The sequence below is a fragment of the Clostridium sp. genome (genome assembly GCF_050717635.1).
Taxonomy (GTDB): domain Bacteria; phylum Bacillota; class Clostridia; order Clostridiales; family Clostridiaceae; genus Clostridium_AD.
Window position 1 is genome coordinate 57,672 of the sequence record NZ_JBOITO010000036.1, and the last position, 230,686, is coordinate 288,357.

The window sequence follows — 230,686 nt, forward strand, 5'->3', positions numbered from 1 at the left end:
TAACAAGTTCTTCCTGCACAAATTTAGATAATTTTGCTCCTTTAGAACTTACAGGATGAGAAAATGTCTCCACTCCATTAGCGCCTTTATCTACAGCAGAATTGCAATGGATAGCTATGAAAGTATCACATTTGTTGTTATTTGCTATTGTTGCTCTCTGTGCTAAAGTTAGATATTTATCTGTAGTTCTAGTATATATTACCTTTTGTCCATGCTCAACTAAAATCACACCTACAATTTTAGCAATAGCTAGAACAATATCAGCTTCACGAGAACGCTTACCCACTGCTCCTGGATCACTACCACCATGTCCAGGGTCCAAGCAGTGTGTATATATTTTACTTACCATTAATATTTCACTCCTTATATAAAAATTTTTGGTTTTAAATTTATACTAAATTTATTTTCTCATTTCTATTATTCACATAATTTTTAATCTAAATTTCAATAAATAACTAACATATATTATTTATTCAATATAATATATGTTGTACTAAAAAGAAACGTTATCGTTTATAATAATTTGCACTTGACTTACTATACGAAATATGGACAGTTAATAAATTAAAAAATTTATTAACTGTCCATATTCAACTTGCCACTTGTGACACGTATGTCACCATCCTTTAATTATTATAGTAAAGGCTTTCTGTTGCGTATTCTGCATCAGAAGTTATATCTATACCAAGTTTTCTAAAAGTTTGCTCATCAGCTGTACTTATAATTGTAGTTGAATGAGCTTGACATCCATTTAGCATTGTAAGTTTATCCATAGCTACCTGAGCTGTAGGATTTGTAACTGCACATATACTAAGTGCAATCAACACGTTTTCACAGTCTAAAGCTGGTTTTTTACTAGCTAAAATTTTCGACTTTAAGTTTATAATAGGTTCTAGTATAACTGGAGATATAAGATGAATATCATCAGCTATATTAGCAAAATATTTAACAGCATTCAAAATTATAGCGGCTGTTGCATCCATTATATCTGAACTTTTACTAGTTAATATTGTACCATCCACAAGCTCTAGTGCAAGAGCTGGACAAGCTTCACCTTTAATGGAACATTGCTTTAAATTGGCCGAACGTTCTCTTGCAGGAATAACAACTTTTCTATCTTCTTGCTTTAGGTTAAGCTCTTCCATAAGTAGCTTTACTCTTTCAAAAGTTTCTTTATTTATGTACCCTTTTTTATATTCACAACCTGTTTTAAAATACCTTCTTATTACCTCTTGTCTAGATGCTTCTTTGATAACCTCATCATCTATGATTCCAAAGCCTACTCTATTAACTCCCATATCCGTTGGGGATTTATAAATAGCTTCTTCTCCAGTTATCCTTTCTATAATTCGTCTAAGTACAGGAAATGATTCAATATCACGATTATAGTTTACAGATATCTTATTATAAGCATCAAAGTGGAAAGAATCCAACATATTTACATCATTGAGATCTGCCGTTGCAGCTTCATAGGCAATATTTAGTGGATGTTTTAGTGGAATATTCCATACTGGGAATGTTTCAAATTTCGAATAACCTGCCGCGCGACCTTGCTTATGTTCATGATAAAGTTGACTAAGGCAAGTACCTAACTTCCCACTTCCTGGTCCTGGTGCTGTTACAACAACAATAGATTTTGTGGTTTCAATAAACGGATTTTTACCATATCCCTCATCGCTTACAATTGTATCAACATCTGATGGATATCCCGTAGTTGCTCTGTGTTTATATACTTTAATGCCCCTGCGTTCAAGCTTATTAATAAAAATTGTAGTTGCTGGTTGGCCTTCATATCTTGTGATTACAACACTATTTACATCTAGATCATAAGCACGCAAATCATCAATCAACCTCAAAACATCCACATCATAAGTGATACCAAAGTCTCCTCTTATTTTGTTTCTTTCAATATCTCCGGCAAATACACAAATAATAACCTCAACTTTTTCTTTTAATTTATGTAATAACTTAATTTTGGCATTTTCATCAAAGCCTGGTAAAACTCTTTTTGCATGAAGATCGTTAAAAAGTTTACCACCAAATTCTAAGTATAGCTTATCATAATCATTAACTCTTTCTAAAATAAATTTTGATTGTTCTTCTAGATATTTCTTCTGATCAAACCCTATTTTCATTTTTACTCCTCACTTACAACATTATTTTTTAAATATATCATAACCAATATATTGCATATGTACTATAAATAATTTGCTTTTACAACTTTATATTATCACACATATTCACTATAAAGTAAACCTAATGTTATGGCAATTGATACAAAAATAATTGAGGTCAATACTGATATAATTCTAAATAATAAACTTATGTTGCTTTATAATAAGTAAAGAAAAAACCTATAAATATTATTTTATAGGTTCTTTCTTTTATTAATAAATTCATTCTTAGATATTATAATTAAATCTCCCATAAGTGTCCCAAAGAAAGCAATAAACGTATATATAAAACACCGAATTAGGGAAATATTGTCATATTATCAATTAAAAACACATTTTTAGTTTTTTCTTTGTTTCTTCCCTCAACCTAATGGTTTTTTCTAGTTTTTCCCCTGCTCTTTGTACTTGCTGCACTAAATACGCTGTGTTGCCGTTTTTTCTTCTGCTGCCCACTATTCCAAGTACATTCATTATATTGCCTCCATAATATATTTTTAAAACAAAATATTATAATATCTATCTATATTTGTCTCTAACATTTGCACACTAATAAATCTGGCCTCACGAATAATCTCTTTGCCTTCAATATATAAAAGAATTCCCGGTAGTGTAAATATCGAATATTGCCCTGCCGCCTCAGTAAACTTATCAACTGCAATTTTACGTATCTCAATTTTAGGAAATTTAATTAGCATTTCCTCAATTTTAGGCAACAACCCAACACAAACGTTACAGCCTTTAGAAGTAAAATAAAGCATTGCTATAGTATTTTCCTTTATAAAATCATCCATTTCCTCCAAAGCATTTAACTCTATCATTTTTAACCCCCTTTGGTGCCACCCACGTGGCAAGTGGCATGTTTAAAAATTATTATACACTATATCTTCTCTTAATTCCATCTCAATACCCTTTTGAATTTGCTTTAAAATTTTGTTTAAATATTGACAAATCTAGTATTATTAAATCAGGATATAAATCATTTAAAATCAAATAATAATTATAAGAATAAACTACAAGGAGATGTTGTAAGATGGAAAATATACCTTATGACGGTTTTATGCAAAAAGAATTATTAGTTAAAGATCAACTAATTAATGCTTCTAATAATGATGAAACTACAACTCATTGCAGCCATTCTTGTCCTAAGTGCGGCGTAGGTCAATGTGAACTAACAGAAGGACATCCTGGTGTTCATAAGTGCACTGAAGGACATACCTGGTAACAAAAAATTGAGATGCCACGTGGCAAGTGGCACCTCACCCAAAATTAAAGGAATTACTCGTTAAGATACAAGATAATAATCCATTACTGAGATTTCTTCAAATCCACATGATTCATAAAGTTCAATTGCGATTTTATTTTCTGTGCCAACTTCAAGAAAGATATTTTTTATGTTTTTTTCCTTTAATATACTGAGCGCAGAACATAAAATTTCTCGTCCATAACCCCTACCTCTAAATTTTGGAAGTACTCCAACTCCATAAATAAATCCCTCACCTTTGGTTATGCAAATGTGAATTTTACCTATAATTTCGCCCTTTACTTCCGCCATATAACTGTTAAAATTATCATCTATTTCTATTGATGGGTTTTCCTTATCCTCTTTAATATCGGCTTCTTGTTCTGCTTCGCCAAAATAAATAGAACTTTGCCTATTAATTTCATCCGCATCTACATTAGTTGCCAGTCTAAGTTTAGTAGCGAAGTCATCCGTTACTTCCAAAGTTTTTTTATTTAAACACATTTTGTACTCTGAAAAGCCATATTCCGCCCTAATGTCATCAATAAAAGCTAACCCTGAAATAGACGTGTGGTCACATAGTATTAACACCTCTGAAGGCTCTATGTTTTTCCACTCTTCTTTAGCAAGCAAATATAATTTTTTAAAAATTCCTTTTCTTCGGAATTTAGGATGCACCATTCCACTTATCTCTACTGATGTTCCATGAAAATTACATAACCCTAAATAACCTACTAATATTTCATTTTCATAGTAGAGGAACTCTTTCATGATTTTATCTTTTATAGAATCTTTCAAATGACGCATTTTATAATCAAGTTCTAATTTCAAATTATATTTTTGCTCATCATAGCAGATAGTTTCTAGATTTTTAATATTTTCACAATCTCCTTCAGTTAGCTCTAACTTCATAGAAATTGTATGCTTATAATTATCCATCTTTCCCCTCCTAGTTTAATCAAACTCTTTTGTTAATCCTATCCCTATGTATAATTTTCCATAAATGTTTAAGTGTATGAACTATCTCATAGAGAAAACCCGTTTTGCAAAAGAAAATTTCATCTTCTTTTGTTTTTGCCTTCTGTCTCATAGGGTATTCACTTAGGTTTCCGGAATAATAAATAAATCTTTTCATAGTATCACAAATACCTGTTGGAGTTATTGCATAAGGTTCAATCTGTGTGAGATTTATCCCTCCATGTCTTAAGGCTTCCATAACAAATTCGGTGCATATATATGTCTTATACATAGCATGCTTTTTATTGGAAATAAGTCCAATGGCTTGAAGAATATTGTAGTAGTAAACCTCATCATCATTATATGTATCATATATAAATTTACTTATGTTTTCGTATTGCAATGTTGTTACAGGTATACGATATATATTAATAGGCACATCATCCTTAAGACCTATAGTAAGGGTAAATACACTTTCTCTAATTATACCTCCCACAAGGGGGTTGCTAACTGACAGTCTACTAAAGGAATACATTTGGCTTAAATTTTCATTTAAACTTATTGATGCATGGTTATATTTCCCTTTTATAACCTTTCTAATCATTTTCCCCACATAACTTGGTGTCCTTGAAATAACAACATAAACATACTTTTCCATTTTTTTCTCCTTGCTGTCACCTAAATATAATTCAAGCGAAATTTATTTTTAAGTCTTATTTTTTGAAAGAAAAAATATAAGTAACTATATTATAACATTTACCTTGTTTTTATATCATACTATCTGTTTTTATTTTGAACGTGCATTGCCCTAGCTAACTATTCTAATATAAATAAAGGAATTAATGACAAAACACAGAATATAACCTTATATGTTCAATTCTAAAAAATGGAGGGTTACTATGATAAATGTAAGAAATGTAACAAAGAGATATGATAAAACTACTGCTGTAAACGATATTAGCTTCTATGTTAATGATGGTGAAATTGCCGTGCTACTGGGACCTAATGGTGCTGGTAAAACCACTTCAATAAAATGCATAGCAGGACTTTTAAAATACGAAGGTGAAATTGACATTTGTGGGTATATTAATAAAAGTTTAGATGCAAAAAAACTTTTTGGTTTTGTACCTGAAACACCAGCAATGTACGATATGCTTACAGTCTACGAACATCTTGAGTTTATAGCTGGAGCGTATAAGATAAAGGATTATAAAGAGAAGGCTGAAGCTCTACTTGAAAGATTTGAATTATCTGATAAAAGGGATAAGTTAGGTAAAGAACTTTCAAAGGGAATGCAGCAGAAGGTAAGTATATGTTGTGCACTTTTAATTAATCCTAAAGTAATACTTTTTGATGAACCCATGGTAGGACTTGACCCAAAAGCAATAAAAGAACTAAGTAATGTATTTTTAGAATTAAAGGAGACAGGGTGCTCAGTGGTTATAAGTACTCATATTATTAATAGCGTGGAGGGTCTATGGGATAGAGCACTTATAATGCAAGAAGGATCTATCATAATGTCAAGGACAAAACAAGAGCTGCTCGCTACCAATGAATCTCTAGAGGAAATTTTCTTCCATGTTACGGAGGGAATAAAATGAAGCCACTTTTTTATATATTTAGAAAAACACTAAAAAATCATATTTTGCAGCTTAAGAAGAAACCCGGCATATTAATACTCTATTTACTTATATCGGTATTTTTTATTTTTATAATAGTTGCATCATTTATTATGCCTGTACGCAGTTCTGTAAATGGAAATGTTGATACATATGGAGCCATCGCAACTGCAGCAATTCTGATGGTTGTATGGTATGGAGTTAAAAATGGAATTGATAACGGGAGTAGCTTTTTTAGGCTGTCAGATGTAAATTTAGTTTTCACAGCACCCCTATCACCAAAACGGGTCTTGATTTATGGATTTATTAAGCAACTCTATACTTCATTATTCCTTGTTATGTTCTTATTATTCCAGATCCCAAATGCAAAGAATTTTTTTCCTATAACTGGGCCTGGTATTAGTATAATTCTTTTAGTTTCATTTTTCCTTGTTTTTACTATGTCAATATTAGGTTTGTTAACTTATTCCATAACATCTAAATCAAATAAAACAAGAAATATGGCTAAAAAAATATTAAATATAGTAACTGCTATTTTTGGTATTGCTTTTTTATCTAAGATATACATATACAAAGATTTTTCAAAGGCAGCTGTTAGTTTTTTAAATAATAGTTTCTTTATATATATTCCGTTTATAGGTTGGTTAAAGTCTATTTTAATGGCGGCAGTTAATGGTATAACTTATTCATTTTTCATCCATATGCTGCTTTGCATAATCTTTATTATTTCTATGATTTATGCATTATACAAACTAAACACAGATTATTATGAAGATGTTCTTGCCGCAACGGACAAGAAAGAAGAAATGTATGCAATGAAAAAATCCGGAAAAGGTAATATAAATTACGGGAGAAAAAAATTCAGAAAAATCAAATCTGGGAACATGGGTAATGGTTCTAGTGCGATTTTTTACAGACACCTTCTTGAATACAAAAAGTCTGGAATTCCTTTTATAGATAAAATGACTTTAATAATGGTAGGTGTGGGACTCGGTTCACGTTACATTGTTCCAGGCGGAAGTATAAACACAGTTTTATATTTTTCAATATATATGTTATTTTTCTTTACCTTACAAGGGAAATGGGCTCAGGAACTTTCAAAGCAGTTTATATTTTTAATTCCCTATTCCTCTTTGTCCAAATTATTTTATTCCACATTAGCAGATTTAATTAAATATACCATTGATGGCCTTGTTCTATTCGTTGTATCTGGAATTGTATTTAAAAGTAGTCCACTAATCTCAATATTATGTGGTATTACCTATGCTTCCTTTGGTGCAATATATACTTATGGAGATGTGCTTTCAAGAAGATTTTTAGGATCCGTACATTCAAAAACTCTTGGAATGTTTATAAAAATGGGAATAACATTATTAGTAATATTACCAGGAATTATTATTCATGTAGCTTTGTTAATCCATTCTGGTGATAATTCTTCTGCACAGTATGTATCCTATATAGTATTAATTTGTTATAATATTATAGCATCATTTTTAATAATGCTCCTAAGCAAGGGTGTGTTTGACAAATTAGAGATGGATTAAATTGGATGCCACTTGCCACGTGGGTGGCACCAAAGGGGTTTTTTAAAATGAGAAAAGAATATATAAGTTACCTGAACGATTTACCTATAAGTGTATCCTTAGAGAGTATAAATGACTATCCCATACATTGGCACAATTCTTTGGAAATAATTTTTGTGCTAAAGGGTTCTATTAATGTACTTATAGAATCAGGGAACTATGAATCTCATGAAAATGAAATTGAGATTATAAATCCAGATGAAGCCCATAAAATCTATTCAAAGGAAGAAAATAAAGTTTTAATTTTTCACATAGATCCTACATTCTTTGAAAAATATTATAATGATATAGAAAATATTTATTTTTATACAAACTCTGGCGAAGAGGGCTCACAACAAGAAGAAAAATATGATATTCTGAGAAAATACTTGTCTGTTTTAGCCTGTGAGGTAATACAAAAAAGTGAAAACTTTGATGACCAGATAGAGTCTATTTTAATAAAGTTACTATTTCATTTAATAAACAATTTTCATTATCTCACTTATGATGAGAAAGGACTAAAGGTGAATGGATTACAATTTGAAAGGTATCAAAGAATTAGCAGGTACATCTATAACAATTACATGAACAAAATTAGTTTGCAGGATATAGCTAAGGAGGAATATTTAAGTTCTTATTATTTATCTCACCAAATAAAAGATATGTCTGGAACAAATTTTAGTGAATTATTAAACAAAGTAAGGGTAGACGAGTCTATTAAATTACTATTAGATACAGATAAAACCATAACAGATATTTCAGAGGATGTTGGTTTTTCTCATTCTAGATATTATAATAAGAGTTTTAAAGAATACTGTAAGTGCACACCACTCCAATACAGAAAAAAATATCATATTTCAGAGAATAAATTTAATAGTTTTAAAAATTTTCAAACATATGATTTGACTGAATCGCTACAATACTTATCTTATTATTTAGAGGACTATGATAGGTTCAACTATACTAATAAAATTATAAAGCTTCAGACAGATTTTTTATTAGAAGGCAACCCCTTAGAACATATATGGAAAGAAAAAATAAATTTAGGCGATGCAAAAGAACTTATTAAAGCAAGGGAACAGGAATATTTAAGATCTATTCAAGATACTATAGGCTTTAAAAATGGTATAGTTCAAAACTTATTTGGGAAAGAAATGAAAATATATTTCAATGATAATGTAAGCTTTTTAAATTGGGATGAGGTTGACAAGCTATTAGAATTTTTAATGGATATATCCCTTGAACCATTAATTATTTTAAACCAGACTTTTGATGATAAGAACTCTTTCATAAAACTTTTAGAAAGCTTTATACTATATTTTGCTGACATATATGGAATTGAGGTAGTTAAGGATTGGAAATTCCAAGCCTCAAAGGATTTATCTTTCGAGTATATAGACATTACACGGGAAATCTTCAAGAAATATGAATTGAATAATTTAATAGAAGACCCTTTTAATGTTAATAAGGATATAAATGCTATTTATGATTCCTCTTATATGCTTCCATATATTATTCATAATTTTATTAACAGTAATGATAAGCTACTGGCTGTAAAGGCTTTTGATACAGTAGAAGAAAATTCAATTTTAAACAACGAATTATTTTTCGGTTCACCTGGACTTCTTACCTTAAATGGTATAAAGAAATCTTCCTATTATGCTTATTATTTATTATCAAAGCTAGGAAATGAGATTATAGACAAGGGTGATGGATACATTATCACAAGACGAGATGAGGATATACAGGTCCTACTTTATAGTTATAGTAGTGAGATTAATAACCTAATTAATCTAGAGGATTTATCTAAAGGTAAAGGCAGTAAAAATATTACTGAGATAAAAATATCCTTAACCCTTAAAAATTTAATTCACGACTATAAGGTTATTAAATATGAAGTTTCTGAGAAAATCGGATCAGCTTACGATATATGGCTGTGTATGGGTAAGCCTAAAAGACTTAGTTTTGACGAATGGAAAATTTTAAATAAAATTTCCTCTCCTAATATTTCCTTATCTTATGCTAAAAAAACTGCAGTGTATAATGACATATTAAAAATTGAAGGCTATGGTTCTACTTTGATAGTTCTTCAAAAAGTACAAAAACACCTATTTTAAGGTGTTTTTTTGTTATTAGAACAAATTTCAAACACACTGATTAGCAATTTTGTGCTTCTTATCTAGCAACTATGTGAATGTTAATCTACTGTGAATAGCTTACAATAATACTGTAGTAATAATAATTTCTTAAGGAGAAGTGGATTTCATGACAATGAGTAGCATGGCAGAAAGCAATAAAATGTTTGGGGAAGAAAAAATTGGGAAACTACTATTAAAATTTTCCGTACCCGCAATAATTTCATTAATGGTAGCCGAAATGTACAACACAGTTGATACTGTATTTGTGGGGCAAGCAATAGGAGCTAATGCTATTGGTGCTTTAACCATAGTCTTTCCAATACAAAGATTATTTCTAGCCATATCTATGCTTATAGCTATCGGAGCTTCTACCGCAGTTGCAAGAAGTTGTGGTAAAGAAGATTATGAGAATTTAAAAATTATAATACCTAATGCTATAGTTCTAATGCTTATAATAATATCTGTATTTTCTATTGGTATTTTTGTTTTTAAAGATTCAATTATATATAGTTTGGGTGCAACGAAAAATATATTTCCTCTTGCAAAAGAATATATGGGTATCATACTAATAGGTGTAATGTTTCAATCCTTTTCAGTAATTGCGTCTTATATTATGACGGCTTTTGGAAATACTAAAATAGTTTTATTAAGTACTTCTATTGGAGCAATTTGTAATGTAATTATAGATTATTATCTAATAAATATACTCTCTTATGGTATGAGCGGAGCTGCTATATCAACAGTACTTTCTCAAATAATAGCTTTTACTTATGTTTTATATGAATTTATGAAATTAGTGAAAGGCTTGAAACTTCCACTTAAACTAACTCTTAATAAATCAGTATCAATTGGAATAATATTTGTTGGGTTTTCAACCTTTATCATAGAGATATCAGACGCAGTGGTAGCTGTTATATTAAACAATCTACTAGCCTCCTATGGAGGGGATTTAGCCATTATAACTTTTGGACTAATTACAAGAGTTTCAATGTTTTTATTTATGACAGTACTTGGTATAAGTGCAGCTATGCAACCTATAGCTGCCTATAATTTTGGTGCTGGAAATTTCAAGAGGTTAAAAGAAGTTGTTAAAATGTCAATAATTTCAGTATCTATAAGTTCTACTTTATTATGGGCAATATTTATGATTTTTTCAAAACAACTTATAAGCTTATTTATAAATGATGTTGTTATTATTGAGGAGGCATCAAAGGCTTTTAGAATAGTTATAGCTGTGTTCCCTTGCCTAGGAATATACTATTTAGCAATATACTATTGCCAAGCTATAAATAGAGTTAAAACTTCCTTCAAACTATCTATTTACAGACAGATAATTATATTTATCCCACTAGCATATGTACTTATGGGTGGTTTAGATATGGGAGTACTTGGCGCATGGCTTGCTTATCCAATATCTGATATAATATCCTTCGTTACAGCTGCTGTATTTATTAAATATACTTATACTTCATTAGAAATACTCGAGAGACACCAAATTGTAAAATATAGAACCCATAACTCTAGACTTGCTCATAACAGTATTTAGACTTTACTTATTTCACCCTCTTTTATAATTTTAATGTCTCCATAAAAATGCAATTTATTATTCATTGCAATTATTCCATCACCATCATTGCATGTATAAATTGTATTTCCTGTAGTTTTAGAATATTCCTTTAGCTCTTCTAAATAGTGACTGTCAATATTCCAATGTGGCATAAAATCAAAATCAACTAGATCTAAAGATGATAAATCTGATAACCCAACGATATCCTCATCACCAAACTTAGCAGTTGATATATCTTTTGACATCATAATTGCACCTGCACTTAGCCCTATAATGTGACCTCCATTTGAAGCATACCTTCTAAGTCTAGTTATGAAATATCTTTTCTTTAGATTGTTCAAAAAATAATAAGTATTACCACCTGATAAATATATTATTTCCGCTTTAAATATCTGCTCTATTTTATCTATATTACAAAAATCATCTATATCAAAGTATTCAAATTGGAAATTTCCATATTCACTTAGCTTATCTTCTGCTCTTTTAAAATATTTTAGTCCAACATCAGTCATTGAAGGTATATAACTGACGGTATACTTTTTATCTAAAAATATTTCTCTGATTTTTATTTTTAAATTAACATTGTCTTTTTCAGTAAAATCACTGAGCAGAATTAATGCTCCCATATAATTATCATCTCACTTTCATATTACTCTATAGGTTTCCCTGTATCATACTTATTAAAGTAATAATAACATTCTTTATTATATTCTATAAGACTAATTTGTTTACCGTTATAAATAATTATTGTCCACTTTCAATTTATATGTTGTACCCTTTAATTAAATTACAAAAAAACTCCACGAAATCACTTTAGAAGTGACTCCGTAGAGGTATCTACGTGTAGGAAAATCCCCTATACCGCTAACAATTTATTAGGTACACTCACCGTATATGTTATATATTATATTATATTCAATATATTGTCAAGTTTCACTTGTTCGGCAAATTTTTTATCTCTTGCATTACTAATTATTATTATCAGTTACCAGTCGATTTAAATCATTACCTAATGATTCCATTTCCTCTACAGATATAACTATACTTTCCATATTCGAATTTTGGTATTCCATAGATGCTGTTATCTCTTCTGCTACAACGGAAACAAAAAAGAACCTAAAATTAAATTTTAAGCTCTTTTATAATAATTATGCAATTAATTCAAATTTACCTGAAACTGTTTCGTTAACTACGTAGTAGCATTTATTCTCTTCAATCTTCACATATATCTCCATTGATTTTATATCCTTTTGAAGATTTCCACTTTCCCTCCATATTTCTTTAACCTTTTGCTCTAACTCTCCAAGTATAATTTCTTTTCCAGAAAATTGTATAATTCTTTTAGCTTTCATAATAATAATTTCCCCCTAAGTTTATTTTTTTATAAAATATAATATTATTCCTTATTAATACATTTGTGTGCTATTATAACATATAATTCGATTTTTGACCATACCCATAATATTTTCACTTAATTTAAGGTTAGATAAATCTAAATACCATGTTCAACTTGCCACTTGCCACGTGGGTGGCACCTACAGATATTTTCTAGTCTCTTCTTCAGTTTTAGTATATGCTGTACTCATTTTATATTCAAACTTATCCTCAGACCTGCAAAAATCTGGGACCCCTAATGTTTTTATAATTCCATGTACAACTTCAGGCGACACATAAGAAAATGTCATATTTAATACTTCTTCGTCTATTCCATTAAAATTTTCAAATTCTTTTCGTAAATCTTCAATAGTTTTTTTTGATTTAAGTAGCCGTTTTGCTCTTCTTTTAATTTTTTCGCCTTCGCCACAACTTCTTAGGATTCTTAGGGTTTTCAGAAATTCAATCTTGTCCATTCCCCTCAGCTTTAATATCACAAAGGGGTCTCTATCAAATTCAAGTCCAAGCATATAATGAACTGCTGCTATATGCTTACATGGATTTGCTGTATCCTTACATGAACACTGAGTTATTAAATGTATTTGCTTTTTAGGAAAAAGAGAAACTCCAGCTTCCTTAAAAGCTTCTTCTATATTTTCAGGCATTTCTCCATTTAAAATCATAGCACAAAATATAGCCTTTTGTGCCATGACTTTCATGATTTTTTCCCACTGCTCTTTTGTAAAAATATCAATCTCCATATTAACCTCATAGGGGTCCACGCTATTACCTTGAACTTCGGCATGGATTTCTCCCTTTGATACTTCTATACTCAGTACATTGCCTGCTCTTGCATATTCTCGTCCTCTGTCAATTCTAGAGCTTATGGTAAAGCTTGAAATTGCACTATTCCATTTTTTAGACCACCAATTACTACCAAATTCATTTCTTATTCTTACAGCCACAGTATACCTCCTTCCTAAAAAAATTACGCATAATCACTCAACTACATTTTCTTTTTCTAATTTAAATAATTCTCTAATCTCCGTGTTACTCATTTCGGATATCCAGTTTTCATTTGTGGAAACTATACTCTCTGCAAGTGCCTGTTTCCGTTCTAGCATCTCATCTATTTTTTCCTCTAGAGTCCCCATACATATAAATTTATGCACATGAACATTCTTAACTTGACCTATTCTAAAGGCTCTATCTGTTGCTTGATTTTCTACAGCGGGATTCCACCATCTATCATAATGAAACACATGATTTGCTTTTGTAAGGTTTAATCCAAGCCCTCCAGCCTTAAGTGATAATATAAAGACCATAGGCTCGTCACCTTCGTCTTGAAAAATACTAATCAACTCTTCTCTTTTCTTTCTACTTGTTCCTCCATGTAAAAATAGTGTTTTTACACCTAATTTTTTCTCTATCTCTTTCGTAAGTATGTGTCCCATTTCTGCAAACTGAGTAAACACTAATGACTTATCCCCTTCTGACACAACAACTTCTAACATCTCTAAAAGGCTGTCAAGTTTTCCAGAGCGACCTTCAATTTCACTGTCATCTTTCAAAAACTGTGCAGGATGGTTACAAATTTGCTTGAACTTGGTTAAGGAAGAAATTATAAGTCCTCTACGCTGAATACCTTCTGAATTATCGATTTTATTCAGACAATCCTTCACTACTGCTCCATATAAAGTAGCTTGTTCCTTTGTTAGTGGAGTATATTCTTTCGTCTCTATCTTTTCTGGTAAATCTTTTATAATATTTGTATCAGTTTTAAGTCTTCTTAATAAAAATGGTGTAATTATTTTCTTTAGTTTAACACTCTTTTTAGAATCGCCATCTCTCTCTATAGGCACTGCAAATTCACTTCTAAATGTTGACCAATTATATAGATATCCACAATTTAAAAAGTCCATAATGGACCACAAATCTGATAGTCTATTTTCAACTGGAGTTCCTGTAAGTGCAATCTTATATTCAGCTTTTAATGTTTTTATACATCTAGTTTGTTTAGATGAACTATTTTTAATATTCTGAGCTTCATCTAATATAATTCCCGCCCACTTTTCTTTTTGAAATAACTCCTTATCTCTTACTATTAGAGCATATGTTGTAATGATAACTTCATTTTTGCCAACTTCCTTGCTAAACGTTTCGTAAGTCCACCTATTATTTCCGTGGTGAATTGATGATTTAAGACCTGGTGCAAACTTTTCAATTTCTTTTTCCCAATTTCCCACAACTGAAGTTGGACATATTATAAGTGTAGGTTTGTCTGTTAACCCCTTTTCCCTCTCATAGAGCAAAAGACATATGCTTTGAACAGTTTTTCCAAGTCCCATATCATCAGCAAGTAAGGCTCCTATACCATAACTTCTGAGAAATGTTAACCAATAATAGCCTCTTTTTTGATATTCGCGAAGAACGCCTCTAAATCCTATTGGAATATCCACTTGTTCTAAATTATCCAAATTAAATAATTTTTGAAAAAAGTTTTCTACAGCTTCTTGATTATCTATTTTTTCAACACTAACCCCTGGAATTATTTCTTCATCACTTAAGTTAATTCTTAATAATTCTGAAACAGGTATCTTCCCACTGTATCCTTTGTTTATTTTCATCTTGGCCAATTTTTTAATTTGATGTATATCAACTTCTACCCACTGACCTCTAAATTGGATGAATGGCACCTTTAGATTTGAAATATTTTCAAATTCACTCTCACTTATCTCATTTCCATCTAATGCCAGTTTCCAATCATATTCAAGAATAGTGTCCATATTAAATGTACTTTTTGCTGCTATATTATTATTTGTGTTTACATTTTTTTCTTTAAGTCTAACAGAAATCTTTGAAGGTTTTTTCCACCAAGCTGGTGCTATAATTCCAAAACCTTTTTCCTTTAAAAAATAAGCAGATTCCCTTAAAAATGAATAAGCTTCATCCATAGATAATTTACATTCTACCGGTGCTATGTCATAAAGACTCCTTTGTATAGGGATAAATACTTTTGACGCAACAGCTAAATCCTCTAGAAGTCTTTCTTGAGGATTATTAAATTTCTTATTTAAATAAGTGATAGTATCCACAGATTCTTCAAAAATCATTTTTGCTGGAAGCATAAGGCTTAGATCATCCTTTGCTTGAAGTAAATATTCAATTGTCCAAATCTCTCCTCTTGTAGGAGGCACTACCTTAAAACAAGTACGAAATTTGAAATTAGTATTTTTTATTTTTATAGGTTCTATCCACTTCTTATACTGGTTTAGCATTTTAATCTGTTCACTTTTATCCACAGGTATCTCAGGTGATTCTGAGAAAAGAGAATAAATCCAAGTGCTACCTAAGTTACTAACACCATGCACTAAATGTTCACTATCATTATTTATTTCACTAGAACTCCCTCTCACCATACTATCAATTATAGAATCCATAAAATTACTTACCAGTTTAGTACTATTTGTGTATATAAATTTATCATTTTCTAAGGGAAAATACGCCTTACACTCTGTAGGCATATTACTACATAAAACCTTCTTTTTAGAGATATATTCAGGATCGCTTGTATGCCATCTCCACTGAGAATCCACTTTTTTATGTGCTCTATCAATTGTAAGTGAAGGCAAATATTTATGCTTTATAATTAGTTCTGCTGTAAACTTTGCCACTGTAACCCAAAACACTAATTCACGAGACAACTCTACTCCCTCTATACATTTTCTATCTATATTTAAAAGAATATGGAATGCATCTAAATTATTAAACGTAATGCCTCTAATTTCTCTCTTATAAAGCTGCTTTTCTATTGAATCATATTTATGTTTCCCAAATTTCATTTCTGGAACAGAACTATTTATTTTGCTACGAAGTTCTAAAATCGAAACCATGTCTTCATAAAATGGAAGTGCATTTTTAGGTTTTCTACCTCTTCTTGTACACTTAGTCTCTCCATATAGTCCCCATAATATAAATGTGTGCTTACCTTCTATAGTTTTTATCCATCCGCCATTTATTATCAATTTTTCTTCACCCTCTATTAATGCTAGTAACGTTTTAATACATATTATATAGTTTACCATATTTAGCAGAAATATTTCGCTTTATATTCACATTTAAAAGTAAAGTTATTATAATTATATCCGAAATATAATATATATATAATTTTTTTATATCCATTCGAAAGCGAGGGAAAAATATGAATAATAATATACTATTAGAATCTGGAACCGGTGAAGTTGAAATACTTGAGTTTATAATAAACCAAAAACATTATGCAATTAATATTATTAAAGTTAAAGAGGTAATAAATACAACTAATCTTACGAAACTCCCTGATTCGCACCCTGCTATAGCAGGGCTTACACTATGTAGAGATAAAATAATAACTTTAGTAGACTTAAAATACATTTTAGAAAAACAACATAAAGTTGAAATCGAATCAACAATTATTCTTTGTGAATTCAATAAAATTCAAGTAGCCTTTAGTATTGATAGTATTGTAGGCGTAAAGCGTATTAAATGGGATAAAATAACTAAGCCTGACGACATTTCTATAAATTCACTAGTTATTGGTAATATTGTTATAAATGATAAAATAATATTACTTCTAGACTTTGAAAAAATAGTTACTGATATCAGCCCTTCTACAGGGATTACCGAGGATAAAATTAATGATATAGCCTACAAAGATAGATCAAATATTAAACTTGTTTTAGCTGATGATTCTCCATTAATTAGAAGATTATTAAAGGACACTCTTACAAAAGCAGGATTTAATAACCTAAAGATATTTGATGATGGAAAGCAAGTTTTAGAATATTTACTTGGACTGGTCCAAGAGAAAAACAGTAGCTTTATAGATGATGTTAATGTACTTATAACAGACATTGAAATGCCTCAAATGGATGGCCATACACTAACAAGGAAAATTAAAGAACATAGCATTCTTAAAAAATTGCCTGTCATACTATTCTCCTCATTAATCACAGCTGATTTAAGGCATAAGGGAGAGTCTGTAGGTGCCAATGCACAACTGAGCAAACCTGAAATAGGAGAACTTGTAACCTGCATCGATGAATTCACTGATATTTCTCATAAGTAAAAAGCTTATAAAAGCTGTGAAAATAAATTCACAGCTTTTATAAGTTATAAATTTTATTACTCAAATGTTCCCAGTACCAAAATCTTATTTTCATGAATCATTATTCTACCCTTTGCTATTACAGTATTAATGTTAAAATCATTCTCATTAACCAGAACAATATCTGCATCAAAGCCAACCTTTAACTTTCCTTTTGTTTTTAGTTTTAAGCGTTCTGCTGGATTTGATGTTATTACAGTAATTGCATTCTCTATGCTAATATTTTCATTAATTATAGCATCGCTTACCTCTTTATATAAGGATTCACATTTTCCAACTTTAAGACCTATATAATTTCCATTTTCATCGAAGTCTGGTAGACTTCCCTGTCCATCAGAAGTAAAGGTTATGTTCTTAATATCCACGCCATTATCTAGCATGATTTTTAACCCCGTGCTACATTTAGTTTCTCCTTCTTCAAGGAATTTTTCTGTAGTGCTTGTAGTGAAATCTACATACCCACCTTTTTTTGCATATTCTAAGCCCTTCTGAAATAGTGATGGATTTCTATTCATATGTGTTGGAATAATCTGAGTCAGTGGTATGTCAGTTTCTTTAGCTAACCTATCCATATAATCAAGTTCACTTTTCCCGTCACCCATATGAACATTCACTATCCCTGCTTTTCCAGATAAAATTCCACCTATTCTGGCATCTGATACTAATTGTACAAACTGTTCAAAGGTTGGATGACTAGAACGATGGTCTGAAAGAGCTACTTCTCCAACCCCAATAATTTTATCAATCAAAATTATATCTTCTTGAACATTTTCCATTATTGTCTTAACTGGTATCCTATAAGAACCAGTATATATGAAAGTTGATATTCCTTCCTCTTCAAGCGCTCTTGCCTTTGCAAGTAAAGATCTCATGTTTCTTGAAATTCCATCAGTGCCTAAACATCCCACAACAGTAGTTACGCCTGCAGTTGTTAAGTCCGATAATTTAATTTCTGGAGTTCTTGTTTTGAATCCGCCCTCTCCTCCTCCACCTAAAATATGAACATGCGAATCAATAAAACCTGGGAACACTAATTTTCCAGAGGCTTCTATTACTTTGACGCAAAGCCCACAACTATCTACGTTAATACTATCCTCTATAAGCTCTATTTTATCACCACATATTAAAATATCTTTGTTTCCTATATACTGTGGTGCATATACTTTTCCTCCTTTAATCAAAGTTACCATACTAATTCCCCTTTCATATATGATTATAATAAGTAAAAGGGGGTAATTTACTCCCCTCTTACTTATTATGATTTATTCTTGTAACTTTTACTTAAATCCTATTGCTACCGCTACAAACATTACAATTGATGATAGTATAAATAAGATTCCTTGGAATTTAATTTGGAATTTAGCCCATTTACTCCACTCTAATCTTGCAACACCTAGCACTGCCATGAGGCACCCTGAAGTCGGAACGATTAAATTTGTAAATCCATCACCTAATTGGAAAGCAAGTACTGCAACTTGTTTACTTACACCTACAATATCTGCAAGTGGTGCCATAAGAGGCATAGTTATAGCTGCCTGACCTGACCCTGAAACTACAAAGAAGTTAAATACTGATTGGAATATATACATAAACCAAGCATTAAATCCTGATGATAGACCACCAAGTGTAGAACCCATACCATTAAGAATAGTATTTAGAACAGAGTTATTTACAGGAGATGCATCACCAAGTACTAATATAATACCCTGCGCCATACCTACTACAAGAGCTGCTCCAACTAAATCTTTTGCACCTTCTTTGAAGGAAATTGAAATATCATTTACGCTCATATTGTTAAGCTTAAATATTACAGCAATAATACCTGAAACAAGTCCCATTGTAAAGAATATTGTTGCAATCTCTGGAATGTAGAAACCATATTTACCAACGCCATATACAACCCATATAATCCCCAGTAATATGGTAAGAAGAACTAATTTATGCCCAAATGTAAATTTAACATCCTCAAGATCTTTCCCTTTAAAATCATCTCTATAAAAAGCATCTGACTCGTAAGCTACTGATGACGTTGGATTTTTTCTAATTTTCTTAGCATAAAACCAGGTATATACTATACCTAATGCAGTGAAAAATAGCCATAAGATAAATCTAAATCCTGCGCCAGACAGCACTGGTATACCTGCTATCCCTTGGGCAATAGCCACACTAAATGGATTCATCCAAGACGTTGCAAAACCTATTTGCGTAGCAACGTAAGTAATCATTATACCAACTATTGCATCATACCCCATTGCTATTACAAGCGGCACAATAATCATAGCAAAGGGAATCGCTTCTTCACCCATACCAAATACAGCACCACCTGCTGAAAAGAACGCGAAAATTACTGGTATAAGTATAACTTCTTTACCTTTAGTTTTTCTTATCATAGAAAGAATACCGGCCTCTACAGCACCAGTTTTGAGTATAATTCCAAATGCACCACCAACAACTAAAATAAATGCTATAACGCCAACTGCGCTTCCCCACTTATCGCCTTTTACAATACCTTCAAATAAGTAGTTTAGAAAACCTACATCTCCGCCACTTGCAAATAAGCTAATCCCTTTTCTTTCTCCCTCTGAAACAAATTTACCATATTCCTGAACTACTTTAAATGATAATTTGTCTCCATTTTTTATTTCTACGGCCTTAGCCTTACTCTTACTTATTTCTCCCAGTGGCTCTTCTTTGCCTTCTTCAAGTAATAATGCATCTTCTTCACCTGAGGCATCAATAACATAATTTTTGCTATCAACCGTAAAAGAAACACTCTCTCCATCTGCAACTTCTGCAATCATCTTGTCACTTACATCATAAGCTTTATAATTAACCTCAAACCTACCTAAAGGTAAGATATAAGTTAATAACGCCGCCAGTAAAACAACAAAAAATATAATCACATAGGTATCTGGCATTTTAAAAGACCATTTTTTCTTTTTATTTTGTTCCATTTCAAATCCCCCTTTTATTTTATATATCTTATATTATAGCAATTTTTATGCCAATCCTTATTTCTACAAAATTCAATCAATTACACATTAATAGTTAATTATAATCTAAGTTCTATGGATTATAAGACTTAGATGGTCACCATTAAACACCCACATAGGGTTAATGGTGACCACTTGTAAACTTAGTTTTACTATTTCAATATTAAATCCGATTTAATTTTTCTAATACCATTTTTTCACCTAACTCAGTTAGATAAGTACCTCTTTTGCCTTTTCCTTTTATAATTAAATCCTTTCTTTCTAATCTCTCTAATCGAGTTCTTACCATTGATTCACTCATATTGAAATTACTTTCTTTACTATCTTTTGAAATCATCTTTCTTCCCACAGTTATGTTTTTATTACTCAGTTTATATATATGCATTAGTATATACTCAAGCTCTAAATCTAAATAACCAACATTTACAGGAGACTCATTTAAATTATCATTTTTAGTATCATAATTTTGAAAAAAATTCATATCTGGTAATTCGTTTATGGTTATAATATTACTATTTCTAATTGCAAGCATATAGTTTATGGTATTTCTAAGTTCTCTGACATTTCCATACCAGTTATACTCCTTTAATATTTTAATTACATTACTATCAATTCCAATGTTTTCTGTGCTTTCCATATTTATAAAACACTTTATAAGTGGCTCTATATCTTCTTTTCTATCACGAAGAGGCGGAATTTTTAAGTATCCTACTTTTAATCTGTAGTATAAATCCTTTCTAAACTTCCCCTCTTCCATCATCTTAAATAAATTTTTATTAGTAGCTGCTATAACATCTGCATCTACTGGAATTATGCTGTTACCACCTATCCTCATAACTTCTTTTTCCTGGAGTACCCTAAGTAATCTAGCTTGAACTTTTAATGAAATATCACCTATTTCATCCAAAAAAATAGTTCCACCACTGGCTTGTTCGAAAAGACCAGGTTTGCCACCTTTTCTTGCTCCTGTAAATGCTCCATCTTCATATCCAAATAATTCACTTTCAATAAGCTCCTCAGGAAGTGAGCTAAAGTTTACAGCCAGGAAGGATTCCGTGCTTCTCCTAGAACTTTTGTGGAGCGCACTAGCAAAAAGCTCTTTACCTGTACCGTTTTCCCCTTCAATTAATACCGTTAAATCGGTTTTAGCTAGTTTTCTACCAATATCTTTTGTCTTTTGCATCTTTGGGTTATTTGTTATAATATCATCGAAGGAGTACTTGGCAACAAATCCCTTTATTATAAGATTCTTTTCTTTTCTATGATTTATTGTATCCTGGTATCTTTTAAATACTGCTACAGTATAGTCATTATCATCAATTTTAAATTTATTAATTGATAAATCTGTGCCCTCTAGATTAATTTTCTTTTCATCGAGTTCTCTATTATCCATAAGATATTCTAAAAGATTTTTATTGAATATCACATTTTTAAGTCTTTTGCCTATCAATTTGTTGCTATTTATTTTCAAACTACTTTTTAATTCTTCGTTCAATACATTTATTATTCCATTATTATCATATACAATAAGCCCTTGCTGAAGCCCATCAATAACCTTATTAAGGTGTGAATTCATTTTAATTATTAAGTTATTGTACTTGCCCAATTTTTTAGCTATATTAATTATTTTAAAAAGATAATTTTGAGAAAATACACAAGACTTTTCTTCCAATAAATTTAGTTTAACCAAAATTTTTATTATTGTAGTAGAATCCATTATCCTTGGTCCTATGTTATAAATTTTTTCTATAAAAGATGGCACTTTATCTTTTTCGCCAGGAGTTATAGCAATTTTTACTCCCTTATCAACTGATGATATCCCTGGATAATATGGTATACATTTAATGTGATCAATACCTAATTCTTTGAATATTTCTATGGTTTCATAAGTAGTTTCTTTTGCATCATTTACAAATAATACTTCAGTCTCTTCCGGTATTAAAAATATATCATCAATATTATCATAGCTTATAGTTCTCTTTGCAATGATGATATCACAACTAGTATTTAACAAATTCTTTTCAATTAACTCCTGCCTTACAAGTTCTCCTGAAAGGATTACTAAATCATCCTGGATTATGTGATGAATTTCATCCTCATCTATGGCATAGCTACTTATAGATTGAATTCCTATGTATTCTTCAAGCTGTGCAAGCAGTGCTACTTTTGTATTTTCAGAACCAGCTACTAAACTTATACCCTTAATCATATTTACCCTCCAATATGCAAGACCTTTTATAAAATTATACCATAACAACAAAAAAAACTGTCAATATATACATATATATATTGACAGTTTAAGTATTACTACTAATTTTTCACTCTTTTCTTTTTAATAAGTATATACCCACCAATGGAAAATATCAATGTGCCAATACTCATAATCGCAAACATATCCAGCACACTTCCTGTTTTAGGTAGTGGTGTCACTGAATTTTCAGTTTTTTGCATTGTCTCTACCTTGGGCTCTGAAATCACTTTATTGTCATCGCTAGAACTTTTTACATATACTATTTCCGAATTTATTGGGTTAATATCCATATAAATATTAAGGGCAGAATAATCATCTATATTTCCGTCTGAATATTGCCAATAACCTTTAGTATCCAAAGTCTTTCTAAAAACTATCTCAAACCCTCTTCCACTTTCATCAAAACTATAACTTTTTGTACTATTTGCTGTATTATCCACTAAATCATAGGTGATAAAGTTTTTTATAGGTGAATGTGATGTAAACACACCAGAATTTACTGGCACATCATAATCTCCATACTCATAATCATTTGTTAAATCTTTGTTATCATTAATAGTAAACTCCTTTGTGGATAGATTAAAACTATCACCCTTTACTATATAACTTATAACAACATCTTTAAAGGTACTCCTTTTAGCTGAAGCATCTTTTAAACTTTTAGACAAATCTACTACTGTAATTCCACCTTTACCAATAACTTCTAAACTCTTTGATTTATTATGAAATACTAAGGCAGTGTTCTCATCTATACCAAAGGCCATATTATATTTATCTTCTTTTTCAAAGGCGGCCTTTACGAGCCTTCCAAGCCTTGCTTTTTTATCAAAATGCTGATCAATCATTCCAAACTTAAAGAATCCTAGTCCCTTGTCAATATATAATGGTCCATACTCTTGTTGATCTGAATCCGAATAGGTATCAGTAAAGCCATCATTTAATGCTCCTAAACTATCTCCCCCCCCTATCATCATATCACTCATAATAGCTGCCCCTGCACTTGTTCCTCCAAGCACTGCGCCATTTTTATATATGTCCCACATTGCATCTAGTGCTTTTGAATTGCTTCCATCTGCATTTAATAAAACTTTTGTTATTCTTGTTTGATCTCCTCCAACAAACCATATTCCAGTATACCCCTTAATTTCATCCACTATTTCAGTTTTATTTGCATTTTCAATCCACTTCGACTCATCTGCAGGTGTATTTTTATCATTTTTAATTGCTAGTGGAATTATTTCAACATTTTCTGCCTTTACTCCGTATTTTACTAAATCCTCTTTAAAAGCCTTAGAACTTTTAAGATTACCGCTAGCAGCAGGAATAATTCCTATTCTAGCATTTTCTTTTCCTCCAGATAACTCTATAAATTTATTATAAACATCCGCATTACTACTACCGAGTGCTCCTCCAATAGCCATAATACTCCCTTTAATATCCATAGAATCTGTAGCAGGTAATATAGTCTTAGCTTGCCACTTCTCAGTAGTTGCTTTATCAGCCTTTATATTAACAACTACAGGTACAATATCCATAGATACATTAAGTGCAGAGTACTGATCAATATTTCCATCTACATAATTCCAATATCCCATGGTGTTTTTGTTTTTTGTGAAAGTTATCTCGTAGCCATCACCTTTTTCATCAAAGCTGTAACTCTTCACAGAGGATGTACCAGCATTATCAACTAAATTATACCCCAGAAGATTTTTAATCTGAGCATAGGAAGTTAAAACACCTGTATTTATAGGAGCTTTGAAATTGTAATATTCATAACCATTTGTAGCATCTTTTTTTTCATCAGGTAATATTTCTTTTGTTAGAAGATTAAGCTTGTCCCCTGGAGTTATATAATTTATAGATACATTCTTTATAGATGGTTTTCCATTAACCTTGTCCATAGTCATTTTTGAATAATCAAGTACAGTTAATCCACTTTTACCAACCACTTCTAATGTCTTAGTAGAATTATTCACTATCATGGCAGTGTTCTCATCTACTCCATAAGCAAAACTATTTTTATCACCCTTTGTATAAGCAGAACTTATTAATCTACCTATTCTTGCTCGCATATCAAAATGCTGGTCAACTATTCCATATCTAAAAAATCCAAGACCTTCTGTTAAATATACTCCATCATCATCATTTCCAGTATCTTCATCTATAATGCCCTTATTAAGCGCACTTAAACTATTTCCACCTACAATCATAGTACTACTCATTATAGCTGCACCAGCACTTGTTCCTCCAATAACTGCTCCCTTTTTATATATTTCCCATATGGAGTCTAGTACCTTTGTATTACTGCCATCCTTATTTTTTAAGGTACTCATTATCCTAGTCTGATCTCCACCCACAAACCATATTCCACTCAAGCCTTTTACCTTTGCAGCTAGGTCCTCGTTATTCCCATTTATATCCCATTTTGTTTCATCAACATCTTTTGTAGTTTTGTCATCTTTTACTGCAATAGGTATTATTTCGATATTTTCAGCTTTTACTCCATAACTAATCAGTTCATTTTTGAACTGATTACTATAAAATACAGGCTTTGAGCTCGCTGCACCAATTATGCCTATTTTAGCGTTTTCAGCTCCACCTGCTAAATCTATAAACTTATTATAAATCTGACTATTGCTGCTACCTAAACCTCCACCCACAATAACCAGGCTTCCTTTTATGTCCTCCGTGCTTGTATTAGTGTTAGCTAACGCCACGGAAAAAGTTGAAAACATTAACATAAATGATAAGATAAATGATATACATTTCTTTTCCATTAAGACTCCCCCTTTTATAATAATCATACTAACTACCAATATGTAGCAATTGTTGTGCCAGATTGATTATACTACATTAAGCCATGCCTTAGGCAATTGGCTATTATTTATTGGTCAAATGGTGACCAATTAGCACCAAAATCATTAATGTTTTATAGGGAATCATACTTTTGTGTTGAATTTTCTTTAAAGATTTGTGTAAACTTATTAAGTATAATATAATACATACGTAAAGCTTATTCTAAAAAATCTATTTAATAAGCTTAATATTTATAATGGGTTACAGGAGGTTTTTACATGAATATTGACGAAGTGATAATTAAGATTAACAATATAGGTGAAGATATAAAAGATAAAATTGCTCCTTTTCAAGTATTAAAAAAATTCAAAAGCGGAAGATCTGAAGCTGGAGTATATATGGTGGAATACGGTTCCAAAAATAAGGTAGGTATTTTAAAGATAACTAAGAAAAATGAGACGGAACTATTTCAAAAGGCCTACGGGCTTGCCTCAGAGAACAATATGCAAAAATATATTGCCAAACTCATAACTAGTTATAAAATTACGGATAAAAGTAGTGCTTCATTATATGTTAACTTATATGATTTAGCAGGTGATGATATACACAATAGTGAGACGTTTTTGGACAAGGTTCTAAATGAAGATGAACTTAAGGATACCACAATTTCAGCAATAACTAAGTTTTTATTCACTTGGAACAAAGAGCACGTTAAAAAATTCATGTCTCCAATGGATATTGTTAAAAATGAACTTTCATATAGATATATGGACGATAAATACATACAAGCCTTTGAATCAATAGGTGTAGATAAAAATATCAAATGGATATCACTAGATGGAACTGACATATTACTACCTAATCCATATTATTATTTTAATAATAATAATGTTTGGAATGGTCTAAATGTAACTTGTCTTACTTCATATGCCCATGGAGATTTTCAAGGCGATAATATTATAATAACTGAAAATAAGCCTGTTATAATTGACTTTTGCGACTTTCTAGAAGATTGTAATGTTTTTCACGATTTAAGATATCTTGAATCAATTACACTAGGCGATTGCTTAGAAATTAACAAACAATCAGAGAGAGAATTATGGAGTAAGGTATGTGAGGGATTAAGTTATGGAATAACAGAAGTAGACCTTCCTCAAGGAAAAGGAATGACCCTTTTAAGGCAGCTTATAAGTAAACTTCGGGAGAATGTGAAGCTAATTGTTAATGATAGCCGTAACAGCCTATACAACCCTTCATTTCATCTATCAGGCGCAGCTTGTGGATTAATTAATATGAGAAAATATACAAACACAAATAAAAAAAAGGCCGCATTTATATATGCAGCCGCAAACCTAAAAATGTTTCTAAAGGATGAAGCAGTTGATATGTTTAATCCAAAATTAGATTCATGTATTGTCTTTAATTGGATATCTGAAAAAGTTGAAAATGAGTCTGTTATTTTAGAGCCAATTACTTAACATAAACCATGGAATTTAAAACTCAGCGGGAACAGTGTTCCCGCTTTTAATTTTCCTCATATGAAACTGGAACACTATTTATTCCAAGTTCTTGTGCTGCTGCGTACTGATCATGTCCCGACACTATTATGTAGCTTTCTTTTTTAACAATAATAGGTTTATTAAACTTCTTATTATTTTTCATATAATTTAATGCTTTATTCTTCGAACGTTTTATGGACATATCTTCATTTTGGTTTACTAGCTTTGATATATCCACTATTTCATCAGTTCCAATTGGCATTTCATAATTTAAATCTATTTGTCCATTCTCATCTTTTAACAATTGAAATGCTTTAATTGAAGTTGCTTCTACTGAGATAAATGGTGTACCTTTACTATTTACACATGCTTTAAGTTCACCTTTAATTACAAAGTAATTCACATTAGTCATGCCTTCTACTGCATCTTTCCAATAATCCTTCTTTGCAATTACTCTATAAATCGATTCCTGTTTATCATAATTTGGTATTTTAAACAGTAAATTCACATCTCCATTAACTAGCTTAGTTGTTTTTACAGGTAACCCTTTTATTATAATCTCACTCTTATTCATAATTAAATTCCCCTTTTAATTTTTATTTTTTAACTTATTAATAAAAAATAAAACACCTAGAAAGTGCGTATTACTTTCTAAGTGTTTTTACTAAATTGTAATTTAGTCTTATATTAAATTTAATGTGTCTAGATTTATTTATACCTATGTTAGAAGTTTTCATGTAATTTACAAATTCAGAAATTTTGTCATTATAAACTAACATGTGCTTCACCTCATTCATAAATTTAAAAGTATTCTATATAAATCTTATATGTTCATACTTTTAAATACATTATAACAGTTTACGCATGAAGTTGCAATACATCAAGCCCTATTACAACTTTCCCTTATTATAAATTCAAACGGAATTGTAACTTTTTTAGCAATTTCTCTATTCTCCACTATTCTTTCTAAAAGTAAATTCACAGCTGTAACTCCCATGAAAACAGTGTGTACCTTCACTGTTGTTAATGGTGGAACTAGATATTTAGATGTAGCTATATCATTAAAACCCACAATGCTTATGTCTTTTGGCACACTTAAATTTGCTTCCCGAATTGCTCTTATAGCCCCAATTGCCATTGTATCGCTGGCAATAAATAATGCTGTTGGAATTTCTTCATTTTGTAATATTCTTTTCATAAGTTTATATCCATCGGAAACGGTGAATTTACCAGTTCTAACATAGTTAGGATTATAAACTAACTTTTCTCTCATAAAATTATAGAAGGTTTTCTCCCGTTCATCCATAATTAAATCATTATTTTTTCCTGTGTACTCTCTTCCACCTATATATCCAATTTCTTTGTGACCTAAATCTAAAAGATATTTTAGCACCTCTATAACAGCCTCTTTAAAATCTACAATAACTGAATCAAATTTTTTATCGTTAGGGGAAGAATCTACGAAAACTATATGAGGTGAATATACTGAAAAATCTTCAATTTCATCAACACTAAACTTCCCAACTGCTATGATTCCCTCTAACTTCTCTAATTCATAATTTCCATATTTACCATCTTGTTTAAATATATTTATTATATCAATATTTTTGTTCGAACAATTTTTCTCAATACCTATTCGTATTGATAGGTAATATGGATCTCCTATTTCATCTTTTTCAGAATACCAATGAATAATTCCTATTTTTATACGTTTATCAATATTTCTGCTAATATTTCTCTCTCTAACAGTTTTGTATTCTAACTCTTCTGCTATTTCCAGTATTTTTTTTCTTGTATCATCAGTTACAGATAAGGTCGCATCATAATTTAGAACACGGGACACTGTAGCAAGTGAAACTCCTGCTTTTAATGCAATATCTTTTATGGTAGCCATTAATTTCTTCCTTCCACTTTGTGAATTTACATCAAGTTTTTAATAATTTTACACTCATATGGGCTTAAGATTATACCCCTAAATTTTTTAATTTCCTCTGTATGATTTGTTATGATTAAATACGAGACTTCATTTAAGTAACGACTATAAACTTCAAGTCCATCTTCACTCTCAATATGATGAATACTTTTATCTATAACAATTTCTTTTGCTATGTCTTTTAAAATTTCATTATTCACTCCAGAACCTACATAATAAACTTTGCCTTTTTTATAACTATTAAGGGTTATGCAAGCGTAGTTATTATAGAATTTATCATTATAATTATAAAGTGAAATTGCTGATGTTGGGGTGATTAAATCACGCCATACTTCACATTGTCCTATTTTACCTTTATACTTGCCCAAACCTATAATTTCTACTCCTTGACCATTTTGCAATGACTCAATTTCAGTTATTTCTATACCACAAATTTCTTTTATATTACAAGGGATAGTCTTTTTAAAATTGATGTTATTATTTTTATCCTTAATTCCTGCTCTGAAAGAAAATATCACAGTACCGCCCTCACTAGCAAATTTCTCTAATTTGCTTGCAAGCTCTACATCAATTATCTGTAATGTTGGAATTATAAGTACTTTATATTCATCAAAACTTCTACTAGTAGGAATAACGTCAATATTAGTATTTATATTATAGAATGGAGTATATAACCTCATTAGCTCTTTAGTAAAGTCAAACTCTACACTTTGAGGTTGATGTCTAAAGGACCATATATTATCATAATCATATAACACTGCTATTTCAGATTTTATTTCAGACTTTAATAGCTCTTCATAAGGCATAATTTCATCAATTGTTGACTTAACTTCATCATATTTTCTACCGTATCTATTATCATGATCTACAATACCGTAACAAAACTGCTCTGCACCCCTTGTCATACCTCTCCATCTAAAATAAAGCATATTAGTACACCCATGAGCAAAAGCTTGATAAGACCACATTTTAGCTTGATTTGGTCTAGGTAGATACCCAATAACAGTATGTCCTTGAGCTCCCATTAGTTCTTCAACTATCCAATAATTCTTATTTAATAAACCTCTATTGAAATCATGCGTCATAGCAAGTTCGGCTCTTGGAATTGGCTCTTTGAGACCTCCCCATACTGGATAATTATCATAGGATACAAAATCCATATCCCGAACATTCTGCGCGTGATCAAACCATTTACTAAAAAATCCACCTGATACATTTGTAGTTACCTCTTGATGTTCACCCTTTAAACTTTTTACAAGTGCAGTTTGTTCACTTGCAAAACTATTTAGTGAATATGACCTAAATCTAGACCAATCAAGTAGTAAAGATGGATTATGTGTTGTTATAGTTTTAAGTGGTGCAGGAATTTCGTCAAAGTCATTATAAGTTTGACCCCAGAAAATTGTACCATAAGTTTCATTTAAATTAGAAATATATTTATACTTTTCTTTAAGAAATTCTTTAAATTTTCTCTGACAGTGCTCACAATAGCACATGTCACTTCCTTCATGGCCAAGTTCATTGTCTATTTGCCACGCAATTATTGACTCTTCATCCTTGTAATGTTCAATTAGTTTTGAAACCATTTTTTCACTATATTCTCTATAAATATCTAAATTAAAGCAGTATTGCCTTCTTCCACCAAAGGCTCGAACTTGCAAATTTTCATCCACTGATAAAATACTCGGATATTTTTTACAGAGCCATGCCGGAAATGTAGCTGAAGGCGTCCCAAACATTACTTTAATGTTTGCTTTCTTTAATTTTTCAATAACCATATCAAAAAATGTAAAATCAAACTTCCCTTCTTCACTCTCCATTAAGTGCCAAGCAAATTCGCCAATTCTCACAATATTAGCGCCCATTTCACTTATTCCTTTAATATCCTCATCTATCATGTCTGTATCCCAGTGTTCTGGGTAATAATCCACTCCTAAATACATAGAAACACCTACCTATTAAATATTCTAAAATTTATATTGTCTCAATAAAACTTATAAATGCCTTTTTCCCACTTTCATCTCTTTTGAAAACTCCAGCATGTTCGAGTACTACTGCAAATTTAAGTCCCACTTCTGTTTTTAAGATATTCATCACATTATTTTCTGTAATATCATCATACTTGTTTAATATCTCTAAATACCAACTCAAATGTTTTGTTAATTCCACTTCCTTATTCAGTTCATGAACCTTTTCTCTATTAACTAAATAATAAGCTAACTTTTCCAGCTCGATTTTAAGTCTTGGCGGCAACACTGCAAGCCCCATAACTTCTATAAGCCCTATATTTTCTTTCTTAATATGATGAAGTTCACTATGAGGATGAAATATCCCATCTGGATACTTCTCACTTGTTCTATTATTTCGTAAAACTAAATCTATCTCAAAATGCCCATCTCTTTTCCTTGCTATTGGAGTTATAGTATTATGAGGTACATCATCTGTATAAGCTATAATGTCTACTGCCTCATCAGTGTATTTTTTCCATTTATTTAAAATTACATCGGAAAGGTCTGATAATCTAGCGCTATTATCTCCTCTTAATCTTATAACGGACATAGGCCATTTTACAATTCCCACATCTTCATTTTCATATCCATAAATTTGAAAAGTCTTTTCAAAAGGAGCCTTTGCCATAGCAAATTCATAATTTCCACCTTGAAAATGTTCATGAGATAATATAGAACCCCCAACTATTGGTAGATCTGCATTTGAACCAATAAAATAGTGAGGAAATTTATCCACAAATTCCAAAACTCTGTCAAAGGTTTCTTTTGATATTTTCATAGGCACATGCTCGCCTTTAAAAATTATACTATGTTCATTATAATAAACATACGGTGAATATTGAAGGAACCACGCTTCACCCCTTAAACTAAGTGGTATTATTCTATGGCTTTGCCTTGCAGGATAATTAACTCTTCCATAATATCCTTCATTTTCTTTGCATAATAAACATTTAGGATAAGAACTAGCTACTATATTTTTAGCTGCCGCAATAGCCTTTGGATCCTTTTCAGGTTTTGATAAATTTATAGTTATGTCTATATCACCATACTGAGTTTCTGCTTTCCAAACTTGATTTTTAGAAACTCTATCCATCCTGATATAATTTGAACTTTTACTAAGCTCATAATAGTACTCTGTTGCCTTTTGTGGATTTTCTGCGTATAGCTCTTCAAATTTGTTTATAATATCTGATGGCCTAGGCATAATACAATTCATAATTTCTGTATCTAGTAAATCACGATAAACCGATGAATTATTTTCTAATACGCCTTTTTTAAATGCCCAATTAAGAATATTATCTAATATGCTACTAGGTGAATCTAAGTTTTCTTCTTCTATAATAGACTGAGTGTAGTCATCTAATTTTAAGACTCTTAATATTAAATTTCTAGAATAAGTAGTATCATAGTCTTCAATCATTTCTTTTTTAACTCCATATTGAATAAGTCTGTCTATTTCATGGTAAATATTAATATTCATATTATCGCCTCTTAGCTTTCAAATTCATTTACATTATTTTGTATGTTCACTGCAAATGTAGTTACGTCATTAATATTAACATACTTAGATATCCGTCTCAATTATTTGTTACTATTTTGCAGAGCCTACCATTCCTTCAACAAAGTGTTTTTGCATTGTCATAAATAATAGAACCATTGGAAGTGTAGCAATTACAATGGCTAACATAAGAATGCCATAATCAACAAAATATGCTGAGGATAATGAAGATATAACTAAAGTCATAGTCTTCTGTTTATCAGTTTGCAAAACAATTAATGGCCACAAGAAGTTGTTCCATTGTAATGTAAATGCAAAAATAGAAGCAGATGCAAAGGTCGATTTCATAGAAGGCACAACAACTCTTAAGAAAATTGATATTTCTCCAGCCCCATCAATTCTAGCTGCTTCAATAATTTCATTGGGGAAAAATTTAAAACTTTGTCTAAAATAAAATATTAAAAACACTTGGCCCACATAAGGCAAAATAATAGCCCAATGGTTATTTACCAAATTAAAAGATACAACCATTTTAAATAATGGAATCATTAGTGCTCCAAAAGGAATCATCATTGAAAATATGAATATAGCATACACTTTTTCCTTCCCTTTAGACTTGAATTTCTCAAAACCATAGGCTGCAATTGAACATACCGATAAGGCTAAAACAGTATATATGATTGTTACCTTAACTGTATTCATAAATGGTACTCCTATATCAGTAATTTTAATTAACCTATTGTAATTATTAAAAAGTTCAGACCCAAAAGTCATTTTCCCCTTTGTTATATCTACTGTTTTATTTGTAGCAGAAACCATCATCCAATAAAATGGGAATAGAGAGAAGAATGCTGCTATTGAAAGAAATCCGTATTTAGGTAATCCTTTTAACCCTTTTTTGAATTTATTTATCATGCGTCATCACCTGCCAATTTAATTTGGATTAAAGCTAGTATTGCTACTATGAAAACAACAACATAAGATAGAGTTGCCGCATAACCAAAATTTGGAGCATATACAAATGATTGATTATAAATATATTGAGTAATACTAAGTGTTGCATTCCCTGGTCCACCAGCAGTTAAATTCATAGGTTCATCAAATATTTGAAGTGTACCTATTGTGGACATAATAGTTGTAAATAAAATAATGGGTTTTAACTGAGGTATTGTAATATAAAAAAACTTTTCAAGTCCATTTGCACCATCAATTTCAGCTGCCTCATAAGTTTCAGATGGCACATTTTGAAGCGCAGCCAAATAGAAAATCATATTATAACCCGTCCAACGCCATAGTAGTGCTAGGATAATAACTATTTTTGCAAGGGTTGGATCACTTAACCACTGTATTGGAACATTAATTATTTTAAGTGATGTAAGCGCGTAATTGATGATACCATTAGGTGCAAATAGCATTTTAAATAATACAGAATATGCAACCAAAGAGGTAACACAAGGTAAAAAAATTGCAGTTCTAAAAAAGGTTTTAAACCTTAGTTTTTTAGAATTAAGTAAGGTTGCTAAAAACATAGCTAAGGTAAGCATAATAGGAACTTGTACAATTAAATAAATAAAAGTATTCCCCAGTGCCTTTCTAAATAGCACATCCTTAAACATTCTTTTATAATTATCCAGTCCAGCAAATTTTTGAACTAACCCTTTAACCGACTGAAAGGAAAGAAAAAAAGAGTTGAGAACAGGGTACAAAATAAAAATCAAAAATATAACTACAGCTACTGAAATAAATAACCAGCCAATTGCGCTCATTTTACGTTGGGCTTTACTTAAGGATTTTTTATTTTTCATGGATTAACCTCCTACTTTACAATAAAGGAATGGTATTAATACCATTCCTTTATTGTGGTTGTAAATATTATTATTATTATTGAATTTGGCTCTTAAGTTGATCTTCAGCTGTTTTAAGCCCCTGTTCAACTGTAATTTTCCCATCAAGAATATCTTTCATTTGAGCCATAATAGCTTGATCTCCTTCTACTGAATAGGAGCCATATGAAACACCAGGAATTTTTTTCATCCAACCTGAGAAATCTTCAAATATTTTTTGTCCACCAAAGAATGGATCCTCTGCTGAGTAAGCAGCCCCAGTTTGTGAAGGTATATATGTTCCTACTGCGCCTTTATCTACAAGGATTTTCTGATAGAAGTCATTATTTCCACCATACACTGTCTTTAAGAAATCAATAGCAACATCTTTATTTTTGGAATCATTTAAAACATACCAACTTGAACCACCAAGATTTGTTGCATTTACTGAATTAGATGTTGAAAGTCTTGGAAATGCTGCCACTCCCCACTTGCCAGATTGATCTGTTGCTGCTTTAATTGAACCAATGATCCAAACACCAGTATTAACTGTTGCTACGTCACCTTTATTCATTGAAGCAACCCAATCTCCCCAACCAACTGTATTTTTTACTATACCTGATTCTTGTATTTCCTTATATTTAGTTACAGCCTCTACAAGTGCCTTATTATTAGCTATTGTCACATTGCCATCTATATCAAAATACCATTGTCCACAAGATTGAATCATTTCTCTTAATATTGCTGCGTCATTATATACATCCATACTTATCATAGCTTTTCCAGTTTTTGATTTAACATCTTGTCCAATTTTAATAAATTGATCCCAAGTAATATCTTTCATATCTTCTGGTTTATATCCAGCTTCTGCAAGTATATCTGTTCTAAAGAACATTCCTGATACACCTGAATCAAATGGAACAGCGTAAATTTTATCTTCAACTGTGACAGCATCAACTTTATATTGTGCAAAATCACTATGAGGAATTTTTCCCGTTAAATCTGCAAATTTTCCTGGATAAGAAGTTAAATACTTCTGTGCATTATAATCCTCAACCAAAGTTATATCTGGTAGCGTATCTGCACCAGCTACAAGGCCTGTCTGCAATTTTGTTTCTACATCTAATTTGGCATAGTCTACAACCTTAATAGTAACATCCTTATGGTCTGCAGAATACACTTTTGCTGCTTCCTCCATTATAGGAATATTAAAATTCTTGTCCCAAGCCCAAACAGTAATTACTTTTGGAGAAGTGTCATCTTTAGTTGTTTCTTTTTTTTCTGAATTAGCCGCGTTCCCACATCCTGAAAGCACCATTGATGTTACTAAAATTAATGATAAGATCTTCTTTTTCATAAAAGCCCTCCTAAAGTTATTTATTTAATCGTTTTCATAATTTTATTTTAATCCATTTTTAGTAAAGAGTCAACATATTTTTATTTTTTTTTAGTAAAAGTTTACTTAATGAAATTTTACTTCATCACATTTTTAAAATTGTATTTTTCGACATAATATGATATAATGTCAACTATACTTATTTTGCAATACACAAGGAGGATTTTTTTGGAAATTATTATAAACACTATAAGTAACCTTATTTGGAGTAAAGCACTAATTTATTTATGTTTAGGTACAGGTATTTATTTTTCTGTTAGAACTCGATTACTTCAGGTAAGACATATTAAACATATGGTACGTTACCTCTTTGTAGGTGGAGACTCTAAACGAGGAGTATCTTCATTTCAAGCTTTTGCAATGTCTGTGGCAGGCAGGGTCGGTACTGGTAATATAGCCGGTGTTGCAACTGCAATTGCTATGGGTGGACCTGGTGCAATATTTTGGATGTGGGCTATAGCCTTTCTGGGTGCAGGATCATCATTTATAGAATGTACTCTTGGACAAGTTTATAAAGAAGAAGTTGACGGCGAATATCGCGGTGGACCCGCTTATTACATTGAAAAAGCTATGGGCAAGAAATGGTATGCAATTATATTTGCAAGCGTAACTGTAATTGGTATGGGAATTTTCGCACCTGGCGTTCAATCAAATAGTATTGCAGCTGCAATGAAGAATGCATTTCACATTACTCCAGCTATAACAGGTAGCGTAGTGGTGGTTATACTGGCTTTAATTATATTCGGCGGTACTAAACGACTTGGAAAAGTTGCTGAAATTGTAGTCCCTTTTATGGCAATACTATATATTATAGCTTCTTTAATAGTGCTTGCATTAAATATAACTGAGATTCCTAAAATGTTTAGTTTAATAATTAAAAGTGCCTTTGGTCTTCAGCCAGCCTTTGCAGGTATCGTTGGGGTTTCTATTCAATGGGGTGTTAAGAGAGGGATTTATACTAATGAAGCTGGACAAGGAACAGGTCCACAAGCATCTGCTGCTGCTGAAGTAACCCACCCTGCTGTCCAGGGCTTAGTACAAGCATTTGCAGTTTACGTAGATACGCTATTTGTATGTTCTGCAACTGCATTTATGATTTTAGCAACAGGCAAATTCAATGTTGTGAACCCAGTAGGTGGTTTTATAGTAGAAAATATACCTAAAGTTAAGATTGGGCCTGTTTATACTCAATTAGCAATGGGAACTGTATTCGGAAAATTAGGTGCACCTTTCATTTCAATTGCATTATTTTTCTTTGCAGTAACTACGTTAATGGCCTATTACTATATATCAGAAACAAACCTTACTTATTTGTTTAAAGATAGTAAATATAACAAGTTCATGATTAACGTACTTAGAGTTGCTATTCTTATATCAACTTTTTATGGTTCAATAAAAACTGCTAAAACAGCTTGGGCACTTGGTGACATTGCTGTGGGAACCATGGCATGGTTAAACGTTATTGCTATATTAATATTAGGTAATATTGGTATTAAGGTTTTGAAAGACTATGAAAGTCAAATTAAAATGGGAAGAGATGTTGACACATTTACATTTGATCCTCTTAAATTAGGAATTAAGAATGCAGATACGTGGTATAAAATTAGAGAAAGAAGAAGGAAGAAAGCAAGGAACAAAATTTATAGAATGTAAAATACTTTTAGGAGGTAATGCTTGCATATGGAATATTTTATAGATAAATATATGAAAAAACATAAGTTCATTCTGACTATAGATTGTGAAGGTTATAATTTTGATAAAAACTTAAAAAACAATGTATTAAACTTAGAAAAACTATTAAAACTAAATTCAGATAATAATATATTTACCCTTTTATTTATAACCCCTTACTTTGCAGAAATGATGAGAAGCCTCAATCTAATAGAGAAAATAAAGAATAATTATAAAGTTATATTTGGTCTTCATATTCATCCGAATAATTTGCCAGAACATATAGAAAAGCACTGTCCATTTATAAAAAGTGATGAGGATTTAATATCCACCTATTCTTATGATGAGCAAAAGCTTATAATAAAGCATTGTTACGATTATATTTCAAACTTAGGAATTGAGCCTATTTCAGCCTTTCGTGGAGGATATTTTTCAATAGATGATAATACCGAAAAGATTTTATCCGAGATAACCCCCATAACATATGAGTCTCACAATATTTACAGACCTGAGTATAAGGTAACAAAAAATATATTAACCCCACTACGAGTTTACGCACAAAATGAAAATGAAGAACTAAGACTAGAGTACTTTAATATCGAGAAACTTTCAGAAATGTTAAAGAGTGGAATTTCAGAAAATAAAAAACTATTTGGAATAACTCATAGTTACTTATTAGATCCAAATGATTTCCATTATAAGAGAGACAACATACAACTAAATATTCATGAAAGAATGGAGATTTTAATAGATATTATTAACAAAAACTAATAAGTTTTTCTATTCTAAAAGGGCTGTATCAAAATGATTTACTAATCATTTTGATACAGCCCTTAAAAACATAATATTTTTTTAAACTAAATTACTTCAATAAATAAACTCTTGCTTCATAGGGTCTAAGATTAATTTTATCTATTGACTCAGATTCTACTATATAATTTGAAATTAAAAGTTCCTTATGGTCATATTTTATGTTAATTGGAAGAGAAAATCCAGCCGTATTCTCATGAAAATTACATATTACTAAAAGAATCTCATCCGCTAACTTTCTTATATATGCGTAAATATCCTTGTTATCCTTTAATATTAAGGCATATTCTCCATGTACTATTATTTCATTATTTTTTCTTAACGCAATTAGTTTTTTGTAGTAATTCAAAATAGAATTTTCATCTTGTAATTGAACCATCACATTTATATGTTCATAATTTGGATTTACCTTTATCCAAGGTGTACCCTCAGTAAACCCTGCATTTTTTTTATCATTCCATTGGAAAGGGGTTCTTGCGTTATCTCTTCCTCTTTTATAAATACAATCCATAACTTCGTCATGAGCTTTTTTACCACTTTCAGTAAGTTCTTTATAAGCATTTAAAGATTCAATGTCTTTATAGTCATTAATACTATCAAATTTAACATTAGTCATACCTATTTCTTCCCCTTGGTAAACATAAGGGGTTCCTTTCAACATATGAAGATAAGTTGCTAACATTTTTGCAGATTGAGTTCTATATTCAGTATCATTTCCAAAACGTGAAACCATTCTAGGTTGGTCATGATTATTTAAATATAGACTATTCCACCCTTTACCTTCAAGTTCAACTTGCCATTTGGACATGATTTTCTTAAATTCACTAAGGTCAAAAGTTGTAGTTCCCCACTTTCCGTCTGGTCCATCTCCTATATCCATATGTTCAAATTGAAACACCATATTCAATTCATTTCTCTCTGTTCCTACATACTCAATAGCCTCTGCAGGAGTTACCCCTGGTGTCTCTCCAACTGTAATGGTGTCATACTTACTCAATACTTCTCTATTCATTTCCTTTAAATAATCATGAACCGCTGGATGGTTTTTTGTGAATTCACTTGGATCGGCAAGCACATTACTTCCGATTGCGATAGCATCAGGATAATTTTGATCCTTTCCAATCATATTGATGACATCCATACGAAAACCATCAATACCTTTATCTAACCACCATTCCATCATCCCAAAGATTTCACTTCTTAGAGTTTCATTTTCCCAGTTTAAATCCGGTTGTTTTTTTGAAAAAGAGTGCATGTAATACATTTGTGTTTGCTTATCAAATTCCCAGGCAGAACCACCAAAACATCCACCCCAATTGTTTGGAGGCAAACCATCTTTTCCATCTTTCCAAATATAATAATCTCTATATTTATTTCTTTTACATTTTCTGCTTTCTATAAACCACTTATGTTCATCGGAACTGTGATTAACAACAAGATCCATCATTATCTTGATTTTTCTATTATGCGATTCTTGCAGCAATATATCAAAATCCTCCATAGTTCCAAATTCTTTCATTATGCCCTTATAATTGCTTATATCGTAGCCATTATCATCGTTTGGAGACTCAAAAACAGGTGATAGCCATATTACATCAATTCCAAGCTCCACAAGATAATCAAGTTTCTGAATTATTCCTCTTATGTCTCCGATGCCGTCTCCGTCACTATCTTTAAAGCTCCTTGGATAAATCTGATAAACTACACTTTCTTTCCACCAATTTTTATTCATGAAATCTCCTTCTTCCTATTGTTTTATTGCTCCGCTTGTAACTCCACTTATGATGAATTTTTGAGCAAATATATACACTATTACTATTGGTGCTAATGCTAACAAATATGATGCAAAAGCTAAATTATAGTTTGTACTAAATTGTCCTTGAAATACATATTGTACTAGAGGTAAAGTTGCCTGCTCAGGCTTACTTAATATAATAAGTGGAAGTAAGAAGTCATTCCAACATGCTAAAAATTGTAATATTCCTACAGTCGCGTTTATTGGTTTTAATAGTGGAAATATTATACGGAAAAATATTTGCCAAGTGGAAGCCCCATCTAATGTAGCCGCTTCTTCAAGTGATTTAGGAAGTGTTTTTAAATATCCTACATATAAGAAAATATTAAAGGGCAGTCCATACACAATATATAATATTATAATTCCTGGTACATTATCTAGACCAAATGAACTGACTTGTTTTACCAGCGGTAACATTATAATTTGAAAAGGTACAAACATAGCGCTTAAAAAATAGTAGTAAATCGCGTTAAAAAACTTAACTTCTCTATTTCTAGCTATTGCATAAGCAACCATTGAATTTGAGATTATAATAAATGACACAGAAATTAAGGTTATTACTGCGCTGTTCCTAAATGCATAAAAGAAATTTGTTATTTTAATTGCTTCTGTAAAGTTTTCAAAATGAAGAGTTGTAGGGAATGAAAGCACAGATTTAATCATGTCCTCAGGAGACTTTAATGCAGTGCTTATTAAAATATATAATGGAAACAATATAAATAATCCTGCTAGTATCATCATTATTATAGTCAGAACTAAGCTAAACTTTTTTTTCTTCATTACAATTCAACCTCCCTTTTGGTAAGTACTTTCATTTGAAAAAGTGAGATCGTTACAATTACAATAAAGTAAATTACAGCATTTGCAGATTGATATGAAAAATTACTTCCGGAGAACCCGAAATGGAAAATTACATAAGCAATTGATTGTGTAGCATTACCAGGTCCTCCCCCAGTCAATGCCACTATTTGATCAAATACCATTAAAGAATTTTTCAAACTCAGCACCATATTAATTGTAAAAAAAGGAGCTATCAAAGGAAAGGTTATTTTCATAAATGTTTGCCATTTATTGGCACCATCAATATTGCTTGCTTCGTAAATGTCTTGGTCTATAGTTTGAAGTCCTGATATATATATTATTGTACTAAAGGCAATAGCCTGCCACGATGCCACAAACACTATGCCCATCCAAGCAAGCTTAGGGTTTCCCAATATATTCGAACTTAATATGTCAATATTAAGAAAAGCTCCAAATTGTGGTAATAAATGAGCAAATACGTAATTAAATATGTATCCCACTATTAAAACTCCTAATATATTTGGCAAAAAGAATATTGCTCTTAGAGCATTTTTAAACTTAATAGCTGAATTTAGACCAATGGCTATAGCTAAGCTTACAATGTTAATAATTATCGTACAAATTATTGCAAATTTAAAGGTAAAACCATATGAATTTCTAATAGTGTCATCCTTAAATACATTTATAAAGTTTTGAAAACCTATGAAATTCCAATCACTATACCCGTTCCAATCAGTAAAGCTATAAAAGATACCTTTTATAAATGGTAGTGTGTGAAAAGTAAAAAATAAAATAACTGCTGGAATTGTCATCATATAAAATACCATACGTTTGTTTTTTTTCAAATTATTCACGCTCCTTATAACTTTGATAATTATGTATAGAGAAATAAGTTTGACTTATTTCTCTATACATAACTACATTTATTTTTTATTGTTCTTATCATATTCTGTATCAAGTTGTTTTAGGAACGCTACTTTATCTTTATTTGTAAGGAAGCCCTGTAGAATTGATGCTGCATCTAAACCAGTTGGATAATAATGGTCAGGGAAACTTCCAATTTCACCATCTTCAAAGCTCTTTGATAAATCTGTAACACTTTCATCCTTTTGAACTACATCCTTAACAGCTGAAAATGCAAATTGATCCGTTATATATTTTTGTGCATTTTCCTTTTGCAACATAAACTCAATGAACTTTTTAGCTTCTACAGGATGTTTAGAACTTTTTGTTATCGCTAATAATACATCTACACCTGAAGTAATCTTATTCTTTGAGACGTCATTTGTTGATGGAAATGGGAACATCCCAAGTTTCATATTTGGGTTTGCTTTTTTTATATCTGCAATAGCCCAATTGCCTTGAAGATACATTGCTGATTTACCTTGAGCAAAAGCTAAATTACCATCGCTGTATCCCATTCCATATATGTCCTTTTGACCATACTTAATAATTTCAAGCATTTTATCTGCTACTTCTGAATGAGTATCTACAAAAGTAGTTTTGTCTGCTTTTCTATCATTACGGAAGGTATCAGGTATTATGTTTCCAGCTAGCGGGTTCCAGAAACACATTGCGGTCCATGCATCTTTAAGTGTGAGATACATTGGAATTTCCCCACTATTTTTTATTTTTTCAGAAAGCGAAATAAATTCATCCCAAGTTTTTGGGATTTCAAGTCCTAGTTCTGTAAATTTTTCTTTGTTATACAAAATACCACTGGCATTTGTTGCGTAAGGTACTCCATATGATTTTTCATCTCCATTTGTTAAAAGGTCTTTCATTTGATCCACATAAGCCATCTGTATGTTATCCATAAAACTTTCTGAGCTAAGATCTAATAAAATCCCATTAGTTGCAAGTTCACCATATAAATTGTCTCCACCCATACTTAACACATCAGGCATATCATTTTTAGTAAGTCTTGTTTTTAAAACTGTTGCTGAATCTGGTGGAACGTTAAGAACGATCTTAATGTTAGGATTTTTAGTTTGGAAGTCAACAACCATCTTTTCATATATTGCCTTATTTTCTGCTTTACTGGAAAATACCTCAATTTCTACTTTACCATCATCACTAGGTTTATTAGAACATCCTGCTAATAAAGAAGACCCTAGTGCTACAGTAAGCACCATCGATAATATAGCTTTAGATTTTTTGTTCATTTTTATACCCCCTATAATTTTGTTTTTTAATACATGTCTATAAATTAATTATACCATTTATCATAATTTTAGTTAATCGATTACGTAAATAATATAAAAAACATCAAAGTTTTTTAACCGTTTTTCTTTCAATTATTTCAAAAGGCATTATTATGCTCTCACTTTGTTTGCCAGTAGCAATAGTTTTAATTAACATTTCAACTGACTTTTGACCCATGTCATAGGCTGGTTGCGCTATTGTTGTTAAAGGTGGATACGACATTTCTGCTACTTTCGTGTTGTCATAACCTATTATAGATAAATCCTTTGGAATTTCTATACCTTTTTTGTGAGCTATGGACATTGCACCAACTGCAATATCATCACAAGAAGCAAAAATTGCAGTGAATTCACTTTTTTCACTTAGAAGATCTTCCATGGCCTTTTTACCTTCTTCAAAACTGAAACCATTATGTTTTATAAGACTTTCATTAATGGGAATGCTATGTTCCTTTAATGCTTGAATATATCCTTCAAAACGAGGTATCCCTGCAACTGGGTCCTCTTTCTCTCCGCCAAGCATGGCTATTTTAGTATGTCCATATTCTATCAAATAACTAGTAGCCGCATAGGAGGCCTTAAAATCATCCACCTTAATATATGGAATAGGAAACCTCGGTGATAGAGTCGATAGAAGGATGCAAGGTATTTTAGTGTCCACAATATCCTTATCGTACATATCTTTAGGCGATAAACTGCAAACAATAATGCCATCTACCTGCCTTTCAGATAACACATTCAAATAATGAGGAGTCAAAATTGATTTACGACCAGTATTACAAATAAAAACGCTGTAATTATGTTTATGTGCCATATCCTCAATACCACTTAAAATTTCCACGTAAAATGTAGTTTCAACTTTAGGTATTAATACCCCTATAGTGTGGGTAGTTCTAGTCCTCAAAGTCCTGGCAATAGCATTTCGCTTATAACCCATTTCTTCTACAACCTTAGTGACATTTAGTCTTGTTTCCTCAGAATACCCGCCTAAATCATTAAGGATTCTAGAAACAGTAGCTACAGAAACTTTTGCCTGTTCTGCAACGTTTTTAATTGTTGGTTTATTAATTATTTTGTTCATAACTTCTAGCACCCTTTCAGTAAACGATTAACCTAGTTACAATTTACCATATAAAAGTATTTTTGTCTATATATTTTGTGATTAAATTTAATTATTTAATACATAAATAAATTTCAAAACTAATATATTAGTATTAAATTGCAAATGTTATGGAGGCGTTAGTTTGAAAAAAATTTTCATAAAAGAACTTTCAATGGTAATTATAATAATTACAATAAGCATAATAGGAATATTAAAGTTAAATGATACTATTGATTATCAAATAAGATTAACTAATATAAAAAAATTCATAGTAACGCGGGATTACGATGAGGCAGAAAAACGTATTAGAGCTGGTGATTTAAAATTCAAAGATATCAGTATTCTACAAGAAAAGATAAAGGCGGGAAAAGAAGCGCAAAATATGAAGTGAAGGATATTTTCCTAAAAGTTCACAGTAAACTTAGCATAGGTAACATCACTAAGTTTACTGTGATTGTTTAATTTACATTAATCGCATGTTCACCATCTGAATGTGCTGTGAATTTGGATATAACAACCATCATCACAAGTGTTAATGGGAATGCTATATATATTGGCGGCATACCATATGGAGAACCTAATACTGCCCATACCACAGAGCCTATTCCTCCCACCAAAAGACTCCAAAATGCCGCTTCTGAAGTTGAGCCCTTCCAAAACAGTCCAAGCATTGCAGGCCAGAAAATTGCTGCATTAAACTGGTATGCGTACATCATTAGCTTTAATATTTGAGGGATATATAATGCAATTGATAATGATAATATTCCAATAATAATTATAGTAACTTTCCCTGTTTTTATAATTTGCTTATCCGTTATATCTGGCTTTATGTAACCTTTAACAATATCATTACAAAAAACTGTTGTTGCACACATTAGTCCGCTGTCAGCTGTTGACATTATTGCAGCTGTTAAAGCTGATACAATTATGCCGGTAACTCCTGCAGGCAATGCTTTAACAATGAACGTTGTAAATACGAGCTCACTTTCTAATCCAGGATATAGCACCGCTGCTGTCATGCCCAAAAGACATATAAAAAACCCAAATAATGGCCATATTAGAAGGCCTGAAAATGCATATGCTTTACGGACAGTTTTTAAATCTTTGGCTGCAAATATCCTCTGCCATGTGATCATAGAAATTAGGTAAGACGGTACCATAGCAATAAACCACTTGATAACTGTTGCAGTAGGTACACCCCCTACACTAAAGAAACTACGCGGCAAGTTCTGATATAGTGATGAAAACCCACCAACCTTTATAATACCTAAGGGTACTCCAATTATAAATATTCCAAAAACAATTACAGCTACCTGTATAACATCAGTATCTATAACTGAATTAAGCCCCCCCAAAGCTGTATATGCAATAACAACTGACCCCGAAATCCATGCCGCTGTAGTAAGTTCCATGCCGGTAACCGCACTAATTATTGCTGCTCCTCCAACTATTTGTGTTCCCACAAAAGTTACATTTGCAAATATAACCATTATCGAACCTAAAAGGCTTGCTCTCTTATCATACCTGTATCCTAAAAAATGTGCAGAAGAAACAAACTTCATCTTATCCGCAAGAGGTTTAAGCTTTTTAGATAAAACGAATGCTACGATCCATGCTCCTAGTAGTGAGCTAAATACTAACCAACTTGCCCCAAAACCCACACTATAAGCCATCCCCACTGTAGCAATTACATAACCTGCACCTATATCTGTTGACGTAACCGTTCCAAATAATCTAATAAAACCTACATTTCTTCCAGCTACTAAGAATTCTTCTGAGGTCTTCGTCTTATTGGAATAATATACTCCTACTCCCAACATGGCCATAAAATAAAAAATCATTATCATGGTATCAAAAATCATCCACGAGCTATGCATATGCTACCTCCTTTGTATAATAATAAGATTGTAATTTAAATAGAGTTATGCATTTATTATGAATGAATAATCATAATATGTCAATCAAACTATTTTATGGCATTTAGGAGTCGTATTGGAGCTAATCATGGTTTTTTATGCTTCATATTATCAAAAAGTAAAAAAGTAGTATATCTTATTTTCAACTACTTGTTAATTTTTTTAATAATAGTTAAATCCTCTTGAATTTCAAACAATGTAAACATACCAAATTCAAAATTAAATGCCCAATAATCAGATACCTTCATATTAAGCAGTACTATTGATATTATTCTTAAAGTTCCTTGATGACAAACTAGTAAAATTGTTTTATCTTTATATTTTTCAAGTATGTCGCATAGACACTTCTTAACTCTTTTATATAATCCACTAAAACTCTCTCCTTCAGGTATACAGAAGTTCTCCCAGTCTTGAACCCAGCAGTTCCAATCTTCATTATATTTCTCTTCAATATCCTTATAATAAAGTTCTTCCCATTTACCAAAATTAAGTTCCTTAAGATCCTCGTATTTTATAATGCATTCACGTTTTAAATCACCTATTATCTCTGCTGAGTTTAATGCTCTTTCAAGTGAACTTGAAATCACCACATCAAAATTAACATTACATAGTTTATCCCTAAGTTCTTCACATTGTTTTACTCCATTTTGCGTTAGTGGCACATCCGTCCACCCATAATATACTTTATCTTTATTTGATTTGGTTTCTCCATGCCTTGCCATATAAAAGTTGATCATAACAATAAAAACCTTTGAATAATAATAAAGACCACCAGTATAAATATTTCACTTATTTCGTTTGCAGCTCCAAGTATGTCACCTGATATAATACCTAATCTTTTTAATATGTAATTTCTAAAAATAATCATTAGTAAAACATTTAGTCCAATAATTATAAGTGCCATATGACCTAAAATTAAAAAAGATGGTATTACACAAATGAGTAATGTAATCAATATATTTTTTATTGATACTTTACCAACAAAAAGACTTCCAAGCCCACTTTCTCTTTTAGGAGATATATAGGCTAGTACTGCCACCATGGTTTTTGAAATAATTGTTGTTATTAATATTACTTTTACAATATTTTTGTCGAGAACACTGCTAAGTAGTGTAATTCTAAGGATTAAGTCAAACAATATAGCAACAGCACCATTTGTGCCAAGGCGGCTATCCTTCATAATCTCAAGCATTCTTTCTTTTTTTCTAGCAGAATAAATTCCATCACAGGTATCAGCAAGTCCATCTACATGAAGCGCCCCAGTGATAAGCACATTTGCTAAAACAACCATAACTACAGGAAATAAACCAGTAGTTATCTTCGAAAATAACAAATATGTTAATACGTTAACTATAGCAATAACTAAACCAACAATAGGAAAATATACTATCCCCTTTGCAAAATCATCATCTTTTATATCTATCTCCATATTAATTGGTATTCTTGTAAAAAACTGAATCATTAGTATAAATTTCTTCATATCTACCTCACTTAATTTTTATAGGAATACCACATACCGTTAAATAAACCTCATCAGTTCTTAAAGCAATATATTGGTTTATACGTCCTGCAATATCCTTATATATTCTAGATAACTTATTATCAGGAATAATGCCAGATCCCACCTCATTTGTTACAAGTATAACTGTTTGTGTATTTATATCCGCTGTGTCTATAAACTCTTTTATCTCGTTTAAAATACTTTTCTCCATAGCATTAATTTCTTCTGAAGTAAGCTCTTCAACATTTTCACCTATTAAGTCAAATATAAGATTAGCTATCATCACTGTAATGCAATCTAATAAAATGCATTTAAACGAAATCTCTTCCCTAGAGTAGACTTGTTTTAGATTTCTATAGTCTTCATAGGTTTCCCAGCTTTTAGGCCTACTTTCCCTATGTTTTCTAACTCTATCTTTCATTTCATCATCAAAGGGAACGCACGTAGCAATATAAAGTACTTCATCCTCAAATGATTTTGCTAAATTTTCAGCATAGGTGCTTTTTCCACTTCTAGATCCACCTGTAACTAATATTAATTTACCCATATTTATAGCCTCCTATCTTATATCTACAAGATAATCATCTTGCAGCGCAGCCTCTTCAAACGTAGCCATTTGTGGAAGAATCTTTGTTGCAGCCTCAATTATATTAAAAGCAAGTGGACATCCTGTTCCCTCACCACCGGGCTTACACCAGAATCTAATATACCATTATCTGCGCTCATTATTATAATACACTTTTTACTTATGACGCTTCTTTCATTTCCTGAAATACCAGCTATTTGTATAGCTATAGATTCTAATTTACCAAGGCTTCCGATTGGTTTTATAAGTTTATCCAATCCTTCTGAAGTTTTAGCCATTATAGCCTTATCTAATCCTTTTATACCCTGCTTAACTTTATTGTACATTTCATAACCTCACCTTTTTATAATATTTTCTATACACTTAAGCGATTCTAGTAACTTCACATTCAATTCTCTATTTTTTATTGCAAATCTTATATAGCTATTATCTAAGCCTTTAAAATTTGATGCTCTTCTAATAACAATCCCCTGCTCCATACACTTTCTATATAGCAAGTCTTCATTAGTATTCACTAATCTGCATAGCACATAATTACATTCTGTTGGATAAATTCTTTCAATGAAACTTATGCTTTCAAGTTCTCTTGGCAGAAATTTTTTCTCCTCCTGTATCCATTTTTTAGATTTTTCTATATATTCCTTGTCCTCTAATACATATTCGCAAGCAATCTCAGCAAAACAATTTATATTCCAAGGATTTTGCTTGTCTTTTATTTTTCTAAGTAGATCTAAATTTTTACTGATTCCATATCCAAATCTTATTCCAGGCATGCCAAAGAATTTTGTTAAAGCTCTAATGATGAATATGCAATTAAAATCTTTGACCTCTTTTATAAAGCTTAAATTCATACTGCTTGTAAATTCAATAAAAGCCTCATCTATAATTACAATCTTATTACTTTCTTCGCAATATTTTAAAATACTATTAAACCACACTTTATCAATAATATTTCCACTGGGGTTATTGGGGTTTCCTATTATTAAGCCATCAACTTTATCAATTTTTGAATATATATCCGCGTAATCAAAACTCATATCTTCCTTTAAATAAGAATATTCTAGGTCGCATCCCCATTTTCTTGCACTCGTTTCGTAACCTCCAAAGGATGGTACTATAATTAATAACTTCTTTAAGGTGCTAATAGCTAAATCAATAATTTCTGAAGCACCATTCCCAAGTACAAAATTATCAGCTTTAATAAACTCTTTTTCATCTACATAATTACCTAGATTTTTTATTAGTTCTCTGTACTTTATGTCTGGATATCTTGTAACAGAGTTTAAAGCCTCTCCATAGTTATTTATAAATGATTTTGGTACTCCCAGTGGGTTTATATTCGAACTAAAATCTATCAGATTTTTCCCCTTAAATAGGCCTTCAGAGTATATATCTCCACCATGAGTTGGTATAAAACTCTTTTCCTTCATCATTCTTACCCCCTAAGTCACATTTGAAATTATAAAATATATTAAAAGGCAAATTATTTCAGCTAAATACATCAACTTAATTGTATATTTTATATGTTCAATACTAAGTTTTTTTATAGAATCTCCCATTGTAGGCTTTATTACACTCTCTCCAAAATAAGTATTAGTTCCTCCTAGTTGAATTCCAAGGGTTGCCGCAACCGCTGCCTCAGGATAACCACAATTGGGGCTCTTATGATTTTTTCTATCTCTCATCATTATTCTAAAGCTTTGAAAAATATTTCCCTTTACTATAGGTGCTGCTATGCAGATAAGAATACCTGTGATTCTTGCAGGAATATAGTTAAATACATCATCAGTTTTAGCAGGGAAAAATCCTATATATTTATATTTTTTATTCATATAGCCAAGCATAGAATCCATTGTGTTAACTCCTTTATAAAGCATTGCTAGTGGCGCACCGCCAATCATTGCAAATAAAAGAGGAGCAATAACACCATCTGAAGTGTTTTCAGCTATAGTTTCCACATCTGCCCTTATTATTTTTTTTTCGGTTAAACCTTTGGTATCCCTCCCTACTATATAAGAAAGCTTTAGCCTTGCATCCTGTATATTTCCAGCTTTTAATGCCTCATATATTTTCATACCCTCTTTATGTAGGCATCTAGCAGCTAAGGTTGTCCAAATTATAAGTATATTTAATATCTTATGAACCCAAAATAACTCTCTTGTTATATATAATATAAAATATGGAATTAAAAAACTCATGCCCATAACTACAACTACAATTAACCCGCCTGAAAGTTTAAGCATTTTTTCAGATTTGAAGTATTTTCTAAAAGTATTTTCAAGAAACGCTATAAGTTTACCAATATATATAATTGGATGTGGAAACCAATATGGGTCTCCAATTAGAAAATCAAGTAACACCGCCACACCTATATCTATCATAGATTAATAATCTCATATATTTTTTTCATATCTATACTATTACGTACAATGTCAGCTAATTTGTCAATTTCTATTTCTCTAAGATTTTCATAAGTTTTAGCTTGTTTTACTATTAAACCTTTTTCAACCCTCAGCTTATTTAGTATGTTCTGCCTAAAAGGAATACCATCAAATATCCCATGTATATAAGTTCCCATAATATTGCCCTCTTTGTTTATAGCTCCATCTTGATAATTAACCTCTTTTTCATTTTCAGAAACTATGGTAAATAGTGATTCCAATGTTTTACCGTAGGTAGAAACTCCCATATGTATTTCATATCCATATACACTCTCGTTATTAAATATAGCCTGAACTCTAGTGGCTATCTTTTCCTGTACAAATACCGTATCTATATCTAATAGTTTCATTCCTTCTATATTTTTTAAACCTGTCTCCACTTCATCAGGGTCTGAAATAACATTCCCAAGCATCTGATATCCACCGCAAATACCTAGTACGGTGCCACTTTTTCCAAAGCACCTTATATCTTCTTCTAGTCCGCTTTCCCTTAAAACAAGTAAATCTTCGATTGTATTTTTAGTTCCAGGAATTATGAGTAAATCAGGATGCCCAAACTCCTTCCTACTAGTTATAAACCTAACTGAGACATCTTCTTCAATTTTAAGAGCATCAAAATCTGTAAAGTTTGATATATGAGGTAGTTTTATAATTGCAATATCAATTTCCTTTGTAGCTTCTTTATTAAACTCAACCGCTCCATCCTCATCCTCAAGTTGAAGCTCAAAGTTTGGAACCACCCCAAGACAAGGTATACTTATTATATCTTCAATCATCTTAAGTCCAGGCTTTAATATTTCTAAGTCTCCCCTAAATTTATTAATAATTGTCCCCTTAACCCTTTCTCTTTCTTTGGGATCTAGCAAAAGCATAGTTCCTGCTAAGGCTGCAAAAACTCCACCTTTATCAATATCACCCACTAAAACTACAGGAGCGTCTACAAGTTCTGCCAGACCCATGTTAACAATATCTCTATCCCTTAAATTTATTTCTGCTGGGCTACCTGCTCCCTCAATAACAATAATTTCAAATTTCTTTTCAATTTCTTCAAAATCCACTTTTAACATTTCACTAAATTCTAGCTTCATATTATGGTACTCCAAAGCTGAAGAATTACAAAACACCTTTCCCTTTACAATAACTTGACATTTTTTATCAGTGGTTGGCTTTAATAGTATCGGATTCATATAAACCTCTGGTTGTAGTCCAGCTGCATACGCCTGAAGCACTTGAGCTCTTCCCATTTCCTTACCGTCTAATGTTATGTAAGAATTCAGCGACATATTTTGAGATTTATAAGGACATACTGTGAATCCATCTTGTTTAAATATTCTACATAATGCAGTAACTATTATGCTCTTCCCAACGGAAGATGCAGTTCCTTGAACCATTATTTTAGCCATTTAAAATCCTCCTCGATTTATAGAAAAAAGAGTAAATAAAAAAAACACACCTAAAAGGTGTGGAATTATACAATTAACTTTTTCACATATTGAATGACCCAATGTCATTGTTAAATTGTGTATTTTCATCCTCCCTCCGAAGATTAAAACTTTACACGTTAGGCAGGTTTACTGACTTTAGTATCATCTTACTCTCCAACCTTCTCAGTTTCCCAATGGTTTTTGGATTTCATCCTCTATTACAGTAGCGGTGGGCTGTAGTGGTTTTTAACCACTTTCCCTTTTAACCCCATTTACAGGGCACCTAAAGCTAATATTCAATTTATTAATTCAACAAATTATAACATCAAAAAAGTATTAAAGCAATAGACACCAAATTTCAATTCCATCATATTATATTCTAAAGACAAGCCTACAATACAATTTGGAGGTGAATTTAATGTTTACACCTTTTATAATAAATTTAAGAGAAGGTATAGAAATTTTCTTGGTTATAATTCCTTTAATTGTTTATTTCAACAAAAACAAATTATACGGAATGAGTAAGAGTGCCTTGCTAGGTGGGACACTGGGAACCATTATTGCAGCTATACTTGGCATAATAATATTTTCACAAGTTGCACTATTAAACGGTCCTACAGGCGAATTATTTGATGGAATGCTCGGTGTAGTATTAGCTGCATTAATATTATATAGTTTAGTTATTTTAAGGAAAAATAAATCTTTTAACACTACCCCAAATCAACAATTTATTTCATTAAGTCAAAAGGGAGTCTTTATTCTTTCAGCTATAACATTTTTTAGAGAATTGTTAGAGGTAACATTATTTATTTTAACTAGCTCTTCAACTGGCTCTGTTTTATTATTGATAATTTCATCATTACTCGGCTTACTGTGTGCAGCTCTGATTGTTTATGTGGTATGTAGCAGAATTGCTAATATTAATATAGGAATAGTATATTACATTCTAAACCTATTCTTAATTGGACTCGGTGCATACTACTTTGGCGATGGCTTAGAAGTACTATTTGGTAATTATGTTCCTGATATTTTTAAAATGGGTATATTATTATACGCATTTCCTAGTTACTATATAATGATCAAGAAAGAATTGAAAATATATATAAATTCTAATAAAATAAAATAAATGATTATTTTAAAAAATGATGTTAATATTAAAATTTTTTTAAGAGAAGCTCAGAATCTGGGCTTCTCTTAATTAATTGTTTTTATTATTGTAGTTTTCTACGACTTTTATAAATCAGAATCTTTAATAACCGATTTTAATATATTAGAGGACTTTATTAACTTGGAATTTTCCTCATCACTTAGATTAACTTGCAATATTTTTTTTGCTCCTTCCCTACCTAAAATCGTTGGCACTCCCATATAAACATCTTCAATCCCATATTCACCTTTTAATAAAGTGGATATTGTAAGAATAGAGTTCTCATTTCTGAGTATTGCTTCAACTATCCTTTTTATGGCTAGTGCAACAGCATAATAGGTTGAACCCTTCTTTTGAATAACATTATATGCTGCTTCTTTTACCTCATTATATATACCAAACTTAAATTTTCCATCACATTTCTTACAAGCAATATTACAGTACTCATCTACTTTCATACCTGCAATACTTGTTAAACTCCAAGTAGCAATTTCTGAATCTCCATGTTCTCCCATTATATAAGTGTGTATATTCCTAGCATCCACCTCAAAGTGCTTACTAAGCATATATTTAAATCTAGAAGTATCCAAAACTGTACCAGATCCAATTACTCTATTGCTTGGAAATCCTGAAAGCTTATAAGTAATATAAGTTAATATATCCACAGGATTTGAAACTACTAATAAAATAGAATCAGGACTATATTTTACAATTTCAGGTACTATGGACTCATATATTTTTAAATTTTTAGAAATACAATCAAGCCTTGTATCCCCTGGTTTTGGACCAATTCCTGCTGTAATAATTACTATATCTGACTCTTTTGTATCAGAATATTCTCCAGAAGTTATATCTATAGGCTTTACAAATGGAGCACCATGGGATAAATCCATTGCCTCCCCTTCAGCTTTTTCTTTGTTTATATCTACAATTACGATTTCAGATGCAAGTCCACTAGTCATTAGTGCAAAAGCTGTAGTTGAGCCTACAAAGCCCGCTCCAATTATGGATATTTTATTTCCTTTAGTGTTCATAAAAAGACTTCCCTTCGTTTTAATATTATAACAATATTATATACTAAACGATAATCATTATCAAGTCGTCGTTTTATATTGTTTATTTGATTTTCAAATTTTCCTTACTTTATAAAATACACCATTAGATCTTCATCAAAATAAGTTTGTCCAATTTTCAACGCATTCTTTTCCAGTCCACATATTTGAAATCCAATTGAGGCGTACAATCCCTTTGCCTTCTGGTTGCTACTAACAACACCTAAACTAATTTGTTCTAACCCCTGTATAGACTTAGCTTTACTTATAAGTTCCACAAGTAGTAATCTACCAATGCCTGTTTGACGCAGTTGAGATACTACATACATACCCCATAAACTAGCTTTATGTTTCATTTTTGATCTTCTTTCTCTTCTAAGTCCTATCATCCCAACCAAATCATTATTTTCATCAAATGCCCCTAATATAAAATTGTCCTCTAAAGGTCCTATAAACTCAGTATTAAACTTTAGGATCAAGTTATTAATTGGAATGTTCAATTCTTCCTCATATGATGCACCAAATGCTTCTGGATTTTCCCTTAATCCTTTTAATCTTAAATCCCAAAATTGGGTTGCGTTAACCTTCGTAAGTACTTTTATCAACATATTTTATCTCCTTTATATGTACAGCGTTATCCCATAGGCCTTCTAATTTACTATTATTAATATTATACCAATACCTGTTAATAAATCATATAAGATTTCACTTTTTTCTTTCATAACAAAGGTATTTATGATATCTTATAGAAGTATATAATACAAAGGGAGATGTAAAAGTGGCAAGTGAAATTGGAATATGTATAATAATATTTTTGTGTAAAATCATAGAAGTGTCCTTTGCAACTGTTAGAATGGTACTTATAACAAAAGGTGAAAAAGTAAAAGGAGCCTTTGTAGCTTTCTTTGAAATAACAATATGGCTTCTAGTTTCTGCAAAAGTTCTAACTGGATTATCTGATTATCCAATAAGAGGTGTTATGTATGTACTCGGATTTGTAGTTGGAAATTATTTGGGTAGTTTAATCGAAGAAAAAATAGCCCTAGGAATTGTCACAGCTACTATAATTACAAACACAGCAAATAAGGATCTTATTGTAGCCAAATTAAAAGAGCTCGATATAGGATTTACTGTAATGCAAGCTCAAGGTCAAAAAGATGAGAATAAATTTATAGTTGCATATATGGCAAGAAAGAGAAAGAAAGTCCTTTTAAAAAAATTGAAAGAATTAGATATAAAATTCTTTATATCTATTAATGAATCAAGAGATGTTCATGGTGGATACGGACTTACTCGAAAGATAAAATAAAAGACCTATAATAGGTCTTTTATTTTTCTAATTTTTTATTAATTTTTAGCAGTTTTACTAAATTCCCTATAATTAGATGATTTTTCACCATCTAGCTTATCAAGTTTCCAATTGTATCCGTTATTGTCATCGTAAGCAAGAAAATATAACGCTACAAAAGCAATTGTTTTATCCTTTGAACCGTCTTTATAAATAATACTCCCATAAACATATTTTATGTTCTCAAGGCCTTTTTGAGACAACATTTCACCAGCTTTAAAGGTCTTAGCTTCTTCAGCTGTTATTTTATGATTTTTAGAAAATGGCCAAAATCCATTACTACCTTGAATTTCAGCATCGGTAATAGTTGATATTATTAATTCCTTAGGTACCTTACTTATTGTCCCACTATCCACTGTAGTTTTTGCCCCTTTTAATAATGTTATTTCGCTAAAGGATATAGGTAGTGTATACCCCGTTTCTAATACCATATTTATTTGTCCTGACACGTTTTCTCTCTTAGCAGTTACATATAATACTCCATTTTGCATATCTAATCTTTTGCCTGCTATACTAATACTCTTTGTGAAACTATCATTAACAGGAAAGCCTTTGCCTTCAAAGAAATTCGGATAGGTCACGGTTTCTTCCATTTGCTTACTTTTTATAGTTTTAATAATCTTTTCATCAGATAAATCTTTTGATAGTACCACTTCAAAGTCTTCAGCACTATTTTGCTCAATGGTTTTAATTTTCCAGACTTCATCTTCAAAAATAAGTTTACACTTAATTTTTCCTTTAGCTGCCAAAATACCACTGTCTATAGATGTATCTACTATAATCTCTTCTTTACCATTTCCAAAATCCGCAGTTCTTAAGGCTATTCCAAGAGTTTTAACCTCTTGCTCCCCTAATATTTTTTTGGTACCTGCAATAGGAATACTTAATTTTTTAAGTCCAGAAATGAACATCTTTTCATCCATTCCCACTACCGGTTTAAGTGATGTAACTCGCTCAAGTACAATTTTATCACTAACTTCCCAATAATTTTGACCTTCGTATGTATATGCTAGTGCTAACAATATCTTTGATTCAATAACACCATTGTTAAGTGTTAGCGCTACTTTTATATCTTCTTTAACCTTATCTTCATTTCTACTCTCTATTGTAAAACTTTTCATATAATCTTCACTTATTTTTATGGTTGTCCCCTTTGGAAGCGTTATTACTTTTCCTATCATATCTTCCTTTATTCTTGCTTCATCTACCGGTTTTACTATAAAAACATTGTATACAAGTAAGCCTATTCCTATAACCGCCAGCAGTGCTATTATTGGAATAATTACTTTCATTTCCACAAATGTTTTTTTAAAAGTGGCGAAAAACTTATCTCTTTTATCTTTTTTTATATCCTCGTCTGTTATTGCAGGCATATCTAAAGTATCCTGATGCATTGTTTCAGCTGCAACTATACTCTCAGCCTCTCCACTTTTAACTTCATTAGGAATTTGTTCAGTCTCCAAATCTGCCTTCTCTTCTATTTTCACTCCACAATACTGGCAAAAATTTAACCCACTAATTTTCGTAAATTCGTTTTTACAATTGTTGCAAATCATCTATTCCCTCCAAACATTTAACTTAAATAAAATGTTGTATCTAGTGTATTATATCTTGTTTTCAAATTATATTCAAACATAATACATTATACGAAAAAAGGAGTTAAATTAGAAATTGTTTGCTAATAAATTTAAGTGCAATTTTTTTATAAAATATGTATCCTAACCAAGCACCAAAAGTATTTTAAATTATATCATCAGTATCAAATGATCTACCGCCATTCCCTATATAGTAAGATAAAAGTTGAAGGATTTCTATGCTTAAAGAAAAAATTTAGAATGAAAAAACATTAAATACAATCTCCCTTTTAACTAAAAACTGACCTTTCCTTCGATTCTTGTAAATTGAAACTACTCTAACCAGTATCCATATAGGTAGAATAATTATAGATAAAAATTTAATTTCTAACAAAATACCCAATTAAAATCCCCCTTTAATATCTACTTTTTTAACTTCCACCAAATACATTCATCATCTTCTTTATAGCGTACCATTCCAAGCTTCTGTAGTAATTTATGTGAAGGTATATTGTTTTTTAATGTGTCTGCAATTACACATTTAACTTTAGAGTTTAAGAACATCCATTGTATAATTGAGTTTAACGCCTCGAGCATATATCCTTTACGTCTATAATCACTCTGCATGGCATAACCAACTACAACCTCCCCATCTTCATTAGGGTATCCCTTTACCATTATAGCTCCAATACTTCGATTTTCCCCATTCAAAATTATGATCCAAGTTGTATACCACATGAAATTAAGAGGATTATTTTGTACATCCTTTAATCTTATTTTATATACATTTTCTTCTTTAATACCGATGTTTTTATTAGTAATAGCTAAACCTAAATTTCTCTCCATTTTATTATAATTGTTTATGCATAGTTCAAGATTGTATTTATCTAAGGGTAAGACACTTAGCCTCTCTGTATTTAGCTTTACATATTCCCCCTTTAATATTGAATAATATTTACAATCTACTAGTGAACCAGTATTCATCCTATGTATCTTTCTTAAAGTACCTTCATATTTTAAACCACACTTTTCCATAACTCTTCCAGAGGCTAAATTATCTACATTATGACGTCCGGTTATGCGTTCAAACCCTACTTCTTTAAAAGCAAAATTAATAACCGCAGAAAAAGCTTCAGTTGTTATCCCTTTGTTCCAAAAGGCCTTACTTGTGCAATAGCCAATCTCACAGTTTTCAATATTATTGTCTATATTAAAAATTACAATAGACCCAACTACACTTCCATTTTCTTTTATCTCTATTGCCCAATTGTAATTTTCTCGGTTACTATATTCATCAATCCACATTTTAAGTGTTTTTTTACTTACTTCAATGTCACTGTGGGTTTGCCAAGAGACATATCTTGTAACCTCATCATCAGATGCCCAATTATTAAACATATCTGCCGCATCTTTCTCTTTAAATTGTCTCAATATAAGCCTTTGAGTTTCTATTGTTTTTGTTCCAGTATGTTTTAGCATGAAAAATCCCTCCTAGTTTTCTATACGATCATAGTGGACTCCACCTTTTGAAGTTATTAGACCAGAGAATTATTATGACGCATTTTAGGAATGTTGTGCAAGAAACTTACTGTAGATTATGCTTGTACTGTACGTGACCATGACCTTGCCTGTTGCAGAAGTTTAGCATAAAGAGATTAATTCAGTTAAGCCATAGCCACTCACCACAACTAAATCGTCTCATCCAACTTCTGAATCTTTGAGTTGGAAATTAAATATACATTGCCTAAAATGTCGATTTTATCTCCCTTTACACGTACAGCGCAGTCTTTGTTCGACGCATAAACATTCATTTCTTCTAATAAGGGAAATAGTTCGCCTTGAATCTGCGCAATGTTATTTTCAAGATCAAAATGAGACAGGACAGAAAAATCATCAAGGCCGATACCATCGTAAATAGAGCTTATTTCACCTTTATAGCCAGTATATTTCGAGTATAACCATTTAGCCGACATGTTTATCGCACCAGCGCTTGTTCCCATCACAACGGCTCTGCTTTTTTTAATCAAATCCGACAATTTATATTCAATTAAAAGACCGTTCTGTTCAACGACATTTCCACCCAACAAGAAAATGACCGAAGCATTTTGAATTAATTTTTGGGCCTCTTCCTTCTGTACGCCATAATCAATTAAATGATATTCATTAAACATAATGTTGGCCTGGTCAAGCCACGAGCGTTCAGTAGAACTAACTTCCTCATCTTCATGAAGAAATGGATTCGCGCTAATCATAACAAGCGATTTTCTATCAGTTATATCCTCATGCAACAACCTGACCAACTTCTCAAGAAAAACATCGTTAAACCAACCTAAATAATAGTGAGTTTTCATAAGCACCTCCGTAGTAAAGTTTATATAATATAAATAATCTGTAGTTCACTTACTCTACAAAGTTGTATATATCGTATTTGTTAGATATATACAACCTGTAAGAAAAAGTTATCATCATTAGTTGGTGAATGTTTTCGGAAAAATTCCATCCATTATAATCTACCAATTTAATAATATATTACCATAAAACACCACTAAAATAAAGATTAGGATAAAACTCCACAAACAATAAATGTAAATAAAGACATTTTAATTTGACATAGAATTTAGGTATTTCAAATATAATATATAAGAGGTGGGGGCTATTATGTTAAAAAAGTATCTTAAGCGTGTTTTACTTTTAGTGGGTGTACTAGTATTATTTTTGGTTCTGTATGTATTATTTATGATAATAACAGATTATAAGCCAAAGGAGATAACTCCTATAGCTATTGAAAATAATAAACAAGATAAAATCAATGTAAACCAAACACTTTCTCTATTAACTTACAATATTGGCTATGCCGGAATGGATGAAGGCCGAGATTTCTTTATGGATGGTGGAACTCAATCCCGATCAGAAAGCAAAGAAAAAACTTTAGAGAATTTAAAAGGCATGAATGAATTTATAAAAGATAGTAAAGCTTCCTTTATTTTTCTTCAGGAGGTAGATATTAATGCTACAAGAAGTTATCATATTAATGAATATGACTTTTTAAAAAGTAATTTATCCAACTATAACTCAAGTTTAGCTATTAACTATAAGTCACCTTGGGTGCCAATACCTATATTAAAACCACATGGGAAGGTTGAAGCAGGGCTAGTGACTTTTTCTAGTTATAAAATAGAAACTTCAAATAGATACGTACTTCCGGGCGTAGAAAATTGGTTTAAGCAGTTAGGAGACCTAGATAGGTGTTTCATGGAGTCAAGAATTTCTGTAGATGACGGGAAGGATTTAATATTAGTTAATTTACATCCTTCAGCTTATGACAAAGGTGGACTTGTAAGAAAGCAGCAACTTGGATACTTGAAAAATTATATTTCAGCTGAATACCATAAAGGAAATTACTTAATAGTAGGGGGCGACTGGAATCATCTTATTCCAGGTACAGATCCAAGTTTGTTTAAAACTACAGAGACTTGGCCGGAATGGCTTCAAAAGATACCAGAAGATTTTACACCAGAGGGTTTTAAGTGGATAGCAGACAAAACAATACCAACTACAAGAACGGATGCAACTAGTTATGTAAAAGATGAAAATTTTTCTGCAGTAATTGATGGTTTTTTAGTTTCACCAAATATTGAAATAGAAAATGTTAAAGGCTATGCACTAGAATTTAAATATACGGACCATAACCCAGTAAAAATAGAGTTTAAACTTAAATAATAAAGCCTTATCTTGGTGATATATCTCACACAAGATAAGGTTTTTCACTCAAACAATAGCTTCCATTTTATAAACCTAATTCTTCAGAAATCTTATTTGATCTTTCACAAAATTCTTTTACTTTTGGAATGTCTTTTTCCATTACACCATCATTGTATTTATGGCTTGTCTTAGTTAAAGAATCTACACCATAAGGTTTTACCTGTTTGATACATTCTTCTACATTGTCCGGTCCTAAACCTCCCGCAATAATAACTGGTATATTTACAGATCTTACAATCTCTGCATCAATGTCCCAATCGTGTGTCATGCCGCTTGCCCCGATACCTGTATCTGCTGCTAGTCCTGAATCTGTTAAGATATAATCACAGAATTTCGAATATTCTTTTGCACGTTCTATAGCGCAAGGTCCGTCCACAAGAACCGCTTGCATAAGTTCAACACCTGGGCATTCTTTATGTAACCTTTTGGCGAATGCTGCATCAGCTGTAAATTCCATACCCGCAATATGCAGAATATCCGGCTTTACTCTGTTTGCAATGAAAATCATTTCATCTGGGTCTGTATTTAGCATAATAGCTACACATTTTACACCACGTTTTTTTGCTTCATCGAAGATACGATCAACAACATCAAACGGAACACGATGAGCTGGTACCCCTCCGCTCTGCATAGGTACCAGGCCAATATGGTCTGCACCAGCATTCATAGTTGCAACACTTTCATTGTAGTTTACTAAAGAATATATTTGATTTTTCATATTTTTACACCTCTTCAGAAAATTTTTCTGCTCTTTCTAATATATTTTTAATACTTAAATTTGGAGATACCGACTGGGTAGCTTCTACAGTTAAACTTGCTGCTGCCTGGGTCAATAGCCCTACTCTTTTTAATGACATTGTATTATCGTACTTAAAACGTGCCCAAGTTATGGTCGCCATATTACAATCACCAGCTCCATTTACACTCACTACATGTGAATTCAAAATTGGAATACAATACACTTCTCCTTCTCTTGAACACAAGATTCCCTTTGCCCCTAAAGATATAAATACATTCTTTACTCCCTTTTGATGTAAAACTCCGGCTGCTTCTTTAGCGGTTTCAGTATCAACAATTTTAACTCCTGATAAAATACTTGCTTCTAATTCATTAGGTTTAAAAGTATCAATCTTATCTAAAATATTTTCAAATCTATTAACTTTAGCAATAGAAACTGGATCTGCGAAAATTGGCACAGTACAATGCTTCGCAAGCCACTCGATAGATTCTTTTGGAATATTTCCATCAAGCACACAAATGGATGCTCCGTTAATGAAGTTTATACGTCTCTCCAAGAATTCCGGAGTAATATTTTCAGTAATTTTCATATCATTAACCGCTGTGACCATATCTCCTTTCTCATCTGTGACATATAAATAAGTCGAGCTTTTGGTATTAAAAATACATTCAGCATAATCCAAGTGAATGTCATACTTTTTACACTCCTCAGATAAAAACTTTCCAAAATAATCATCCCCATAGACTGTTACCAAATATGTAGGAACATCTAATTTTGCTAAGTTATGAGCAATATTCTGTCCTACTCCACCTACTGTCATCTGAATGTTTCCGATATTCGAATCTTTTTCCCTATATATATCTCTAGACAAGCCTGCTATATCTAAATTCAGCCCCCCTATAACTACTACATATTTTCCTATTACCATCTCTATACCTCCAGACCTTTATGAATAAACTATAACATAATTTCTTTTACTCTTTTTATCTTATCTTAACTATTTCACCTGGTAAATTCTCAAGCAACAAAGTAATAATTCTATCATAGTCCTCTATTTTATAATAATGAATATCTTCGTATGAAGCGCGCTCAATAAATGATACCTTTACATCATTTTTCAGAGATACTTGTACATTTTTCAAGTTGTTCCACTTTCCAGAACCAAAGTAGCGTATAGTGTTAAAACCTTTACGTGTGATTCCTTTTTTAGCCCATGTCAAAATTAAAGAGACCACTCCTAAAATTCCTAGTATGATATGAACCCATGTTTTAGCATATAAATAAGTAATTTCCAGTATCACCATAATACTAATTACTAGAAATATAATGTCCATTGTTTGTTTCCTTGCTGGAATGATTAAATCTCTTATGTCTTTTATACAATCTACAATAATTATAATAAAAAATAAAAATATTAATCCACCATAAACCATATTTATCCCCTTCTTAAGTAATATTATAACATAAACACATTAAATAAAATAAAAAAATAGAGGTAATTTAACCTCTATTTCCACTGATCTAATATAAGTTTTTTATTCTATTGAGGAAATGCTCATAGTTGCTCTATGGCACTTCAATAACTCACCACTATTCACATCAACAAAGTAAGCATATTCAACGAATGGCTGCCCATCACCGTCCATCGTATATACATGATAATCTTTACCTTCAATATTTCTTTCTGAGTCATAAGTAATTTTAACCTTAGATGTTACGATGTCTAAGCCCTCTTCTTTGGATATCTTATAGTTAGATGTCTCCATAAAAATTCCTCCCTTTTGCGCTTCCATACTAATTATACCATATTTATTAAATTTAAACAAATTATAACTCTTTCCAAATATCATATTTCATGCTTAAAAAAGTGTATGAAAAAACACACATTTCTACCGATTTAATACCAGTAAAACGTGTGTCAATTTTTATAAGAGTTTCTTATTTATATTTTTCAATATATTCTAAAAGCGCCATGCTAACCAAATCTATACTTTTATACTCTTTATATTGCTCTGCAAAATCTTTAAACTGCGTTAAAACATCTGAATACAGTCTAATAGTAGTCGTCGTCTTAAATTCTCCGTTAATAATATCTTCATTAATTTTTAATTCCTCTGTTTGAGGTATATCAATTATAATTTTACAATCTGTTATTTGCTTCTCTGTTTCTATTTCTCTTTCAATTTTATCCGCTACTTTTTTCTGTTCCACTACAAAATCATAAGCTGAATCGATAGCTTCCTCTATGCTATCGGAATTAAAGCTAATGCAAGGTATTTCGTCATCTAAAGTCAAACAAAATCTAGAACTTGATTGGATTTTCACCTTATATCCTGCATCTATAAGTTTTTCTAATTTATTCATCCTTCACACCCCTTTTTTAAAATATTTTCAAACTTCTTTTGGTGTTATATTCTTCAGTTTTTACCCTAATATTTATAAGCTTATTATGCCACATTATATATATATTATGTTTTATAATCATAATCTTCTTATATATAAACCCATAATCAGGATTTTCTTACTTCCTGCATTGCTTCTATTGTATACTTTAAATAGTAGTATTAAAACTTTCCTAATAAGACTAATACAACTAAAATAACCCCTATAAATCTACCGACATATTTAGCAGCTTCACTCGGTTCTGTACCCTCTTTAATCATCCATCCTCTCCCAAACATAAAAGTTTGTTTTGGAAATATAATCATTAAAATACCTAAAATTAATATAATAATATTCATATTATTCCCCCTCTTACTTAAATTCTTTTAGCTTTGCCATGTATATATCTTTATATTTATCAAATAAAAACACCTTTCCATTTGTCAAAATAAAGTACACTTCACATTTACAAATTTCATTCATATAATAGAACTATTTTATTTTCATGACCTTATCATTAATTTCTTTGTCTGTTAATTTATAATCCTTTGGAGTTAACCACAGTTCATACACATGCTTATCTATTTCATACATGAATATTACTTTTTCAGCAGAGATATTTTTTTCTTTTAGAACTTTCATTACTGCTTTTGTATTGAATATAAGAATCCAAAATATTTTTTATTTTGAAGTCTTTTGAAATCGGGAAATAGATTTCGTCATTTAAGCAAGTCACATTTGCATAATAGTTACCATAAATAATATCAATTTTTGTAGCACCTACTTTAAATGACAGTTCTGGATATTTTGTATCCAGATATTTTGTAAACTCACTTCTTATACTCAAGAGAAAAATAAATGCGATTACTATAACCACGAGGATTATTCCCCCGACATTTATCAATGTAACTCTATTTTTATCCATAAAGCACCCCCAAAATCTCACACCCACATTTAAGTGAATGCTATCCTTATATATTAAATATTACCATACAACAAAAAATAACTCCATGTAGTTTTAGTCGTTATGCTATATATGTATTCCGATTTAAACAAAAAACAAAAAAAGACTGGCTAAATTACACCAGTCAATTATTATATTCATGTTTATATATTTAAATTAAAGGGGGACTCTAATTTAAAAAATCATTTAATAGCTATTTGCTATATATTTATACTAACAATTCTTTATGTCATCATGATGTCGAAAACAAAAATAAATTGTAAATTTAAATTAAAATCTCCTTCTTCCATATTAACTTATCTTAATTTTGCTAAGCATCTCAATACTGTGATTAATTAATTCAACTAATTCAATTTTTCCTTAATCTCTTCAAATCTATTTACTATATTTCCATAAACTTCTTTTTCCTCTAAAAACATATTTAATGGTCTAACCCATATTCCTTTTTCGCCATAAAGGGCCTGGTAAACCACCATATCTTCAAGAGTTTCTGAGTGTTTTGCTACATAAAGTACCAAATACTCATTCCCTTTAAAGTGTCTATATTTTTTCCCTGTTTTTATTTCTCTATGATTCATTTATCATGTACCCCCTAAACTTTATTATGCTATTTATTCTGAAACAAAATAAGCAAACGGTAAAAGATTTACTCCTGTGTAAATCTTTCCATTTTTACACCTAACTGCTACAGCAACTGTATGATTATATTTTATACTATCATAGTTCTTTTTTATGGTTTCAGAAGCTTTTTCAATCAACTCTAAGTCTTTTTCTATTAAATCTTCCACTTAATTTCCCCTCCTATAAATTCAATCACAGTGATAGTCCTTTATACAACGCTTTTCTTAATATCTTTCAGGTTGTGAGTACAGTGCTATGAGATTAACTCAAAATGGATGTTTTATATAAAATGTTGCTTCACCTAATTACCAATAATAGTTATTTTCTTATTTGTAGCGTCAAGCTCAATCTCACATCCTATTGGTAAAGTCATCATTGGATGCGTATGACAGCAATCAAAATCTGCAATGAATGGCAATATCTTATCTCCCAATACTTCTAATAGTATTTCATATGGTTTTCTGCCAGTCTTCATGTCATCAAATAATTCATGTTTCCCGAGTATAATTCCAGAAATTCTATCAAATACACCATTTACTTTTAGAAATGAAAAACTTCTTTCAATCGTTGCAGAATCTTTTAAAGAATCTTCTATAAAAAGTATATCTCCATTCTTTATTTCAGGCATGTATTTACTACCCCATATACCCTGCATTGTATTCAAATTCCCACCTATTACTCGGCCTCTGACATTGCCCCCGTAGACTGTAATCCATTGATTTTTTCTTTTTTCTTTGCTCCTATCTTGTGTTTCAAAGTTAATGTGTTCATCTGTCCAGTATTCAGGAGTTTCAAAGACATAAGGAATTTTCATCTTATCCATAGTGATTTCTTTGAAATACTTATAAGTAGAATCAACAAATGGTGGTAATTCTCCAAATGAAGCCACCAATGCAGGTCCATAGTATGTAGTTAATCCTGTTTGTGCATATATTGCAAGTAAAATTGCTGTAACATCTGAATATCCTATTATTATCTTTGGGTTTCTTTTAAATTCATTATAATCTATATAAGAAAGAATTGAATTTGAGTTCATTCCCCCTATTGTAGCCATAATACATTTTACTTCTGGGTTTCTAATTAAATTATTTAATTCCTCTGCCCTTTGCATAATACTTCCAGACCTGTAGAAGTCATATTTTCCAGTTAGGCTTCCCTCTATCAGTTTAAAACCCTTTCTCTGTAAATATTTCTTGGCTCTTTCGAACCTAATCGGGCATGAATATGTTATAGGCGATGATGGTGAAAAAATACCAATGGAATCACCCGATTTTATTTTTGTTATGTTATTCATTTTGTCCCCCCATTTCAATTATTGAATTACTGAATTAATAAGTTCCCAGTAAATCAAATCGTGGTCCCTACTAATTTCCCTCATACCAACCTTTTCCAATGTTCGTGCAGATGGTTTATTGCTAATCAAACAATCTGCACGTATATATTTAACACTATCTTGAAAACTTAGCCAATTCATAATAGCTTTTAATGCCTCAAAAGCAAGACCATTTCCTCTTTCCCGCTCTACTAACCCAAATCCAACTTCACCTTTTACATTAGGTTTTCCATGAAACCCTATATCACCAACTACTTGCATATTGTCTTTTTTTACAATCATCCAAAATTCAAATCCACTTGGTTTCTTATCCTTTTCTAATGACTCATTTATAATAGGCAAAATATCCAAAGTGTCTTTTGTAGGCCAATTTTTATCTGTTTTTATTCCGAGTTTCTCAATTTCTTCACTGCTTCCCTCTAATAGAGATTTAGTTATTTCAAGTGTTACAGCTCAATGCTGCCATCGAACCAGTTATAATTTCAGGTTCACTTATATGCTTCCAATCTTTATCCTCATAATCGCTATTTATTGTTCCATCCCTATCTATAAATGCAACCTTCTTCTTATCCCTCCTTAAAAACATTCAAGCATTGTAGATTGTGTCTAAACCCTATTAATTTTTTACTTGCATATTCTAAAGTAAAAGTCATTTTATTCCTTCATCAAGTGGTGGACATTCTTCTCTTAAAATAGAAAAAAATTGTACATCGTGATATTTTCCTCGAGCAAACATTGCTTTTCGCATTGTACCTTCATACACATAGCCACATTTTTCTGCAATTATTCTACTTGGTACATTCCCACTAAAAAGACGAATTCCCAATCTGTTTATTGGTTTTAATTCAAAAATATATGCAGAAAATAATCTCAAAGCTTCTGTTGCATACCCTTTACCTCTATTCTTTTGTTTATGTATTTGACATCCAATCTCATAACCTTCGAACCCTTTTACACCCTTAAAAAACACTATATGTCCTAATATGTCATTTGCATTATCTGTAATTAACATTTTCCCATAATCTTCTTGCCAAAATCCATTATCATTATAATACTTTTTATATACAATTTCTGCACTTAATTCTATACCCAGATATTCTCCTCTCTCTGTTAAATTATTCGCCAATATATTTATTTCAGCAATATCCTCTTGTTTTACTAATCTTAAATTAATTTTTTTACCTTGAATCATAGCTGTTCATCCCCTTTTCAATGAAGTATATTATAGATAAAAATGAATAAGTATTACTTAAACCTAATTACGCATCAATTTCTATGACGCTTAAAATATAATTGTTTATAAATCGTATATATAATTAATTCACTACTTTAGGAAAAAACGTAAACTCACAATTGATCATAGAACAAATTTATGGATATATTATATTTCTTAATCATTTATTCGTTTAATGTATTTTCTCCTGTTTCGTGAAATAACTCCAATTATTAATGGTAGTAGCATTATTCCAAAAGTACTAATAACGGTGAGCCAACCATTTATGAATAGCAATACAGTACCTAATACTATGTAATAAATTCCAATTCCATAAAATATCATTCTGGAGTACTTAATATAATTTATTTCATCAATTACTTTATATTTTTTTATTTTAGGCATTATAATTTTTAGAGATAAATGTTTACCAACCAATATAGAGATGATGCCTAACAAAATGAATCCAATCTTCGCTAAATAATATACCAATTCCTCCATAAACTATCCTCCTCAAATTTAGTGCGTCATATAATGCAATGATTCATCAATCATAGCATTGTGATAGCGAACAATATGTTAAACATGCAAGCAAACTTATTTAAAGTAATATTTGAGGATTACAATAACAAATAAAACTTCCTATCAATAATGACAATCCTAAAAGTCTAATAATTAAGATTGTTTTCTTAATCCCTAATTTAATAAATGTTTCAGAAGTCGCAAACGGCAACACAATAATAGTTCCACTTAATATCATAATTCCTATACATGCTATTGATATACCTAACTGTAAGTTTGTAATAGTAATTATTGAGCCAACTAACGCAACTATTACATTTATGGCTATTAATGTAGTAAATAAGACCTTGTGCTTTTTAAAGGAGCTCTGAAATTTGTTAAAGTAATTTTCGCATTTATCATCACAATAAGTTTTATCATTAATTATTAGTTTATTACAATAAGCACATTTTTTGTTACCCACTTTCTTACTCCTTTCCATTAGATTTCCACAAAATTATTTTTCACCTTTACTTCATCTAAAAATACAAATACCCACTAACTAAGGAATTAACTTAATAGGTCTTTTATGAAAATTGTCAAATAACTGTGAAAACATATAATGCATAATTGGCAGATTATATCTTTGTTATATCAACAAAATATTTTCCATTTCCAGTATCAACGATTTTACCCTTACTCACAAGTCGTGAAAAAATAAATCTTTGATTAACTCAAATGCTTGAAGGTTTCACAGCATGATTTTCGTCAACTGCTCCTGCCTTCAAAAATCTTTTTATAATGATAATCTTTCTAATAATTGGCATTGGTATTAGTATCATAATAAATTCCTGCCTGATAATACAAATAATGGTTACTACGCCCTATTAGAATGTTACGAACCAAACGTAATTGTCAATTAAGCTAATTTTTATCCTTTTTTTCTGCTTTCTTTTTAGATGCTTCTGCAATTACTATATTTGAGCAAAAAATAACAATCATACAACAAAAATTAACGATGGTTGAACTATTCATGCCATGAAATAAAATATTAATAACGGAAATCAGCATAGCAATTACTGATACAATTATTCCAAACTTAGAAACTTTAGAATAATTCTTCATATTGTAACCCCCATTTTTTATTAATTTTAAATCTATTAGTAATATTGATACTAAGCTTTATTTTACAATTGCTCATTAATCGTAGTTTTGCGATAGTTGAACAATATACGAATATTGTATAGTAATTTTATAATTAAAATATTAATAAATTTTCTTTTGCTAACAATATTATAGTTCTTGTAATATTACTTTTAATTTTTCTTTTACAACATCTAAACTCTTTTTATTATCAATACTTTTGCAAGTCCATCCAAATTCATCATCTGTATACCTTGGAAATATATGCATATGATAATGACCAAAATCAGTAAATAGCCCTCCATTTTGCATAATTGTATATCCACCAGGATTAAATGCTTTTTTTATAACCTTAGTAAGTTTTATAGATAATTTGGTAATTCTTAATAAAGTTTCATCATCTAAATCATCAATATCATGATAATGTTCTTTAGGCACTATCAATACATGTCCTTCGTTTATAGGGTCTATATCTAAAAAACAACACACAAGTTCATCTTCATAAATAATATTTGAAGGTTCTTCTTTGTTTACTATTTTACAAAACACGCAACCTTTATGTTTCATCATCATCATTCCCCCCAGTATGGTTAATTTATTTCTATTTTATTTATTTTTGGTATAACTAAAAATTAGTCTGTTCTAATGATAAACGCATATTCACATTCATTTTCTCCCCAAGTAGCAATCATTCTAAAACCTCTAATGTCAGTTTTACCTTCTACATAATATGAACTTAAACCAGATGCCAGGTGTTTCTTTATTTCAAAAGAACATTTACCATCTTTTAGTTCAACTGGAATGTTAATTATTAATTTATCGGAGTATATCTGGTTTCCGTTTTCATCAATTAAAATATCCTTTATAGTAAATTTGCTTGGAGGATTGTTCATGAAACTAATTGTAGCAGTGTTGCCAATTTCAATATATGGAATCTCACTTTTCGAACCTTTCTTTAAAATTGTTTGAAATGTATCTTCCCTATCATACATAGCACCTTTCCATTTATTTTTTGCAACAATATAGTCTAATTGCTTTTCTCCAACAGTTATTGTTAATTTTGAAGGTTCTTGTGTAGGTTTAGTGGTAGCACACCCAATCATCAAAATGCTCATTAATAATACTAATGTAATAGCAACTATTAATTTTTTCATATTAATCAGCCCCTCTTATTTTTATCGTAAAGGAAAGTGGTTACTTTGAGATAAAAGAACATTAAAAATTAATAAGAAATTTATGCCTCGCCATAGTATTTTGCAAAATAGAAAATTCCTTTTTTTCTAACTATATAACTTTGTTGAGATGTCCCTGTTGCTTCACTATATGGAGGTATAACTAATTCATAACAACGAGCATTTTCAGTTTTAAGTAAATTACTATCTATCCTATTATGTAATTCATCATCATTTATTGGTGTTATAAACGCTATAATAGGATGGCCACTAATTTAAGTTTTTTAATTTTTTTTAATTCTTTGATCATGTCTGTTTTTACCAAATTTATTCCCCCTAAATGTTCATGTACTAATATTTATAATTTATTATCAGTTCCCATTTCTTGTATCAGCTTTTGAACATATTTATTCAATCCTTTTGGTAAGTACATTGGAGTTCCTATTTTTTCTTTTATTTTTTCTAAATTACCATAATCTTTATCTTTATACATACCAATAATAGCCCAATCGTTATTAAAATCAATCCATAGTTCACATGAGCCATCTAACTGTTCTTCTTTAGGAACTTCTGTCCAATTATAATTTTTACACATGTCCCTAATTTTCTTCATCACATTCTCATCTGTAATATCAATTTCTGCTCCATCATTCGTGGAGATAGTGATTTTATCTGAATTCATTTCAAACATTCCAGTTCCTAATCCCCCTTTTACACCACAACCGCTAACCATAACTGCCAATAATACTGTAATCAGAATTAGTTTATATTGTCTTTTTATCTTTCACACCTCCTAAAAATGGTATAATAAGTATATCTCTTCGCCTTAGATTACGATTCTTCACCTATAGCAGAAATACGATTGATTCACTATTTACGAATATTATGACTGCTTTATTTTTACAAATTAATATTTTCTATTATTTCATCATAAATTTCTTGCAGTCTAATATCTTCAAATTCTGTTGTATCTACATCTATATTTATACAATTATCTATTTTTAATTTAAAGTTCTTATTTGTAACTCTTTTCTTAAATTCATCAAGTCCACCTATCTGAATAATATGCCCTGGATGTCTTTTCCCTGAATTATCACGTTCAATATATCTTTTATATAATATTTCTTCTGGTGCATGACAATATAATTGTAATATTTTATAGTTATATTTCATTTTTAAGTCAGAGAAAACTTTTGTTGCAAATTTATCTTCAAAATTACCTTCAACAATGAAATCCTTGCCAGTTTGACATAACTTTTCAACAAATAGATATGAAAGTTTAAAACTTGTTATTCCTAATTGCACTCCCCATTCTTCATCTTTAGTATCTAAACAATCAAAAAGTAATTCTTTAATTTCATCTTTATTTATTAAAGGTAGGTTAAATTTATTTGCTAATTTCTTACTTAATATTGTTTTGCCTGTAGCAGATGTACCTGTAACTATTATAATTAATCTTTCCCCCACTGAAATCGCCCCCACTATTATATTCAAGGTTAGCTATAAATACGTCAGAGATTAGACTTCTTCACCTATCGCACAAGTACGATTGATGAACTATTTGCGAATATTGTGTATCGCTAAGATTATCTTGAATTCTTATTAATATATATGTTGAGTGCTTGAATCCCCTTGAATGATACACTAATAACTGCAATATAAGTCATCATTCTAAGTATAGACTCAATAATAGAAATGAAGCCGATAGCCCCAAATAAACCGTTTGGATTACTCATTGGATTATTCTCCTCCTTTAAATATTAATTTGTATTTTCTAAACTGAACTTACTTCTTCATGAGAAATTCTTCTTTATAATTCATGTTATTATATAGATTTCTTAATTCCTCGATAACTTTTGTGTCTGTGTATTTATATGCAAATTTAGTTGTTTCATTGTCTTTATAATTGAATACATAAATTTGTTTTTCTGATACATCTATTTGATATATATAATTCTTTGCCATTTCAGTATTATCAATTAAGGATATTGTAAAGTCGGATTCTTTTTCCTTTTGATTGCTTTCTATACAACTTATCGTTTTTAGGTACTTAGCTATGTTTTGTATATCTCGTGAGTCAGTAACCATTTTACTCCTGCCCAACTCTTTTTCGCTACTCGTAATTGTTAGGTTTGAGAATTCGATTCTTTTAGTTAAATCTATTGGAATATCTTTAAATGGCTTTATTGTTTGCGTACTATCTGGTTTAGCACATCCAGTATATAACAATATTATGCAGGAAATAATAACAATAAAAATACACCTTTTTTTCAAAATATCCTCCCCCTTTTATCTGATAAGTATCATCCACTTACGATATATGAAGAATTTAACAACAATCTGAAGCAACCTAATTTTAAACTTCATATATGCTTATTTTGTTAAGTTTCTTACATTTTCTAAATCTTCCGTATAAAGTTCAATATACCCACACTTTGGGCAAACAGAAGCCTTCGCTTTTATCCTCTTCATCAGCCCCTTTGGGAATCTGTTTGCGAGTTGCAATTCACTTCCCATACTACTCAACATATTAAGCCCTTCAACCATTTCACAGTTGCATCTCAAACATTTTCTCATAATTATTCCCCCTAATTAATGAATAACCGTTAGTTCGTCTTTAAACTAGTATAAAATATGGATTGTAGCAGGTTGCATCTTACAAATGGCATTCTTGTGCTTCCTGACCTATAGTATAATTTTTTTCATTTTATGCTTATAAAGTTCTACTGTTTCATGATAATCCATAATAATTCCTTCTTCTCTGACAAAATTTCCATAGCCTCTCGGCTCTCCTTTTAATCGTGGTAAAAGTTGAAAATGTAAGTGATTCCTTTTACCGTCACATATTGTACACATATACACTTTTTCTGCACTGATAATTTCTTTATGAAGTTTAATTATTGCATCTGCTATTTTTTCATTCTCGGACATTGTTTTAACATACAAGTTAACTCCTCCTTTCATAATATAAAATTATACTACCTCTCATTATTCTACTATTCTTCATCTATATCAGAAGTACACTCGATGCACTATTTACAAAAAAAACGAATTAATAAATTAACTGTACATTGGTTTTTATAAAATAAATAAAAGCCACTCCTAAATCATACTTTAGTACAACATTAATTTACTTATTACTTAAATCTACTTCAACCTCAATAATAGAATCTTCATTTTCATCAATAATTTCTACAGAAATTTTATCTACAATTGTGGTAAATTCTTCTTTAATAAGTTCAGTATCCTTAAATGCTATATTTAAATCTTCTTTTGAAGTAAAACTACCTATTGTCATATGAGGCATAAATGTTTTATCGCTTAACCAATCAGGTTTATAGTTTTGTAAGATTCCTTTATATAATTTTCTACTCAGTTCCTTTATTTGTTCATTACCTTGCTTTATGTCTAAAAATAGATACATACCTAAAGGGTTATCAATTTTTACTATTTCCTGTAAAGTCAATCTAAACTGTCTTGTTCCATCAAGTGCTTTCTTCAAATGTTCCTTAATTTCAATTGATGTAAGACTACTGTCAAAAGTAAACACTAAAGTAATGTGTGGTCTAACGTGATTTGCAATTGGGTCATATTTCTCTCTTATTTCATTTATAATATTAACATTTCCAAACTGTGGAAATATCATTATGGTTCTTTTCTTGATATTATAATTCATCTTAATCCCCCTCAGTTTATAGTTATATTACTTCTCAATATTTAACGATTGTTCACCTATTACATAAGTACGATTAATGCACTATTTATGATGATTTTGAATCAAATCATGATCATAATTCAATCCAATACCGCTGTGTTAATACTCCATTATCTGAAACTTGATTTTCCAATATTCCAATACAAGATTTAATAGTCTTTTCCGACGCAATATTATCAGCATCACATGTAAGTAAAACTTTTTTCATACCTAATTTTCTACATTCCTCCAATGCAATTTTCAGCATTTCTTTAGCATAACCCTTTTTACGTTCAATTTTTCTTACACTATATCCAATATGTCCCCCATAATTATATAAATAATCATTTAATGTATGCCTTATATTTATCATACCAATTAATTTATTATCTTCCTCCCTAATTGCTAAGAATACACTTGCAGTTACTTCAGTATGTTTGGTACTCTCTTGTTCATTGTCCGATACAAATTTCATCCATTCTTCATAAATATCATATTTATCCAAATATGATGTACCCGCCAAATTATCACCATTTACCATAAAATCGTTTTTGTATTCTAAAACCTGGTGTTTATATTCAATAGATGGTCTTAATAATCTCATAACATTCCTCCCTTATTGCTTATAATGTGAAATAACTCAACCTTAAATTGGAATTTTACTCTTCACATATAAATTATTTATTAAATGATCCAATTTCAATTAAATTACCTTCTGGGTCTGCTATATAGCAAGTACGTTGTCCCCAAGGTTCGGTTGTTGGCTCTAAAACAGATACTGCTCCTTTAGAAATAACTTCTTTGAATTTCAAGTCAACTGCCTTATAGTTTTCAACGCTTAATGCGATTTCATAATGTCCGTTTATTGTATCTGCATATCCAAATGATCTATTTGTCATCTTTTCAAAATCAGTCCTCCTATACAGCAAAAACAAAGTCCCATCCTTTTCTAAATATACATTTGATGTGTTTTCATCTTCTTTTATTCCAAATTCTAATACATCCCTATAAAATCGAACCATAGTTGCCATATCTTTTACGAAAATTCCAAAGCCATCTAACTTCATACAATATCATTCTCCTTTTAAAATTATTATTTGTCGGTAAACATACATAAATAATCGTTAGCAAAGTAGTTTACACTATTCTTCATCAATCATAGTTTTACAATAACGTAACAATATAAGAAGCTTACGTCATAACTAAAAATGCTCTTATTTACTATTTGATAGGTGAGGTTAGTTCAATATGATTTCCTTCACTATCAGCAAATTCTAATACCCATTTATTTTTTATATTTGTTAGTGGAAATACAATAGGGCAATTTAACAATAATAACCTTTCTTGAACCAATTTAATATTATCTACTTCAAAACTTGGCAAACAGTTATCTCCATAAATGTGCATTTCATTTACTTTTTCATTAGCAAAAAGTCCAAATCGGAAACCTTTAATGTCAAACACGCTATATACATCATCATGTTCTGTAACTGTCTTATTTAATAAACTTTCATAAAATTTAATTGCACGTTCCATATCTCTAACACATATGTATAATGAACTTATTCTAAACTCCATATTTATCCTCCATTATTTAACTAATATAATATTTTCCTCTTCAATTCATAAGAATATTGTGTATTAGATATACTAATAGTTACGCTAAACTTCTGTATCTTCTGTAATAGAAATAGCTATCACTTTCCATGTTGGGTTGTTTGTGTTTAATTGGTATTCGTTTTTCAAATAATTCAAAACCGCATTTCTCTGCAAGGTGACAAGAAGGAATGTTTGCACAATCAATCGTCAATATAAGATACTTTATATCTGATACATCGAAACACCAACCCACTAAAGCATTTACAGCTTCTTTTGCGTACCCATTTCTCTGATATTTTTCCGACATAAAATAGGCTATTTCAACTTCATTTACTGTATCTTCAAGACCCATACCTACCATCCCAATAATTTCATCTGTATCAGGTAATGCAATTGCATATCTTTTATTCTCATAAACATCTGTTGAATCTTTTTGAGTTTGGTGCCAATCAATATACCCCCAAAAGGCTTTTGGTGAATCATTGTTTTCTGCCCAATCAGGCATAAATCGAAAAATGTTTTCCTCTCTAATAATCTGATAAAGGCTTTCTGCGTCTTTTCGCTCAAAATCTCTAATTGTTATATGGTTTGTTTCTATTCGCATATTGCTCTTCTCCCCCATCGTATATAAATAATGTTTGCTTTATAATAATTTAACAGTTGTCTTATATCGTAGGTATTCGGTTGATGAACACTTTAAGAATGTTATAAATTATCAAGGTTTTTAATCCTTTGTTTTACGTATTTCTTTAATGTTGCAACGTGCATAGGATAAAAAGATTTTTCATTGCTTTCCAATAAATCTTGCAACTCTTTTATTGACATCCATCTAATATTTTTTGTTTCATTTGTCTTTTTTAATAATTCTCCTTTGGCCTTACAGATAAATGTTTGTACCATTACGGGGTATGTCCCTTGAATATTCTGACTACATGAAAATGGTGTATAACTTATAACTTTATAATCATTTTCTTGAAAAATTATTGTTTGGTTTTCACCTTCGATGTATGTAACTTCCAATCCTGTTTCTTCCCTAATTTCTCTTCTCAAACAATCAAAAACATTTTCAAACTCTCTTATCTTACCTGTAGGGATTTCAATCAATCCTGCCTCTGTTTTAGCATCATCCTTATACCTATCTTGAACTAATATATAGCCTATTTTATCTATGTTTTTCTCGATTATTCCACCTACGCCAGGTATAGAAAATAGTTCCATAATTCCACACTTCCTCTCTCCTCTAATGTTTAGTAATAAAATTCAATCATCTCTATTAAAAAATTATGAACTCATTACGCTAAATCTAATGTTCCAAACAGATTCCAAATTCAAGTTTAAGTTTTTCGTACCTATTTTTTTCATGTGCCATGATTTCAAACATAGGATTATACAGGCAGTGCTGAAATACATCTGCATCTATTAAAACTTCATTAAAATCAGAATGTACGACTTCTTTTTCACTGTGGGTATAAATAGCATCGCTAATCATTTTAGTCTCATAATCATTTGTTATACGCAATGATTTCAATATTTCTCTTGCCAAGATAGCACCTTCATGTGCATGGTCTTTTGTGTCCATTTTAGCATATGAATATATGTCATGAAGCATACCTGCCATTGTTGCAAGTTCAGCGTTTTCACCACGCTTTAGTGCAATTAATGCACAAGATTGAGCAACACCATATAAATGTGAATAAGCACATCTTCTCGCTTCAACATCTGTCATATTCAAAAGTATTTCATCAATATATTTTCTTAAAATTTCAATTCTGTTCATAAACGTTTCACCCCATCAATTATAATTAATATTTACTTTGGAAGATTATCTCATAGTAATTTTTCATATAGTCTAAACCAGTCCAACCCGTAGTTTCCGAGTCCCAAGTCAACTGTATCAACATATCTAAACCCACATTTTTCATACAACCTAATGGCAGGTATATTACCTTCGTAAACATCTAACCTAATTGATTTAGCTTGTGACTTTATACTGTGTTCAATAGAAAAATCCATTAATGCTTTGCCTACACCACATTTCAAAAATTTTGGATGAACTACAAATGTATATACAACAAAAGTATCTGAATAGTCAGACTCAAATCCCCATTTAGCTTTATAATACGCAGGTTCTGGTTCATGGCTTAAAATAACAGAACCAACGATTTTTCTATTATGTTTTGCTACATAGAGATTACCATGTTTAACTCCATCAATTGCATTTTGCCGAACAGGATATATACTCTTTTTCCATCCAGGGTAGTTTATTTCTTTTTCCAAATGGTCATTTAAATCGTTATAAAGCTGTTCTAATTCATCAATATCATTTGCTTCTCCTAATTCAAAGATTATACTCATATGTGTATCCCTCCAATTATAATATCCCCATTTTTTTATACACATTTTATCATTCCATTTAAATATTTACGATTGTGACACAATATTATTACGACTGCAAAATAACATGTGAGTAAATTATACTTATTAACTTTATTGTTTCTTCTTATTTTTGTCTGCTATAGCATCCATTGATGCTCCAATGGCAACACCTAAAGCAATACCAATAGATATATTATCCATTGATGCACCAATAGCAACACCTACAGCAATACCAATAGCGAGGTAAGTCCCCTTTGCAGATAGCTTGTTTTTAGCTACTTTTTTATTTTCATCACTGCCGTCTCTATCGTTATTCTTTTCTAAATCAGTCATAGTGAAGCCCTCCTAATATTTCTCATAATCTAACTATTGTTCAAGTATCCTATATTTAAGATTAATAAAGCACTTATGAAGGATGTGAACTAATATTATGTTTTATTTGTTCTTTTTATATTGTTCGACTCTCCTTTATTTTATCTTTTCATTTAATCATTAAATGACTGTGCTTCATATCTACACTTCTATGGCTAATACGATTATACTTTAAATCAGAACCATTACAGAATATTATACCAATTTAATATTATATTACCATAACATTGCACTAAAATAAAGATAGATCATTCCTAAGCTCTACTATTTAATCTCCCTATTCTACTACAAACAAAAACGCCACAAACTTTATCTTGTGACGTTTCATATAAATCAGTGTGATTTACTCTAACTAATATTATATTTGATTTACTGGTTAATCTTTTGAGCAACAATAACAAATCTATGCTGTTTACTTTCAACAAACCCTTGTTGATCAACTATTGATTGCAATTGACATAATTGATTAAAACAATTATCAACAGTGAAGCTTGGAAATTCCCATTCAATAATCTTTGCATAATAAACCAAAGCCCCTACATCAAAAAAATATTGTTTAGGAAAACATTCATCCGACTCTAAAATACTCATACTTTTATTTTGAATTAAAATTAGATTATTTTTTAATGTATGCTCATTATAAGTAATTTCTTTTAAATCACCTGTTAAAAGGCTTCGTAATTCCTTGTTGTTTAATCCGCCAACTTGCTGTGTAATAAACAACCCCTTCGGCTTTAACAATCGGTATACTTCGTTGATGTCAAAAGACGCTTGTCTATTTATTATGATGTCAAACATATTGTCTTCAAATGGCATGTAATTATCATTGAAAACCTGTCTAACATCGACTCCAAGTGGCATTAGTGTGCTTTTGCACAGTTCAAAGTTAGGAGGATATGCCTCTGTCGCAAACGTATTATTATAAGGGTGCTTTATAGTCAACAGATGTTCACCACCCCCAGTTCCCATATCCAATAAAATTGAATTGGTATTTAAATATTGTTGAACTATCTTGTCATAATTCCAAGGCAATGATTCTTCTGATTTTCTATCACTGATATATGAAAAATCCCACCCTTGAAACGTCTTTTTTTCTTCCGACAACCAGTATTCTTTTAACTTTATATATTCCATACCATAAACTCCTTTTCATAATTGATTTTGATGAAAAGCAGTGCAGTTAACTGATACCAAATTTAGTTATCTCGGCACAATCTGCTATCAGATTATATTATCTGCACCGAGTAATTAATTCGCTTTATTCTTTTCATAAGGTCACCTCCTTACATAAATTGTATTAAATAATATTACAATAAAGTACCGTATATGACTATAACCATTGATACCATCTTCAATAGTGTTGCAACGTAAAAACTAACATTTTATATAAAATCTTTCTTTACCTAATTACCAATAATGGTTACCTTCTTATTTGTAGCGTCAAGTTCAATCTGACATCCAATAGGTAGAGTCATCATTGGATGTGTATGACAGCAATCAAAATCTGCAATGAATGGTAACTTTTTATCTCCCATTACTTCTAATAATATTTCATATGGTTTTCTGCCCGTCTTCATGTCATCAAATAATTCATGCTTTCCAAGTATAATCCCAGAAATTCTATCAAATACGCCGTTTACTTTTAGAAATGAAAAACTTCTTTCGATCGTTGCAGAATCTTTTAAAGAATCTTCTATAAAAAGTATATCTCCATCGTTTATTTCAGGCATGTATTTACTACCCCATATACCCTGCATTGTATTCAGATTTCCACCTATTACTCTGCCTCTAACGTTTCCCCCGTAGACTGTAATCCATTGATTTCTTCTTCTTTCTTTGCTCCTATCTTGTGTTTCAAAGTTAAGGTGTTCATCTGTCCAGTATTCAGGAGTTTCAAAGACATAAGTAGTTTTCATTTTATCCATAGTGATTTCTTTAAAATATTTATAAGTAGAATCAACATATGGTGGTAGTTCTCCAAATGAAGCCACTAATGCAGGTCCATAGTATGTAGTTAATCCTGTTTGTGCATATATGGCAAGTAGAATTGCTGTAACATCTGAATATCCTATTATTATTTTAGGGTGTCTTTTAAATTCATCATAATCTATATAAGGAAGAATTGAATTTGAGTTCATGCCCCCTATTGTAGCCATAATACATTTTACTTCTGGGTTTCTAATTAAATTATTTAATTCCTCTGCTCTTTGCATAATACTTCCAGACCTGTAGAAGTCATATTTTCCAGTTAGGCTTCCCTCTATTATTTTAAAGCCCTTACTCTGTAAATATTTCTTAGCTTTATCAAACCTATTTGGGCATGAATATGTTATAGGCGATGATGGTGAAAAAATACCAATGGAATCACCCGATTTTAATTTTGTTATATTATTCATTTTGTCCCCCCATTTAAATTATTGAATTATTGAATTAATAAGTTCCCAGTAAATCAAATCGTGGTCCCGACTAATTTCTCTCATACCAACTTTTTCTAATGTTCGTGCAGAAGATTTATTGCTAATCAAACAATCTGCACGTATATATTTAACACTATGTTGAAAACTTAACCAATTCACAATAGCTTTTAATGCCTCAAAGGCAAATCCCTTTCCCCTTTCCCGTTCTACTAACCCAAAGCCAACTTCAACTTCGCCTTCTGCATTAGGTTTTCCATGAAACCCTATATCACCAACTACTCGCATATTGTCTTTTTTTACAATCATCCAAAATTCAAATCCACTTGGTTTCTTATCCTTTTCTAATGAGTCATTTATAATAGGCAAAATATCCAAAGTGTCTTTTGTAGGCCAGTTTTTATCTGTTTTTATTCCGAGCTTCTCAATTTCTTTACTGCTTCCCTCTAATAGAGATTGAGTTATTTCAAGTATTACAGGTACTATTAATAATCTTTCTGTATGTATGTTTTTTAAATTCATTTTATTTTCCACCTTTCAACACTTACTTGGAAATGCGTATTATTTACTTATAATTTCAACCGTATTTTCTCTTCCAATTATGATTGTGTTAGCAATATTAAGAAATAACCCTGTATCAACGACCCCAGGAATTAACTTTATCATTTTTTCTAATGCATATGGATTTTCTATCTTTTGAATGAATAAGTCAATTATATAATGCTGTCCATCAGTAATATAATAATCATCGTTATATCTTCTAATAACTGGGTTTAACTTTAGTTCTTTTAACCTATTCAAAATTTGATGATATGCAAATGGCACAACCTCAATAGGGAGAGGAAACTTTCCAAGCGATTGCACCATTTTATTTTCACTAACCACCCATATCACTTTTCTTGATGAAGTAGCAACTAATTTTTCATATAATAATGCCCCTCCACCTCCTTTTATTCCATTGAGTAAAATATCAACTTCATCTGCACCGTCTATTGTCAAATCAATATAATCTACCTTATCAAAAGGAATTACAGTTATTCCTAATTGTTGAGCAAGTTGAGTAGTTGAACTTGAAGTAGAAACTGCTTTAATATTTAATCCCTCTTTTACTTTTTCAGATAATTTTACAATTGTATGATAAACCGTTGAACCAGTTCCAAGACCAATAATCATACCATCTTTAATAAACTCAACTGCTTTTTCCCCTGCCCTTTTTTTACAATCCATTTTCATTCCACCCTTTTATAAAATTCATTTTCAATTTTAAAGGAAGTTTGCTATTGCAACCTCCAATATGTAAAATAGACTACTTTAATAATTTCTTTTGGTTAATGGTTAATGCTCATTCTCTTACTGTTGTAGCGTTATCTATGAATACTATAAATTATGCTTATTTTACTCTTTGAGCAATTGGATGGTTTTCTTTAAACTGAACCAAATCCCATAAGTTTCCGTATAAATCTTTGAATACTGCAACTGTACCATATGATTGTTCTTTAGGTTCTCTAACAAATTCTATACCTTCTGAAATCATTTCGTTATAGTCTCTCCAAAAATCATCTGTTCCAAGAAATAGGAAAATTCGTCCTCCTGCCTGATTTCCGATAAACGATAATTGTTCAGGTTTGGAAGCTCTTGCAAGTAATATTGTAGTTCCTGACGAACTTGGTGGAGACACTACCGCCCAACGTTTATCTTGTTCTGGTGGGTAACTAAGGAATTAACTTAGTAGGTCTTTTATAAAAACTATGTAGTTACTATAAATAACATCGGTTGTGACACTTGATAAGAATATTGTAAATTAAATCATTTTTTCAGTGTGTAAGTTAATAGCGGAATTTTACGTCCTCTTTTGACAAGTGATTCAATTTCACCAACCTGTATGGCCCCCATTTTCGTATAAAATTCTTTTGCTTGTGGGCTTGTTACAATCGAAAATTCTTTGATATTATTTTTTTTACAGTTTTCAACCATATGTTTCCATAATAATCTCCCATATCCTTTATTTATATATTGAGGGTCAATATATAAATATTCTAACGAAGGTTCATTATTTTCAATTATAAAACCATAAAATCCGACTATATTTCCATCCTTTTCTATAACAAAAGTTAAATTATTACTTATGAATTTTTCAGTTACTCTATAAAAGGATTTAAATTTTTCTATGTGCTCAGAATCATAATTCCAATATGATTCTGATTCTATAGCAATTTTTGTTAGAATCTCACATTCATCTACTTCAGCACTCCGTATGTTCAATCTTGTCTTCACCCCCGCTATAAATTTTCTGTAATACCATTAATTCAAATTGTGACAAAGTTTAAGAAAAGTACGTATTAAATCTAAATTATGATTATGGGTGCTTTATTTCAGATCTTAAACTGTATGGCTACTTCCTATACTGATTTGAAACTATAATTATTTATTCGCCTTCATAATAATCTACATTAGTATTCTTTTTATAAAATGTACTTGATTTACCATTTACAATTATACCGACTTTATCTGAGTTAGGATAACACACTATATCAGGAGAATTAACTGTATCATAGCCTACGTAGGTAAGCATTTCATTCTGTGACAAATTGATGATTCTATGTGCTCCTTTTTCTGATGGAGGGCAAACAATAATATCGCCTGCTGAAATTATTGTTTCACCGTTAGGTGTTTCTAAAATGCCCTTACCACTAATAATATAAAAAACTTCTTCACTTTTAAGATGGTAGTGGTACGGATAATTAGCTTTCTTTGGTGGAATTTCATATATAGCAACATAGCACTGATTTTCTTTACTTCTCTCTGTTACTTCATACTTTTTATATTCGTAAGGATCATGTTCACATTTATGTCTTGGTGTAATTAAATTTTTATTAGTTGTTTGAATTTCACGGCTATCCATTAAATAATCTCCCTTCAATATCTGTGTATAGTGTAGTATAAGAACCTTCACATTTAGGCCTAATAATGTATACTAAATACTCGCTATCATGTTTTGAATATTCTTACTTTTCAACTGGCAATTCCTTGATATAAAAAATATATAAATCTAATTATATATTTTTTATATAGCGATACTCATTTAATTCTTTTCCAATATTCAACTTCTTTACTGTTCCATCATGCTGAAATCCTATCTGTTCATAGAACCTTCGAGCATTCACATTTTCTTCAAGTACCCAAAGAGAAATTTTGTTAAATCCTCTATTTTTCAATTCTTTTATTCCCCATTTTATTAATTCAGTACCTATTCCTTGATTCCAGTAATTCGGTAATAAGTATATTCCCCATATCTCACCCCAATGGCCATCTAATTCTACATCTCTACATTTTCCTAAAGTCATAAATCCAACAGGCTTGTCTCCCTTAAATATCACCACATTTTCTTCTGATTTATTAAGTAATGCTTTTTTAAAATATTCCCCCCTTTTTTCAGCACTCATATTATCAAGTATTAAATCTGGAATAATTGATTTGTATGCAGTCTTCCATGATTGAGAGTGAATATATCCTAATATTTTAGAGTCATTAATATCTGCATAACGAATATAGCTATCCATATTATTCCCCTTCGCTCCACTTTCAGCACATCAGTTTCAGTTTTCAACTTCTATAAATCTTCAATAAAATCTTTTATGGCTGACTTAAATTGCTCATTATTCTCTAAATATAACATGTGTTTGCCTTGCATAATTCTAATATTTTTATTAGGAAATTTAAAGTTTTTATAATGATTGGGACCAACAGCATAATCTTCATTTCCAGTTATAACAAGTACAGGAACAATTATTTCTTTTGTAAGATCAAAATAATTTGTGAAATAATCTTGGTTGCTAAAAGCCTGATTTGCCATAGTTGCATTAAAGTTTTCTATTTGGTTACTAACATCATTTACTCTTAAAAAGTTATTATAATCTCTATACTGGAGTTTATAAAATATATCTTTTTCAATAAGTATATTAACAATATATTTCCATTTTTCTATAGTAGAATTATATGTATCTAATTGTACATTTTCTTCACCTAACAGTTTAGACCCGTAGTATATTTGACTTTCAAGTGAGTACTCAAAATTAAGAGTAGAATTTAACAGAATAATTTTATCAACAAACTTCGAATATTTATAAACGTAATTTACAGCTATAATCCCTCCAAATGAATGTGCCATTACTATCCACTTTGCTATTCCTAATTTTTTTCTTATTTCTTCAATATCATCTATTATTCTATCTATAGAATAATCACCATCAATAGTCCCTCCTGACCTGGCACTTCCCCTTTGATTAAAATATATTATATTCATAAAGCTTTCTAATGAATTACCGCCTAATACTTCAAAGTCAAGACTACCTTCTCCTGGCCCACCATGAATGAATATACAAGGTATACCCTCTCCAGACTGTTTTACATATAGATTAACTTTATCACTCATTTCTAAATACATTTAATTGTCCCACCGTTGTTCAATTTCTATATATATAGTTAGGTCATAATAAATTATCACTGTGCCTTAATATAATAATATGTTAGAATTCATACCTACTCAAATTATTTATATTCCATCTTACCATTCTTTCCTTAAATACATCATGCATAATACTGATACTCTCATCATTGAACTCTAACCATTGGTATTTATCATGTTCATCAGATAGTATTACATCACCATCTTTTATTGTGCATAAATATATAACACCCGTTATTTGGTATTCCTTAGAAACAAAATTCCAAGTATCTAAAAGTTTATATGAATTTATAACTAAATTAATTTCTTCCTTTACTTCTCTAAATAGCGTCTCTTCTGCTGTTTCTCCAAACTCCATCCTTCCACCAGGCAATTCCCATAAGTAACCTGTTTCTTCCGTCTTATGTAATGCTAAATATTTATTATTATTTATAATAAGTGCCTTTGTTGCAAAGTAAATTTTCTTGTTCTCCATACAATAAATCCCCCTAAGACCTTCAAATAACTATATAATCCACAAGAATTAATATCTCCATTAATGAGAACATAATAATTGGCATTATCTGTTTCATATCCAAATATGGTCATCTCCTTGTTGCAGAATATTTTACTGTTTAGCTTTGAATTTTCCTCTTACAATAAATATAAGTAACAAAAACTCCTCTATCATCTTGATTTTCAATGTATTTAATTAACTCAAATGAATTATTTATATTTTCAAAATCAGTTGCTTGAATTAAGTCCTTTTTTTTAATTTTAGAGTCAACATTATGCTTGTCCCCAAACCCACAGATAAATAAAATACCATCATCTGTTATATGGTTTTCTATATCTGCAAATTGTTCCTTATTTAATCTATAATGATTAATTAAAATATTATCAAATATGCCTATATCCTTTAATGAATTTGCAATACTTAAATCAATTTGTTCTGTATTTACTAAATAATTATCTCGTTTTGTAAACATTTTTAAACGTTCAAGTGCCTTACTACTGAAATCAACTCCTGTTACTTTAAAACCCTTATCACTTAAAAACAGTGTATTCCTTCCATCCCCACATGCAATATCAAGAACGGAACCCATTTTAAAGTATCCTATATTTTCAACCACTGACTTTTCAGGACTTAATGGCTTATCATCTCTATTAGCAAATTTATCATCCCAGTATTGTTTATTTCCCATATACTCCATTTTATAACCTCCCAGTGCTGTATTTCCAACACTATAGTAATATACCCATATCTAATACAGATACTTTCATTTCCAACAATGCTTTATAAAATGGATTTGATTTTTAAATTTTAATTCGTTTTAAAGATAACCAACCCCTATGTTCATTATTTTTCGTTATCAATGTTTTCAATATATAAACTTATTTCACCACAATCTGGGCATATCGCAACTATCGGTTTTTCACTAAAACTTTTTTAGTTATGACGCATGATATGAATGTTTCGACTTAACTAAAAATAAAAGATTATACTTATTTGTTGTTTTTAAAGTCTATTTTCTTATAATGCTCTAACTCTTCATTCGGATAAGCTCCTGTCCAATGGTATGGCTGTAATTCATTAAGAGTTACAAATTTAAGAACGTTGTCTTTATTTGTTACGCCAACTTTTACATCCTTTCCCCAATAGCGTAATCTCTCTTGACATACACCACAAGGTGAAAGCACCTTAAATGGAGAGACTTCATCGTCCCTTGTAATGCATAGGCAATGTGTTACGTTTGCTTGATATTTCTGTGCTTCGCACATTGCCCCTGTTTCTATACATACTGACACACTGGTATTAGCAGTTTCTAACGCCACACTTATTAAATACTTATCATCTTCAGTATGAATTACTGCCACACCACCCCATCTTATTGGAAAACGATGCTCAATAAATTCAACAGCTTTTCTGTACATGTTTTGTTCTATATCCATAATTTCAACCCCTTATTATATAAATAATGCATCGAGATAAACTACTATTGTCCTCAATCGTAGTTTAATGATTGAGGAAATATTTATGAAAATTACGAAGCAATTACTATTTTAATTTACACTCATATACACACTTTTGTTTTACACCCTTTAGATACATTTCATTATGTGGTGGCAACTCTACTATTTCTTTAAGTTTAAGTCCCGCCTTCTCGCAAGTTTTTCGAGATGGAAAGTTATCTGGATTGCAAGTTATTATTAAACTATCCATTCCATGAACAATTGCTACCTGTTTAATGATTTTACAAGCCTTTGAAGCATAATTGTTGCCTCTATAAGATTCTTTAATCTCATAACCAATATGGCCACCATAATATATATTCTGATTATAGCCGACACGAATATCAATAACACCTATACTATCATTAAAATTGTGTAAATAAATCCTATATTTATATGCAGGTACATAGCCTTTTTCATCATTAGAAGGTGTCTTTTCTTCTATCTTTAAATCAATTTCACCATCTGTTAAAAAATCAAAATCAAAATCCTTGAACTCGAACATTCTATCCCCTCTCCATTTCCATATAAAATATAGCTTTGGCACAAAACATTTATTTACTATAATCTACATTCGTGTGAATGCCATTTAGAAATTCTTTGTTAATCAATTTTAGTACAATCTTCTTATAAAACATGTATCCTATCCAAGCACCAAAAGTATTTAATATTATGTCATCAATATCGAATGACCTGCCTATATTTCCTACATAGTAAGATAAAAGTTGATTAATCTCTATTCCTAAAGAAAATAAAAATGAATATAAAAGTGTCTTTCTAACATTGTAAAACTTCCTCCATAATATTGGTAGTAGTAAGCCAAATGGAAATAATAGTAACGTATTACCCAAAATATTCTTAATCCAAAATCTAATCATAAAATTATGCATTTGTGAATCTTGTGGAATATTAATAACACTATCTATTGTGTTAAAAACTGGTACAAAGTTTACTGAAACCATCCCCTTACTTCCATCCCAGTTTATCATTAGTGGGAATAAAGTTATTCCTATAAAACTGAGAATATAGACAAGAAAAAGATTTAACACAATTTCTCTTTTAATTGAAAACTGAACTTTACTGCGATTTTTGAGAATTGAAACTACTCTAACCAGTATCCACATAGGTAGAATAATTATGAACAAAAATTCAATTTCTAACCTAATACCCATTAAAAATCACCCTTTCACTGCTTTTTGACCACTCAAATAAAATAATTAATGTTATTGTAATATACTTATGATCTTATCTAACTGTTATTTTAAATTTTATTTTCATCATTAAACTCTTACATATTAATTAATTGTTCAATTATTTCAGGTTAATTAAAAATACTGGATACCATTTTAGATATCTCCACAACCATCTATAACTAAATCTACTTGTTCATATGGGTTATGCTCCTTCATATATCTATCTTCTTGAACCATCCAGTTTTTCTCCCACATGTCTCTTGATGTTTCTCCATCTCGTTCAATTCCACGGGCAAGACGGATTCCCCTCGAACAATCAACAAAAACTTTATAATCATACAAATTAACCAATTCTTTTCTTATAGAATAAACTCCCTCAACAACTACTATTCCGCCAATACATACTACGTTCCAGTCACCTAACATATCTGAAGCCCAGTCATATATTTGATATTTAGAATTCACATTATTAGCCAATGGATCTAATACTTGTTCTTTAAATCTCCGCCAATCAACATCAGCTCCAATCGGTTTTTCTATAGCAGTCCCCTTAATTCTTTTAGCTGATGATATATAAAAATCATCCATATGTATAATAGTTATATCTGAACTCAATTCTGCTAATTGTTTTGTAAATGTACTTTTGCCTGAACCACCACAGCCATCTACTCCAACCAAAAGAGTTGACTGCTTTCTTGGCAGGTTATCCAATGTCATTAATAGCTGTTCAAATGATTTAAATTCTCCCCGTATACTTTTAAATATCATATTTTATCAATCCTTTTATTATCATAGATTTTTAGATCTTTTTTAAGATTATTCAGAACTTATAATTAGTAATCATACTCATACTTGCCAACACCGATCTTTTGAGTTAATACTTCGTTTTCTCTGGCTTTCCTTATCTCAATAAGATTTAGAACATTATATCCTCTTTTAGATAAGAACGGTATTATTTTATCATTATTAGGATGTACATAATTAAACACTGTACTTCCGCCCAATCTTTGTGCAATATCCTCTGCCTTTTCATATAATTTTGAGCCTATTCCATTTCTTCTTGTATTATGAGAAACAAATAAAGATTCAGCCCAAACCGTTTCACTTTCAACTCGGCATACTAAATATCCTAATAGCTCTTTGTTACTATCCTCAGCCACAAATACAGGATACTTTCCTTCCATATACTCTCTAAATTCTTCTTTTCCTTGCTCTATATTAGGAATAGATCTAACTGTTTTAAGCCGTCTCAAATCTACTCTGAACTGTGCTATTAATACTGATATTTTTTCTTCGTCATTTGATTTTGCTAACCGTATAATCATAGTTTCTTCCCCCTTAGTAATTCGTTTTATTTGAATTTATTTGAATACAATACAATTAAGGTTAACCAATTTGTTTGGTCATCTGTTCGATTTCAAATTATATTTTCCTTACTTTAAAGATAAATGATAGTGGACGCATTTTTGCCTTTTTTTTGACCTGTTGTCAATATTACAATAAAAACTGAAAGAAGTTTCCCATAACGTAAATTTATGAATTAGATAAAGCAAATCCTCCAATAATCATAGTAGTTACTTTATTTTTTGTATTTATTAAACTTAAAGCCAAAGTAAACCCAATTGCTAAAATTAATGTAGTGGTAGGTCCCATATCCCAAGGATTCTGATAATCCTCTAATCCTCTTCTAAAATCTATATCTTTAGGATACTTATATACTTGTCCAACTTTATTAAATCCTGTACTGACATGAGCACCAACAGTATAAGAACTTATTCCATGTGCAATTTCATGTAAGAATGTAGATACTATAAAACAGCAAACTAATATTACAAACCATTTTATCAAAGCTTTTTTCATTGTGAATCCCTCCGTTTTCATAATAAAAAACACTATTTCACATCATCGTCATATTTTATTATTGTGCCAACACTATATTCCTAATTGATTATGCATCTTTCTATACTTGAAAAACTTTCTTAAAATTCTTCTGTTCTTTATTCCCAATATAGCCACACTTTATATAAAATGCGTGAGCTCCAACTCTTGTTGCTCCTGACACCAATCGGATGCCATAAGCACCTGTGTCCTGTGCCCATTCTTCAATTTTACATAAAAGCATTTTTCCAATACCATTTTTTTTAAAATCAGATAAAACAGCAATACCCATAATGTTTTTCATAGGTGGTGCATATAGCAAATCATGATTATTTGCGTGAATATATCCAACTACTTTATCAGCAACTATTGCTACGTATATTTTATGATTACTATCATTTATTAATTGTTCTAATTTCTTTTTTGTACCTTCAGCGGGATACTCATAACCCATTTCATTTTTATTCAGTAAAACAATTCCTATATAGTCCTGTATTGTGCATTCTCTAATAATAATTTTCACATTAAAACCCCCAAGGAATTATAAATATATTCCATATTATAATTACAACCTACCATAAGAATCAACACACAGTTCATTATAAGATTCTATTTCATCTTAATTTAAGTGTTTTCTTATGTAGAAATGGTTGGATTTGTGGATAGGTTAGCTTTTCTGGTAATTCATCAAATAATTTAACCTCGCCTATTTCTAAATTTGGTAATTCACCTATTTCATTTATCTCACTAAAGAACAATCTTCCGAATAGTTTGCCATTAGAATCATTCATTGAATAATCGCAAACTGGTTTTATGATAAATTTCTTTGCACCAGTCTCTTCAAACAATTCCCGCTTAGCAGTATGATCAATACTTTCACCCATTTCCCTATGCCCACCTGGAATTTCCCAAGTATCTTTCTTCTTATGTCTAACATAAACCCATTTTCCTTTATATATTGTTGATATTACTGCAAACTTTAGATTTTCTTCATCAACCTCTCCTAAATCACAAAATTCTATTTCCATAGATTTCACACCCCATTTTCTATTTATTTCTGTTTCAATATGCCCTATTTTACTGATGCGTGCTATATGAAAATAAATCCTCCAGTATAAGTATATTTAGTACCTTTTTATCACGATGTAATATTTTACACATACAGCATTTTTTTACATGGCAGACATCATATCTTCAGCCACTTTAAATGCCATACGACTACCTTCATCACGATTACATAAAACGGTACATACAATTTTACTGTTCGGGTAATAGGCACTTCTGAATGATACTCCAGGATCTCCACCCATGATGTGAATTTTCATAACACTATCATTCAATGTGTCTAACCATACGCCATACCCATATGAAACACAATTTTCTCCAGTATTTACTTGCGGGCTAAGCATGGCTTGTACACTTTGAACTGAAAGAAGTTTCCCATTTAACAAAGAATTCCAGAATAAATACATATCACTTGCAGTAGTATAGGCCCCTCCATCTCCACCACCAATTATAGGCACAGAATAAATATTGGTTTTCAAACCACCTTTTCCATTGTCTGTGTAACCAATTGCAGTATCCCCTGGAAACTTATATTAGATTCTCCCATAACTTCTTGTACAATGGTTTCTCCATTAATGGAGAGTAATATGACCCCAGAAAAATTGGGGTTCTTATTTAATATTTGTGATTTTATAACATGAGCATCCACTATTTTTTTCACTGCCTTTCTAAACAATATTCTTGATATCTAATTGTTGTTTATATAACGTATATTGATGGTTGATGAATCATTTAAGAAGAAAGCTAATTAATACAACTACACAGTCGGTCTTATTTTTTATAATATAACTTCCATTGGTGTATATAAAATTCCATGATAATTTTTTTGCCTATCCAAATCTTTAAATCCTATCTCATGATAAAAATGTACAGCATAAGGAGAAGCGTTTAATTTTATTTTTTCAACTTGCTTTTCCTTCAACTCTGAAATTATTTGATTAAACAGCATTGTTGCAATACCATTTCTATGATATTCCTTATCTACAAAAACACATGATACATGATTATTTTCACTTATAGATAAAACTCCAACAAGTTTTTCTTTTGAATATGCTCCGTACATAATCTGCTTACCATTTTTAAAGCAGTTTTTAAAATCTTCAGATTCAATAAAATTAACTCTAAAAGTATCTACTGCTTCTTTGCTATAATCTGGTGCAACAAATTCTAAAAATGTATTCCAAATTAGTGAAAATGCTTTATCTAATCCTTCATAATCTACTTTTCTAATTAAATATTCCACTGCTTACTACCTCCAAGGCTTTAATAAATAATCTTTACTTCGATATTATCAACTATTTTTAATTAATTGCATAATTGTGATTGATAAAGGATTTAAGAAAGTTACGAATATATGTATACTACTAATATTAATTCATTATTGAATTGTATAGTAAAGGTATAATAATCAATGTTAATGGTATGATAAACACCACAAGTTCACCAATGCCACCAATAAATTTCAATATTTCTGTCATCTAAATTCGCCCTTATTTAATTAGACTTTGTACGCATTTTTTAACAATTATTAATCTATCGTAGTTTTAAGATTGCTGGACAATATATGAAGAATTCGAATTATCAAGAAGAAATCTAAATTGAGTTTTTACTTCTTCGCATCCTTTTTTTTATCTTCTTTTACAAGTAAATAAAATATAGTGATTGCAAGTAAAGCTACTATTCCAACTATTATATTTTCAAAAGTCTTACTAAGTGCACTCGCAAATGGTGTTTTAAAGTAAACAGCTATACATCCAATAATTGTCGCTAACAGAAATGACATTTTTTTAGATTTAATATATCCAATAAAGAAAAAAACAACCATTATTAAAGAAAAAATACTACTTATAATATTTGCCAAATTTACACCCCCTAATTACTTCGCAATTTTTTACTATTCTTCATCAATCATATAATTGTAATTTATGAAGAATTATAGAAAGTTCTGAAGTAACTGAAAATACTATAACCTTACTTTTAACCCTTTAATTTTTATGATTTTATTGATCTCTTCTTCATCTTTAGTTTCAATGTAACTTTCATATTCATGTGAAGTGTTAACTAACCAAGGCTTATGGTTTTTTATAAAAGATAAGTCCTCTGGTAAGTTTGGTTGAACCCAATCATGTAGTGAATTAGATACTTGCTTTAATATTTTTTTAGCATGATTGTCAGTATTGTAATAATATACCAACACGGGTTGCTCACCACCATATATTGTACCTGGCCATTCAAATTGTTCTTTTACTTCTTTTAGAGATGGTTTTAATTTTTCTAAAACATAATTAACATTAGTATTTATATCCATATCACTTCTTACCACTAATACAAATTCATTACAAACTTCAAAAGCTAAATCTATTAAATCTCTATAAATCTTCTCTCTTGGATTAGTTTCTATAAACATAAATTCCCCTCCTTACATTATAAGAATATTGTTAAGTATTATTTCCATACTACTTTAAATTCTTCACAAACAATTATCATATTTTCATCAAAGGCGAGGTCATATACTTTAAGTTCCTTTGTAAAAAAATCTTTATGTACCTTTTTCCAATATGCTATGGAAAAATCTCCTTCACCCTCCTTTAAAGCATGTTTTTCTGACACTTCCAGAAATGAGCAAGTATAAACTTTGGTCGTTTCAGTTATACAGACAGCATTATTATCAGAGTCTAAAATAATATTCAAACCGCCTATTGGTGGTAACTGACTTTTTTCAAGTTCATATAATTTATATGCAGACGCAGTTGCTGTCTTGATACCATTCACCACAAGTTTAGCAAGTTCATTTACTATTGAAGTATCTCCACCAAAACACCAAGAATCATAAGTCTTATTTTTAACGTGGTTGTTTTGTGTATATAAATTCCACATATCTTTTTCCGTCATTTGTTTTTAACCTCCCATTATATAAATAACCATTACGTCGGCATATTCTACCACTGTAGATTAATATAAGAATATGTTAAAAGTCACGCCTACTGAAGTCCTTTTAAATCCCATCCTATCATTCTTTCCTTAAATGCTCATTAGCAATGTTAATGGAATAGTAACTATTCTTTATAAGTAATTAGTTAGTTTGAAACAATTTCCTTTATACCCTCATCAGTATATTACGAGAAAAATCTATGAGGGGTATATCATATTAGCCAATTGTGTACCCCATAAATAAAGCATCATAGAATTTACCGTTAATCTGTAAATTTCTACTTATTATTCCTTCTTGTGTAAATCCTAATTTTTTATATACATGAATTGCTGAAAAATTATCATCCCTAACTATCAAGTTTATTTTCCTTATCAGCCCCGACTGTTTACTCCATTCAATTAAATATTTTATTAATTCTGTTCCAATCCCATTTCCCCAATATTCTTTCAAAATACTAACACCAAATTCTCCAGTGTGTGATATTCTTGGTCTTTTACCTCCTGAAAAAGATAAATTCCCAACTATTTTGCAGTCAATTTCAGCAACTACACATATAGCGTTATTTTGCTTTGATATATCATCAAGATATTTTTCTTCCTGCTCAATACTCATTACAAATTCTTCTTGACCAAATGTTAAAAAATCTGATTCACTACTAATTGTTTTAACATACTCTAAAATTATATTTGCATCAGAAGCCCTTGCTTCTCTAATTACAACTGAAATTCCATTTTTCAGTATCAATTTATTCATATAATACCCCCCTTAAACATTTTACAAATTAAGTCTTTTATTTAACTGTTTAAAATAATCCCATAGCTTATCACCTTTTAAATTAAATTGTTTATCACCCGCCATAACTGTTTCAAACCCTTAACCCACTTTGTTATTTATCGTTCTACCGTTAATTTATTAGAATTTATAGATTGATTATAATTCTTCTAATATCACTTTTAATTTTTCTTTTACAAAATCCAAATTATTTTTATTATCAAATTCTTTGCAAGTCCATCCAAATTCATCATCTATATACCTTGGAAATACATGCATATGATAATGGCCAAAATCAGTGAATATACCTCCATTTTGCATAATTGTATATCCATCGGGATTAAATGCTTTTTTTATAACCTTGGTAAGCTTTATAGATAATTTTGTAATTCTTAGTAAAGTTTCATCATCTAAATCATCAATATCATGATAATGTTCTTTAGGTACTATCAATATATGACCTTCATTGCACTTCTCCAAGCCTAACTTTAACATCAAAGTTCCATATCCCTTTTTTCTTTCAGTTGGTCTGATAGACTAACCTATATGTCCTCCCCTTTTAAATAGGAATTCATCTAATTTATGCCTTATAGTAATCCTTCTAATTGCTCCATTATGTATAAAGCTAATTCTCTATTTGACATATTAACCCCTTTCAAATTTTGATTTATGGTGTTGTTATAAATAATCCCTATGTAACGCAACTTTTCAATGATCTAATCTATGTTGATAATTTCCGTAGAATATACTTAATAAAATCTTTTACTATATTATCATTAATTTGGTTTAAAACTTTGTTTTTAAGGAGAAACAAGAAGATTATTAACCCAATAAAATGTTAGTTTAGATTACACCCAAATACTTTGTAGTATTCTACCAATGTAATATAACATAATGATAAATTCAAAGTTATACCTACTGAAGTCCTTTAAAATTCAATCCTATCGTTCTTTCAATAAATACAGTATGCATGAATATATAACCTTTTTTAAATTTTAATAAATTCAAATTCTCCACCGTTTGTTTTTTGCATGTATTTCTCTATATATTGAAAACCTAACTTCTCATTTACTTTTATTGCTCGTTTATTAAATGAAGCAACCGCTAACATAATACAGTTCTGGTTATAATTAAACTTTCCCACTCCAAAGTTAATACCTGAAATCACAAATTCAGCTCCAATTCTTCTTCCTGTTAACGCAGGTTTGAGCCCCAAACCTATATTCATAATTCCACATTCAAAGAATAATGAATAAAAACCAACTATTCTCATTAAGAAACTCCATTAAATCATTCTCATCAGCCGTCATGTCATAAAACGAATAAATCCTATTATACTTCCAATCATATGCAATCTCATTTGCATATTCTTTATTCATAGGTACAAATTTGTAATTCACAGTTCACACCGCCTACTTATAAAATTAAGTTATATTATTATTTAAACTTTATCTTCAAAATTTATGAATTATATACAGCAACTACATATCACTTTTATTATTTATTTTCAACTTATATCTCGCATAAAATGGGGTTATACACATCATAAGAATAATCCAGATTAGATAGACTGCTATGCCTGATATTATGGCTTCAAAAGGGTTCGATAAATTGAATTTCAATAATCTGAGTATAAATAAACTGTTGAAAATTAATGGTGGTAATGCTATAGAAAGTGCAATAATTAGTCTTGTTATAGGAGCAACCTGATGCTCAGTATTACAGCTATCGCATACAATAGAGCCATAACTCCTAATCCATATTGATTTTATAATTTCTTTCCAAGTAAATTGATTGGAACATTTCTCACATTTTTTCATATTATTTTCTCCCCCTTATTACACAACATTCTACTGTTGTGACGCATGAAAAGAACATTACAAGGTATTTTTACATATTTTCTTTAGTATAGTTCTCATACCATTCCCTACCAGTATCCCAATTTTTAGAAGCAGGATTTTCTTGTATTGTTTGATCAAAGGTTTTGTGCGGTGGAACTTTCTGTGCTGTATTGCTACATCCAATAAAACTAAATGCAAATAAAACAGCAAAACACATAACCATAATGTTCATTAATCTTTTTTTCATAAATCCCCCACTACCTCCACTTTCAGCACATCATTTTCAGTTATAACAAGTCTGCAGTTTCTCCAAACTCCATCCTCCCTCCAGGCAATTCCCATAAGTCAAATCAAAACAAACAATATCACTATTTTATAAAATATCCGCATGTATTATTCTACAAATATGTCTCCATCTCATTATACAGTATATGTTTTTTATTACAAATTCTTTGTCTAATTACATATAAATTCATTTCCACCTTACAAAAAGGCACACATATTTACCAGTTTACTACCAATAATATATATTCCAATATTAATACCAATACTAACAATGTTTAAAGATTTCCTTTATGTCCATACCGTGAGCCTCTCATGACAGAGGTCACGAGCTTCTAAGATTACTCTTAAAACTTCCCACATCCTCGTCCTCTTCAAATAGAAAATAAATTAATTCTTTAGTATAGTATTAACTTTTTTGTCATGATATAATATTTCTTAAGATATTATATCTATGTCTGTAAATAAAATGTATTGGGGGAGAAATTTGATGAAGTGGTTCAAAAATCTAAAGATATCACAAAAACTTATATCCAGTTTTATTATAATGGCAATACTTATTGGTATAGTGGGATTCATTGGTATATTAAATATGAGGAAAATCAATTCAAACACTACATCCATGTACCAAAATGATTTGAAGGGTGTAAGAGATATCAATATGATTAAATCAGGTCTTATGCAAATAAACGGAGATATATTGAAGATTTTAGATCCCCAAAATAATTACAAACTAAAAAGTGCGAAAGAGAGTATAAATCAATCAATAAATCAAAACGAAAAATTAATTACTGAGTATAAAACTAGAATTCCAAACACTGATGATAGACCAGAATTTGCCCAATTTGAAAAATTTCTTGGCGAATATAGAACTGCTCTTGAACAACTTATGAGTCTTCTTGACAATCGAGATTATGCAGGATCAGAAGCGATTTTCTCAGGTGTCAATAAAATTACTGATGAAATGTTTACCAACCTTGATAAAGAAATAGCGCTAAATTCAAAACTGGCTAATGATAATTATATAAATAGTAATTCAATATTTAAGGCTTCCTCAATTACTGTCATTTTTATAATTATTTTAGGAATAATTATTGCAATTTTCCTAGGACTTATGATATCTAACATGATTTCTAGTCAATTAAAGAAAATTTTAGTTTTTTCAGAAGCAATGGGGGCTGGTGATTTAACCCAAACAATTGATATTGATACCAAGGACGAAATCGGTAGCGTTGTTAAAGCATTAAATAAATCTATTAAAAATATTAAGAACCTTATATCTAATATAGATGGTACTTCTGAAAATATAAGTGCATCAAGTGAAGAACTCTCCGCTACTATGGAAGAAATCTCCTCTATGATGGAAAATATAAATCAATCTACCAAGGGAATATCTCAAGGTTCAGAAGAACTAAGTGCAACTACTGAGGAGGTCAGTTCAACGCTTGAAGAAATAAATTCAACTACAGATAAACTGTCTATTAAAGCAATTGCTAATAATGTATCTACACAAGAGATTAAGAAACGTGCTATTGAAATTAAAGATAAAGGTGTAAAATCAATTGAAATTTCAAGAAACATTTATACTGAAAAAAATAGCAATATTGTAAAAGCAATCGAAGAAGGAAAAGTAGTTGAACAAGTTAAAGTTATGACGGAATCAATTTCAAACATTGCCTCTCAAACTAATCTATTGGCATTAAATGCAGCGATAGAGGCTGCAAGAGCAGGCGAACACGGCAGAGGTTTTGCCGTAGTTGCAGATGAAGTAAGAAAACTTGCTGAAGAATCTGCTTTAACTGTATCTAATATTCAAAATGTTATAACTCAAGTAGAACATGCTTTTAATAATCTATCACAAAATGCACAGGATATCTTAATCTTTATGGAACAAAATGTGGGACCAGACTATGAGTTATTGGTGGAAACTGCAATACAATACGAAAAAGATGCTCAATTTATGAGTAATATGTCTGAAGAAATAGCCTCTTCTACCAAATCCATTTCGGAGTCAATTGGCCAAGTTACAACTGCGATCCATAACGTATCTACAATTTCCGAAGAATCAGCATCTAGTACAGAGGAAATACAGAGCAGTATTGATGAAACCACTTTAGCAGCAGAAGAAGTATCAAAATCTGCTCAAAGCCAATCAGAACTTGCCGAACAGTTAACAATTATGGTACAGAAGTTTAAAGTCTAAATATTATAGTAAGGAATGTGTTGCAAAATAGAAACACTAGAAGTAAAATAAAGATTTTCATTTTTAAGTTCTTTTTAATAAATATCATTCTTTTCCTATTTGAAAATCAATAAAAAACCGTAAGCTACTACTTCATCTGAAGCATTTAGCCTACGGTTCTATTTTTTTACTAATTATAATATATGTGTATTAGGAAACCAGCCACATATAAGTTTATAAATCATTGAAGTAAAGCTTATTTATTCATAGCCTCTTGAACCGCAACTGCAACTGCAACTGTAGCTCCAACCATAGGATTGTTACCCATTCCGATAAGTCCCATCATTTCTACGTGAGCTGGAACTGATGAAGAACCTGCGAATTGTGCATCTGAATGCATTCTTCCCATTGTATCAGTCATACCGTATGAAGCAGGACCTGCTCCCATATTGTCTGGGTGAAGAGTTCTTCCAGTACCACCACCTGATGCTACTGAGAAGTATTTCTTACCTTGCTCAATACATTCTTTTTTATATGTTCCTGCAACTGGGTGTTGGAATCTTGTTGGGTTAGTTGAGTTTCCAGTTATAGAAACATCTACGCCCTCTGAATGCATTATAGCTACGCCTTCTCTAACGTCGTCACAACCATAACATCTAACTTTTCCTCTATCTCCCTTTGAATAAACAGTTTCGTTAACTATTGAAACCTCACCAGTATAATAATCAAACTTAGTTTGTACATATGTAAAACCGTTGATTCTTGAAATTATCATAGCTGCATCTTTTCCAAGACCATTAAGAATAACTCTTAAAGGCTCTTTTCTAACTCTGTTAGCAGATTTTGCAAGACCAATTGCGCCTTCAGCAGCTGCAAAAGATTCGTGTCCAGCTAAGAAAGCAAAACAAGCTGTTTCTTCTTTTAAAAGCATAGAAGCAAGATTTCCGTGACCAATACCTACTTTTCTATCGTCAGCAACGGAACCTGGAATACAAAATGATTGTAAGCCTTCTCCTATAGCAACAGCAGCATCATCGGCCTTTGTGCAACCTTTTTTAATAGCTATTGCAGCACCTACAACATAAGCCCATGAAGCGTTTTCAAAACAAATTGGTTGGATTTCTTTTGCAATTGTATAAGGATCTATACCCTTTTCATCACAGACAGCTTTTGCTTCCTCTAATGTGTTCATTCCATATTGCTTAAGTACGGGTATGATCTGATTAATTCTTCTATCATAACTTTCAAATAATGCCATTTAAATTCACCCTCCTTTTCTTATTCTTTTCTTGGATCTATAACTAATACGGCTTCTGTAAATCTACCATAAGTACCAGTAGCTTTTTTCATAGCATCATTAGCATCCATTCCTGTTTTAACCATGTCCATCATTTTTCCAAAGTTTATAAATTCATAACCAATTACTTGGCTATCTGCGTCTAATGCTATTCTTGATATGTAACCTTCAGCCATTTGTAAATATCTTACGCCTTTAGCTAGTGTTCCGTACATAGTTCCAACTTGACTTGTTAATCCTTTTCCTAAGTCCTCAAGACCTGCTCCTATAGGTAGTCCACCTTCTGAGAATGCAGTCTGAGTTCTTCCGTATACTATTTGAAGGAATAATTCTCTCATTGCTGTATTTATAGCATCACAAACTAGGTCTGTGTTTAAAGCCTCAAGTATAGTCTTTCCAGGTAAAATTTCAGATGCCATAGCAGCTGAATGAGTCATACCTGAGCATCCTATAACTTCAACTAATGCTTCTTGTATAATTCCTTCCTTAACATTTAATGTAAGTTTACATGCGCCTTGTTGTGGAGCACACCAACCTATACCATGAGTTAAGCCTGAGATATCTTTTATTTCTTTTGATTGTACCCATTTTCCTTCTTCTGGAATTGGTGCAGAACCATGATTAGGACCCTTAGCTACACATATCATGCTTTCAACTTCATGTGAATAAATCATTTTATAATCTCCTCCCTACGTGAAAAAATATTGTTTCTAAAAAATCAATCATCTATATTTTAACAAACTTATCCACTTCAAACAATAGATTTCATAAAAAAATAGCAGCAAAAACTATTTTAGTTTTTGCTGCTAAGTACTGTAAACATTACCACTAGCTATATTACTACTATTATATTTGATTTGCTTTAATACTTACCTGCGTAGATATATTATAATTAAATACATGTTCTATTCTAGGTAATGATATTCCAAGAGTTTCCCTAAGAACATCTTCTACTGTTTCTACTGTTTTAATAGTAAGCTTACTTAAAACTTCTTCCGGAACTTCCTTTAAATCAACTAAATTATCTTGTGGAATTAATATTTTTGTTATCCCAGCTCTTTGAGCTCCTATTAGTTTTTCTTTAAGTCCACCTATTGGAAGTACTGCTCCTCTTAATGTTATTTCTCCTGTCATCGCAAGCTTTGGATCCACCTTTATGCCTGTAACAAGTGATGCAAGTGCTGTGAATAGTGTAATCCCAGCTGAGGGACCATCTTTAGGAGTAGACCCTGACGGAACATGAATATGAAGATCTCTTTCCTTAAAGTTTATAGCGCTTAGCGGTAACCTTGACTTAAGAAGACTTAGTGAAATTTTTGCTGATTCTTTCATAACATCTCCTAGTTGTCCAGTTAGCGTTATTTGTCCACTTCCCGCCATATCAGTAGCTTCAATAAAAAGTATTTCTCCACCAACCGTGGTGAAGGCTAGTCCTGTAACAACCCCTGGTGGGTTATCATTTTGAGCTTTATCATGACTGGAAACTTTTCTTCCAAGTAGCTCACTTAGCTGATCTACGTTAACTTTAAATGGTAATTCTGCCTTCTTAGCTACAATTTTTTCCGAAGTAATTCTTGCAATGGTAGCCAGTTGCTTTTTAAGTCCTCTGACCCCAGCCTCTAGTGTATATTCGCTTATTATCTTTTCTAGTGCCTCGTCCTCAATAACCAATTGATCCGTAGTAATTCCATGCTCTTCAAGAACCTCTGGTATTAAGTGGTTTTTACCAATATGAAATTTCTCACTCATAGTATAACTAGACAATGTAATTATTTCCATTCTATCAAGTAGAGGTGTAGGGATACCTTCTAGCGAGTTAGCTGTTGCTACAAAGAAAACCTGGGACAAATCATAAGGCAAGTCCAAATAATGGTCTGTAAAACTATTATTTTGCTCTGGATCTAATACCTCAAGGAGTGCACTAGATGGATCTCCATTATTGCCTTTCATTATCTTGTCTACTTCATCTAAAACCATAACCGGATTTATTTCTCCTGCCTTTTTAATACTTTGAATAATTCTTCCTGGCATTGCACCTATATAAGTTCTTCTATGTCCTCTGATTTCAGCTTCGTCACGTATTCCTCCTAAACTAAGCCTTATATATTTCTTATGAAGGGCCTCTGCAATACTTTTGCCAAGGCTAGTCTTACCCGTACCAGGAGGACCTACTAGTAGTAAGATAGACCCTTTATTATCCTTTTTAAGTTGCATAACTGCCAAATGTTGTATTATTCTATCCTTGACTTTATCAAGTCCATAATGCTGTTTATCAAGGATTTGTCTTGCTTCTTTTAAGTCAATAACTTCATGTCCGGCCTTCTTCCAAGGAAGTTTTATGAGTAAATCTAAATAGTTACGTATAATATTATATTCAGCACTGTTTGGGCTTTGACTTTCTAGCTTTTCTAGTTCATCTAGGGCAGCATCTTTTACATCTAATGGCATTTCAGCTTGTTCGATTTTACTGAAATAATCTTTATCTTTTTTAGATCCTTCTCTTTTCCCTTCATTTAATTCAGTTTGAATAGCTTTTAATTGCTCTCTAAGCACTTGTTCTCTATAGCTTTTATTAGCTTTTTCAGTAAACTTTTCTGCCATTTCAAGTTGTAATTTCAGAGATTCCTTTTGCTTTAGAATGTAATCCACAAACTTAAGACTTCTCTCTTTTAACGATTGAATTTGAATCAGATTATATTTTTCTTCGTTTGATAGTGGCATAAATTGAGTAAGATGAGCCATGAGTTTATTTAAATCCGTTTGCTCTTCTACTATCTTCATAAACTGTTCTGAGCCCTTAAAATTTTCACTAACCTCACCAGTAACTTTTTTCACATACTCTAGTACTTCTTCTTGCCCTTCTTCTGTAATATCAATAACATCCTGTGCAATCTGAAATTCTACATTGATTAAATCATTAGAAATATTGAGTGATTTAATTTCTACCCTATCCAGTACTTCAATTTTTATTTGATATCCATTTTCAGTTTTTTCAACTTCATTTACATGAAATGAAACTCCAACGCTATGAAAATCTTCTTGCTTTAAACTACTTTGATTAAAATTTTGCTTTAGTGATAAAGCAATGCTAAATTGATCGTCCATAGCTAAATTTTTAAGTGTTTCTTCACTAACATTGTTTAATTTTAAAGTATAAGTCATTCCTGGCAATAGAACTATATTTGAAACAGGAATTACCATTCCCTCTTTATTCTTTTTATCTAAATTCATATTAATCACCCTTTCCTTAAATGATATTTACAAGTGTTAATTATAGTAGCAATGCCTCTTGAATAATTGTAATCATTTCTGAAAGCATCTTATCCTGTTCGGTTTCTAAATTATATTTCTTAATTGCAATTGATTTTATAGGATAAAAAAGTATAGCTACTAAATTAGGGTTTTGAAAATCTTTAATAATTCTTTTCTCTTTCATTTCCTCGAACAAATCATTTAAATTATTTATACCTTTCATATCTGAACATTGACTAGCTAATGCTGGACAACTTGAAAATTGATCTACAAAATGAAAAATCTCACCGTGTTCTTGGATGTAAGTATAATACCCTCTAGCAAGTATTTCAATGAGTTCACGCCCTTTAATATCCACATAAATCTTACTGAGTAGATAATCAAAAATCTCTTCAGAATATTCAATATATATATCCCGTAGCATAATCTCTTTATTCTCATAATAAATATAAAGAGTGGCTGGAGATACCCCTGCCTCTTTAGCAATTTTCGAAATAGAAGTACCATGAAAGCCTTGTTCAAGTATTAACTTAACAACTGCTTCTTTTATACTTTTTTCTTTCCCATCATCTTTTCTTCTCATCTTAACACCTCTATTATTATCTATAATAAACGACCATTCATTTATTGTCAAGTAGATATTTTATTATTTAATAACATTTTAAATATTCCATTGCTAACTTACAACTTGTATTGTATAATAAGTTGTTACTTGTCGTAGCCTTAGTACTAATCTATGCTACACTTCAACATAATACTAGCTAAGCATAACTACTTTCAGAGTTTTAACTCTTTCAACAAAATTCTTTTTTATTACACCTAATTGCCAAATATAGGTCAACTTCCACCTACCCTAAAGGGATATTGGTTTTGCGCCTAATTTTATAAGTATAACAAAATAAAAAGCACAATGACGTTATCAATTGATAGACGTTATCTGTGCTACAAAAAAATAAGGGGGATGAGATTATTGAAAACTATAGGTTTTCCAAGAATGCACAAAGAAACAAATGAAAAAAGAGACTTTTTACCATCTTTTTTTGGTATGCTAAGAAAAGAGAATGCACAAATATTTCTTGAAGAGGAATACGGCTCCGCTTTGGGTTATTCAAAACAAGATTATTTAAAAGAAAATGGCACAATAGAATTTGTATCTAACAGAGAATGCTATGAAAAAGACATAGTTGCAGTTTTAAGGTCACCAGAGTACGAAGAAATTGAGTACATGAAAGATGGTAGCACACTACTAAGTATGCTTCATTATCAAACTCGAGCTACAAGAGTAGAACAACTTAAAACGAAAGGCATATTTGCTGTTTCTCTAGATTCTATTAGAAACGACTTTCTTGAAAGAATCGTTGTTAATTATGGAGCAACTTCAGGAAATGGGATTAATGCAGCCTTTACTGAGCTAGTAAAGAAATATGAAAATATGTCTATTATTGATGTAAAGCCTATAATTGTAAGCATAATGGGAATGGGACGAGTTGGCTTAACGGCAGCGAAACTAGCTGGAAAATATGCAAGTAATAAGGTAAATGAAGATATACTGTCAGAGAAAAGCAATGGCGTTCTTGTTAATATGCTTTCTAGAAACATAACTAACAATAAAAAACTTATGATGAATATTTTAAAAGACACAGATATTTTAGTAGATGCAACTACTAGAGACGATGCAACAGAATATATTATAAGCAATGAGTTAGTAGGCTACTTAAAACCTCATTCTATTATTTTAGATTTAACCGCAGACCCATATTTAACAGATATTAATTCTGTTCAAATTAAGGCAATTGAAGGGATACCAAATGGTACACTAGATAGAATTGTAATGCACCCAAACGACTCTGAATATAGCAATATTCCTAAGTCCTGTAAATCAATTAACCAAAGAACGGTAGTAAGCTGTAATGCATGGCCGGGAGTAAACCCAAATTCTTGCATGGACTTATATGGTAAACAACTTATATATATTATGCAAAATCTTATAGGATATGACCCTCACGATTTCAATTTATATAGTAATGATTATTTTAATAGAGCTATTTACAAAGCAACTATTGAATATTTTGAAGAAACTGCAATTAACTACGAAGATGACATAGTAATGTAATATTTTTATTGTAATAATGAAAACAGTAGAAAACAAGAGTATCTTGTTTTCTACTGTTTTTGTTTATAGGGAAGGGTTAAGCCTCTCCTAGATATTTTTTTATTATTTTATCTATTGTACCATCTTCTTTAAGCTGCTTATAACCATCTTCAAACTGCTTAATGTTAACACTTAAATTATTGACTTTACTAAACCCTAACCTTGTATCAGAATCTTTTTCTTCAAAGCTTGTTTCTTGCTCCATTAATAGATTGCCTAGCTTATTTGTTTTACTATAGTATTTACCTGAAAAATCATTTATTAAAATAGTGTCTACCTGTCCCTTAATCAATTTATCAAACATAGTATCTTCATTGGCATTCTCTATTTTATTAATTTTCTTATCATTACTAAATTTATTACTATAATTATAATCCTTTATGACACCAATTTTATACTTATATAAATCGTTAAAATTGTTAATTTTAACATTACTATCTTTTCTAGTTAGAAAAACATATTTACTTGTATCGCGATAAGCTTCAGTAAAATCTAGGAAGTTTTCTCTTTTGCTATTATAGGATATCGTAGGAAGTATATCAGATAGACCCTCCTCTACCATTTTAAGAGAGGTATTCCATGTTGTTATTTTAAATTCCACATCTATATTGTTCCTTTTATAAATTTCTTTTATTATCTCAATATCTACACCACTTAATGATTTATCTTTTTCATTATATATAATAAACGGTGGATATGGTGAAGTGGCTACCACTAGCTTATCACATGACTTTTGAGTTGTATTTCTAGCTAACTGTAAATAAATATCTTCTAATTGACCTACTGCGGTACTAAGTCTTAAAATAGATTTCTCTTCATCGTCTATTGACAATGCAACCTCTTCTGACAGCTTAGCAGACTCATCAATATTATTTGTTATATTCCCTACCGAATTCTTAGCTTCCTCAAATTGGATTTCAATGGCCTTTGCGCTTTCTGCAATTTTAATTGTTCCTTCAAGTGTTTCATAAGTGATTTTTTCTATATCATTTAATCCTATTATTGATCCATTTAATTTTTCAGCTTGTTTTTCAATATTGTCTACTGCTTTATTTACTATACTTTTAGTAGTAGCTACAATATTCTGCATTTCTTCTACCGACTTAATTATTTGGGAGGTGAAACTTTGTGTTTGTTCAGAAAGCTTTCTTATTTCTGACGCTACAACAGAGAATCCTTTTCCAGCCTCGCCTGCTCTTGCAGCTTCTATTGAGGCATTTAGTGCAAGCAGGTTAGTTTGCTTTGTTATGTTATTTATTAGTGATATACTTTGTTGAACATTACTTGACTGTTTCTCTAAGTTATCTGAATATGTTTTTACCTCATGTAAAGAATCTTCTAGTATATTAAATCCTTCTATTGCATTTAGTATTTCGCTCTTTTTTTCCTTTATTATTTCATAAGTCATAGATGTTTTTTGGTTCATAACTTTGGAGCTTATAGCATTCTCCTTTACATTTCCATTTAAATTATCTAAAAATGAATTTAGCTTTATTATGTTATCTAATTGACTATTATTATTATTTTTAAGATACTCACTTTTGTCATTTATTGCCTTAATTGAAGTTGAAATATATTCTACTAAAAATGAGAATTCGCTTAAAAGCACACAGAATTTATCTGAAATAGGTCTTATATTATTAATATTCACAGTACTATCTTCTTTATCTAAACTTTTAACATCCTCTGTACTTCTGCTTAAAAATTTACTTATTTTCATATTCTCCCCCTAAATAATTGTTTTCTTGAATAATTCGACAATTGTAGGAATTTTCCTTCTTTAATATAGTTATTTCAAAAATAAACAGTATAATTTGTTTAAAAATAAGAGTACCAAATTGGGCGCTCTTATTTTTGTGATTTTCCTATAACGGTAGATATAATTGAAATTAAATTAATTTATATATGCAATATTTTAATTTTTGTTCTTATATTTTTTAAATATTCTTTAATAATTCAAGAGATATTTTGCATTATTAATCATGTTAAAAATCTCCCTACATATACTTAATTATAATAAATATAATGCTATCACAGGAGGTATTAAATGGACTTTAAAAAAATAATACAGAATGATAGAGAAGTTAAGATCAAAAGCAAGTTCGAAGGAACTTTTTTAGAGTATTTAGATAAAATTAAAGCAAATCCTGACAAAGCTAAACTTTCACATAAGAGGATGTATGACACCATTATAAAAGATGGCTTTGAAATTTTAAAGCCTGAAGAAAACCCAAGGATAAGAAAGATATACGGCAATGATCTTATAAAAAGATATAATTTTTTCAAAGAAGACTTTTTTGGAATTGATAAAGTACTTATGAAAATAGTTAGTTATTTTTATTCTGCATCCATGAAGGGTGAAGAATCTAGACAGGTTTTATATTTGGCTGGCCCTGTAGGTGCTGGAAAGTCATCATTAGTGGAAGCTCTTAAAAAAGCTTTTGAAAATACAGAACCTGTATATGTTTTAAAAGGATGTCCTATGAATGAAGAACCTCTACATTTAATACCAAAACATCTTAGACGCGACTTTGAAAAAATGCTTGGCGTTGAAATTGAAGGCGATCTTTGCCCAGCCTGCAAATATAGGCTCTTAAACGAGTATGATGGTAAATTTGAAGATTTTCCTGTTACAACAACTTCATTTTCAATAAGGTCAAGAAAAGGTATAGGTGTTGTTCCACCAGTAGACCCGAATAATCAAGATACTTCAATTTTAACAGGTTCTGTAGATATATCAAAAATGGATATGTATTCAGAAGATGATCCAAGAGTTTTCTCTCTTAATGGAGCCTTCAATGTTGGAAATCGTGGGCTAGTAGAATTTATAGAAGTATTCAAAAATGATGTTGAATATCTTCACACTATAATAACTGCAACTCAAGAAAAATCAATACCTTCACCAGGGAAGGGTTCTATGATTTACTTTGATGGTATAATTATTGCCCATTCTAATGAAGCCGAATGGAATAGGTTTAAATCAGATCATACTAATGAAGCTATTTTAGATAGAATCGTAAAGGTTGAGGTTCCTTATTGCCTTGAATTAAATGAAGAAATTAAAATTTATGAAAAGATACTTAAAAAGAGTAATTTTAATCCTCATATAGCACCACACACCATTGAAACAGCTGCAACGTTTGCACTACTCTCAAGACTTAAACCATCTAATAAAGTAGATTCTATAACTAAATTAAAGATTTATAATGGTGAGGAAATAGTAGAAAAAGGAACTACTAAAAAAGTTGATATTAGTGAAATAAGAGAAGAAGCAGGTATCGATGAGGGCATGCAAGGAATTTCAACTAGATTTATCGTAAAAGCCATTGATAATGCTATATCAAATTCAGAATTTGATTGTATAAATCCACTTAGTATTATGGAAAGTATAATTAAATCAGTTAGGGAAATGGATGTTGCTGAAGATGAAAAGAAGAAGTATATGGGCTTTGTCCAAGATACTATTAGAAAAGAATATAATAAGGTCTTAGAAAAGGAAGTAACCAAGGCTTTTATACACAGCTATAAAGAACAAGCTGAAAGTTTGTTTAATAATTATATTGATAATGCAGAAGCCTTTGTAAATAAGGCAAAATTAAAGGATAGTGCCACCGGTGAAGAGTTACAAGCTGATGAACATTTTATGCGCTCTATAGAAGAACAGATTGGAGTAGGTGAAAGTTCTGCAAAAGGGTTTAGGAGTGATGTAACTTCCTATATGTTCTATGTAGTTAGAAATGGCGGCAAAATTAAATATGAATCTTATGAACCACTAAAAGAAGCTATTGAAAAGAAACTAACTAGCTCAGTAAAAGAGCTTTCAAGAATTGTGACTAGGTCTAGAGTACGCGATAAAGATCAAGATGAAAAATATAATGTTATGGTGGAACAAATGAAAGAAAATGGCTATTGTGATCATTGCTGTGATGTAATATTAAAATATGCAGCTAATAATTTATGGAAGGACTAATCCTATGGGGGTATTTAGAGATAATAATTCAACTCCCATAGACCATGATAGGGCTGTAGAGGATAGAAGACGTCACCGCCAGCTTGTTGAAAAATCCATTAAAGAAAACTTAGGAGATATATTGTCTGAAGAAAGCATTATAGGGCAAAGTAAGGATAAAAAAATAAAAATACCTATAAGAGGTCTTAAGGAATATGAATTTATTTTTGGTAAAAACAAGGGTGGAGTTGGTAGTGGAGATGGCAATGAAAAACGAGGTCAAGTTATAGGAAAAGAAAAAGCACAAGGCTCCGGAAAAGGTTCAGGTGGAGCCGGTGACGATGAAGGGGAAGATATTTACGAAACCGAGATAACATTAGAAGACGCTCTAAATTATCTATTAGAAGATTTAGAGCTCCCTGAAATGGACAAAAAAAAATTTTCTGAAATATTAACAGAAAATAGTACTAAAAGATCAGGATATCAAAAACATGGAATTAATCCACGCCTTGCTAAAAAAAGAACAGTAACTGAAAAAATTAAAAGACAACAAGGAAAACGTAAAGCCTTAAAAGAAATATCAAAAGATGATGAAATGGAAAGATTACCTTTCAAAAATGAAGATTTAAGATATCATAGAGTAAAACAAGTTTTAAAGAGAGAAGCAAATGCAGTAATTATATGTGTAATGGATGTATCTGGATCAATGGATAACACAAAAAAATACTTGGCACGCTCCTTCTTCTTTGTTCTGTCTCAATTTATTAAATCTAAATACTCAAATGTGGAAGTTAGTTTTGTTGCCCATACAACTGTTGCTAAGGAAGTAAACGAAGTTGATTTTTTCCACAAAGTAGAATCAGGCGGCACCTATATTTCTAGTGGACTCAATAAAGCTTTAGAAATAATTGATAAAAGATATAATCCTGAATATTGGAATGTGTATGTTTTTTACGTAAGTGATGGAGATAATTGGCAGGAAGATAATCAAAAAGCTATAGATGCTGCAAAAAATATTTGCGAAGTAAGCAATCTATTTGGGTATGCTGAGCTTATGCGTAGTTACTATTCTTCTTCAATGAAAGAAATTTTTAAAAAAGGTGTAACTAATAAAAACTTTCTTTCGGTGGATATAAAAGAAAAACTTGACCTATGGAAAGGACTTAAATACATGCTAAAAAAGGATGGAGAGAGGTGACACTATTTTGGAGTATACCTTAAAGGGCTTAGAAAATTGGAATGAAAAAATCGAAAATTTAGCAATAAAAGTAGGACTTGATTTCTATCCTCAAGAATATGAAATAATAGGATATAAAGATATGCTAGGCTACGAATCCTATATCGGCATGCCTTCAAGATATCCACACTGGAGCTTTGGAAAGTCCTATGAAAAAAACAGTACCGTATATAAATATAATTTAACTGGACTGCCTTATGAAATGGTTATAAATTCAGATCCTTGTATTGCATATTTAATGAAGGAAAATACCCTTTTACTTCAGATACTTACAATGGCTCATGTTTATGGCCATAATGATTTTTTCAAGAATAATAGACTTTTTAAAGATGGGACTAGAGCAGCATCTACTGTGGAAATGTTTAAATTTCATGCAGATATGGTAAGGAGTTATATAAATGATCCAAGTATAGGTTATGAGAAGGTAGAAAGAATATTAGATGCAGCTCATGCCATAAAATTTCAGACCTCTAGGGTTATTGGAGAAAAAAGAATACATGGAGAAATCTTAAAACAGCGACTTTTAGATGATTATAAAGATAAAAATGAAGTTCATAGTAATTTAGAAACATATGTTAAATTACAATTTCCTAATTTAAATAAAATCCCTATAGAACCAGAGGATGATATTTTATATTTTATAATAAAATATGGAGAGCTGGAGGAATGGGAAAAAAGTTTATTAGAATTTGTAAGACAAGAAACATCTTACTTTATACCTCAAATTGAGACAAAAATAATGAATGAGGGCTGGGCTAGCTATTGGCATTATAATATATTAAAAAAATTGAATTTACCTGATTCACTCCATTTAGAATTCATCAAGCGCCATAATGATGTTATAGCTCCAGGTTTTGGATCCATAAATCCATATTTTGTAGGTTTCAAAATTTTTGAAGATATTGTAAAACGATATGGACCAGATAAGATATTTGAAGTTAGATCCCTTGAACGAGATGAATCCTTTTTAAGGAAATATCTAACAGAAGAACTATGCGCAGACCTTAATTTATTTGAGTATGCTGCTAAGGATGGAAATTATGTAATTAAAGAAGTAGCTGATGATAATGGGTTTAAGAGTATTAGAAATTCCTTATGTAATTCTTGCGGCGTAGGGAGTATACCCCTTATTAGAGTAATAGAAATGTCCAAAAATGACAAAACTTTAATTCTAGAACATGTTTTTGATGGAAGAGAGTTAAATTCTGTTTATGCACAAGGGACACTAAAGTATATATATGAGTTATGGGGCCATACGGTTAGTTTAAAAACAACACAACTTGGAAAAGAAATTAAACTTATATGTGATAATAAGGATATAACTGTAAAATAATAACATCACAACATCAAAGCCGTACTGTAAAAGGTACGGTTTTTTTTACTGTTATATTTAAAAAATCATTGCTATAATAAGATATTATAAGGAGTTGGTATTATTGGATAACAAAAAAATATACATATTAATGGTTTTATCTGCTTTGTTTTGGGGAGGAGCATTTATTGCTGGAAAACTTTCCGTACCTTTTATTCCAGTCTATACTTTAACTTTTCTAAGATTTTTTGTTGCAACTTTTATTCTTTTTTTTGTTGTAAAGTATAAGGACAAAAGCAACTATAAATTAACTAAAAAGGATGTTCCTATATTTTTGTTTACTGGTATAATTGGAATGTTTGGCTATCATGTTTTCTTTTTTAGTGCATTAAAATACACCACTGCAATAAATTCATCTCTAATAGCAGCCACTAATCCTATAATAACAACAATTTTATGTATTATATTTTTAAAAGATAAAATAACCTTTAAAAGAGCTATTGGAATATTTTTATCTTTTTCAGGCGTATTTCTAACTATAACAAATGCAAATTTGTCTATAATGCGTAATCTTTCATTAAACAAAGGTGATTTATTAATGCTTGTAGCTGTTAGTTTATGGGCTGCATATTCAGTTTTCAGTAAAATTGTTATACATAAATTTTCACCACTTATTCTAACCTTTTACAGTTTCCTATTTTGCACTATATTTTTAATTCCTTTTGTTATATATGACAGGCCTTGGATGTTTATAATGTCAGTTCCCTACTACTCATTTGTGGCAGTATTATATATGAGTATATTTGCATCTATTATAGGATATTTGGTTCAACAAATGTCCATAAAACAAATAGGTCCAAGTAAAACTTCAAATTTTATTAATTTAGTACCTATTTTTTCTATCATACTTTCAGTAGCTATATTGAAGGAGAATATGTCCATTGTAAAGTTTTTTACTGGTATTTTGATTGTCACAGGGGTTTATATATGCCAAAAAAGCTAAAAAACAAACCCTATAGGTTTGATCCTATAGGGTTAATAATAATCTTTTCATTATCTTCTGAATCCTCTGTCGTTCTGTTGTTTTCTTGCTCTTCTGCAATCAACACATCTTTGAGGCTCATTGTCGAATCCTTTTTCTTTGTAGAATTCTTGTTCGCCTTCAGTGAATACGAAGTCTTTACCGCAATCTTTACATACTAAAGTTTTATCTGCCATGTTAAACATTCCTCCTTTTTCTAAATATTAAGATCTAGAACCAATTAACAATTATATTCAAAAAGAGGATATGTTGTTATCTAGTTTAATCTCAGCACTAACTGTCATTTAACAATTAATATACATTTATTTTAGCATGTCTATAATTGAAATGCAATATATTTTCTCTTGTTTTATTAACAATAATTCTCAATACTTCGCTATTAAATTATGCTAAGTATACTTACTTATTTTATTTTTGTAAGCTGATTCCTATCTTCCATTTGAGGTGGTTCTTCCATCCACCCATGTTTAATCATCATTTTTCCACCCTTTTTCGAAAAAGAAAATGTGTTTTTTACAATTATTGCTAGTTTAACATGTAAATCACCTCTCATACTAAATGATGTACCTAAAGCATTGAAACCTAAAGCTGAGCTGGATATTAAACTAATTATAAACATCATAAGTTTATCTGAAAAGGGTGGTTTAATTGTATCTGTAGCTTTGCCTGCCCATGTACTTGGAGGTTGAATATCACTTTGTAATAATACAGCACTTAATTCAGTTATAATGTTTTTTGCTATTTCTTTACCTTCTATAAAATATGTTTTTACTTCATTTTCTTTGGCAACTTGTGCAAATCCTGTCATAAGTTGCATTCCTAAAATGTTATTTTCTAGAGCTTCATTAATATAACCAACCTCAATTGTATTTAATGAACGTTTCTCTGATAAAATATTATATCCACTCATGTAATTTATGTTTTCAATAAATTCTATATGTTTTGGCATAGTTACAGTTGGTGGTTGTGCAAGAACTCCTTTTCCTAATAGATAGTTTGTTGTCATAACATAATACTTATCAGCAATATCATATTCAAGTTTAAATAAATCATGAGCTTCTTTCATATTAGATAGAGCTGTAAAAACAGCACAATGACCAATTTTTAATTTCATCATCTGACGAAGAAACATTATATTGAAAATGTCATCAAATAGTGGGGGTTCTTCTCTTAGAATATCTCGTTCATCAAATCCCATGGGAATAACTGCATCTGCACTATTAAATATATTCACAATATTATTTTTTACATTTAAAATCTCAGTAATATACTCACTTAATATATTTTTAGCTTCACTATCAATAGTTTTATCTTTAAATATATTAAATATCATTAAATTTGCTGTTGTAGATTGATAAGCCATCCAGACTGTACCTAATTCTGATGAAGATAATTGTATCTTTGCCTCTGTAGTCATTTAAATTCTCCTTTCTTTTGTTTTTTAATATTAATATAGATATATACATATTTATTCTTTTTATTTTGTAAGTTGGTTCCTGTCTTCCATTTGAGGAGGTTCTTCCATCCATTTATGTTTAATCATAATTTTAGCACCTTTTTTTGAATATTCAAATGTATTTTTAGAAATGAGCCCAAGCTTAACAGGTAAATCATTTCTCATACTAAAAGATGTACCAAGTCCAGTGAAGCCTAATGCTGTGATGGCTGTTAAGCTGTTTATGTACATCATAAGTTTATCAGAGAAAGGAGCCTCTGTAGAATCTGTAACTTTACCTGCCCATGCACTAGGAGGTTGAATATCACTTTGTAATAACACGCCACTTAATTCAGTAATTACCTTTTTACATAATTCTTTACCCTCTATGAAGTATTTTTTAACTTCATCTTCTTTTGCAACTTGAGCAAATCCCGTTAATAATTGCGTATTAAAAATGTTATCTTCTATAGCTTCATTAATATAACCAACCTCAATTGTATTTAATGCACGTTTTTCAGAAAAAGCATTAAATCCACTCATGTAATTTTTGTCCTCAATAAATTCTACTTGTTTTGGCATAGTTACATATGGCGGTCTTGCAAGCACTCCTTTTCCTAATAAATAGCTTGTAGCCATAATATAGTATTTATTAGAAATATCGTACTTTAGCTTGAATACATCATTAACCTCTTTCATATATGACATTGCTGAAAATACAGAAGATTGACCTAAATGTAATTTTGTAAGCTGACGAAGGAACATTACACAAAAAATATCATCAAATAGTGGTGGTACTTCTCTTATAATATCTTGCTCACCGAATGCTAATGGAATAACTGCTTTTTCATTATTAAATATATTTACAATTTTACTAATTATATTTTTTCTTTCACCTACATAGGAGGCTATTATATTTTGAGCATCTTTATCGATGACTTTATCTTTGAGTAAATCAAAAATTATTATTCCTGATGATATTGTTTGATAACTCATCCATAATGTACCCAATTCTGTTGAAGTTATTTGTATTTTTGCTTCTGTTGTCATATAAATCCATCCTTTTATTTAAATAGTAATAACATCCACATCTTATTCTATGTCCATACTTTTAGTCTTTTATTTTGTAAGTTGATTTCTATCTTCCATTTGAGGAGGTTCTTCCATCCATTTATGTTTAATCATTATTTTGGCACCTTTTTTTGAATATTGAAATGTATTTTTGGAAATGAGTCCAAGTTTAACAGGTAAATCATTTCTCATGCTAAAAGATGTACCAAGCCCAGTGAAGCCTAATGCTGTTATGGCTGTTAAACTGTTTATGTACATCATAAGTTTATCAGAGAAAGGAGCCTCTGTAGAATCTGTAGCTTTACCTGCCCATGAACTTGGAGGTTGAATATCACTTTGTAATAACACAGAACTTAATTCTTCAATTACATTTTTTGATAATTCTTTACCTTCTATAAAGTATTTTTTAACTTCGCTTTCTTTTGCAACTTGTGCAAATCCAGTAAGTAACTGCATATTAAAAATATTATATTCTATAGCTTCATTAATATAACCAACCTCAATTGTATTTAACGAGCGTTTTTCAGAAAAAGCGTTAAATCCGCTCATGTAATTTTTGTCTTCAATAAATTCTACTTGTTTTGGCATAGTTACATATGGTGGCCTTGCAAGCACCCCTTTTCCTAATAGATAGTTTGTAGCTAGCACATAATATTTATTAGAAACATCGTACTTTAGCTTTAATACATCATTAACTTCTTTCATATATGACATTGCTGAAAACACAGCAGAATGACCTAAATGTAATTTTGAAATCTGACGAAGGAACATTACGAAAAAAATATCATCAAATAATGGCGGTACTTCTCGTATAATATCTTGCTCACCAAATCCTATTGGAATAACTGCTTTTGCATTATTGAATATATTTTCAATTTCATTAATAATTTTTTCTCTTTCAGCAACATATGCAGTTATCATATTTTGGACATCCTTATTGATAGCTTTTTCTTTAAATACATTGCAAGCTGCTACTGCTGCTGATAATGTTTGATAACTCATCCATAATGTACCTAATTCTGTTGAAGTTATTTGAAGTTTTGCTTCAGTAGTCATATAAATCCATCCTTCTTTTTAAAATTATAGTTCTATATACTATTATGTTAAATTTATGTTATCTTATACAGTTATAAGGTATTTTCATTATAAAAAATAAAATATGCGGGCTTATGAGTGCAATTATCCAAGCATACATTGGCTTTTTATAATGAAGTAATAGCATTGCAAATATAATATAATTGAACACCAAACTATACCATATATTCCACCCGTTATGATGAGTAAAGTATCCCAGTTTAATACCAACTAATTCTGAAAAAGTGTAAATAGCTACATAGATTGAAATGTGGAGTATTATTTTTGATGTTTTTTTTGGCAACCGTGAAATAAATAGAATAACTGTACTTGGATATACTGTAATACAAATAAATAAATCAGAAAAAGTACGATTTAATATTTTTGATTCATAAAACCATAATGGATTATTATATATTAATAGAATACAAGCAAGATTACTCAAAATAAAAAAAAGTATAGTTGGATAATAACTCTCCCAATTTCTCCAGTCTCCAAATTTATAACAAATAACAATAGATATAATTGCAAGAAATAGAAAATACATAAAAACACCTACTTAAGTTATTATTTTAGCCTTCAACTAAATTTTCATTGATAAATTTAATATACCCTGCTTATAAAATTAATATACTAATTGAAAACTATGAAATTACAAAAAAGAATCTTCAATTTAATACTTATAAATTTTATGAAAAAGGCAACAATAATTTTATTAACTAATTGTAAAAGAACTCAACGGAAGGAAATTAATTATGGATTTTAGCACACTGGAAAAGCTTTCAGACGTTTTATATGAAAAGCTTCAACATACTCATTTAGATTATTATAATTTTTGGAAAAATAATATTCTATTTACTTGGAGATGGTGGATAGCACTTTCATTAATTATTTTACCATGGATTATTTGGTTATTCCTTAGAAAAAAAGAAAGCACGGATAGACTATTATATACTGGTTTTTTTGTTATGATAATTTCAATCATTATGGATAAAATCGGAATATCATTGGGTTTATGGTATTATCCTATATATGTATTTCCTTTAATGCCAGAATATGTTCCTTATAATATTTGTGCATTACCTGTTGTTACTATGCTTACTATTCAGTATTTTCCTAAGGTCAATTCTTATATTAAAGCACTAATCTATTCTTTAACCAGCTCTTTTATCTTTGAACCCCTAAATGTATGGCTCGGACTTTATAAACAAACACATTGGAAGTACTATTACTCAGTCCCTATAATGATTTTAATATATTTGGCTGCAAACTATATAGCATCAAGAAATAAATTTGATTATTTAAAATAATAAAAATAACAAGTTGTTATGCTTTCATATTATACTTGTTATTTTTTTAATTATTAAAATAAATATTTAACAAAGTTTGCTTTTTCTATTGCATTTAATTATATATATGTTATTATATTGTTATATCTTAATATTAGAATATAACAATTTAATGATCTTCTAATAATTCAATTGTAACTAAATAATGCTCAGGTAAAATTCAGGAAAGGGAAAAGCTATGGATATAGATTATACGAAATACTGTGAAATTGCAGAAGTTCTAAAAGTGTTGGCACATCCTATTAGGTTATGTATAGTAAAAAGTATATTAGACCAAGGTGAATGTAATGTTTCACATATGCATACTTGCCTCTCGGTTCCTCAATCCACTGTATCACAACATCTACAGAAGTTAAGATATGCAGGTGTTATAGAGGGAAATCGAAAAGGACTTAACGTAAACTATAAAATTAGAGATGAAAGAATAATAAAGTTAATAAATTCAATTTTAATATTGAGTAAATAAATAGATAATGACAATACAAGGAGGAATATTTATATGAAAAAAGTATTAATTGTAGGTGGAGTAGCTGGTGGAGCTTCAACAGCAGCCAGACTTAGAAGACTTGATGAAACTGCAGAAATTATTATGTTTGAAAGAGATGAATATATTTCTTTTGCAAATTGCGGACTACCTTATTATATAGGCGAAGTTATAAAAGAAAGAGATAATCTTTTAGTACAAACTCCTGAGAGTATGAAAGCCAGATTTAATATAGATGTAAGAAATAACAGTGATGTAGTAGGAATTAACACAGAGAAAAAAACTGTGACAGTTAATAGTAAGGCTCGAGGTACTTATGAAGAAAGCTATGATTATATAGTGTTATCACCAGGTTCGAAAGCAATTAAACCTAATATAGAGGGCATTAACAGCAAAAGAATATTTACCTTAAGAAATATACCAGATACTGATAATATAAAAGCATTTGTGGATAAAAAGGGTATTAATTCTGCTGTAGTTATTGGCGGAGGCTATGTTGGAATTGAAATGGCCGAAAACTTAAAAGAAAGAGGTCTTGACGTTACTATAGTAGAAGCAGCTCCACATATAATGGCTCCTTTAGATACAGATATGGTTTTAACCGTCGAAAAGGAAATTTCAGATAATGGCATTGAAATAATTTTAAATGACGGAGTAAAAGCTTTTAAAGATAATGAAGATAGTGTGGACATAATTTTAAATAGTGATAAGAAACTAAGCGCTGATATGGTTATTTTAGCAATAGGGGTGGTTCCTGATACTAGTTTCCTTAAAAATAGTGGAATAGAATTTGGACCTAAAGGCCATATATTAGTAAATGATAAAATGGAAACAGCTGTACCTTCTGTATATGCAGTAGGTGATGCTATAGAAATAGTTGATTTTGTAAATAAGCAAAAAACAGCAATTCCACTGGCTGGACCTGCAAATAAACAAGGTAGGATTGCAGCTGATAATATTGCCGGCCTTGGAACTACTTATAAGGGTACTCAAGGAACTTCAATTATTAAGGTTTTTGGTTTAACAGCTGCTGGTACAGGGAATAATGAAAGAAGTTTAACTAGACTTAACATTCCTCATAAAGTTGTATTTGTACATCCTGTATCTCATGCATCTTATTACCCTGGTGCTCTTACTATGACTTTAAAACTTATTTTTAATGATGAAGGAAAGATCCTTGGAGCTCAAGGCGTAGGTTATGATGGAGTAGACAAACGAATAGATGTAATTGCTACAGTTATACGCCTAGGGGGAACAGTTACTGATCTAACCGAACTAGAACTCTCTTATGCGCCTCCTTTCTCATCAGCTAAAGATCCAGTAAATATGGCAGGTTTTTTAGCTGAAAATGTGTTAAAAGGAATAACTGATGTAATAACTACAGATGAATTCTTAGCCTACGATAAATCGAATACTGTACTTGTAGATGTACGTACTGACATTGAATTTGAAAATGGACATCTGGAAGGGGCTATAAATATTCCTGTAGATGAGTTAAGAGAAAGAATGAATGAACTTGACAAGAATAAAGAAATTTTTGCATACTGTCAAATAGGTATTAGAGGATATATAGCTGATAGAATTTTATCTCAAAATGGCTTTAAGGTTAAAAACTTAACTGGAGGATATAAATCAGCTCTAAATTCAAATATAAAGCTAGACAAAGTAAGTGTTCATGATGGAGCCAAAAGGCAGTCTGTAGATCCTGATACTCAAGTTGTAAAAAATTCTTTAGATAATGGTACTTCTAATTATGATAAAGCTCTAGATGCTTGTGGTTTGTGTTGTCCTGGTCCATTAATTCAAGTTAAAGCTCATATAGACGATTTAACTGAAGGTCAAATATTAAAAGTAACAGCTTCTGATCCTGGTTTTTATGAGGACATTAAATCTTGGTGTACTAAAACAAACAATGAACTATTAGATCTTAGAAAAGAAAAAGGTATGGTTTACGCCTTTATTAAAAAAAGAAATAGTAATGATACAAAAGTAAATAGATCCTTTCCATCGGATATAATAGAAAAAAGCAACAAAACTATGGTAGTTTTTAGTGGTGATTTAGACAAAGCCATTGCAGCCTTTATTATTGCAAATGGGGCAGTTGCAATGGGTAGTAAAGTTACAATATTATTCACCTTCTGGGGACTTAACATCATAAGGAAACCTGAAAAAGTATCTGTAAAAAAAGGAATAGTCGATTCCATGTTTGGATTTATGATGCCAAGAGGAAGTAAAAAACTTAAACTTTCCCAAATGAATATGATGGGAATGGGAGCTAAGATGATCCGTTCTGTAATGAAGAACAAAAATATAAGTTCTCTTGAAGATTTAATAAAATCAGCTATTGATAGTGGCGTAGAAGTCGTTGCTTGCTCAATGTCTATGGATGTTATGGGTATTACAAAAGAAGAACTTATTGATGGAGTTAAAATTGGAGGAGTTGGCTATTACTTAGGTGAAGCTGAAAACTCAAATGTAAATTTGTTTATCTAATTATGGTGAACACCTAAAGTAAGGAGCTGAATAATTTATTCAGCTCCTTACTACATTTATAACCATTTTAAATATTCTTGGTAACAACGCTTTATGATTAAACATCATTGGCGCTTCATTCGGAAATAAAACAAGCATCCTATATAAATATACCCCTATGAAAAGTACTAATAAATGGTATTTATATTCATATAAAATATTCATTTTTCTTGTTAAGAACAATACAACAATTATAATTGGTATAAAAAATAGTGGGTGCATATAAAAAGCTCCCTCTATATCCCCTTGAAACAATAACTTATAAGCTCTAGTCATTCCGCATGTAGGGCATGGTATACCCCACACCCCACGGATAAAACATATTGTAGATGTAAAAAAAGAGTTAATTTTCATACCAACATATAGAATAATTATGAATTTTATATACTTTCCCATGCATTATTTAAGTTTGATTGAATTATAGCTGAAGCTACAATAGCAAGTCCAAAAATACTTAAAAGAAGATAAAGTAGACAATCATCATTACCATTATCAATATCATTACTTTTACCCAATGTTTTACATTGGACAGCTTTAAGCTTTTTCCCCATAGTATAATACCAATATATAGTATAAATCCCACAAGTCAGAAAACTATAAACTAAAACCATTCCACCACTAGTATCTTGTCGAGATAAATACTCATTTACTTCATTTGTTGTCACATACATCCAATAAATATGATATATTCCACATGTTAAAATCGATAAAATTATAAGTCCAGCTACACTTCTTGTAATTCCTTTCATTAAAGTCACCTCCCATCACTCTACCTCTTTGTCTTGAGGTTTTTTGCGGTAAATTATAATCATTCTTCCAATTATAACATAAATAGACCTTTTAATTCAACATTTTCAACATTCAATGCTCTATGTTTTCCCAGTAACAAAATGGGCTTAAAGTAAAAAAAGGAGCAACATGCTCCTTTATTTTTTTAAACTCCCATTAAATCCTGATAACCCATGACTCATATGGTATATCGGCCCAAATTTGCTTTTCAATAATATATTTACTGCTCTAGGACTTCTACTACCTGTTGCACAGTGCACTAACATTGGTTTACCACGGAATTTTTCTAGTTCTGTAATCCTTGATGAAAATTCAGAAACAGGAATTAATTTAGACCTATTTATATGCCCTGCTTGGTATTCACCCTTAGTTCTTACATCAATAATAACAAGATCCTTATTATCTCTAATAAGCTTAGTTATATCATCTCCAGAAACATTTTGCACATTTTTATTAAATTTAATCATTATTCTAGGATAAATCATGTATGCTATTATAACAATAGCTAATACTGTAAATATATTATTCATGTTTTTTCTCCTTTTAATTTTATATTTTAATATTTATTACAACTAAATATTTTATATTTAACTCTAAAAAATTATTTGTTATGTACCCCCCATAGGTATATAGTATCATTATCATTCACTAAATGCAATATAAAATTTTATTCTTCACATAAAATCTTTTGATTATTCATCACTTAATTGGTAAAATATAATTTGAAGGAGGTGTTATTTTGGATAAACCACCACACAATAAGCGGTTAATATTAATCATACTTTTACCTTTAGGTATTATTCTTACTCAAATGTCTAGAAAATTTCCAAATTTTATAGAAAATTTCTATTCCTCATTTTTTTATAAGATAATTGCTAATATATTAAGCGCAGTGACAAGATTTTTACCCTTTTCTCTTGCAGAACTTATTATTGTATCCTTTGCAGTTTTCACATTATGGTATATTTTAAAAACAATTGTAAAATTATATAAATGCAAAAATAGAAGACTAAAAATCCTGAAAAATACCATTTTAAATATATTAGCTACACTAGGATTAATATATTTTTCGTTTCAAATTTTGTGGGGATTCAATTATCAAAGATTTACAATAAATAAAATATTTGAATTAAACCTGCGAAAGTCGTCCTCAAATGAGCTTGCACTACTTTGTAAAAGCCTTGTAGATAGAACCAATACTCTAAGACAAGAAATAAACGAAAATGAAAACGGTGTAATGGAACTTGCTTACAATAAAAAATATATATTCAAAACCGCTCATTTAGGATATGATAATGCTTCACTACAATATACTAAATTAAAGGGTAACTATGGAACACCCAAGGCTATACTACTCTCTACTCCAATGTGCTATACAGGAATTACAGGTTTTTATTTTCCTTTCACAAATGAAGCAAATGTCAACATAGCACAACCAGTTTCGTCCCTTCCCTTTACCACAACTCATGAGATGGCACATCAACTGGGATTTGCTAAAGAAGATGAAGCAAATTATATTTCATATATAGCCTGTATAAATCACCCAGATGTAAACTTTAAGTATTCTGGAACCCTTGCAGCCTTATCTTATTCAATTAGCGCATTACGAAAAGATAATCTAGAAGTATATAATACAATGATTTTATCCTGTAGTAAGGGTGTACTTAATGATTTAAATTACAACTATGAATTTTGGACTAGCTACTCTGGTCCTATAGAGAAAATAAATGATAAAATTAATGATACTTACCTTAAATCTCAAAATCAGAAGTCTGGAACAAAGAGCTACGGTGCAATGGTGGACTTACTTCTTGCAGAATACCGAAAAAAAATGTAAGTAGCTTTGTTTACACAAGTCTACTTACATTTTCTTTATTTACACTTTATTATCTAACTCTTCTTGCAGACAGATAATCACTTCTTGTTAAATTAGATATTTTAACTACATCACCTGTATGAGGAGCATGTATGTACGAATTATTTCCTATATAAATACCAACGTGATGTGGAGTTCTTGATCCAAAGAACACTAAATCCCCTGGTTGTAAATTTGATCTTGAAACATATTGTCCATGAGCTATCTGGTCCCCAGTAGTCCTACCTGTGGTAACGCCAAAATGTCTATATACATATTGAACAAAACCTGAACAATCAAATGAATTTGGGCCTGTGGCACCATATACATATTTTGTTCCAAGAAAATTTTTAGCATAATCTATTACTCCACTTGAGCTAGCTGGTGAAGTTTTTTCAGGCTCATTTACTTCATTTTTTACTACCACTGGTGGTTCAGCCTTTGGTTCAACATTTGTTTCAGCTTTTGCTTCAACTTTTGCTTCATTTTGAACAAAATCACCTCTTGATATAGAAGTTTGTTGAGCTTTTTTAGCTACTATTGCCAAATCATATTTAGCTGCTTTTATTGATTTTTCTTCAATTTCATTCATGGTACTTCCTAATAACGCCTGTGTTTGTGTTATTTCACTCTTACGTAATTCTCCCTGTTTCCTAGCTTCTACTATCAACTGGTGTTGTTGACTCTTTTTAGTATTAAGCTTGTCCAATTTATCTTCATTAACAGCTTTAAGGGTTAGCACTCTTGTTTTATTATCATTAAGAACATTCCTTTTGTTTTCAATAATTTTCTTTTTCTCATTTAGATCACTTATCATTTTATTATCATATTCTACGATTTTCTTAACATTTTCTACTCTCGAAATAAGGTCATCAATTCCATCCGAGCTAAGTAAAATTTCCAAATAGCTCTCTGTTCCATTTATATACATAACTCTCATTCTTTGATTAAATAACTCTTCTTCATCCTTTATATTGTTTTCAGAACTAGTTATATCTTTTGTGTTTTGCTCTATCTTTTTTTTAGTATCATTTATCTCATATTTTGCTTTATCTATTTCAGTGTAAATTTCGCCAATATCAGAGTCTAGCATCTCGATGGATATCTCTAACTCATCATAATTCTTCTGCGACTCAGCGTATGTATTCTGTTGATTTAATAGTTGTTGCTTTTGATTATTTAATTGCTTCGTAAGTGTCACTGCTAATGTTGGCATACTTATTGATATAGCTAGTCCAGTAGCTATAATTAAAGTTAATATTTTTCTTCTCATTGTGTTCCCCCCACCTCAAATATTATAAAATCGTCATAAATTTTCACATTATTTAATCTAATAACATTATAGCACTACATTAGGACAAACCTCAATGATAAATTAACAATTCCATTATTTTCTTCTTTAAAATCTAAGTTTAGTTTTCTATTACCATATAAATTCCTTAATAGTCTTTATAAATTCACCTTTTCCCATAAATTTTACTTTATATTTATACAAAAGGTTTGTACTAATATTCTGATTACTAAAAATTTCTTTTTTTTCATATTCATATTTATTTGATACTTGTAAAATTGCTTTCTTTAAATTTTTAACTGAACCATATCTATCTGCAATATCAATTTTAACGCACTTCTGTATTATAATTCTTAAACTATCATCAATATCCTTATCATAATTTTCGTCCAAAAGAGGCTCTATACCTGTGTATGGACCCTTACCTTTAAGCATAAAGTATATTAGCATTCCAAGGCCGTATATATCTGTTTGCACACAACTTTTACCTGATCCATATTGTTCTGGGGCAGCATATCCATTAGAGCCAGGACACGCTATATCATTCTCCGTGCCTTCCTTATAAACTTTCGAGATACCAAAATCAATTAAAACAACTTTTCTACTTGAAGTTATAATTATATTGGATGGTTTTAGATCTCGATATATGATAGCTGGATTCTGATTATGTAAATACCCTACAATATCACATAAATCTAATGTGATTGCACAAATTTCATCTCGATTAATATTACTACTTGACTTAACATACTCATCTAGTGTTTGTCCCTCTACATAGTCTTGAACCATATATAATTTGTCATTTTCATAAAATACATCAATTATTCTCCTAATTCCTGAATGATCTAAATTTTTCAAAATGTTAGCTTCAGTTAAAACATCTATGTTTTTTGTATCTTTTATTATTTCTTTTATAGCCCAAAGGTTTCCAAACCTAATGTTTTTGCATAAATAAACTACAGCCATGCCACCCTTGCCTAGAATTTTTATTACTTCATATTTCCCATCTAATATATCTCCACTATTTAACATAATTCACCTCTTGTATAAATCTATAATAACTTATCCATATAAACATATAAGGATAAATTCAAGTTTTTAAAGGAGTTTTTTCTTTTTCAGTCATATCTTATCTAAATAAAAAATATATATAAATATATATGTTTTTATTGTACCAAATTTCAAGTAAACTTACTAGTTTTATAATTGCAATCTTTCAATTATCTTGAAAATATATAAATTATATTTATTATAACTTTTAAGTACTATTCTTAGGAGTCTGAATATAATAATACTGTAAAGTAAATTGAGGAGATGACAAGTAGTGGCTTACAGTGCTAGAGAATTATTAGCGAGGATAATAAAGTGTGAGGCTGGCGGAGAGGGTGATAACGGAATGAAAGCCGTCGCATCTGTAGTTATGAACAGAGTCAATGTAGCTGATGGTGAATATCTAAGGCTAGGTCAAGGTGATTTAAGAAATATTATATTCCAGACAGGACAATTTGATTGTGCCACTTCTGTACTGAATGGCATGACTAACCCACAAACTATTTGGTCAAGTCCGCCAGAACAGATACATTATGATATTGCTGATTGGGCTTTAGCTGGTAATAGATTATATACAACAGGTGCTGCCTTATGGTATTTTAATCCCTTTGCACCAGGTTGCCCATACTTATTCCCGTTCAATGGTAGCGGAACCTATCAAGCTAGTGTAGCTCAGCATTGCTTTTATAATCCTACAGCAAAATATTTTTTAACCTAATTAAAAATCATTAATAACAAACAGCTAGATGTTAAATATAATTTTTTAAGGAGGATTTTTTATGTTTATAGCACCACCTAACAATTTTAATGGAGCTCCAATGTGGAACACTGATTCTATGTTTTCTGAGCCGCCAATGACACCTCTTCCAAATTTTGATATACCTTATGATACAAGACAAAAACCTATGCCTACAATCCCTCAGGGTAGCCAAGACTTTGAAATGGCACCTATCCCTCCAGTAGTAAATAATCCACTCTATACTCAAGGTTGGTTAACAACACAAATAGGTAAATATATAAAAATAGAATTTTTAATTGGAACTAGTATGTTAATTGACAGAGAAGGTGTTTTATTAGAAGTTGGAGTTAGTTATATTGTAATTAAAGAAAGTGGCACAAATGATATGCTAATGTGCGATATATATTCTATTAAGTTTGTGAGAATTTTTGATTCACAGCCTAAAAAATGTATTCCATAACATAAATGATAAATGTTATTTTCCGCATGTTGCGGAAATCTTGCTAAAATCTATAACAACCGAAATTGAAAATAATAACGGTATATATCCATAAAATATACCGTTATTATTTTCATTTTTTTCCTTTTTATATTTAAACGCATTGATATTTTTTATAATATATGCAATAATATAATAGTAAACTTGCAAAATGTACTTTTTTAATGCTTTTTATTAGCTTAAAATGAATGTTTACTTTGTTCCATATTCATTTATTTAAAATTTGTATTTGCATTGTAAAGGATAAAAGTAAGGCTTATTTTTGTTTGTTAAAAGGGGGCGGTTCATATGAAATATAACTTATCCACTGTAGAATTACTAGAGATATTAGATAAAGACCCAACACTTCGAGGGGTTAATGCTGATGGACATAGCGTAGAACTAAGGGGTGAGCGCAAAGAGATTATTCACAGAAAATTTAGGCAAGCTATACAAAGACATATCACTCTTCAGGATAAATGGCGAATAATTGAACCTATCTCATATGAAATAGCTAACGATTTATTTAAAAGACTAAGAACTATTGAATGTAGATTTGAAGATGGATCAAAAAGATTTTACAACAAATTATTGGATAATGCACATGTTATTATTGAAAGTGGCCTACCAGAATTTAATGACTGCATATATTATTGCTTAACCTACCATTCAGATGGCGAAGCAGAATGAAAAAATAATAAATGTGACTAGTAAGTTAATATAACTTACTAGTCACATTTATTATAATTTATTTTATTTTTTCTACTTCACCATACTTCACTCCAAACGTGTCCACAGTTACTTTTTTCATTATTTGATCCTTTTTAGGTCTATTAAAAGTAGGACTATCTTGATTTTCATCTCTTGGTGTGTTTACAATTTTATCTGCTATTTCTATACCTTCTGTAACCTTACCAAAAGCTGCATAGTCACCATCTAACTGAGCTGAACTATTAACCATTATAAAAAATTGTGATCCACCTGAATTTGGATCGCCACTTCTAGCCATGGAAATTACTCCTTTTTCATGCTTTAAAGCATTATCAAATTCATTATTACTAAACTCTCCAGCTATGGCATACCCCGGTCCACCCATTCCTGTTCCGTCAGGATCTCCTCCTTGTATCATAAAACCTGGTATTACTCTATGAAAAATCACTCCGTCATAAAACTTACTATTTATTAGTGAAACAAAATTTCTAACAGTATTCGGTGCAATTTCCGGATATAATTCTACTTTTATAACTTTCCCATCTTCCATCTCTATTGTAACCAATGGATTTTTGTCATTTGGTCCTTTTTCTGTTTCAACTTTTGGGTCAGGTGCTACATCTACCTCTTCTTTTACTTCCGGAGTTGGTTCAACCTTATTTACCTGTTTATTCGTACAGCCTGTAGCAAAAACTATAAAAAACGCTGTAAATAATAATATAATTTTTTTCATATGATAATTTCTCCTTTTATCTTTATAAATTTAAGCGTAAAACCGCTATCCCTTTAGGGTAGTTGGCAGTTGACTACTTGATTTTAATAATTCCATATTACCTATAAGTGTATACTTAATTCCACTTGATATGTATATTGTTTGTTCTTCTTTTAATTCAATTTGCTGATTATTAGATTTTATTACTCCTGTTCCAGATATTACAGTATAGCAATGGAAGCTTTCATTAACCCTGTCTTCATAATTATTGCTTACAATAACTTTTTCCACCTTGAAATATGGTGTCTCTAATTTATGAAAATCATCCATTTTACCACCACTATTTTTTCCTTGATAATCTATTACATCTAAAGATTTTTCAATGTGTAATTCTCTGTCACGTCCCCAGTCATAAAGCCTATATGTAATATTACTATTTTGCTGCACCTCAATAAGTTTTATACCAGCTTCTATAGCATGTACAGTCCCTGCTGGTATATAGATGAAATCTCCTTTTTTAATACTAATTCGCTCCAAATATCCTTCTAATCTATCTTCTTTTATAATTGCTCTTAACTTTTCTTTATTTAAGCCCTTCTTAATTCCTGATACTAAAGTTGCCCCTTCTTTAGCTTCTAAAATATACCAACATTCTGTTTTTCCATTAGTATTTTCAACCCTTTTAGCATAATCATCATTTGGATGCACTTGTACTGATAAATTATCTTCTGTATTTATAATTTTATTTAAAATAGGAAAATCACTACCACATCCTAAAATCTTTGATAATTCTTGTCCTTGATATATTCCTTCTTGTATTGTAGATTCGCCATCTTCGTGACATGAAAGCACCCATTTCTCCCATCCCCATATTTTTTCACTTAAATATGGCTTTAGTTTTAGAATTAATCCTTTAGACATTAACATTCCTCCAATTTCCATTAATTATTTTTTCCCATATTTGTTACAATAGTTTTCGCTTCTTCCTTAGTACTACTTGGACCACAAATGTTAAATTTCCCATTATATTTACTGTCTATTTCATTTAATCTTATAAGTATTTCATTGAAATCCTTTGATATATCTACCGTTCCGGTAACTTCATATTTCCCTGTTTCACTATTTTTAGCTTCTATAAATGAACTATATCCCATAGTTTTAAAAATATTATTTTTCGCCCATATTCTCTTTATAATAATCGGCAATTTAATACCATCCACTTCTATAGTGCCCGTAAATACATGATTCAAAGATAATTTCTTTTTTAATTCTCCAATGAGTGTAATTTCAATTGTTTTTTCAAATTCACTATTCTCTGCATACATATATCCACTAAAGCTTCTTTCGATTTTCATTGGTTTAAAATATATTACAGAAATTATAATGATACCAATAATTGCAAGCGTAATTGAAGCTTTTAATTCTACTCTCTCCACACTCATCACCTCAAATTTATATTATTCTAATAAATAATATTATTTCTACTCAATGCCACCCTTAACATTATAAACCATATTATCCTAAAGTGCATTAAAAAATAAAACAAATGGGACAGTTTTACAATTATCCGCAAAAAAAAAGAGGATACTGGAAGGTACTGAGAATACTCACAGCTTCGACTTATTATTTAGAGGCCTTGAAATAACTACCGGCGGACAAAGAATTCATAACTATAAACAGTTAAAAGAAAGTATCTCATCTAGAGGATTAAATGATGAAAGCTTTGCTGGCTATCTCCAAGTATTTAAATATGGAATGCCGCCACATGGTGGTTTAGCAATAGGACTGGAGCGATTAACCCCTCAACTTTTAGGTATTAGAAATGTAAGAGAAGTTACTTTATTTCCAAGGGATAGAGAAAGATTAACTCCTTAAGATAATACAAAAAAGAAAAAAACAGGTAAATTTATTTATTGAACTCTACCTGTTTTTTTCAACATATGCTTCTATTTCTTTATTCTAGGTAAAATAAAGTCAATAAACAGCCCTGCACCTATATTACTTATGAAACAAGTAACACACACAAATAAATATAGTGCTTTTATTAGATCTCCGAAGCCTTCACCTGGATTATTCCTAATCATATATATGTTATATATAGCCAAAATAAAAAAAATAATTGCCGGAATATATTTAGCATATTTTTTTCTACCTACAAGTCTATGAATTAAATAAGTTATCGCAATTACAATAATACATATAGCACCCACCATCAATACAAATCTTGCCAATATCTCATCTCCTCTAATATTAATAAATGACACTTTAACGACTTATCACTTAAAGGTCGTTAAATACAAGTTAATCTATAGTGATATTTTATAATATTATGCTCTTTTATGCTATATAAATAATTCAAAAAAAATTTTATAAATATCCACCAACAATTAAAAGCTCCGCTAAAACATACGTTAACATAATATATATATCACCATTTTTAAATTTACCTTTGAAAGTGTAAAATCCTAACATAGAATCTGAACATAAAAACAATAAGGAGCCAATAAAGGGAAGTAAAAATGATATACTCATACCCATAACAAAAATACGTGCTAAACTAGTAAAGCTCATTAATAAAATAACTAACATATAAATATAAGTTGGTATTACCATATCGCCAAGGTGCTGTGTTAATTTTTTCATTACAGATCTAGCGAAAGTAGCATATATTATGATAATAATATAAAACCATACAGGTACATCTTTTGCAAAAGAAATATTTTGTAAAAAAAGTAATACATAACATATATGTCCTATGAAAAAAGCTCCTAGGCCGATCAAAAAATTACTTTTCCTATTAGGCCACAGCAAAAACACATCACCCATGAATCCAAATACCAAGGACATTACTATAAGTTTATTAACTTCCGCTACACTTGATATATAATAAATTGCCAGTAGTGGCATTAATAATGGCTTAGTATAGATGCGCCCCACAATGTATTCATTTCTAGTAAAAATCATATGCATAACAAATGTTATACAAAATAATCCCCCAATTATTAATTTAATTACCATAAAATCCTCCCCATACGTAACAGGTGTTTTGTGTATATTTTACCATATTATAGATTTTACTTCAAATCAATTAATAGAATGGCAAAACCCCTAAAGTTTATACATTGTTATAGCTTTAGGGGTTCCATATTTTTTAAATTCATACTTATTTAACTTTCCAAGTCGTTCCTTCTTTAGTATCAAGAAGTTCAATATTCATGGCTATAAATTCGTTTCTAATCTCATCCGCTCTTGCCCAATTTTTGCTGGCTCTTGCATCTGCTCTTTCAATTATAAGCCTTTTAATAAGTTCCTCATCTATATCTGCATCTTCATTTTGGGCTTTCATAAGATCTAATGAGAACACCTTATCAAAATCTTCAATAAGTATAGCTTTTCCCTTATTATTAAGTTCATCATCTTTTAAAACATCAAAAAGTACAGTAAAAGCATTTGCTATATTCAAATCATCACTAATATATAATGAGAATTTTTCTTTGTAGATAGCAATTTTATCATCACTTATTGTATCATTTTCATAAGTAGCACTTAATACAGTAGCAATTCTCTCTTTAAGCTTTTTATAACCTTTCTTAGCCTCATTTAAACTCTCAAAGCTAAATACTAATTGTTTTCTATATTTAGATTGGAGGCAGAAATATCTATAATCAAGAGCACTATAGCCTTCTTCTTCAAGTTTTGCTATCGTTAAAAATCCTCCAGTAGATTTTGACATTTTACCATTATCTACTACTAAGAACTCTGCATGCATCCAATATTTAACCCATTTATGCCCTAGAACCCCTTCAGACTGTGCTATTTCATTAGTATGATGAATAGGAATATGATCTACTCCACCACAATGAATATCTAAATACTCACCAATATATTTAACAGACATTGCAGAACATTCTAAATGCCAACCCGGAAAACCTTTACCCCAAGGCGACTCCCACTGCATAATTTGATTAGAAAACTTAGAATTTGTAAACCATAATACAAAATCAAGCGGATTTTTCTTATTAGGATCTATTTCTACTCTACTTCCTGCTTTCAGTTCATCTATGCTAATATTTGCAAGTTTAGTGTAATCTTCAAATTTATCAATTTCAAAATATACATTTCCATTAGAAACATAAGTATATCCTTTTTCCTGAAGTTTGATTATGAAATCTATCATATCCTGTATATGTTCTGTAGCTCTACATACTATAGTTGGTCTTTTTATATTAAGTTTAGCGCAATCATCAAAAAAAGCTTCTTCATAAAATTTAGCAATTTCCCATACAGTTTTATGCTCACGGCTTGCGCCTAAAGCCATCTTATCTTCACCTTCATCCCCATCAGATTGAAGATGACCTACATCAGTAACATTCATTACGTGCTTAACTTTATAGTTTACATACTCTAAAGATTTTTTTAATACATCTTCAAAAATATAAGTCCTTAAATTACCTATATGTGCATAGTTGTACACCGTAGGTCCACAAGTATACATACCCACCTTACCTTCTTTATAAGGTATAAACTCATCTTTATTTCCAGTCATCGTATTATAAACATTAAAACTCATTATATTCACTCCTTCTTAGCTGGTACAATAAAATCTAGGATTTATATAAATTCTAACATAATATTTAGATAATGCAATAAATTATCACAATAATTCAAAAGTTTATTTTTAAAAAAATAACAACCAAGTCTTATCACTAAATTAGTTTTAAGCTTGGTTGTTTTATAATTCAATTACTTTCTTTTGGCGGATTGTTTTTTATTTGTAGCATTTTGATTTTTTCCAGTCTCTCTAGTTATAGGTGTATCATAGTTACTTTTAACCAATCTAGAAAATTTATTATCGGGTTGGCTATCCTTAGGCATAAAAACATCTCCCTTATCTATACTTATAACTATAGGTTTTGCAATTTTTAAAATTCTATTCTAATATTTTTTTAAATATGCTAGGTGCTCCAACTGTAATCCATAATCCAATTACGAAATACCTAAAAAAATCTGCGAATATGTTAATAGGAAGCACTCGCCCTAATGTGCTTTTTAAAGTTATAAGAATACCTAATCCAAATACTAACTTCATTAATTGTATTTTAATAGTGTTTCTAACCTCAAAATGCACATATTTTGATTCTAATATAAATCCAATAACAAATCCTAATACCGTTCCTGATATAGTATAATAGCTTTTATCTCTAAAAAACATCATTCCCACAAGCATAGGTACAACAATTATCATTAATACCCAGTTTTTTTTCGTTAACCTGGCATATTCAAAAACATAGTTAGATATAAGAGTCCATATAATTCCAATCATTATTCCACCAATTACATCTACTGGATAATGCACCCCAAGATATAGCCTAGAAAGTGCGACTAAAAAGATTAGCGAGATTCCAACTATATAAATCCATTTTCTCTTTACCTGAATTATACATGAAACCCAAAAGGTTGTAGAACCTTGAGTATGTCCACTTGGGAAAGACTGTCCTGTAGCTGTTTGCACTCGCAAGGACCTTACTCCAGCTGCTCCTATGGGTCTAGTTGAATTGACCATATCCTTAAGTGCTACATTTATAAATGTACTTGTGAGTATTGCAAACCCTAACTTATACCCAAATTCTTTACTTATGCACCAAAATATTATAGCTACTACAATAATGTAAAAATACTCTTCACCGGTCATTGTGACTATTTGAAAGAATACATCCCAAAATGGAGATGTTATAGTTTGAATAAATTTAATAATTTCTATCTGCATATTGTACTCCTTCTTTACCACATATAATTAATATCTATAAACTATTCGTGAACTCTATATGAAATTCCTTTATATTTTTTGTAATATACAAAAAAAAACAAAAATCAATCTATAATATATAATATAGATTGATTTTTAAAATATACTTTATAAACTTAATTTCCCTTTAGTTAAACATTCCTTATTCTACCTTTTCATAATCTACATCAATAATATCACTATCATTATAATTAATATCAGCAGATTCTGAAGTATTATTGTCACTGTTATATAAATTAGATTTTGAATCGATATTATCTTTTTTACTTAATTTATATATAATATTCTTTACGCCCTTTATCATTTTAAAACTGCCCCATACTAAAAATCCAAACGCTACAATGGAAAAAATAAATAAAGCTATATAAGGTAATGTCATAAGTAAAAGAATAAAGATACCAATTGATAAAGCTGATTTCATAAATCTCGAAATTGTATATTCCATGATATTATTACCCTTCCTTCATTTAATGCAATTATTTCCTAAGTAATACTTTCATTATATCATATAAACGGAATTTAGTATTACTTGTACCCTAAGAAAGTGTTAATAATCTATTAATTTATTTTATCATATCGTTTAGTTCATTGCTTATATTGTTAATTTGCTGAATTTCCTGTACAATTTCAGAAATTTTATTATTCTGTTCGTGTATCACAGATAGAATTTCTTCTGTAGTGGCTGCATACTCCTCAGATACCGCAGCAATATTTTGCACCTCTGTATCAACTACAGTAAAGGTGTCTTTAACATCATTTATAACATGGCTTTGCTCTGAAATGTGTAAATTCAATTCTTCAAAAACTGTAATTAAACTTTCAAAGGTACCATAAAGTTTCTGCGCAATTCTATCTCCCATATTTACTGCTTCATTACCTTTTTCAGCCTCAACAAGTGCTACATTCGTTGTAGTACTTGTGTTTTTTATAATCTTATATATATTTTCAACAGTGCTATTACTTTCTTCGGCAAGTTTAGCAACTTCCTTAGCTACAACTGAGAACCCTCTTCCTGCTTCTCCTGCCCTAGAAGCCTCAATTGAAGCATTTAAAGCCAATAAATTTGTCTGCTCTGATATGTTTTTTATTCCACCTAAATATTTATCTATATCATTAACCTGCCCTTGAAGTGTAACCACAGTATCTAAAGAAGACTTTACAGCATTTTTAATTATACTCATTTGCTTGTCCATCTCTTTAATTTGCTGTGCTCCTTCTGTAATCTCGTAATTTACCACTTTTGAAACACTTACTATTTTTATTGAGATTTCATTACTCTGCTCAACGGTCGTAGCAGTATCCACTATGGTTTGGCTTATGTTATTTACATTATCCGCTTGCATAGATATGCCGTTTGTCATCTCATTAACTGCAGAAACCACATCTTCACTTATTCCCATTACACTATTTATATTTACATTGCATTTTTCTATACTACTATCTAAAACTCCTGTGCTTTTATCTATACAACACATTGTATTTTCTAACTTAGCTAATAACTCCAGAGTTTTTTTCTCTTTTTCTACACTTTCGTGAATTAACTCTAAACTCCATTTATTAAGGATATATAATAGAAATATGCCTATATTTATTATAGCTATGCTAGCTTTAAATCCCGCAAATTTCATAGTAGTTCCTAGCATAGAGCTTGGTGATAGAACGTACATTGAAATTAACGATATATCTAAAACAAGTCCGTAAATACCTAACATAACATTATCACTATATACGGCTACCAATAGTAGGCAAACAATATATACTAAAAATCCAGATTCCATTCCACCTTGTATATAAGCTAAATATAAACAACCAAAAAGTATTGATGTATTCATAAGTAATGCCTTAATTCTTAAATGGATTTTTGAAATATAAAAAACACTTGCAATTATTGAAGCTGTTCCAGTTACCATTAAAATTTCAATAAATGATACTTCGCCCTTTGCTCCTAAACTTTGCAATGATAATACAATAGTGCTTACCCATATAGCTATTATATTAAACCTTAAAGTTCTTTTATCCCTATTAATATTTTGTTTTTCAATGTTCATACCTTTCCGTCCCCCCATAATTTTCATTTTATATTTTTTTATATTTTTTGTATAGTATATTTATCTAAATTATACTATATTACCCTATACCTTTCAATTAAATTCGAATTATTATTGCATCCCCCCATCAATTGTTATCACTTGCCCAGTAATATATTTTGAGTTTTCACTTGCTAAAAAAGTTACAAGCATTCCAACATCTGAGACCTCCCCAAACTTCATCATAGGTATTTCAGAAACTAAGGATTTACGTTCTTCCTCGCTTAACCAAGTATTCATTTCTGTATCTATAACTCCTGGCGCTATGGCATTAACCCTAATATTAGATGGTGCAAGTTCCTTAGCTAATGCCTTTGTAAAAGAATTGATTGCTCCCTTAGATGCAGAATAAATGACTTCACAAGAAGCCCCTACATTCCCCCACATTGAGGATATATTTATTATGCTACCACTCTTTTGTTTTATCATTTCTTTTACTACGCTATGAGAGCAATTAATTGTACCCTTGAGATTTACATTTAATATATTGTCCCACTGCTCCGGCACCTCATCCATAAATAACCCTATTTTAGAAATGCCTGCATTATTTACTAATATATCTATTTTGCCTAATTCTTGAAGGGTTGTTTTTATCATCTTTTTCGAAAACTCATAATCGCTTACATCACCTTTAATTTTTATGGCATAAACTCCTAGTTCTTTAATTTCCTGCAGAGTTTTTTCTGCTGCTTCATCATTGCACTTATAATTTATGACAACACACGCCCCCGCCTTAGCTAGTTCTATGGCAATGCCTTTTCCAATTCCTCTAGATGATCCTGTAACTATAGCTACTTTACCTTTTAAATTCATAAAATCTCCCCTAACTTATAATATAATATATTTTACATTTTTATTAAAAGTTTTTTCCTTTTTATTAAACTTTTCACATTAATATTATTATCATTCTATTAGATATATTTTGCAACAATTAATTTAAAACTAAAATTCCCTACCCCTCTGTACATATTACCAAATTTAAGCCATCTTTTTTATAGCTTCTACCTATTTGCATTTCACACAATTTATGTTACATTTTAATTAGATCTATTTAAATACTAGCATTTGATAAATGCAGCTTTGGAGGAACAAATGGCTAAATCAAAAAGAGAATTTGGAGAAGGACCTATATACACAATAACTAATTATATATTCTGGTTTTTCCTCGGCAATCTATACTTTATGCTTCTCAACATACCATTACTTATGGCATTAGTTGTACTTGCATCTAGTGGTTCTAACCCGCTGCCACCAGGATTCATATTTGTTTTTATTTTATGTTGTATTCCAGTAGGACCTGCTATAACGGCTCTTCTTAGTGTTATGGGCAAACTTATTCGTGAAAAAGAAATAAATATTACAAAAGACTTTTTTAAAGCTTATAAAACTAATTTTTTTCAGTCATTAATCTTTGGGACTATAGAGTTAATTATAATATCTATACTATTATTTGATACTAGATTCCTTGTTTCACATAATTACCCACAAATTTTAATTAGTGTTACTTATGTGATTATATCTTTTATTTTTTTAATCAGTCTACATGCATTTCCAATAATGTCAAGATTCTATTTAAGCCTAAAAGATATTGTTAAACTTGCTTCGTACTATACCATTAGGAAATTTCATATTACAGTGTTAAATTGTACTAGCTTCATAGTTGCAGGATTCATATTATATACTGTTTCTTCAGTTGCCTTCATAGTTATGTGGAGTATTATTTGTTATATGATAATGTTCTATGAGCGTAAAATACTAATAGAAATTGAGGATACATTTTTAAAAAATACTGAGAAATCAGAAGAATAAGATGTTTTATTTTAAAAAAAGGGAACGGTTCATTACTATTGAATAAAATTCAAATAGTAATGAACCGTTCCCTTTAATTTGATTCCATGAATGATAACGTGTTCATTTGTTTTTAAAGAGACAAAATATATAACTTAGTTCACTTCATATATACATTCATGTATGATAAAATGTATAATATATATAATTAATTTATATACTTTATCACATCATAATAAATATACAAGAAAGGAGTTTATAAAATGAAACTATTTATCGATACCGCAAATGTAGATGAAATCCGTAAAGCTAGCGAGATGGGTGTTATTTGTGGTGTAACTACAAATCCATCACTAATAGCAAGAGAAGGACGAGTTTTTAAGGAAGTAATAAAGGAAATATCAACTATAGTAGATGGTCCCATCAGCGCCGAAGTTATTAGCTTAGAAGCACCTAAGATGTTAGCGGAAGCAAGAGAGCTTGCAAAACTTCATAAAAATATTATAATTAAGCTACCGATGACTACTGACGGGTTAAAGGCCGTTAAAATTCTCTCTGCTGAAGGCATAAAAACAAATGTAACTTTAATATTTTCTTCAGTTCAAGCACTGTTAGCTGCTAGAGCAGGAGCAGCTTATGTAAGCCCATTTCTTGGAAGATTAGATGATATTGGAACTAATGGAATGGAACTTATTAATCAAATAGTAACTATATTTAAAGTTCATAACATTAAAACTGAAATAATTGCAGCAAGTATAAGAACCCCTATGCATGTTAATGATGCAGCAATGCTTGGCTGTCATATAGCTACAGTACCATATAAAGTAATTATGCAAATGACTAAACATCCACTTACAGATGCAGGTATTGAAAAATTTTTAAAAGATTGGAATGCTACTTTCAACAATTAAGGAGGAAAATAAATTGAATAAAATTGATCAACTAACCGTAGATACTATAAGAATTTTATCCGCTGAATCAATACAAAAAGCAAACTCAGGTCATCCAGGGCTCCCACTAGGAGTGGCACCAATGGCCTATACCTTATGGGCAAAGCACATGAAACATAACCCTAAAAATTCTAAATGGCAGGACAGAGATAGATTTGTACTCTCAGCAGGCCATGGGTCAATGCTTGAATATTCACTTCTCCATCTTTTTGGATATGGTCTAACTATGGAAGATTTAAAGAATTTCAGACAATTTGGAAGTTTAACACCTGGTCATCCTGAATATGGTCATACAAATGGCGTTGAAATCACCACAGGGCCTCTAGGTCAGGGAATTGCAAATGCAGTAGGTATGGCAATAGCTGAAAGTCATCTCGCAGCAAAATTCAATACAAATGAACATGCTATTGTGGATCATTATACATATGCTATATGTGGTGATGGAGATAATATGGAAGGTATATCTTCCGAAGCAGCGTCCCTAGCAGGCACTTTAGGACTTTCTAAGCTTATTGTAATGTATGACTCAAATAGTATATCTATAGAAGGAAGCACAGATATCGCATTTACAGAGAATGTAGGCAAAAGATATGACGCCTATGGATGGCAGGTTTTATACGTAGAAGATGGCAATGATATGGAAGCAATAAGTAAATCCATTGAAGCTGCGAAACTTGAGTCAAATAAACCTTCCTTTATTGTAGTTAAAACTATTATAGGATTTGGTTGTGCTAAAAAACAAGGTACTGCATCAGCACATGGTGAGCCACTTGGAGCAGACAATATATCTGAAATGAAAAAATGCTTAGGCTGGAACCTAGAGCCATTTACAGTTCCAACTGAAGTAACTAATCATATGGAAGATATAAAATCAGATTTTAATGCAAAAGAAGAAACTTGGAACACTCTTTATGCGCAGTACAGTAAAAAGAACCCTGAACTTGCTAAGGAATATGAAGCATGGCAAAGTGGAGATCTTCCTATAGATTTACTTAAAGTAGAGGAAATGTGGAAGTTTGAGGGGAAAGCTGCAACAAGGAACTCTTCTGGAGCAATAATAAATATATTAGCAAAATATGTACCGAACCTTATAGGTGGTTCAGCAGATCTTGCTCCTTCTAATAAAACATATATGAAAGGCATTGGTGATTTTTCAAGAGAAGACAGAAATGGATCTAACCTTCATTTTGGAGTAAGAGAGCATGCAATGGCAGCTATAGCAAATGGTATCTATGTACATGGTGGTCTTAAACCTTTTGTTTCGACCTTCTTTGTATTTAGTGATTATATGAAAGGTGCAATGAGATTATCTGCCCTTATGGGTCTTCCAGTAACTTATGTTCTAACTCATGATAGTATAGCAGTTGGTGAAGACGGACCAACTCATGAACCTATTGAACATCTTGCAGCACTTAGAGCTCTACCAAATTTCAATGTATTTAGACCTGCTGACTCTAAAGAAACAGCTGTTGGCTGGTATGCTGCAATGACTTCAAAAACAACCCCTACTGCATTAATACTAACAAGGCAAAACCTTCCACTATATGAAGAAACATCAACTGAAGCACTAAAGGGTGCCTATGTATTAAAAACTTATGAAGATGAAGGTAAAAACCCTGATATCATATTAATGGCTTCTGGTTCCGAAGTAGAATTTATTTATGAGGGCGCCAAGTTATTAAATGATCAAGGTATCAAGGCTAGAGTAGTAAGTATGCCTTGTTTAGATTTATTTGAAGCACAATCAAAAGAATATAAGGAAGCTATATTACCAAAAGCTTTAAGAGTTAGATTGGCAGTAGAAGCAGGTTCTTCATTGGGTTGGCATAAATATGTAGGTCTAGACGGAGATATCATTGCTATTGATACATTTGGAGCTTCTGCCCCAGCGGATGCACTATTCAAAGAATTTGGATTTACAACAGAGAATGTTGTTGATAGAGCGCTTAAATTGCTTAGTAAATAGGTAATTGTTTAATAAGTAGGAATAATGCTGAATATTTTCAAGATTACTTGCATATAATACTAACGATAGTTATTAACTCACAGCTAAATAGATGAGCTCATCATTAATATAAATACAGCTAAAAAAGTTATTAACTACCACAGGTATTAAATGAACTGGTTTAAATTAAGTTTCAGCTGTAACTTTAATTTAATTCAATTCATTTAATACTACATTTTTTGTTAATATCCTCATTATTTTCTGTTTATAAAAAACTCTTTATTTATTAGGTCAATTATGATACTATGTATAGGTAAATTAGTAAATAAAGGAGGTAGTTATTATGTCATATAAGATTACTGATGCATGTGTAAGTTGTGGAGCTTGTGAGCCTGAATGTCCAGTAAACGCTATAAGCCAAGGAGATTCAATATATGTTATTGATGCAGAAGTTTGTATCGATTGCGGAGCTTGTGCTAGTGTTTGCCCTGTAGGCGCTCCAGTTGAAGCTTAATTAAACATATTTTTATAATTAATATAAAAGCTACTGACTCTTGTCAGTAGCTTATATATTTTTACTCATTTATATCCTTAAAACCCTCTCCCAGTGTTTCATGTACATTATATGTAATTATAAAGGCTTTTTTATCAATTTCTTTTATATAATTTCTAAGTTTTATAAACTGTTTTTTATCTAAAACAGTAGTTATAATTTCTTTTTCCTCATTAGTATAAGCTCCTTTAGCAGTATATAAAGTAGCCCCCCTGTTTAATTCTTCAATAATAAATCTTTTTATATCTTCACCTTTTTTACTAACCACTTCAACTTTTTTATAAATATTCATTCCTGCAATAACTGCATCTATAGTAAACCCATTTATAATAACTCCAAGCATTGCATACATTCCAATTTTAGGACCAAATGCTACAACTGCCAAAATAGTTATAAAAAAATCAGCCAAAAGTAAAGCCTTACCTATATCTAAGTGAAAATACTTATTAAGTATTTTAGCTATTATATCGGTCCCTCCTGTAGAAGCGTTTTGATTAAACACTATACCAAGTCCTACAGCTCCAATTAATATTCCAAATATTAGTTCTAGAAATAAATCGTTTGTTATAGTACCACTCATGGGATAAAACTTCTCTAATACCCATACCATACCAGATAAACCCAAACTGGAATATATTGTTTTAACTCCAAAACTAGATCCTATGAATATAAATCCTATAATAAAAAGAATCACATTTAATACAAGCATTATTGCACCAATAGTAACCCCTGGCATATACCACTTTATAATCATAGCTAGACCACTAACTCCACCAACTGCCAAATCATTTGGAATTAAGAAAAAATACAGCCCTACAGTTACAAGTGCAAGCCCAATGGTTATATAGATATATTCTTCAATGACTTTTTTCATATTTGTTTCCTCCTAATGCACAAAGATATTATATTTACTACCTTCGAACAAATTAAAGCAGCTCCCAATTTAAATACACAAGAAACCTATGTATTTAGGGAGCTGCCATATATAATATAATTTTTAAATTAAAACTCAGCAGACCCAGTTGTTCTTGGGAAAGGAATAACGTCTCTGATATTGCTCATACCTGTAATATACATAATTGCTCTTTCAAACCCAAGTCCAAACCCAGCATGCTTAGTTCCGCCGTATTTCCTTAGCTCTAAATACCACCAGTAATCTTCACTATTAAGACCACATTCTTCCATTCTAGCTTCTAATATGTCTTGTCTTTCTTCTCTTTGACTTCCACCGATAATTTCGCCAATTCCTGGTACAAGTAAATCCATAGCTGCAACTGTCTTATTGTCGTCATTTACTCTCATATAGAAAGATTTTATTTCTTTTGGATAGTCTGTTACAAATAGTGGTTTGTTATACACTTCTTCTGTTAAATACCTTTCATGCTCAGTTTGAAGATCACAACCCCAAGTTACTGGGTACTGGAACTGCTTTCCTGATTTTTGTAAAATATCAACTGCTTCCGTATACGTAACCTGACCAAACTCTGAATTTACAACACTATTTAATCTTTCAATTAAACCCTTATCTACGAAACTATTGAAAAACTCCATTTCTTCTGGAGCATTTTCCATAACATATTTTATAATATATTTCATCATATCTTCTGCTAGTTTCATATCATCTTTTAAATCCGCAAAAGCTATTTCAGGCTCTATCATCCAGAACTCAGCTGCATGTCTTCCTGTATTAGAATTTTCCGCCCTAAATGTTGGTCCAAAAGTGTAGACACTTCTAAAAGCTAATGCAAACGCCTCTGCTGCTAACTGTCCACTTACTGTTAAGCTAGTTTCTTTACCAAAAAAATCTTTTGCGTAATCAACTTTTTTATTTTCATCCATTGGCATATCAGTGAAATCGAGGGTAGATATTCTAAACATTTCACCTGCCCCTTCACAATCACTACCAGTAATTATTGGTGTATGGGTATATACAAAGTTTCTTTTTTGAAAAAACTCATGGATAGCAAAAGCTGTAAGCGAACGCACTCTAAACACCGCAGAGAAAGCATTACTTCTTGGTCTAAGATGTGCAATAGTTCTTAAATACTCAAAAGAATGTCTTTTCTTTTGTAGCGGATAATCAGTATCTGACATTCCCTCCACGACTATTTTAGTAGCCTTAATTTCAAAGGGTTGCTTAGCTTCTGGTGTTAAAACTAACTTTCCTTCAATGGTTAGAGAAGAGCTTATAGGTAGCTTAGCTATATCTGCAAAATTCTCTAATTCTTCCTCAAAGATAACTTGAATGTTTTTAAAAAAACTTCCGTCATTAACTTCTATAAATCCAAAAGCTTTAGAAGACCTTAATGTTCTTATCCATCCAGAGATAGATACTGTTTGATCCCCATATTTTTCTTTTTCCCTGTAAATTTGTTTTACTAATAACTTTTCCATAAAATTGACCTCCTTTATATTTTTCAAAACAATAAAAAAACCTTCCGTCTCCTAATAATAAAGGGACGAAAGGTTATAATTTCGTGGTACCACCCAATTTGTCATAAAATATGACCACTCTAATCAGTACAGAATTATATATCCAGATACTACGAATTTATAATTCGATACACCCAATATTTAACGGATTGGACCCGTCTAGGCCTATTACCCTAAGGCTTTCGGTTAGAAACTCTGAGATGTTCTTCAATATAAACTTCGTATTGGTCTTTCACCACCACCAACTCGCTATAACTACATTTTATATATACTCTTCTCTTCATAGTCTGTATATTTAAAATTATAATGTTTTTAATTGTAAATGTCAAATAACTTTTAAGATTAATTTAACTTTTAAATTAAAAGGCAACTATCAGTAATCTAATAGTTGCCTTTTAATTTCTATTCTTACTTATCTACCTAGTAATTAAATACTTTCTAATATATTAGCACAAAAAAATCATTAGTATTCTTCGTAGTCTTCATCATATTCTTCTTCATCTACAACTTGATCTATTTCACCGATAATTGCATCTTTCTTAACTATTTCCCCAGTAACCTTATTTTCAACAACGATATTAGATTTTACACATCCATCTTCTTCACTTATGAAAGATTTTGCTACAACATCTCCCTTTTCTAAAGAAACTCCCTCAGTAAGTTTTTCTGGGTGATCAAATGTAACTGGTTTACCATTTAATTTATCACTCATGTTATATCACTTCCTTTCTGCATATAGTTTGTGCATCAAGGGTTGCAAATATACTTTGAAAATATTTCCTAACTTACTTACTCTGTAAATCCTTCTCCCAGTACTTCTCTCACATCCGCAACAGTTATGAATGCACATTTATCTATATCCTTAACCATTTTTTGAAGAGGAACTATTTCATTTTTACCAACTACTACAAATAACATCTGTTTTTGTCCCTTTGTATACATCCCAGTAGCGTTTATTCCTGTAACACCTCTTTTTAAATCTAACATTAATATTTCTGAAATTTCCGCAGAATGATCTGAAATAATAAATACTGCTTTCGAAAAATTTATCCCTTCAAGTATACTGTCTATAACCTTAGTAACTATATATATGGATATCAGAGCATACATAGCCTTTTGAGCCCCAAATACAAACGCACCTATTAGTACTATAGTTGAATCAATTACTAGTATTATTCTAGCAATAGTAACATTCTTCAAATATACTTTTATGATATTTGCAGCTAAATCAGTTCCTCCCGTACTAGCAGATGCTCTTAATACAAATCCTAAGCCTATTCCAACAAATACCCCACCGAATATACTCGCTATCAAAAGATCCACCTTTGGAGCTGGTATAAAGCTTGTATAAAAGAGGGCAAAAGATAAATATGCCGCAGCAAACAAAGATTTACCTACAAATTCTTTTCCCTTTAATTTTACAGCAATAATAAGTAAGGGTATGTTCACTACAATATTAGTAAGCCATAATGGTACACCGCTTCCATAATATTTTTCTGTAATATATTTAATTATAATACCCAGTCCAGATACTCCGCCTGTTACCAGTTGTAATTGTGCCAAAAACATATTCACCCCTGCTGCTAGAATTGTAGCACCTATAATAATGTATAAATAATTTAGAATCTTTTCATTTTTAGTATCTCTTCTCATTTATTTTATCCTACTTTCATATATATCCAGCGTACTCGCTTGTACACCGATTTATTATGCATTTCACCTAATTAATTTATCACATTTATTATATTATGTAAATACAAAAACTACTCTTTTGAGTAGTTTTTGGTTTTCTATTGAATTTTATACCCCAAATATTATTCTCAATATAAAAAGCACCCTATGCAATATTAATTTAGGGGGACTAATAAAAATATTGCATGTGATGCTTTTTTATTTGGTTTAATTAAATGATTAACATAAATGACTTTATTTATTCAATATATTAAAACATTTTTAATATATTATTTTTTGACCAGAATAATCTATTTGTACTACTTTTACTTTGGGTATGTTAATTCTTTCAGAAAATTCTTTAGTAATTCTTAAATCATCTGCAAAGTGCATGGGTATGAGTAGCTTTGGTTTAATTTTTTGTGCAAAATACTCTCCCCCTATATAATAAAATTCTTGGAGTCTTGGATCTACAGGAAAAAAAGCTATATCAATATGTTTTTCTTCTTTTAACTTTTCTATGTGAGCTTTAAATGAGTTCTCTGCTATTGATCGTTCCTCTACACTATCCTCTTTCCAGTGCCACCAATTAAGATCACCAGCATGAAAAATAGTTAATCCATCTACTTTAACTAAGAGTGATATCCCAATATCTGTTGAGCCATAAGCTTTTACATAAACATCCTTAAATGATTTTTCTTCACCTTCTTTTATAAAGGTATAATTTGATTTGTTTTTATCTATTTTAATATCACTACTGAATACATATTGTATATTATTGTTATAATCATCCCATTTTAAAATACTAGGATTAAAATGATCTTCATGACTATGAGATGCAAACACAATAACATTCTTAGCGTTTTTAATATTTTCAGGAGATAACAATGCCGCTTTCTGATGAGTAACATCATTTTCTATAGGTTCTTTATAGAAATCGAATATTAAAAAATGATTTTTCGTTTTAATTGCAAAACCACTATGATATATGTAATATATTATTGTTTCTATTTCTTGCATAAATTTTTCTCTCCTTTTATTTTTTATTATATTAAAATAATATCATATATCTATAATAACTTATATACAAAAAGCCTGCTCATTATGTGAACAGGCTGTTTGTTATTTTCTAAAGTTTTTAGTTAACATATACACTCCAATAACGATAAGGATAATAGGTATTATTAAACTTGTACTTAACCAATAGAATACATTTCCAAAAAACATAATTATAAATGCTATTACTGTAATAGTAGTTAAAATGAATACTGGAACAAGTAATCCACGCTCTCTAGTTCCAAACAAATAAAGCTGATACAATCCTATAGCAACAGCTAATGGATATATAGGCCAGGTATATTCTGCAAAATTCCAATTGGTAAATGTTTCAAAAAAGAATAATATTCCTATTGTTGTAAGAATCCCTCCTGGCACTAGTAACCCTGGCTCTTTTCTACTCGAAAAATAACTAGCCTCAAAGGTTAGTCCAGGAATAAGAACAAAAATAGGCCACAACTGATTAATTGTAATAAATCCAATATTAAAAATATTAATTAGAATTGCTCCTACTCCTATAAAAATTAAAATTATTCCCCAAAAATAATTTCTACCCCTCATATGATACCCCCTAAATTTTGAATTCTTTATGTGAATAATAATTTTGTAATCTTATTTTACCATAAATATAAGTTAAATTCACAAATTATATTCATATTGTAATATTTTTACTTGTAAACTTTTTATAAGTAAAAATTGGAGTTAATATATAATAATGATATACTGTATATGATATATTAATTTTTGTACAAAAGGTGGTAATGTTAAATGAAATTTTCTTTTGATCATAATAGTATAAATGTATTAGATTTAGAAAAAAGTATAGAATTTTATAAAAACGCGTTAGGCTTTGTAGAAGCTAGTAGATTTAATGCACCAGATGATAGCTTTACTCTTGTATTTTTAGGTGATGAAACTACTTCTCATAAGTTAGAGCTAACTTGGATGAAAGATAGAACAGAAATATACAATTTAGGTGAAAATGAATTTCACCTTGCTGTAGTTACAGATAGTTTTGATGAGGCCTATGCACTGCATAAAGAAATGAGATGCATATGTTTTGAAAATAAACCTATGGGGATTTATTTTATTATGGATCCAGATGGCTATTGGATAGAAATTATTCCAACAAAATAATTATAGATAGTTTAATAAAAAAAATGTTGCCGTTTTATGGCAACATTTTTTTTAAATCTTCTTTAATAATTGTAAGTTTATCATCCACAATATCGATTGTTGCACTACCGCCTTTAGAGAGTTCTCCAAACAGTACTTCATCTACAAAGTAAGTCTTTATTTCCTTTTGAACTACTCTATTTATTTCTCTCGCTCCATACGCCTCTGAGAAGCCCTTTTTACTTAACCATTTGTACAAATTATCAGTAACCACTAATTTTATATTCTTAGTTAAAAGTTTTTCTTCAAATTGTTTCATTGCCTTCACAGCTATTTTAAGTGCCATAGCCTCATCAATTTTATTAAATACAATTATATTATCTAATCTATTTCTAAATTCTGGAGAGAACACTCGCTCTACTTCTTTAGTAATTGCTCCTTCTGACCCTAGTCTGTCTCCAAAACCAATAGTATGTTTACTAGCCTCTCTTGCTCCTGCGTTGGATGTCATTATTAAAATCACATTTCTAAAATCCGCTTTTTTACCGGTATTATCTGTAAGTGTTGCATAGTCCATAACCTGTAATAACACATTTAGTATGTCAGGATGTGCTTTTTCAATCTCATCCAAGAGTAACACACAATGAGGATTTTTTTTCATAGCCTCAACTAATAATCCACCTTCTTCATAACCCACATATCCTGGTGGTGAACCAATAAGTCTAGCCACAGTATGCTTCTCTTGGTATTCACTCATATCAAATCTAATAAGTGGAATAGCGAGACTCTTTGATAATTGCTTGCTTATTTCTGTCTTTCCTACTCCTGTAGGTCCTACAAAAAGGAGAGATGCTACTGGCTTTTCTTCTTCATTAAACCCCGCCCTAGATCTTTTTATAGCTCTTACTAAAGTATCTATTGCTGTACTTTGACCAAAAACTTGCTTATTTAAATTAATGTCCAAATTTTTTAGTGTTAGTGTTTCATCAGTAGATACACTTTGCTCTGGAATTTTTGCAATAGAGGCTACTATTTTTTCTACTGCACCTACCGTAATCACTATATTTTCTTCATTATCCTCCGCATAAAGCCTAGCATAAGCTCCTGCTTCATCTATAACATCTATAGCTTTATCTGGGAGGTATCTATCGTTAATATACTTACTAGATAATTCTACTGCTGTTTTTAGTGCTTCATCGTCGTATATCACCTTATGGTAATCTTCATATCTATCCTTTAAACCCATAAGAATATCAAAAGTATCCTTAATGGAAGGCTCTGGCACTTCAATCTTCTGAAATCTTCTAGCAAGTGCGCTATCTTTTTCAAAATGTTTCTTATATTCATCATAAGTAGTTGAGCCAATGAACCTTATTTTACCATCTGCAAGAAATGGTTTTAGGATATTAGAAGCGTCCATTGAGCCTCCTGAAACTGCACCTGCTCCAACTATGGTATGTATCTCATCAATATACACTATTGCTTTTTCTTCTTTACTAATTTCTCTTAATACTTTTTTAATCCGTTCTTCGAAATCCCCTCTATACTTTGTGCCTGCAAGAAGCGATCCCATATCCAGATAGAATATCTTACTTCCCTTAAGTAAACTTGGTACTTTATCTTCTACAATTAATTGTGCAAGACCCTCAGTGATAGCAGTCTTACCTACTCCTGGTTCCCCTACGTGCACCGGATTATTTTTAAGCCTCCTACATAATACCTGTAAGGTTCTGAGCAAAATATCATGCCTTCCAATAAGAGGATCCATTTCTCCTCTTCTGGCTTTTTCTGTTAACTCAACAGTGAAATTACTTAAAAAGTTTTCTTTCCCCTTAGGATTGTTATTTTCATCTTCATCATCGTATTCTATATCTTCCTTTTGGTCTTCTTCATAATTTTCTTCAAAATCAATTGACTCTTCTACATCATTAATTAAAGTACCATCAAAGTCAAAAGTATCTACTACCGATATACCATGAGCTATATAATTAAGAAGATCTCTCCTCTTCATTTGCTGTTTACGTAAAAAATATGAGGCAAAGCTTTCTTCATCATCATACATAGCTACAATTACATCGCCTATTTTAACCAGTTCTTTTCCAGAAAGCATAACGTGGTCTGCAGCTGTTGATAGAATTGTTTGTATTCCAATTGATTGTATTGGTTCTGTATCTTCTACAACATCTATATTTTCCTTCAAAAATTTAACTATCTGTTTTTTAAGCCTTTTAACATTTCCACCACTATTCTCTACTATATCAATACCCTCTTCAAAAAATAAGGAAGCGTACAGAATATGTTCTGGAGTGAAATATTCATGATTGGACATCTGTGCTTCATTATAAGCCGCTGTAATAATCTCATTTACTATATTATCTAATTGCATAATTACTCCTCTTCTAGTGTTAATTTTAGTGGAAAACCACTTTCTTCACACATCTCAATAGCTTGGGCAATTTTTGTTACACCCATGTCATAACTATATATTCCTGCTGTGCCACTACCTTTTTTATGGACATCAAACATGATTTTTGTAGCCTCCACAACCTGTTTTTTAAAAACCCCAACTAAAACCTGCACAACAAACTCCATACTTGTATAATCATCATTATGAATGATTACCTTGTATAAGTTAGGTTTCTTTATCTTTATTTCTGTTTTTTCTTTAATACTAACTTCATCATCAAAAATCTTTTGTTCCGACATAATCAACAACTCCATTATTTAATTGATTTATTTCTATACCTTACTCATAGACTATTATATCCTACTTGTTTATATATTACCGCATATACCTATACTTTTTCAACTGTTTTATACTTATCCCAAATAATCCTCACCATATCTTCTAAAAACCCTTATAAATAGTAAAAAACCCCAAGTTAACTTGTGGCTTTTACTATTTATAAAATCATTATTATCTTATGTCTATTTTTGAGCTTTGAGCTGAAACTACAAATGTGGTTTGTTCAAACTCATCTTTTTTAACGTCAAACTCAATTACTTTCCCATCTACAAATATTTCTTTGGCACTAAGTCCTATAATATTAAATGTAAATTCTTCGTAGGCTGGCTTATAATTATTATGAACACTGTTTATATTTAAACTAATCATTCCCTTTAACGTTTCCATCGTAAATTCATATAAATTATATTCTCCATCCTTGTATTTAAAACTTTCTCCATCATCTTGATAATGAACATATCTCCCATTATCTAAATACACATCAAGTGTAAGGTTTTTGTTTTCAGACTCACCTATATAATTTTGCGGATGGTAGTTTGGAATTATGCTACCCGATTTAATAAATACTGGACATACATCAAGGGGTGTTTCGCGAAGTACATATCTTCCTCCCTCTATAACTTGTTTTGTCCAGTAATCTACCCAAGTCCCTTTTGGTAAATATACAGTTCTTGCCTTTTGACCCTGCTCTAAAACTGGTGCTACAAGCATATTCTCACCAAACATAAACTCATCATTTATTTCATAAGTTTTTTCATCCTGCTGATAATGTAGCATTAGTGGTCTGATAACTGGAAGTCCAGTATTTTCTGAAGTCCACATCATATCATAAAGATATGGCATTAACTTATATCTTAATTTTATATACTTTCTATTTATCTCTTCAGTTGTTTCATCAAAAGCCCAAGGTTCTTGATCCCTTGTGTGAATTGCTGAGTGATTTCTAAATAACGGACTAAAGCATCCTACCTGTACCCATCTTGATAAAAGCTCTGGAGTGCAATCGGAACTAAACCCACCTACATCTGTACCACAAAAGGTAAGTCCACTAAGCCCTAAATTCATAAGCATAGGGATGGATAATCTAAGATGTTCCCAAAAACTCTGATTATCTCCTGTCCAAGCAGTAGAATATTTTTGAGTGCCTGCATAACAAGCTCTTGTTATGACAAAAGGTCTTTTCCCTGTATATTTTTTTATGCCCTCAAATGTAGCCATTGACATAAGATGTCCGTACACATTATGAATTTCTGTATGATCACTAAGTCTACCATCATTATCAAACATAACATCATCTGGCAGCGGTCCTTTAAAACTAGCAGGTTCATTCATATCATTCCATATGCCTTCTACCCCTGCATCCATCATGTTTTTTTGGTTTTCACGCCACCAAGCTCTAACTTCTGGTTTTGAGAAGTCTGGATATAGCGAATCCCCCGGCCATACTTCATTTACATAAGGAACTCCATCTTTATCTGTAGCAAAATAATTATTTTTAATCCCCTCATCATATATATGGTATCCCTTGTCTTTTTTAACACCAGGATCAATTATTGTAACAAGTTTAAATCCCATTTCACTCAGTTTTCTTATCATTAATTTATGTTCCTTAAACTTCTCTTTATCCCAGGTAAATACTCTGTATCCATCCATATAATCAATATCTAGATGTATTACATCACAAGGTATATCTTTTTTTCTAAAGTTTTCTGCAATCTCCATTACTCTACTTTCATTTCCATAACTCCATCTACTTTGTTGATAGCCTAAAGTCCATTTTTGTGGCAGTGGTGTCTTACCTGTAAGATATGTATATCTTTCTAGTATGTCTATAATGTTTGGCCCAGCTATAAAATAATAATCTAGGTTGCCATCATTTGCACCAAAGTAATAGTAATTAGAATTTTCCTTTCCCATATCAAATTGAGATTTAAAAGTATTATCAAAAAATATTCCAAAAGCTTGTTTTTCTCTTAGTGTAATAAAAAAAGGTATAGATTTATAAAGAGCCTTGTGACTTTCTACATGTGGCGATGGGTCATCAGTATTCCACATTTCATATCCATAGCCATGTTTATTTAGTGGCCCCGTTTTATCTCCGAAACCATAAAAATACTCGTTTCCCATCATTGTTTTAATCACTTCAATTTTATGTGCATCATTATTTTTTTCTATTTTGTGCCCTTCTCCTGCTGCAATACTGCCATTCCCCCTTCTTATGAAAGGTTCTCTAACCCCTCTATAATCCTCACAAAGGAGTATACCCTCTTTATCAAAAAAATCCACTTTAAAGTTATCATAGACTAAAATCTTTACAGCCTCTGTTGAAATTTCAATTCTATCATCATATTTACTTACTTTTATAGGGCAACCTTGTGTTTTTTCACCTTCAATAGCTCTTGAAAAATGTTCATCTCTTTTAAAAGCTGAAAATACATTTATTATGTAGGGATTTATTACTTCTATTTCTCCTACTTTCTTTTCAAATGTTATTTTTATTTTATTTTCTATACGTTCAAAGCTTATAATCTTACCAAACATATTGCATCCTACCTTCTTCCTTAAACTTAATTATAAATTTTATTATATTAATCACTTATATGATAATTTATTCCATGCATAAAGTCTATGGCTTTTAATTTTTATATAGTTATGCACAAATTTATCTTATAAAATCTGTGTACACTTATATATACGTTAAGGAATTTTTTTAAATATTAGTATATTGTTGTTGACTTTTAATATATTTTTATCTATAATGGTTTGCATAGGAACTATTATTTGTTTTACTTTATAAGCAAATAGCTTCTGTTACAACAGTATAAAAATCCTAGCTTCTGCAGGAGTAGGCTTTCTATATAAAGATAAAGTGTGATAAATCGGAGGAATAAATTTATGAAAACAAACTTTAAGATAGCTTATAGATTTTTAAAATCTAACAAAGGTCAAACAATTCTTATAGCATTGGGTATTGCAATAGGTATATCAGTTCAAATTTTTTTAGGTCTACTTATTAAAAATTTGAATGATGACCTTGTTAACAACACAATAGGTAATACTTCACAGATTACTATAATGGCAAAGGATAAAAAAAATAAGTTGTTTACAGATTACGACTCAATTTCAAAATCCATCAAAGCAGCTGATGGAGATAAAATTAAACAGCTAATGGGTGTCCTCGACTCTCCAGCTTTAATTCAAGTAGGAGATTCGAAGGAGTCAATTATAGTTAGAGGTATGGATTATTCTGAAAATCAAGATATATATGATTTGAAGAATAAAATTATATCTGGAAGCTTTCCCAGTAGTGAAAACGAAATATTAATTGGTAAGGGATTAAAAACAGATATTAACCTACAAGTGGGTGATACAATAAAAATTTCTACCCCAGATAAAAGAGATTTGGAACTAATTGTTAGTGGTATAGCCGATTTTAAGGTTAAAGAGTTAAATAATAGCTGGGCAGTAACAAGCCTAAGCTTTGCACAAAAGCTTTTTAAAAAAGAAGGTGCTCTTAGCTCCATAGAAATGAAGGTTGCTAAGGGTGACATATTTACTACAGATGAATTATCTAAAACCTTGTCTGGTGTTATTCCCTCTACTTTAAAGATAGAGAATTGGAAAGAAAATAATGAAGCCTTATTAAATGCTCTTAGCGGACAACAATCCTCTAGCCTAACCATTCAAGTTTTTATAATAATCTCTGTAACCATGGGCATCTCTAGTGTGCTTGCAATATCAGTGATGCAAAAATCAAAACAAATAGGAATTTTAAAAGCAATGGGTATTAAAAATAGCTCTGCTGCCACCATTTTCCTTATTCAAGGCTTAATACTTGGCATCATAGGTGCAATATCTGGTACTGGTTTAGGAATAGGCTTATTCAAGATATTCAATATATTAGTAAAAACTTCAGAAGGCAAACCCCTGATTTCAGGAAACATATACATTGATTTCATAGCAATTTCAGCAGCTTTATCAATAACCGCTTCAGTAGTTGCAGCAGGAGTCGCTGCAAGAAAATCCTTAAAGTTAAACCCTATGGAAGTAATAAGAAATAACTAGATTATGATTATACAAGGAGGAATTTAAATGATAGCATTAGAAATTAAAAATATAAATAAAATTTATGGCACTAAAATTAAAACACAGGTCTTATTTGATGTTAACTTAAGTATAGAAGAGGGTGAATTCATATCAATTATAGGCCAAAGTGGTAGTGGAAAAAGTACCTTACTTAATATAATTGGTACCCTAGACACTCCTACCACTGGAGACGTAATAATAAACGGTATAAATATAAATAATATGAGTCAGAACCATCTTGCGAAAGTAAGGAATGAACAGTTAGGCTTCATCTTTCAATTTCATTATCTTCTACCTGAATTTACTGTTATGGAAAATGTTCTAATGCCCTACATGCTTTCAGGTAAAAAAATGACAAATGAAATACGACAGCGAGCAGAAGAGCTTCTGGATATTGTTGGTTTATCAAATGTTAAAAACAATAAAGCTACAGATCTTTCAGGTGGTCAACAACAAAGAACAGCCGTAGCCAGAGCTTTAATCAATAATCCTAAAATCATTTTAGCAGATGAACCTACAGGAAACCTAGATTCTAACACTACAGATGAGGTTTATGCACTTCTAAGAGATATCAATAAAAAGTTTAATACCACCTTCTTAATAATCACACATGACAATAGAATTGCAAACAAAGCAGATAGGATAATAGAAGTAACTGATGGAGTTATTGCCCAAAACATAGCACAATATAAAGCAAGTTAAAAAAACTTTTGTCCTCTAATTTTTAGAGGACAAAAGTTTTTTATATCTTCTTTAATATATTTTTTAAATCAGTTGTCATTTGTTCCAATTCTTCTCTGCTACAATCTTTAAATATACTTCTAAAACTTTCATTTATAGTGCCCATAAACTCCCTGGCAAAATCAATTCCTTTTTCAGAAAAAGTAATATAGGTATTTCTTTTATCAGTCTCATGCTTCTCTTTCTTTATATATCCTGCCTTTGTCAGTCTTTGAACAATTCCAGAAACGGTCCCCTTAGATAAGCTCATTTCCTCACAAATTTCTGAAATAGTAATTTCTTTCTTATGAGCTACTAGTTTTATTACTATTATTTGCTGATGAGTAAGTCCACTATCTTTAAGACTATTACTTACCACACTCATGGTTCTAGAGCTAATTTCTTTTATAAGCATAGCAATATTAAATGCTTCTGAATTATGATACATATTTAACACCTCTATTTTTATTTTATACCAAAATTAGTTTGCATGCAAATAAATCACATAGTTATCTATCAAAAATAAAAGAATTTATTACTGCTAAATATTCCCTTACAAAGTAAGTAGGCACTAGCATTGGATGAAGCGGTGAAGGATACCCATATGCCTTTAACCCCTGTCTTTGTGCTAAAAATTTAGCTCTGAACATATGAAAATTATTTGTTACAATAGTTACTTCTATATTTTCATTTTTTTCTAATCTTTTTAAAATCTCTGTTGTGAATTTCATATTTTCTAAAGTATTAGTAGATTTTTCTTCCTTTATTATCTGCCCTTTCGCTACTCCATTTTTAATTAAAAATCTTTTCATAGCTTCAGCTTCTGTAATCGTTTCACCAGGACCTTGTCCACCTGTTGCTACTATCATAATATTAGGATTGTGTTTAACATATTCTAGACTAGCGTAAAGCCTTTGGTAAAGTGCGGTTGAAGGAATTTCTCCCCTAAGACCTGCCCCTAAAATAACTAGATAATCAGTTTTTTCCCTATGTTTTGATACAGCTGCTCCAATTATTACTCCTTCAATAACTACAAAAGAAGCTAGTCCTATAAAAAAGCATATTTTTATTGCAGTTTTAAGTTTACCTGGTTTTAATAAAGTATATTCACCTTTATTGCTTTTATTAAATAATCCCATAGCTATTAATAATACTCCAAGTCCAAGATAAAACTCAGCAAAAGTTACCCTTCCTCCAAATATTATAGTTCCTATAAAATAAATTTCACATACTATTCCTAAAATTATGTATACATTTCCTTTGTTTTTCATAATTCCTCCTTTCTTTTATATCTCCCCACAGGTAATGTTCCTAATAACCTTATTATTATCTAAAATTATAAACTCACTTGGATATGTTTCTGCTACAAAAGGTATTGGGGTTTCATTTATTCTATTATGTTCTGCTAAATATCTTAGATGAACCTCTTCATATTTTTCCCCTTTACTTAACCAAAAATAATCTTCTAAACACATCGCCCTGGTCTTTCTGCATAATTCCCAAAAATCATAATCAATTAATCCCATAACTTTTAATATTTCATCTATATTTGCTCTCTCTTTTGGAACAACTCTATCCTCAAGCCAGAACACAATATCATCATGAGTAGGTTTATAATCTGCATTCCAGTTTCTATAACTATACATACCTAATGGTAGATATTTCCTTTCTGTAATTTCATCATACTTATTAAAGCTAAATTTTTTAGTGTTTGTATTATAAATAAAATCTCCAGCTGGAACGTTTTTGGACATTAATATATACTTATCTATCATAAAATGCCCCTCTCTACTAAGTAATTGTATCTTATTTCTAATAAATGCTTTATACATTCAATTCTATATTCTGATAAATTCTCCTTATAATTATCTACTATATTAAATAATTCTTTTAAAGATACTTTAGGCAAATTGACATCACCTATTAACTCTAATTGCTTATAATGTGATTCACAAAACGGCTTACATTCATCTATCATTTCCCAATTTTTTTTATCGTCTTGTTCTAATTCATAATCCTGAATATCTGCATATAAAGATAATCCATGATCATATAAAGGTGCAAATTTTATAATAACTCCATCCTTATTTACAACACTGAAATTCCTTAAATGTCTATCAATATTATTTATTAAAAAATCCATTACTATCATCTTATCTATATCAGTTTTAAAATTTGGTATTATGTCTATAACTTGTTTATACAAATTCTCTCTATTATCATTACCTAAGATACTTCTAATACTCATTAATAATTCATTTTCTTTTAAAAAATTCTCTGATATATTTACTATTACTTCTTCATTAAAACCCGGTAATTTCATTTTGCTTAAAGTATTGACTGCACATTCTATATTAAACTTCTTAATTATTTTACTAGCAACAACTTCACTAACAGGCTCTAGTATTGAAAATTTGTTTTTTAGTTTCGTTCCAGTTTTAATAAAAACTTTTTCACCATCAACATTACCTATACATTTATATAACATACCTTTTGATGTACTTGTAAGACTTAATTCTCTCATATTACCAATTTTCATCTCTGGCAGCTCCTTTTTTAACACTTTCTATCACTATCCTCATATCATTTCCATTATTTGCTTTCTCTTAGGCAAATATCATCAGTTATTATTTTATGCAGTTTGTCTGGATAATCAGTGATAATGCCATCAACCTTCATTTCTAAGAATGATTTCATATACTTCTCATCATCCACAGTAAACACATTCACATGAATCTTATGCTTTTTAGTTTCTTTAATTACTTCTTCATTTATCGCCAAAAAATATGGATGAATAGCATTTGCTCCAACAGTTTTCGCATAATTATATGGCTTATAAATCCCTTCCATATAAAGTATCCCTGTACTAATTTCCTTCGATATTTTATTACATTTAGCTATAGAATAATGATTAAAACTAGATAGAATAACTTTATGACTTATCTTATGCTTATAAATAAGTTCAATAAGTTTTTGTTCGATATCTTCATATATTACTACTCCGCTTTTAATTTCAAAATTAATAATAATGTTTTTATCTTTGAGTAAGTAAATTAGCTCCTCTACTGTGGGAATTTTAATACCTGCAAATTCTTCACCCATCCATGACCCAGCATCTAACTTATTTAACTCTATATAAGTATAGTCCTTTACAAGTCCCTCTCCATTAGTTGTCCTATTCACCATTTCATCATGAATAAGTACTAATACACCGTCTTTGGTCATCTGCACATCTGTTTCTATGCCTGTACATCCCATTTCCAAAGCCTTCTCAAATGAAAGCATTGTATTTTCCGGGAAATACGCACTTGCACCTCGATGAGCATAATTAATTGTCATTTCACAAGCCCCCTTTAAAGTTTTCCGCTATTATTTTACTAAAGTATAGTTTATATTATATCATCAATATTCCTTATTTTGTATTATAATACTTAATTTAAAATATACTTACATAAATAGTAAGGCTACTCCCCCTATGGTTATAGCCGCTCCTAGTACTTCTTTTGCTGTTACCTTTTCCTTAAATACAATTATAGAAATTGGTATAATTAAAATACGTGAAACAGAAGAAATTGTTGACGCTACTCCCGTAGATATGTATTGCACTGCTACTAATGATAATGACACCCCTATAAATGGACCGAAAAATGACCCTATAGTAATATATTTAAATGCCTTTAAATCTTTAAGTGCTAGTGCTATTTTACTCCAATTCTTCCTTAAGGTGATTATTATTGCAAAAACAACTGTAGCAGATATTATTCTAATTTGAGTTGCAGCAAAAGCATCATAATTACCCATACCTAGTTTGCTGAGAACCATGCCTACAGCCTGTCCTATAGCTCCAATAAATGCGTATGAAACACCTTTTATAGGATGAGATAATTTAACTTTTTTTTCATTAGACCCTCTAACAAGTATTACAAGGAAAATGCCACCCATTGTTATAAACATTCCTAGAAGGTCTAGAACTGTTAGTCTTTCACCTAGAATGAAAAACCCAGTTAATGCAGTTATTGGAGGAACCACAGCCATAATTAATAAGGATATGCGTGAACCAATAAGCACAAAGGCTTCAAACAAAAATAAGTCTCCTAAAACAAATCCTATAACCCCAGAAATACTTAACCATATCCATGTGGACCCCGATGCATCTAATGGTAAAACCATACCCCTTGTAAAAAAAGTAAATATTGCTATTAACAAAAATGCTATAATAAGTCTTATAAAATTTACTGAAAGTGATCCTACTCTTTTACCAGCTGCTTCAAACGCAATCGGTGTTACTGTCCAACAAATAGCTGTAACAAAGGCTGCCATTTGTCCTATATTCAAGTCAATCATATGTTTCCTCCTAAGTTATTAATTTATGTTGTTTATCACCTATAATTTAAGAATATCATATTGGATTCTAAAAATCACTACTAGTTTTTAATATCTAATAAAATAACTATGTATAATCAACAGAAGACTGTAAAAACTAAAAGTTAAGTATAATATATAAGGAGAAAACTTATGGAAAATGAAAATGATTTATCTGATTATATAACTAAAAAGGCTCTAGCTGAAGGAGCCTTATTAGTTGGCTTTACAAAAATTAGAGTAGTGGAACCTGTAATTGTATTTGGATTTCCTTTTACAGAAAAGTGGTTCCTTAAGCAACCTTTAAACATAGTTAAAAGGTTAAAAAAAGAATATTCTATAAGTACCCATGTACAAGATATAACTTCCAAAATTCTTAAATCTGAAGGTTATACAACTCAAAATAAAAATATTATGTCCATATATGGTGATTTTAGGCCTTTAGCTGTTTCTGCTGGACTTGGACAATGGGGAAGAAATGGAATTATTGTAAATGATGATTATGGAGCTGGACTTCTTTTTGCAGCCACCTTTACAAATGCTCCTCTAGGACAAAGTTTAATCAAAGAAAAGATAAAACATTGCACGAATTGTGAAGAGTGCATAAGTTCATGTCCTGGAAAAGCCTTTGAAAATGGTACTTTTCATCCCTCCCGTTGCATTCCATATACAATTCGTGGGTGCTGTGAGTGTTTGAAGGTATGCACAAAAAAATAAGCAGGAAACCCTGCTTATTTTAATTCATAATTCAAACATAATGGCGCTACTCTTTTAATTTAAAACTACTAACATGCTCCATCATCTTACTTGTCATATCATTTAAAGCTCGTGAAGAATTTGAAACATCATCTGATGACTTATTCATTTTCTCTGCTGAAGATGAAATTTCTTGTGAAGATGCTGCTACTTGTTCTGCAACAGAAGACGCCCCTTCAATCTTTTCAAAAATAATACTCTTGTCACTGTTAATTTCTAATGCAGAGGAATTTATTCCTTCTATTTGCTCAATAATCTTATTGACAGAATATAAAATACTTGTAAATGAATTTGTTGAAGTATTAATGATATCAATCTGATTCTTTAGCTGATCATCCATATTATCAGTAGTTTTTAGTATAGAATTGGAATTTTTAAATATACCTTCAATTAGTTTATTTATTTTTTCCGATGATAATCTGCTCTTCTCAGAAAGTTTTCTTATTTCATCCGCCACTACAGAAAATCCTCGACCTGCTTGCCCAGCTCTTGCAGCTTCTATAGCTGCATTAAGTGCCAGTAGATTAGTTTGTTCAGATATACTGTTTATAACGTTTGTGATATCATTTATTTTACTTATATCATCATTTAAACTTAGAATTTGGGACATAAAACACTTAAAAGAATTACTTATTTTGGATACAGATTCTATTAAATAGTTCATATTAGCACTGCTTTCATTAGAAATTTTACTAATTCCTTTTGAATTAACATTAACATCATCAATAGCTTTAACAATATTATCTAACTTGCTAGAAAAATCATTTACTATTCCTAAAATGTCCATAAGTCCAACTGCCTGAGAGTCTGTACCCTTTGCAACCTCTGATATTGATGTTGCTGTATTTAATGACGATTGGGACATCCCATCAGAAATAGAAGATAAATTTTCAGCCTCAGTATCTATGCTTCCAGATTTTTCTTTAATTGTTTTTAAGATGTTTGATATATTTATAATGGTCTTTGAAAGAGATTTTTTCATTACGCCAAACTCATTTTTACTACCACTTTCAAGTTCTACAGTAAAATCTCCCTTTGCTACTCTTTCCAAGCTTTTAGTCATTTCGCTTGAATACTTTCGCATCATTATTATAACTAGAGAGCTAATAGCAATTGACATTAAAATAGATATTATAGTTATAATAACCATGCCATTTGTACTTCTTGAAAATTCAATTTCCCCTTTATTAATAACATCATTAGCCATTTTTTTGTTATAATCACCTATAGTAACAAGGGTAGCTTCTGCTTTTTTCCCTAGTAAAATAAAATTATTATATTCAGCATTACTTATACTTTCACCTTTTGATAGCTTAAGTTTTGCTTGTTCCCATGAGTTTAAATATTCTAGATAAATGCCTTTAAATATATCTAAATTTTTTCTTTCAAAATTATCAATATTACTGCTCTCATATTCCTTTAAGTAATCATCTACTGCTAACTTATAATGATCTATTTTATCAACGGTGTTTAAATCATAATTAAAAACAGCTTGAGTTGTAAATGCCTTCATATTAAGGAATCCTGCTCGAATTTCAGCTCCTTTTGTAATGGGAAGAAGGCTCTTATTATATACCGAGCTAGTGTTAGCATTCATACTCCTCATATTTAAAAAACCTATAGATCCTATCATTAATATAAATAAGAATGAGAATACACTCATAATAAGCACAAGCGTTGAAATTTTTATATTTTTAAGTACATTAGTGATTCTTTTGATTTTTAGCACTCTTTTCATGATTCCAGCTCCTCATAGATATAATAAAGTCAATTCATTATTTCTATTTTCTCACTTTTTACAATTTCATATAACACATCATTAACTTTTAGTTTTATAGGACGTTCACATTGAACAGTTATATCCGTTTTTTCTTTTTTCACATCCACCCCAATTTGAGCACCTTTGTACAAAAATTTGAATTTAAGCTCCTTCCAATGTTCAGGAAGCTTAGGTTCTAGGGAAATGTATTCCTCTTTTATTCTAAGACCTGCAAAGCCATACACTATTGCCATCCAGGTTCCACCCATATTAGCAGTATGAACTCCATCCTTGGTGTTCCCGTGGGTATCATCCAAATCCAGTGTTGCTGTTTGTATAAAGTATTCATATGCTTTATCAAGGTATCCTATTTTGGATGCCATAATACTGTAGGCAGCACAAGATAAGGAAGAGTCATGTGTTGTTATTTTCTCATAATAATCATAAGAATTCTTTATAGTCTCAAAGTCTGAATCATCTTCCACAAGAAAATGTGCAAGTACCGTATCCGCTTGTTTTAATACTTGATATCTGTAAATAGTTAGTGGATGATAATTCAGTAATAGCGGATATTTATCTTTTGGTGTTTTTTCAAAATCCCATACTGCTTTTGATAAGAAGGTATCATCTTGAGCATTAATTTTAAGCTCTTCATCATATGGCAAATACATGTTTTTATAGGCACATGCAAACTGCTCTATTTCTTCACTAGTTAAACTTATTTTATTACATAAATTCTTTAGCGTTTGTGGATCAACATCTAATAGTTTATAATATAATTTTGATGCCCATTTTAGATTATATTTTGCCATCACATTTGTATAGTAATTATTATTTACTATGGCAGTGTATTCATCAGGTCCTGTTACTGCATCAATCTTAAATAATCCCTTATGAAAATGGCCTATTTCAATCCATATTCTAGCAGTTTCAAAAACAACCTCTGCTCCAAAATCTTTTATAAAATCTATATCTCCTGTTGCTAAATAATATTGTATATAAGAATAAGCTATATCCGCATTAATGTGGTACTGAGCAGTTCCAGCTGGAAAATACGAAGAACATTCCTTCCCCGCTATAGTCCTCCATGGATAAGCTGCACCCTTTTTATGTCCCATCTCTCTTGCTCTTTTCCTTGCACTATCTAAAATTGTGTAACGATATTTTAGAATTCCCTTTGCAAGGTCCGGATAACATAGTGTGAAAAATGGAAGAATATATATCTCAGTATCCCAAAAATAATGACCTTCATAGCCTTCTCCGCTTAACCCTTTTGCTGGTATATTGCTTTTATCATCCTTACCTACTGCTTGAAGGAGTTGAAATAGATTATATCTAAGCCCTAGCTCTAGTTTTTCATCTCCGTAAATGTTGATATCAGCTATTCTCCAAAACTGATTTAAATATTCCCTTTGATATTGTAAAAGTTTCACAAATGATTCACAACTGACCTTCTCTACTATATCAAACCCCTGACTTTCTATGTTTTTGTAACGCCTTGAGTCTGTATATACATTATATTTTGTAAAGTTTATCACACTTTTTCCGGGCTCTGTTTTAAAAGTAGCTTTTACTCTTTTGTCTTCTTTCACAATAGAAACTTCACAATTAACATTACAGCTATGTTTTGTTGTAACTGCTACAAACATCTTAGAGTTTTCAGTTTCAGACACTACCTGTATAATATCCTTCTGTGTAACAATGGATTTTACCGATAAAATATTAGCATGCCCTGCTGCAACCCGTGGATCACTCTCATCTGTAAAATTTGTTACATCCCCATTAATTTCAGATTCTATAATAACTGCTTCATTAAAATTAACCTTTTCTATTTCATAATGAATAGCAAATAATTCTGTGTATTTTAGTGAAGCGAGTCTTGTTATCTTTATTTTGAGCTCGAAGCCTCGTGGTGATATCCACCATATATCTCTTACATAACAACCTGTTTCCATATCAAGATATCTGTTTAGGCTTTTTACAGTTCCATTAAATAGAGAGAACCTCTCCTCGTTAATTATTATATTAATATTTTGTGCGTCTGTAACATTCACAATTTTCTCCATAGTTTCTGGGAAAGCAAATGCTTTTTCACCGTACTCTATAGGCACTTCTTCATAAAATGCATTTATATAGGTACCCCTAACTGTTGGATAATTGTTGGGATACCCTTCTTCAAAGTTTCCTCTAATGCCTATATATCCATTTGAAACATTAAATATACTTTCATTTTTTAAAAGATCTTCTACATTTAAACTATTATCACTTATAATCCATTCATTTTTCATAATGTCTACTCCCTTTGCTAGGTTTAATTCTAACTCTAAGTTATTTTACGGCTCCTGCCATAACACCTTTAATAATATATTTTTGTGAAAATAAATAGAATATTATTATTGGTATAATTGTAAGGACAAGTCCTGCCATTGCCAAATTCCATTGTATTGTAAATTCCCCGAAAAAGTAAAAGGTTGAAAGGGGAATTGTTCGAAGTCCTGGACTTCTAAGTACTAAAGATGGTAATAAATAATCATTCCATATCCATATTACATTTAAAATAGCTACTGTTACTGTAATTGGTTTTAAATTAGGAAATACTATACCCCAAAATACCTGAAACTTATTACATCCATCTATCATTGCTGCTTCTTCAAGTGATTTTGGAAAACTCTTAATAAAGCCATGATATAAGAATATTGACAAACTAGATCCAAACCCAATATACATAAAGATCAGTCCATAAAAACTATCTATCATTGTAAAATTAATAGCTTTAATTTCCCAACCGCTCATGTACTGCATTAAGGGAATCATAACAGACTGAAAAGGAACAAGCATCGTTACTACAAAAGTGTATAATACAAAATCTGCAAACTTTGAAGTACTTCTAACTAATGCCCATGATGCCATAGATGAAAAAATTATTATTAAACCAATACTTGTAACTGTTACAAATAATGAATTTGCCATTGCACTTAAAAAATTCATTTTATCAATTGCTGTTATATAAAAAGAGAAATCTAATGATTTTGGTAGTCCCATGGTGTCCGTAAATATCTGCGCTCTACTTTTAAAGGAATTGACTACCATAATATACATAGGTAATAGTGTTATTGCCGCTGTTATAAAACCTAATATAACAAAAATTGTGGAGGCTTTAAATTTTGCTTTCATCACATGTCCACCTCTCTTTTTTTAGTAGTATAAATCTGCAAAACTGTAATTATCATTATTACCAAGAAAAAGATAATAGACTTTGCTTGTGCCTGTGCATACTTGTTATAACTAAAGGCTGTCGAAAAAATATTCATGGTAACAAGTTCAGTTGATCCAAAGGGTCCACCATTTGTTAATGATAGATTAGTATCATATTGTTTAAAGGAAGTAGAGAGTGTTACAAATAAACTTATAGTAAAAGCAGGAGCTATTAGTGGAAGCGTTATTCTTTTGAATTTAGTCCAGTTGTTTGCCCCATCTATACTAGCTGCTTCCATAATGTCCTCTGATATACTCTCTATAGAAGCTATATATATTACCATTACATACCCTGCCATTTGCCATACCCCTACTATAACTAGTGCCCAAAATGCTGCAGTAGGTTCATCTAGCCAATTAAAAAATATCTTTTCTGTATGTGTAATTACACCAAATTCCTCAAAAAACTTTGTAAATATAAATTTCCATATAAATCCTAGAATAAGTCCTCCAATTAAGTTAGGTAAAAAATATACTCCTCTAAAAAAATTCTTATGTTTAATTTTTGAAGTTACTAGGAGTGCTAGCGAAAGCCCTACAATATTAACAAGAATAATCATAACAATGGTATATTCTGTTGTAAGCCAAAAGGCATCCGTAAACTTTCTATCACCAAAAGCTGCGGCGTAATTTGCAAATCCTACAAATGTAGACCCTTTAAAAGCAAACCCATTCCAATTTGTAAATGAATATACTAGTCCCATAACAAAGGGAATAATAACCACGTTTATGAATATAAACAGCGACGGAATAACAAACAAAGCTGTGGTTATTTTGCTTTTGAGCTTTTTATCCATACTTAAACCCTCCAATCTCATTTTTATTTTATTAGATTAAAAGCCTCTTATCGAGGCTTTCATCTAATATATATATTACTATTTTGCTGCATTAACCCAAACTGTGTTTATTTCATCTAATAGCTGTTCTGCATTTATTCTACCTGCATAGAATTTTTCCATTGCACTTGAAGAATCCTTATCCACACCTGCTGGGAACAAATTGAATGTCCATGGGATAGTCTTTCCTGCTTCTGAATATGTTGCAATTTCCTTAGATAAAACATCTAATTTACTAGTATCAAAACCATCGTATGCTGGAATCACTTTAAATTTTTCAGTAACATACACTTGTCCAGCTGGATCTGTAAATAACCAGTCAAGGAACGCAATTGCTCCTGCTTGTTGTTCTTTCGATGCAGCTTTATTTACTCTAAAGAAGTTCGAGTTTCCTACGGATAATGACTCATTACCATTTATAGGCATTGGCATCATACCATACTCAAAATCAACTTTATATTCATCAATTATTCCTTGTGCCCAGTTTCCTTGATGAATCATTGCAAAATAACCTTGTGCAAATCCTGCAACTTGATCATCATAACTATCCTTAGCAAGATTTGTATATGGTTTTAATGCTTCTAAATCTTTTGCGTATTGCATAACTTCTGGAATGTCTTTTAGTTTCTTTTCTCCACTTATAACTTTAGGGATAAGCTCTTTGTAGTTACTCATTGTTGCAAATGGCCAGTTAAATGGGTGCATGAATTGGAAGTAGGTTTCTTTTGCAAAAGCTATTGGGCTTTTAACGCCTTTAACCTTAGCAAGTTTCTTGCTTGCCTGGACTAAATCAGCAGTTGTCCTTATAGTAGCTGCATCTATTCCTGCTTCTTTAAACATAGTTTTGTTATATATTAATCCAAAGCCTTCAATTGCCATTGGTAGACCATATAGCTTACCATCTTTCATTGCGTCATCGGCTTGTCCTTTAGATATTTTTGCTGCTGCTTTTGCGGAGTCTAGTGGAGCCATAAAATCAAAGAATTTATCAAACTCACTACCACTTCCACATGTAAATAATGTAGGTGCTTTTTCTGGGCTTGATGCAAACTGCGATTGTAGCGTTGTTACCAAAGCATCTCCTGCCGATCCTAAGATTTGTACTTCAAAATCACTTTGAGTGCCATTAAAAGTCTTTGCTGCATCTTCCAGCTGTTCTTGAATTTCAACCTTGTTTTGAATTACTGTAATTACTGCTTTTTCCTTTTTAACTGCAGCATCAGGTGTCTTTGCTGCACCGCTATTGTTGTTTGCTCCACATCCAGTCATAGTTGATAATGCTAAAACAACAGCTAGAATAGTACTAATAGATTTTTTCATTCTAATTCCCCCTATTTTGTTTTTTTATCTTTATCCAAAATTTAATGAATACCTTTACAATAGCTAGTGCTATGCTTCAAATTCATTAAGGTATATTGACATTGTATACAAAAAATAGTATGATTTTTGTACAATGTTAATATATATTATACTTTATTAAGGTTAATTTTTGAGGAGTGATATTTATTGGGGAATATTTATAAAAAACTCGAAATCACAATGTCTAAAAATAGATACACATCTTATATTCATCCTCCTTATGCACTTGAGTGTATGCTAGTCCAAGCTATTCAACAAATGGATAACGATAAAAGCATTGATATCTTAAGACAGATCAATTCCCTAGAACGAGCTGAACTGTCCAAGAGACCCCTTAGCTCCCTTAAGTATTCTCTTATAGGCTCATGTACACTTTTTACACGAGCTATAATTGAAGTTGGCCTAGATACTGAGACATCCTTTATGTTAAGTGATTATTATATTAACCTTATTGACGAAACTGTTACCGCAGATGAAGCTGAGGCACTAGAATATAAAATGTTGTATGACTTTATTAAAGTATTAAAAAAATATAAAGGAACTATTTATAATTCACTTATTAATAGGGTTATAACTTATATAAAGAAAAATATAGAAAATAATATATCCTTACAAGAACTTTCTTCTTTTGCCAGTGTTCATCCCAATTATTTATGTAATGCTTTTAAAAAAGAAGTTGGAAGAACCTTAACCGAGTATATTAATGAGCATAGAATTATTGCCATTAAACAATATATGAATCACGCAAATTCAAGCATCAGTGAAATAAGCTACACTTTTAACTTTAATCATGTAACCTACTTTTCACGCTATTTCAAAAAACATACGGGATTAACTCCAAGGGACTACAGAAAGCAATGTTCAAGTACAAATTCCATGATGGAGGAAGATGAGTAAATTTTCACGGAGTAACTTACAATAAAAAACAATAAAACTATTAAAATTCCATTAGAACTTTTTAATGGATTTTTTTGTTTTAATTAAATATTTCTACAATGTTTTTAAAATCACTTTACAATTGAACTTTATTGTTCTATACTATGACTGTACTATTAATAGCAACACGGTTAATACAGTTAATACAGTTGTAGGTAAAGGAGGTCTGAAATGTTTGAATTAGATTTAAGAAGTCGTCTCCCATTATACGAGCAGTTAGTTGAAAAATTTAAACAACTAATTATAAATGAAGTGCTAAAAGCTGACGAGCAATTGCCTTCTGTACGTGTTCTTTCAATGGAGATTACCATGAATCCCAACACTATACAAAAGGCTTATAAAGAACTAGAATTTCAAGGATTTATATACTCAGTTAAAGGAAAAGGTAGCTTTGTTACACCTGCAGCTCATGTTCCTAGTAATGAGAAACTAAAGAAGATAAAAGAAGAACTTATGAAACTAGCATCTGAAGCCGTGTATATAGGCATTAACAGAGATGAATTACTAGATATTATTTACGAAGCAGAAAAAATGGTAAAAGGGGGCGCTATGAATGATAGAAATTAGAAATGTATCAAAGGTCTTTGATAACTTAGAAGCATTAAAAAATATAAATTTAAACGTAGCTAAAGGTTCTATTTATGGACTTTTAGGGTCTAATGGTTCTGGAAAAACTACTCTTTTAAAGCTTTTAGCTGGGATATATAAACAAAATACTGGGGAATTGAATATATGCAATGAAAGTGTATTTGAAAACATAAAAGTTAAGTCTCAAATGGTATTTATGCCAGACTCGCCTTACTTTTTCCCACAACATACTATTAAACACATGGCAAATTACTATAAAAGTATTTATAAAAGTTGGAGCTGCGAAAGATATGAAAAACTTAAACAGGTATTTAACATGGATGTAGATAAAAAAATATCTAGTCTCTCAAAAGGAATGCAACGCCAAGTAGCCTTTTGGTTAGCATTTTCCATAATGCCCAACATTTTAATTTTAGATGAACCTCTGGATGGCTTAGATCCAATAATAAGACAAAAAGTTAAAAATCTTATAATACATGAAGTAGCCGCTAGAGAACTTACTGTAATTATTGCCTCTCACAACCTAAGAGAAATAGAAGATATATGTGACCACGTGGGAATTCTTCATGAAGGAACTCTTATTCTTGAAAAAGATATAGATGACCTAAAGTCAGACATTCACAAAATACAAATTGCATTTAAGGGCACCGTTCCAGATGGACTTTTAAACAATGCACATATTCTTCACGTTGAAGAGAGAGGTAGTGTTTTATTAATAATTATTAGAGGGAGTAATGTATACGTTACTGATTATTTCAACAACTTTAACCCAGTAATCATTGACATAATTCCTCTAACACTTGAAGAGATATTTATTTATGAAATGGAGGATGTGGGATATGAAATACAAAATGTTATTCTTTAATAAGGGCGTACTAAAAAATGATTTAAAAAGATTTTCATGGATTGGAATACTATATTTATTATTCTTAACATTTGCACTTCCACTCCAAATACTAATGACTCATCACATCAATAACACAAAAAATTACAACATATCTATGCAACTTGTATTTGATCTTAATAATGGTACTGAAATGCTACAACCACCAATGTTTATTTTGCCTATAATACTTGCATTATTTTTATTTAGATATATACAAAACAAAAATTCTGTAGATATGATTCATAGCTTACCTATAAAAAGAATAACTTTGTATGATAATCATGTTTTTTTTGGAATAATGACACTTATGATACCTGTAATTATAACTGCTATCATTTCATGCATACTTAAAAGCACTTTAAATCTTAATGACTTAAATCTACACTTTACTTATAATCAAATTTTTGTTTGGTGTGGTATAACTATACTATTTAGTGTTTTTACATTTTTATTCAGTGTTTTAATTGGAACAATAACAGGGCTATCTACAGCTCACGGTCTATTAACTTGTATATTTCTATTGTTACCTACGGGTTTAGGCATCCTAATTATTGAAAATTTAAATAAATATCTTTTTGGAATTAATCTTTCAAGCAGATTATTCGTAAATCTTTCACCGATTACTAGGCTAGATAGGCTATATAATAATCCAATTAAACTTAATGAAATAGTAATTTATATAGTTTTATCTATTTTTATTTACGCACTAGGAAGATTTGCATATGCTAAAAGAGATTTAGAGTCAGCAACTAACGCTGTGGCTTTTAAGGCCTTGCAACCAATATTCAAATACGGCTTAACCTTCTGTACCACTTTATTAGGTGGATTGATTTTTATAAATGATCAAAAAGGCCTATCGATACTAGGGTATCTCATTGGAGGGTTAATAGGCTATTACATTGGAGAAATGATTATAAAAAAATCCATAAAAGTTTTTAGAAATATAAAAGGATACTTGATATATGCAGTAATTTTCTCTGTTATATTACTGTGCGTAAACTTTGATGTTATGGGATATGAAAAACGCATTCCTGATATAACCGAAATTTCAAATATATCCTTTCGAGTTAGTAATTCACCTCTAAATTCTAAGTCTCCGTATTATGATAATGATAATTTTCACAACATTATAAACTTGCATAATAAAATTCTAAATAACAAAGATATTTTAAAAAGTAGCTCCGGCACGCTTAATAGTTTTTATATAAGCTATAATTTAAAAAACGGGAAAGATATTACAAGAGAATACTACTTACCTGAGCAGCCTCTTAGCGAATTTCTAAAACCCATATATGAATCTAAAGAATATAAAAAGATTAACTTTGATTATTTAGAAGTAAATGCAAATAGCGTAGATAAAATCACAATTTCATCACTTAATAAATCGAAAATCTTAGCTTTAACAAATCCTACCGAAATTAATGAAGTTGTGGACATAATAAAAACTATAACATTAAATAAAACTTATGAAGAAATGCAAGATATTAGACAACCCTTTGGAAGCATTGTTTTATTAATGTCAAACGACAAAAAGATAAATTTATCATTTTTAAAAACTAACATTGAATTACAAAAATGGCTATTAGATAAAAATCTCCTTAAAAATGCAATAGTAATGCCTGAGGATATAAACAATATATTAGTTGCTAAACGTATTGACAATGGACGTATTGGAGATATATCTAGTGCTGATGTTAGAAAACTTAAAATAACAGATAAAACTAAAATTGAAGCTTGCATGCAAAATAGTTGCGATGAGTATGCTAATGATAGTTTAAATAATATTGAATATGATATAGAGATTACTCCCAAAAATATCAATCAAGTTAAATTTGCAGCATTCTTTGATGAGAAACATGCCCCTGACTTTATAAAGGAATATTTCAAATAGCAGTGTTCTAGTAGTACTTTGATAAATTTCTATATATTAAAAAAAGCCTCTTATATCTGATAACTATTCAGATATAAGAGGTTTTTCACATGTTACACTATACAAAATTGAATTTTTATTTATATTCGTATCCAAATTTAAAATTCAATTATAATGATGAAGGTGAAAGCATGTAGGCGTGTGATAGATAGTATATAATGAGTTTTACAGGCTCTTAGTTTATGTAATGAAAAATCCCCGTAAGCAGGCCAAGGATGGCTTGCTAGCACTTCTGAGACAGGACGTCGAATAAGTGCGTTAGGGGATTTTTCATGGAATAAACTTAGAGCCTGTTAACGAATTATCTACTATCAGAACAGCCTACATGCCGAACCTTCATATTTATTTAAAATTCAATTATGTCCATATGAGCATTACTTAGCCCTTCAAATATCTTGTCAGCATTTACTAGTACATCCTTTTGTCCTATTCCAATCACCTTCATATTAGCAGCTTTTGCTGCATCTATTCCAGCTTGTGCATCTTCAAATACAACACATTCCCATGGCTGAACGTTAAGTTCTTTTGCTCCTAGCAAAAACACCTCAGGATCAGGCTTTGCTTTTGAAACCTTATTACCATCTACTATGGCATCAAAATATGAAGTTAAGTTTAGATTATTTAATATCATCATAGAGTTCTTTGATGCAGACCCTAGCGCAATCTTAATACCATTTTGTCTTAATTCTATTAAGAAATCTTTAACTCCTGGTAATATTTCACTCTCTTCCAATTTAGATATATATTCTACATACCAATTATTCTTATCCTTAGCCATCTTTAATTTTTCTTCATCGCTAGGATTAACCTTTCCTATGGATAATAATATTTCTAAAGATCGCATTCTACTAACGCCCTTTAGCCTTTCATTATCTTTCTGAGTAAAATCAAAACCTAAACTACTTGCAAGTCTGTTCCATGCTAAATAATGATATTTTGCTGTATCCACTACTACTCCATCTAAATCGAATAAGCATGCTTTTATTTTGTTCATATTAAATCCTCCGTCAAATGTTGTATTTATATTTTTTTACTCTTTACTACCTGTGGTGGCAATTCCTTTAATAAAGTTCTTTTGAAGTATTAAAAACACTATTATCATAGGTAAGGATAGTATCATTACTCCAGCTAAAACTTGATCTGCAAATTGAAAATATTCCGACTTGAACGAGTTTAGACCAACTGGTAAAGTGTACATATCAGATGACTGTGCTATTAAGCTTGGCCACATGAAACTATTCCAATTGCCTGTAAATACCAATATAAATTGTGTAGTTAATGCTGTTCTTGCCATAGGCATTATTATTCTAAAAAAGGTACCAAATCTGCCTAGCCCATCTATAGCTGCCGCTTCCTCTAAATCCTTAGGTATACCAAGGAAGAATTGTCTCATTAAAAATATAAGAAACATATTTGTTAAAAATGGTATTGTAAGTCCTGCGTAAGAATTTATCCATCCAATCTTACTTAAAAGCATATATGTGGGCACCATAACTACTTGCCCAGGTAACATCATCATTCCCAAAATGGCTATAAACAATTGATTTTTCCCTGGAAAATTAATTCTTGCCAGAGCATATCCAGCCATGGAATTAAATATTAAATTTCCAAACGAAACCACTGCTGCAACTATAAGACTATTAATCATCCACTTTGAAAAGGGGAAATTTTTAAATATGAATATATAATTTTTAAAAGATAACGTACTGAAATCAACTGTAAATTTGTCAACCTCTGAGGTTGGCTTAAGTGAAGTAATCAAACTCCATAGGAATGGCCCAAGAGTTATTACAGCATATGATATTAGTATTAAATAAAACAATATTCTAACTGGAGAAATTCTTTTTTCTTTTTTCATAGCTCTACCTCCTAATTTGCTTCTTCCTCTTTAAACAATTTCTTTTGTATTAATGTAAGCGAAAATATTATTGCAAAAAGCACAAATGCTATTGCTGATGCATAACCCATTTCGAATTCTTTGAAACCTTTATTATATAAATATAATACTACAGTCATAGTACTATCCAAGGGGCCACCTTTTCCTCCAGATATTACATATGCTTGATCAAACATTTGAAGAGTTCCTATAACCGTCATTACTAAATTAAAGAAAATAGTTGGTTTAATTAGTGGTATTGTTATTCTAAAAAACCTTTGAAACTTATTAGCTCCATCTATTTCTGCAGCCTCATACACCGTTTGTGGAACTTCTTGAAGTCCTGCTAAGAATATTATCATAGTTACTCCAACCGAGGACCATACAGCCATAAATATAATAGCTATCAATGCAAAGTTTGGATCATCAAACCAACTTTTTCCAGCAACACCAAATATAGAAAGAAATTTATTAAAAATCCCATCTGCTTTAAATAAAAATAGAAATATAACCGATACCGCAACAATTGATGTAAGTGTTGGTATATAATAAGCTACTCTAAAGAAAGCCTTTGCCTTGATTTTAGAATCCACTACTAAAGCTAATAATAATGATATAGTTAGCTGTATTGGTACTACTCCTAAAGAATAGAAAAAAGTATTTTTAAGTGCTTTTCTAAATACCTCATCATTGAATACTTTTACATAATTATCAAACCCTACGCTTTTTGCGCCTAAAATAGTTGTTTGATCTAACAGTGAATATTCTTTAAAGCTTAAAATCAGAGCTGCAATTAATGGTCCTATGAAGAATACTAAAACAGAAATCACAAAAGGAGCTACAAATAACCAACCATCTAATTTTTCCCTAGTTCTATTATTGAGAATTCCTTTTGGCGCCTTTTTTATTTTTATAGAATTATTTTCGGTGGGTGTTTTTACTGAGAACATACTATCCCTCCTTTTAAAATAGGAGGCATGAAATCATGCCTCCTCTCCAAGTATTATTGTGCTGCTTTTATTGCTGCATCTAATGCTGCTTTACCGTCTGCACTTTTCTTAAGTCTTAAGCTTTCGCCTGCTTTTCCAAGCGCATCTTGAATTTTAGAATGTTTTAATCCATAAGAGAATACAGTTGCATATTTAGTACCATCTACTAAGGCTTTTCTTTCTGGGAATTTATCTGTAAAAACAGTTCCCATTGAAATTCTACTTGGTATTGCAAGACCTGAAGTTGCTACCATTTCTTGTGATGCTTTACCTGTTAAGAATTTAATGGCTTCTGCTGCTTCTTTTGGATGTTTTGTATTGTTACTCATTGAGTATGAAACTGTAAATAATAAATTACCTTGCTTTTCTCCTTTTGGAAGTTCTGCAATTCCATATTCCATGTCTGGTGCTTTTTCTTTCATGAAAGGTATCATCCAACCGCCTTCTATTGCCATAGCTGCTTTCCCATTAGAAAGTGAATCGCCAGGCCATCCATCCCCTAAATCTTTTGGAGTTGCTGCATAACCTTTTTTGATCATTGAATAGTAAAACTCGAATCCTTTTACAGCCTCTGGGGAATTAAATTTCATTTCTTCTCCATTAACAATCTCTCCGCCAGCTTGGAATATGAAAGGAGCAAATCTAGCTGAATCATCAGCGAGTACTAAGCCTTTTACCTTATCTTTTGTTAATTTTTTAGAAACTTCTTCAAATTCTTCCCAAGTTGTTGGTGGTTTAACTCCTGCATCAGCAAACATTTTCTTATTATAGAAGAGTGCTAATGAATTATAATCTTTTGGCAAGCCATAGGTTTTACCATCTTTTTGGAATCCTTCTAATAAATTAGGATAAAAATCTTTTAAATCTTCTTTATCTAAGTATTCATCTATTGGTGCAACTACCTTTTTATCAATATAAGTTGCTGCTAGTGAGACATCTAAATAGAATATATCTGTTTCTGTTTTAGAAGCTATTTTAGTTTGCATCACCTGGTTATAATCTCCTGTAGCAACTTCTTTTTTGAGTGTTATTTTTTTCTCTTTGTATTCTGTATTAAAAGCAGCTATCTGCTCATCAACAAGCTTTGTTTCTGCGGGTGATGAACCCCATACTTGAACGGTTATAGTAACTGGCTCCGCTGGAGCTTCAACCTTAGGTTTGTCATCCACCTTAGTATTATTAGTCTTATTACCACAGCCCGCGAATAATGTAGCTGTTAATGCTACTGTACATACTAATGCAATTATACGGTTTCTTTTCATAAACAAAATTCCCCCTAATTATTATTTTATATTTTTAATTGTAGATTCTCTTTCAATTAGTTCAGGTTCCATAACGATACGGCCTAAATACTGTTCTGATATTATGCTTAAAATTAAATTGCCTGCTGCTTTGCCTATTTTATCCATATCTTGCCTGATTGTGGTAAGTTTTGGTGTGACAAAATTACATAAGTTAATATCATCAAATCCAACTATAGATATATCATTTGGTATATCATAGCCCCTATTTTTAAAACCATCTATTGCTCCTAGTGCCATTAAATCACTAGCACAATATATTGCTGTTATATCTCCATGATTTTCAATAAGGTATTCTGCAGCACTTTTTCCGCCTTCATACGAGAACTCCCCACTAATTATAAGATCCTCTTCAATTTTGATACCTCTTCTACTTAATGCCAAGTAAAAACCATCTAATCTTTCATAGCTAACTAGTGCCTCTTTATGTCCATTTATAAAAGCTATTTTCTTATGGCCTAGGTCTAAAAGATGTTCCACGGCCAATATTGAACCTTTTATATTATCAACACCAACGCATCCTACTTTAGGATTTTTTATAAATACATCGTGTAAAACGCAAGGGTAAGACATTCCTTCTAGTTGCCTATAATAATCATCTGTCATTTTAAGTCCCAATATTAATGCTCCATCTAACTGTTTTTCCTTGAATAATCTTTCAAGTTTTTTGCCTTTTTGCATATCAGAAGTTGTAGATAATATTACGGTTTCATATCCGTAATCTGAAACCACCGACTTAAAGGCCATGAACATTTCATATATTATATAGTCGTTTTCGTTATAATCTTCAACTAATAGCCCTAATCTAAAGTTTTTTGCTCCACTTAAACTTCTAGCAACTATATTGGGCCTGTATCCCAACTCCTCTGCTATTTGTAAAATCTTTTTTCTTGTGTTTTCATTTATGTCAGCATAATTATTAAATGCTCTGGATACTGTACTTATAGATACACTCGCTTTTTTTGCAACATCTTTTATAGTAATGACCTTGTTATCCATTTTTCTCTGCTTCCTCTCATAATCTAATCTATAAGTACTATTATCCAGTTTTTTAATTATCTTGCAACTACTAAATTTTTTCCTTCATAAATTAAGTATTCTTCATCATATATATATAATGAAAGTTTTCCTGTTGAATTTACTTCTATTTTATCTTGCATTATTGATATTACTACCCTTGAATCTTTCCAATTAATATTAAAGGATAATCCTGTCCATTCTTCTGGTAACCATGGGTTTATATTTAATATGCCTTCTTTATTAACTGATAGTCCTACAAATCCAAAAATAGCACTTTGCCATGAACCTCCTGCTGCTGCTGCATGTAAACCAAAATCTGTATTTCCTTGATTATCTTCTAGATCTGTATATATTGTCTTCATAAAGTATTTATATGCATTATGCCTATCTCCTACTGCAAGTCCCAGTATTGAATACATAGAAGGACTTAAGGAAGATTTGTGCATTGTTCTTTTCTCGTAATATTCATAGTTTGATTTCTTCACTTCTTCTGAAAACTCTTCAGGAAGCATAATCATAAGTTGAACAACATCTGCTTGTTTTACAAGTTGTGTTTCACCTAATTTGTTACCTTTAAAATCTGGCCATATAGGCATTTCATTTTCATCATACTCAGTTATTTCTATATCTGCTAAATCAAAGTATCCTTCAAACTGTTCAATTATCATTCCGTCTTCGCTTTTAGGAATATACATTTTCTCAGCTATAATTTCTTGTATCTTAAAGTCCTCTTCATTTAGTCCAAGTTTTGAACAAAGCATCTTGTACATAACATTATCTTCAATTTTTAACCAGTCTTTAAAATATAATGCTTTTTCTATATTCCATTTAGCTAGATAATTTGTAAATACATTATTGTTAACATGTTCATGGAATTCATCTGGTCCTATTACTGAGCTTATTTCGTATCTGTCTTTGTCTATATTGTATTCAACTCTACTTTGCCAGAATTTAGCTGTATCTAAAAGTATTTCAACACCATAATTTATAAGGAATTCACTATCCTTTGTTGCCCTATAATATTCAACAATACCAAAAGCAATATCTGAATCTATGTGGTATTCTTCATCTCCAGTCCAAATTCTAACTGAATTACCATCATAGTCCATACCCCATTTTGGAGTAACCTCCAAGCCCTCATCAGCTGCTTCCCAGGGGAAACGTGCTCCTTTATAACCTGTTATAGCAGCATTTTCTCTTGCGCCCTTAAGGGTGTTATATCTATACATTAGTAGGGCCTTTGCTACTTCTGGTCTTGTATATATAAAGAAAGGAAGCATGAACACTTCAGTATCCCAGAAAATATGACCTTTATACCCTTCTCCATGAAGTGCTTTTGCTGCTATACTTATGGTAGTATCTCCTTCATAAGCTGAAGCTGCAAGTTGAAATAAATTAAATCTTATTCCTATTTGAGCTTTTTCATCTCCATCAATTCTTATATCTATTTCATCCCATATTTTACTCCAAATTTGCGTATGTTCTTTGATTTCATTTTTGTACCCAGTTTTTATGAATTTCTTAAGTTCATTGCTACCAGCTGTAATTAGATCAGATTTAGTATCTTTATCACTGATACTTATACCATATTTCACTACAGTGCATATTTTTCCTTCTGTCATGTATGTCTCGTAAACTTCACTAACTGTTTCTCCAAATTCACTATACCTTCTGGTTTTAAAAATATTACCCTTTTGATTTTCACCCATTAGTGCAGTTATTTCTAAAGATTTCGTATTATTGTCATTTGTCTCTATGGTTAGTGCAATACCTGGCTTACTATCACACATTCCCAATACTTTAAAATGCTTAGTTTTGTTCATTACATCCCATGTGCTATTGGTTACTGATCCGTCTATATAATTTTCTATAAATACCTTCCCATTAAAATTAAGTGGTGTTATCTCATATTTTGCAGCCCATCTACTAACCTTGTTTCTACTTACAAATCTCTCACATTCAACTTGTACACTTTTACCATTCTTAGTAGTTGCCATAAAACTTGTATGTAATACCCCCCTGTGCATGTTAAGTTCTCTTTTATAACTATCTAACTTACATTCATCAATATCAAGTTTTTCATCTTCAATATAAATATTGAAACCTAATGGGTCTTGAAGATTCACTATTTCTGTAACTTGGCTTTGAGATTTATCAAATATACCTGCTATATAATTCCCTCTATTACCTTTCGATGAAAATTCTAAGGCGCCTCTGATTCCCCTATATCCGTTTGCTAATGTAAAAAGTGTTTCATATTTTTTGTTATCGTAACTATTATATTCATCTAATGAAATTTTCCATAAATCCATATTTAAACCCTCCATACTCTTTCGGCATTTTCCGAAAACGTTTTTGTAATTTTATTATATGTTTTCGTGAAACCATTTACAACTACCGTTAAATCCATTCCAGTGATTATTTTAATGGTTTTCCTTTTAAATGCTCTTCTATTCTCTAAATATCATAATTTCATATTTTTTTTTAAATTTTATATTTAACCATTAAATATAAAAACACTATAAATATTATTGAAATCAATAATATTTATAGTGTTTTTTATTTTTTATTTATTTAATTATCTATTCTCTAACTTGCCCTTCACCATATATAAGATACTTTGTAGTTGTAAGCTGTTCAAGTCCCATAGGTCCTCTTGCATGAAGTTTTTGAGTACTAATACCAATCTCTGCACCGAATCCAAATTCAGAGCCATCAGTAAACCTAGTTGAAGCATTTACATACACACAAGAAGCATCAACTTCTTTTAAGAATCTTTGTGAATTTTTATAACTATTAGTTATTATAACTTCAGAATGTTTTGTTCCATATTTGAAAATATGGTCTATTGCATCTTCCATTGAATCAACAACTTTAATTGAAAGTATTAAATCTAAATATTCAGTAGACCAATCTTCAGAAGTTGCAGCCTTAGCAGTTGAGAGAATTTTAATTCCATTTTCACAAACTCTAATTTCAACACCTAATGCATTCAGTCTTTGTGCTAGCCTAGGTAAAAACTCACTAGCAATATCACTATGTATGAGTACTGTTTCTACTGCATTACATACTCCAGGTCTTTGAGTTTTGGCATTAATTATTATTTCTTCAGCCATATTAAAATCAGCTTCTGAGTCTACATATATGTGACAAATGCCAGACCCTGTTTCAATTACTGGAACTGTAGCGTTAGCTATAATAGCTTTTTTTAGTCCTTTACCACCTCTAGGAATTATCACATCTACGTAATCATTAAGCTTTACTAAACGATTAACAAGCTCTCTATCCACCATTTCAATAAGCTGAATACAACCTTCTGGAAGTCCTGACTCAGTGGCTGCCTTTTTAATTACCATAGCTAAAGCAATATTCGTGTTTATAGCTTCTGAACCGCCTCTGAGTATTATTGAGTTACCTGCCTTTAAACACAGTGCTGCTGCATCTACTGTTATATTTGGCCTTGACTCATATATCATACCTATTACACCAAGTGGAACTCTTACCATTGAGATGTCTAAATTATTTGGTCTTTTGTATCTTTTTATTCCTTCACCTATAGGATCTGGAAGTGATGCCACATTTATAAGTCCCTCAGCCATATTTTTAATTCTCTGCTCATCAATCATTAATCTATCAAGCATTGCCTTGGATAAATTGTTTTCTGCACCTAATCTCATATCTTCCATATTCGCTTTAATTATAACGTCTTTATTATTTAATAGTGCTTCTGCCATTTGTATAAGTGCATTGTTTTTCAAATTAGTACTAGCAGTAACCATAATTCTAGAAGATTCTTTAGCAAGTCTTCCTATTTTTATAATATAGTCTTCAAAGTTCAAATTTTCTCATCCTCCATCCAATACTATTTAACCTTTTGGTCATTTAATTTTCTTTCAAATAATGTACCTATTTTTTTTCCACCAAGAATATCACTAATAATGTTAGGCTCAGAGCCTTCCGCAATAATCATATCAGCGTTTGCATCTACTACAATTTTTGCTGCCTTAATTTTAGTTGCCATACCTCCCGTCCCAAGATCTGATCCTACGCCATCTGCTGAATTTATAATTTCATCAGTTATTTCTCTTACATTGTAAATGAATTTAGCATTAGGATTTGTCCTAGGATTTGAATCATATAATCCATTAATATCTGAAAGTATTATAAGTAGTTCTGCATCTATTAACTTGGTCACCATTGCAGATAGGGTGTCATTATCTCCAACCTTTATTTCATCAGTAGCCACGGCATCATTTTCATTTACTATAGGAATAACACCTTGTGAGAGTAACGCTTTAAATGTATTGTGTGCATTTAAATATCTCTTTTTATCTATGATATCCTCTTTTGTAAGTAGAATCTGCGCTACAGTTTTTCCATATTCAGAAAAAAATTTTTCATACATGTGAATTAATGTCCCTTGACCCACAGCTGCAGCTGCCTGCTTTCCTGGGATGGTTTTTGGTTTTACTTTAAGACCTAATTTTCCCATACCAGCTGCTATAGCTCCTGAACTTACTAGTACAACCTGAACCCCTGCATTATGAATGTCCGCTAATTGACGTACAAGATTCTCTATATGCCTTAAATTTAATAATCCTGTAGAGTGAGTTAATGTGGAAGTTCCTACCTTTACTACAATTTTTTTTACATCTTTTAAATATTCTTTTCTCTCATTCATATAACTACTCCTCATCTCATCATTTTTATTATAATAAACTCTGTATCTATTTTTATTAATTTACCATACTTTTTAATGTTTTAACAGACATTTTTTTCTTATTTTTTTAAATAATATTTATATAACTTATTTAGTATATACTCTACATATAAAAAATACATCTATTATTATAATAATAGATGTATTTTTCTGGTATTAAACTATCATAAATACGTAAGCCTAAAGGTCTCAACTGAAATTTCATAAGATTTTATCCCTTTTTCAATATATAAATTTGTAGGTGCAACCTTTATAGGTGAAGTAAAAGATGCTTTTGAAGCATTCCCTGTGCTCTCTGATCCCTGCTTTGTAGAAGTCTTAAGATTATGAAGTAATATCTTTAGTTGACCTTTCTCTACTATATTTTTACAGTATGTAGCTACTCCTTCTGCATCAAAAGGTGTATAACATAAACTCCCTTTTAAAAATGGATTATCAACTATTGTTAAGCTCTCAGAGCCAATAGTGGGTTTGAAGAAGCTCCGCAGATACAGAATTTTTAAAAATTACTTTGTATTTACCTGTTTTAACTGATTGTGCACCAAAATATGCTAAAGATTCTTCTACTATTCAATTTATCTATCATATATCCTTTTAGAATACCATTTTCGATTAATACATTTCGTTTCGCTGGAGTTCCTTCATCATCAATATTTATTGAGCCCCATAAATTTGGCATTATACCATTATCAATTGCCGTCACCTTGTTTGATGCAATCTTCTGTCCAAGTTTACCTGCAAATACTGAATTCCCTTTAGCTACTGCTGCAGCTTCTAGAGCATGGCCACATGCTTCATGGAATATAACTCCACCAAATCCATTATCAATTACTACAGCACAGGCTGCCTTGTAAGTTATTTCTAATAATGCTTGGCGGTTTACATCATTTGTATATGCATATACACTATTAAGGCCTTTAAATATTCTAATACCTATTCCAAAATCTCCTCCTGTACATAACGCATTGCTTAATACTTCTTCGATTAATATCTTTGATAACATTGCATATCACCCCACTTCTTTAAATTTTTTGCAAAAATTATTTAACCTACCATATTTTACTTATAGATTGAATATTAATTTTTATAATATAAATAGAGTTTTGTATCATAGTGTATTTAATGATATAATTAATTTATTGTTATTGTACATTAAATAAACCATACAATGGCTAAATAAAAAATGTAAAGCGAGAAGATTAAAATGAGAAATGCCAAATTAGAAAGAGTAATAACAAAAATAGATAATGAAATTGCTGCTATGAACATAGCCAAGAAATACTTATCTAATTTAGAAGAAATTAATGATGTTCAAATTACTTTAAATAACAAAAGACAACTATTAGCTGATGAACTATATTGTGAGGATAAGAAATGTTATGAGGAGTGTTGTGACATTATTGAAGAAATGCTCGATAAAGAACTAGGAGAAGACGATCAATTAGATTTACTCCAAACCATAAAAGAAAGTTTTGGAAGACAAGCTCCTAATGTAAGTAAAAAAAGCAGTGGACTTAATGCCTGGTTAAAAGAACTTTGCATCGAATACAATTGGGTTAAAAATGAAGAAATTGATTGGGATGTATTAGTTATTACTGGATTTGGTATTTACGAATAATTCCAAATCATAGAAAAAGCTGCTTATAATAAGCAGCTTTTTCTATTTACCTACCTCTGGAACTCTCTTTGCATCATTATCCTTCATTTTCTTCTTATTGTCACCTTTAGGTTGAGCTTCTGGTGGTGTAGGTCTGCTCATTCCTTTTTTTGCCATGATTTTACCTCCTCCAAAATAAAATAAGGTATTGTAATTTACTATTACAATATCTTATTTTTACCTAGAAGATAAGTTTTATTCTAAATTACTAACTTATATCTAATTCTTTCTATTTTATTTGTTTTCATTTGTTCCTTTATTATTTTGTTTTTTATCATTTCTAGTTTCTTTTTTTTCTAATTTTTCTTTTACTTCCTTTACTTCTTTAACTTCTTTAACTTCTTTAATTTCTCTAATCTTTTTAGCTTCTTTTACTCTTGCTTTGATTTTTTTAACTTTTTCTACTTTTTCTTCATCAATTATTTCTTCTGTAAGAATAACTTCATCTTCTTTATCTTCCACTGCTATTACTTCCTCTTGTTTAACTTCTTCTACATTAACATCGCTTTTCTTATGTTGTATATGTTCTTTCATTTCCTTAGAAGCCATTTCAAACTCTTCTTTAGCTACTTTATAAAGATCCTGTTTTTCTTTTAGCTGTACTCTAGCTAATTTTATAGTTTCCTCATCCTTAAATTTTTCAGCTTTTTTCATAGCAACCTTTACTGCTTGATATTCTTGTCTTGCTTTATTTAACTCATGTCTTTTTTCTACCATATTAGCTACTGCTGCTTTTTTAGCTAATTGTAATTCAGATTTTTCTATTTTAGGTTCGTCTATTTCAGGCTCCTCTATTGCAGGTGACTCTATTACTAGCTCTTCTATTAAACCAGCTACTGCAGTTACCAAATTATTAAATTCTTCCATTGTACTTGTTGCTAAGGCGTATTTTTCTTCTTGTGTCATAGTTTCACTTTCAGCTAATCTTTCATCTGCTATCTGTGAAATTATTTCCATTTTCTTTTCATCATTAAAGGTTATAAACAATCTAAAATTATCAAAGGCCTTATCAAGTATGTAAATATTTTTCTTTCTTTTCCCTCTTAATATTGATAATATTTACGTATACATAAATATGAGGGGTGTACAAATGAACTTAAAACTTCTTTTTCATAAAAGTAAAAAAACAGTCTCCAGTTTAAATGAAGAACAAAGTTTTAATATAAAAGCTTTGTCCCCCGAAAATCGTAGCGACTTTATTGATGCTAACAAAGGACTGGTTTATTCAACTACAAGTAAACTATGCAAAAAGCATTTAACCTGGGAGAATGATGAAGAACTTAGTATTGCGCTTATGGCTTTTAATATAGCCTGCGATAAATATGATAAAACTAAAGGCAATTTTTATGGTTTTTGCAAAATTATTATTAAAAATGCACTTATAGATTCTTTTAGAAAAAATAAAAATTTACCTAATTTACTGTTTGATAACAATGATGGTAATGTAGATTATATAGATGGAAAAAATTCTATAAATAATTATGAAATTAAAATAGAAAATCAATTTAGAGTAGATGAAATAAACATATTTTCCGAGGAATTATTAAAATATAAAATCGATTTTAATTCCCTTATTAGTTTATCACCGTCCCACAGAGATACAAGAGACAACTTATTAAATGTTGCCTTTTTATGTGCTAGAAATGATTCAATATTAAGCCATATGAAGACTAAAAGAAGGCTACCAACCAAAGAAATAATCTTATTAACTTCTTCAAATAGAAAACTTATTGAAAAATGGCGCATATATATAATTTCACTAATATTAATACTTACAAATCCAGAATATGTGTATTTAAAATCATATCTAAATATAAAAGAGGGTGAACTACATGATTAAAACAGGCATTGTAATAAACATTATGCGTGGCAAAGTTGGCATTATGACCTCAAGTGGAGAATTTCTATATATAAAAAATAATAAAGTATTACCTAAAATAGGTGAAATTCATACTGGACAAATATGTAGGAAATCCTTGTCCCTTTATAAATATGCCATAACTGCTGCTTCATTAATGTTTATATTCATTTCTAGCACTTTGGCTTATGCCTACTATACTCCGGTTACATCTATAGTTGTTAGCATTAATCCTTCCGTTTCTCTAGAAGCTAATAGATGGGATAAAATTATTAGTTCAAAAGCACTAAATTCAGATGGTTCTCAAATACTTAATAATATTAAAATAAAAAATAAATCTATAGATGATGGTCTAGAGCTTTTACTTAAAGAAGCTAAAATCGAAAACTTTATAAATGATAAATATATAACCGATAAAAAAGTTATCAATGTAAATATTAAAAGTAAAGAAGGCCGTACTATAGATGTGTCTAATTTTAAAAAAGTTATAGACAATAATAATTTGAACTTTAAAATTAGTGCCTCTTCAAATAATAGTAGTAATAAAATAGAAATTATAGCTAATAATAAGAAAATAAATACTAACGACTTAGTTCCTAATGAAAAAGAAAACAAACACATTAAAAATAGTGAAGTATCTAATGATAATAATGAAAGTCTAAAAAAGGGTATAAATAAATAGAAATATAAAACATTTATTCTATAAATTTTTCAGTATTAAAAATCTCACATTTGTAAAAGATAAGAGTATAAAATAAAAAGGGAGGTCTTTAATATGCGTGAAGGATTAATTCCAACTATTTTAGGTTCCGTTGTAACTGCTGCTGGAGCATCATTTTCAAAAAAAGATATGAAAAAGAATAACGTAATGCCTATGATAGAAGCCGGCGTTATTGGGTTCGGACTTGCTCACATAGTTCTAGGTGCAATTGATTTAGTTGAGCACAGAAGATAACTCCATTTTTATTCTAGCCACATTTAGTATTAGAATAAGCCCATTCTGTTTTTTTACAGGATGGGTTTATTTGATTATAAAAAAATGTGCTACAAGTGTTATAATATGTTATATATTGAGATATTATCAAGGTTAAAAAATATTTTCACCTTGATATACTATAAATCTTGAAATTAAAGGAGATTTTTATATGATTTTAATTAAAAATGCCAATATACATAGCATGGCTAATGAGGATTTTGAAAACGGAATGATTTTAGTCCATGAAGGTAAAATCATTGATATTGGGAACGCTGTTTCAACCCCTGATTTTGTGGAAGTCATTGATGCTAAAGGTAAGTTTGTTATGCCGGGAATGATTGATGCTCATTGCCATTTAGGGATGTTTGAAGATGGGATGGGCTCTGAAGGCGCTGATGGGAATGAAGCCGTTGACCCAGTTACTCCACAGTTAAGAGCAATCGACGCAATTAATCCTATGGACATATGTTTTAAAGATGCACTTAATGCTGGTATAACAACTGTTGCAACAGGTCCAGGTAGCGCCAATGTTATTGGTGGCCAGTTTGCAATTATTAAGACCTATGGAAATAGAATTGATGATATGATTGTAAATGAGTGTCACTCTATGAAGGTAGCTTTTGGTGAAAATCCTAAAAGAGTATATTATGCTCAAAAAAAATCTCCAAGCACAAGGATGGGCACCGCTGCAATTTTAAGAGAAAACCTTATTAAGGCACAAATGTACATTAAAAAGCAAACTAAAGCTTTAGAGAGTCCCGATAAGTTACCTGAATTTGACATGAAGATGGAAGCCCTTGCAAAGGTTATAAGAAAAGAAATCCCGTTAAAAGCTCATGCTCATAGAGCTGATGATATTCTTACTGCTCTTAGAATTGCAAAGGAATTTAATGTAGATATAACCCTTGATCACTGCACAGAAGGCCACTTAATTGTAGATTATTTAAAAGAAGGCTATCAAAAAGGTATAATTTTAGGACCGGCGCTATCTAATAGATCAAAAGTTGAACTTCAAAACCTAACTTTTGAAACACCTGGAATTCTCTCAAAAGCCGGCTTAAAAGTTGCTATAATGACAGATCACCCTGTTATACCACTGCAATATCTTCCAGTGTGTGCAGGTATTGCATCAAGAGAGGGTATGGATGAAGCAGAAGCTCTTAAGGCAATAACCATAAACGCTGCTGAAATTCTTGGTATAGACGGCAAAGTTGGAAGCCTAGAAATTGGAAAAGATGCTGATATTATTATGTATAGTGGACATCCATTCGACTTAAGGAGTAAAGTAGAATTCGTAATGGTAAATGGTAATATTGTAAAAAGTAATTAAAACAGGCTGTTAACATAATTATTATGTTAACAGCCTGTTTATTTTATAAAGAAAATTCATAAAAAATTCTACAAATTAGCGTTTGTTTTTACTTGTACTTTTTTTGCTGCATTTAAGAAAATTATCATTGATGCAATTGCTGCTATAATTCCTACTGGATATGCAATCCCTGCTGATAGAGTAAATCCTTCTGGTGCAATTAAAATATAGGAAATAGACACCGCTGTCATAAATGTAGCTGGAATTGTTGCAATCCAGTGATTTCTAGCTATACTAGCCAAGTACATACCCGCTGTCCATAATACAATGGTAGCTAAAGTTTGGTTAGACCATCCAAAGTATCTCCATATTATTGCAAAATCCATTTTAGTTAAGATGAACCCTATCAAGAATAATGGAAGACTAATTAAAAATCTATTTTTAATAGGACCTTGATTAAATTTAAATGCATCGGCTAATGTTAATCTTGCACTTCTAAATGCGGTATCCCCAGATGTAATAGGACAAGCCACAACTCCAAGTATAGCAAGCATTCCACCAATTTTTCCAAGTAATCCAACTGAAACTCCATTAACTACCCATGCTGCATTATGACCAGTTATTGCCATAGTAGCATTTAACTGAGGCACTCCTCCAAAGAAGCTCATAGCTGCTGCTGCCCAAATTAATGCAACTACACCCTCTGATATCATTGCACCATAGAATACGCTTCTTCCTTGTTTTTCATTTTTTAAACATCTTGCCATTAAAGGTGATTGAGTTGCATGGAACCCTGAAATAGCTCCACATGCAATTGTTATAAATAACATAGGGAATATTGGGTGTGAACCTGGATTTGAATGCATATTTGTCAAATTACTTAGTGTTATTTCTGGAATAGGGAATCCTCCAAAAATCAAGGCAATAGCAACACCAACTGCCATAAATAATAATGCAAATCCAAACACAGGATATATTTTTCCTATAAGCTTATCTATTGGAATCATTGTTGCTATTACATAATATGCGAATATTATATAAATTAATGTTGTAACATTTATTCCTGTTAAACCTTTTAAGATACCCGCTGGTCCCATTACGAAAACTACTCCTACAAGTACCAAAACTACTATTGAAAACACTCTCATAAAGTTTTGAAAGCCTTTACCAAGATATTTCCCTACAACTTCTGGAATACTTGCACCATCATGTCTTAAAGATAACATTCCTGAAAAATAATCATGAACTCCACCTGCAAAAATGGATCCAAGTACAATCCACAAAAATGCTACTGGTCCCCACATTGCACCTGCGATTGCGCCGAATATAGGTCCAAGTCCTGCGATGTTAAGAAACTGAATTAAGAAAATTTTCCATCCAGGCATCTCAACAAAATCTACACCATCAGCTAGCCTAATAGCTGGTGTTACTATTTTGTCATCTGCTCCAAAAGCTTTTTCTACAATTTTACCATAAACAAAATAACCTACTATAAGAGCAATAATTGCTAAAATAAACGATATCATATGAACGCCTCCTATTTATTTGTTAACTAAATTGTAATATATTTTTATGAGTTGAATACGCTTTCATACATGAAACAACAAAAAAAGCACATAAAGTGCTTTCATATACCCATTATACGCTTAAACTCAATTATATTGCTTCTACTTACTGGTATCTCAACTTCTTCACCTTGTAACTTTATCATGAAAGTATTGTTAAACCATGGAATTATCTCCGTTATTTTATCAGTATTAATAATATATGATCTATGGCTTCTAAAAAACAATTCTTTAGGAAGTTTTTTATAGAATTCTGTAATACTACAATTTATACTATATTGAATTCCTTTAATAGAAATTAATGTTTCCCTTTCACTTGCCTCACAATAAGAAATATCAATTATATGCCTTACTATCATTTTATTGTCTTTCCAAAGAGTTATTTTACTATGCACATTTTTTCCATCGGTTGGCTTCTCAAGCTTTTTTAATATATTAATTATACGTTCTTCTGAATAAGGTTTTAAGATATAATCATAAGCATGAATTTCAAAGGCATCTACAGCATAATCTTTATGAGCGGTAATAAAAATAATAAGGGGATGTTTTTGAAAATGACTAACTATTTTACCTAATGCCATTCCATCTAATTTAGGCATATTAATATCCAGAAAAATTATGTCAGGTTTATTTTGTTCAATGAACTCTAGTGCTTTAATAGAATCATCGAATTCATCCATTATTTTAATATTACTAAAATTCAATATGAAATATTTTAGTTCCTCTCTTGAAGGATATTCATCATCAACAATAATACAGTTCACATCATCACTCCCTTATTTTTCTGACATTAAATTTAATTCTAGTACCATTTTCAAGTCTTTCTATTTTTAATCCTTCACCATAAATGTATTTAAGTCTATTATGAACATTAGACATACCTATTTTATTTTCTTCCATTTTACCTTCATATACCTTTTCTATGATGTCATTTGAAATGCCAACTCCATCATCCTCAATTACTATCATAATGTTTTCAGCATCAATTTTTTTAATATTAATAATTACGCTACCCCAGCCCTTACCTTCTAAAATACCATGTTTTATAGAATTTTCAACAATGGGTTGAATAATAAGACTTGGGATTTTAACGTCCAAATTATCTTGGATATTATAAATTATATGCAGTTTATTTCCAAACCTTGCTTTTTCTATTTCTATATACGCTTTAACCTGCTCTAGTTCCAGGTATATATCCACAGGTTTTTCTCCTTGTTCCAAGTTATACCTTAAATAAGTAGATAAATTTATAATTAACTCTCTTGCGCGATTAGAATCAATTCTAATAAAAGAAATTATAGTATTAAGTGCATTAAATATAAAATGAGGATTTATCTGAGCTTGCAGTGCCTTAATTTCAGCCTTATTTGCCAAATGCTTTAGCTCTCCAAGTTTACTTATTTCAAGTTGGGTAGAAATAAGTTGAGATAATCCTAATGCTAAACTTATATTTCTAAAAGAAATTGCATCCTCCTTGCAATAATACAGTTTTAAAGTCCCTATAATTTCGTCTCCTTCTCTTAATGGAGCAATAATTGCAGATTTCAGTGTACATTGCTTACTATGGCACTCTATCTGATTTGCATTAGTTAATGAAATCAAGTTTCCTTCCTTAATAACTATTTTTGTAGCCTCAGTCACAACCTTATGGCCTTTAATATGATGGTCCGATCCTACCCCTACGTGTGCTAATATATACTCCTTATCTGTTATAGCTACTGCATCTGCTCGAATTGAACTTTTAATTATTCCACATATCTTATCGTATGAACTTTCATCCATCTCTCTAAAATAAGGCAAGGTTTTATTAGCTATTTCCAAAGCAATCTGTGCTTGCTTTGCTGCAATTTCATCCTTTTCCTTAAATATCTTTTGAATTATTAATATTAATATTGCAATTCCAATGGCATTTGCAAAACTCATAGGAAAATATATACTTTTTACAATAATTACTGCCCTACTATAAGGCTTTGCAATGGTGAGTATTAAAATCATTTCCATAATTTCCATTAAAAGCCCACCCATTAAGCCATACCACCACTTGTTAGTTTCATTGGACTTGTTATATATTATGCTTGCAACTACTCCTGAAATTATAGTTGTAATTGTACAAGGTACTGATGTAATTCCCCCTATATCTACGAGAAGTCTGTGGATTCCAGCTATAATTCCTGCCATTATTCCTACAAATGGACCATATAGGATTCCCCCTGCCATAACCCCAATAATTCTAGTGTTAGCAATAGCTCCATTAACATCTGTGCCTGTGTAAGTTCCTAAAATCCCAAATGCCCCAAAAATTATTGAAAGCATAATTAATTCTCTTTTCCTAAATTTATCCTTTTGGACAATATTCTTAAAGCCTCCTATTTTAGAAACAAAAAAAGCAATAAGAATTACATATCCTAAATTATTAGTAAGATTTCTTAAAAGTTCAATCATTAGTATTCTCTCCATTTCTAACCTTTACTATCATTATTAAATACAGCCTTATTAATAGTATATACAACATTCAATAATATATAAAGCTATAAAATCTATGTTATAATTAATATTAGGTTGTTTTAAATTAATAAAAATATAAAGGACCATTAATATGTTATCTTGGAGGGTTTTAATGAGAATGATTTTTTTTGATACAGAAACTACTGGCATAAGGCCAGGAAACATATGTCAACTTAGCTATATACTTGTTGATACGGGTTATAAGCCGACAAAAACAATAGGTAAAAATTTTTTTTTCACAGTAGATTATGTAGAACCATCTGCGCAAGATGTTCATGGATTCAGTGTTGATGCATTATTTGCACTGAGCGATGGTAAAACTTTTGAAGATTCATACGAAGATTTTATTGATGATTTTATAACTGCAGATATTCTTATAGGACACAATGTTAATTTCGATATAAAATTTTTAACTCACGAACTTAAAAATTGTGGACATACTCTAACTCCTAAACATACATTCTGCACAATGAAATATTATAAAGATATCTGCAAACTTTACTCTGCACGGGGTGGTTATAAAAACCCAAAATTATCAGAAAATATTGAGTTTTTAAAATTAAATGAAAAAGAAATAAATTTTAAAAGCATTGAGTATTTTGGCGATACTGCAAACTTTCACGACGCTAGATTTGATACAACTGCAACTTATTTATTGGTTACACAAGGTATTAAAAAAGGTTTTATACCTAAGCATTACTTTTCGCAGCTTGCAAAATAATTCACCTAAAAATAAACTACACTATAAATAGTACTTATAGTGTAGTTTATTTTTATTAGAATTCATATATTATACCTTGGCAAAACACCCTTTTAATAACTCTATTATCCACATAAATCTGAATTGTATCACCCTTTTGCGAGTATAATTCTACAGGTAAATTAAGATCCCATACAAAGTTTCCTGATTTTAATTTTAATTTTGTTTTATGATTATGTTTTCTCCCTGCTAAATCATCAAGGTCTGCACCTAATAACAAACCTTGTCCCGAGGACATACTATCAATTTGTATTCTTGGATAATCAATAATCTTTGCAACCATAGGAATAATATTTCCTATGGTTGCATTACTTATATAATCTATCTCTTCATCTATAATAATGCAGCCATTTTGGATTACAATATTATTAATATCCAGTAAAAAGTATGAATTAATTTCTTCATTATCAATGATTTTATAACGAAAATTTTGTTCATTACGTAATATTTTAAGATATACTAGTTTTAATAATTCTTCATAAGTATTATCTTTAAATTTACTAAATTCTTTGTTTACTATATTATCTATACTTTTGTTTAATTTTTCTTCATTTATTTTTCCTAAAATACTTTTGCATCCCATATAACCTGCTAATTGAGATTTAATTTTAACTATATCAAAATCAGCATCCTCTAACAGAATACTTGTACTAGCCACCATAAATACATTTGTATATTGCTGATATGCGCATTGAATAAACCCTAAATATTTATTATTTTTGTTATATACATTAAATGGCATATTGTATCACTTCCTTTTAAATGTTTTTTTATTCTATAGATTAATATTATACATCTAATTGCTGTTACTTTCGACCTTTATCTTTTATAAATATCAATATAGCAATAATAGATATGTATGCAATATTAAATAAAACTATTTTAGGAATCACATATCCAAGGAAGTCTCTTCTTTGCACTTCATTTTTAAATAGTGAACATAAATAAATGATAATCGGAAATAAAACCCAATATACATTCTTTTTATCTTTTATTTTTAATAAATCGTTTAAAATATATGTAACTACATATTGATCATTTGCTATAATTTTAAACATTACTATACTCCATAAAAATAGAAACAAATACCGAAAACTATTTAATACTGGTACATTTATTACTTCTGTTGCTAGTAAAACTGGCCATAGTGCTATAGAAGTAACCTTATAACCTAAACTATATATGCATATAGCTGTAACCCAAAAATAAATTACGATAGTGGTAAACAAGGCTTTAAAAGTTATATTTTTTACTTTGTTTTTTTCTTTTAAAACAGGATAAATTAAAAATATAGCTTCCATACCTCCATAAGCTAAAGCTGATTCAAGGCTACCACTGAAAATATTTTTAATCCCTGTCCCAAATATAGGGAAAAAATTTAAGTAGTTTCCTTCTTTTAGTGTTCCTATTAATATAAATGTTAAAATAACTATAATATATAGTGAGATTTTATTGATTCTCCCCAATACTTTTATACCTTTATTACTTAAATACATAGCGGATAATATGGTAGGAATAAAAATTTTTATTGGTGTTAAAAAGGGTGTTGCATATACTCTAAAAATATTACTTAAACTTACAACAGTGATCACTAAAAATATACCAAATTGAACCATAAATAGAATATTGCATATAGTTCCCAACACCTTACCTAAATATATTTTACTCAAAGCCAATATATCCTGATTGGGATGTTTTTTTGCATAATATATAGCAAGTAATGCTAAATATAGAGGATAGATACCACCAATTATTACTGCTACCCATCCGTCCTGCTTTGCAGCCTGCACCATGGTATTAGGTAATGCTAAAATACTTGTTCCAATTATAAATCCCACTAGTATTGCAATAGCTTCTCTCTCTTCCAGCAAGTTCTGTTTTACTTTATCCATCTTATTTACTCCCCATGTACATCTAATATTGCCCTATTCCAATCTTATCAATTTTCACCTTTACTTTCACTTTAATATTAGCGTCACTTACCTCTTCATTCCAATCTACCCCTGTTTCCCTACCATATTTGGCTGCAGCATACATTCCTAAATTTAAGCAATCTATTTTATAATTATTTTTCATTTTATCCAAAAAATCATAACATATTTCCTCTATTTTTTTTGACATAAGTTCTTCAAATTCACTTTCACTTTCTTTATTAATATTTTTATATAATGTGTTCTCTATAATGTCACCCTGAAAATCTAACTCAATGATGAATTCGTATTTTCCACCTCTCTTATTGCATTTTACTTTCCTTTTCACCATTGCATCATAATTTATATACTTATCTGGGCCTTCCTGCAAACACAATATTCCTTTCCCTTTTTTCTCCCTAAGCATATTCATAACTTTTCCATCTTCCATAGGTAATACATAGGCCATTTTATTCCCTTTAAATAAAGCCATACCTGATAAAATAATATTATTATCCTTTATTTCTAAATAGGGAAGTACTAAATTCTCTCCTTCTGATTTCAATGCTAAATATATATTCACTAAATTATATTGCGGACTTAAAAAATTATAGTTTTTGGCATTTCTAACCATACCTTCCATATAATCTGCTGAACTAGGATATCCGTCTACCTTAAACTTTAACATATCTTCTGCCTTCCCTTTACATACTGAAAATATATCTGTATCATTAATATTAGGATTTAAAAAAAGTATATTTATTATATCTAATATTCCATAGTATGCCTGCTGCTCGCCTACTATAGATATTCTTTCAGTACCAACCGTATAAGGTTTTGTGGACTTTAATTGTCTTTCTTGCCTTGTTTCTCCAATACTGCTGGCATTTGTCTTTATAATACTACTGCTATGTTCTCTATTTCCTACTGTTTTAATCGCACTTTTTAGCACAACCCCTTTTCCCTTCTTTTTAAAATCATATATACTAAACGGAACACTATATTGCACTTTACCATTTAACTCTTCATTAATATCAAACCCAATGCCTGCAATTATATTTAAGTCCTCCATAGAACTTACTTGCAGTCTTTCCACATAAATGGAAGCTATAAACGCCACTAAAAATGCAATTAATATTTTTCTATTTTTCATCAGGTGTCACCTTCTATTTTCATATTACTGCTTTATTACTTACGCTATATTTAATACTGTCCTCTTCCTAATTTATCAATACTTACCTTTACATTTATGTTGATTTTAGAATTAGAAACAACCTCATTCCAATCTACTCCCGTGTCTCTACCATACTTTGCAGCAGCAACCCATCCTAACTGCAGTAAGTCTAGCTTATATTTATTCTTCATCTTCTCCAAGAATTCAGTACACATTCCACTCACTTGTCTTGCCATATCATCTTCAAATTTTTTGGTTCCCTCTATGTCTGATGCCATGTCTTTATATAATTCATTGTTAATAATTTCTCCTTTCAAATTTAAGTTTATATTAAAAGTATATTTATCCCCTATTTTCCTACAAGTTATTTTTCTTTTAGATTCTACTTGAAAATTCACATATTTCTCTGAATCCTTTTGTATAGTTAATATGCCCTTCACGTTATTTTCTCTTAACATATTCATTATTCTTGTATCCTTCATATCCAATATAGCAGCTAGCTTATCCTTACTAAAAACGGTCAATCCACTTATTTTAATTCCATCCTCCATTATTTCAATATAAGGACTAACTATATTTTTGCCCTCTGCATCCATTGATAATATTGCATCCTTAAGCATGTAACCCTTTTGGAAAAAATTATAGTTTACTGAGTTTTCAACCATATCAGCTATTCCCTCTGCTGAATTATCATAACCTGGAATCGTATAATTAAAATATTCTTCATTTCTACCTTTACATATCACTAAAAATGCATTATCATTAATTTTAGGATTTTTAAAATTCACATCCATTAAAGCTCTTATTCCGTATTTAGCATATTCCTCTTCTACTAAACAAATTTTTGTAAGTCCTAAAAAAAACTCTTTTCCTATTTTCTTTTGCCTATTTTCTCTTGTTTTGCCAATAGTACTGCCTACTCCTGTACCTATTAAAGTTTCAACACTTGAATCTAACCTATATGTATTAGCTGTGGAAGTAATTCTATAGCTTATATCCCCCTCAACCTCTTTATCTATGCCTACACCTATTCCCACAGAAATGCCCAAATCCTCCACACTTAGTAAGTGTATTTTCTCACCGCCAAAAAATACTAGAATTAATGTACTACATAAAAAAATAACAAATATTATGTTCAAAACTCTTTTCATTTTATCCTTCCTTTTTTTATCCATATTAAGCTGGCGATGAGGGTTATATACATTAAATTGTATATAGTGCTGATTGGGGAAGTATATTTTGTGATTTGATCCATTGCTACCATATCCCCATAATATGTGTTTGCTATTATAATAACTACAATAGCAATAACTACATATACTACTTTTTTATTTTTTATTTTTTTAATATCATCTAAAATAAAAACACACACATAATTGAAAATTCCCACAGATTTAATCGCGATAATTAACCAGCAATATATAAAAACATACCTAAAATTGTTTACTATTTCAACCCTTACTGCCGACGTCACTGCAAAAAAACTCCATATTGTCTTAGGAATAATATCTTTTCCCATATAATATATAGTTATAAAAGTAATCCATGTATACATAACGGTAGTAATTCCTACAGCCTTTAAAACGGAACTTTTTATCTTTTTACTATCATTTATAAAGGGATAAATTAAAAATATAAGTTCTAATAATGAATAATCATAAACACAATCCAAGCTTCCTTTTAAAATGTTTACTATTCCTGTTCCAAATATAGGGCTTACATTTAGAAAGCTTCCATCTTTTAAAATAGAAATAGTAGGGATTATGATTGCAAGCGTTAGCCAAAAGGTTATAGTACATATTCTTCCAAGCACTTTAATTCCTTTACTTGCTGCATATGCTCCTAAAATAAATAAAACTACATAAATCTTTAAAGGAGTTAAAGAAGCTGTGGTATCTGTTCTTACAATTATACTAAAAGTTGAAATTAGAGGTGGAAAATAGCTGAAAAAGCTTAGTAAAAAAAGGAAATTCAACATGGTTCCAAACTTCTTGCCAAGGTATTTTTTACTAAGCACTAAAATATTTTCCTTAGGAAATTTCCCACTTACATATATAGCTAAGAGAGCAACATATAGTGGGTATATAGACCCTATTAACACAGAAATCCACCCATCTTGTTTTGCATTAACAATTACATCATTAGCTAAACTTGCTACCGTTACATCAACTATAATTGCTATTAATATAAAAGTAACCTCATTTGGAGTTAGTAGATTTTTCTTTTCTATCTGCATCCCTAATAATCTCCTCTACCCTGTAAATCTGCATTAACTACTACATATACTTTAATCTCTGCGTTGGAAACCACTTTATTCCAATCAGTCATCTTCTGTCTTCCATACTTTGCAGCAGCTTCTCTTCCAAGTGAAAGACAGTCTACCTTATAATCACTCTTCATTGTTTTTATAAATTCATCACATTGTTTTTCTATACTCTTTTCCATATCTTTTTCAAATTCTTTTTTTTTGTTTATATCCGCCTTCATATCAGCATACATTTCATTATTAGTAACCGCACCTGTAAAGGTCAAATATATATTGAAACTGTATTTCTCTCCTTGTTTATAGCATTTTACCTTTCTCTTTTTACTTGCTGCATCAAAATCAATATATTCTTTAGAACTCTTTTGAAGGGATAATATCCCACGCACATTGTCATTTTTTAAAATATTAAGTATTTTAGATTTATGTATATCTGCAAGATGTACCATTTTATCATCTTTAAAAATTGCCATACCAGTGATTTCTATCCCTTCCTCGGTTAATTCTATATATGGAAGCGTCAGACTTCTACCCTCAGCTCCAATCCTAACATATGCATCCATTATCTTGTAGTTATTAGAGAAAAAGCTGTAATTACTATAAAATTCTATAAGCCCACTCATATACTCTGAAGCGTTACTATACCCTTTTTTATTATATTTTAAAAAATCTTCTGCTTTCCCTTTACATACTGCCATATAAGCTTTACTATTTGTTTCTGGATTTCTGAATCTATCCTCTATCAAAGTTTCTAATCCATATCTTGCATATCCCTCGCTAATCAAAATTATCTGTTCTTGCCCTTGTACAAACTTTTTATCCATCTTTTGTTGTCTTTTCTGAATTATTTCACCTAAATTTTGACCCTTATCATTAAATAAAACATTTTCTTGTGTACCACTAGATTTATAAACGTTTGTATTAATTGGTATACTGTATTCAATAATATCTTCGCCTTTTCTTTCAATATCATAGCCAATGCCACTAATAGTCGCTACCGCTTCAATAGCAACCCTTTCCTGGCCAATCATAATAAATACATAAATAAAAACTCCAATGATTATGATGAAGTATTTTTTCTTGTTCAAGCTTTGCCTCCTTTCTTAAAAAGAATAAATACAGCAATAGCAGTCATGTACAATAAATTAAATAAGGTATACCACGGTAAAAAAATATTACTGATGTTTTGCCTACTTATCTCATTTCCATAATTAAAAGCTAAATATAAAAGTATTGGAAACATTAAAAAATAAATTTTTTTCTTCTGAACTTTATATGCAAAATCCTTTAAAATAAATACACTTGCATAACTGTTAATGGTAATAGTTTTGAATGCAATTATGCTCCATACATACATAAAAACATATCTATAGTTATTAATTACTGATAAACTTAAACTTTCTGTAACTACCAGAAACGACCAAAAACTTTTATTCACAATATCTGGTCCTAAAAAATATGTGGTTATGAAAACACACCAACCATAAATAACTATAACTATAGTTACACTAATTAACGACGCTACTAGCATCCTTTTTTTTTCTTTCAGAAAAGGATAAATCAGTAGAATTATTTCCGCTCCTGAATAAGCAAAAGTTGACTGAAAAGCTCCCTTCAATATTGAACTAAATCCAGAACCGAATACAGGATAAATATTTGTAATATGTGAAAATTTTAAAGCATTTGTAGATGTTAGCATCATAGCTATAGTAAGATAAAAACAAATTTCACTTATTCTTCCTATTACTTTCAGCCCTCTAGAAGCAGCATAAATAATACAGATAAAGAGGATACCTAGGAATTTAAAAGAAGTAAGAAATCCCATCATATAACTTCGCATTAAATTACTATAATAACTAGCAATTAATGCTGCAACGAAAATAAAATAAGTTGCAAATATTAAATTAAAGCTAGTTCCAAGAATCTTACCAAAATACTTTTTACTTAAAATTAAAATATTATCATTAGGAAACTTTTTACCAATATAGCTAGCAATAATTACAACATATAATGGATATATACCACCTATTAGAGCGGAAATCCATCCATCCTGATGAGCAGTTTTTACTACACCATTTGGAAGTGATAAAATACCAACTCCAACAACGGTACCAAAAATAATAGTGCCAAACTGACTCACCGTTAAGTACTTTTGATTTTTGTTAGAGTTCCCTTCCATTTTATTCACTACCTTTTTTTCATAAACTTATTTCTAAAATCTGTTTGCCTTGTTGAGTCCCCAGTAGGAATTCCCTGTGGCCGCTTGTTCATCTTCCACAAGGGAGCTCTAATAAAGGTATCCTTCATATCACTTTTATTAAACGCAAAATATGGTACACCTAAACTATCTAAAGATGAGAGATGAACTAAAATTAAAAACCACCCTACAGCTATTCCAAATATGCCCATAATGTTTGCTAGTATAAGCATTGGAAACCGTATTAATCGAATAGAAAGAGACATATCATAATTTGGGATTAAGAAAGTAGTAATTACGGTAATCCCCACTACAAGCAAGGTAGTAGGACTAACCATTTTAGATTGAATTGCCGTATCCCCTATAATAATACCTCCTACTAAACTTAATGTTTGCGCTATTTTTGTAGGAAGCCTTAATCCACCCTCCCTTAAAAATTCCACAACTATTTCCATGGCCATAATCTCTAAAAATGGAGTTAGTGCAATTCCTACCCTTGACTGAACAATTGGGGTAACGAATTTTATGGGTATAAGTTCTACATTAAATTTTATTAGTGTTAAATAAATAGATGGTAGGGTAATGACAACGCAAGCCGCCAAAATCCTAAGAAATCTTACAAAAGAAGATAGTATAGTTCTCTGCGTATAATCCTCCACCGCTTGAAAAAACTGCATAAATTTTGCTGGATACATAAGAACCATTGGTGTTCCTTCTAAAACAACAAGTATTCTCCCTTCTAACATATTTCCAATAGCTCTATCTGGCCTTTCCGAACTATCGGCTTGTGGAAAAATTGTATAGGTATAGGTTTCAATAAGCTGGTCAAGCGCTCCAGCTGAAAGTACACCATCTACATTAATGGCTTCTAATCTCTTTCTTAATTCTTCAACTACTTGATTATCGGCTACACCATCTAAATAAACTATTGCCACATCACTCTGCATTCTACTACCTACATTTAATATCTCAATGGTCAGGTTATTATCTTTGACTTTTCTTCGTATTAGACTAATATTCACTTCTAAATTCTCTACGAAACCATCTCTTGGCCCTTTTGATGCAGTTTCATTCATAGGCTCCATAATAGCCCTTTGTTGTCCACCTGTAGTGTCAGCTATTATTACTCCTAAATCACCATTTATTAGTACCGCAGTTTTCCCTCTTTTTAGATAATTAATCACAACTTTCAAATCTACCTCTACCAATGTATTACTCATAGAAACATATCTTTTACTAAGATAATCCGCTACGTTAGCCTTCCCTTTTAAATTTTCTTGTATATGAAGCATAAGAGGATTTAATATATCTCTATCAATAATGTCCTTGTTAGCAATTCCATTAACATAGATAATAACAGCTTCTAGAGGCTGATCAATACCAATATAAAAATGCTTTACTACCATAGGACTTTGTGCACCTAACCCATTTCTAATTAAATCTATATTTCCATCTAGATTTCCATTTTCCATTGCAATCACCATGTCCTTTTCTCATAGATAAGCACCTTTACAATACAAATTGATACTTAGACTTTTATTTTTTTATCTTACATAGTTTTTCTATATTACATAGTTTCTCTTATTTACTCTAAAATATCCACTTTTATAAACATTATTTATATTAATTGCCCACACCTTAAAATATAAGAGCAATAGATTCATAATGCTATACACCATTATGGATCTATTGCTCTTATTATAAAAACCATATAAGTCTAGTGACTTATATGGTAAATTTATTTACCGTTTTTAAACTAATCATTTAGAATAAAACTAAATCATCATCAAAAACTATATGCTCGCTTTTATAAGTTTCCACACTATCTGTTTGCATGTCTATTATTGAAGTTTTTTGACCATCTCTTATGTTTAACGTAATTAGGTAGCGATTATTAATGCATTCTTGTGGATACCCTAATTTTTCTGCATAAGTATAATCAATATTACCACTCATAATTTCTTTCACGCGTACTTTACCTTTAGGGAAAAACCTTTTTTGAAAAATCACTTTATACTTTCCATCTAAATTCCAAGTATAACTGGAGGAGTTTATGGTTGTATCCTCATCATTTTCTGATAGTAATGTAACAAAAGTTTTTTCTAGGCTTCCCCTATTTAAAATAACCATAACATCATTTCTAACTTTCCCAAACTTATTTATTTCATAATATATATTATCACTATCTGTACCAGCAAAAAACTCGTAACCATCAATACCTTGAGTTTCCAAATCTACAAATTCTAATTTCTCAGAGCCTTCTTCAATGCCTCTAATGAATTTTTTTACTGGTATGTATCTAATACGATCCCAGTGAAAAAACTTATCTTTCTTAGATTTCTCTCCAGCTTGTATATCAAAATATATCTGTTCTTTGTCATAGGGTTCTAAATAGTTTTCTTCGTACACAACGCACTGCTCATTTTTTAATGAAGTTTTAAAAAACACTGAACGGAGACCTCTTAAAAAATCTTTATCCACTACTTCGAAGTTTTCTTCACTACGTGTATTATAAATTATTGCCTTATCATATCCATAATTTTCTTCTGGAGTTTCAAAACTCTCAAATTCTTCAAATGTTAATGTATGCCCTTCCTTGAAAAAGACTATATATGTATCCTCATCTAATTTTTCAACTAATAAAGAATCAAATTTCTTATCCATTTTAAAATTAAATACTGTTGTGACCTTTAAAGTATTAATGTTAACACTATTCAAGCTATACTCGTTAATTAAAATCTGCTTTTTAACTGTTACATAATAAAACCCGTCTTCTCCCTCTACTGTTTTTTGCTGAAAAAAGTCCAATATTATTTTATCTCTATCTGTATTCACTTTGGTAATTTTTTTATCATAAGTATTATAAGTATAATAATTTATAATGCCTAGGTCATTAAAATCTTCACTAAATACATCTACTGTTTCCCTCAAAAATAGTTTTCCATCTAATTTACAAACTGGTTCTAACTTATTATTTGTTAGTTTCTTTAAATCAATTATTTCCATAACTTACTCCTTATTCTCTAATTTAGTATATACATTGTAATTATTTACTAATATATGTATTTTATTCAACACTTAAATATATTTTTTAATATACCCATAACATATAACAAAAAAAATAACTAGTCAGTATGATATCATACTGACTAATTATTTCAGTCTAACGCATTAAAATACAAAATTCCCATTTTTAAATACAATCACTTCTTTTCCATCTCTTGTAATACCTACTATTTGCAAATCTTTTGTGCCAACCATAAAGTCTTCATGTACAAAGGAATCATTAACTTCAAGTTTTTGGAGTTCCTGCGCACTTAAATTTTCACCATTTTTTATACATACTGGATATGCTTTTCCAATAGCCAAATGGCATGAAGCATTTTCATCAAATAGTGTATTGTAAAATAATATGTTTGAATTAGATATTGGAGAATCATACGGTACCAATGCTACTTCACCAAGATAACAAGATCCTTCATCAGTTTCAATAATGCTCTTTAAACTATCGTAACCTTTTTTCGCGCTGAAATCTATAATCTTACCTTCCTTAAAAGTTAGTGAAAATTCTTCTATTAAATTTCCATTATAGTTTAGAGGTTTTGAGCTTACGACTATTCCATTAACCCCAGTTTTTTTAGGAAGTGTAAATACTTCCTCAGTAGGCATATTAGCTATAAATTCTACACCTTCAGGAGTATACTCTGATCCCCCAAGCCATAAATGATCTTCTGGAAGTTCAATTTTAAGATCAGTACCCAAGGAGTTTTTATATTGTAAATACTTAAAATTCTTTGAATTTAAGAAATTCATACTTTTCTTTAGGTTTCCTTTATGTGTTTCCCATGCTGCAACAGGGTCAATTGTATCAACTCTTACTGTTTTAAATATAGCATCCCAAAGTTTTTCCACTGCTTCATCTTCTGAAACTTCTGGAAAAACTTTTTTTGCCCAAGATATTGTTGGAATTGATGCAACACACCAAACATTTCTATTACTCATAAGCCTTTCTCTATATTCCTTTATTGCATTACTAGCTGCTTTATGCGATTTTGCCAATCTCTGTGGATTAACATCCATCATAAGCTCAGGGTCAGAAGCTGAAATACTTAAAAACGCCGCTCCCTTGCGCACATTGGACAAATAAAAATCTCTCTGCCAATCAGGGTATTCTTCAAAGACCTCTTCAGGGGCATTCATGAATCTAATTTTTGCAGATAATTCATCTCTCCAGTTTACAACTACATCTCTAGCGCCTTCAATATACGCAATTCTAGATGCGATTCTAACAAATGCTGCACACTCTATAGGAGCATTAATTACGAGGATTTGATTCTTTTGAATATTAATTCCTGCCTTCACCAATAAGAGGGCATATTTTTCTAATAATTCGTTGTTCATAATAAAACTTCCTTTCGTTAATATAATTTGTGTATTAATTTGTTTTAAGTTGCTTTAACCATAAGAAAATTATACCATAAAGAGCCAGTATATAAAATTAATATATCACTAAGAGTTTTCGATTTCCATCCACTTTTCCATAATCATGTCTAATTCTTCTTGAATTCTTTGTTTTTTATTTCCTAACTCCAATAATATTTCATATTCACTGCCCTTATTCGTCATTTCCACATCTATATCACTAAGATTTACTTCAAGCTCTTTTATTGTATTTTCTAAGTTTTCTGCTTCTTTTAATTTGTTATTACTTGTTTGTTTGTGGATAATTTCTTTACTCTTTAATTTTTTCTCTTTATAAATACACGTAGTTTCTATTTTATTTCTTTTAAACTCATTTTTCTTTTCTTTGTAATATTCATAATTACCCTTATAATCAACAATCTTCTTATCTTCAATTTCGCATATTCTCTCTGCCAATTTGTTAATGAAAAATCTATCATGAGATATAAATAATATAGTCCCATTAAATTCCATTAAAGCTTCTTCAAGATTTTCTCTTGAATCGATATCCAAATGATTTGTAGGTTCATCCAGTATCAAAAGATTTATATCATTTTGAATTAATATACAAAGTTTAAGTCTACTCTTTTCTCCACCAGAAAGATTTTTAACCTTTTTAAACACACTTTCTCCATAGAATAAAAACTTAGCAAGAATTCCTCTAGCTGGACCTTCCAGAATATAAATGTCCTCTCTAAAGGATTCAAGAACTGTTAGCTCTTCATTATTAAATTCTATATTTTGAGGGAGATATCCTATTTTCGTATTAGATCCTAACTTCACCTCACCTAAGTCCCCATTAGTTTCGCCTAAAAGAATTTTTATAATAGTTGATTTACCACTTCCATTATCCCCTATTAAAGCCGTACGCTCACCGAATCTTACTTCTAAATATAAGTTATCTAATATATCTTTCTGTTCAAAGCTTTTACATAAACCTTTAATACTTATAGTGTCCTTTCCAGACCTATCAGTATCTTCAAAATTCAATTGAATTTTAGGTTGATTTATTAGAGGCTTATCAATTTTTTCTACCTTATCTAATCTTTTTTGCATACTTGCTGCTCTTTTAAAAAACTTTTCATTATCTGCTTGAACAGCCCATATCCTCAATTGCTTTATTGCTTTTTCCATAGCTTTTATTTTTTTCTGTTGATCTTTATATGCTTCAAACTGTTCAAAGACCCTTCTTTGCTTTTCAATAACATAATAAGAGTAATTACCATGATAAAAAGAAGTTTCTCCATCTTCAATTTCAACCACTTTTGTTACAACTCTATCCAAAAAATATCTATCATGTGAAATAACTATTACAGTCCCTTTGTACGCTTTAAGGTAGCCTTCAAGCCATTCAATAGATGTCACATCTAGATGATTTGAAGGTTCGTCTAAAAGAAGTATATCTGGATTCTCCAGTAGAATTTTGCCCAGTATTACAATAGTTTTTTCACCACCACTTAGACTGATAAAATCTCTACTCAAAAACTCGTCATTAAACTTTAGCCCAGTGCAAACCTTGCTCATTTTTTCTTCTATATCATAACCGCCTTTTGTTTCATATAGAGCGCCCAGTTCTCCATATTTTCTTAATGCATATTCTAATTCATCGCCCTTTAAACTAGACATCTGCACTTCTAATATTTTCATTTGACTATTTATTTCATATTGAACCTTAAAAGCAATTTTTAAAACATCTATTACTTTAAACTTTTCCGGGTAATCCGGTATTTGATGCAAATAACCTATAGTTGAATTTTTTCTTATGGATATGGTACCTTTATCTTGATTTTCTATACCAGCAATAATTTTAAAAACCGTAGTCTTACCTGTACCATTTCTTCCTATGAGTCCTACTCTATCTCCTTCTTGAACCTCAAAAGTAATATTTTCAAAAATCCTATTACCTCCAAAATATTTTTCTACTTCTTTTAACGCTAATTGTATCATTATAAATTCCTCCTCTATATTTTTCTAATTTAAATTCCCCTGTACAAAATAATAAAACCCCAGTAAGATATACTTACCAAGGTTTTTATTTGTATTTTGATATAAATTAGCTATACTAACGAATTTTTAATCGAAACAAAAACCTAGGCAAGATAATCCTCACCTAGGCTTACAAATAATATAATTATAATGTAGTTAAGGCAAAAATAGCTCACTTCTTTTTAGTAACATATTCAATTTTAGGTAGACTTCTCCAGTAAAATGAAAACCTGTAAATGAGATTCCAGCCAGTGACATTGGTAGTCTATCTAAAATTGTATTTTCTAAAAAGAACATAGCCATTATTTCACCTCCATAGATTTAAAAACTTATTACTCTAATATTACCATATATTTTATTTTATTTCAATATTGTAATTTATAAAACAAGTTAACAATATTGATATAAAAAATATTAATTTATGTGATTTTGGTTATACTAAATTCAAATATATCTTATCAGAATAAGGAGGATTTTTAATGAAATCAAAAATCATACTATTAACATCTGCTCTATTAATTGTATTGTTTGTAGGTTGTTCTAAGGCTGCTGAAACGCCACCAAAACAAACAACCCCGCCAGAAACAACACCTGAAGTAGTAACTACAGCTTCAATAGTAGATACTGAAGCTGCTTTTGAAAAAGCCATAAGTGGTAAAGGTACGTGGATAATTGCAACAATAAAGAACTTAACTTTTGACAAAGATCTAGTAGTTGAGGGCGAGTATAAAAACGGCAAAAAAGATGATGCTGGTAAAGATGTTATACAACGTAAGATAGCCCTCTACGCTCAAGATGAAGATCGAAATGTAACCGCTAGATACACTTTGACTGCTCCAAAATTAACTTTTAATAGTCCGATGGGAAGCATAGAACATGGAACCTTCAAAGGTGACCTTTATGTTTCAGCAAATGATTTCCAGTTAAAAGATGCTACAGTTGACGGAAATGTATATTTTACTACAGCAGAAGCGAAATCCACTTTCAAAATGGATGCTACAAGTAAAGTCACTGGAGTTCAGGAAATGGCAAAATAATATAATATTAAATAAAAATCAGTTAACCAATAGATGAGTTAACTGATTTTTATTTTTATTTTTATTTAAATAGTTAAAATTTATATTTCCATATCATAAGATGCCACTTGCCACGTGGGTGGCACCATATTGGTATATACAACATGTTAACTATATGATATACTGAAGTAGAACTAATTTATATTCCTAGGAGGAAATTTATATGCGTATAATTTCAAAAGTTAACCCTCTACCCTTATATTATCAGCTTAAAGAAATTTTACAAGAAATGATTGAAAATGAAGAATTAAAGCCTGGTGATATGATCCCAGCTGAAAGAGAATTATGTGAAATTCAATGTGTAAGTAGAATGACTGTTAATAAAGCTATTATGTACCTTGTTAATGAAGGCATTATATATAGAGAACAGGGCAAAGGTACTTTTGTATCCGCCCCTAAAGAAAAACAACAAATTTCTAAATTAAAAGGATTTACTGAGGAAATGGAGGATAAGGGCTTTAAATCGCAAACTAAAATTCTTTCTTTTAAATTAAAACCAGCCACAAAACAGGTTAAAACAATATTAGAAATTGAAGATCCGTCGACACAATTAATAGAAATTAAAAGATTACGGTTAAGTAATGATGAACCACTGGCAATTGAAACTGTGTGGCTTCCACATCATCTTTTTAATGATATGACAACAGAAATGATAGAAGGTAAATCTCTTTACTCTATTTTCAGAGGAAAGTATGGCATAAATCCAATAAAGGCAAAACAGACAATAGAGCCTATTATTCTAAGTGAATATGAGTGCAACCTTTTAAACCAAAAACCACACTCAATAGCCCTTATGTTTAAAAGAACTACTTACACTCAGGATGGAACACCTATAGAATACACTAATTCAATATATAGAAGTGATAGATATAAATATGAAATTATTTTAGAGTAGGGGGCGAATTTATGAATTTAGATGAATTAAATACCATTGAAGTCTTGCAGCAAATTAATGATGGAGATAAACAAATAGCAGTGGCAATTGAGAAACAGTTAGATAATATTTCAAAAGCTGTGGACTTAGTAGTAGTTGCAATAGAAAATGAGGGCAGATTAATTTATATCGGCAGTGGTACAAGTGGAAAACTTGGGGTTATAGATGCATCTGAATGTCCACCTACCTTTGGCACTGATGATTCACTTGTTGTAGGAATTGTTTCTGGTGGAACTGATGCACTAAGTGGATGGCTTGAACATACAGAAGATGATACTGAGCTTGCTATAATAGATTTAAAAGAAATACACCTTAGGAAAAACGATATTTTAGTTGGAATTACAGCCAGTGGAAATACTCCCTATGCTATAAGTGCTCTTAAATATGGTAAATCTTTGGGTTGCAAAGCTATTGGAATTAGTTGTAGTGATACCGGAGTGATAAGTGAGATATGCGATGTTTCAATTCAAGTTATTGTAGGTCCTGAGATAATACTTGGATCAACAAGAATGAAAGCTGGTACAGCTCAAAAAATGGTTTTAAATATGATAAGTACTACTGTTATGATTAAACTTGGAAAGACCTATTCTAATTTAATGGTTAATGTAAAGCCTATTAATATTAAACTTCAAAATAGAGTTAAAGAAATAGTTAAAGAGGCAACTAAAGCTGATGAATGTATAGTTAATGAGGTAGTTCAGAAGTGTAACTATGACGCTAAAACCGCAATTGTTGCAATTGAAACTGGCAGTAGCATTACTTATGCCATGAAATTATTAGAAAAAAGTAACGGAAACGTATGGCAAACTCTTAAACTATGGAGGGGATATAAAATTGAAAATCATAATTAACGGAAAAATTCTTATTAACAATGACGTAGTTTACGGGAAGTCACTATTGTTTGATGAAAAAATAATAGAATTTGTTGAAGCTGAAGATTTAAAAAAATCACTGCTCAAATGTGATGAAATTATTGATGCAGGTGAAAATTTCGTATCCCCAGGATTTATTGATATGCATGTGCATGGTTCTGGTGGATATGATGTTATGGATGGAACCAAGGAGGCACTGAATGTTATAAGCAGCTTCCTTGCCCAAAATGGAGTTACAGGTTTTCTTCCAACTACTATGACTATGAGCGCAGAAAAGATATATGCTGCTCTTGACAATGTTCGTAATCAAATGAAAAAGAAAATAAATGGAGCTAAAATTCTTGGAGCACATATGGAAGGTCCTTTCATAAATAAAAAGTATAAAGGAGCTCAAAAGGAAGATTTTATTATTAAGCCTAATTTTAAATTTATTGAAGACTATATTGATGTTATAAAACTCATAACCTTAGCCCCTGAAGAGGATGAAAACTATGATTTTATTAAAGAAACTAAAGAAAAAACAAATATAATACTTTCAATAGGCCATTCTAATGCTCAGTATGAAGAAACAATGGAATCCATAAAATGTGGAATTAGCCACGCCACACATACTTTCAATGCCATGACTCCACTAAATCATAGAAAGCCAGGTATTGTAGGTGCAATTTTTAGTAGCGATGTATATTGTGAATTAATAGCAGATGGGATTCATGTTCATCCTTCAATATTTAATATATTAAAAAAAGTTAAAGGACTTGACAGAATAATTTTAATTACTGATTCAATGAGGGCAGGTTGTTTAAAAGATGGCGTATCTGAACTTGGAGGCCAGAAAGTAATAGTCAAAAATAACTCCGCAAGACTAGAGGACGGGACCTTAGCAGGAAGTATTCTAAAACTTAATGAAGGCGTTAAAAACTTTATGAATAATACTGATATAGGGATATGTGAAGCAATAAGTTTAGTATCCATTAATCCTGCTAGAGAGCTTGGACTAGATAAAGTAAAAGGCAGCCTAGAAGTAGGTAAGTACGCTGATATAGTAATTTTAAATAGTGATTTTGATGTTCAACAAACCATAGTAGAAGGTAATACAGTTTTTAAATCAAACGAAATGAAGAGGTGCTTATAATGAGAATTATTGTAGTAGACAATTATGAGGAAATGAGCTGGAAAGCTGCAAGCTTAGTTAGCAGTCAAATGATCTTAAAACCAAATACCATTCTAGGTTTAGCAACAGGAGACACTCCCCTTGGAATGTACAGTGAACTCATAAAATTATATAATAAAAAAGAAATTGATTTCAAAGAAGTAAAGTCTTTTAACTTAGATGAATATTACGGAATAGATGGAAACAATAATCAAAGTTACTATTATTATATGATGCACAATTTCTTTAAACATATTAATATTTCACATGAAAATATTAATGTCCCAAATGGAGATGCTGAAAACATAGAAGAGGAATGCTTGAGATATGAAAGAGAAATTAAAAAATCTGGTGGCATTGACATTCAAGTTCTTGGAATAGGAGTTAATGGACACATAGGTTTTAATGAGCCGGATGTCAATTTTGAAGCTGAAACTCACCTTGTAAATTTAGATGAGAGTACTATAGAATCAAACTCTAGATTATTTAAGAGGATAGAAGATGTTCCTACTAAAGCCATTAGTATGGGAATAAAAACTATAATGTATTCAAAGAGAATTGTCCTTTTAGCAAGTGGACTTTCAAAAGCTGATGCTATTTACAAACTCATAAATGGTAAAATCAATCCTGAAATTCCTGCTTCAATCCTTCAACTACATCAAGATGTAACTGTAATTTTAGACAAGGATGCCGCAAGCAAATTATAAAAAGCAAGTGTATCAAAATCCCCAGAGGGTGAGGATTATGATACACTTGCTTTTTAATTTAAGATTATACTTTAAATTGTTTTATTAATTCTTTCATATTCATAGCCATATCTTTAAGCACATCAGCTGAAGAATTGACTTCTTCTACTGTCGCTGATTGTTCTTCCATTGATGCACAATTGTTTGTATTGCTATTAGATAGTTCAATCGAATGTTCTTTTAAATTATTCATTTCAAATAGCACATTTCCCATTTTGCTCACAATTTGATTTATACTAGAATAAACATCACTTATTGATCCATTCACTCTTTTGTTTGATTGTTCAATATTAGAAAAGGCCTCATTAACACTGTTAGCAATTTGCTTGTTTTCCTGTAATTCTATTATTCCAACTTTCATTTTGGAATCAATTTCTTCTGTGTCTTTTTTAATAAATGTAAGTATTTTGCCTATTTGACTTACAGCACTAGCTGATTGTTTTGATAACTTTCCTATTTCACCAGCAACTACAGCAAACCCTTGACCCTGTTCCCCTGCTCTAGCTGCTTCAATAGCTGCATTTAATGAGAGCAAGTTAGTTTGATTTGATATGCCTGTTATTAATTCTAGTATTTTCCCTATTTCTGAAGATCTTTCATTTAACATTTTGGCTTGCTTTTCAAAATCCACTATTATGCTATTAATTTTTACTAACTGTTTCATCATATTGTCTAAATCATTTCTGCCTTGTATTGAATAGGTTACTGCCTCATTTGATTGCTGTTGCATTTGCTTTGAACTAGTCAATATATACTCCATTTGTTCATTTGAATTTCCTATTTCAATTAAAGAAGAGTCTACTAAATCACATTGTTTACTTGATATTTCTGTTGAAGAAATAATTGAAGATAATATATCTTCATTTACTTTACTACTTTCATCCATACTTACTGATAGTTCACTAGAAGCTTCAAATATTTCAGTTCCATTTTCCTGTACTTTTTTAACTATATTTTTCAGTGAATTTTTCATATTTACAAAAGATATACCTAAATCTTCAACTTCATCATTTGAATTAAAATTCACATCATCAATGTTTAAATTTCCATCCGATATATCTTTTGCAAAAATAATTAATTGCTTTAATTGTTTTGCTATATTATTACTGAATTTAACTACATATAGAATACAAAACGATCCTACAAGTAACACAATTGTTATTGTTATAATTATGCTTGTAGTATATACTTTCTGTATCTGTTGACCTAAAATTTTCATATACTCAGATTCACTTATAAGAATCCTTCCAATAGTTTTTTCTACGGAATTATTTTTCTCTAAAATAGACTTATATATTTCATCAGTCTGCACTGCTGCGCTGGGTGTTCCCATTTTAGAAAAGCCGTCAATACAGTCTTTATTTATATTGTTTATAAGATTCTTAGCCATTTTATAATCAATTATACTTTCGTTATAAATAACTGATTCATCTAATTTAACAGTTAGAGATTGAATTTCACTCCATTTATCCTCATACTTCTGTTTACTAACTTCAACCTTGTCACCCATTTTTATTGTCTCTCTGTAAGTATCAATTAGTTCCGAAGTTTTTGTCTTCAGTTGCCCTTCTAACACTATATTATTTATTAAATTTTGATACTTATTAACTGTTTTAACATTTATAATTACGGAAATGATATTTAAACTTATCATAAAAAACAAAATAATAAAAAAACTCTTAACTAGTTTTTTACTGATAGAACTCCTACGTTTTTGTCCCCTTTTACTCGTCTTCATCTTTATTCTCCCCTTTAATATAAGAATTACCTTTTGCAAATTCTAATGGCGAGGCTTTTATATATTTTTTAAATACAGTGGCGAAGTGCTTATATTCATTAAATCCCACCATATAAGATATTTCATATACCTTATAGTCACTGTTAATAAGTAGCTCTATTGACCTTTGCACTCTGTATCTGTTTAAAAAATCATGGAAAGTTTGCGCCGTTTGCTCTTTAAAGTTTCTACTTAGGTAACTAGAACTTACCCCTAAATTATTCGCAATATCTTCAATACCAATCTTTTTCGAGTAATTTTCTTTTACATAGCAAATCATTGCATCCGTGTATTTAGATTTTTTTGTGTTCGGTTTTAAATAGTAATCTAAATTTTCCACATCGATGTTTTTATAATCCTTCATACCATTTTTGAATTCATCATATATCTTTTTATCATTGATTTTGTTTTTTACTTTTTTTATTGTTTCTTTGAGTTTATCCTCATCAATAGGCTTTAATAAATAATCAAACACCTTTAAATCTATAGCACTTTTAGCATAAGTAAACTCACTGTAACTAGTTAAAATGAGCTTCTCGAAATCATAAATTAGAACAGCTTTTTGTAGCATATCTATACCGCTCATAATAGGCATTTTTATATCTGTAATAACTAAATCTGGTCTAATTTTTATAATTTTCTTTAGCCCTTCCTCTCCATTTGCTGCTTCTCCTGCAATAATACAGTCCATACTGAGCCAATCTACAGTATTTATTAATCCTTTTCTTATAAAGTTTTCATCCTCAACAATAATAACTTTAATAATTGTCCACTCACCACCTTTATAACCCTTAAGAAATTGGAAGCATAATAATTATATTTGTACCTTCACCTATCTTGCTATATATCTTTATTCCATATTGGTTACCATATAGAAGTTTAATTCTCTTTTGAACATTATAAAGTCCAATGTGTTCTGTATTGTTATCATTACTGGCCATTATCGCAAATATTTCTGCTAAGACTCCTTCTGTCATTCCTTCTCCATTGTCCCTTATATCTATAATTAAATTTTCATTTTGGATTTTACAATTAATATCTATTTTCAAATAGCTTTTTGTTTGATACCCGTATTTTATGCTATTCTCAATAATTGGTTGTATTATTAGCTTTGGTATTATACAATCCTTAGTTTCTTCAGGAAGTTGTATGGTATAATCAAAATCACTTTCAAATCTAAACTTTTGTATTACAAGATAATCATCTATGTATTTTATATCTTCAATTAGTTTTACCTTGTGAAAATTGGAATTAATACTATATCTTAACAAATTAGACATAGAAACAATGATTTTAAGTGAATTCTTTTGATCCGTTTTTATCATATACTTAAGCATTTCCAGAGTATTAAACAAAAAATGAGGATTAAATTGTGCTTCTAATTGTTTTATCTCCGACCACATGCTTCTTGTTACTTCTTCTTTATTCTTTTCTATAAGTTCATTAATCTTTACCAGCATCTCATTGTAATATTGCCCTATAAGTTGAAATTCATCATTAGAATTTATGTTTACAACCGTATCTAAATTTCCCTCTTGAACACTTTTAATGGCATATAATAATTTGTCAATTGATTTTGTCTTGCTTATAGATATTTTTTTTGCAATAAATAGCATTGATAAAAGTAATATTAAAAACAAAATCATCAAAAATATTTGTCCTATAAAATAAATTGTCTTAACAAAATTTAAAGATGTAATACTATGAATATATATATTTCCCTCTAGTATAGGATTACTGTATAAATAATTATTATCTTCCTTTAAAAATGGTTTTAATTTCCCTATACTATCGAGGAGTCCAGCATTGCTTGAAAATATATTATTGTTGTACCTATCAGTTATTACAGCATGATGACTAGTGTTACTATTAATTATTTTATTCATCTGATTTTCTAATATATCAAAAACAACATATCCCACAATTACATTATTATCATTAATAATAGCATGACCTATAGAGTATACCGTTCTCGTATTCACATCAAGTTGAGCTCTATTTAACATCATTGCAGTTTCTTTAGGATTATCCGCCATTTTCTTGAAAATACCCCAAAGGAACAGATCATCATTTTTAGAATATTCAGGTGAAACTTTAGAGTTTGTTATTACAACTTCACCTTTTTCGTTGAAAACGTAAAAAATGCTTCTGATTTTGTGTTTATTAACAATATTGTAAAATCGCTCATATACCTGTGCTTCCTCAGATAGATTATAAAAGTCCTCTTCAAGTATATTCCATTCAGCTAACTCTGATACTTCCATTTTATAATTACCGAATTCATTACTTATTGTATTTGCTATACTATTATTATATTTTTTGTTATTGCTTTCCACCATTTTATTGCTATACCAAAATAGTAAATTATAAAAGAGAAAAGATAATATTATAATAGGAGTCAATGCATATATAATAAAAGTTTTTCTTATTTCTTCCTTGAAAAATTTTCTTTTACTAGCTCTCATATGCAAAGCCCCCTATTATGTTACTCATAATTTAATTGTTTTTTACAAACTAATTTCTTTTTTACCTGTTACTCTAAAGAATATAAGTAATGATATAATAGTCGTAGCAGTTAATATAGCTGATAGTGCCGCTGCTGTACCATAACTTGCTCTTATAACGTCTGTATATATAGCAACTGAAAGTGTTCTTGTAACTCCTGTATATAGAATAATTGAAGAACTTAATTCATTTATTACAGTTATCCAACTTAAAATTGCTCCAGCTAATACACCTGGCATCATCATAATTGCTGTAACTTTAAAGAAGGTTTTCATTTCAGAATATCCTAAACTTATTGACGCTTCTTCAAGACTTGGACTAAGTTGCATTAATATTGCCGCACTAGACCTAATTGTATAAGGTAGTTTTCTTATAACATATGAAATTACAATTATAATAAAAGTACCACTTAATAACATTGGCTTTTTATTAAAGGCTAGTAACAATGTTATACCTAAAACAGAACCTGGAATAATATATGGGAACATAGTTAATGTATCTAATAAAGATGTCAATGCACTTTTCCTTCGTATTGATACATAAGCTATAAGCATTCCTAGTATTATTATAATAACTATAGCTATTATACCATATACATAGGTATTCCGAATTGAACTACCAAGTTTTGAAAGTACAATTGTATAACTATCTAATGAAAATCCTTTAACAAACATTGATCCACTTGTTTTTAAGAAAGATGTATATATTACTGTTATCTGAGGGATAGCAGCTAGTATAACAATAGTGTAAGTAAATAAATGTGCAAGAACATTTTTGTAGCCCTTAACCTTTTTAGCAGATATAGGTTTTAATGAGTTCATAACATATGACTTTCTATTAACTACATATTTTTGCCCTATAAAAATAACTGCAGTTATTATTACCATAAGTGTACTTAGTGCCGCTGCAAAATTTGCTTGGCCTCCTACCTCGGATACAAACTCTGAATATATCAAAACTGGCATAACTCTAAAGCCCTCACCTATAAGCATTGGAGTTCCAAAATCAGCAAGACAATTCATAAATACCAATAATGATCCTGCCATTATTGTAGGAAGGATAAGTGGAAGTATTATAGTAAACACTTTTTTTATCCCAGTACATCCTAAACTTTCTGCTGCTTCACTTAGTGAAACATCTATTTTCTTTAGTGCACCTGATACATACAAATATATGAATGGGAATAATTTCAAGGTAAATACCAGTAAAATTCCTTTGAATCCATAAATACTTGGGAACTCTATTCCAAAGGTATTAGAAAAGAATTTAGTAATGACTCCGCTTCTTCCTAGTAGTAATATCCATGAATATGCTCCAATAAAAGGTGGAGATAATACGGATATTATAATGAGTACCTCTACAAATGATTTGAATCTTATTTTTACAGTACTCATAATATAAGCTAATGGTGCACCAATCAAAATAGCTAATATAGTTACTATAATACTTATAGTAAAACTATTTATAAGTGCTTCATAATAATATTTTTTAGAAAAAAACTTAACAAAATTGTCTAAAGTATATCTTCCTGTTTCTATATCCTGAAAACTGGTTATAAACAGTGACCCTAATGGATAAATTAAAAATATTCCAAACAAGAAAAAAGAAGCTATTATTATTATTGTCCAAAAATCAAATCTTATTTTTTTTAATTTTCTACTTTTCATTTTCATTCACTCCAATAATAAGACTTACATTCCCTTCCTTATTAAAGATATTAATTTTTTTTACGTTTACTTCTAAAAATATCTCTTGTCCTATTTCATGGAAGGTATCATTATTACTAGTATCTTGTGTTAATTCAATTATTTCTCCATTGTTAAGCTTTACCTCATAATTTATATATTTCCCAAGGAATGTGTTAAAGTGAATTACGCCTCTAATTCCATCTTTATTGTTGCACAATATAAATTCCTCTGGACGCACAGATATTTTAATTTCATCATCATTTTGAGCCACATTATTCAAATTTTCCATTGGAATTTTATATCCATTTTCAAACACAATATATTTTATTCCTTGTTCTACAAATACTTTTCCATTAAATATATTAGAGTGTCCAATAAATGTAGCAACAAAAACATTTGATGGTCTTAAATAAATTGTTCGAGGTGTATCTATTTGCTGTATAACACCCTTGTTCATAATGGCAATTCTATCTGATATGGCAAGTGCTTCTTCTTGATCATGGGTTACATAAACGGTTGTTATTCCTACCCCCTTTTGTATTTCTCTTATAGCGCTTCTCATTTCTACTCTAAGTTTAGCATCTAAATTTGAAAGGGGTTCATCCATAAGTAAAACTGTTGGATGAATTACAATAGCCCTTGCTAGCGCAACTCTTTGCTGCTGTCCACCTGAAAGTTTATCTGGTGCTCTATCCTTATATTCATATATCTTTACAACTTTTAAAATCTCCTCTAATTTTTTAGTGACTTCTTGTTTACTATGTTTTCTAAGCTTTAATCCATATTCAACATTTTCAGACACTGTCATATGAGGGAATATAGCATAGTTCTGAAATACCATGCCGATATTTCTTTTATGTGCTGGAATATTATTTATTACCTTTCCATTAAAAGTAATCTGTCCTTCTTCAATGGAATTGAATCCTGCTACCATTCTTAAAAGAGTTGTTTTTCCACAACCTGATGGCCCTAGTAATGTAAAAAACTCGCCTTCCTTAACCTTTAGTGAAAGCTTAGGAATTACTGTAATATCATCATATCTTTTTACTACGTTTAAAAATTCAATGGATGTACTCATGTTCTAAACCCCTTTCTAATACCAGTATTATTAATAAAACCCCTACGACTTTTTAATGAAATAATATTAAAAATTCGCAAGGGTCATTTTTAGTTGCTTGTAATTATTTCTTTATATTTATCTAAGATATTCTGTTTGTTTTCCTTAAGCCAAGCTTCATCGTCTTTTATAACTTTTATATCTTCTAATGGTTTAAGACCTTCAGCTGGTGGTACATCAGTTCTAACAGAACGTCTATTTAATTTATTAGCTATTAGTGTTTGTGCATCCTTACCAGTAACAAAATCAATGAATTTCTTAGCATTCTCCATATTTTTGGCACCTTTTATGATAACAACACCATCTGCTTTAGCAACAGTACCTTCTTTAGAATAAACTAATTTAACTGGAGCTCCATCTTTTACATATTTTGCTGCTGCTTCTTCAAATGTTAATCCTACTGTATACTCTCCATCTCCTACACCTTTATAAACTGCGGAAGACCCACTTAAAAGTTTACCATCTAAGTTCTTTGTTAACTTTGTTACATAATCCCAACCTTTTTCAGGTTCTCCATTTCCCATAGCATATAATTGATTTATTATTTGTTCAAATGATGAGGAAGATTTCGCTGGATCTGCATTAGCTATTTTACCTTTTAAAGCTGGGTTTAATAAATCTTCAAAACCCTCCACCTTAATGTCTCCTATAAGCTTTGTATTAATCATGATTACGCTTGGTATAACAGTAAATCTTGTTATTTGACCATCTTTATTCTTATAATCATCAAATACATCTTTTTCATTTACAGATTGATATTTTTCAAATAAGTCTTTTTTTGGTTCTAATGTAGATAATGAACCACCCCATAAAATATCTCCTAATGGATTTGTTCCTTCAGCTTCAACTCTCTTTAGAAGTTCTCCTGTTCCCGCTGCTACCACCTCTACCTTAATTCCTGACTGACTTTCAAATTCATTAACTACTGGATCAATAAATTCTATAGGATGTGGACAATAAATAGTTAATTTATCTGATACATTTTTCTCTGCTACCTTTTTCTCTGTTACTTTGTTATTTGATGAACAACCACTAAAAGATAAAATCATTAAAGATACTAGTAAAATTGATACTGCTTTTTTCATTAATTAACCCTCCCCCGAATTCTGATCTTACTTAAAATTTACTATTTCCGTGTGGATGTAAACGTTTATGTTAATTACATTGTATTCTTATTCGGCTTGTACAACAATACTATAAAACGGGAACAATATACGAAAAAATGAACACATAATTATATTATCAAAAAAAAGTAAAAGCTATTGCACCATAGCAACAGCTTTTACTGGTTAAACTATTTATAAGTAATCTTTTGATTCTTCTGCAACCCTATCATCATAAGATTTATCTTTATTGCTTGATGCATAAATCACTTCATTAGAACACATAAGCTTTGTTTGTTCCATTACAATCTCTACTGCCTTCATTGTCTTATCTGGTGGATAGCCGTATTTTTTAAGTAACCTTTTAATGGTCATCTTCATCTTAGCTTGCACACTTTCTCGGATTGCCCAATCAACACTTATACTGTTCTTTATGGAAACAGTTAGATCTCTAGCTATTTGTTTTAGGATATCTTCACCCATAATTTCTTTCGCAGATTCATTATCTGATAGAGCATCATAAAACGCTAATTCATCAGGAGTAAGACCTGTAGATTCACCACGATTTTCTGCTTCTGTAATTTTCTTAGCAAGTTCTATAAGTTCCATGATAACTTGAGTAGTTTCAATGGATCTATTTTGATACTTTATAATAGCTGCTTCTAGTAATTCTGAAAATTTCTTAGATTGCACTAGATTACGTCTAGAAAAAGATTTAATACTTCCTTTTAACAATCTATTAAGTAGTTCTACTGCTAAATTTTTCTGTTTCATTCCCTTAACTTCTTCTAGGAACTCATCAGAAAGAATGGCTATATTAGGTTTATTAAGTCCTACTGATGCTAAAATATCTACCACTTCATTTGAAGATATTGATTTAGAGATCAATTGATTTAATTCATTATCAAGCTGAGATGTAGTTTTCTTCTTGTTGTCATCGCTAATCATCTTAACTATGCTTGCTTTGACAGCCTTATGAAATCCAATCTCTATATTTAATCTTTCGGCAATGTCTGTTGTTGCACATAGTGAATATGCTCTTGCAAGTTCTGTTACTAGCTTAATATAATCATTTTTCCTATCTTCTCTAAGTCCAATTATAAAGTCCATGGTTTCTATAATTGCTTTCATTTTTTCACTTGCTTTACCAGTAAAAAATTTGCTATAGTCATGACCATGAAGTAACTCTTTAATAAGATCATATTTTTCAAGAAGTACCATAGATGCAACATCTGCATCAACCCCTGTAGTCTCTTTATCGCTTTCTGTGTATTGTGAAAGTGCTTCTTTTAAGTTCTCAGCAATCCCAATATAATCAACAACAAGCCCACCTTGCTTTTCTTTAAATACTCGATTTACTCTTGCTATGGCTTGCATTAAATTATGACCTCTCATTGGTTTATCAATATACATGGTGTGCATACTTGGTACATCAAACCCTGTAAGCCACATATCCCGAACAATTACCAATTGTAATTCATCTTCTTTATCTTTCATACGTTTAGCAAGTGTCTCACGATTTGCCTTTGTACCTATGAAAGGTTGCCAATCTACAGGATCTGAGGAGCTGCCTGTCATTACTATTTTAATTTTACCAGCCATTAATTCATCACTGTGCCACTCTGGACGAAGTGCTATAATCTCTTTGTATAAATCAATAGCAATCCTTCTACTCATGGCAACAATCATAGCTTTACCGCCTTCAAATTCCTGAGCCTTCTGACGTTTTTCAAAATGATCAACAATATCTTTTGCTATTAACTTAACTCTTTGATTTGAACCAACAATTGCTTCAAGTCTTGCCCACTTACTCTTTAGCTTTTCCTTTTGTCCTATCTCTTGGTATTCTGTAATTTCGTCATATTCAGTATCAACCATAGGCTTCATTTCCTCTGGAAGCTCTAGTTTTGCAATTCTACTTTCATAGAAAATTTTAACGGTTGTACCATCGATTACAGCTCTGGTCATATCGTAAACATCAATATAATCCCCAAATACTGCACGAGTATTTTTGTCGGTAAGTTCCACCGGTGTACCTGTAAATCCAATATAAGAAGCATTGGGCAAACTATCACGCATATATTTAGCATAACCGTATTTGACATCAGCAGCGTCATCACTTGTTACAACATCCGCCCCAAATCCATATTGGCTACGATGTGCTTCATCAGCCATTACGATAACATTTTTACGTTCTGTGAGTATAGGCGCAGCATCGCCTTTTTCTTCTGGTGAAAACTTTTGAATAGTCGTAAATATAATGCCACCACTAGTGCGGTTATTAAGTAATTCTCTTAGGTTAGTTCTATCTGTAGCTTGTACTGGTGTAGTTCTAAGTATATTTTTAGACTTTAAGAATGTTCCAAACAGCTGGTCATCAAGATCGTTTCTATCTGTAATAACCACAATTGTTGGGTTTCCAAGTTCTGAACTAATTACAAGCTTTGCTGCATAGAAAACCATGGTCAAGCTCTTTCCACTACCTTGGGTATGCCATACAACACCTATTCTTCTATCCCCACTTTTCATAGTCGCACGTTCTGTACTTAGAGCAGCCTTGTTAACTGCATGATATTGGTGGTACCCTGCAAGTATTTTAAAGGTATCCTTACCATCACTTTGGAATAATACAAATTGCTTAATAATATCAAGGAAACGGTTTCTCTCAAACATTCCTTTAATTAATACTTCAAGCTGTGGAATAGACACAGGTGCAACATCATCACCCTCAATAGTACGCCATGCCATAAACCTATCCTCTTCAGAAGTTAGTGTACCGGCTCTTGCATTTATTCCATCACTAGTTACCATAAAAGAGTTATACGTAAATAAGGAAGGTATAGTCATCTTGTAAGTTTGAAGCTGATTATAAGCATCTGTTATATCTACATTTTCATCACTAGCACTTTTAAGTTCTATAACTACTAATGGAATACCATTTACAAACACTATTACATCTGGTCTTTTTTCTGTACCATGCTCCAATATTGTAAACTGATTAGCTATCATAAACTCATTGTTTAACGGCTTTTCAAAATCAAAGACATAAATTTTTTCCGTCTTGTAACTTGAATCTTTTTGCTTTACTTGAACATCTATGCCATCAGTTACCATCTTCTGAAAAGCTTTATTATTCATCAGCAGGCTTGGACTTAGTGGTATTATTATCTGACGAAAAGCCTCTTCAATAGCATCACTTGGCATTTTAGGATTTATCCTTGAAAGAGCATCTCTTAGCCTCTCAGATAATATAACATCACTGTAATCCCCGCGCTCAGGATATTCACCTTCTGGTGCGATGTCTGGAGCAAAGACTACCTCATAGCCTAGCTCCTCAAACCATTCAAGAGTAGCTTCCTCTAAGTGAGACTCACAAAAATTATTTTTAGCCATCTATTTCACCTCCTTTATAGGAACTCGAATTTCACCTGACATGAGCTTTGGTAATAATGTGTCACGTATTTGTTGGAGCTGTTTACTCTCTAAGTTGTTTTGATCAATATAAACTAATATATTAGTAAGTGCATCACCAATTTCTAGTTGAATTGATAAAGGTGGTAAAACAAACTTTAATGCACCAAGAACTTTATTACTTAATGATGTTTGACCAGTTGAACCCGTACCCATACATTCAATTATACTTTCAACGCTCTTTATAAAATACCCTAATATTGTTGGAACAATTAAACTTTCATTTGCTCTTAGTATAGTTACACAACTATGCACTATTTTAGCATCATTAATTATTGCAATTTGTGCAACTCTGCCTAAAGTACCAACCCCCATAGAATTTATAAGTATGTCAAATGGTTTGATATAGCTATCTTCCGGTGCTGTTTTTACATCATTATCATGGTATTGTACTGCTTCTTCAATGATTGTATGATTTCTAATACATCTTTGGTTTATAACAGGTACTCCTTCATTATTTCTATTATATTTTGGAGAAAATCCTCTTTTGTTAACAACGACTACACTTGATAACTCAGAAATTTTCCACCCCTTAGGTATCCTTCCCATCTCACTTTCCTCAAACTCACCTTCTTGAAACGGCTGAAAATCTACAAACCAGCTTTTAAAAATAGTCTGTGATATTTTTTCAAGATTCTTATTAATACGCTTGTTTAGCTCTATTTTTTCATCAATAGAATAAAGTATATCTGCAATTACCTTTTGTTCATTATAAGGTGGAATGTAAATTTCAAAGTTTTTTATACTACCTAAGCTTATCGTTTTATGTGTGGATCCAGTGTTCATATTTTGTATTTGATTCTTAATAATGTTGCTTACCATTATATAATAAATATATTTGCTATAAACACCTTTTTTATACTCTGTTAAAATACATGTATTTTGTCCAATACAAAAATCTACATTTGTATTAACATATGATGATATACCATTGTTAGCTCCAACACGTGTAAATAAAATATCCCCTATTTGTGGCCTGTGGTTTTTCGTATACTTTTCATAGACCTCTTTTGACACATATAATGGACTTTGAATATCAAACAATCCTTCATTTATATCTTGTACTCTTATGATTGGATATCCTAATTCAGCATATTTGGGCGTAACATGTAGAGAATCTACAATTTTAACAGCATCTTCTAGCTTAATTTTCTTCCACTCACTAAAACTCATACCCTATCCCCCCCAATCTTTGCTTGATTTCAACTTCTAAATGATGAGACATAGCAAACAGCTCTGCAAGTTCACCTGTTAGTTTTGTCATTTTTTCATCAAATGGTTCTCCATCATCCTCTACATCCTCAACTCCAACGTACCTTCCAGGAGTTACTATATACTCATGACCTCTCACTTCTCCAATGCTTGCAGATTTACAGAATCCTTGAACATCTTCATATTCCTTTTCATCTCGCCAGTTGTGGTAAGTATCATATATTTTTTTAATTTCTTCATTTGAAAGTTCTCTATGTTTGCGAGTGACCATAGTTCCCAATTTTCTAGCATCCATAAATAGAATCTTATCTTTACGATTTTCTCTTTTCTTAGATATAAACCATAAACATACTGAAATTGTTACATTATAAAATAAATTTGCTGGCATTGTCACGATACAATCCACAAGTCCTGCTTCTATAATGTTTTTTCTGATTTCAGCTTCTGTCTTTGTTAACGTACTCATAGATCCATTAGCTAATACAAACCCAGCAATACCTCTAGGTGATAGCTTACTTATTATATGTTCTATCCAAGCATAATTCGCATTGTTTTGTGGCGGAATGCCATATTTCCAACGTACGTCATCTTGTATTAACGTGTAGTCACTAACATTGAAGGGTGGATTAGCTAAAATATAATCTGCCCTAAGGTTTTTGTGAAGATCATTACCAAATGTATCTGCATCTCTATCCCCTATATTTCCATCAAGTCCACGAATAGCAAGGTTCATTTTACATAGTCTCCATGTAGTAGCTGTATATTCTTGACCATATATATGGATGTCGTCGTTTCTTCCTTTGTGTTCCTCCACAAATTTACCAGATTGTACAAACATACCACCTGATCCACAGCATGGATCATATACTCTACCTTTGAATGGTTCAATCATCCCTACTAGAAGTTTTACAATTGATGGTGGAGTGTAAAACTCGCCCTCAGAACTTCCAAACTTCCCTAAAAAATATTCATAGACACGTCCTAGTAGATCTTGAGCTCTTGACTCTTTGCTTCCTAAATCAAATGAGAACAAATCTATAAGCTCTCCAAGCTTTGTTTTATCAATCTCTGTTCTTGCATAAGTTTTAGGTAATACTCCTTTTAATGAAGCATTTTCCCTTTCAATAGCTATCATAGAATCATCGATGATTTGTCCTATTGTTACTAGTTTTGCGCTTTTTTTAATAAATTCCCATCTAGCACTAGTCGGTACAAAAAATATGCTTTTTTCTGTATAAGCATCTCTATCTTCTTCAAATCCATCACCATCTGCTACTAATTCTGCATGTTTTTCTTCAAAGGCATCAGAGATATACTTTAAAAATATAAGCCCCAATATAACATGCTTATACTCACTACTTTCTATATTGCCTCTTAGCTTATCTGCCATTTCCCATAGTTTATTTTCAAATTCTAAACTTACTCCCATTATTATCGTCCCCCATCTTTTTCTATTTTCTTCTGTACACTTTTCATATTTTCTATAAAATTTAGTTCAATTACGGAAAGGTCATCTTTTGTTTTTTCTTTATATTTTTCAAATTCTAGCATAGCTTTTGTTGTTGCTTCTAGGTGGCTAACTTTCCCTGTGTTTTCCAAAAGATCGCTACCACTCAGTTTGATAAAATCATCAAGTTTTTTTATCCAATCACTCATATACATTGGAACATGTCTAATCGCTTGAAGTTCTGCAAATTCTAAGTAAGCAGTCACAATTCTATTTAAAATCTTAATCTCATCTTCATACAGGTAATTTTTAGCGACAGTTATATCCCTTTTCTTTATTGTTTTACCCTCAAACGTTGTCATACCCATAAATAGACTTTCTGCATAACGTCAAGACTAAAAAATGCAACAGGTTTATCTGAATTTGCAATGTGCAAAAAATGCACATTGCTTTTTTCATCGACTTCATTTTCTTGAAAAATATTTTTAACGTGCTTTGAAATAACGCTTCTGTCCCTTTGAAAAAGCTCTGCCATCTGTGCTTGTGATAGCCAAACAGTTTCATCCTCCATTTTTACATCAATTTTCGTAGTACCATCCTCGGTTTGAAATATAATAATTTGTGTGTCATTTAAACTCATACCCATAGCCTCCAAGTCTTGTTTGTTTTCATATTAGTTGCCTATAAATATTACTTTTTATATTATTCCATCTATTTTCAGCTTCACTAATATTAGCCTTATATATACTCTGCTCTTCATTGTAACTCTTTATCATTTCCTCTTGCACTCGTAATTGTACTATAGGTATTTCCATCTCCATAATATCAGAATGATTAATATTCATTATAGTTGTTCCTCTTTGAAAACTTTTAATGATAGCTATCCCAATGGGACTTTCAAAGAATATTTTGATATATTCGCCAAGTATTTTTTCTTTTGGTCTAATTACTATTAGATTAGCTGAAGCAATAATAAGTTTATCTTGAGCTTTAAACACTGCTGATTTAATAGCTGTACCTCTACAAGAAAGCAAAACATCATTATTTACCAGCTCATATCTCTTAATTTTGCGTTCTTCTTGTTCTTCAATAGTATCCATATTTAAATAGTTAATCTCACCATCTTCAATATTCGAAATATTTACAACTGAAATGTTGGAAGCTTTAGTATCCTTTTTGAGTATAGATTTACCTCTAAAAACTTCTGCAACATCCTTAAGTTTTACCTTTTCCAAGTTAGAGTTTTTAAACATTTGTATATTTTCATTATCATCAGAAAGTAAAAGCTCTATTCTCCAATCCTCATGAGATAAAAACTCTTTAGTTTTTATTTGTTTATTATCTTCCACATAAAATATCTCTTTTCCTAGCTTCACTGTTCCTATTTTAATTTTATCCTGCGGAACTTTTGTAATTGTAAACAAATACGTTTTAATAGCTGTTGATGGTTTAAAAGTCCCTTCAGGCAATATAAAGATGCTTTTCACATTATAGTTATTTGTTATAAAAGATCTGAGCTTCTTATAATCCATACCAGCAAAAGTTATCTTAGCAGGAACAATAATATCTAAAGTACCATTTTGATCTAAATGTTCAAGCATATTCTCCATAGCTATGCCATCACTATCTCTTGTAATAAACTTGCGTCCAACATTTTCAGGTTTCCCCCCAAAGGTAGGTATTGTGTATATATAATCAAACTTTTCATTAATTAAGCAATCACTGTATATAGATTCAAATATTATTCCAATGTTTTTATAATCACCAAATGCCAAGTTTAATAGTAAATACATCTGTTTTGACTGAGTAGTTAATGTACTTTGTGCATCTGTAAATTTTTCTATAAATTCCTTTAACCCAGATAAATGTTTTTCAGCTTCAGTTATAAGAATTTTTTTTGGATTAATCATTTTTACTTTATTTCTAATATAGGTTGTTAAATAACTTTGTGAAATTATAGTACCCATTCTATCATTCTTAAATATCTCAATGGTAACCTCTATAAGATCAATATCTTTTAAAGATTCATATATATCTGCAAAATCATCTCTATCAGCCGGGAAGAACCCTAGTTCATCTTCTGTTGTCTTTTTCATAAATTGAAATAACTTCTCTTTATCATTTACAACCTTTGTATTTAAATGCAATTCTTTCTGTGTTAACTTTACTCTTAATATTTCATTTAAGAGTTGTTCTCTAGTAACAATTTGTCTTTGATACAGCTTATTTAAAGCTAAATCAATATTTTTATTCAAGGTATCCCTCCTTTCAATTTTTACATTAGCATAGTTTTTATTCTATCATTTAAATTTTAGTATGTCAATACTAAACAATTAATAAGTTCTAATTCTTTTATGCAATCTGCAATAAAATTTTATAACACTAATTTGATTTTGTTAATTTTATCTAATAGCATGTTATCGACTTTTTAAGTATTCTTTTAAATAAAAAAAGTACCACATTATTTGAGTAATGCGGTACTAAGTAATTTAAACTTCAACATCTTATTTAGTTGTTTATCCTGATACATTGATATAACTAGATTTATATTGGAGCTGAAAAAGGGGATCGAACCCTCGACCTACGCGTTACGAGTGCGTTACTCTACCAACTGAGCTATTTCAGCAAATTATATTTCTTAACTTGTTAAGTATATACCATATGCTACCTATATTTCAAGGTAAATTTACAGATAAATAAAAATAAAGAATGTACTTCAATCTAATTCGTACATTCTTTATCTAAATCTTATTACTTTAATCAGTAACTGGGAACCAACCTGGTGTATTCATTATTGCATTCCAAAGTGGCTCTGGAATATCTAGTGATTTTCCATTACTTTTACTTAAAGTTGTACGTATTTCGGAAATTTTCCCTTGTTGAACTTTGCTTACCCACTCTGGTTCCATGATTATTTCTCTACCTAGGGATATAAATTCCGCACCACTATCTATTACCTTAATAGCATCTTCAGGTGTATGAATAGACCCCACTCCAATGAAAGGCACCCTACCATGAATTTGATCTAGTATTTTGCAAATAATAGGTCTTGTATTTGTTGTATCTCTCATTGAACTTTGCCAAAAATCCATTATAGAAATATGCAAGTAACTAAGTTTCTGATTTGCTAATACATCTAGAAATAAAAGTGTATCTTCTAAAGTTATACCTGGTTTTTCCATCTCCTCTGGTGAAAAACGATAACCAACTATAAAGTTCTCATCTGCTTTTTCACTTACTACTTTCTTAACTTCTGCTATAACAGCAAGTGGGAAATTCATTCTTTTTTCTATATTCCCTCCCCAATTATCTGACCGTTGGTTTGAGTGTGGAGAAAAGAATTGTTGCAGTAAATATGTGTTAGCACCGTGAATTTCTACACCATCAAAACCA

Annotated in this window: 237 protein-coding genes, 1 tRNA gene, 3 pseudogenes, 1 riboswitch and 1 other annotated feature (2 of these 243 only partly in view); of the genes and pseudogenes, 50 read left to right on the forward strand and 191 right to left on the reverse strand. The window is 30.6% G+C overall.

Features of this window, described 5'->3' with window-relative positions:
• From ACREWB_RS16455 to ACREWB_RS16470, 4 genes are all read right to left on the reverse strand, one after another.
• Window positions 1-349: the 5' portion of an N-acetylmuramoyl-L-alanine amidase gene (locus ACREWB_RS16455; protein ID WP_431548548.1), read on the reverse strand. 632 nt of this gene lie to the left of the window's left edge; 349 of the gene's 981 nt are visible here — the first part of the coding sequence; the start codon lies at window positions 347-349; its stop codon lies beyond the left edge, outside the window.
• A gap of 277 nt (window positions 350-626) precedes the next feature.
• Complete coding sequence (locus ACREWB_RS16460; protein ID WP_431548549.1) at window positions 627-2,135, reverse strand: DUF1846 domain-containing protein; 1,509 nt, start codon at window positions 2,133-2,135, stop codon at window positions 627-629.
• 363 nt (window positions 2,136-2,498) lie between these two features.
• Window positions 2,499-2,645 carry a flavodoxin family protein gene (locus ACREWB_RS16465; protein WP_431548550.1) on the reverse strand — a complete coding sequence of 49 codons (147 nt, stop codon included), beginning with the start codon at window positions 2,643-2,645 and terminating at the stop codon, window positions 2,499-2,501.
• Between the two features lie 23 nt (window positions 2,646-2,668).
• Entirely contained in the window at window positions 2,669-2,992 is a 324-nt protein-coding gene (locus ACREWB_RS16470) for a thioredoxin family protein (RefSeq protein ID WP_431548551.1), read from the reverse strand.
• A 212-nt stretch (window positions 2,993-3,204) separates the two neighbouring features.
• Between ACREWB_RS16470 and ACREWB_RS16475 the strand changes: the two genes are divergently transcribed.
• Window positions 3,205-3,396, forward strand: coding sequence for a hypothetical protein (locus ACREWB_RS16475; RefSeq protein ID WP_431548552.1), 192 nt, complete (start codon window positions 3,205-3,207; stop codon window positions 3,394-3,396).
• Window positions 3,397-3,456: 60 nt separating this feature from the next.
• Here ACREWB_RS16475 and ACREWB_RS16480 read toward each other — a convergent pair whose 3' ends face one another.
• Both ACREWB_RS16480 and ACREWB_RS16485 read right to left on the reverse strand, forming a co-directional pair.
• Window positions 3,457-4,353 (reverse strand): GNAT family N-acetyltransferase, encoded by an 897-nt coding sequence (locus ACREWB_RS16480; protein ID WP_431548553.1) that lies wholly within the window; start codon window positions 4,351-4,353, stop codon window positions 3,457-3,459.
• Window positions 4,354-4,372: 19 nt separating this feature from the next.
• Window positions 4,373-5,029, reverse strand: coding sequence for a hypothetical protein (locus ACREWB_RS16485; protein ID WP_431548554.1), 657 nt, complete (start codon window positions 5,027-5,029; stop codon window positions 4,373-4,375).
• 241 nt (window positions 5,030-5,270) lie between these two features.
• Between ACREWB_RS16485 and ACREWB_RS16490 the strand changes: the two genes are divergently transcribed.
• The 4 genes from ACREWB_RS16490 (at window position 5,271) to ACREWB_RS16505 (ending at window position 11,236) form a co-directional block, all read left to right on the forward strand.
• Window positions 5,271-5,972, forward strand: a complete 702-nt coding sequence (locus ACREWB_RS16490; RefSeq protein ID WP_431548555.1) for an ABC transporter ATP-binding protein — start codon at window positions 5,271-5,273, stop codon at window positions 5,970-5,972.
• Window positions 5,969-7,534, forward strand: a complete 1,566-nt coding sequence (locus tag ACREWB_RS16495) for a putative ABC exporter domain-containing protein (RefSeq protein ID WP_431548556.1) — start codon at window positions 5,969-5,971, stop codon at window positions 7,532-7,534. The genes ACREWB_RS16490 and ACREWB_RS16495 overlap by 4 nt, the downstream gene beginning before the upstream one ends.
• A 47-nt stretch (window positions 7,535-7,581) precedes the next feature.
• Window positions 7,582-9,669, forward strand: a complete 2,088-nt coding sequence (locus ACREWB_RS16500; protein WP_431548557.1) for a helix-turn-helix domain-containing protein — start codon at window positions 7,582-7,584, stop codon at window positions 9,667-9,669.
• A gap of 148 nt (window positions 9,670-9,817) precedes the next feature.
• Window positions 9,818-11,236, forward strand: a complete 1,419-nt coding sequence (locus ACREWB_RS16505; protein WP_431548558.1) for an MATE family efflux transporter — start codon at window positions 9,818-9,820, stop codon at window positions 11,234-11,236.
• Here the strand turns inward: ACREWB_RS16505 and ACREWB_RS16510 are convergent.
• The 4 genes from ACREWB_RS16510 to ACREWB_RS16525 all read right to left on the reverse strand — a co-directional run bounded on the left by ACREWB_RS16510 (window position 11,233) and on the right by ACREWB_RS16525 (window position 16,716).
• Complete coding sequence (locus ACREWB_RS16510; protein WP_431548559.1) at window positions 11,233-11,883, reverse strand: Type 1 glutamine amidotransferase-like domain-containing protein; 651 nt, start codon at window positions 11,881-11,883, stop codon at window positions 11,233-11,235. The genes ACREWB_RS16505 and ACREWB_RS16510 overlap by 4 nt on opposite strands.
• Before the next feature lie 522 nt (window positions 11,884-12,405).
• A complete protein-coding gene (locus ACREWB_RS16515; protein WP_431548560.1) occupies window positions 12,406-12,609 on the reverse strand; it encodes a DUF6465 family protein in 204 nt (67 codons plus the stop codon).
• Window positions 12,610-12,792: 183 nt separating this feature from the next.
• Window positions 12,793-13,596 (reverse strand): SWIM zinc finger family protein, encoded by an 804-nt coding sequence (locus tag ACREWB_RS16520; protein ID WP_431548561.1) that lies wholly within the window; start codon window positions 13,594-13,596, stop codon window positions 12,793-12,795.
• A gap of 33 nt (window positions 13,597-13,629) precedes the next feature.
• On the reverse strand, window positions 13,630-16,716 hold the full coding sequence (locus ACREWB_RS16525; RefSeq protein ID WP_431548562.1) for a DEAD/DEAH box helicase: 3,087 nt from the start codon (window positions 16,714-16,716) through the stop codon (window positions 13,630-13,632).
• A gap of 116 nt (window positions 16,717-16,832) precedes the next feature.
• Between ACREWB_RS16525 and ACREWB_RS16530 the strand changes: the two genes are divergently transcribed.
• Window positions 16,833-17,738, forward strand: a complete 906-nt coding sequence (locus ACREWB_RS16530; RefSeq protein ID WP_431548563.1) for a chemotaxis protein — start codon at window positions 16,833-16,835, stop codon at window positions 17,736-17,738.
• Window positions 17,739-17,794: 56 nt separating this feature from the next.
• On the opposite strand, the gene iadA is transcribed toward ACREWB_RS16530, so the two are convergent.
• The 4 genes from iadA to ACREWB_RS16550 form a co-directional block, all read right to left on the reverse strand.
• A complete protein-coding gene (iadA, locus tag ACREWB_RS16535) occupies window positions 17,795-18,967 on the reverse strand; it encodes a beta-aspartyl-peptidase (protein ID WP_431548564.1) in 1,173 nt (390 codons plus the stop codon).
• 87 nt (window positions 18,968-19,054) lie between these two features.
• Window positions 19,055-20,731 carry a putative basic amino acid antiporter YfcC gene (gene yfcC, locus ACREWB_RS16540; protein ID WP_431548565.1) on the reverse strand — a complete coding sequence of 559 codons (1,677 nt, stop codon included), beginning with the start codon at window positions 20,729-20,731 and terminating at the stop codon, window positions 19,055-19,057.
• Window positions 20,732-20,933: 202 nt separating this feature from the next.
• Entirely contained in the window at window positions 20,934-22,979 is a 2,046-nt protein-coding gene (locus tag ACREWB_RS16545) for a sigma 54-interacting transcriptional regulator (protein WP_431548566.1), read from the reverse strand.
• 101 nt (window positions 22,980-23,080) lie between these two features.
• Window positions 23,081-25,798 (reverse strand): cyanophycinase, encoded by a 2,718-nt coding sequence (locus tag ACREWB_RS16550; RefSeq protein WP_431548567.1) that lies wholly within the window; start codon window positions 25,796-25,798, stop codon window positions 23,081-23,083.
• A 297-nt stretch (window positions 25,799-26,095) separates the two neighbouring features.
• Between ACREWB_RS16550 and ACREWB_RS16555 the strand changes: the two genes are divergently transcribed.
• Window positions 26,096-27,295: a hypothetical protein gene (locus ACREWB_RS16555; protein WP_431548568.1), complete on the forward strand. Its 1,200-nt coding sequence runs from the start codon at window positions 26,096-26,098 to the stop codon at window positions 27,293-27,295.
• A 46-nt stretch (window positions 27,296-27,341) separates the two neighbouring features.
• Here ACREWB_RS16555 and ACREWB_RS16560 read toward each other — a convergent pair whose 3' ends face one another.
• The 7 genes from ACREWB_RS16560 to ACREWB_RS16590 all read right to left on the reverse strand — a co-directional run bounded on the left by ACREWB_RS16560 (window position 27,342) and on the right by ACREWB_RS16590 (window position 35,936).
• A complete protein-coding gene (locus ACREWB_RS16560; protein ID WP_431548569.1) occupies window positions 27,342-27,890 on the reverse strand; it encodes a ParB N-terminal domain-containing protein in 549 nt (182 codons plus the stop codon).
• 306 nt (window positions 27,891-28,196) lie between these two features.
• On the reverse strand, window positions 28,197-29,210 hold the full coding sequence (locus ACREWB_RS16565) for a LacI family DNA-binding transcriptional regulator (protein ID WP_431548570.1): 1,014 nt from the start codon (window positions 29,208-29,210) through the stop codon (window positions 28,197-28,199).
• Window positions 29,211-29,236: 26 nt separating this feature from the next.
• Window positions 29,237-31,192 carry a beta-galactosidase gene (locus tag ACREWB_RS16570; RefSeq protein WP_431548571.1) on the reverse strand — a complete coding sequence of 652 codons (1,956 nt, stop codon included), beginning with the start codon at window positions 31,190-31,192 and terminating at the stop codon, window positions 29,237-29,239.
• A 31-nt stretch (window positions 31,193-31,223) separates the two neighbouring features.
• Complete coding sequence (gene galT, locus ACREWB_RS16575) at window positions 31,224-32,738, reverse strand: UDP-glucose--hexose-1-phosphate uridylyltransferase (protein WP_431548572.1); 1,515 nt, start codon at window positions 32,736-32,738, stop codon at window positions 31,224-31,226.
• 111 nt (window positions 32,739-32,849) lie between these two features.
• Entirely contained in the window at window positions 32,850-33,671 is an 822-nt protein-coding gene (locus ACREWB_RS16580; RefSeq protein ID WP_431548573.1) for a carbohydrate ABC transporter permease, read from the reverse strand.
• Complete coding sequence (locus ACREWB_RS16585) at window positions 33,668-34,561, reverse strand: carbohydrate ABC transporter permease (protein WP_431548574.1); 894 nt, start codon at window positions 34,559-34,561, stop codon at window positions 33,668-33,670. Before ACREWB_RS16585 ends, ACREWB_RS16580 begins: the two co-directional genes overlap by 4 nt.
• 76 nt (window positions 34,562-34,637) lie before the next feature.
• Complete coding sequence (locus ACREWB_RS16590; protein ID WP_431548575.1) at window positions 34,638-35,936, reverse strand: ABC transporter substrate-binding protein; 1,299 nt, start codon at window positions 35,934-35,936, stop codon at window positions 34,638-34,640.
• 207 nt (window positions 35,937-36,143) lie between these two features.
• Here ACREWB_RS16590 and ACREWB_RS16595 point away from each other — a divergent pair, with 207 nt between their 5' ends.
• Both ACREWB_RS16595 and ACREWB_RS16600 read left to right on the forward strand, forming a co-directional pair.
• Window positions 36,144-37,628, forward strand: coding sequence for an alanine/glycine:cation symporter family protein (locus tag ACREWB_RS16595; protein WP_431548576.1), 1,485 nt, complete (start codon window positions 36,144-36,146; stop codon window positions 37,626-37,628).
• 27 nt (window positions 37,629-37,655) lie between these two features.
• Window positions 37,656-38,417 (forward strand): polysaccharide deacetylase family protein, encoded by a 762-nt coding sequence (locus tag ACREWB_RS16600; protein ID WP_431548577.1) that lies wholly within the window; start codon window positions 37,656-37,658, stop codon window positions 38,415-38,417.
• Between the two features lie 91 nt (window positions 38,418-38,508).
• On the opposite strand, the gene ACREWB_RS16605 is transcribed toward ACREWB_RS16600, so the two are convergent.
• The 5 genes from ACREWB_RS16605 to ACREWB_RS16625 form a co-directional block, all read right to left on the reverse strand.
• Window positions 38,509-40,188 carry a glycoside hydrolase family 13 protein gene (locus tag ACREWB_RS16605; protein WP_431548578.1) on the reverse strand — a complete coding sequence of 560 codons (1,680 nt, stop codon included), beginning with the start codon at window positions 40,186-40,188 and terminating at the stop codon, window positions 38,509-38,511.
• A gap of 15 nt (window positions 40,189-40,203) precedes the next feature.
• Window positions 40,204-41,031, reverse strand: coding sequence for a carbohydrate ABC transporter permease (locus ACREWB_RS16610; RefSeq protein WP_431548579.1), 828 nt, complete (start codon window positions 41,029-41,031; stop codon window positions 40,204-40,206).
• Window positions 41,031-41,879, reverse strand: coding sequence for a carbohydrate ABC transporter permease (locus ACREWB_RS16615; RefSeq protein ID WP_431548846.1), 849 nt, complete (start codon window positions 41,877-41,879; stop codon window positions 41,031-41,033). Before ACREWB_RS16615 ends, ACREWB_RS16610 begins: the two co-directional genes overlap by 1 nt.
• A gap of 96 nt (window positions 41,880-41,975) precedes the next feature.
• Window positions 41,976-43,217: an ABC transporter substrate-binding protein gene (locus ACREWB_RS16620; RefSeq protein WP_431548580.1), complete on the reverse strand. Its 1,242-nt coding sequence runs from the start codon at window positions 43,215-43,217 to the stop codon at window positions 41,976-41,978.
• Between the two features lie 103 nt (window positions 43,218-43,320).
• The gene (locus ACREWB_RS16625) at window positions 43,321-44,337 is read right to left on the reverse strand and encodes a LacI family DNA-binding transcriptional regulator (protein WP_431548581.1); all 1,017 of its coding nucleotides are present in this window, start codon (window positions 44,335-44,337) and stop codon (window positions 43,321-43,323) included.
• A gap of 163 nt (window positions 44,338-44,500) precedes the next feature.
• Here ACREWB_RS16625 and ACREWB_RS16630 point away from each other — a divergent pair, with 163 nt between their 5' ends.
• A complete protein-coding gene (locus ACREWB_RS16630; protein ID WP_431548582.1) occupies window positions 44,501-44,749 on the forward strand; it encodes a hypothetical protein in 249 nt (82 codons plus the stop codon).
• A gap of 67 nt (window positions 44,750-44,816) precedes the next feature.
• Here the strand turns inward: ACREWB_RS16630 and ACREWB_RS16635 are convergent, their stop codons facing one another.
• From ACREWB_RS16635 to ACREWB_RS16675, 9 genes are all read right to left on the reverse strand, one after another.
• A complete protein-coding gene (locus tag ACREWB_RS16635; protein ID WP_431548583.1) occupies window positions 44,817-46,235 on the reverse strand; it encodes a sodium:solute symporter family protein in 1,419 nt (472 codons plus the stop codon).
• 185 nt (window positions 46,236-46,420) lie between these two features.
• Window positions 46,421-47,011, reverse strand: a complete 591-nt coding sequence (cobC, locus tag ACREWB_RS16640) for an alpha-ribazole phosphatase (RefSeq protein ID WP_431548584.1) — start codon at window positions 47,009-47,011, stop codon at window positions 46,421-46,423.
• Window positions 47,008-47,754, reverse strand: a complete 747-nt coding sequence (cobS, locus tag ACREWB_RS16645) for an adenosylcobinamide-GDP ribazoletransferase (protein WP_431548585.1) — start codon at window positions 47,752-47,754, stop codon at window positions 47,008-47,010. The genes cobC and cobS overlap by 4 nt, the downstream gene beginning before the upstream one ends.
• A gap of 7 nt (window positions 47,755-47,761) precedes the next feature.
• Window positions 47,762-48,322, reverse strand: a complete 561-nt coding sequence (cobU, locus tag ACREWB_RS16650; protein WP_431548586.1) for a bifunctional adenosylcobinamide kinase/adenosylcobinamide-phosphate guanylyltransferase — start codon at window positions 48,320-48,322, stop codon at window positions 47,762-47,764.
• Window positions 48,323-48,334: 12 nt separating this feature from the next.
• Window positions 48,335-48,481, reverse strand: a complete 147-nt coding sequence (locus tag ACREWB_RS16655; protein ID WP_431548847.1) for a nicotinate-nucleotide--dimethylbenzimidazole phosphoribosyltransferase — start codon at window positions 48,479-48,481, stop codon at window positions 48,335-48,337.
• On the reverse strand, window positions 48,421-48,687 hold the full coding sequence (locus ACREWB_RS16660) for a nicotinate-nucleotide--dimethylbenzimidazole phosphoribosyltransferase (RefSeq protein ID WP_431548587.1): 267 nt from the start codon (window positions 48,685-48,687) through the stop codon (window positions 48,421-48,423). Before ACREWB_RS16660 ends, ACREWB_RS16655 begins: the two co-directional genes overlap by 61 nt.
• Before the next feature lie 9 nt (window positions 48,688-48,696).
• Window positions 48,697-49,794 carry a pyridoxal phosphate-dependent aminotransferase gene (locus ACREWB_RS16665; RefSeq protein ID WP_431548588.1) on the reverse strand — a complete coding sequence of 366 codons (1,098 nt, stop codon included), beginning with the start codon at window positions 49,792-49,794 and terminating at the stop codon, window positions 48,697-48,699.
• Window positions 49,795-49,803: 9 nt separating this feature from the next.
• Complete coding sequence (cbiB, locus tag ACREWB_RS16670; RefSeq protein WP_431548589.1) at window positions 49,804-50,742, reverse strand: adenosylcobinamide-phosphate synthase CbiB; 939 nt, start codon at window positions 50,740-50,742, stop codon at window positions 49,804-49,806.
• Window positions 50,739-52,205, reverse strand: a complete 1,467-nt coding sequence (locus ACREWB_RS16675; protein ID WP_431548590.1) for a cobyric acid synthase — start codon at window positions 52,203-52,205, stop codon at window positions 50,739-50,741. The genes cbiB and ACREWB_RS16675 overlap by 4 nt, the downstream gene beginning before the upstream one ends.
• Before the next feature lie 144 nt (window positions 52,206-52,349).
• Window positions 52,350-52,528, reverse strand: a riboswitch (cobalamin riboswitch).
• 116 nt (window positions 52,529-52,644) lie between these two features.
• Here ACREWB_RS16675 and ACREWB_RS16680 point away from each other — a divergent pair.
• The gene (locus ACREWB_RS16680) at window positions 52,645-53,352 is read left to right on the forward strand and encodes an FTR1 family protein (RefSeq protein ID WP_431548591.1); all 708 of its coding nucleotides are present in this window, start codon (window positions 52,645-52,647) and stop codon (window positions 53,350-53,352) included.
• 107 nt (window positions 53,353-53,459) lie between these two features.
• On the opposite strand, the gene ACREWB_RS16685 is transcribed toward ACREWB_RS16680, so the two are convergent.
• Window positions 53,460-54,407, reverse strand: a complete 948-nt coding sequence (locus ACREWB_RS16685; RefSeq protein WP_431548592.1) for an L-lactate dehydrogenase — start codon at window positions 54,405-54,407, stop codon at window positions 53,460-53,462.
• Window positions 54,408-54,511: 104 nt separating this feature from the next.
• Window positions 54,512-55,033, reverse strand: a complete 522-nt coding sequence (locus tag ACREWB_RS16690; protein ID WP_431548593.1) for a GNAT family N-acetyltransferase — start codon at window positions 55,031-55,033, stop codon at window positions 54,512-54,514.
• A 170-nt stretch (window positions 55,034-55,203) separates the two neighbouring features.
• On the opposite strand from ACREWB_RS16690, the gene ACREWB_RS16695 reads away from it, so the two are divergent.
• Window positions 55,204-55,734, forward strand: coding sequence for a DUF5698 domain-containing protein (locus ACREWB_RS16695; protein WP_431548594.1), 531 nt, complete (start codon window positions 55,204-55,206; stop codon window positions 55,732-55,734).
• 38 nt (window positions 55,735-55,772) lie between these two features.
• Here ACREWB_RS16695 and ACREWB_RS16700 read toward each other — a convergent pair whose 3' ends face one another.
• From ACREWB_RS16700 to ACREWB_RS16710, 3 genes are all read right to left on the reverse strand, one after another.
• Window positions 55,773-57,329 (reverse strand): TFIIB-type zinc finger domain-containing protein, encoded by a 1,557-nt coding sequence (locus tag ACREWB_RS16700; protein ID WP_431548595.1) that lies wholly within the window; start codon window positions 57,327-57,329, stop codon window positions 55,773-55,775.
• Between the two features lie 441 nt (window positions 57,330-57,770).
• Window positions 57,771-58,826, reverse strand: coding sequence for a GNAT family N-acetyltransferase (locus ACREWB_RS16705; RefSeq protein ID WP_431548596.1), 1,056 nt, complete (start codon window positions 58,824-58,826; stop codon window positions 57,771-57,773).
• Between the two features lie 209 nt (window positions 58,827-59,035).
• Entirely contained in the window at window positions 59,036-59,698 is a 663-nt protein-coding gene (locus tag ACREWB_RS16710; RefSeq protein ID WP_431548597.1) for a Type 1 glutamine amidotransferase-like domain-containing protein, read from the reverse strand.
• A 307-nt stretch (window positions 59,699-60,005) separates the two neighbouring features.
• On the opposite strand from ACREWB_RS16710, the gene ACREWB_RS16715 reads away from it, so the two are divergent.
• Window positions 60,006-61,067, forward strand: coding sequence for an endonuclease/exonuclease/phosphatase family protein (locus tag ACREWB_RS16715; protein ID WP_431548598.1), 1,062 nt, complete (start codon window positions 60,006-60,008; stop codon window positions 61,065-61,067).
• A 67-nt stretch (window positions 61,068-61,134) separates the two neighbouring features.
• Here ACREWB_RS16715 and ACREWB_RS16720 read toward each other — a convergent pair whose 3' ends face one another.
• The 64 genes and pseudogenes from ACREWB_RS16720 to ACREWB_RS17035 form a co-directional block, all read right to left on the reverse strand.
• Window positions 61,135-61,827 carry a phosphoribosylanthranilate isomerase gene (locus ACREWB_RS16720; protein WP_431548599.1) on the reverse strand — a complete coding sequence of 231 codons (693 nt, stop codon included), beginning with the start codon at window positions 61,825-61,827 and terminating at the stop codon, window positions 61,135-61,137.
• 4 nt (window positions 61,828-61,831) lie between these two features.
• The gene (locus ACREWB_RS16725; protein ID WP_431548600.1) at window positions 61,832-62,776 is read right to left on the reverse strand and encodes a carbohydrate kinase family protein; all 945 of its coding nucleotides are present in this window, start codon (window positions 62,774-62,776) and stop codon (window positions 61,832-61,834) included.
• A gap of 55 nt (window positions 62,777-62,831) precedes the next feature.
• Window positions 62,832-63,281 carry a hypothetical protein gene (locus ACREWB_RS16730; protein ID WP_431548601.1) on the reverse strand — a complete coding sequence of 150 codons (450 nt, stop codon included), beginning with the start codon at window positions 63,279-63,281 and terminating at the stop codon, window positions 62,832-62,834.
• A 102-nt stretch (window positions 63,282-63,383) separates the two neighbouring features.
• Window positions 63,384-63,614, reverse strand: a complete 231-nt coding sequence (locus ACREWB_RS16735; protein WP_431548602.1) for a hypothetical protein — start codon at window positions 63,612-63,614, stop codon at window positions 63,384-63,386.
• A 172-nt stretch (window positions 63,615-63,786) separates the two neighbouring features.
• Window positions 63,787-64,212 carry a hypothetical protein gene (locus tag ACREWB_RS16740; protein WP_431548603.1) on the reverse strand — a complete coding sequence of 142 codons (426 nt, stop codon included), beginning with the start codon at window positions 64,210-64,212 and terminating at the stop codon, window positions 63,787-63,789.
• A gap of 200 nt (window positions 64,213-64,412) precedes the next feature.
• Window positions 64,413-64,589 (reverse strand): DUF6199 family natural product biosynthesis protein, encoded by a 177-nt coding sequence (locus tag ACREWB_RS16745; protein ID WP_431548604.1) that lies wholly within the window; start codon window positions 64,587-64,589, stop codon window positions 64,413-64,415.
• A 248-nt stretch (window positions 64,590-64,837) separates the two neighbouring features.
• The gene (locus tag ACREWB_RS16750; RefSeq protein ID WP_431548605.1) at window positions 64,838-65,155 is read right to left on the reverse strand and encodes a hypothetical protein; all 318 of its coding nucleotides are present in this window, start codon (window positions 65,153-65,155) and stop codon (window positions 64,838-64,840) included.
• A 383-nt stretch (window positions 65,156-65,538) separates the two neighbouring features.
• Complete coding sequence (locus ACREWB_RS16755; RefSeq protein ID WP_431548606.1) at window positions 65,539-65,772, reverse strand: DUF1653 domain-containing protein; 234 nt, start codon at window positions 65,770-65,772, stop codon at window positions 65,539-65,541.
• Window positions 65,773-65,805: 33 nt separating this feature from the next.
• Complete coding sequence (locus ACREWB_RS16760) at window positions 65,806-65,982, reverse strand: cytidine/deoxycytidylate deaminase family protein (RefSeq protein WP_431548607.1); 177 nt, start codon at window positions 65,980-65,982, stop codon at window positions 65,806-65,808.
• 134 nt (window positions 65,983-66,116) lie between these two features.
• A complete protein-coding gene (locus ACREWB_RS16765; protein WP_431548608.1) occupies window positions 66,117-67,109 on the reverse strand; it encodes a S66 family peptidase in 993 nt (330 codons plus the stop codon).
• Between the two features lie 18 nt (window positions 67,110-67,127).
• Window positions 67,128-67,499, reverse strand: a complete 372-nt coding sequence (locus tag ACREWB_RS16770) for a GNAT family N-acetyltransferase (protein ID WP_431548609.1) — start codon at window positions 67,497-67,499, stop codon at window positions 67,128-67,130.
• 88 nt (window positions 67,500-67,587) lie between these two features.
• Complete coding sequence (locus ACREWB_RS16775) at window positions 67,588-67,734, reverse strand: hypothetical protein (protein ID WP_431548610.1); 147 nt, start codon at window positions 67,732-67,734, stop codon at window positions 67,588-67,590.
• A gap of 63 nt (window positions 67,735-67,797) precedes the next feature.
• Window positions 67,798-68,340 carry a GNAT family N-acetyltransferase gene (locus tag ACREWB_RS16780; protein ID WP_431548611.1) on the reverse strand — a complete coding sequence of 181 codons (543 nt, stop codon included), beginning with the start codon at window positions 68,338-68,340 and terminating at the stop codon, window positions 67,798-67,800.
• Between the two features lie 198 nt (window positions 68,341-68,538).
• A complete protein-coding gene (locus tag ACREWB_RS16785; RefSeq protein WP_431548612.1) occupies window positions 68,539-68,862 on the reverse strand; it encodes a hypothetical protein in 324 nt (107 codons plus the stop codon).
• 100 nt (window positions 68,863-68,962) lie between these two features.
• Window positions 68,963-69,346 (reverse strand): DUF2116 family Zn-ribbon domain-containing protein, encoded by a 384-nt coding sequence (locus ACREWB_RS16790; protein ID WP_431548613.1) that lies wholly within the window; start codon window positions 69,344-69,346, stop codon window positions 68,963-68,965.
• Between the two features lie 440 nt (window positions 69,347-69,786).
• Window positions 69,787-69,987, reverse strand: a complete 201-nt coding sequence (locus tag ACREWB_RS16795) for a hypothetical protein (protein ID WP_431548614.1) — start codon at window positions 69,985-69,987, stop codon at window positions 69,787-69,789.
• Window positions 69,988-70,155: 168 nt separating this feature from the next.
• The gene (locus ACREWB_RS16800) at window positions 70,156-70,575 is read right to left on the reverse strand and encodes an HIT family protein (RefSeq protein ID WP_431548615.1); all 420 of its coding nucleotides are present in this window, start codon (window positions 70,573-70,575) and stop codon (window positions 70,156-70,158) included.
• Between the two features lie 62 nt (window positions 70,576-70,637).
• A complete protein-coding gene (locus tag ACREWB_RS16805; protein ID WP_431548616.1) occupies window positions 70,638-71,159 on the reverse strand; it encodes a hypothetical protein in 522 nt (173 codons plus the stop codon).
• A gap of 376 nt (window positions 71,160-71,535) precedes the next feature.
• Complete coding sequence (locus tag ACREWB_RS16810) at window positions 71,536-71,919, reverse strand: hypothetical protein (RefSeq protein ID WP_431548617.1); 384 nt, start codon at window positions 71,917-71,919, stop codon at window positions 71,536-71,538.
• 158 nt (window positions 71,920-72,077) lie between these two features.
• Complete coding sequence (locus ACREWB_RS16815; protein ID WP_431548618.1) at window positions 72,078-72,644, reverse strand: P-loop nucleotide/nucleoside kinase family protein; 567 nt, start codon at window positions 72,642-72,644, stop codon at window positions 72,078-72,080.
• Window positions 72,645-72,763: 119 nt separating this feature from the next.
• On the reverse strand, window positions 72,764-72,913 hold the full coding sequence (locus ACREWB_RS16820; RefSeq protein ID WP_431548619.1) for a hypothetical protein: 150 nt from the start codon (window positions 72,911-72,913) through the stop codon (window positions 72,764-72,766).
• 49 nt (window positions 72,914-72,962) lie between these two features.
• On the reverse strand, window positions 72,963-73,451 hold the full coding sequence (locus tag ACREWB_RS16825) for a hypothetical protein (RefSeq protein WP_431548620.1): 489 nt from the start codon (window positions 73,449-73,451) through the stop codon (window positions 72,963-72,965).
• A 99-nt stretch (window positions 73,452-73,550) separates the two neighbouring features.
• Window positions 73,551-73,754: a hypothetical protein gene (locus ACREWB_RS16830; protein ID WP_431548621.1), complete on the reverse strand. Its 204-nt coding sequence runs from the start codon at window positions 73,752-73,754 to the stop codon at window positions 73,551-73,553.
• 108 nt (window positions 73,755-73,862) lie between these two features.
• The gene (locus ACREWB_RS16835; protein WP_431548622.1) at window positions 73,863-74,123 is read right to left on the reverse strand and encodes a hypothetical protein; all 261 of its coding nucleotides are present in this window, start codon (window positions 74,121-74,123) and stop codon (window positions 73,863-73,865) included.
• A gap of 184 nt (window positions 74,124-74,307) precedes the next feature.
• Window positions 74,308-74,853 carry a 2'-5' RNA ligase family protein gene (locus tag ACREWB_RS16840; protein WP_431548623.1) on the reverse strand — a complete coding sequence of 182 codons (546 nt, stop codon included), beginning with the start codon at window positions 74,851-74,853 and terminating at the stop codon, window positions 74,308-74,310.
• A 112-nt stretch (window positions 74,854-74,965) separates the two neighbouring features.
• Window positions 74,966-75,475, reverse strand: a complete 510-nt coding sequence (locus tag ACREWB_RS16845; protein ID WP_431548624.1) for a GNAT family N-acetyltransferase — start codon at window positions 75,473-75,475, stop codon at window positions 74,966-74,968.
• A gap of 73 nt (window positions 75,476-75,548) precedes the next feature.
• Window positions 75,549-75,938, reverse strand: a complete 390-nt coding sequence (locus ACREWB_RS16850) for a VOC family protein (protein ID WP_431548625.1) — start codon at window positions 75,936-75,938, stop codon at window positions 75,549-75,551.
• A gap of 154 nt (window positions 75,939-76,092) precedes the next feature.
• Window positions 76,093-76,455, reverse strand: a complete 363-nt coding sequence (locus ACREWB_RS16855) for a VOC family protein (protein WP_431548848.1) — start codon at window positions 76,453-76,455, stop codon at window positions 76,093-76,095.
• A gap of 73 nt (window positions 76,456-76,528) precedes the next feature.
• The gene (locus ACREWB_RS16860) at window positions 76,529-77,074 is read right to left on the reverse strand and encodes a GNAT family N-acetyltransferase (RefSeq protein ID WP_431548626.1); all 546 of its coding nucleotides are present in this window, start codon (window positions 77,072-77,074) and stop codon (window positions 76,529-76,531) included.
• Window positions 77,075-77,175: 101 nt separating this feature from the next.
• Window positions 77,176-77,688, reverse strand: a complete 513-nt coding sequence (locus ACREWB_RS16865) for an NUDIX hydrolase (protein ID WP_431548627.1) — start codon at window positions 77,686-77,688, stop codon at window positions 77,176-77,178.
• A gap of 85 nt (window positions 77,689-77,773) precedes the next feature.
• Window positions 77,774-78,247 (reverse strand): HD domain-containing protein, encoded by a 474-nt coding sequence (locus ACREWB_RS16870; protein ID WP_431548628.1) that lies wholly within the window; start codon window positions 78,245-78,247, stop codon window positions 77,774-77,776.
• 50 nt (window positions 78,248-78,297) lie between these two features.
• The gene (locus ACREWB_RS16875; RefSeq protein WP_431548629.1) at window positions 78,298-78,825 is read right to left on the reverse strand and encodes a GNAT family N-acetyltransferase; all 528 of its coding nucleotides are present in this window, start codon (window positions 78,823-78,825) and stop codon (window positions 78,298-78,300) included.
• 132 nt (window positions 78,826-78,957) lie between these two features.
• The gene (locus ACREWB_RS16880) at window positions 78,958-79,179 is read right to left on the reverse strand and encodes a glycine zipper domain-containing protein (RefSeq protein ID WP_431548630.1); all 222 of its coding nucleotides are present in this window, start codon (window positions 79,177-79,179) and stop codon (window positions 78,958-78,960) included.
• Between the two features lie 408 nt (window positions 79,180-79,587).
• A complete protein-coding gene (locus ACREWB_RS16885) occupies window positions 79,588-80,352 on the reverse strand; it encodes a methyltransferase domain-containing protein (RefSeq protein ID WP_431548631.1) in 765 nt (254 codons plus the stop codon).
• A gap of 269 nt (window positions 80,353-80,621) precedes the next feature.
• The gene (locus tag ACREWB_RS16890) at window positions 80,622-81,614 is read right to left on the reverse strand and encodes a S66 family peptidase (protein WP_431548632.1); all 993 of its coding nucleotides are present in this window, start codon (window positions 81,612-81,614) and stop codon (window positions 80,622-80,624) included.
• An 18-nt stretch (window positions 81,615-81,632) separates the two neighbouring features.
• Window positions 81,633-82,154, reverse strand: a complete 522-nt coding sequence (locus ACREWB_RS16895; RefSeq protein WP_431548633.1) for a GNAT family N-acetyltransferase — start codon at window positions 82,152-82,154, stop codon at window positions 81,633-81,635.
• A gap of 39 nt (window positions 82,155-82,193) precedes the next feature.
• Window positions 82,194-82,859: a ribose-5-phosphate isomerase RpiA gene (gene rpiA / locus ACREWB_RS16900; RefSeq protein ID WP_431548634.1), complete on the reverse strand. Its 666-nt coding sequence runs from the start codon at window positions 82,857-82,859 to the stop codon at window positions 82,194-82,196.
• A gap of 163 nt (window positions 82,860-83,022) precedes the next feature.
• Window positions 83,023-83,346 (reverse strand): annotated as a pseudogene (locus ACREWB_RS16905) (VOC family protein); the annotation flags it as partial.
• Window positions 83,347-83,438: 92 nt separating this feature from the next.
• Window positions 83,439-83,894 (reverse strand): GNAT family N-acetyltransferase, encoded by a 456-nt coding sequence (locus ACREWB_RS16910; protein WP_431548635.1) that lies wholly within the window; start codon window positions 83,892-83,894, stop codon window positions 83,439-83,441.
• 163 nt (window positions 83,895-84,057) lie between these two features.
• Complete coding sequence (locus ACREWB_RS16915; protein WP_431548636.1) at window positions 84,058-84,534, reverse strand: cupin domain-containing protein; 477 nt, start codon at window positions 84,532-84,534, stop codon at window positions 84,058-84,060.
• Window positions 84,535-84,685: 151 nt separating this feature from the next.
• Window positions 84,686-85,192 (reverse strand): GNAT family N-acetyltransferase, encoded by a 507-nt coding sequence (locus ACREWB_RS16920; protein ID WP_431548637.1) that lies wholly within the window; start codon window positions 85,190-85,192, stop codon window positions 84,686-84,688.
• 50 nt (window positions 85,193-85,242) lie between these two features.
• Window positions 85,243-86,064: an alpha/beta hydrolase gene (locus ACREWB_RS16925; RefSeq protein WP_431548638.1), complete on the reverse strand. Its 822-nt coding sequence runs from the start codon at window positions 86,062-86,064 to the stop codon at window positions 85,243-85,245.
• 94 nt (window positions 86,065-86,158) lie between these two features.
• Window positions 86,159-86,572: an NUDIX hydrolase gene (locus tag ACREWB_RS16930; RefSeq protein WP_431548639.1), complete on the reverse strand. Its 414-nt coding sequence runs from the start codon at window positions 86,570-86,572 to the stop codon at window positions 86,159-86,161.
• A gap of 139 nt (window positions 86,573-86,711) precedes the next feature.
• A complete protein-coding gene (locus tag ACREWB_RS16935) occupies window positions 86,712-87,290 on the reverse strand; it encodes a class I SAM-dependent methyltransferase (RefSeq protein ID WP_431548640.1) in 579 nt (192 codons plus the stop codon).
• A 292-nt stretch (window positions 87,291-87,582) separates the two neighbouring features.
• Window positions 87,583-88,029, reverse strand: coding sequence for a cytidine deaminase (locus ACREWB_RS16940; protein WP_431548641.1), 447 nt, complete (start codon window positions 88,027-88,029; stop codon window positions 87,583-87,585).
• A gap of 106 nt (window positions 88,030-88,135) precedes the next feature.
• A complete protein-coding gene (locus ACREWB_RS16945) occupies window positions 88,136-88,594 on the reverse strand; it encodes a GNAT family N-acetyltransferase (protein ID WP_431548642.1) in 459 nt (152 codons plus the stop codon).
• A gap of 49 nt (window positions 88,595-88,643) precedes the next feature.
• Entirely contained in the window at window positions 88,644-89,261 is a 618-nt protein-coding gene (locus ACREWB_RS16950; RefSeq protein ID WP_431548643.1) for a VanZ family protein, read from the reverse strand.
• Window positions 89,262-89,435: 174 nt separating this feature from the next.
• Window positions 89,436-90,050, reverse strand: coding sequence for a uridine kinase family protein (locus ACREWB_RS16955; protein WP_431548644.1), 615 nt, complete (start codon window positions 90,048-90,050; stop codon window positions 89,436-89,438).
• 65 nt (window positions 90,051-90,115) lie between these two features.
• Window positions 90,116-90,607, reverse strand: a complete 492-nt coding sequence (locus ACREWB_RS16960; protein WP_431548645.1) for a GNAT family N-acetyltransferase — start codon at window positions 90,605-90,607, stop codon at window positions 90,116-90,118.
• A gap of 208 nt (window positions 90,608-90,815) precedes the next feature.
• A complete protein-coding gene (locus tag ACREWB_RS16965) occupies window positions 90,816-91,142 on the reverse strand; it encodes a hypothetical protein (RefSeq protein ID WP_431548646.1) in 327 nt (108 codons plus the stop codon).
• 100 nt (window positions 91,143-91,242) lie between these two features.
• Window positions 91,243-91,683 (reverse strand): GNAT family N-acetyltransferase, encoded by a 441-nt coding sequence (locus ACREWB_RS16970; RefSeq protein ID WP_431548647.1) that lies wholly within the window; start codon window positions 91,681-91,683, stop codon window positions 91,243-91,245.
• 91 nt (window positions 91,684-91,774) lie between these two features.
• Window positions 91,775-92,188 (reverse strand): NUDIX hydrolase, encoded by a 414-nt coding sequence (locus tag ACREWB_RS16975; protein WP_431548648.1) that lies wholly within the window; start codon window positions 92,186-92,188, stop codon window positions 91,775-91,777.
• Window positions 92,189-92,332: 144 nt separating this feature from the next.
• The gene (locus ACREWB_RS16980) at window positions 92,333-92,704 is read right to left on the reverse strand and encodes a serine hydrolase domain-containing protein (RefSeq protein WP_431548649.1); all 372 of its coding nucleotides are present in this window, start codon (window positions 92,702-92,704) and stop codon (window positions 92,333-92,335) included.
• On the reverse strand, window positions 92,701-92,886 hold the full coding sequence (locus ACREWB_RS16985) for a hypothetical protein (RefSeq protein WP_431548650.1): 186 nt from the start codon (window positions 92,884-92,886) through the stop codon (window positions 92,701-92,703). The genes ACREWB_RS16980 and ACREWB_RS16985 overlap by 4 nt, the downstream gene beginning before the upstream one ends.
• 117 nt (window positions 92,887-93,003) lie before the next feature.
• Window positions 93,004-93,468: a GNAT family N-acetyltransferase gene (locus ACREWB_RS16990; protein ID WP_431548651.1), complete on the reverse strand. Its 465-nt coding sequence runs from the start codon at window positions 93,466-93,468 to the stop codon at window positions 93,004-93,006.
• Between the two features lie 363 nt (window positions 93,469-93,831).
• Entirely contained in the window at window positions 93,832-94,086 is a 255-nt protein-coding gene (locus ACREWB_RS16995; protein ID WP_431548652.1) for a hypothetical protein, read from the reverse strand.
• 102 nt (window positions 94,087-94,188) lie between these two features.
• The gene (locus tag ACREWB_RS17000; protein WP_431548653.1) at window positions 94,189-94,632 is read right to left on the reverse strand and encodes a stage III sporulation protein AH; all 444 of its coding nucleotides are present in this window, start codon (window positions 94,630-94,632) and stop codon (window positions 94,189-94,191) included.
• A 38-nt stretch (window positions 94,633-94,670) separates the two neighbouring features.
• Window positions 94,671-95,117 carry an ASCH domain-containing protein gene (locus ACREWB_RS17005; protein ID WP_431548654.1) on the reverse strand — a complete coding sequence of 149 codons (447 nt, stop codon included), beginning with the start codon at window positions 95,115-95,117 and terminating at the stop codon, window positions 94,671-94,673.
• A gap of 256 nt (window positions 95,118-95,373) precedes the next feature.
• Window positions 95,374-95,910, reverse strand: a complete 537-nt coding sequence (locus ACREWB_RS17010; RefSeq protein WP_431548655.1) for a GNAT family N-acetyltransferase — start codon at window positions 95,908-95,910, stop codon at window positions 95,374-95,376.
• Window positions 95,911-96,087: 177 nt separating this feature from the next.
• On the reverse strand, window positions 96,088-96,423 hold the full coding sequence (locus ACREWB_RS17015; protein ID WP_431548656.1) for an HIT family protein: 336 nt from the start codon (window positions 96,421-96,423) through the stop codon (window positions 96,088-96,090).
• A gap of 493 nt (window positions 96,424-96,916) precedes the next feature.
• Entirely contained in the window at window positions 96,917-97,201 is a 285-nt protein-coding gene (locus tag ACREWB_RS17020) for a GNAT family N-acetyltransferase (protein WP_431548657.1), read from the reverse strand.
• On the reverse strand, window positions 97,167-97,328 hold the full coding sequence (locus ACREWB_RS17025) for a hypothetical protein (protein WP_431548658.1): 162 nt from the start codon (window positions 97,326-97,328) through the stop codon (window positions 97,167-97,169). Before ACREWB_RS17025 ends, ACREWB_RS17020 begins: the two co-directional genes overlap by 35 nt.
• A gap of 81 nt (window positions 97,329-97,409) precedes the next feature.
• Window positions 97,410-97,748, reverse strand: a complete 339-nt coding sequence (locus ACREWB_RS17030; protein WP_431548659.1) for a TIGR04104 family putative zinc finger protein — start codon at window positions 97,746-97,748, stop codon at window positions 97,410-97,412.
• Window positions 97,749-97,818: 70 nt separating this feature from the next.
• Window positions 97,819-98,016, reverse strand: coding sequence for a hypothetical protein (locus ACREWB_RS17035; protein WP_431548660.1), 198 nt, complete (start codon window positions 98,014-98,016; stop codon window positions 97,819-97,821).
• A gap of 525 nt (window positions 98,017-98,541) precedes the next feature.
• Here ACREWB_RS17035 and ACREWB_RS17040 point away from each other — a divergent pair.
• Window positions 98,542-100,254 (forward strand): methyl-accepting chemotaxis protein, encoded by a 1,713-nt coding sequence (locus ACREWB_RS17040; protein WP_431548661.1) that lies wholly within the window; start codon window positions 98,542-98,544, stop codon window positions 100,252-100,254.
• Between the two features lie 235 nt (window positions 100,255-100,489).
• On the opposite strand, the gene ACREWB_RS17045 is transcribed toward ACREWB_RS17040, so the two are convergent.
• The 4 genes from ACREWB_RS17045 to ACREWB_RS17060 form a co-directional block, all read right to left on the reverse strand.
• On the reverse strand, window positions 100,490-101,491 hold the full coding sequence (locus tag ACREWB_RS17045; RefSeq protein ID WP_431548662.1) for a GGGtGRT protein: 1,002 nt from the start codon (window positions 101,489-101,491) through the stop codon (window positions 100,490-100,492).
• Window positions 101,492-101,511: 20 nt separating this feature from the next.
• Entirely contained in the window at window positions 101,512-102,204 is a 693-nt protein-coding gene (locus ACREWB_RS17050; RefSeq protein WP_431548663.1) for an iron-sulfur cluster assembly scaffold protein, read from the reverse strand.
• 172 nt (window positions 102,205-102,376) lie between these two features.
• Window positions 102,377-104,761, reverse strand: coding sequence for an endopeptidase La (gene lon, locus ACREWB_RS17055; RefSeq protein ID WP_431548664.1), 2,385 nt, complete (start codon window positions 104,759-104,761; stop codon window positions 102,377-102,379).
• 40 nt (window positions 104,762-104,801) lie between these two features.
• Window positions 104,802-105,365, reverse strand: a complete 564-nt coding sequence (locus ACREWB_RS17060) for a TetR/AcrR family transcriptional regulator (RefSeq protein ID WP_431548665.1) — start codon at window positions 105,363-105,365, stop codon at window positions 104,802-104,804.
• Window positions 105,366-105,752: 387 nt separating this feature from the next.
• Between ACREWB_RS17060 and ACREWB_RS17065 the strand changes: the two genes are divergently transcribed.
• Window positions 105,753-106,895: a Rossmann-fold NAD(P)-binding domain-containing protein gene (locus tag ACREWB_RS17065; protein ID WP_431548666.1), complete on the forward strand. Its 1,143-nt coding sequence runs from the start codon at window positions 105,753-105,755 to the stop codon at window positions 106,893-106,895.
• 76 nt (window positions 106,896-106,971) lie between these two features.
• Here ACREWB_RS17065 and ACREWB_RS17070 read toward each other — a convergent pair whose 3' ends face one another.
• Window positions 106,972-108,654 carry a methyl-accepting chemotaxis protein gene (locus ACREWB_RS17070; RefSeq protein WP_431548667.1) on the reverse strand — a complete coding sequence of 561 codons (1,683 nt, stop codon included), beginning with the start codon at window positions 108,652-108,654 and terminating at the stop codon, window positions 106,972-106,974.
• A 327-nt stretch (window positions 108,655-108,981) separates the two neighbouring features.
• On the opposite strand from ACREWB_RS17070, the gene ACREWB_RS17075 reads away from it, so the two are divergent.
• The 4 genes from ACREWB_RS17075 to ACREWB_RS17090 all read left to right on the forward strand — a co-directional run bounded on the left by ACREWB_RS17075 (window position 108,982) and on the right by ACREWB_RS17090 (window position 114,435).
• Complete coding sequence (locus ACREWB_RS17075; protein ID WP_431548668.1) at window positions 108,982-110,904, forward strand: serine protein kinase; 1,923 nt, start codon at window positions 108,982-108,984, stop codon at window positions 110,902-110,904.
• 4 nt (window positions 110,905-110,908) lie between these two features.
• On the forward strand, window positions 110,909-112,081 hold the full coding sequence (gene yhbH, locus ACREWB_RS17080; protein ID WP_431548669.1) for a sporulation protein YhbH: 1,173 nt from the start codon (window positions 110,909-110,911) through the stop codon (window positions 112,079-112,081).
• A 7-nt stretch (window positions 112,082-112,088) separates the two neighbouring features.
• Entirely contained in the window at window positions 112,089-113,453 is a 1,365-nt protein-coding gene (locus ACREWB_RS17085) for a SpoVR family protein (protein WP_431548670.1), read from the forward strand.
• Between the two features lie 103 nt (window positions 113,454-113,556).
• Window positions 113,557-114,435 carry a DMT family transporter gene (locus ACREWB_RS17090; RefSeq protein ID WP_431548671.1) on the forward strand — a complete coding sequence of 293 codons (879 nt, stop codon included), beginning with the start codon at window positions 113,557-113,559 and terminating at the stop codon, window positions 114,433-114,435.
• Window positions 114,436-114,485: 50 nt separating this feature from the next.
• Here ACREWB_RS17090 and ACREWB_RS17095 read toward each other — a convergent pair whose 3' ends face one another.
• The 5 genes from ACREWB_RS17095 to ACREWB_RS17115 all read right to left on the reverse strand — a co-directional run bounded on the left by ACREWB_RS17095 (window position 114,486) and on the right by ACREWB_RS17115 (window position 118,601).
• The gene (locus ACREWB_RS17095) at window positions 114,486-114,650 is read right to left on the reverse strand and encodes a zinc-ribbon domain-containing protein (protein WP_226261468.1); all 165 of its coding nucleotides are present in this window, start codon (window positions 114,648-114,650) and stop codon (window positions 114,486-114,488) included.
• A gap of 227 nt (window positions 114,651-114,877) precedes the next feature.
• Complete coding sequence (locus ACREWB_RS17100; RefSeq protein ID WP_431548672.1) at window positions 114,878-115,891, reverse strand: DUF3231 family protein; 1,014 nt, start codon at window positions 115,889-115,891, stop codon at window positions 114,878-114,880.
• 60 nt (window positions 115,892-115,951) lie between these two features.
• Window positions 115,952-116,959, reverse strand: coding sequence for a DUF3231 family protein (locus tag ACREWB_RS17105; RefSeq protein ID WP_431548673.1), 1,008 nt, complete (start codon window positions 116,957-116,959; stop codon window positions 115,952-115,954).
• A 69-nt stretch (window positions 116,960-117,028) separates the two neighbouring features.
• Window positions 117,029-118,036, reverse strand: a complete 1,008-nt coding sequence (locus ACREWB_RS17110; RefSeq protein ID WP_431548674.1) for a DUF3231 family protein — start codon at window positions 118,034-118,036, stop codon at window positions 117,029-117,031.
• A gap of 58 nt (window positions 118,037-118,094) precedes the next feature.
• Window positions 118,095-118,601, reverse strand: coding sequence for a CBO0543 family protein (locus ACREWB_RS17115; protein WP_431548675.1), 507 nt, complete (start codon window positions 118,599-118,601; stop codon window positions 118,095-118,097).
• Between the two features lie 208 nt (window positions 118,602-118,809).
• Here ACREWB_RS17115 and ACREWB_RS17120 point away from each other — a divergent pair, with 208 nt between their 5' ends.
• The 3 genes from ACREWB_RS17120 (at window position 118,810) to ACREWB_RS17130 (ending at window position 122,380) form a co-directional block, all read left to right on the forward strand.
• Entirely contained in the window at window positions 118,810-119,364 is a 555-nt protein-coding gene (locus tag ACREWB_RS17120) for a CBO0543 family protein (protein ID WP_431548676.1), read from the forward strand.
• Window positions 119,365-119,581: 217 nt separating this feature from the next.
• On the forward strand, window positions 119,582-119,869 hold the full coding sequence (locus ACREWB_RS17125; RefSeq protein WP_431548677.1) for an ArsR/SmtB family transcription factor: 288 nt from the start codon (window positions 119,582-119,584) through the stop codon (window positions 119,867-119,869).
• A 33-nt stretch (window positions 119,870-119,902) separates the two neighbouring features.
• The gene (locus tag ACREWB_RS17130) at window positions 119,903-122,380 is read left to right on the forward strand and encodes a CoA-disulfide reductase (protein WP_431548678.1); all 2,478 of its coding nucleotides are present in this window, start codon (window positions 119,903-119,905) and stop codon (window positions 122,378-122,380) included.
• Between the two features lie 39 nt (window positions 122,381-122,419).
• Here the strand turns inward: ACREWB_RS17130 and ACREWB_RS17135 are convergent, their stop codons facing one another.
• The 3 genes from ACREWB_RS17135 to ACREWB_RS17145 all read right to left on the reverse strand — a co-directional run bounded on the left by ACREWB_RS17135 (window position 122,420) and on the right by ACREWB_RS17145 (window position 123,738).
• Window positions 122,420-122,815: a DUF2752 domain-containing protein gene (locus tag ACREWB_RS17135; protein ID WP_431548679.1), complete on the reverse strand. Its 396-nt coding sequence runs from the start codon at window positions 122,813-122,815 to the stop codon at window positions 122,420-122,422.
• Window positions 122,800-123,168 carry a DUF4234 domain-containing protein gene (locus ACREWB_RS17140; protein WP_431548680.1) on the reverse strand — a complete coding sequence of 123 codons (369 nt, stop codon included), beginning with the start codon at window positions 123,166-123,168 and terminating at the stop codon, window positions 122,800-122,802. The genes ACREWB_RS17135 and ACREWB_RS17140 overlap by 16 nt, the downstream gene beginning before the upstream one ends.
• 177 nt (window positions 123,169-123,345) lie before the next feature.
• The gene (locus ACREWB_RS17145) at window positions 123,346-123,738 is read right to left on the reverse strand and encodes a rhodanese-like domain-containing protein (protein WP_431548681.1); all 393 of its coding nucleotides are present in this window, start codon (window positions 123,736-123,738) and stop codon (window positions 123,346-123,348) included.
• A 209-nt stretch (window positions 123,739-123,947) separates the two neighbouring features.
• Here ACREWB_RS17145 and ACREWB_RS17150 point away from each other — a divergent pair, with 209 nt between their 5' ends.
• On the forward strand, window positions 123,948-125,045 hold the full coding sequence (locus tag ACREWB_RS17150; RefSeq protein ID WP_431548682.1) for a DUF3810 domain-containing protein: 1,098 nt from the start codon (window positions 123,948-123,950) through the stop codon (window positions 125,043-125,045).
• 49 nt (window positions 125,046-125,094) lie between these two features.
• Here the strand turns inward: ACREWB_RS17150 and ACREWB_RS17155 are convergent, their stop codons facing one another.
• Together ACREWB_RS17155 and ACREWB_RS17160 are read right to left on the reverse strand one after the other, a co-directional pair.
• Entirely contained in the window at window positions 125,095-126,336 is a 1,242-nt protein-coding gene (locus tag ACREWB_RS17155) for a C40 family peptidase (protein WP_431548683.1), read from the reverse strand.
• Window positions 126,337-126,486: 150 nt separating this feature from the next.
• A complete protein-coding gene (locus ACREWB_RS17160) occupies window positions 126,487-127,386 on the reverse strand; it encodes a serine/threonine protein kinase (RefSeq protein ID WP_431548684.1) in 900 nt (299 codons plus the stop codon).
• 292 nt (window positions 127,387-127,678) lie between these two features.
• On the opposite strand from ACREWB_RS17160, the gene ACREWB_RS17165 reads away from it, so the two are divergent.
• The 3 genes from ACREWB_RS17165 to ACREWB_RS17175 all read left to right on the forward strand — a co-directional run bounded on the left by ACREWB_RS17165 (window position 127,679) and on the right by ACREWB_RS17175 (window position 129,311).
• Complete coding sequence (locus ACREWB_RS17165; RefSeq protein ID WP_431548685.1) at window positions 127,679-128,122, forward strand: cell wall hydrolase; 444 nt, start codon at window positions 127,679-127,681, stop codon at window positions 128,120-128,122.
• Window positions 128,123-128,183: 61 nt separating this feature from the next.
• Window positions 128,184-128,603: a hypothetical protein gene (locus tag ACREWB_RS17170; RefSeq protein ID WP_431548686.1), complete on the forward strand. Its 420-nt coding sequence runs from the start codon at window positions 128,184-128,186 to the stop codon at window positions 128,601-128,603.
• A 327-nt stretch (window positions 128,604-128,930) separates the two neighbouring features.
• Window positions 128,931-129,311: a hypothetical protein gene (locus ACREWB_RS17175; protein WP_431548687.1), complete on the forward strand. Its 381-nt coding sequence runs from the start codon at window positions 128,931-128,933 to the stop codon at window positions 129,309-129,311.
• A gap of 58 nt (window positions 129,312-129,369) precedes the next feature.
• Here ACREWB_RS17175 and ACREWB_RS17180 read toward each other — a convergent pair whose 3' ends face one another.
• The 3 genes from ACREWB_RS17180 to ACREWB_RS17190 all read right to left on the reverse strand — a co-directional run bounded on the left by ACREWB_RS17180 (window position 129,370) and on the right by ACREWB_RS17190 (window position 131,480).
• On the reverse strand, window positions 129,370-129,882 hold the full coding sequence (locus tag ACREWB_RS17180) for a peptidylprolyl isomerase (RefSeq protein WP_431548849.1): 513 nt from the start codon (window positions 129,880-129,882) through the stop codon (window positions 129,370-129,372).
• A 228-nt stretch (window positions 129,883-130,110) separates the two neighbouring features.
• Window positions 130,111-130,965: a type I phosphomannose isomerase catalytic subunit gene (locus ACREWB_RS17185; protein WP_431548688.1), complete on the reverse strand. Its 855-nt coding sequence runs from the start codon at window positions 130,963-130,965 to the stop codon at window positions 130,111-130,113.
• A 20-nt stretch (window positions 130,966-130,985) separates the two neighbouring features.
• On the reverse strand, window positions 130,986-131,480 hold the full coding sequence (locus ACREWB_RS17190; protein WP_431548689.1) for a hypothetical protein: 495 nt from the start codon (window positions 131,478-131,480) through the stop codon (window positions 130,986-130,988).
• A gap of 151 nt (window positions 131,481-131,631) precedes the next feature.
• Between ACREWB_RS17190 and ACREWB_RS17195 the strand changes: the two genes are divergently transcribed.
• Window positions 131,632-131,919 (forward strand): amino acid--tRNA ligase-related protein, encoded by a 288-nt coding sequence (locus ACREWB_RS17195; protein ID WP_431548850.1) that lies wholly within the window; start codon window positions 131,632-131,634, stop codon window positions 131,917-131,919.
• A gap of 71 nt (window positions 131,920-131,990) precedes the next feature.
• Here the strand turns inward: ACREWB_RS17195 and ACREWB_RS17200 are convergent, their stop codons facing one another.
• The 8 genes from ACREWB_RS17200 to ymfI all read right to left on the reverse strand — a co-directional run bounded on the left by ACREWB_RS17200 (window position 131,991) and on the right by ymfI (window position 138,750).
• Window positions 131,991-132,275: a hypothetical protein gene (locus ACREWB_RS17200; RefSeq protein WP_431548690.1), complete on the reverse strand. Its 285-nt coding sequence runs from the start codon at window positions 132,273-132,275 to the stop codon at window positions 131,991-131,993.
• A gap of 136 nt (window positions 132,276-132,411) precedes the next feature.
• Window positions 132,412-133,062, reverse strand: a complete 651-nt coding sequence (locus ACREWB_RS17205; RefSeq protein ID WP_431548691.1) for a lysoplasmalogenase — start codon at window positions 133,060-133,062, stop codon at window positions 132,412-132,414.
• Window positions 133,063-133,207: 145 nt separating this feature from the next.
• Window positions 133,208-134,614, reverse strand: coding sequence for a cysteine--tRNA ligase (gene cysS, locus ACREWB_RS17210; RefSeq protein ID WP_431548692.1), 1,407 nt, complete (start codon window positions 134,612-134,614; stop codon window positions 133,208-133,210).
• A gap of 173 nt (window positions 134,615-134,787) precedes the next feature.
• Complete coding sequence (locus tag ACREWB_RS17215; protein ID WP_291640093.1) at window positions 134,788-134,919, reverse strand: hypothetical protein; 132 nt, start codon at window positions 134,917-134,919, stop codon at window positions 134,788-134,790.
• Between the two features lie 55 nt (window positions 134,920-134,974).
• Window positions 134,975-135,811, reverse strand: a complete 837-nt coding sequence (locus ACREWB_RS17220; RefSeq protein ID WP_431548693.1) for a phosphatase PAP2 family protein — start codon at window positions 135,809-135,811, stop codon at window positions 134,975-134,977.
• Between the two features lie 181 nt (window positions 135,812-135,992).
• Window positions 135,993-136,271, reverse strand: coding sequence for a hypothetical protein (locus tag ACREWB_RS17225; RefSeq protein WP_431548694.1), 279 nt, complete (start codon window positions 136,269-136,271; stop codon window positions 135,993-135,995).
• Window positions 136,272-136,413: 142 nt separating this feature from the next.
• Window positions 136,414-137,898: a methyl-accepting chemotaxis protein gene (locus ACREWB_RS17230; protein ID WP_431548695.1), complete on the reverse strand. Its 1,485-nt coding sequence runs from the start codon at window positions 137,896-137,898 to the stop codon at window positions 136,414-136,416.
• Between the two features lie 111 nt (window positions 137,899-138,009).
• Window positions 138,010-138,750 (reverse strand): elongation factor P 5-aminopentanone reductase, encoded by a 741-nt coding sequence (ymfI, locus tag ACREWB_RS17235; RefSeq protein WP_431548696.1) that lies wholly within the window; start codon window positions 138,748-138,750, stop codon window positions 138,010-138,012.
• Between the two features lie 279 nt (window positions 138,751-139,029).
• On the opposite strand from ymfI, the gene ACREWB_RS17240 reads away from it, so the two are divergent.
• The 4 genes from ACREWB_RS17240 (at window position 139,030) to fdxA (ending at window position 143,134) form a co-directional block, all read left to right on the forward strand.
• Window positions 139,030-139,746: a YesL family protein gene (locus tag ACREWB_RS17240; RefSeq protein WP_431548697.1), complete on the forward strand. Its 717-nt coding sequence runs from the start codon at window positions 139,030-139,032 to the stop codon at window positions 139,744-139,746.
• A gap of 242 nt (window positions 139,747-139,988) precedes the next feature.
• Window positions 139,989-140,636: a fructose-6-phosphate aldolase gene (fsa, locus tag ACREWB_RS17245; RefSeq protein ID WP_431548698.1), complete on the forward strand. Its 648-nt coding sequence runs from the start codon at window positions 139,989-139,991 to the stop codon at window positions 140,634-140,636.
• A complete protein-coding gene (tkt, locus tag ACREWB_RS17250; protein WP_431548699.1) occupies window positions 140,617-142,641 on the forward strand; it encodes a transketolase in 2,025 nt (674 codons plus the stop codon). The genes fsa and tkt overlap by 20 nt, the downstream gene beginning before the upstream one ends.
• Before the next feature lie 322 nt (window positions 142,642-142,963).
• Window positions 142,964-143,134 (forward strand): 4Fe-4S ferredoxin, encoded by a 171-nt coding sequence (gene fdxA / locus ACREWB_RS17255; protein WP_431548700.1) that lies wholly within the window; start codon window positions 142,964-142,966, stop codon window positions 143,132-143,134.
• 61 nt (window positions 143,135-143,195) lie between these two features.
• On the opposite strand, the gene ACREWB_RS17260 is transcribed toward fdxA, so the two are convergent.
• The 6 genes from ACREWB_RS17260 to ACREWB_RS17285 all read right to left on the reverse strand — a co-directional run bounded on the left by ACREWB_RS17260 (window position 143,196) and on the right by ACREWB_RS17285 (window position 148,894).
• Window positions 143,196-144,047: a YitT family protein gene (locus ACREWB_RS17260; protein ID WP_431548701.1), complete on the reverse strand. Its 852-nt coding sequence runs from the start codon at window positions 144,045-144,047 to the stop codon at window positions 143,196-143,198.
• 128 nt (window positions 144,048-144,175) lie between these two features.
• Window positions 144,176-145,567, reverse strand: coding sequence for an asparagine--tRNA ligase (gene asnS, locus ACREWB_RS17265; protein WP_431548702.1), 1,392 nt, complete (start codon window positions 145,565-145,567; stop codon window positions 144,176-144,178).
• Between the two features lie 58 nt (window positions 145,568-145,625).
• Window positions 145,626-145,899, reverse strand: a binding site (T-box leader).
• 170 nt (window positions 145,900-146,069) lie between these two features.
• Window positions 146,070-146,318: a hypothetical protein gene (locus tag ACREWB_RS17270; RefSeq protein ID WP_431548703.1), complete on the reverse strand. Its 249-nt coding sequence runs from the start codon at window positions 146,316-146,318 to the stop codon at window positions 146,070-146,072.
• A gap of 77 nt (window positions 146,319-146,395) precedes the next feature.
• On the reverse strand, window positions 146,396-147,259 hold the full coding sequence (locus ACREWB_RS17275) for a YitT family protein (protein WP_431548704.1): 864 nt from the start codon (window positions 147,257-147,259) through the stop codon (window positions 146,396-146,398).
• A gap of 300 nt (window positions 147,260-147,559) precedes the next feature.
• Window positions 147,560-148,297 carry an MBL fold metallo-hydrolase gene (locus tag ACREWB_RS17280; protein WP_431548705.1) on the reverse strand — a complete coding sequence of 246 codons (738 nt, stop codon included), beginning with the start codon at window positions 148,295-148,297 and terminating at the stop codon, window positions 147,560-147,562.
• Window positions 148,298-148,399: 102 nt separating this feature from the next.
• A complete protein-coding gene (locus tag ACREWB_RS17285) occupies window positions 148,400-148,894 on the reverse strand; it encodes a hypothetical protein (RefSeq protein WP_431548706.1) in 495 nt (164 codons plus the stop codon).
• Between the two features lie 207 nt (window positions 148,895-149,101).
• Here ACREWB_RS17285 and ACREWB_RS17290 point away from each other — a divergent pair, with 207 nt between their 5' ends.
• Complete coding sequence (locus ACREWB_RS17290; protein WP_431548707.1) at window positions 149,102-149,470, forward strand: VOC family protein; 369 nt, start codon at window positions 149,102-149,104, stop codon at window positions 149,468-149,470.
• A 34-nt stretch (window positions 149,471-149,504) separates the two neighbouring features.
• On the opposite strand, the gene clpA is transcribed toward ACREWB_RS17290, so the two are convergent.
• From clpA to ACREWB_RS17305, 3 genes are all read right to left on the reverse strand, one after another.
• Entirely contained in the window at window positions 149,505-151,835 is a 2,331-nt protein-coding gene (gene clpA / locus ACREWB_RS17295) for an ATP-dependent Clp protease ATP-binding subunit ClpA (RefSeq protein WP_431548708.1), read from the reverse strand.
• A gap of 2 nt (window positions 151,836-151,837) precedes the next feature.
• Complete coding sequence (locus ACREWB_RS17300) at window positions 151,838-152,155, reverse strand: ATP-dependent Clp protease adaptor ClpS (RefSeq protein WP_431548709.1); 318 nt, start codon at window positions 152,153-152,155, stop codon at window positions 151,838-151,840.
• Between the two features lie 211 nt (window positions 152,156-152,366).
• Window positions 152,367-154,736, reverse strand: a complete 2,370-nt coding sequence (locus tag ACREWB_RS17305) for a glycoside hydrolase family 31 protein (RefSeq protein ID WP_431548710.1) — start codon at window positions 154,734-154,736, stop codon at window positions 152,367-152,369.
• Window positions 154,737-155,090: 354 nt separating this feature from the next.
• Here ACREWB_RS17305 and ACREWB_RS17310 point away from each other — a divergent pair, with 354 nt between their 5' ends.
• Both ACREWB_RS17310 and ACREWB_RS17315 read left to right on the forward strand, forming a co-directional pair.
• Entirely contained in the window at window positions 155,091-156,260 is a 1,170-nt protein-coding gene (locus tag ACREWB_RS17310) for an ABC transporter permease (RefSeq protein ID WP_431548711.1), read from the forward strand.
• A 27-nt stretch (window positions 156,261-156,287) separates the two neighbouring features.
• Window positions 156,288-156,983, forward strand: a complete 696-nt coding sequence (locus ACREWB_RS17315) for an ABC transporter ATP-binding protein (RefSeq protein WP_431548712.1) — start codon at window positions 156,288-156,290, stop codon at window positions 156,981-156,983.
• Between the two features lie 40 nt (window positions 156,984-157,023).
• Here ACREWB_RS17315 and ACREWB_RS17320 read toward each other — a convergent pair whose 3' ends face one another.
• The 6 genes from ACREWB_RS17320 to ACREWB_RS17345 all read right to left on the reverse strand — a co-directional run bounded on the left by ACREWB_RS17320 (window position 157,024) and on the right by ACREWB_RS17345 (window position 161,345).
• On the reverse strand, window positions 157,024-157,449 hold the full coding sequence (locus tag ACREWB_RS17320; protein ID WP_431548713.1) for a MarR family winged helix-turn-helix transcriptional regulator: 426 nt from the start codon (window positions 157,447-157,449) through the stop codon (window positions 157,024-157,026).
• A 61-nt stretch (window positions 157,450-157,510) separates the two neighbouring features.
• Window positions 157,511-158,272 (reverse strand): YdcF family protein, encoded by a 762-nt coding sequence (locus ACREWB_RS17325; protein WP_431548714.1) that lies wholly within the window; start codon window positions 158,270-158,272, stop codon window positions 157,511-157,513.
• Window positions 158,273-158,287: 15 nt separating this feature from the next.
• Window positions 158,288-158,776: a hypothetical protein gene (locus ACREWB_RS17330; protein ID WP_431548715.1), complete on the reverse strand. Its 489-nt coding sequence runs from the start codon at window positions 158,774-158,776 to the stop codon at window positions 158,288-158,290.
• Window positions 158,773-159,540: a HipA domain-containing protein gene (locus ACREWB_RS17335; protein ID WP_431548716.1), complete on the reverse strand. Its 768-nt coding sequence runs from the start codon at window positions 159,538-159,540 to the stop codon at window positions 158,773-158,775. Before ACREWB_RS17335 ends, ACREWB_RS17330 begins: the two co-directional genes overlap by 4 nt.
• Before the next feature lie 53 nt (window positions 159,541-159,593).
• Window positions 159,594-160,340, reverse strand: coding sequence for a glycerophosphodiester phosphodiesterase (locus ACREWB_RS17340; protein ID WP_431548717.1), 747 nt, complete (start codon window positions 160,338-160,340; stop codon window positions 159,594-159,596).
• Between the two features lie 108 nt (window positions 160,341-160,448).
• Window positions 160,449-161,345, reverse strand: coding sequence for a DMT family transporter (locus ACREWB_RS17345; RefSeq protein WP_431548718.1), 897 nt, complete (start codon window positions 161,343-161,345; stop codon window positions 160,449-160,451).
• 171 nt (window positions 161,346-161,516) lie between these two features.
• On the opposite strand from ACREWB_RS17345, the gene ACREWB_RS17350 reads away from it, so the two are divergent.
• Window positions 161,517-162,080 carry a 4Fe-4S ferredoxin gene (locus tag ACREWB_RS17350; protein ID WP_431548719.1) on the forward strand — a complete coding sequence of 188 codons (564 nt, stop codon included), beginning with the start codon at window positions 161,517-161,519 and terminating at the stop codon, window positions 162,078-162,080.
• Between the two features lie 46 nt (window positions 162,081-162,126).
• On the opposite strand, the gene ACREWB_RS17355 is transcribed toward ACREWB_RS17350, so the two are convergent.
• The 5 genes from ACREWB_RS17355 to ACREWB_RS17375 form a co-directional block, all read right to left on the reverse strand.
• Window positions 162,127-163,857 (reverse strand): methyl-accepting chemotaxis protein, encoded by a 1,731-nt coding sequence (locus ACREWB_RS17355; protein ID WP_431548720.1) that lies wholly within the window; start codon window positions 163,855-163,857, stop codon window positions 162,127-162,129.
• A 29-nt stretch (window positions 163,858-163,886) separates the two neighbouring features.
• The gene (locus ACREWB_RS17360) at window positions 163,887-166,166 is read right to left on the reverse strand and encodes a glycoside hydrolase family 65 protein (RefSeq protein WP_431548721.1); all 2,280 of its coding nucleotides are present in this window, start codon (window positions 166,164-166,166) and stop codon (window positions 163,887-163,889) included.
• 40 nt (window positions 166,167-166,206) lie between these two features.
• A complete protein-coding gene (locus tag ACREWB_RS17365) occupies window positions 166,207-167,052 on the reverse strand; it encodes a carbohydrate ABC transporter permease (RefSeq protein WP_431548722.1) in 846 nt (281 codons plus the stop codon).
• Window positions 167,052-167,930 carry a carbohydrate ABC transporter permease gene (locus tag ACREWB_RS17370; protein ID WP_431548723.1) on the reverse strand — a complete coding sequence of 293 codons (879 nt, stop codon included), beginning with the start codon at window positions 167,928-167,930 and terminating at the stop codon, window positions 167,052-167,054. Before ACREWB_RS17370 ends, ACREWB_RS17365 begins: the two co-directional genes overlap by 1 nt.
• Before the next feature lie 78 nt (window positions 167,931-168,008).
• Window positions 168,009-169,289 (reverse strand): ABC transporter substrate-binding protein, encoded by a 1,281-nt coding sequence (locus tag ACREWB_RS17375; RefSeq protein ID WP_431548724.1) that lies wholly within the window; start codon window positions 169,287-169,289, stop codon window positions 168,009-168,011.
• Window positions 169,290-169,475: 186 nt separating this feature from the next.
• Here ACREWB_RS17375 and ACREWB_RS17380 point away from each other — a divergent pair, with 186 nt between their 5' ends.
• The 4 genes from ACREWB_RS17380 to ACREWB_RS17395 all read left to right on the forward strand — a co-directional run bounded on the left by ACREWB_RS17380 (window position 169,476) and on the right by ACREWB_RS17395 (window position 173,629).
• Entirely contained in the window at window positions 169,476-170,225 is a 750-nt protein-coding gene (locus ACREWB_RS17380) for an AraC family transcriptional regulator (RefSeq protein ID WP_431548725.1), read from the forward strand.
• 210 nt (window positions 170,226-170,435) lie between these two features.
• Window positions 170,436-170,831: a GntR family transcriptional regulator gene (locus ACREWB_RS17385; protein ID WP_431548726.1), complete on the forward strand. Its 396-nt coding sequence runs from the start codon at window positions 170,436-170,438 to the stop codon at window positions 170,829-170,831.
• A complete protein-coding gene (locus tag ACREWB_RS17390; RefSeq protein ID WP_431548727.1) occupies window positions 170,818-171,717 on the forward strand; it encodes an ABC transporter ATP-binding protein in 900 nt (299 codons plus the stop codon). Before ACREWB_RS17385 ends, ACREWB_RS17390 begins: the two co-directional genes overlap by 14 nt.
• Complete coding sequence (locus ACREWB_RS17395) at window positions 171,692-173,629, forward strand: DUF6449 domain-containing protein (protein ID WP_431548728.1); 1,938 nt, start codon at window positions 171,692-171,694, stop codon at window positions 173,627-173,629. Before ACREWB_RS17390 ends, ACREWB_RS17395 begins: the two co-directional genes overlap by 26 nt.
• A gap of 385 nt (window positions 173,630-174,014) precedes the next feature.
• On the opposite strand, the gene pgmB is transcribed toward ACREWB_RS17395, so the two are convergent.
• The 11 genes and pseudogenes from pgmB to ACREWB_RS17450 all read right to left on the reverse strand — a co-directional run.
• Complete coding sequence (gene pgmB, locus ACREWB_RS17400) at window positions 174,015-174,662, reverse strand: beta-phosphoglucomutase (RefSeq protein ID WP_431548729.1); 648 nt, start codon at window positions 174,660-174,662, stop codon at window positions 174,015-174,017.
• A 36-nt stretch (window positions 174,663-174,698) separates the two neighbouring features.
• Window positions 174,699-175,526, reverse strand: coding sequence for a carbohydrate ABC transporter permease (locus tag ACREWB_RS17405; protein WP_431548730.1), 828 nt, complete (start codon window positions 175,524-175,526; stop codon window positions 174,699-174,701).
• An 11-nt stretch (window positions 175,527-175,537) separates the two neighbouring features.
• Entirely contained in the window at window positions 175,538-176,494 is a 957-nt protein-coding gene (locus ACREWB_RS17410) for a carbohydrate ABC transporter permease (RefSeq protein WP_431548731.1), read from the reverse strand.
• A 53-nt stretch (window positions 176,495-176,547) separates the two neighbouring features.
• On the reverse strand, window positions 176,548-177,795 hold the full coding sequence (locus ACREWB_RS17415) for an ABC transporter substrate-binding protein (protein WP_431548732.1): 1,248 nt from the start codon (window positions 177,793-177,795) through the stop codon (window positions 176,548-176,550).
• A 21-nt stretch (window positions 177,796-177,816) separates the two neighbouring features.
• A complete protein-coding gene (locus tag ACREWB_RS17420; protein WP_431548733.1) occupies window positions 177,817-178,833 on the reverse strand; it encodes a LacI family DNA-binding transcriptional regulator in 1,017 nt (338 codons plus the stop codon).
• Between the two features lie 56 nt (window positions 178,834-178,889).
• The gene (locus tag ACREWB_RS17425) at window positions 178,890-181,166 is read right to left on the reverse strand and encodes a glycoside hydrolase family 65 protein (RefSeq protein ID WP_431548734.1); all 2,277 of its coding nucleotides are present in this window, start codon (window positions 181,164-181,166) and stop codon (window positions 178,890-178,892) included.
• 270 nt (window positions 181,167-181,436) lie between these two features.
• The gene (locus tag ACREWB_RS17430; RefSeq protein WP_431548735.1) at window positions 181,437-182,693 is read right to left on the reverse strand and encodes a glutamate-5-semialdehyde dehydrogenase; all 1,257 of its coding nucleotides are present in this window, start codon (window positions 182,691-182,693) and stop codon (window positions 181,437-181,439) included.
• Window positions 182,694-182,716: 23 nt separating this feature from the next.
• Complete coding sequence (proB, locus tag ACREWB_RS17435; protein WP_431548736.1) at window positions 182,717-183,535, reverse strand: glutamate 5-kinase; 819 nt, start codon at window positions 183,533-183,535, stop codon at window positions 182,717-182,719.
• A gap of 203 nt (window positions 183,536-183,738) precedes the next feature.
• Complete coding sequence (locus ACREWB_RS17440; protein WP_431548851.1) at window positions 183,739-184,071, reverse strand: metallopeptidase TldD-related protein; 333 nt, start codon at window positions 184,069-184,071, stop codon at window positions 183,739-183,741.
• A 59-nt stretch (window positions 184,072-184,130) separates the two neighbouring features.
• A pseudogene (locus ACREWB_RS17445) lies at window positions 184,131-184,409 on the reverse strand (metallopeptidase TldD-related protein); the annotation flags it as partial.
• Between the two features lie 36 nt (window positions 184,410-184,445).
• A pseudogene (locus ACREWB_RS17450) lies at window positions 184,446-184,577 on the reverse strand (PmbA/TldA family metallopeptidase); the annotation flags it as partial.
• Window positions 184,578-184,778: 201 nt separating this feature from the next.
• On the opposite strand from ACREWB_RS17450, the gene ACREWB_RS17455 reads away from it, so the two are divergent.
• The gene (locus ACREWB_RS17455; protein WP_431548737.1) at window positions 184,779-185,192 is read left to right on the forward strand and encodes a hypothetical protein; all 414 of its coding nucleotides are present in this window, start codon (window positions 184,779-184,781) and stop codon (window positions 185,190-185,192) included.
• A gap of 273 nt (window positions 185,193-185,465) precedes the next feature.
• On the opposite strand, the gene ACREWB_RS17460 is transcribed toward ACREWB_RS17455, so the two are convergent.
• Complete coding sequence (locus ACREWB_RS17460; RefSeq protein WP_503417248.1) at window positions 185,466-186,290, reverse strand: DUF5667 domain-containing protein; 825 nt, start codon at window positions 186,288-186,290, stop codon at window positions 185,466-185,468.
• Window positions 186,291-186,321: 31 nt separating this feature from the next.
• On the opposite strand from ACREWB_RS17460, the gene ACREWB_RS17465 reads away from it, so the two are divergent.
• The 4 genes from ACREWB_RS17465 (at window position 186,322) to ACREWB_RS17480 (ending at window position 189,395) form a co-directional block, all read left to right on the forward strand.
• Entirely contained in the window at window positions 186,322-187,071 is a 750-nt protein-coding gene (locus ACREWB_RS17465; protein ID WP_431548739.1) for a sigma factor, read from the forward strand.
• Complete coding sequence (locus tag ACREWB_RS17470) at window positions 187,064-187,771, forward strand: anti-sigma-I factor RsgI family protein (RefSeq protein ID WP_431548740.1); 708 nt, start codon at window positions 187,064-187,066, stop codon at window positions 187,769-187,771. Before ACREWB_RS17465 ends, ACREWB_RS17470 begins: the two co-directional genes overlap by 8 nt.
• 93 nt (window positions 187,772-187,864) lie before the next feature.
• Entirely contained in the window at window positions 187,865-188,044 is a 180-nt protein-coding gene (locus tag ACREWB_RS17475; protein WP_431548741.1) for an asparagine synthase, read from the forward strand.
• A gap of 190 nt (window positions 188,045-188,234) precedes the next feature.
• On the forward strand, window positions 188,235-189,395 hold the full coding sequence (locus ACREWB_RS17480; protein WP_431548742.1) for an amidohydrolase: 1,161 nt from the start codon (window positions 188,235-188,237) through the stop codon (window positions 189,393-189,395).
• Between the two features lie 68 nt (window positions 189,396-189,463).
• On the opposite strand, the gene ACREWB_RS17485 is transcribed toward ACREWB_RS17480, so the two are convergent.
• From ACREWB_RS17485 to ACREWB_RS17495, 3 genes are all read right to left on the reverse strand, one after another.
• Window positions 189,464-190,900: a carbon starvation CstA family protein gene (locus ACREWB_RS17485; protein ID WP_431548743.1), complete on the reverse strand. Its 1,437-nt coding sequence runs from the start codon at window positions 190,898-190,900 to the stop codon at window positions 189,464-189,466.
• A 101-nt stretch (window positions 190,901-191,001) separates the two neighbouring features.
• Window positions 191,002-191,703: a LytR/AlgR family response regulator transcription factor gene (locus ACREWB_RS17490; RefSeq protein ID WP_431548744.1), complete on the reverse strand. Its 702-nt coding sequence runs from the start codon at window positions 191,701-191,703 to the stop codon at window positions 191,002-191,004.
• Window positions 191,704-191,707: 4 nt separating this feature from the next.
• Window positions 191,708-193,381: a LytS/YhcK type 5TM receptor domain-containing protein gene (locus ACREWB_RS17495; RefSeq protein WP_431548745.1), complete on the reverse strand. Its 1,674-nt coding sequence runs from the start codon at window positions 193,379-193,381 to the stop codon at window positions 191,708-191,710.
• A 175-nt stretch (window positions 193,382-193,556) separates the two neighbouring features.
• Between ACREWB_RS17495 and ACREWB_RS17500 the strand changes: the two genes are divergently transcribed.
• The gene (locus tag ACREWB_RS17500) at window positions 193,557-194,165 is read left to right on the forward strand and encodes a 3'-5' exonuclease (RefSeq protein WP_431548746.1); all 609 of its coding nucleotides are present in this window, start codon (window positions 193,557-193,559) and stop codon (window positions 194,163-194,165) included.
• A 55-nt stretch (window positions 194,166-194,220) separates the two neighbouring features.
• Here ACREWB_RS17500 and ACREWB_RS17505 read toward each other — a convergent pair whose 3' ends face one another.
• The 12 genes from ACREWB_RS17505 to ACREWB_RS17560 form a co-directional block, all read right to left on the reverse strand.
• A complete protein-coding gene (locus tag ACREWB_RS17505) occupies window positions 194,221-194,946 on the reverse strand; it encodes a hypothetical protein (protein ID WP_431548747.1) in 726 nt (241 codons plus the stop codon).
• A gap of 64 nt (window positions 194,947-195,010) precedes the next feature.
• The gene (locus tag ACREWB_RS17510; RefSeq protein WP_431548748.1) at window positions 195,011-196,096 is read right to left on the reverse strand and encodes a GerAB/ArcD/ProY family transporter; all 1,086 of its coding nucleotides are present in this window, start codon (window positions 196,094-196,096) and stop codon (window positions 195,011-195,013) included.
• Window positions 196,097-196,118: 22 nt separating this feature from the next.
• Window positions 196,119-197,267, reverse strand: coding sequence for a Ger(x)C family spore germination protein (locus ACREWB_RS17515; protein WP_431548749.1), 1,149 nt, complete (start codon window positions 197,265-197,267; stop codon window positions 196,119-196,121).
• Between the two features lie 50 nt (window positions 197,268-197,317).
• Entirely contained in the window at window positions 197,318-198,439 is a 1,122-nt protein-coding gene (locus ACREWB_RS17520) for a Ger(x)C family spore germination protein (protein ID WP_431548750.1), read from the reverse strand.
• Window positions 198,436-199,524 carry a GerAB/ArcD/ProY family transporter gene (locus ACREWB_RS17525; protein WP_431548751.1) on the reverse strand — a complete coding sequence of 363 codons (1,089 nt, stop codon included), beginning with the start codon at window positions 199,522-199,524 and terminating at the stop codon, window positions 198,436-198,438. Before ACREWB_RS17525 ends, ACREWB_RS17520 begins: the two co-directional genes overlap by 4 nt.
• Before the next feature lie 2 nt (window positions 199,525-199,526).
• The gene (locus ACREWB_RS17530) at window positions 199,527-200,639 is read right to left on the reverse strand and encodes a Ger(x)C family spore germination protein (RefSeq protein WP_431548752.1); all 1,113 of its coding nucleotides are present in this window, start codon (window positions 200,637-200,639) and stop codon (window positions 199,527-199,529) included.
• Complete coding sequence (locus tag ACREWB_RS17535; RefSeq protein WP_431548753.1) at window positions 200,636-201,730, reverse strand: GerAB/ArcD/ProY family transporter; 1,095 nt, start codon at window positions 201,728-201,730, stop codon at window positions 200,636-200,638. The genes ACREWB_RS17530 and ACREWB_RS17535 overlap by 4 nt, the downstream gene beginning before the upstream one ends.
• Before the next feature lie 8 nt (window positions 201,731-201,738).
• Window positions 201,739-203,220, reverse strand: coding sequence for a spore germination protein (locus tag ACREWB_RS17540; protein WP_431548754.1), 1,482 nt, complete (start codon window positions 203,218-203,220; stop codon window positions 201,739-201,741).
• 292 nt (window positions 203,221-203,512) lie between these two features.
• On the reverse strand, window positions 203,513-204,754 hold the full coding sequence (locus ACREWB_RS17545) for a hypothetical protein (protein ID WP_431548755.1): 1,242 nt from the start codon (window positions 204,752-204,754) through the stop codon (window positions 203,513-203,515).
• Window positions 204,755-204,919: 165 nt separating this feature from the next.
• Complete coding sequence (locus tag ACREWB_RS17550; protein ID WP_431548756.1) at window positions 204,920-206,149, reverse strand: aminopeptidase; 1,230 nt, start codon at window positions 206,147-206,149, stop codon at window positions 204,920-204,922.
• Between the two features lie 108 nt (window positions 206,150-206,257).
• Window positions 206,258-208,156: a ribosomal protection-like ABC-F family protein gene (abc-f, locus tag ACREWB_RS17555; RefSeq protein WP_431548757.1), complete on the reverse strand. Its 1,899-nt coding sequence runs from the start codon at window positions 208,154-208,156 to the stop codon at window positions 206,258-206,260.
• A 195-nt stretch (window positions 208,157-208,351) separates the two neighbouring features.
• The gene (locus ACREWB_RS17560) at window positions 208,352-208,498 is read right to left on the reverse strand and encodes a hypothetical protein (RefSeq protein ID WP_431548758.1); all 147 of its coding nucleotides are present in this window, start codon (window positions 208,496-208,498) and stop codon (window positions 208,352-208,354) included.
• 176 nt (window positions 208,499-208,674) lie between these two features.
• Between ACREWB_RS17560 and ACREWB_RS17565 the strand changes: the two genes are divergently transcribed.
• The 5 genes from ACREWB_RS17565 (at window position 208,675) to nagB (ending at window position 212,934) form a co-directional block, all read left to right on the forward strand.
• Entirely contained in the window at window positions 208,675-209,232 is a 558-nt protein-coding gene (locus tag ACREWB_RS17565; protein ID WP_431548759.1) for a hypothetical protein, read from the forward strand.
• Between the two features lie 202 nt (window positions 209,233-209,434).
• Complete coding sequence (locus ACREWB_RS17570) at window positions 209,435-210,166, forward strand: GntR family transcriptional regulator (RefSeq protein ID WP_431548760.1); 732 nt, start codon at window positions 209,435-209,437, stop codon at window positions 210,164-210,166.
• An 11-nt stretch (window positions 210,167-210,177) separates the two neighbouring features.
• On the forward strand, window positions 210,178-211,056 hold the full coding sequence (gene murQ, locus ACREWB_RS17575; protein WP_431548761.1) for an N-acetylmuramic acid 6-phosphate etherase: 879 nt from the start codon (window positions 210,178-210,180) through the stop codon (window positions 211,054-211,056).
• Window positions 211,040-212,209, forward strand: a complete 1,170-nt coding sequence (gene nagA / locus ACREWB_RS17580) for an N-acetylglucosamine-6-phosphate deacetylase (RefSeq protein ID WP_431548762.1) — start codon at window positions 211,040-211,042, stop codon at window positions 212,207-212,209. The genes murQ and nagA overlap by 17 nt, the downstream gene beginning before the upstream one ends.
• Window positions 212,209-212,934: a glucosamine-6-phosphate deaminase gene (gene nagB, locus ACREWB_RS17585; RefSeq protein ID WP_431548763.1), complete on the forward strand. Its 726-nt coding sequence runs from the start codon at window positions 212,209-212,211 to the stop codon at window positions 212,932-212,934. Before nagA ends, nagB begins: the two co-directional genes overlap by 1 nt.
• A gap of 64 nt (window positions 212,935-212,998) precedes the next feature.
• Here nagB and ACREWB_RS17590 read toward each other — a convergent pair whose 3' ends face one another.
• From ACREWB_RS17590 to ACREWB_RS17655, 14 genes are all read right to left on the reverse strand, one after another.
• Window positions 212,999-214,711 (reverse strand): methyl-accepting chemotaxis protein, encoded by a 1,713-nt coding sequence (locus ACREWB_RS17590; protein WP_431548764.1) that lies wholly within the window; start codon window positions 214,709-214,711, stop codon window positions 212,999-213,001.
• Window positions 214,698-215,516: a response regulator transcription factor gene (locus ACREWB_RS17595; RefSeq protein WP_431548852.1), complete on the reverse strand. Its 819-nt coding sequence runs from the start codon at window positions 215,514-215,516 to the stop codon at window positions 214,698-214,700. Before ACREWB_RS17595 ends, ACREWB_RS17590 begins: the two co-directional genes overlap by 14 nt.
• Window positions 215,517-215,541: 25 nt before the next feature.
• The gene (locus tag ACREWB_RS17600; protein WP_431548765.1) at window positions 215,542-217,215 is read right to left on the reverse strand and encodes a sensor histidine kinase; all 1,674 of its coding nucleotides are present in this window, start codon (window positions 217,213-217,215) and stop codon (window positions 215,542-215,544) included.
• Window positions 217,216-217,257: 42 nt separating this feature from the next.
• A complete protein-coding gene (locus tag ACREWB_RS17605) occupies window positions 217,258-218,922 on the reverse strand; it encodes an ABC transporter permease (protein ID WP_431548766.1) in 1,665 nt (554 codons plus the stop codon).
• The gene (locus ACREWB_RS17610; RefSeq protein WP_431548767.1) at window positions 218,912-220,021 is read right to left on the reverse strand and encodes an ABC transporter ATP-binding protein; all 1,110 of its coding nucleotides are present in this window, start codon (window positions 220,019-220,021) and stop codon (window positions 218,912-218,914) included. The genes ACREWB_RS17605 and ACREWB_RS17610 overlap by 11 nt, the downstream gene beginning before the upstream one ends.
• Before the next feature lie 89 nt (window positions 220,022-220,110).
• Window positions 220,111-221,145 carry an ABC transporter substrate-binding protein gene (locus ACREWB_RS17615; RefSeq protein WP_431548768.1) on the reverse strand — a complete coding sequence of 345 codons (1,035 nt, stop codon included), beginning with the start codon at window positions 221,143-221,145 and terminating at the stop codon, window positions 220,111-220,113.
• Window positions 221,146-221,358: 213 nt separating this feature from the next.
• Window positions 221,359-224,556, reverse strand: coding sequence for a type I restriction endonuclease subunit R (locus tag ACREWB_RS17620; RefSeq protein WP_431548769.1), 3,198 nt, complete (start codon window positions 224,554-224,556; stop codon window positions 221,359-221,361).
• A complete protein-coding gene (locus tag ACREWB_RS17625; RefSeq protein ID WP_431548770.1) occupies window positions 224,557-225,807 on the reverse strand; it encodes a restriction endonuclease subunit S in 1,251 nt (416 codons plus the stop codon).
• Window positions 225,797-227,275: a type I restriction-modification system subunit M gene (locus ACREWB_RS17630; RefSeq protein WP_431548771.1), complete on the reverse strand. Its 1,479-nt coding sequence runs from the start codon at window positions 227,273-227,275 to the stop codon at window positions 225,797-225,799. The genes ACREWB_RS17625 and ACREWB_RS17630 overlap by 11 nt, the downstream gene beginning before the upstream one ends.
• A 2-nt stretch (window positions 227,276-227,277) precedes the next feature.
• A complete protein-coding gene (gene rhuM / locus ACREWB_RS17635; protein WP_431548772.1) occupies window positions 227,278-227,655 on the reverse strand; it encodes a RhuM family protein in 378 nt (125 codons plus the stop codon).
• On the reverse strand, window positions 227,652-227,933 hold the full coding sequence (locus ACREWB_RS17640; protein WP_431548773.1) for a virulence RhuM family protein: 282 nt from the start codon (window positions 227,931-227,933) through the stop codon (window positions 227,652-227,654). Before ACREWB_RS17640 ends, rhuM begins: the two co-directional genes overlap by 4 nt.
• Window positions 227,934-227,961: 28 nt before the next feature.
• On the reverse strand, window positions 227,962-229,548 hold the full coding sequence (locus ACREWB_RS17645) for a restriction endonuclease subunit S (RefSeq protein ID WP_431548774.1): 1,587 nt from the start codon (window positions 229,546-229,548) through the stop codon (window positions 227,962-227,964).
• Between the two features lie 295 nt (window positions 229,549-229,843).
• Window positions 229,844-229,919 (reverse strand) — tRNA-Thr (locus ACREWB_RS17650).
• 130 nt (window positions 229,920-230,049) lie between these two features.
• A protein-coding gene (locus ACREWB_RS17655; RefSeq protein WP_431548775.1) for an NADH-dependent flavin oxidoreductase crosses the window boundary here: on the reverse strand, window positions 230,050-230,686 show its 3' portion. 482 nt of this gene lie beyond the right edge of the window; the window shows 637 of its 1,119 coding nt (coding positions 483-1,119); the start codon falls outside the window, past its right edge; its stop codon occupies window positions 230,050-230,052.

Coding starts and splice junctions, on each gene's coding strand:
- ACREWB_RS16460 (WP_431548549.1), bottom strand. CDS start 2,135: ATGAAAATAGGGTTTGATCAGAAGAAATATCTAGAAGAACAATCAAAA.
- ACREWB_RS16465 (WP_431548550.1), bottom strand. CDS start 2,645: ATGAATGTACTTGGAATAGTGGGCAGCAGAAGAAAAAACGGCAACACA.
- ACREWB_RS16470 (WP_431548551.1), bottom strand. CDS start 2,992: ATGATAGAGTTAAATGCTTTGGAGGAAATGGATGATTTTATAAAGGAA.
- ACREWB_RS16475 (WP_431548552.1), top strand. CDS start 3,205: ATGGAAAATATACCTTATGACGGTTTTATGCAAAAAGAATTATTAGTT.
- ACREWB_RS16480 (WP_431548553.1), bottom strand. CDS start 4,353: ATGGATAATTATAAGCATACAATTTCTATGAAGTTAGAGCTAACTGAA.
- ACREWB_RS16485 (WP_431548554.1), bottom strand. CDS start 5,029: ATGGAAAAGTATGTTTATGTTGTTATTTCAAGGACACCAAGTTATGTG.
- ACREWB_RS16490 (WP_431548555.1), top strand. CDS start 5,271: ATGATAAATGTAAGAAATGTAACAAAGAGATATGATAAAACTACTGCT.
- ACREWB_RS16495 (WP_431548556.1), top strand. CDS start 5,969: ATGAAGCCACTTTTTTATATATTTAGAAAAACACTAAAAAATCATATT.
- ACREWB_RS16500 (WP_431548557.1), top strand. CDS start 7,582: ATGAGAAAAGAATATATAAGTTACCTGAACGATTTACCTATAAGTGTA.
- ACREWB_RS16505 (WP_431548558.1), top strand. CDS start 9,818: ATGACAATGAGTAGCATGGCAGAAAGCAATAAAATGTTTGGGGAAGAA.
- ACREWB_RS16510 (WP_431548559.1), bottom strand. CDS start 11,883: ATGGGAGCATTAATTCTGCTCAGTGATTTTACTGAAAAAGACAATGTT.
- ACREWB_RS16515 (WP_431548560.1), bottom strand. CDS start 12,609: ATGAAAGCTAAAAGAATTATACAATTTTCTGGAAAAGAAATTATACTT.
- ACREWB_RS16525 (WP_431548562.1), bottom strand. CDS start 16,716: ATGGTAAACTATATAATATGTATTAAAACGTTACTAGCATTAATAGAG.
- ACREWB_RS16530 (WP_431548563.1), top strand. CDS start 16,833: ATGAATAATAATATACTATTAGAATCTGGAACCGGTGAAGTTGAAATA.
- iadA (WP_431548564.1), bottom strand. CDS start 18,967: ATGGTAACTTTGATTAAAGGAGGAAAAGTATATGCACCACAGTATATA.
- yfcC (WP_431548565.1), bottom strand. CDS start 20,731: ATGGAACAAAATAAAAAGAAAAAATGGTCTTTTAAAATGCCAGATACC.
- ACREWB_RS16545 (WP_431548566.1), bottom strand. CDS start 22,979: ATGATTAAGGGTATAAGTTTAGTAGCTGGTTCTGAAAATACAAAAGTA.
- ACREWB_RS16550 (WP_431548567.1), bottom strand. CDS start 25,798: ATGGAAAAGAAATGTATATCATTTATCTTATCATTTATGTTAATGTTT.
- ACREWB_RS16555 (WP_431548568.1), top strand. CDS start 26,096: ATGAATATTGACGAAGTGATAATTAAGATTAACAATATAGGTGAAGAT.
- ACREWB_RS16560 (WP_431548569.1), bottom strand. CDS start 27,890: ATGAATAAGAGTGAGATTATAATAAAAGGGTTACCTGTAAAAACAACT.
- ACREWB_RS16565 (WP_431548570.1), bottom strand. CDS start 29,210: ATGGCTACCATAAAAGATATTGCATTAAAAGCAGGAGTTTCACTTGCT.
- ACREWB_RS16570 (WP_431548571.1), bottom strand. CDS start 31,192: ATGTATTTAGGAGTGGATTATTACCCAGAACACTGGGATACAGACATG.
- galT (WP_431548572.1), bottom strand. CDS start 32,738: ATGAATATTAATATTTACCATGAAATAGACAGACTTATTCAATATGGA.
- ACREWB_RS16580 (WP_431548573.1), bottom strand. CDS start 33,671: ATGATAAATAAATTCAAAAAAGGGTTAAAAGGATTACCTAAATACGGA.
- ACREWB_RS16585 (WP_431548574.1), bottom strand. CDS start 34,561: ATGAAAAATAAAAAATCCTTAAGTAAAGCCCAACGTAAAATGAGCGCA.
- ACREWB_RS16590 (WP_431548575.1), bottom strand. CDS start 35,936: ATGAAAAAGAAGATCTTATCATTAATTTTAGTAACATCAATGGTGCTT.
- ACREWB_RS16600 (WP_431548577.1), top strand. CDS start 37,656: ATGGAATATTTTATAGATAAATATATGAAAAAACATAAGTTCATTCTG.
- ACREWB_RS16605 (WP_431548578.1), bottom strand. CDS start 40,188: ATGAATAAAAATTGGTGGAAAGAAAGTGTAGTTTATCAGATTTATCCA.
- ACREWB_RS16610 (WP_431548579.1), bottom strand. CDS start 41,031: ATGAAGAAAAAAAAGTTTAGCTTAGTTCTGACTATAATAATGATGATA.
- ACREWB_RS16615 (WP_431548846.1), bottom strand. CDS start 41,879: ATGGTATTTTATATGATGACAATTCCAGCAGTTATTTTATTTTTTACT.
- ACREWB_RS16620 (WP_431548580.1), bottom strand. CDS start 43,217: ATGAACAAAAAATCTAAAGCTATATTATCGATGGTGCTTACTGTAGCA.
- ACREWB_RS16625 (WP_431548581.1), bottom strand. CDS start 44,337: ATGAACAAAATAATTAATAAACCAACAATTAAAAACGTTGCAGAACAG.
- ACREWB_RS16635 (WP_431548583.1), bottom strand. CDS start 46,235: ATGCATAGCTCGTGGATGATTTTTGATACCATGATAATGATTTTTTAT.
- cobC (WP_431548584.1), bottom strand. CDS start 47,011: ATGATCAACTTTTATATGGCAAGGCATGGAGAAACCAAATCAAATAAA.
- cobS (WP_431548585.1), bottom strand. CDS start 47,754: ATGAAGAAATTTATACTAATGATTCAGTTTTTTACAAGAATACCAATT.
- cobU (WP_431548586.1), bottom strand. CDS start 48,322: ATGGGTAAATTAATATTAGTTACAGGTGGATCTAGAAGTGGAAAAAGC.
- ACREWB_RS16660 (WP_431548587.1), bottom strand. CDS start 48,687: ATGTACAATAAAGTTAAGCAGGGTATAAAAGGATTAGATAAGGCTATA.
- ACREWB_RS16665 (WP_431548588.1), bottom strand. CDS start 49,794: ATGATGAAGGAAAAGAGTTTTATACCAACTCATGGTGGAGATATATAC.
- cbiB (WP_431548589.1), bottom strand. CDS start 50,742: ATGATAGATATAGGTGTGGCGGTGTTACTTGATTTTCTAATTGGAGAC.
- ACREWB_RS16675 (WP_431548590.1), bottom strand. CDS start 52,205: ATGGCTAAAATAATGGTTCAAGGAACTGCATCTTCCGTTGGGAAGAGC.
- ACREWB_RS16680 (WP_431548591.1), top strand. CDS start 52,645: ATGTTTACACCTTTTATAATAAATTTAAGAGAAGGTATAGAAATTTTC.
- ACREWB_RS16685 (WP_431548592.1), bottom strand. CDS start 54,407: ATGAACACTAAAGGAAATAAAATATCCATAATTGGAGCGGGCTTTGTA.
- ACREWB_RS16690 (WP_431548593.1), bottom strand. CDS start 55,033: ATGTTGATAAAAGTACTTACGAAGGTTAACGCAACCCAATTTTGGGAT.
- ACREWB_RS16700 (WP_431548595.1), bottom strand. CDS start 57,329: ATGATTTGCAACAATTGTAAAAACGAATTTACGAAAATTAGTGGGTTA.
- ACREWB_RS16705 (WP_431548596.1), bottom strand. CDS start 58,826: ATGCTAAAACATACTGGAACAAAAACAATAGAAACTCAAAGGCTTATA.
- ACREWB_RS16710 (WP_431548597.1), bottom strand. CDS start 59,698: ATGAAAACTCACTATTATTTAGGTTGGTTTAACGATGTTTTTCTTGAG.
- ACREWB_RS16715 (WP_431548598.1), top strand. CDS start 60,006: ATGTTAAAAAAGTATCTTAAGCGTGTTTTACTTTTAGTGGGTGTACTA.
- ACREWB_RS16720 (WP_431548599.1), bottom strand. CDS start 61,827: ATGAAAAATCAAATATATTCTTTAGTAAACTACAATGAAAGTGTTGCA.
- ACREWB_RS16725 (WP_431548600.1), bottom strand. CDS start 62,776: ATGGTAATAGGAAAATATGTAGTAGTTATAGGGGGGCTGAATTTAGAT.
- ACREWB_RS16730 (WP_431548601.1), bottom strand. CDS start 63,281: ATGGTTTATGGTGGATTAATATTTTTATTTTTTATTATAATTATTGTA.
- ACREWB_RS16735 (WP_431548602.1), bottom strand. CDS start 63,614: ATGGAGACATCTAACTATAAGATATCCAAAGAAGAGGGCTTAGACATC.
- ACREWB_RS16740 (WP_431548603.1), bottom strand. CDS start 64,212: ATGAATAAATTAGAAAAACTTATAGATGCAGGATATAAGGTGAAAATC.
- ACREWB_RS16745 (WP_431548604.1), bottom strand. CDS start 64,589: ATGAATATTATTATATTAATTTTAGGTATTTTAATGATTATATTTCCA.
- ACREWB_RS16750 (WP_431548605.1), bottom strand. CDS start 65,155: ATGGATAAAAATAGAGTTACATTGATAAATGTCGGGGGAATAATCCTC.
- ACREWB_RS16755 (WP_431548606.1), bottom strand. CDS start 65,772: ATGAATCATAGAGAAATAAAAACAGGGAAAAAATATAGACACTTTAAA.
- ACREWB_RS16765 (WP_431548608.1), bottom strand. CDS start 67,109: ATGAATAACATAACAAAAATAAAATCGGGTGATTCCATTGGTATTTTT.
- ACREWB_RS16775 (WP_431548610.1), bottom strand. CDS start 67,734: ATGTTTTTAAGGAGGGATAAGAAGAAGGTTGCATTTATAGATAGGGAT.
- ACREWB_RS16780 (WP_431548611.1), bottom strand. CDS start 68,340: ATGATTCAAGGTAAAAAAATTAATTTAAGATTAGTAAAACAAGAGGAT.
- ACREWB_RS16785 (WP_431548612.1), bottom strand. CDS start 68,862: ATGGAGGAATTGGTATATTATTTAGCGAAGATTGGATTCATTTTGTTA.
- ACREWB_RS16795 (WP_431548614.1), bottom strand. CDS start 69,987: ATGAAGAATTATTCTAAAGTTTCTAAGTTTGGAATAATTGTATCAGTA.
- ACREWB_RS16800 (WP_431548615.1), bottom strand. CDS start 70,575: ATGATGAAACATAAAGGTTGCGTGTTTTGTAAAATAGTAAACAAAGAA.
- ACREWB_RS16805 (WP_431548616.1), bottom strand. CDS start 71,159: ATGAAAAAATTAATAGTTGCTATTACATTAGTATTATTAATGAGCATT.
- ACREWB_RS16820 (WP_431548619.1), bottom strand. CDS start 72,913: ATGAGTAATCCAAACGGTTTATTTGGGGCTATCGGCTTCATTTCTATT.
- ACREWB_RS16830 (WP_431548621.1), bottom strand. CDS start 73,754: ATGAGAAAATGTTTGAGATGCAACTGTGAAATGGTTGAAGGGCTTAAT.
- ACREWB_RS16840 (WP_431548623.1), bottom strand. CDS start 74,853: ATGAATTATAATATCAAGAAAAGAACCATAATGATATTTCCACAGTTT.
- ACREWB_RS16845 (WP_431548624.1), bottom strand. CDS start 75,475: ATGAGATTATTAAGACCATCTATTGAATATAAACACCAGGTTTTAGAA.
- ACREWB_RS16850 (WP_431548625.1), bottom strand. CDS start 75,938: ATGAAGTTAGATGGCTTTGGAATTTTCGTAAAAGATATGGCAACTATG.
- ACREWB_RS16860 (WP_431548626.1), bottom strand. CDS start 77,074: ATGCGAATAGAAACAAACCATATAACAATTAGAGATTTTGAGCGAAAA.
- ACREWB_RS16865 (WP_431548627.1), bottom strand. CDS start 77,688: ATGGAACTATTTTCTATACCTGGCGTAGGTGGAATAATCGAGAAAAAC.
- ACREWB_RS16870 (WP_431548628.1), bottom strand. CDS start 78,247: ATGAACAGAATTGAAATTTTAAGAAAATATATTGATGAAATACTTTTG.
- ACREWB_RS16875 (WP_431548629.1), bottom strand. CDS start 78,825: ATGAGTATAATCTTTGAATTAGGAGAAGCAAATGATATTGATGAATTA.
- ACREWB_RS16880 (WP_431548630.1), bottom strand. CDS start 79,179: ATGACTGATTTAGAAAAGAATAACGATAGAGACGGCAGTGATGAAAAT.
- ACREWB_RS16885 (WP_431548631.1), bottom strand. CDS start 80,352: ATGGAATATATAAAGTTAAAAGAATACTGGTTGTCGGAAGAAAAAAAG.
- ACREWB_RS16890 (WP_431548632.1), bottom strand. CDS start 81,614: ATGAATAATATAACAAAATTAAAATCGGGTGATTCCATTGGTATTTTT.
- ACREWB_RS16895 (WP_431548633.1), bottom strand. CDS start 82,154: ATGAATTTAAAAAACATACATACAGAAAGATTATTAATAGTACCTGTA.
- rpiA (WP_431548634.1), bottom strand. CDS start 82,859: ATGGATTGTAAAAAAAGGGCAGGGGAAAAAGCAGTTGAGTTTATTAAA.
- ACREWB_RS16915 (WP_431548636.1), bottom strand. CDS start 84,534: ATGGATAGCCGTGAAATTCAAACAACTAATAAAAATTTAATTACACCA.
- ACREWB_RS16920 (WP_431548637.1), bottom strand. CDS start 85,192: ATGGATAGCTATATTCGTTATGCAGATATTAATGACTCTAAAATATTA.
- ACREWB_RS16925 (WP_431548638.1), bottom strand. CDS start 86,064: ATGAGTGATAAAGTTAATCTATATGTAAAACAGTCTGGAGAGGGTATA.
- ACREWB_RS16930 (WP_431548639.1), bottom strand. CDS start 86,572: ATGGAGAACAAGAAAATTTACTTTGCAACAAAGGCACTTATTATAAAT.
- ACREWB_RS16935 (WP_431548640.1), bottom strand. CDS start 87,290: ATGGAGTATATGGGAAATAAACAATACTGGGATGATAAATTTGCTAAT.
- ACREWB_RS16940 (WP_431548641.1), bottom strand. CDS start 88,029: ATGGATATAGAACAAAACATGTACAGAAAAGCTGTTGAATTTATTGAG.
- ACREWB_RS16945 (WP_431548642.1), bottom strand. CDS start 88,594: ATGTTCGAGTTCAAGGATTTTGATTTTGATTTTTTAACAGATGGTGAA.
- ACREWB_RS16950 (WP_431548643.1), bottom strand. CDS start 89,261: ATGGGTATTAGGTTAGAAATTGAATTTTTGTTCATAATTATTCTACCT.
- ACREWB_RS16955 (WP_431548644.1), bottom strand. CDS start 90,050: ATGATATTTAAAAGTATACGGGGAGAATTTAAATCATTTGAACAGCTA.
- ACREWB_RS16960 (WP_431548645.1), bottom strand. CDS start 90,607: ATGATTATACGGTTAGCAAAATCAAATGACGAAGAAAAAATATCAGTA.
- ACREWB_RS16965 (WP_431548646.1), bottom strand. CDS start 91,142: ATGAAAAAAGCTTTGATAAAATGGTTTGTAATATTAGTTTGCTGTTTT.
- ACREWB_RS16975 (WP_431548648.1), bottom strand. CDS start 92,188: ATGGAAATAGAATTTTGTGATTTAGGAGAGGTTGATGAAGAAAATCTA.
- ACREWB_RS17000 (WP_431548653.1), bottom strand. CDS start 94,632: ATGTTTATAGAAACTAATCCAAGAGAGAAGATTTATAGAGATTTAATA.
- ACREWB_RS17005 (WP_431548654.1), bottom strand. CDS start 95,117: ATGACGGAAAAAGATATGTGGAATTTATATACACAAAACAACCACGTT.
- ACREWB_RS17010 (WP_431548655.1), bottom strand. CDS start 95,910: ATGAATAAATTGATACTGAAAAATGGAATTTCAGTTGTAATTAGAGAA.
- ACREWB_RS17015 (WP_431548656.1), bottom strand. CDS start 96,423: ATGTTAAAGTTAGGCTTGGAGAAGTGCAATGAAGGTCATATATTGATA.
- ACREWB_RS17020 (WP_431548657.1), bottom strand. CDS start 97,201: ATGAGAATAGTTGGTTTTTATTCATTATTCTTTGAATGTGGAATTATG.
- ACREWB_RS17030 (WP_431548659.1), bottom strand. CDS start 97,748: ATGAAAAAATGTGAGAAATGTTCCAATCAATTTACTTGGAAAGAAATT.
- ACREWB_RS17035 (WP_431548660.1), bottom strand. CDS start 98,016: ATGAAAAAAAGATTAATGAACATTATGGTTATGTGTTTTGCTGTTTTA.
- ACREWB_RS17040 (WP_431548661.1), top strand. CDS start 98,542: ATGAAGTGGTTCAAAAATCTAAAGATATCACAAAAACTTATATCCAGT.
- ACREWB_RS17045 (WP_431548662.1), bottom strand. CDS start 101,491: ATGGCATTATTTGAAAGTTATGATAGAAGAATTAATCAGATCATACCC.
- ACREWB_RS17050 (WP_431548663.1), bottom strand. CDS start 102,204: ATGATTTATTCACATGAAGTTGAAAGCATGATATGTGTAGCTAAGGGT.
- lon (WP_431548664.1), bottom strand. CDS start 104,761: ATGAATTTAGATAAAAAGAATAAAGAGGGAATGGTAATTCCTGTTTCA.
- ACREWB_RS17060 (WP_431548665.1), bottom strand. CDS start 105,365: ATGAGAAGAAAAGATGATGGGAAAGAAAAAAGTATAAAAGAAGCAGTT.
- ACREWB_RS17070 (WP_431548667.1), bottom strand. CDS start 108,654: ATGAAAATAAGTAAATTTTTAAGCAGAAGTACAGAGGATGTTAAAAGT.
- ACREWB_RS17075 (WP_431548668.1), top strand. CDS start 108,982: ATGGACTTTAAAAAAATAATACAGAATGATAGAGAAGTTAAGATCAAA.
- yhbH (WP_431548669.1), top strand. CDS start 110,909: ATGGGGGTATTTAGAGATAATAATTCAACTCCCATAGACCATGATAGG.
- ACREWB_RS17095 (WP_226261468.1), bottom strand. CDS start 114,650: ATGGCAGATAAAACTTTAGTATGTAAAGATTGCGGTAAAGACTTCGTA.
- ACREWB_RS17100 (WP_431548672.1), bottom strand. CDS start 115,891: ATGACTACAGAGGCAAAGATACAATTATCTTCATCAGAATTAGGTACA.
- ACREWB_RS17105 (WP_431548673.1), bottom strand. CDS start 116,959: ATGACAACAGAAGCAAAAATACAAATAACTTCAACAGAATTGGGTACA.
- ACREWB_RS17110 (WP_431548674.1), bottom strand. CDS start 118,036: ATGACTACTGAAGCAAAACTTCAAATAACTTCAACAGAATTAGGTACA.
- ACREWB_RS17115 (WP_431548675.1), bottom strand. CDS start 118,601: ATGTATTTTCTATTTCTTGCAATTATATCTATTGTTATTTGTTATAAA.
- ACREWB_RS17120 (WP_431548676.1), top strand. CDS start 118,810: ATGGATTTTAGCACACTGGAAAAGCTTTCAGACGTTTTATATGAAAAG.
- ACREWB_RS17125 (WP_431548677.1), top strand. CDS start 119,582: ATGGATATAGATTATACGAAATACTGTGAAATTGCAGAAGTTCTAAAA.
- ACREWB_RS17130 (WP_431548678.1), top strand. CDS start 119,903: ATGAAAAAAGTATTAATTGTAGGTGGAGTAGCTGGTGGAGCTTCAACA.
- ACREWB_RS17135 (WP_431548679.1), bottom strand. CDS start 122,815: ATGGGAAAGTATATAAAATTCATAATTATTCTATATGTTGGTATGAAA.
- ACREWB_RS17140 (WP_431548680.1), bottom strand. CDS start 123,168: ATGAAAGGAATTACAAGAAGTGTAGCTGGACTTATAATTTTATCGATT.
- ACREWB_RS17145 (WP_431548681.1), bottom strand. CDS start 123,738: ATGAATAATATATTTACAGTATTAGCTATTGTTATAATAGCATACATG.
- ACREWB_RS17155 (WP_431548683.1), bottom strand. CDS start 126,336: ATGAGAAGAAAAATATTAACTTTAATTATAGCTACTGGACTAGCTATA.
- ACREWB_RS17160 (WP_431548684.1), bottom strand. CDS start 127,386: ATGTTAAATAGTGGAGATATATTAGATGGGAAATATGAAGTAATAAAA.
- ACREWB_RS17170 (WP_431548686.1), top strand. CDS start 128,184: ATGTTTATAGCACCACCTAACAATTTTAATGGAGCTCCAATGTGGAAC.
- ACREWB_RS17175 (WP_431548687.1), top strand. CDS start 128,931: ATGAAATATAACTTATCCACTGTAGAATTACTAGAGATATTAGATAAA.
- ACREWB_RS17180 (WP_431548849.1), bottom strand. CDS start 129,882: ATGGAAGATGGGAAAGTTATAAAAGTAGAATTATATCCGGAAATTGCA.
- ACREWB_RS17185 (WP_431548688.1), bottom strand. CDS start 130,965: ATGTCTAAAGGATTAATTCTAAAACTAAAGCCATATTTAAGTGAAAAA.
- ACREWB_RS17205 (WP_431548691.1), bottom strand. CDS start 133,062: ATGGTAATTAAATTAATAATTGGGGGATTATTTTGTATAACATTTGTT.
- cysS (WP_431548692.1), bottom strand. CDS start 134,614: ATGAGTTTTAATGTTTATAATACGATGACTGGAAATAAAGATGAGTTT.
- ACREWB_RS17215 (WP_291640093.1), bottom strand. CDS start 134,919: ATGCCTAAGGATAGCCAACCCGATAATAAATTTTCTAGATTGGTTAAA.
- ACREWB_RS17220 (WP_431548693.1), bottom strand. CDS start 135,811: ATGCAGATAGAAATTATTAAATTTATTCAAACTATAACATCTCCATTT.
- ACREWB_RS17225 (WP_431548694.1), bottom strand. CDS start 136,271: ATGAAATCAGCTTTATCAATTGGTATCTTTATTCTTTTACTTATGACA.
- ACREWB_RS17230 (WP_431548695.1), bottom strand. CDS start 137,898: ATGAACATTGAAAAACAAAATATTAATAGGGATAAAAGAACTTTAAGG.
- ymfI (WP_431548696.1), bottom strand. CDS start 138,750: ATGAATTTAAAAGGTAAAGTAGCTATAGTTACAGGATCATCTAGAGGA.
- ACREWB_RS17240 (WP_431548697.1), top strand. CDS start 139,030: ATGGCTAAATCAAAAAGAGAATTTGGAGAAGGACCTATATACACAATA.
- fsa (WP_431548698.1), top strand. CDS start 139,989: ATGAAACTATTTATCGATACCGCAAATGTAGATGAAATCCGTAAAGCT.
- tkt (WP_431548699.1), top strand. CDS start 140,617: ATGCTACTTTCAACAATTAAGGAGGAAAATAAATTGAATAAAATTGAT.
- fdxA (WP_431548700.1), top strand. CDS start 142,964: ATGTCATATAAGATTACTGATGCATGTGTAAGTTGTGGAGCTTGTGAG.
- ACREWB_RS17260 (WP_431548701.1), bottom strand. CDS start 144,047: ATGAAAAAAGTCATTGAAGAATATATCTATATAACCATTGGGCTTGCA.
- asnS (WP_431548702.1), bottom strand. CDS start 145,567: ATGGAAAAGTTATTAGTAAAACAAATTTACAGGGAAAAAGAAAAATAT.
- ACREWB_RS17270 (WP_431548703.1), bottom strand. CDS start 146,318: ATGAGTGATAAATTAAATGGTAAACCAGTTACATTTGATCACCCAGAA.
- ACREWB_RS17275 (WP_431548704.1), bottom strand. CDS start 147,259: ATGAGAAGAGATACTAAAAATGAAAAGATTCTAAATTATTTATACATT.
- ACREWB_RS17280 (WP_431548705.1), bottom strand. CDS start 148,297: ATGCAAGAAATAGAAACAATAATATATTACATATATCATAGTGGTTTT.
- ACREWB_RS17285 (WP_431548706.1), bottom strand. CDS start 148,894: ATGAGGGGTAGAAATTATTTTTGGGGAATAATTTTAATTTTTATAGGA.
- ACREWB_RS17290 (WP_431548707.1), top strand. CDS start 149,102: ATGAAATTTTCTTTTGATCATAATAGTATAAATGTATTAGATTTAGAA.
- clpA (WP_431548708.1), bottom strand. CDS start 151,835: ATGCAATTAGATAATATAGTAAATGAGATTATTACAGCGGCTTATAAT.
- ACREWB_RS17300 (WP_431548709.1), bottom strand. CDS start 152,155: ATGTCGGAACAAAAGATTTTTGATGATGAAGTTAGTATTAAAGAAAAA.
- ACREWB_RS17305 (WP_431548710.1), bottom strand. CDS start 154,736: ATGTTTGGTAAGATTATAAGCTTTGAACGTATAGAAAATAAAATAAAA.
- ACREWB_RS17310 (WP_431548711.1), top strand. CDS start 155,091: ATGAAAACAAACTTTAAGATAGCTTATAGATTTTTAAAATCTAACAAA.
- ACREWB_RS17315 (WP_431548712.1), top strand. CDS start 156,288: ATGATAGCATTAGAAATTAAAAATATAAATAAAATTTATGGCACTAAA.
- ACREWB_RS17320 (WP_431548713.1), bottom strand. CDS start 157,449: ATGTATCATAATTCAGAAGCATTTAATATTGCTATGCTTATAAAAGAA.
- ACREWB_RS17325 (WP_431548714.1), bottom strand. CDS start 158,272: ATGAAAAACAAAGGAAATGTATACATAATTTTAGGAATAGTATGTGAA.
- ACREWB_RS17330 (WP_431548715.1), bottom strand. CDS start 158,776: ATGATAGATAAGTATATATTAATGTCCAAAAACGTTCCAGCTGGAGAT.
- ACREWB_RS17335 (WP_431548716.1), bottom strand. CDS start 159,540: ATGAAAATTGGTAATATGAGAGAATTAAGTCTTACAAGTACATCAAAA.
- ACREWB_RS17340 (WP_431548717.1), bottom strand. CDS start 160,340: ATGACAATTAATTATGCTCATCGAGGTGCAAGTGCGTATTTCCCGGAA.
- ACREWB_RS17345 (WP_431548718.1), bottom strand. CDS start 161,345: ATGATTGACTTGAATATAGGACAAATGGCAGCCTTTGTTACAGCTATT.
- ACREWB_RS17350 (WP_431548719.1), top strand. CDS start 161,517: ATGGAAAATGAAAATGATTTATCTGATTATATAACTAAAAAGGCTCTA.
- ACREWB_RS17355 (WP_431548720.1), bottom strand. CDS start 163,857: ATGAAAAGAGTGCTAAAAATCAAAAGAATCACTAATGTACTTAAAAAT.
- ACREWB_RS17360 (WP_431548721.1), bottom strand. CDS start 166,166: ATGAAAAATGAATGGATTATAAGTGATAATAGTTTAAATGTAGAAGAT.
- ACREWB_RS17365 (WP_431548722.1), bottom strand. CDS start 167,052: ATGAAAGCAAAATTTAAAGCCTCCACAATTTTTGTTATATTAGGTTTT.
- ACREWB_RS17370 (WP_431548723.1), bottom strand. CDS start 167,930: ATGGATAAAAAGCTCAAAAGCAAAATAACCACAGCTTTGTTTGTTATT.
- ACREWB_RS17375 (WP_431548724.1), bottom strand. CDS start 169,289: ATGAAAAAATCTATTAGTACTATTCTAGCTGTTGTTTTAGCATTATCA.
- ACREWB_RS17385 (WP_431548726.1), top strand. CDS start 170,436: ATGTTTGAATTAGATTTAAGAAGTCGTCTCCCATTATACGAGCAGTTA.
- ACREWB_RS17390 (WP_431548727.1), top strand. CDS start 170,818: ATGATAGAAATTAGAAATGTATCAAAGGTCTTTGATAACTTAGAAGCA.
- ACREWB_RS17395 (WP_431548728.1), top strand. CDS start 171,692: ATGAAATACAAAATGTTATTCTTTAATAAGGGCGTACTAAAAAATGAT.
- pgmB (WP_431548729.1), bottom strand. CDS start 174,662: ATGAACAAAATAAAAGCATGCTTATTCGATTTAGATGGAGTAGTAGTG.
- ACREWB_RS17405 (WP_431548730.1), bottom strand. CDS start 175,526: ATGAAAAAAGAAAAAAGAATTTCTCCAGTTAGAATATTGTTTTATTTA.
- ACREWB_RS17410 (WP_431548731.1), bottom strand. CDS start 176,494: ATGTTCTCAGTAAAAACACCCACCGAAAATAATTCTATAAAAATAAAA.
- ACREWB_RS17415 (WP_431548732.1), bottom strand. CDS start 177,795: ATGAAAAGAAACCGTATAATTGCATTAGTATGTACAGTAGCATTAACA.
- ACREWB_RS17420 (WP_431548733.1), bottom strand. CDS start 178,833: ATGGATAACAAGGTCATTACTATAAAAGATGTTGCAAAAAAAGCGAGT.
- ACREWB_RS17425 (WP_431548734.1), bottom strand. CDS start 181,166: ATGGATTTATGGAAAATTTCATTAGATGAATATAATAGTTACGATAAC.
- proB (WP_431548736.1), bottom strand. CDS start 183,535: ATGAATGAGAGAAAAGAATATTTAAAAGATGTAAAAAAAATTGTAGTA.
- ACREWB_RS17455 (WP_431548737.1), top strand. CDS start 184,779: ATGAGAAATGCCAAATTAGAAAGAGTAATAACAAAAATAGATAATGAA.
- ACREWB_RS17465 (WP_431548739.1), top strand. CDS start 186,322: ATGAACTTAAAACTTCTTTTTCATAAAAGTAAAAAAACAGTCTCCAGT.
- ACREWB_RS17470 (WP_431548740.1), top strand. CDS start 187,064: ATGATTAAAACAGGCATTGTAATAAACATTATGCGTGGCAAAGTTGGC.
- ACREWB_RS17475 (WP_431548741.1), top strand. CDS start 187,865: ATGCGTGAAGGATTAATTCCAACTATTTTAGGTTCCGTTGTAACTGCT.
- ACREWB_RS17480 (WP_431548742.1), top strand. CDS start 188,235: ATGATTTTAATTAAAAATGCCAATATACATAGCATGGCTAATGAGGAT.
- ACREWB_RS17485 (WP_431548743.1), bottom strand. CDS start 190,900: ATGATATCGTTTATTTTAGCAATTATTGCTCTTATAGTAGGTTATTTT.
- ACREWB_RS17495 (WP_431548745.1), bottom strand. CDS start 193,381: ATGATTGAACTTTTAAGAAATCTTACTAATAATTTAGGATATGTAATT.
- ACREWB_RS17500 (WP_431548746.1), top strand. CDS start 193,557: ATGAGAATGATTTTTTTTGATACAGAAACTACTGGCATAAGGCCAGGA.
- ACREWB_RS17505 (WP_431548747.1), bottom strand. CDS start 194,946: ATGCCATTTAATGTATATAACAAAAATAATAAATATTTAGGGTTTATT.
- ACREWB_RS17510 (WP_431548748.1), bottom strand. CDS start 196,096: ATGGATAAAGTAAAACAGAACTTGCTGGAAGAGAGAGAAGCTATTGCA.
- ACREWB_RS17515 (WP_431548749.1), bottom strand. CDS start 197,267: ATGAAAAATAGAAAAATATTAATTGCATTTTTAGTGGCGTTTATAGCT.
- ACREWB_RS17520 (WP_431548750.1), bottom strand. CDS start 198,439: ATGAAAAGAGTTTTGAACATAATATTTGTTATTTTTTTATGTAGTACA.
- ACREWB_RS17525 (WP_431548751.1), bottom strand. CDS start 199,524: ATGCAGATAGAAAAGAAAAATCTACTAACTCCAAATGAGGTTACTTTT.
- ACREWB_RS17535 (WP_431548753.1), bottom strand. CDS start 201,730: ATGGAAGGGAACTCTAACAAAAATCAAAAGTACTTAACGGTGAGTCAG.
- ACREWB_RS17540 (WP_431548754.1), bottom strand. CDS start 203,220: ATGGAAAATGGAAATCTAGATGGAAATATAGATTTAATTAGAAATGGG.
- ACREWB_RS17545 (WP_431548755.1), bottom strand. CDS start 204,754: ATGGAAATAATTGATTTAAAGAAACTAACAAATAATAAGTTAGAACCA.
- ACREWB_RS17550 (WP_431548756.1), bottom strand. CDS start 206,149: ATGAACAACGAATTATTAGAAAAATATGCCCTCTTATTGGTGAAGGCA.
- abc-f (WP_431548757.1), bottom strand. CDS start 208,156: ATGATACAATTAGCGTTAAAAGAAGTAGAAAAATATTTTGGAGGTAAT.
- ACREWB_RS17560 (WP_431548758.1), bottom strand. CDS start 208,498: ATGGCTATGTTCTTTTTAGAAAATACAATTTTAGATAGACTACCAATG.
- ACREWB_RS17565 (WP_431548759.1), top strand. CDS start 208,675: ATGAAATCAAAAATCATACTATTAACATCTGCTCTATTAATTGTATTG.
- ACREWB_RS17570 (WP_431548760.1), top strand. CDS start 209,435: ATGCGTATAATTTCAAAAGTTAACCCTCTACCCTTATATTATCAGCTT.
- murQ (WP_431548761.1), top strand. CDS start 210,178: ATGAATTTAGATGAATTAAATACCATTGAAGTCTTGCAGCAAATTAAT.
- nagB (WP_431548763.1), top strand. CDS start 212,209: ATGAGAATTATTGTAGTAGACAATTATGAGGAAATGAGCTGGAAAGCT.
- ACREWB_RS17590 (WP_431548764.1), bottom strand. CDS start 214,711: ATGAAGACGAGTAAAAGGGGACAAAAACGTAGGAGTTCTATCAGTAAA.
- ACREWB_RS17600 (WP_431548765.1), bottom strand. CDS start 217,215: ATGAGAGCTAGTAAAAGAAAATTTTTCAAGGAAGAAATAAGAAAAACT.
- ACREWB_RS17605 (WP_431548766.1), bottom strand. CDS start 218,922: ATGAAAAGTAGAAAATTAAAAAAAATAAGATTTGATTTTTGGACAATA.
- ACREWB_RS17610 (WP_431548767.1), bottom strand. CDS start 220,021: ATGAGTACATCCATTGAATTTTTAAACGTAGTAAAAAGATATGATGAT.
- ACREWB_RS17615 (WP_431548768.1), bottom strand. CDS start 221,145: ATGAAAAAAGCAGTATCAATTTTACTAGTATCTTTAATGATTTTATCT.
- ACREWB_RS17620 (WP_431548769.1), bottom strand. CDS start 224,556: ATGGCTAAAAATAATTTTTGTGAGTCTCACTTAGAGGAAGCTACTCTT.
- ACREWB_RS17625 (WP_431548770.1), bottom strand. CDS start 225,807: ATGAGTTTTAGTGAGTGGAAGAAAATTAAGCTAGAAGATGCTGTTAAA.
- ACREWB_RS17630 (WP_431548771.1), bottom strand. CDS start 227,275: ATGGGAGTAAGTTTAGAATTTGAAAATAAACTATGGGAAATGGCAGAT.
- rhuM (WP_431548772.1), bottom strand. CDS start 227,655: ATGACAACGTTTGAGGGTAAAACAATAAAGAAAAGGGATATAACTGTC.
- ACREWB_RS17640 (WP_431548773.1), bottom strand. CDS start 227,933: ATGAGTTTAAATGACACACAAATTATTATATTTCAAACCGAGGATGGT.